216 protein-coding genes, 6 tRNA genes, 3 rRNA genes, 1 pseudogene and 1 other annotated feature (2 of these 227 cut by a window edge) are annotated in these 230,686 nt (G+C 55.6%); of the genes and pseudogenes, 72 read left to right on the forward strand and 154 right to left on the reverse strand.

Going from position 1 to position 230,686, the window contains the following annotated elements; genetic code table 11:
* The 10 genes from BEQ56_11920 to BEQ56_11965 form a co-directional block, all read right to left on the reverse strand.
* On the reverse strand, positions 1-337 hold the 5' end (the start) of the coding sequence (locus tag BEQ56_11920) for a hypothetical protein (protein AOH44110.1). The gene continues 1,622 nt to the left of window position 1, outside the view; 337 of the gene's 1,959 nt are visible here — the first part of the coding sequence; the start codon lies at positions 335-337; the stop codon falls past the left edge of the window.
* A gap of 85 nt (positions 338-422) precedes the next feature.
* On the reverse strand, positions 423-2,408 hold the full coding sequence (locus BEQ56_11925) for a hypothetical protein (protein AOH44111.1): 1,986 nt from the start codon (positions 2,406-2,408) through the stop codon (positions 423-425).
* 70 nt (positions 2,409-2,478) lie between these two features.
* On the reverse strand, positions 2,479-4,437 hold the full coding sequence (locus BEQ56_11930) for a hypothetical protein (protein ID AOH44112.1): 1,959 nt from the start codon (positions 4,435-4,437) through the stop codon (positions 2,479-2,481).
* A 179-nt stretch (positions 4,438-4,616) separates the two neighbouring features.
* Entirely contained in the window at positions 4,617-5,666 is a 1,050-nt protein-coding gene (locus tag BEQ56_11935) for a hypothetical protein (GenBank protein ID AOH44113.1), read from the reverse strand.
* Positions 5,667-5,678: 12 nt separating this feature from the next.
* Positions 5,679-6,866, reverse strand: coding sequence for a hypothetical protein (locus BEQ56_11940; GenBank protein ID AOH44114.1), 1,188 nt, complete (start codon positions 6,864-6,866; stop codon positions 5,679-5,681).
* Positions 6,856-7,371, reverse strand: a complete 516-nt coding sequence (locus BEQ56_11945; GenBank protein AOH44115.1) for a hypothetical protein — start codon at positions 7,369-7,371, stop codon at positions 6,856-6,858. Before BEQ56_11945 ends, BEQ56_11940 begins: the two co-directional genes overlap by 11 nt.
* Positions 7,372-7,645: 274 nt before the next feature.
* Positions 7,646-7,718, reverse strand: a tRNA-Glu gene (locus tag BEQ56_11950).
* A gap of 67 nt (positions 7,719-7,785) precedes the next feature.
* A complete protein-coding gene (locus tag BEQ56_11955; GenBank protein ID AOH44116.1) occupies positions 7,786-8,571 on the reverse strand; it encodes a hypothetical protein in 786 nt (261 codons plus the stop codon).
* 1 nt (position 8,572) lies between these two features.
* Positions 8,573-9,547, reverse strand: a complete 975-nt coding sequence (locus BEQ56_11960) for a hypothetical protein (protein ID AOH44117.1) — start codon at positions 9,545-9,547, stop codon at positions 8,573-8,575.
* Positions 9,548-9,617: 70 nt separating this feature from the next.
* A complete protein-coding gene (locus tag BEQ56_11965; GenBank protein AOH44118.1) occupies positions 9,618-10,412 on the reverse strand; it encodes a hypothetical protein in 795 nt (264 codons plus the stop codon).
* A 63-nt stretch (positions 10,413-10,475) separates the two neighbouring features.
* Positions 10,476-10,605, reverse strand: a binding site (FMN riboswitch).
* A gap of 183 nt (positions 10,606-10,788) precedes the next feature.
* Between BEQ56_11965 and BEQ56_11970 the strand changes: the two genes are divergently transcribed.
* Genes BEQ56_11970 through BEQ56_11980 form a run of 3 tightly spaced genes read left to right on the forward strand, consistent with a single transcriptional unit; the run spans position 10,789 to position 12,481 of the window.
* The gene (locus BEQ56_11970; GenBank protein AOH44119.1) at positions 10,789-11,013 is read left to right on the forward strand and encodes an AbrB family transcriptional regulator; all 225 of its coding nucleotides are present in this window, start codon (positions 10,789-10,791) and stop codon (positions 11,011-11,013) included.
* A complete protein-coding gene (locus BEQ56_11975; GenBank protein AOH44120.1) occupies positions 11,010-11,735 on the forward strand; it encodes an ABC transporter ATP-binding protein in 726 nt (241 codons plus the stop codon). The genes BEQ56_11970 and BEQ56_11975 overlap by 4 nt, the downstream gene beginning before the upstream one ends.
* A complete protein-coding gene (locus BEQ56_11980) occupies positions 11,732-12,481 on the forward strand; it encodes an ABC transporter permease (GenBank protein ID AOH44121.1) in 750 nt (249 codons plus the stop codon). The genes BEQ56_11975 and BEQ56_11980 overlap by 4 nt, the downstream gene beginning before the upstream one ends.
* A 262-nt stretch (positions 12,482-12,743) precedes the next feature.
* Here the strand turns inward: BEQ56_11980 and BEQ56_11985 are convergent, their stop codons facing one another.
* From BEQ56_11985 to BEQ56_11995, 3 genes are all read right to left on the reverse strand, one after another.
* The gene (locus tag BEQ56_11985; GenBank protein ID AOH44122.1) at positions 12,744-13,559 is read right to left on the reverse strand and encodes a hypothetical protein; all 816 of its coding nucleotides are present in this window, start codon (positions 13,557-13,559) and stop codon (positions 12,744-12,746) included.
* Between the two features lie 138 nt (positions 13,560-13,697).
* Positions 13,698-15,134: a proline--tRNA ligase gene (locus BEQ56_11990; GenBank protein ID AOH44123.1), complete on the reverse strand. Its 1,437-nt coding sequence runs from the start codon at positions 15,132-15,134 to the stop codon at positions 13,698-13,700.
* 1 nt (position 15,135) lies between these two features.
* The gene (locus BEQ56_11995) at positions 15,136-15,405 is read right to left on the reverse strand and encodes a hypothetical protein (protein ID AOH44124.1); all 270 of its coding nucleotides are present in this window, start codon (positions 15,403-15,405) and stop codon (positions 15,136-15,138) included.
* 97 nt (positions 15,406-15,502) lie between these two features.
* Between BEQ56_11995 and BEQ56_12000 the strand changes: the two genes are divergently transcribed.
* From BEQ56_12000 to BEQ56_12015, 4 genes are read left to right on the forward strand one after another with little or no spacing between them, the layout of a single operon-like run.
* Entirely contained in the window at positions 15,503-16,291 is a 789-nt protein-coding gene (locus BEQ56_12000; GenBank protein ID AOH44125.1) for a hypothetical protein, read from the forward strand.
* Positions 16,288-18,780: a hypothetical protein gene (locus BEQ56_12005; protein ID AOH44126.1), complete on the forward strand. Its 2,493-nt coding sequence runs from the start codon at positions 16,288-16,290 to the stop codon at positions 18,778-18,780. The genes BEQ56_12000 and BEQ56_12005 overlap by 4 nt, the downstream gene beginning before the upstream one ends.
* A gap of 6 nt (positions 18,781-18,786) precedes the next feature.
* Positions 18,787-19,785: a hypothetical protein gene (locus BEQ56_12010; GenBank protein ID AOH44127.1), complete on the forward strand. Its 999-nt coding sequence runs from the start codon at positions 18,787-18,789 to the stop codon at positions 19,783-19,785.
* 12 nt (positions 19,786-19,797) lie between these two features.
* The gene (locus BEQ56_12015; protein AOH44128.1) at positions 19,798-21,147 is read left to right on the forward strand and encodes a hypothetical protein; all 1,350 of its coding nucleotides are present in this window, start codon (positions 19,798-19,800) and stop codon (positions 21,145-21,147) included.
* A gap of 86 nt (positions 21,148-21,233) precedes the next feature.
* Here the strand turns inward: BEQ56_12015 and BEQ56_12020 are convergent, their stop codons facing one another.
* Positions 21,234-22,478 carry a hypothetical protein gene (locus BEQ56_12020; GenBank protein ID AOH44129.1) on the reverse strand — a complete coding sequence of 415 codons (1,245 nt, stop codon included), beginning with the start codon at positions 22,476-22,478 and terminating at the stop codon, positions 21,234-21,236.
* Between the two features lie 73 nt (positions 22,479-22,551).
* Here BEQ56_12020 and BEQ56_12025 point away from each other — a divergent pair, with 73 nt between their 5' ends.
* Positions 22,552-23,304 carry a hypothetical protein gene (locus tag BEQ56_12025; protein AOH44130.1) on the forward strand — a complete coding sequence of 251 codons (753 nt, stop codon included), beginning with the start codon at positions 22,552-22,554 and terminating at the stop codon, positions 23,302-23,304.
* On the opposite strand, the gene BEQ56_12030 is transcribed toward BEQ56_12025, so the two are convergent.
* Positions 23,301-24,134 carry a DNA-formamidopyrimidine glycosylase gene (locus BEQ56_12030; GenBank protein AOH44131.1) on the reverse strand — a complete coding sequence of 278 codons (834 nt, stop codon included), beginning with the start codon at positions 24,132-24,134 and terminating at the stop codon, positions 23,301-23,303. The two genes, BEQ56_12025 and BEQ56_12030, sit on opposite strands and share 4 nt — an antisense overlap.
* 23 nt (positions 24,135-24,157) lie before the next feature.
* A complete protein-coding gene (locus tag BEQ56_12035) occupies positions 24,158-25,135 on the reverse strand; it encodes a ribose-phosphate pyrophosphokinase (GenBank protein AOH44540.1) in 978 nt (325 codons plus the stop codon).
* A 359-nt stretch (positions 25,136-25,494) separates the two neighbouring features.
* Between BEQ56_12035 and BEQ56_12040 the strand changes: the two genes are divergently transcribed.
* Both BEQ56_12040 and BEQ56_12045 read left to right on the forward strand, forming a co-directional pair.
* Complete coding sequence (locus BEQ56_12040; protein AOH44132.1) at positions 25,495-25,794, forward strand: hypothetical protein; 300 nt, start codon at positions 25,495-25,497, stop codon at positions 25,792-25,794.
* A 27-nt stretch (positions 25,795-25,821) separates the two neighbouring features.
* Entirely contained in the window at positions 25,822-26,214 is a 393-nt protein-coding gene (locus tag BEQ56_12045; protein ID AOH44133.1) for a hypothetical protein, read from the forward strand.
* Between the two features lie 5 nt (positions 26,215-26,219).
* On the opposite strand, the gene BEQ56_12050 is transcribed toward BEQ56_12045, so the two are convergent.
* The gene (locus BEQ56_12050) at positions 26,220-28,235 is read right to left on the reverse strand and encodes a hypothetical protein (GenBank protein ID AOH44134.1); all 2,016 of its coding nucleotides are present in this window, start codon (positions 28,233-28,235) and stop codon (positions 26,220-26,222) included.
* Between the two features lie 61 nt (positions 28,236-28,296).
* Here BEQ56_12050 and BEQ56_12055 point away from each other — a divergent pair, with 61 nt between their 5' ends.
* Genes BEQ56_12055 through BEQ56_12065 form a run of 3 tightly spaced genes read left to right on the forward strand, consistent with a single transcriptional unit; the run spans position 28,297 to position 31,724 of the window.
* Entirely contained in the window at positions 28,297-29,646 is a 1,350-nt protein-coding gene (locus tag BEQ56_12055; GenBank protein ID AOH44135.1) for a hypothetical protein, read from the forward strand.
* A complete protein-coding gene (locus BEQ56_12060) occupies positions 29,621-30,406 on the forward strand; it encodes a hypothetical protein (protein ID AOH44136.1) in 786 nt (261 codons plus the stop codon). Before BEQ56_12055 ends, BEQ56_12060 begins: the two co-directional genes overlap by 26 nt.
* Complete coding sequence (locus BEQ56_12065) at positions 30,399-31,724, forward strand: hypothetical protein (protein AOH44137.1); 1,326 nt, start codon at positions 30,399-30,401, stop codon at positions 31,722-31,724. Before BEQ56_12060 ends, BEQ56_12065 begins: the two co-directional genes overlap by 8 nt.
* Positions 31,725-31,786: 62 nt before the next feature.
* On the opposite strand, the gene BEQ56_12070 is transcribed toward BEQ56_12065, so the two are convergent.
* A complete protein-coding gene (locus BEQ56_12070) occupies positions 31,787-33,169 on the reverse strand; it encodes a hypothetical protein (protein ID AOH44138.1) in 1,383 nt (460 codons plus the stop codon).
* Positions 33,170-33,445: 276 nt separating this feature from the next.
* Here BEQ56_12070 and BEQ56_12075 point away from each other — a divergent pair, with 276 nt between their 5' ends.
* The 5 genes from BEQ56_12075 (at position 33,446) to BEQ56_12095 (ending at position 38,643) form a co-directional block, all read left to right on the forward strand.
* A complete protein-coding gene (locus tag BEQ56_12075) occupies positions 33,446-33,715 on the forward strand; it encodes a hypothetical protein (GenBank protein ID AOH44139.1) in 270 nt (89 codons plus the stop codon).
* 499 nt (positions 33,716-34,214) lie between these two features.
* Complete coding sequence (locus tag BEQ56_12080) at positions 34,215-34,397, forward strand: hypothetical protein (GenBank protein ID AOH44140.1); 183 nt, start codon at positions 34,215-34,217, stop codon at positions 34,395-34,397.
* Positions 34,394-35,878: a phosphoglucomutase gene (locus BEQ56_12085; protein AOH44141.1), complete on the forward strand. Its 1,485-nt coding sequence runs from the start codon at positions 34,394-34,396 to the stop codon at positions 35,876-35,878. Before BEQ56_12080 ends, BEQ56_12085 begins: the two co-directional genes overlap by 4 nt.
* 19 nt (positions 35,879-35,897) lie before the next feature.
* Positions 35,898-37,586: a hypothetical protein gene (locus BEQ56_12090; protein ID AOH44142.1), complete on the forward strand. Its 1,689-nt coding sequence runs from the start codon at positions 35,898-35,900 to the stop codon at positions 37,584-37,586.
* 97 nt (positions 37,587-37,683) lie between these two features.
* Positions 37,684-38,643: a hypothetical protein gene (locus tag BEQ56_12095; protein AOH44541.1), complete on the forward strand. Its 960-nt coding sequence runs from the start codon at positions 37,684-37,686 to the stop codon at positions 38,641-38,643.
* 63 nt (positions 38,644-38,706) lie between these two features.
* Here the strand turns inward: BEQ56_12095 and BEQ56_12100 are convergent, their stop codons facing one another.
* From BEQ56_12100 to BEQ56_12140, 9 genes are all read right to left on the reverse strand, one after another.
* Positions 38,707-39,225 (reverse strand): hypothetical protein, encoded by a 519-nt coding sequence (locus BEQ56_12100; protein ID AOH44143.1) that lies wholly within the window; start codon positions 39,223-39,225, stop codon positions 38,707-38,709.
* The gene (locus BEQ56_12105; protein ID AOH44144.1) at positions 39,191-40,552 is read right to left on the reverse strand and encodes a hypothetical protein; all 1,362 of its coding nucleotides are present in this window, start codon (positions 40,550-40,552) and stop codon (positions 39,191-39,193) included. Before BEQ56_12105 ends, BEQ56_12100 begins: the two co-directional genes overlap by 35 nt.
* 147 nt (positions 40,553-40,699) lie before the next feature.
* Positions 40,700-43,003: a hypothetical protein gene (locus BEQ56_12110; GenBank protein ID AOH44145.1), complete on the reverse strand. Its 2,304-nt coding sequence runs from the start codon at positions 43,001-43,003 to the stop codon at positions 40,700-40,702.
* 34 nt (positions 43,004-43,037) lie between these two features.
* A complete protein-coding gene (locus BEQ56_12115) occupies positions 43,038-44,171 on the reverse strand; it encodes a DNA polymerase III subunit beta (GenBank protein AOH44146.1) in 1,134 nt (377 codons plus the stop codon).
* Between the two features lie 323 nt (positions 44,172-44,494).
* On the reverse strand, positions 44,495-44,674 hold the full coding sequence (locus BEQ56_12120) for a hypothetical protein (protein AOH44147.1): 180 nt from the start codon (positions 44,672-44,674) through the stop codon (positions 44,495-44,497).
* Positions 44,675-44,695: 21 nt separating this feature from the next.
* A complete protein-coding gene (locus tag BEQ56_12125; GenBank protein AOH44148.1) occupies positions 44,696-46,357 on the reverse strand; it encodes a dihydroxy-acid dehydratase in 1,662 nt (553 codons plus the stop codon).
* Positions 46,358-46,368: 11 nt separating this feature from the next.
* On the reverse strand, positions 46,369-47,358 hold the full coding sequence (locus tag BEQ56_12130; protein ID AOH44149.1) for a ketol-acid reductoisomerase: 990 nt from the start codon (positions 47,356-47,358) through the stop codon (positions 46,369-46,371).
* A 19-nt stretch (positions 47,359-47,377) separates the two neighbouring features.
* The gene (locus BEQ56_12135; GenBank protein AOH44150.1) at positions 47,378-47,890 is read right to left on the reverse strand and encodes an acetolactate synthase small subunit; all 513 of its coding nucleotides are present in this window, start codon (positions 47,888-47,890) and stop codon (positions 47,378-47,380) included.
* A 26-nt stretch (positions 47,891-47,916) separates the two neighbouring features.
* Positions 47,917-49,629 (reverse strand): acetolactate synthase, large subunit, biosynthetic type, encoded by a 1,713-nt coding sequence (locus tag BEQ56_12140; GenBank protein ID AOH44151.1) that lies wholly within the window; start codon positions 49,627-49,629, stop codon positions 47,917-47,919.
* Between the two features lie 454 nt (positions 49,630-50,083).
* Here BEQ56_12140 and BEQ56_12145 point away from each other — a divergent pair, with 454 nt between their 5' ends.
* The 3 genes from BEQ56_12145 to BEQ56_12155 all read left to right on the forward strand — a co-directional run bounded on the left by BEQ56_12145 (position 50,084) and on the right by BEQ56_12155 (position 54,394).
* Positions 50,084-50,758 carry a hypothetical protein gene (locus BEQ56_12145; GenBank protein AOH44152.1) on the forward strand — a complete coding sequence of 225 codons (675 nt, stop codon included), beginning with the start codon at positions 50,084-50,086 and terminating at the stop codon, positions 50,756-50,758.
* A gap of 150 nt (positions 50,759-50,908) precedes the next feature.
* A complete protein-coding gene (locus BEQ56_12150) occupies positions 50,909-52,633 on the forward strand; it encodes an ABC transporter ATP-binding protein (GenBank protein ID AOH44153.1) in 1,725 nt (574 codons plus the stop codon).
* Complete coding sequence (locus BEQ56_12155) at positions 52,634-54,394, forward strand: ABC transporter ATP-binding protein (protein ID AOH44154.1); 1,761 nt, start codon at positions 52,634-52,636, stop codon at positions 54,392-54,394. It begins immediately after the preceding gene.
* A gap of 117 nt (positions 54,395-54,511) precedes the next feature.
* On the opposite strand, the gene BEQ56_12160 is transcribed toward BEQ56_12155, so the two are convergent.
* The 3 genes from BEQ56_12160 to BEQ56_12170 form a co-directional block, all read right to left on the reverse strand.
* Positions 54,512-58,096, reverse strand: coding sequence for a pyruvate:ferredoxin (flavodoxin) oxidoreductase (locus BEQ56_12160; protein AOH44155.1), 3,585 nt, complete (start codon positions 58,094-58,096; stop codon positions 54,512-54,514).
* Positions 58,097-58,334: 238 nt separating this feature from the next.
* Positions 58,335-59,231 (reverse strand): hypothetical protein, encoded by an 897-nt coding sequence (locus BEQ56_12165; protein AOH44156.1) that lies wholly within the window; start codon positions 59,229-59,231, stop codon positions 58,335-58,337.
* Positions 59,228-59,809, reverse strand: a complete 582-nt coding sequence (locus BEQ56_12170) for a hypothetical protein (GenBank protein ID AOH44157.1) — start codon at positions 59,807-59,809, stop codon at positions 59,228-59,230. Before BEQ56_12170 ends, BEQ56_12165 begins: the two co-directional genes overlap by 4 nt.
* A 219-nt stretch (positions 59,810-60,028) precedes the next feature.
* On the opposite strand from BEQ56_12170, the gene BEQ56_12175 reads away from it, so the two are divergent.
* The 5 genes from BEQ56_12175 to BEQ56_12195 are packed head-to-tail and all read left to right on the forward strand — an operon-like array spanning position 60,029 to position 63,585.
* Positions 60,029-60,652: a hypothetical protein gene (locus tag BEQ56_12175; GenBank protein AOH44158.1), complete on the forward strand. Its 624-nt coding sequence runs from the start codon at positions 60,029-60,031 to the stop codon at positions 60,650-60,652.
* Between the two features lie 21 nt (positions 60,653-60,673).
* Positions 60,674-61,204 (forward strand): hypothetical protein, encoded by a 531-nt coding sequence (locus BEQ56_12180; protein AOH44159.1) that lies wholly within the window; start codon positions 60,674-60,676, stop codon positions 61,202-61,204.
* Positions 61,201-61,986 carry a hypothetical protein gene (locus BEQ56_12185; protein AOH44160.1) on the forward strand — a complete coding sequence of 262 codons (786 nt, stop codon included), beginning with the start codon at positions 61,201-61,203 and terminating at the stop codon, positions 61,984-61,986. The genes BEQ56_12180 and BEQ56_12185 overlap by 4 nt, the downstream gene beginning before the upstream one ends.
* Positions 61,987-62,003: 17 nt before the next feature.
* A complete protein-coding gene (locus tag BEQ56_12190; GenBank protein AOH44161.1) occupies positions 62,004-62,765 on the forward strand; it encodes a hypothetical protein in 762 nt (253 codons plus the stop codon).
* Between the two features lie 16 nt (positions 62,766-62,781).
* Positions 62,782-63,585 (forward strand): conjugal transfer protein, encoded by an 804-nt coding sequence (locus tag BEQ56_12195; GenBank protein ID AOH44162.1) that lies wholly within the window; start codon positions 62,782-62,784, stop codon positions 63,583-63,585.
* Positions 63,586-63,716: 131 nt separating this feature from the next.
* Here the strand turns inward: BEQ56_12195 and BEQ56_12200 are convergent, their stop codons facing one another.
* From BEQ56_12200 to BEQ56_12215, 4 genes are all read right to left on the reverse strand, one after another.
* A complete protein-coding gene (locus BEQ56_12200) occupies positions 63,717-64,490 on the reverse strand; it encodes an ABC transporter ATP-binding protein (protein AOH44542.1) in 774 nt (257 codons plus the stop codon).
* A gap of 19 nt (positions 64,491-64,509) precedes the next feature.
* Positions 64,510-65,433, reverse strand: coding sequence for an ABC transporter (locus BEQ56_12205; protein AOH44163.1), 924 nt, complete (start codon positions 65,431-65,433; stop codon positions 64,510-64,512).
* A gap of 124 nt (positions 65,434-65,557) precedes the next feature.
* Positions 65,558-66,586 (reverse strand): hypothetical protein, encoded by a 1,029-nt coding sequence (locus BEQ56_12210; GenBank protein ID AOH44543.1) that lies wholly within the window; start codon positions 66,584-66,586, stop codon positions 65,558-65,560.
* Positions 66,587-67,016: 430 nt separating this feature from the next.
* Positions 67,017-67,910, reverse strand: coding sequence for a hypothetical protein (locus BEQ56_12215; protein ID AOH44164.1), 894 nt, complete (start codon positions 67,908-67,910; stop codon positions 67,017-67,019).
* A 153-nt stretch (positions 67,911-68,063) separates the two neighbouring features.
* On the opposite strand from BEQ56_12215, the gene BEQ56_12220 reads away from it, so the two are divergent.
* From BEQ56_12220 to BEQ56_12230, 3 genes are all read left to right on the forward strand, one after another.
* Complete coding sequence (locus BEQ56_12220; GenBank protein AOH44165.1) at positions 68,064-69,569, forward strand: glycerol kinase; 1,506 nt, start codon at positions 68,064-68,066, stop codon at positions 69,567-69,569.
* A 141-nt stretch (positions 69,570-69,710) separates the two neighbouring features.
* Positions 69,711-70,223 (forward strand): hypothetical protein, encoded by a 513-nt coding sequence (locus tag BEQ56_12225; protein AOH44166.1) that lies wholly within the window; start codon positions 69,711-69,713, stop codon positions 70,221-70,223.
* 16 nt (positions 70,224-70,239) lie between these two features.
* A complete protein-coding gene (locus BEQ56_12230) occupies positions 70,240-70,935 on the forward strand; it encodes a hypothetical protein (GenBank protein ID AOH44167.1) in 696 nt (231 codons plus the stop codon).
* A gap of 63 nt (positions 70,936-70,998) precedes the next feature.
* On the opposite strand, the gene BEQ56_12235 is transcribed toward BEQ56_12230, so the two are convergent.
* Together BEQ56_12235 and BEQ56_12240 are read right to left on the reverse strand one after the other, a co-directional pair.
* A complete protein-coding gene (locus BEQ56_12235) occupies positions 70,999-73,110 on the reverse strand; it encodes a cadmium-translocating P-type ATPase (GenBank protein AOH44168.1) in 2,112 nt (703 codons plus the stop codon).
* A 21-nt stretch (positions 73,111-73,131) separates the two neighbouring features.
* Positions 73,132-73,512 carry a transcriptional regulator gene (locus tag BEQ56_12240; protein ID AOH44169.1) on the reverse strand — a complete coding sequence of 127 codons (381 nt, stop codon included), beginning with the start codon at positions 73,510-73,512 and terminating at the stop codon, positions 73,132-73,134.
* 427 nt (positions 73,513-73,939) lie between these two features.
* Between BEQ56_12240 and BEQ56_12245 the strand changes: the two genes are divergently transcribed.
* The 9 genes from BEQ56_12245 to BEQ56_12285 all read left to right on the forward strand — a co-directional run bounded on the left by BEQ56_12245 (position 73,940) and on the right by BEQ56_12285 (position 84,261).
* Positions 73,940-74,305, forward strand: coding sequence for a hypothetical protein (locus BEQ56_12245; GenBank protein AOH44170.1), 366 nt, complete (start codon positions 73,940-73,942; stop codon positions 74,303-74,305).
* 50 nt (positions 74,306-74,355) lie between these two features.
* Entirely contained in the window at positions 74,356-76,002 is a 1,647-nt protein-coding gene (locus BEQ56_12250; GenBank protein AOH44171.1) for a hypothetical protein, read from the forward strand.
* A gap of 196 nt (positions 76,003-76,198) precedes the next feature.
* On the forward strand, positions 76,199-76,573 hold the full coding sequence (locus BEQ56_12255) for a hypothetical protein (protein AOH44172.1): 375 nt from the start codon (positions 76,199-76,201) through the stop codon (positions 76,571-76,573).
* Positions 76,574-76,605: 32 nt separating this feature from the next.
* Positions 76,606-77,490 (forward strand): bifunctional methylenetetrahydrofolate dehydrogenase/methenyltetrahydrofolate cyclohydrolase, encoded by an 885-nt coding sequence (locus tag BEQ56_12260; protein ID AOH44173.1) that lies wholly within the window; start codon positions 76,606-76,608, stop codon positions 77,488-77,490.
* 136 nt (positions 77,491-77,626) lie between these two features.
* Positions 77,627-78,370: a hypothetical protein gene (locus BEQ56_12265; GenBank protein ID AOH44174.1), complete on the forward strand. Its 744-nt coding sequence runs from the start codon at positions 77,627-77,629 to the stop codon at positions 78,368-78,370.
* A 4-nt stretch (positions 78,371-78,374) separates the two neighbouring features.
* On the forward strand, positions 78,375-80,459 hold the full coding sequence (locus BEQ56_12270) for a hypothetical protein (GenBank protein ID AOH44175.1): 2,085 nt from the start codon (positions 78,375-78,377) through the stop codon (positions 80,457-80,459).
* A gap of 25 nt (positions 80,460-80,484) precedes the next feature.
* Positions 80,485-81,744 carry a threonine synthase gene (locus tag BEQ56_12275; protein ID AOH44176.1) on the forward strand — a complete coding sequence of 420 codons (1,260 nt, stop codon included), beginning with the start codon at positions 80,485-80,487 and terminating at the stop codon, positions 81,742-81,744.
* Positions 81,745-81,785: 41 nt separating this feature from the next.
* Positions 81,786-82,766, forward strand: a complete 981-nt coding sequence (locus BEQ56_12280) for a glycosyltransferase (protein AOH44177.1) — start codon at positions 81,786-81,788, stop codon at positions 82,764-82,766.
* Between the two features lie 28 nt (positions 82,767-82,794).
* Positions 82,795-84,261, forward strand: a complete 1,467-nt coding sequence (locus tag BEQ56_12285) for a pyridoxal-5-phosphate-dependent protein subunit beta (GenBank protein AOH44178.1) — start codon at positions 82,795-82,797, stop codon at positions 84,259-84,261.
* A 447-nt stretch (positions 84,262-84,708) separates the two neighbouring features.
* Here the strand turns inward: BEQ56_12285 and BEQ56_12290 are convergent, their stop codons facing one another.
* From BEQ56_12290 to BEQ56_12315, 6 genes are all read right to left on the reverse strand, one after another.
* Positions 84,709-85,815 (reverse strand): hypothetical protein, encoded by a 1,107-nt coding sequence (locus BEQ56_12290; protein AOH44179.1) that lies wholly within the window; start codon positions 85,813-85,815, stop codon positions 84,709-84,711.
* 2 nt (positions 85,816-85,817) lie between these two features.
* On the reverse strand, positions 85,818-86,933 hold the full coding sequence (locus BEQ56_12295; protein ID AOH44180.1) for a hypothetical protein: 1,116 nt from the start codon (positions 86,931-86,933) through the stop codon (positions 85,818-85,820).
* Positions 86,934-86,944: 11 nt separating this feature from the next.
* The gene (locus tag BEQ56_12300) at positions 86,945-87,805 is read right to left on the reverse strand and encodes a hypothetical protein (protein AOH44181.1); all 861 of its coding nucleotides are present in this window, start codon (positions 87,803-87,805) and stop codon (positions 86,945-86,947) included.
* Positions 87,802-88,737, reverse strand: coding sequence for a hypothetical protein (locus BEQ56_12305; GenBank protein AOH44182.1), 936 nt, complete (start codon positions 88,735-88,737; stop codon positions 87,802-87,804). Before BEQ56_12305 ends, BEQ56_12300 begins: the two co-directional genes overlap by 4 nt.
* A 115-nt stretch (positions 88,738-88,852) precedes the next feature.
* Complete coding sequence (locus BEQ56_12310; protein ID AOH44183.1) at positions 88,853-90,334, reverse strand: hypothetical protein; 1,482 nt, start codon at positions 90,332-90,334, stop codon at positions 88,853-88,855.
* Between the two features lie 33 nt (positions 90,335-90,367).
* The gene (locus BEQ56_12315) at positions 90,368-91,345 is read right to left on the reverse strand and encodes a hypothetical protein (GenBank protein AOH44184.1); all 978 of its coding nucleotides are present in this window, start codon (positions 91,343-91,345) and stop codon (positions 90,368-90,370) included.
* Between the two features lie 335 nt (positions 91,346-91,680).
* On the opposite strand from BEQ56_12315, the gene BEQ56_12320 reads away from it, so the two are divergent.
* On the forward strand, positions 91,681-94,104 hold the full coding sequence (locus BEQ56_12320) for a hypothetical protein (GenBank protein AOH44185.1): 2,424 nt from the start codon (positions 91,681-91,683) through the stop codon (positions 94,102-94,104).
* A 222-nt stretch (positions 94,105-94,326) separates the two neighbouring features.
* Positions 94,327-95,013, forward strand: coding sequence for a hypothetical protein (locus BEQ56_12325; GenBank protein ID AOH44186.1), 687 nt, complete (start codon positions 94,327-94,329; stop codon positions 95,011-95,013).
* A gap of 127 nt (positions 95,014-95,140) precedes the next feature.
* Here the strand turns inward: BEQ56_12325 and BEQ56_12330 are convergent, their stop codons facing one another.
* The 3 genes from BEQ56_12330 to BEQ56_12340 all read right to left on the reverse strand — a co-directional run bounded on the left by BEQ56_12330 (position 95,141) and on the right by BEQ56_12340 (position 97,808).
* The gene (locus tag BEQ56_12330) at positions 95,141-95,815 is read right to left on the reverse strand and encodes a TIGR00266 family protein (protein AOH44187.1); all 675 of its coding nucleotides are present in this window, start codon (positions 95,813-95,815) and stop codon (positions 95,141-95,143) included.
* Between the two features lie 137 nt (positions 95,816-95,952).
* The gene (locus tag BEQ56_12335; protein ID AOH44188.1) at positions 95,953-97,047 is read right to left on the reverse strand and encodes a hypothetical protein; all 1,095 of its coding nucleotides are present in this window, start codon (positions 97,045-97,047) and stop codon (positions 95,953-95,955) included.
* Positions 97,048-97,373: 326 nt separating this feature from the next.
* Positions 97,374-97,808 (reverse strand): hypothetical protein, encoded by a 435-nt coding sequence (locus tag BEQ56_12340; protein ID AOH44189.1) that lies wholly within the window; start codon positions 97,806-97,808, stop codon positions 97,374-97,376.
* Between the two features lie 633 nt (positions 97,809-98,441).
* On the opposite strand from BEQ56_12340, the gene BEQ56_12345 reads away from it, so the two are divergent.
* The 3 genes from BEQ56_12345 to BEQ56_12355 all read left to right on the forward strand — a co-directional run bounded on the left by BEQ56_12345 (position 98,442) and on the right by BEQ56_12355 (position 100,609).
* Positions 98,442-99,173 (forward strand): branched-chain amino acid ABC transporter permease, encoded by a 732-nt coding sequence (locus BEQ56_12345; GenBank protein ID AOH44190.1) that lies wholly within the window; start codon positions 98,442-98,444, stop codon positions 99,171-99,173.
* A complete protein-coding gene (locus tag BEQ56_12350; GenBank protein ID AOH44191.1) occupies positions 99,170-99,502 on the forward strand; it encodes a hypothetical protein in 333 nt (110 codons plus the stop codon). Before BEQ56_12345 ends, BEQ56_12350 begins: the two co-directional genes overlap by 4 nt.
* A gap of 135 nt (positions 99,503-99,637) precedes the next feature.
* On the forward strand, positions 99,638-100,609 hold the full coding sequence (locus BEQ56_12355; protein AOH44192.1) for a hypothetical protein: 972 nt from the start codon (positions 99,638-99,640) through the stop codon (positions 100,607-100,609).
* A 515-nt stretch (positions 100,610-101,124) separates the two neighbouring features.
* Here the strand turns inward: BEQ56_12355 and BEQ56_12360 are convergent.
* From BEQ56_12360 to BEQ56_12540, 37 genes are all read right to left on the reverse strand, one after another.
* Positions 101,125-102,648: a tRNA lysidine(34) synthetase TilS gene (locus BEQ56_12360; GenBank protein ID AOH44193.1), complete on the reverse strand. Its 1,524-nt coding sequence runs from the start codon at positions 102,646-102,648 to the stop codon at positions 101,125-101,127.
* The gene (locus tag BEQ56_12365; protein AOH44194.1) at positions 102,645-103,514 is read right to left on the reverse strand and encodes a hypothetical protein; all 870 of its coding nucleotides are present in this window, start codon (positions 103,512-103,514) and stop codon (positions 102,645-102,647) included. The genes BEQ56_12360 and BEQ56_12365 overlap by 4 nt, the downstream gene beginning before the upstream one ends.
* 30 nt (positions 103,515-103,544) lie before the next feature.
* Complete coding sequence (locus BEQ56_12370) at positions 103,545-105,356, reverse strand: hypothetical protein (protein AOH44195.1); 1,812 nt, start codon at positions 105,354-105,356, stop codon at positions 103,545-103,547.
* Between the two features lie 184 nt (positions 105,357-105,540).
* A complete protein-coding gene (locus BEQ56_12375; GenBank protein ID AOH44196.1) occupies positions 105,541-106,161 on the reverse strand; it encodes a hypothetical protein in 621 nt (206 codons plus the stop codon).
* A 397-nt stretch (positions 106,162-106,558) separates the two neighbouring features.
* The gene (locus BEQ56_12380; GenBank protein ID AOH44197.1) at positions 106,559-106,954 is read right to left on the reverse strand and encodes a 30S ribosomal protein S9; all 396 of its coding nucleotides are present in this window, start codon (positions 106,952-106,954) and stop codon (positions 106,559-106,561) included.
* Between the two features lie 15 nt (positions 106,955-106,969).
* Complete coding sequence (locus tag BEQ56_12385) at positions 106,970-107,413, reverse strand: 50S ribosomal protein L13 (protein ID AOH44198.1); 444 nt, start codon at positions 107,411-107,413, stop codon at positions 106,970-106,972.
* An 8-nt stretch (positions 107,414-107,421) separates the two neighbouring features.
* A complete protein-coding gene (locus tag BEQ56_12390; GenBank protein AOH44199.1) occupies positions 107,422-108,273 on the reverse strand; it encodes a tRNA pseudouridine(38-40) synthase TruA in 852 nt (283 codons plus the stop codon).
* Positions 108,260-108,640, reverse strand: coding sequence for a 50S ribosomal protein L17 (locus BEQ56_12395; protein AOH44200.1), 381 nt, complete (start codon positions 108,638-108,640; stop codon positions 108,260-108,262). The genes BEQ56_12390 and BEQ56_12395 overlap by 14 nt, the downstream gene beginning before the upstream one ends.
* A gap of 2 nt (positions 108,641-108,642) precedes the next feature.
* A complete protein-coding gene (locus tag BEQ56_12400) occupies positions 108,643-109,587 on the reverse strand; it encodes a DNA-directed RNA polymerase subunit alpha (protein AOH44201.1) in 945 nt (314 codons plus the stop codon).
* Between the two features lie 70 nt (positions 109,588-109,657).
* Positions 109,658-110,299 (reverse strand): 30S ribosomal protein S4, encoded by a 642-nt coding sequence (locus BEQ56_12405; protein ID AOH44202.1) that lies wholly within the window; start codon positions 110,297-110,299, stop codon positions 109,658-109,660.
* Between the two features lie 21 nt (positions 110,300-110,320).
* Positions 110,321-110,725, reverse strand: a complete 405-nt coding sequence (locus tag BEQ56_12410; protein AOH44203.1) for a 30S ribosomal protein S11 — start codon at positions 110,723-110,725, stop codon at positions 110,321-110,323.
* Positions 110,726-110,854: 129 nt separating this feature from the next.
* Positions 110,855-111,244 carry a 30S ribosomal protein S13 gene (locus BEQ56_12415; GenBank protein ID AOH44204.1) on the reverse strand — a complete coding sequence of 130 codons (390 nt, stop codon included), beginning with the start codon at positions 111,242-111,244 and terminating at the stop codon, positions 110,855-110,857.
* Between the two features lie 204 nt (positions 111,245-111,448).
* Complete coding sequence (locus BEQ56_12420) at positions 111,449-112,297, reverse strand: type I methionyl aminopeptidase (protein AOH44205.1); 849 nt, start codon at positions 112,295-112,297, stop codon at positions 111,449-111,451.
* Positions 112,298-112,341: 44 nt separating this feature from the next.
* Complete coding sequence (locus BEQ56_12425; GenBank protein ID AOH44206.1) at positions 112,342-112,995, reverse strand: adenylate kinase; 654 nt, start codon at positions 112,993-112,995, stop codon at positions 112,342-112,344.
* Between the two features lie 45 nt (positions 112,996-113,040).
* Positions 113,041-114,378 (reverse strand): preprotein translocase subunit SecY, encoded by a 1,338-nt coding sequence (locus BEQ56_12430; GenBank protein AOH44207.1) that lies wholly within the window; start codon positions 114,376-114,378, stop codon positions 113,041-113,043.
* A 36-nt stretch (positions 114,379-114,414) separates the two neighbouring features.
* Positions 114,415-114,867 carry a 50S ribosomal protein L15 gene (locus tag BEQ56_12435; GenBank protein AOH44208.1) on the reverse strand — a complete coding sequence of 151 codons (453 nt, stop codon included), beginning with the start codon at positions 114,865-114,867 and terminating at the stop codon, positions 114,415-114,417.
* Between the two features lie 2 nt (positions 114,868-114,869).
* Positions 114,870-115,067, reverse strand: a complete 198-nt coding sequence (locus BEQ56_12440; GenBank protein ID AOH44209.1) for a 50S ribosomal protein L30 — start codon at positions 115,065-115,067, stop codon at positions 114,870-114,872.
* 2 nt (positions 115,068-115,069) lie between these two features.
* Positions 115,070-115,591, reverse strand: a complete 522-nt coding sequence (locus tag BEQ56_12445) for a 30S ribosomal protein S5 (protein ID AOH44210.1) — start codon at positions 115,589-115,591, stop codon at positions 115,070-115,072.
* A gap of 23 nt (positions 115,592-115,614) precedes the next feature.
* On the reverse strand, positions 115,615-115,980 hold the full coding sequence (locus BEQ56_12450; protein ID AOH44211.1) for a 50S ribosomal protein L18: 366 nt from the start codon (positions 115,978-115,980) through the stop codon (positions 115,615-115,617).
* A gap of 9 nt (positions 115,981-115,989) precedes the next feature.
* Positions 115,990-116,538 carry a 50S ribosomal protein L6 gene (locus BEQ56_12455; GenBank protein AOH44212.1) on the reverse strand — a complete coding sequence of 183 codons (549 nt, stop codon included), beginning with the start codon at positions 116,536-116,538 and terminating at the stop codon, positions 115,990-115,992.
* An 18-nt stretch (positions 116,539-116,556) separates the two neighbouring features.
* The gene (locus BEQ56_12460) at positions 116,557-116,967 is read right to left on the reverse strand and encodes a 30S ribosomal protein S8 (protein ID AOH44213.1); all 411 of its coding nucleotides are present in this window, start codon (positions 116,965-116,967) and stop codon (positions 116,557-116,559) included.
* A gap of 24 nt (positions 116,968-116,991) precedes the next feature.
* On the reverse strand, positions 116,992-117,174 hold the full coding sequence (locus tag BEQ56_12465) for a 30S ribosomal protein S14 type Z (GenBank protein ID AOH44214.1): 183 nt from the start codon (positions 117,172-117,174) through the stop codon (positions 116,992-116,994).
* A 1-nt stretch (position 117,175) separates the two neighbouring features.
* On the reverse strand, positions 117,176-117,718 hold the full coding sequence (locus tag BEQ56_12470) for a 50S ribosomal protein L5 (GenBank protein AOH44215.1): 543 nt from the start codon (positions 117,716-117,718) through the stop codon (positions 117,176-117,178).
* A 14-nt stretch (positions 117,719-117,732) separates the two neighbouring features.
* Positions 117,733-118,068, reverse strand: a complete 336-nt coding sequence (locus tag BEQ56_12475; GenBank protein ID AOH44216.1) for a 50S ribosomal protein L24 — start codon at positions 118,066-118,068, stop codon at positions 117,733-117,735.
* 21 nt (positions 118,069-118,089) lie between these two features.
* The gene (locus BEQ56_12480; GenBank protein ID AOH44217.1) at positions 118,090-118,461 is read right to left on the reverse strand and encodes a 50S ribosomal protein L14; all 372 of its coding nucleotides are present in this window, start codon (positions 118,459-118,461) and stop codon (positions 118,090-118,092) included.
* Between the two features lie 3 nt (positions 118,462-118,464).
* Positions 118,465-118,737: a 30S ribosomal protein S17 gene (locus BEQ56_12485; GenBank protein ID AOH44218.1), complete on the reverse strand. Its 273-nt coding sequence runs from the start codon at positions 118,735-118,737 to the stop codon at positions 118,465-118,467.
* On the reverse strand, positions 118,734-118,940 hold the full coding sequence (locus tag BEQ56_12490; GenBank protein AOH44219.1) for a 50S ribosomal protein L29: 207 nt from the start codon (positions 118,938-118,940) through the stop codon (positions 118,734-118,736). Before BEQ56_12490 ends, BEQ56_12485 begins: the two co-directional genes overlap by 4 nt.
* Positions 118,937-119,371 (reverse strand): 50S ribosomal protein L16, encoded by a 435-nt coding sequence (locus BEQ56_12495; protein ID AOH44220.1) that lies wholly within the window; start codon positions 119,369-119,371, stop codon positions 118,937-118,939. Before BEQ56_12495 ends, BEQ56_12490 begins: the two co-directional genes overlap by 4 nt.
* Before the next feature lie 65 nt (positions 119,372-119,436).
* Positions 119,437-120,126, reverse strand: a complete 690-nt coding sequence (locus BEQ56_12500; protein ID AOH44221.1) for a 30S ribosomal protein S3 — start codon at positions 120,124-120,126, stop codon at positions 119,437-119,439.
* A gap of 23 nt (positions 120,127-120,149) precedes the next feature.
* Entirely contained in the window at positions 120,150-120,491 is a 342-nt protein-coding gene (locus tag BEQ56_12505) for a 50S ribosomal protein L22 (protein AOH44222.1), read from the reverse strand.
* A gap of 6 nt (positions 120,492-120,497) precedes the next feature.
* The gene (locus BEQ56_12510) at positions 120,498-120,773 is read right to left on the reverse strand and encodes a 30S ribosomal protein S19 (protein ID AOH44223.1); all 276 of its coding nucleotides are present in this window, start codon (positions 120,771-120,773) and stop codon (positions 120,498-120,500) included.
* A gap of 18 nt (positions 120,774-120,791) precedes the next feature.
* On the reverse strand, positions 120,792-121,631 hold the full coding sequence (locus BEQ56_12515; GenBank protein ID AOH44224.1) for a 50S ribosomal protein L2: 840 nt from the start codon (positions 121,629-121,631) through the stop codon (positions 120,792-120,794).
* Entirely contained in the window at positions 121,631-121,930 is a 300-nt protein-coding gene (locus BEQ56_12520) for a 50S ribosomal protein L23 (protein ID AOH44225.1), read from the reverse strand. The genes BEQ56_12515 and BEQ56_12520 overlap by 1 nt, the downstream gene beginning before the upstream one ends.
* Before the next feature lie 11 nt (positions 121,931-121,941).
* Positions 121,942-122,568, reverse strand: a complete 627-nt coding sequence (locus BEQ56_12525; protein ID AOH44226.1) for a 50S ribosomal protein L4 — start codon at positions 122,566-122,568, stop codon at positions 121,942-121,944.
* A 25-nt stretch (positions 122,569-122,593) separates the two neighbouring features.
* Entirely contained in the window at positions 122,594-123,223 is a 630-nt protein-coding gene (locus BEQ56_12530; GenBank protein ID AOH44227.1) for a 50S ribosomal protein L3, read from the reverse strand.
* Positions 123,224-123,526: 303 nt separating this feature from the next.
* On the reverse strand, positions 123,527-123,820 hold the full coding sequence (locus BEQ56_12535; protein ID AOH44228.1) for a hypothetical protein: 294 nt from the start codon (positions 123,818-123,820) through the stop codon (positions 123,527-123,529).
* Between the two features lies 1 nt (position 123,821).
* Positions 123,822-124,478 carry a hypothetical protein gene (locus tag BEQ56_12540; protein ID AOH44229.1) on the reverse strand — a complete coding sequence of 219 codons (657 nt, stop codon included), beginning with the start codon at positions 124,476-124,478 and terminating at the stop codon, positions 123,822-123,824.
* A 100-nt stretch (positions 124,479-124,578) separates the two neighbouring features.
* On the opposite strand from BEQ56_12540, the gene BEQ56_12545 reads away from it, so the two are divergent.
* Positions 124,579-125,769, forward strand: coding sequence for a hypothetical protein (locus BEQ56_12545; GenBank protein AOH44230.1), 1,191 nt, complete (start codon positions 124,579-124,581; stop codon positions 125,767-125,769).
* A gap of 32 nt (positions 125,770-125,801) precedes the next feature.
* Entirely contained in the window at positions 125,802-128,405 is a 2,604-nt protein-coding gene (locus tag BEQ56_12550) for a hypothetical protein (protein ID AOH44231.1), read from the forward strand.
* Here the strand turns inward: BEQ56_12550 and BEQ56_12555 are convergent.
* From BEQ56_12555 to BEQ56_12575, 5 genes are all read right to left on the reverse strand, one after another.
* Complete coding sequence (locus BEQ56_12555) at positions 128,399-129,061, reverse strand: hypothetical protein (GenBank protein AOH44544.1); 663 nt, start codon at positions 129,059-129,061, stop codon at positions 128,399-128,401. The genes BEQ56_12550 and BEQ56_12555 overlap by 7 nt on opposite strands.
* 168 nt (positions 129,062-129,229) lie before the next feature.
* Complete coding sequence (locus BEQ56_12560) at positions 129,230-129,772, reverse strand: hypothetical protein (GenBank protein ID AOH44232.1); 543 nt, start codon at positions 129,770-129,772, stop codon at positions 129,230-129,232.
* A 4-nt stretch (positions 129,773-129,776) separates the two neighbouring features.
* The gene (locus tag BEQ56_12565) at positions 129,777-130,019 is read right to left on the reverse strand and encodes a hypothetical protein (GenBank protein AOH44233.1); all 243 of its coding nucleotides are present in this window, start codon (positions 130,017-130,019) and stop codon (positions 129,777-129,779) included.
* Between the two features lie 13 nt (positions 130,020-130,032).
* Complete coding sequence (locus tag BEQ56_12570; protein ID AOH44234.1) at positions 130,033-131,223, reverse strand: hypothetical protein; 1,191 nt, start codon at positions 131,221-131,223, stop codon at positions 130,033-130,035.
* 115 nt (positions 131,224-131,338) lie between these two features.
* On the reverse strand, positions 131,339-131,881 hold the full coding sequence (locus tag BEQ56_12575; GenBank protein ID AOH44235.1) for a hypothetical protein: 543 nt from the start codon (positions 131,879-131,881) through the stop codon (positions 131,339-131,341).
* A gap of 123 nt (positions 131,882-132,004) precedes the next feature.
* On the opposite strand from BEQ56_12575, the gene BEQ56_12580 reads away from it, so the two are divergent.
* Positions 132,005-132,075: transfer RNA gene (locus BEQ56_12580), tRNA-Gln, on the forward strand.
* An 80-nt stretch (positions 132,076-132,155) separates the two neighbouring features.
* On the opposite strand, the gene BEQ56_12585 is transcribed toward BEQ56_12580, so the two are convergent.
* A complete protein-coding gene (locus BEQ56_12585; GenBank protein ID AOH44236.1) occupies positions 132,156-135,335 on the reverse strand; it encodes an isoleucine--tRNA ligase in 3,180 nt (1,059 codons plus the stop codon).
* A gap of 371 nt (positions 135,336-135,706) precedes the next feature.
* On the opposite strand from BEQ56_12585, the gene BEQ56_12590 reads away from it, so the two are divergent.
* Genes BEQ56_12590 through BEQ56_12605 form a run of 4 tightly spaced genes read left to right on the forward strand, consistent with a single transcriptional unit; the run spans position 135,707 to position 138,693 of the window.
* A complete protein-coding gene (locus BEQ56_12590) occupies positions 135,707-136,921 on the forward strand; it encodes an exodeoxyribonuclease VII large subunit (protein AOH44237.1) in 1,215 nt (404 codons plus the stop codon).
* Positions 136,922-136,976: 55 nt separating this feature from the next.
* Positions 136,977-137,228 carry an exodeoxyribonuclease VII small subunit gene (locus BEQ56_12595; GenBank protein ID AOH44545.1) on the forward strand — a complete coding sequence of 84 codons (252 nt, stop codon included), beginning with the start codon at positions 136,977-136,979 and terminating at the stop codon, positions 137,226-137,228.
* Positions 137,225-137,683 carry a hypothetical protein gene (locus BEQ56_12600; GenBank protein ID AOH44238.1) on the forward strand — a complete coding sequence of 153 codons (459 nt, stop codon included), beginning with the start codon at positions 137,225-137,227 and terminating at the stop codon, positions 137,681-137,683. Before BEQ56_12595 ends, BEQ56_12600 begins: the two co-directional genes overlap by 4 nt.
* Positions 137,684-137,685: 2 nt before the next feature.
* A complete protein-coding gene (locus BEQ56_12605) occupies positions 137,686-138,693 on the forward strand; it encodes a hypothetical protein (GenBank protein ID AOH44239.1) in 1,008 nt (335 codons plus the stop codon).
* Between the two features lie 37 nt (positions 138,694-138,730).
* Here BEQ56_12605 and BEQ56_12610 read toward each other — a convergent pair whose 3' ends face one another.
* The 9 genes from BEQ56_12610 to BEQ56_12650 all read right to left on the reverse strand — a co-directional run bounded on the left by BEQ56_12610 (position 138,731) and on the right by BEQ56_12650 (position 148,453).
* Positions 138,731-139,543, reverse strand: a complete 813-nt coding sequence (locus tag BEQ56_12610; GenBank protein ID AOH44240.1) for a hypothetical protein — start codon at positions 139,541-139,543, stop codon at positions 138,731-138,733.
* Positions 139,544-139,676: 133 nt separating this feature from the next.
* Positions 139,677-140,837 carry a hypothetical protein gene (locus tag BEQ56_12615; protein ID AOH44241.1) on the reverse strand — a complete coding sequence of 387 codons (1,161 nt, stop codon included), beginning with the start codon at positions 140,835-140,837 and terminating at the stop codon, positions 139,677-139,679.
* On the reverse strand, positions 140,821-142,962 hold the full coding sequence (locus tag BEQ56_12620) for a hypothetical protein (protein ID AOH44242.1): 2,142 nt from the start codon (positions 142,960-142,962) through the stop codon (positions 140,821-140,823). The genes BEQ56_12615 and BEQ56_12620 overlap by 17 nt, the downstream gene beginning before the upstream one ends.
* Entirely contained in the window at positions 142,959-144,533 is a 1,575-nt protein-coding gene (locus BEQ56_12625; GenBank protein ID AOH44243.1) for a hypothetical protein, read from the reverse strand. Before BEQ56_12625 ends, BEQ56_12620 begins: the two co-directional genes overlap by 4 nt.
* A 19-nt stretch (positions 144,534-144,552) precedes the next feature.
* Entirely contained in the window at positions 144,553-145,485 is a 933-nt protein-coding gene (locus BEQ56_12630) for a hypothetical protein (protein ID AOH44244.1), read from the reverse strand.
* Between the two features lie 7 nt (positions 145,486-145,492).
* Positions 145,493-146,677, reverse strand: coding sequence for a polysaccharide biosynthesis protein (locus BEQ56_12635; GenBank protein ID AOH44546.1), 1,185 nt, complete (start codon positions 146,675-146,677; stop codon positions 145,493-145,495).
* Positions 146,678-146,769: 92 nt separating this feature from the next.
* Complete coding sequence (locus tag BEQ56_12640; protein AOH44245.1) at positions 146,770-147,210, reverse strand: hypothetical protein; 441 nt, start codon at positions 147,208-147,210, stop codon at positions 146,770-146,772.
* Between the two features lie 95 nt (positions 147,211-147,305).
* The gene (locus BEQ56_12645; GenBank protein AOH44246.1) at positions 147,306-147,986 is read right to left on the reverse strand and encodes a hypothetical protein; all 681 of its coding nucleotides are present in this window, start codon (positions 147,984-147,986) and stop codon (positions 147,306-147,308) included.
* A 23-nt stretch (positions 147,987-148,009) separates the two neighbouring features.
* Entirely contained in the window at positions 148,010-148,453 is a 444-nt protein-coding gene (locus BEQ56_12650; GenBank protein ID AOH44547.1) for a ribonuclease HI, read from the reverse strand.
* 226 nt (positions 148,454-148,679) lie between these two features.
* Between BEQ56_12650 and BEQ56_12655 the strand changes: the two genes are divergently transcribed.
* Both BEQ56_12655 and BEQ56_12660 read left to right on the forward strand, forming a co-directional pair.
* Positions 148,680-150,743, forward strand: coding sequence for a hypothetical protein (locus BEQ56_12655; GenBank protein ID AOH44247.1), 2,064 nt, complete (start codon positions 148,680-148,682; stop codon positions 150,741-150,743).
* A 115-nt stretch (positions 150,744-150,858) separates the two neighbouring features.
* A complete protein-coding gene (locus BEQ56_12660; GenBank protein AOH44248.1) occupies positions 150,859-151,944 on the forward strand; it encodes a hypothetical protein in 1,086 nt (361 codons plus the stop codon).
* Positions 151,945-152,015: 71 nt separating this feature from the next.
* On the opposite strand, the gene BEQ56_12665 is transcribed toward BEQ56_12660, so the two are convergent.
* Positions 152,016-153,152 (reverse strand): galactokinase, encoded by a 1,137-nt coding sequence (locus BEQ56_12665; GenBank protein ID AOH44249.1) that lies wholly within the window; start codon positions 153,150-153,152, stop codon positions 152,016-152,018.
* A gap of 160 nt (positions 153,153-153,312) precedes the next feature.
* Here BEQ56_12665 and BEQ56_12670 point away from each other — a divergent pair, with 160 nt between their 5' ends.
* The 4 genes from BEQ56_12670 (at position 153,313) to BEQ56_12685 (ending at position 157,173) form a co-directional block, all read left to right on the forward strand.
* Positions 153,313-154,866, forward strand: coding sequence for a hypothetical protein (locus tag BEQ56_12670; GenBank protein AOH44250.1), 1,554 nt, complete (start codon positions 153,313-153,315; stop codon positions 154,864-154,866).
* A 79-nt stretch (positions 154,867-154,945) separates the two neighbouring features.
* A complete protein-coding gene (locus BEQ56_12675; protein AOH44251.1) occupies positions 154,946-155,161 on the forward strand; it encodes a hypothetical protein in 216 nt (71 codons plus the stop codon).
* Positions 155,158-155,718, forward strand: a complete 561-nt coding sequence (locus BEQ56_12680; protein AOH44252.1) for a hypothetical protein — start codon at positions 155,158-155,160, stop codon at positions 155,716-155,718. Before BEQ56_12675 ends, BEQ56_12680 begins: the two co-directional genes overlap by 4 nt.
* Positions 155,719-155,835: 117 nt before the next feature.
* Complete coding sequence (locus tag BEQ56_12685; protein ID AOH44253.1) at positions 155,836-157,173, forward strand: hypothetical protein; 1,338 nt, start codon at positions 155,836-155,838, stop codon at positions 157,171-157,173.
* Between the two features lie 242 nt (positions 157,174-157,415).
* Here the strand turns inward: BEQ56_12685 and BEQ56_12690 are convergent.
* From BEQ56_12690 to BEQ56_12755, 14 genes are all read right to left on the reverse strand, one after another.
* Positions 157,416-157,486, reverse strand: a tRNA-Cys gene (locus BEQ56_12690).
* 18 nt (positions 157,487-157,504) lie between these two features.
* Positions 157,505-157,577 (reverse strand) — tRNA-Gly (locus BEQ56_12695).
* 65 nt (positions 157,578-157,642) lie between these two features.
* The gene (locus BEQ56_12700; protein ID AOH44254.1) at positions 157,643-157,981 is read right to left on the reverse strand and encodes a hypothetical protein; all 339 of its coding nucleotides are present in this window, start codon (positions 157,979-157,981) and stop codon (positions 157,643-157,645) included.
* 23 nt (positions 157,982-158,004) lie between these two features.
* Entirely contained in the window at positions 158,005-159,207 is a 1,203-nt protein-coding gene (locus BEQ56_12705) for an MBL fold metallo-hydrolase (protein ID AOH44255.1), read from the reverse strand.
* Between the two features lie 68 nt (positions 159,208-159,275).
* Positions 159,276-159,644 (reverse strand): hypothetical protein, encoded by a 369-nt coding sequence (locus tag BEQ56_12710; protein ID AOH44256.1) that lies wholly within the window; start codon positions 159,642-159,644, stop codon positions 159,276-159,278.
* Entirely contained in the window at positions 159,635-160,312 is a 678-nt protein-coding gene (locus BEQ56_12715; GenBank protein ID AOH44548.1) for a hypothetical protein, read from the reverse strand. Before BEQ56_12715 ends, BEQ56_12710 begins: the two co-directional genes overlap by 10 nt.
* Before the next feature lie 207 nt (positions 160,313-160,519).
* Positions 160,520-161,332, reverse strand: coding sequence for an MBL fold metallo-hydrolase (locus BEQ56_12720; GenBank protein AOH44257.1), 813 nt, complete (start codon positions 161,330-161,332; stop codon positions 160,520-160,522).
* A gap of 323 nt (positions 161,333-161,655) precedes the next feature.
* Positions 161,656-161,772: ribosomal RNA gene (gene rrf, locus BEQ56_12725) — 5S ribosomal RNA — on the reverse strand.
* Between the two features lie 73 nt (positions 161,773-161,845).
* Positions 161,846-164,757 (reverse strand): 23S ribosomal RNA (locus BEQ56_12730).
* Between the two features lie 227 nt (positions 164,758-164,984).
* Positions 164,985-165,057 (reverse strand) — tRNA-Ala (locus BEQ56_12735).
* 10 nt (positions 165,058-165,067) lie between these two features.
* Positions 165,068-165,144: transfer RNA gene (locus tag BEQ56_12740), tRNA-Ile, on the reverse strand.
* 126 nt (positions 165,145-165,270) lie between these two features.
* A 16S ribosomal RNA gene (locus tag BEQ56_12745) occupies positions 165,271-166,765 on the reverse strand.
* Together the 16S, 23S and 5S rRNA genes with 2 tRNA genes alongside form the textbook arrangement of a ribosomal RNA operon.
* Positions 166,766-166,909: 144 nt before the next feature.
* Positions 166,910-167,125 (reverse strand): hypothetical protein, encoded by a 216-nt coding sequence (locus BEQ56_12750; protein AOH44258.1) that lies wholly within the window; start codon positions 167,123-167,125, stop codon positions 166,910-166,912.
* A complete protein-coding gene (locus BEQ56_12755) occupies positions 167,115-168,371 on the reverse strand; it encodes an AAA family ATPase (GenBank protein ID AOH44259.1) in 1,257 nt (418 codons plus the stop codon). Before BEQ56_12755 ends, BEQ56_12750 begins: the two co-directional genes overlap by 11 nt.
* 154 nt (positions 168,372-168,525) lie before the next feature.
* Here BEQ56_12755 and BEQ56_12760 point away from each other — a divergent pair, with 154 nt between their 5' ends.
* Complete coding sequence (locus BEQ56_12760; GenBank protein AOH44260.1) at positions 168,526-170,127, forward strand: hypothetical protein; 1,602 nt, start codon at positions 168,526-168,528, stop codon at positions 170,125-170,127.
* A 48-nt stretch (positions 170,128-170,175) separates the two neighbouring features.
* On the opposite strand, the gene BEQ56_12765 is transcribed toward BEQ56_12760, so the two are convergent.
* From BEQ56_12765 to BEQ56_12900, 28 genes are all read right to left on the reverse strand, one after another.
* Positions 170,176-171,372 carry a hypothetical protein gene (locus BEQ56_12765; protein AOH44261.1) on the reverse strand — a complete coding sequence of 399 codons (1,197 nt, stop codon included), beginning with the start codon at positions 171,370-171,372 and terminating at the stop codon, positions 170,176-170,178.
* A 183-nt stretch (positions 171,373-171,555) separates the two neighbouring features.
* The gene (locus tag BEQ56_12770; GenBank protein AOH44262.1) at positions 171,556-172,797 is read right to left on the reverse strand and encodes a hypothetical protein; all 1,242 of its coding nucleotides are present in this window, start codon (positions 172,795-172,797) and stop codon (positions 171,556-171,558) included.
* Positions 172,798-172,883: 86 nt separating this feature from the next.
* The gene (locus BEQ56_12775; GenBank protein ID AOH44263.1) at positions 172,884-173,675 is read right to left on the reverse strand and encodes a hypothetical protein; all 792 of its coding nucleotides are present in this window, start codon (positions 173,673-173,675) and stop codon (positions 172,884-172,886) included.
* Positions 173,662-175,218 carry a hypothetical protein gene (locus BEQ56_12780; protein AOH44264.1) on the reverse strand — a complete coding sequence of 519 codons (1,557 nt, stop codon included), beginning with the start codon at positions 175,216-175,218 and terminating at the stop codon, positions 173,662-173,664. Before BEQ56_12780 ends, BEQ56_12775 begins: the two co-directional genes overlap by 14 nt.
* On the reverse strand, positions 175,215-176,756 hold the full coding sequence (locus BEQ56_12785) for a hypothetical protein (protein ID AOH44265.1): 1,542 nt from the start codon (positions 176,754-176,756) through the stop codon (positions 175,215-175,217). Before BEQ56_12785 ends, BEQ56_12780 begins: the two co-directional genes overlap by 4 nt.
* Position 176,757: 1 nt before the next feature.
* Positions 176,758-177,732: a hypothetical protein gene (locus BEQ56_12790; GenBank protein ID AOH44266.1), complete on the reverse strand. Its 975-nt coding sequence runs from the start codon at positions 177,730-177,732 to the stop codon at positions 176,758-176,760.
* 4 nt (positions 177,733-177,736) lie between these two features.
* Positions 177,737-178,414 (reverse strand): hypothetical protein, encoded by a 678-nt coding sequence (locus BEQ56_12795; protein AOH44549.1) that lies wholly within the window; start codon positions 178,412-178,414, stop codon positions 177,737-177,739.
* A 137-nt stretch (positions 178,415-178,551) separates the two neighbouring features.
* Positions 178,552-179,529 (reverse strand): hypothetical protein, encoded by a 978-nt coding sequence (locus tag BEQ56_12800; protein ID AOH44267.1) that lies wholly within the window; start codon positions 179,527-179,529, stop codon positions 178,552-178,554.
* Positions 179,530-179,740: 211 nt separating this feature from the next.
* The gene (locus tag BEQ56_12805) at positions 179,741-180,418 is read right to left on the reverse strand and encodes a hypothetical protein (protein AOH44550.1); all 678 of its coding nucleotides are present in this window, start codon (positions 180,416-180,418) and stop codon (positions 179,741-179,743) included.
* A gap of 5 nt (positions 180,419-180,423) precedes the next feature.
* Positions 180,424-181,317 carry a hypothetical protein gene (locus BEQ56_12810; protein AOH44268.1) on the reverse strand — a complete coding sequence of 298 codons (894 nt, stop codon included), beginning with the start codon at positions 181,315-181,317 and terminating at the stop codon, positions 180,424-180,426.
* Positions 181,318-181,326: 9 nt separating this feature from the next.
* Positions 181,327-182,145: a hypothetical protein gene (locus BEQ56_12815; protein AOH44269.1), complete on the reverse strand. Its 819-nt coding sequence runs from the start codon at positions 182,143-182,145 to the stop codon at positions 181,327-181,329.
* 5 nt (positions 182,146-182,150) lie between these two features.
* Entirely contained in the window at positions 182,151-182,549 is a 399-nt protein-coding gene (locus tag BEQ56_12820; GenBank protein AOH44270.1) for a hypothetical protein, read from the reverse strand.
* 189 nt (positions 182,550-182,738) lie between these two features.
* Positions 182,739-183,428, reverse strand: coding sequence for an acylneuraminate cytidylyltransferase (locus BEQ56_12825; GenBank protein ID AOH44271.1), 690 nt, complete (start codon positions 183,426-183,428; stop codon positions 182,739-182,741).
* An 8-nt stretch (positions 183,429-183,436) separates the two neighbouring features.
* On the reverse strand, positions 183,437-185,110 hold the full coding sequence (locus tag BEQ56_12830) for a hypothetical protein (GenBank protein AOH44272.1): 1,674 nt from the start codon (positions 185,108-185,110) through the stop codon (positions 183,437-183,439).
* Between the two features lie 19 nt (positions 185,111-185,129).
* Positions 185,130-186,017 carry an N-acetylneuraminate synthase gene (locus BEQ56_12835; GenBank protein ID AOH44551.1) on the reverse strand — a complete coding sequence of 296 codons (888 nt, stop codon included), beginning with the start codon at positions 186,015-186,017 and terminating at the stop codon, positions 185,130-185,132.
* 4 nt (positions 186,018-186,021) lie between these two features.
* A complete protein-coding gene (locus BEQ56_12840; GenBank protein ID AOH44273.1) occupies positions 186,022-187,272 on the reverse strand; it encodes a hypothetical protein in 1,251 nt (416 codons plus the stop codon).
* Positions 187,266-188,093: a hypothetical protein gene (locus BEQ56_12845; GenBank protein ID AOH44274.1), complete on the reverse strand. Its 828-nt coding sequence runs from the start codon at positions 188,091-188,093 to the stop codon at positions 187,266-187,268. Before BEQ56_12845 ends, BEQ56_12840 begins: the two co-directional genes overlap by 7 nt.
* 318 nt (positions 188,094-188,411) lie before the next feature.
* On the reverse strand, positions 188,412-189,506 hold the full coding sequence (locus tag BEQ56_12850) for a hypothetical protein (protein ID AOH44275.1): 1,095 nt from the start codon (positions 189,504-189,506) through the stop codon (positions 188,412-188,414).
* Positions 189,507-189,527: 21 nt separating this feature from the next.
* A complete protein-coding gene (locus BEQ56_12855) occupies positions 189,528-190,499 on the reverse strand; it encodes a hydrolase (GenBank protein AOH44276.1) in 972 nt (323 codons plus the stop codon).
* Entirely contained in the window at positions 190,496-191,428 is a 933-nt protein-coding gene (locus BEQ56_12860) for a uridine phosphorylase (GenBank protein ID AOH44277.1), read from the reverse strand. Before BEQ56_12860 ends, BEQ56_12855 begins: the two co-directional genes overlap by 4 nt.
* Complete coding sequence (locus tag BEQ56_12865; GenBank protein AOH44278.1) at positions 191,415-192,341, reverse strand: hypothetical protein; 927 nt, start codon at positions 192,339-192,341, stop codon at positions 191,415-191,417. The genes BEQ56_12860 and BEQ56_12865 overlap by 14 nt, the downstream gene beginning before the upstream one ends.
* A complete protein-coding gene (locus BEQ56_12870) occupies positions 192,338-194,434 on the reverse strand; it encodes an ADP-ribosylglycohydrolase (protein AOH44279.1) in 2,097 nt (698 codons plus the stop codon). Before BEQ56_12870 ends, BEQ56_12865 begins: the two co-directional genes overlap by 4 nt.
* Positions 194,435-194,445: 11 nt before the next feature.
* A complete protein-coding gene (locus BEQ56_12875) occupies positions 194,446-196,554 on the reverse strand; it encodes an ADP-ribosylglycohydrolase (GenBank protein ID AOH44280.1) in 2,109 nt (702 codons plus the stop codon).
* 2 nt (positions 196,555-196,556) lie between these two features.
* Positions 196,557-197,399 carry a sugar ABC transporter permease gene (locus tag BEQ56_12880; protein ID AOH44281.1) on the reverse strand — a complete coding sequence of 281 codons (843 nt, stop codon included), beginning with the start codon at positions 197,397-197,399 and terminating at the stop codon, positions 196,557-196,559.
* Between the two features lie 10 nt (positions 197,400-197,409).
* Positions 197,410-198,276, reverse strand: coding sequence for a sugar-binding protein (locus BEQ56_12885; protein ID AOH44282.1), 867 nt, complete (start codon positions 198,274-198,276; stop codon positions 197,410-197,412).
* Positions 198,277-198,426: 150 nt separating this feature from the next.
* On the reverse strand, positions 198,427-199,764 hold the full coding sequence (locus BEQ56_12890; GenBank protein AOH44283.1) for an ABC transporter substrate-binding protein: 1,338 nt from the start codon (positions 199,762-199,764) through the stop codon (positions 198,427-198,429).
* Positions 199,765-199,846: 82 nt separating this feature from the next.
* Positions 199,847-200,212 (reverse strand): secondary thiamine-phosphate synthase enzyme, encoded by a 366-nt coding sequence (locus BEQ56_12895; GenBank protein AOH44552.1) that lies wholly within the window; start codon positions 200,210-200,212, stop codon positions 199,847-199,849.
* A 53-nt stretch (positions 200,213-200,265) separates the two neighbouring features.
* The gene (locus BEQ56_12900; protein ID AOH44284.1) at positions 200,266-201,396 is read right to left on the reverse strand and encodes a sugar isomerase; all 1,131 of its coding nucleotides are present in this window, start codon (positions 201,394-201,396) and stop codon (positions 200,266-200,268) included.
* Positions 201,397-201,592: 196 nt separating this feature from the next.
* Here BEQ56_12900 and BEQ56_12905 point away from each other — a divergent pair, with 196 nt between their 5' ends.
* Positions 201,593-202,360 (forward strand): hypothetical protein, encoded by a 768-nt coding sequence (locus tag BEQ56_12905; GenBank protein ID AOH44285.1) that lies wholly within the window; start codon positions 201,593-201,595, stop codon positions 202,358-202,360.
* Positions 202,361-202,379: 19 nt separating this feature from the next.
* Here BEQ56_12905 and BEQ56_12910 read toward each other — a convergent pair whose 3' ends face one another.
* Genes BEQ56_12910 through BEQ56_12925 form a run of 4 tightly spaced genes read right to left on the reverse strand, consistent with a single transcriptional unit; the run spans position 202,380 to position 205,444 of the window.
* A complete protein-coding gene (locus tag BEQ56_12910) occupies positions 202,380-202,979 on the reverse strand; it encodes a nicotinate (nicotinamide) nucleotide adenylyltransferase (GenBank protein ID AOH44286.1) in 600 nt (199 codons plus the stop codon).
* 5 nt (positions 202,980-202,984) lie between these two features.
* Positions 202,985-204,250, reverse strand: a complete 1,266-nt coding sequence (locus tag BEQ56_12915; protein AOH44287.1) for a GTPase ObgE — start codon at positions 204,248-204,250, stop codon at positions 202,985-202,987.
* A 9-nt stretch (positions 204,251-204,259) separates the two neighbouring features.
* Positions 204,260-204,877, reverse strand: coding sequence for a 16S rRNA (guanine(966)-N(2))-methyltransferase RsmD (locus BEQ56_12920; protein AOH44288.1), 618 nt, complete (start codon positions 204,875-204,877; stop codon positions 204,260-204,262).
* A 9-nt stretch (positions 204,878-204,886) separates the two neighbouring features.
* A complete protein-coding gene (locus tag BEQ56_12925) occupies positions 204,887-205,444 on the reverse strand; it encodes a hypothetical protein (protein ID AOH44289.1) in 558 nt (185 codons plus the stop codon).
* 117 nt (positions 205,445-205,561) lie between these two features.
* Between BEQ56_12925 and BEQ56_12930 the strand changes: the two are divergent.
* Positions 205,562-206,991 (forward strand): annotated as a pseudogene (locus tag BEQ56_12930) (ATP-dependent DNA helicase RecG).
* Positions 206,992-207,124: 133 nt separating this feature from the next.
* Here the strand turns inward: BEQ56_12930 and BEQ56_12935 are convergent.
* From BEQ56_12935 to BEQ56_12945, 3 genes are read right to left on the reverse strand one after another with little or no spacing between them, the layout of a single operon-like run.
* The gene (locus BEQ56_12935) at positions 207,125-208,096 is read right to left on the reverse strand and encodes an NAD-dependent dehydratase (GenBank protein ID AOH44290.1); all 972 of its coding nucleotides are present in this window, start codon (positions 208,094-208,096) and stop codon (positions 207,125-207,127) included.
* 29 nt (positions 208,097-208,125) lie between these two features.
* Positions 208,126-209,769, reverse strand: coding sequence for a hypothetical protein (locus tag BEQ56_12940; protein AOH44291.1), 1,644 nt, complete (start codon positions 209,767-209,769; stop codon positions 208,126-208,128).
* 14 nt (positions 209,770-209,783) lie between these two features.
* Entirely contained in the window at positions 209,784-210,371 is a 588-nt protein-coding gene (locus tag BEQ56_12945; protein AOH44292.1) for a hypothetical protein, read from the reverse strand.
* Positions 210,372-210,446: 75 nt separating this feature from the next.
* Between BEQ56_12945 and BEQ56_12950 the strand changes: the two genes are divergently transcribed.
* Both BEQ56_12950 and BEQ56_12955 read left to right on the forward strand, forming a co-directional pair.
* On the forward strand, positions 210,447-211,007 hold the full coding sequence (locus tag BEQ56_12950) for an SMC-Scp complex subunit ScpB (protein ID AOH44293.1): 561 nt from the start codon (positions 210,447-210,449) through the stop codon (positions 211,005-211,007).
* 106 nt (positions 211,008-211,113) lie between these two features.
* Positions 211,114-212,652, forward strand: a complete 1,539-nt coding sequence (locus tag BEQ56_12955; GenBank protein AOH44294.1) for a hypothetical protein — start codon at positions 211,114-211,116, stop codon at positions 212,650-212,652.
* Between the two features lie 65 nt (positions 212,653-212,717).
* Here the strand turns inward: BEQ56_12955 and BEQ56_12960 are convergent, their stop codons facing one another.
* From BEQ56_12960 to BEQ56_12970, 3 genes are read right to left on the reverse strand one after another with little or no spacing between them, the layout of a single operon-like run.
* The gene (locus BEQ56_12960; protein ID AOH44295.1) at positions 212,718-214,445 is read right to left on the reverse strand and encodes a hypothetical protein; all 1,728 of its coding nucleotides are present in this window, start codon (positions 214,443-214,445) and stop codon (positions 212,718-212,720) included.
* Complete coding sequence (locus tag BEQ56_12965) at positions 214,442-215,158, reverse strand: 3-dehydroquinate dehydratase (GenBank protein AOH44296.1); 717 nt, start codon at positions 215,156-215,158, stop codon at positions 214,442-214,444. Before BEQ56_12965 ends, BEQ56_12960 begins: the two co-directional genes overlap by 4 nt.
* Before the next feature lie 58 nt (positions 215,159-215,216).
* Positions 215,217-216,122, reverse strand: coding sequence for a ketopantoate reductase (locus BEQ56_12970; protein AOH44297.1), 906 nt, complete (start codon positions 216,120-216,122; stop codon positions 215,217-215,219).
* Positions 216,123-216,371: 249 nt separating this feature from the next.
* On the opposite strand from BEQ56_12970, the gene BEQ56_12975 reads away from it, so the two are divergent.
* The 7 genes from BEQ56_12975 (at position 216,372) to BEQ56_13005 (ending at position 223,851) form a co-directional block, all read left to right on the forward strand.
* Positions 216,372-216,755, forward strand: a complete 384-nt coding sequence (locus BEQ56_12975) for a glycine cleavage system protein H (protein AOH44298.1) — start codon at positions 216,372-216,374, stop codon at positions 216,753-216,755.
* A 4-nt stretch (positions 216,756-216,759) separates the two neighbouring features.
* Positions 216,760-218,121 (forward strand): glycine dehydrogenase (aminomethyl-transferring), encoded by a 1,362-nt coding sequence (locus tag BEQ56_12980; GenBank protein AOH44299.1) that lies wholly within the window; start codon positions 216,760-216,762, stop codon positions 218,119-218,121.
* On the forward strand, positions 218,114-219,562 hold the full coding sequence (locus BEQ56_12985) for a glycine dehydrogenase (aminomethyl-transferring) (protein AOH44300.1): 1,449 nt from the start codon (positions 218,114-218,116) through the stop codon (positions 219,560-219,562). Before BEQ56_12980 ends, BEQ56_12985 begins: the two co-directional genes overlap by 8 nt.
* A 40-nt stretch (positions 219,563-219,602) precedes the next feature.
* Entirely contained in the window at positions 219,603-220,973 is a 1,371-nt protein-coding gene (locus BEQ56_12990; GenBank protein AOH44301.1) for a hypothetical protein, read from the forward strand.
* A gap of 117 nt (positions 220,974-221,090) precedes the next feature.
* Positions 221,091-221,513 (forward strand): hypothetical protein, encoded by a 423-nt coding sequence (locus tag BEQ56_12995; protein ID AOH44302.1) that lies wholly within the window; start codon positions 221,091-221,093, stop codon positions 221,511-221,513.
* Positions 221,504-221,974: a hypothetical protein gene (locus BEQ56_13000; protein AOH44303.1), complete on the forward strand. Its 471-nt coding sequence runs from the start codon at positions 221,504-221,506 to the stop codon at positions 221,972-221,974. The genes BEQ56_12995 and BEQ56_13000 overlap by 10 nt, the downstream gene beginning before the upstream one ends.
* Complete coding sequence (locus BEQ56_13005; protein AOH44304.1) at positions 221,971-223,851, forward strand: hypothetical protein; 1,881 nt, start codon at positions 221,971-221,973, stop codon at positions 223,849-223,851. Before BEQ56_13000 ends, BEQ56_13005 begins: the two co-directional genes overlap by 4 nt.
* 12 nt (positions 223,852-223,863) lie before the next feature.
* On the opposite strand, the gene BEQ56_13010 is transcribed toward BEQ56_13005, so the two are convergent.
* Entirely contained in the window at positions 223,864-224,658 is a 795-nt protein-coding gene (locus BEQ56_13010; GenBank protein AOH44305.1) for a hypothetical protein, read from the reverse strand.
* A 57-nt stretch (positions 224,659-224,715) separates the two neighbouring features.
* On the reverse strand, positions 224,716-225,156 hold the full coding sequence (locus BEQ56_13015) for a GNAT family N-acetyltransferase (GenBank protein ID AOH44553.1): 441 nt from the start codon (positions 225,154-225,156) through the stop codon (positions 224,716-224,718).
* Positions 225,157-225,377: 221 nt separating this feature from the next.
* Here BEQ56_13015 and BEQ56_13020 point away from each other — a divergent pair, with 221 nt between their 5' ends.
* Genes BEQ56_13020 through BEQ56_13030 form a run of 3 tightly spaced genes read left to right on the forward strand, consistent with a single transcriptional unit; the run spans position 225,378 to position 228,484 of the window.
* Positions 225,378-226,730 carry an ATP-dependent DNA helicase gene (locus BEQ56_13020; protein AOH44306.1) on the forward strand — a complete coding sequence of 451 codons (1,353 nt, stop codon included), beginning with the start codon at positions 225,378-225,380 and terminating at the stop codon, positions 226,728-226,730.
* A 30-nt stretch (positions 226,731-226,760) separates the two neighbouring features.
* The gene (locus tag BEQ56_13025) at positions 226,761-227,150 is read left to right on the forward strand and encodes a hypothetical protein (GenBank protein AOH44307.1); all 390 of its coding nucleotides are present in this window, start codon (positions 226,761-226,763) and stop codon (positions 227,148-227,150) included.
* A 53-nt stretch (positions 227,151-227,203) separates the two neighbouring features.
* On the forward strand, positions 227,204-228,484 hold the full coding sequence (locus BEQ56_13030) for a hypothetical protein (protein ID AOH44308.1): 1,281 nt from the start codon (positions 227,204-227,206) through the stop codon (positions 228,482-228,484).
* Between the two features lie 21 nt (positions 228,485-228,505).
* On the opposite strand, the gene BEQ56_13035 is transcribed toward BEQ56_13030, so the two are convergent.
* Together BEQ56_13035 and BEQ56_13040 are read right to left on the reverse strand one after the other, a co-directional pair.
* On the reverse strand, positions 228,506-229,267 hold the full coding sequence (locus BEQ56_13035; protein AOH44554.1) for a hypothetical protein: 762 nt from the start codon (positions 229,265-229,267) through the stop codon (positions 228,506-228,508).
* Between the two features lie 23 nt (positions 229,268-229,290).
* Positions 229,291-229,881 (reverse strand): hypothetical protein, encoded by a 591-nt coding sequence (locus tag BEQ56_13040; GenBank protein AOH44309.1) that lies wholly within the window; start codon positions 229,879-229,881, stop codon positions 229,291-229,293.
* A 122-nt stretch (positions 229,882-230,003) separates the two neighbouring features.
* Between BEQ56_13040 and BEQ56_13045 the strand changes: the two genes are divergently transcribed.
* On the forward strand, positions 230,004-230,686 hold the 5' portion of the coding sequence (locus BEQ56_13045; GenBank protein ID AOH44310.1) for a glycosyl transferase. 1 nt of this gene lie beyond the right edge of the window; 683 of the gene's 684 nt are visible here — the first part of the coding sequence; its start codon is at positions 230,004-230,006; its stop codon straddles the right edge of the window (only 2 of its three bases are visible, at positions 230,685-230,686).

The following is a 230,686-nucleotide window of genomic DNA, read 5'->3' on the forward strand; positions in this document are numbered from 1 at the left end:
CCCGCCAGATATCATACGACTCTTCGCCTATCCGCAGTCCATTTTTTTCATACCCGAATCCGAGCGAATTAGCGTTCAGAATCTTTTCCGACGTCAGCGTTACGGAAAGATGAACGGTATCTCTTTCCAATATCAGCTCATTTAATCTGACGATAACGCCTTCAACCTCTTCGGACGCAGCGTCCAGCTTCTGAATCAACCCCTGATCATCCTTAATTCCGAACCAGTCGGCCAGCGTCGGCAACGCTCCATCTTCAGCGCGGCTCACCGTCGGGACAGCGATCATCGCCGCCAGAACCAGCAGCAATACCGGATAAACCATCGTCTTTATTTTCATTGAATTCCTCCTTATCGATGATTAGAGCGGGCCCGGCCTCGCCGGCAATCGGCGTCAGGAAACGGGCCCGCTTTTCCGTGGAACGTTACGGAAGCGCGATCACGACGTCCTGCGCGCCCTCGCAGTCGTAAAACTTCGGATCCTCCGGATCAAAATCCTCTGGGAACTCCGTGTAGTCCGAGAACTCCGGATAGCCGCAGCCGAACAGCGTCAGCGTCTCCGTCTTCTCCAGCGACGCGATCAGCTCGGGATCGACGATTTTCCTGGATAACCGCCTGAATGGCGCATCATCATATTCCAGGCGCATCGTCTTCCCGTCATCCGTCCTCGCGAAAATCGCATCCATTCCATCGTCTGCCCAGTTCGAATTTTCAATCTCGACAAAGAAAATCAGCTGCATCGGATTAAAGCGCAGCCGGTACAGCGACAATTCACCCTGCCCGACCGTCAGCGTCTCGTCCAAATCAAACTCTTCCGTCTTCGCCGCCAGCTCCGCCCCGTCGGTCTCGAACTCAAACGTCCATTCGCCGTTTTCCCGGAAACAATGCGAATCAAAGTACAGGTCCTCTTCCGCCTCGGACTTGCCCCAGCAAACCTGATAATTTTGAATCGTCAGCCTGACCTGAATCGGATCGCTGGCCGAAACGTAATCGTCTAAGAACATCAGGTCGCTCCGGACGCTGTCCACCGCCACAAACGGGTCGTCGTTGAGCTTATGCAGGTATGGACCGCCGCCCCCGCCGCCTCCATAGCGCGGCTTGAAATAATTTTCGGGATACGGGATCCGCGGCCCAACTTCGATCGTGTACGAACCGATCTGAAAATCGGACGGCTCCTGATCCAGGGCCTCCGGAAGCCCCATTAAAACCGTGACGAATAAATCGTTCTCCGTCACCAGAACCTTATCCAGCATCAGCGCCGTTCCAGCTTTCGTCTCATGCAGATGACGAACCGGCTTCACGTATGGGCTCGACGTATCGAGCGAACCAAGCAGCGGATCTTCAACGATATACTCCGGCTCGAACGAGAACATGAACCGATCCAGTTCGGTCGGGAAATCTCCGGCCGCCAACCGGATCGGCTCCAGCGCCATATACCGTTCGATCCCTTCGCCGCCCTGGCTCGGCCCCGCGGACGTCGCGACATACGGCGTCAGCGTTACATATTCCGCGTCCTTCAGCCAGCTCCAGCCGTTAGCCTCCGCGTCGGTCCTGAAGCCCCGATGAAGCGGCGTATCCTCGTCCGGCGGCCCCCCCCAATACGTATAAACCTCCGTGTCCAAATGCGTCCGGTTCCCCTCGTCGTCCGACAGGACGAATCCCAGCATCGAGCTGTTATACAGGTCCTGGCGCCGGTCCGCATCCGTCCCAGCCTTTCCCTGCCGCACGATCGGCAGCGTCAACGCTGCCCGGGCGCCGAACGGCGTCAGCGTCAGCGTATCGATCACGATCAATCGATCGTCGACCAGGATCGGACGATCGACCGCGATTTTCCGTACCGACTTCCATCTCGCGTCGAGATCCAGCAAAAAATTAAAATACCAGCTTCCGCCGAATTCAATCCATCCTTCTTCCGTCCTGGCGCTTATTTTTGAAATACTGAGCGACAGATCCAGTTCGTCGCCATGAATGAATTCGTCCGGAATCTCCGCCGTCAGGACCAGCTGCATCGCGCCGGGGCGCAGGATCTCCGATTCGTCGGACAGCGCCGAATCGTATCGGTCAAACCCTTCCAGCGGAAAAGATTCCATCCCCAGCCAAAGCAGGTTTACATCAGATCCGAATTGTAAATCGTACAGGTCTTCAATCCGGTCCGAGACGACGTACGTCGATAAATAAAGCTGATTTCCGTCGAGCAGGGCTTCTCGAAGCTGAATTTCAATTCCGTAGTGAACCTGCGCCGGGAGATCGAGTTGCTGAATCATGCCCGCGTCGTCCCCGTCCTCAACCCCAAACCACTTTGCCAACGGCTGATACGGTTCCCCGTCTTCGGCGTAGCCCGCCGTCGGAACGGCGATCAGCGCCGCCAGAACCAATAGCAATACCAGATAAACGTTCAATTTTATTTTCATTCGCTTTCTCCTTATCCCTGACTTAAAAGAACATGCGGGCGGCCCGAATGAACCGCCCGCTGATCCTGATTCAGTTGAGGTCGATGACCGCGCTCCACGCCGGATCGCAGATATAGTAATCCAGATCGGAGTAATAATAACCGGCAGGAACCTTTTCCGGGTCGGGGACGCAGAAGCCGATTTTCAGCTTCTCCGTTTTTTCCAATGCCGCGATTTCGTCCGGATCAACCGTTTTTAAGGAAAAACCTGAAAACGGATAGGAACGCGGATTCAATCGCAGCCGCGTCCCGTTATCCGTCTCAACATACGCGTTCGAATAGGATCCGTCCCACTTTAAATCACCGGTAAAAAGGATCAGCTCCATCGGATTAAAGCGCAGCCGGTTCAGCTTTATTTCGGTTCCTTCGACGTCGACCGTTTCGTCTAATTCGATCTCTTTCGTCAGCCTCGCCAGCTCCGCGCCGTCGGTGTCAAACTCAAACGTCAGAGGTTCCGTTTCAGTATAACAGGCCGACGTATACCGTTGAGGGGCTATTTCTTCATCCCAGCAGACTTCCACCCGCAGTATCCGGACTTTGACATGCATCGGATCTTTCACAGACACATATCCGTCACTGTACATCAGGTTCCTGCCAATTCCGTCGTAAACGACCAGCGGATCTTCATGGACAACGTTGATATACGGGCCTCCGCCGCCTCCGCCGCCGAGTTTGATTTCAAAATAATCCGGCGGGTATGGGACGACCGGCGAAACGTCGATATCATATCCGTTGATTTGGAAATCGGACGGAACAACGAGATTCTTCCCGTTCTTCTCCGCGATTCCCATCAGGACAGATATATAAATATTGTCCTCCGTGACAAGAACTTTATCGAGCATGACCGTCAGCCCGTTTTTCGTCGTCTGCATCAGACGCACCGGTTTAACATACGCGTTCCGCGTGTCGAGCCCCCCGTATAACGTGTAATCCGGCTCAAAATCCTCCATAAACGTTTCGATTTCGGTCGGTTCCGACGCGGTTTTTACCTGAATCGGTTCCAGCGGCAGGTAGCGGTCTATGCCGTCCGCTTCCATATTCTGCGGCCCGGCAAGGGACGTCATGACCGGCGTCACCGTAATTTCTTTCGCCTCTTTAAGCCATGCCCAACCGTTATTCTCGGCCGTCGAAAAATAATCGATCTCGACGACCGGTTTCGGTTGTTCCGAAAGATAGTCATATTCGGGATACGCCGCTTCGATCCGATTCCCGTTTTCATCCGTAACGATAAAACCGTGTAAATTCCCCGGCGTCGAATAAAGCCAGGAGCCTTTCTCGAAGTCGTCTCGTTCGAGAACTTCTTTCGGAAGCATTCGTTCGACGCTGATCCGCGCGCGCATCGGCGAACAAGTCAGCGTAAGCGCCGTAAATAATTCCCCGTCTCCAACGAACGGGTAATCGAGTTCAAATCCGCGCGTCAGCTCTCTCGGTTTCGTCATGTCCGCCGTAAAATCGAACGACCAAAACCCGTGTAAATCGACGCCCAGCAAGCCTCCCTCATCCGGGATATAGATCTTATCAATCGCCAGATGCATCGGGACTTTATCGCCGCTCAATAACGATTCCGGGACGACAGCCGTCAGCACGACCTGAACCGCGCCGTCCCGTTTTCCGTCCGGGAAAAGCGCGTACGCGGCTGAACTTGACGAACTCCCATACAAATCAAAAAAATCAAGCAGCCCGATCCTCAGCCCATTCTCAATATGACCAAGCTGCAGCGAATTCACATCCTCAATTCGATCAGATTTGACCATGATCGAGAGGTGGACCCGATGATTTTCAATCAGGATCTCACGCAATTCGATCCCGATCCCATGATGCGTTACCGGCGGAAGATCGATCGCCTGAACCAGTCCCTCCGGATCCTCAAAGTCAAACCACTCCCGAAGCGGGACGTAGTCCGCGTCTTCCGCGAAAACCCCGCCCGCCAGCACACAGCAACCGAATATGACCCATAAAAGCGGCAGCAACAGATAAGTTTTTCGATTCATGACAACTCCTTTACTTGCGAACGATCAACCTGCGCGCGACCCGTTCACGCCCGATCGCGCATCGTCATGTCCTTAGGGGACGAGCCCTGCCTGCGTACAACATCCCCATTGTAATAGACGTTTCATTCGTAAAAAAAGTTCCAACGTTTTCTTAAAATTCTGGCGATGCGTTCTGAGCGTTATTCGAGATCGATGACCGTGCTCCACGCCGGATCGCAGGTATAAAACCTGATACTCTCCCAATCGTAATCTTTCGGCGGTTCGCCGTTGATCCGATTCAGGCAGAACATAACTTTCAAGGCTTTCGTTTTTTCTAACGATTCATTAAGCGCTTCGGCAACAATCTTTCTATCAAATCCATTATAGGGATTACTACGCTCAAAAAGACGGAGTTGCGTCCCGTCGTCCGCTTCAATGAAAGCCGTAAGACCATAAATAGAATCTTCCTGATATCCACGATTTGCGCCGCGTCCGCTTGTGAAAAGAATGATGTGGAACGGATTAAAACGCAGTCGATCCAACGAGAACTTCTTCCCGTCGATTTCAAACGTTTCATGCATCTCAAATTCTTTCGTTTTCGCGGCTAATTCCGCGCCATCCGTATCGAACTCAAAATTCCAAGGACCGTTTTCTTTAAAACAGCGAGGCTCGGAATAATCATCAATAACAACAACGTCCCAACATATCTCATACTTTAGAATCGTAACCTTAATATGCATCGGATCTTTCGGCGAGACGTACCCGTCATCGAACATCAATTCACTCCGAATAAAATCGTAAACAACAAACGGATCGTCATGGATTTTATTCAGAATCGGCCCGCCTCCGCCGACTCCGCCATGAATTATTTCAAAATAATCCGGCGGATACGGTATGTGCGGCGTAACTTCCATCATTGAGAGTCCAAGTTGAAAACTGCTTGGAGCCGCCCAATTCTCACCTCGCGGTTCCACCCCCAGCAACACGGAAACAGTGACATCGTCCTCGGTAACGAGGACTTTATCGAGCATAATGACAACGCCGTCATCCGTCGTTACCGCCTGACGCACCGGCTTTGCATACGGACTTGTTGTATCCATTCCTGATAAAAATGTTTTGTCTGATGTCGGATAATCCGGCTCAAAATCCTCCATGAATTTTTCGAGATCGCTCTGCGCTGTCACGGCTGTCAAAGCAAACAACAACATCAGCATGGCACACAAAAAGACGAACAGTCGATAGTTCTTCATATCTTCTCTCTCCTATTTCAGACTGACATTGATTGGTTCCAACGCATGGAAACGCTCAATCCCGGGCGCATTACCCTGAGGTCCGGCAAGCGTTACAATATACGGCGTCAGCGTCACAGACTCGGCGTCTTTAAGCCATTCCCAACCGTTATTTTCACTATCCGAATAAAAAACGCATTCCTGCAGCTCTTCGATTTCAGAGGTGTAGTCAATGTCACGGCGAGATATTTCAGCCCGGTTTCCGTGACCGTCCTGGAGGACAAACCCCAATAAATTTCCCTGCGAGTCGGAGGACCAGAATTTGTGTCCATAAATTTCGCCGACAAATTGTTCCACCTTCAAAAAACGTTGAACGCGAATCCGTGAACGAATCGGGGAAAAAAGCATTTCAACCGCCGTATACGTTCGTCGGTCGCCGGTAAATGTACGGTCAATGGCAACCGTGCGCGTCAGGTCTTTGGCTTTCTTTCCGTTGACCGTAAATTCAAAGACCCAAGGACCATTAAGATGTGTTCCGGGACTGTCTGAATAATCCGAAATCGAATCGATTTGCAATTTCATGGGAATCTCGCCGTCGGTAAGGAATTCCTTCGCAACATCCGCGCGCAAAATAATCATGATCCTCGATTTCGGATCACTTTCGTCGGAATACCCCAAATGCTGTGATTGGTACCACCATTCTTGATTCAAAGCGAAGGATTGATTCCCAATCGTCAGTCCGTCCTGAACAATACCGATCTGATGTGTAAAGTTAGTAATCTCCTTGCCGGCGCTTACGAATACCGAAAAATACACCCGGTTATCCTCGATCAGCACCTCTTCCAACTTCATCTCAACGCCATGATGGCTTACTGCCGGAACGTCGAGCGTCTCGACCAGTTCGGGATGCGATTGAATCGCGAACCACTCGCGCAGCGACTGCGTCAATTCCGCCCAGACGATTTTTCCGGTCGGCGTAGACAAAAAAATCAGTAAAACGACGCAGACCGCCGCGATCGCGCCGAAAACGGGACGGCGTCCGCGCGTAAAAGGCCGTAAAAATCGGAACCGCGCCGGTTTTGCTCCCTCTCCCGCGGCCAACGCGGCATACGTTTCAAGGCATACGTCGCATTCTTTCAGATGGGCTTCCATCTCGGACATCCGCCGTTCCGACAGCTGCCCGCTCAGGTACAGCGCCCATTCGTACGCTTCAATGTGCATTAGTATTCCTCCATTTCTCGCGAATCATCTGACGCGCGCGGTAAATTCGCGTTTCGACCGTGCGCGGGCTCAGTTCCAACGCCGCGGCAATTTCCTTGACCGAGCGGTTGGTTCGGTAATACATCTCCAAAGGAACACGGTAAAGTTCATCCAGTTCGCCGATCAGCCGCCGCACCTCTGAAAGCGTCTCATCGGCGATAATTTCCGCTTCAGGAAGGCGCGAATTCGGCGACGGGACCCGGTCTTCGTCAAGCTCGTCCAAGCTGAGCCAATCTTGTTCTCCGCGCCACTTTTTCTTCGTGTCGATCGCGTGATTCACGGCGATCCGCGCGATCCAGGCTTTGAAATTGGCACCGGACCAGCTGTCCATCGCAAAATAAATCTTTTGCAGAACTTCACAATAGAGGTCGTCCGTGCCGTCGGGCGTCCGGATAATCCCGTAAATAATCTTTTTAAGATACGCTTCGTACGGACTGACCTTCGCCTCAAACAGGCCATACGGCATGCGGCGTGGTATCGTTGCTGTTTCCTGTTTCAAGAATGCTCTCCTTTCCGCCTTAATTTAAAAGACGAAAAAATCGAATGGACTACGTCAAAGGTGAAGCCCTGCAATCAATATGATCGCGCAAACCGAAATCCATTCGATCCAAATCGAAGGATATAAGGCCGAAAAGCGACGATCGGATATCGCCTACCTAAACACTCGATTATTAACGAAAAAACGTCCGACAACGCGGACGTACCATCAAAAACAGGAGAAAAACAGGATTTTACGCAAGCGCCCCCAAGGGAATTCGAATCCCTGTTTTGGCCTTGAGAGGGCCACGTCCTTGGCCGCTAGACGATGGGGGCAAAGCGAATAAGATTTTACCACAGCTTTCCCGAAAAACGTTTAAATCATTCCTGTTTCGCTTCTGCCTCACCCCGCAGCGCCGATCAACGCGCGCAGCCGCCGCGTCAGGTCAAGGAACTCCCGATCGTAACGCAGCTCGGACGATCGCGGCCGCGGCAAATCAATTCTGACGTCAGCCGTGATCCGGCCCGGCGGCGGCGAAAAAATCAGGATCCGATCCGCTGAAAGCGCCGCCTCAAAAACCGAATGCGTTACCATGACGACGCTCGGACGCGCCTCCTCCCAGATTCGCATCAGCTCCAACGTCAGCGTATCGCGCGTCAGCGAATCGAGCGCGCCGAACGGCTCGTCCAGCAGCAGCAACTCCGGCTCCTGGATCAGCGCCCGCGCAATCGCGACCCGCTGCGCCATACCGCCGGATAACGTCTCCGGCCATTCATTTTCGACACCCCGGAGACCGACGCGCCCGAACCAGTCCAGCGCGCGCGCTTCCGCTTCCGCCTTCGAAACGCCGCGAATCCGAAGCGGGAGCGTCACGTTTTCCAGCGCGCTCATCCAGGGCAGCAGGTTTGAATTCTGAAATACGAGCGCCCGCGTCGGCGACGGATCGTCCGGGCTCCAGCGCCGCTCCGGGCCGTCGTCCCGCTGAACCGTGATCGTCCCTTCCGTCGGAGCGAGAACGCCGGCCATGACGCGGAGCAGCGTGCTCTTCCCCGCGCCGGACGGGCCCAGAATACAGACGAACTCCGAAGGATGAACAGCCAGATCGACGTTTGAAACCGCCTGAAATTCGCCGTCGGCCCCCTCGAATTGAACCGAAAGCTGACGGATTCGGATCGTCGTCCGGCTCATTTTATTCTCCCGCCAACGCTGCGGGAATGAAATCGTTCGTGAACGCCGCGTGAATATCGATATCCGCCGTCAGGTACCCCATCCGGCGCATGACCTCCGCCATCGTCTCCCAGGCCGCCGGATTTGACGCGCCCAACGGCCGACCGTCCGCAGCGTACAGTTTCATTGTCTCCTCAAGGACCCGCTTCTGAAGCTCCTGATCCGCGACATCCTTCAGGTTCTCGATCCGCTGCAAACAGATTTGATACGCTTCCTCCGGATGATCGAGCGTATACTGGATCCCGCGTAAAAATGCCCGCGTCATGCGCTCGACCAGCGCCGGATTTTCGCGAATGACCGCTTCATTCGTAATCAGTCCGTTCGAGACCATCTCCGCCGAATCGGCGACCCGGATTAAATGGACCTGCTCCCCCAGCGCTTCCAGCTGAACCGGTTCGTTCGTCGTGTACACGACGCCGGCATCCAAAGCGTCCGTCGTCAGCAGCTCCACCTGAGCGTAACCGACCGCTTCCAGCGCCAGATCCTGATCGCGCATGCCCGCCTCCTGAAGCAGCGCCTCCAACCCGATATAACTCGCGCCGGACAACGCGGGGATCCCTACCTTTTTTCCCTTGAGCGCTTCAACCGTCGTCAGCCCTTTTTCCGCGAGCGAAACGATCCCGACCGGATACCGCCGGTACCATTCGGCAATGTAAACCAGCGGGAGTCCCTGGTTCCGGCCCAATAAAACCTGTTCCCCGGAGCAGATCCCGAACGGAATCGACCCCGCCCCGACCAGCGCGACTGTGTCGATTTCCATATTATGATCGAGCGTCACGCTCAGGTCTTCATCAGCGAAGAACCCTTTTTCGACTGCGACGTAAAGCGGAGCGAACTGAACGTTGGGAACGAACCCGACCGGGAGCGTAATTTCCTCCGCGGCATACCCGACCCGCAGCGCGCAAACCAGCGCGGCCGCCAGCACAACATAGATCATCGTTAACTTCTTTTTCACCTGATAACCTCTTTGATTCATTTATAAAAGTACTTCAGCATCGTCAACGCAGCTATTTGACCGCCTGCCAGCGCAGCACGCGTTTTTCCAGTCGGGCGATCGCCTGGTACAGCGTTATCGCCATCACCATCAGCGTCAGTACCGCGACAAAAACCATCGCCGTATCATACTGCCCCCGCGCCGTATTAATCAGGTAGCCCAACCCCGACTTCGCCCCGGACAGCTCGCCGACAACCGCGCCCAAAACGCTCAGCGTCGCGCTGATCCGCAGTCCGTTGAAAAACGACGGCATAACCGCCGGAATCTCCAGATACCGCAGCACTGCAATCGGTCCAACGTTCATCGACGTCAGGACGTCGCGGTAATTCCGCGGAATTTCCCGAATACCAGCGACGACGCTGACCTGAATCGGGAAAAACACGACCAGAGAACAAATCAATATTTTCGGAGCTAATCCTGAACCCAGCCAGATGATAAATAATGGCGCGACCGCCGCTAACGGGATCGCCTGCGTCGCGACGATATACGGATAAAGGACCTGCTCCAGCGCCGGATGATGCGCCAGGAAGAAGCCGCTGATCGCGCCCGCGCCGATCCCGATCGCCAGACCGAAGGCGATCTCCATCAAGGTAACGCCCATATTCGAGACCAGCACGCCGGATTTCAGCGATACGCCGAAGCGCGCGAGGATCAGCGACGGCGGCGGGAGGATAAACGCCGGGAACGCGCTGAAGCGGACAGCGGATTCCCAGATCGCCAACCCCAAAAGAACGGAAAGCGGCGGAATAAACCGCGCAAAGCGATTTTCTTTTATCGGCCGGGGCTTCGGCCCGATTCGTCCATTCATCAATAAAAAAACTCCAATCCCTGGAGCTTCTGATTCGAAAACAGGACTTCGTCCGCAAATTCGCGCTGCCTTTTTTCATCCGGACTCTACCGTCGATTCCGGAATTGCGCCGGATCAGCGCCGCGTACGGCGCGCGTGGATTATACCACCGGTCGGGAATCGGCTCATGCCTCACCCTGCCCCAAAGGTTTTCTTTTCTATTGAATTTTACCGCAAAACGTGGTAACGCCGCAAAAAAATCCTGACGTCGGGGCCGATCCCACAGGAATGTGGGTTGTCAAGTCCTTTTTTGATTTATTGCCGCAGCTTCTTGACCGCAAAAGTTTTTCCGTTATACTAATCATACAAATCATACTTAAAACCAGGAGGCAGGAAAATGAAATACCCAGAGGGAAAATATGCTTGGACTGTTAAGGTAGGAGAAAAGGGACAGTTTGTTATACCTAAAGAAGCCCGTGATATTTTCAACATTAAACCCGGCGATACTTTAATCGTTCTTGCGGATATAAACAAAGGTATCGCCATTCCACCTAAAGATATGTTCGCACATTTGATGGATACGATTTTCAATCAAGATGCGCCAAAGGAGGACAAAGAATGAATGCTATTATCATTAAAGAGCTTACAAAAAAATACGGAAAAATAGTCGCCGTAAATAATCTTAATTTGACAATTGAGCAAGGCGAGTTATTCGCCCTGCTTGGCGTAAATGGAGCGGGGAAAACGACAACGATTAAAATGTTATCCTGCTTGATAAAACCCACAAGCGGCGATGCTTTTCTTCTTGGCGACAGCATTATCGCGAATCCTCATGCAATAAATGAAAAAACCAATATCTCGCCACAGGAAACGGCAGTAGCCGCAAATTTATCTGTTTTAGAAAATTTAGAACTTATTGCAGGAATATATGGACAGGATCGTAAAACGGCAAATAAAAAAGCCCATGAAACAGCGCAAAAATTTGGTTTGGAAAATGAATTGAATAAAAAAGCCAAAGATTTATCGGGTGGAATGCAACGTCGTCTTTCTATTGCTATGGCTCTGATTTCAGAACCTCAAATTTTGTTTTTAGATGAACCAACTTTAGGACTCGATGTCCTGGCTCGTCGTGAACTATGGGCTTCCATCAAATCATTAAAAGGAAAAGTTACGATAATTCTTACAACCCATTATATGGATGAGGTCGAAAATTTATCTGACCGTGTGGGAATAATGGCAAAGGGACAATTAACGGCTGTGGGAACCGTAACAGAATTAACTACGCAAACGGGTACTTCTAAATTAGAGGATGCCTTTGTTGAGCTTATAGGAGGTGTGCTATGAGAATGTTTCTATTTGCAAAACGTAATATCAAAGAGATTTTGCGCGACCCTATTAATCTCTTTTTTAGTCTTGGCTTTCCGCTTATTCTGTTAGTCCTGCTGTCTATTCTCAATTCTGCTATACCATCCGAAGCGAAAAACACGATGTTTCAAATAAAAAATCTCGCGCCGGGCTTGGCAATGTTCGGCAGCGTATTTATGGCATTATTTGCAGGTATGTTGTTATCAAAAGACCGTACATCTTCTTTCTTAATGCGTTTGTTTACATCTCCTATGACTGCGACGGATTTTATTTTAGGCTATACTTTACCTATGATAGTTATGACGGTCGTACAAGCTGCAATAACCTTATGGGCGGCGGGAGCTTTTGGACTTGATATAAATACCAATATCCTTTTTGCGATTATGATGACAGCCTTAACTTCATTGTTTTTTGTTGGTACGGGTTTATTTTTTGGCAGCATTTTGAATGATAAAGCGGTCGGTGGTGTTTGCGGAGCATTATTAACCAATATTGCAGGTTGGCTGTCTGGAGTTTTTATTCCAATTGATTTAATAGGCGGCGTTTTCAAAACAATAACAAATATTTTGCCGTTCTATCATAGTACTGAAGCAATAAAGATAAGTTTAAGCGGTGATTTCAGGCAGATTTTTCCTCATTTGGTCGTCGTAACAGGATATACTATCGTTATTTTCACTCTCGCTATTATCGCTTTTAATCGTAAAATGAATGGAGAAAAATCATAAAATATAAGCATTAAATTTACAGCAAGATCATCTTAAAATGTGTGCGGGCGCAGCGACACAGTAAATCTATGCCGCTGCATTTTTATTATAATTGACAAATATTTTTTAACACGTTTTCATTGATCTAACTCTTGCTTCTTTACCTGTAGGAAGTTAGAAAACTTAATGCAACGGTAAAGTAGAAAACAGGGCTGCGTTTACTCTGACAACTCACCGTCCCACACGGCTGCGTTTCCCTGCCCTGAACATCCCGAAAGCACCGTTACGCCCTTCCGCTCTGAAGCCGGAGCAGCTTTTGAATCGCGGCGCGCGACGGTTCGGTAAACTCGGTCAGCAGCTTCCGCGCGATCCGGGGCGTCATGACGCCCGGCGTCTCGCTCTCTAAAATTAATCGGATCGTATACGACGTCTCGATCGGCGAACGATCCAGCAGCTTCGTCGTCAGCTCCAATAATTCGGGCTGCATCGTCGTCGGCCCGGTCCGGAGCAGCTTTTCCAGCAGCGAAAAGACAACTGGAAGATTCTGGAACCCGTCGAACTCAATCAGGAAAATCAGCGTCTCAACGCCAAGCTCCTGATCCTTTTTTTCGTTCGATAAAACCCAGCTGCGCGCCTGATCCAGAAGCCGTTCAGAATCTGCCTGCCGAACAAGGCTGCCCGCGCTGCGAATAAAAACGCGGAGCTCGCCCGTGTCGAAACCCATCCGCGACCAGGCCTCGATGCGCTGGAAAACGTCGTTGCTGTACCCGATCGGAGCCAGCCCCAGAATACGCGCGCCGATCGTGCGAATTTCCGGCGCGCCGGTCGTCATCATCCGATCGCTCAGCTGAAGCGCGGCGTCCGGATGATCCGCGACCGTCTGGAACAACGCGATCTCGAGCTCGCGAAGCACGATCAGCGGAACGTTCAGTTCCGCCGAATGCGCCGTGAGCAGGATAGCGGTCCCTGCCGGGTTCCGCGCCGTTCGATACTTTTCAAACAGTTCGAGAAGCGTTTTTTCAAACGCGTCCGGGTCGGTGAAATTCCACATCAGCGCGTTAATTTCTTTACGGAGCTGAAGGAGGTTGACGGCGGTCATATCCACGCGCTCCTTTCTTCGGTTGGACGAACGTTCTGAAGCTGACAGGAATCCATGGAAAGGATGGGGAACTTCGAGACTTCAGGAGAAAGCGGAGCGTCCGTCCGCTTTCTCCTGGAAAGCTTGCTGGAAAGATTGTTAATATGCTTTTGAAAAGAACGTCCGGGAATCCGCGTCCTTTCCACAGACGACGCACGCCCCTTTTTGCCCACGCTCCTGATCGAACGGCTTACAGCGGCTTGTCGCCTTCGTATCCTCCTTGATTTTCGCTTCGCATTCAGCGCAGCCGCACCAATACGCGCTCGCCCAGCCGATTTCAACGGTTTCCTTCAGCTCGTCATAGGTCGAAACCTCATGAATATTCGCGTCGCGGAACTCCGTCGCGCGCCGGAGCATCGCCGCCTGAATCGTATCCAGAAGCTCCTGAACCTGAGGTGCTAAATTCTCCTGCGACAGGATCAATTTTCCGTCACGGCCCGGGATATCGCGGCGCGCCGCCATGACCGAATTCTTCTGGACGTCCTTCGGTCCGATTTCGAGCCGAAGCGGAACCCCGCGCAGCTCCCATTCATGATATTTATAACCCGGCGTGACCTCGGGCCGATCGTCGACCTTGACGCGGAAACCGTTAAGTCCCTTCCGAACGCGTTCGACCGTTTCCAAAACGGCGGCTCGTTCCGCGTCGTTTTTATAAATCGGAACGATGACGACCTGATAAGGGGCGAGCCGCGGCGGAAGGATCAACCCGTTATCATCGCCATGCGCCATGATAATCGCGCCGACGAACCGCGTTGAAATCCCCCAGGACGTCGTCCAGCAATACTGCTGCGTATTATTCTGATCCAGATATTTAATATCGAACGCCTTCGCGAAATTCTGCCCAAGATTATGGCTCGTTCCCGCCTGAAGCGCTTTCGTATCGCCCATCATGGCTTCGATCGAATAAGTATTCACCGCGCCGGCGAATTTCTCCGATTCGGACTTGACGCCTTTGAAAACCGGGACCGCCGCTTCGTTCGTCGCGAAATCTGCGTACAGGTCCAGCATGCGCAGCGTTTCTTCCTGCGCCTCCTCCGGCGTCGCGTGGGCGGTATGCCCCTCCTGCCAATAAAATTCAAGCGTCCGCAGGAACAACCGCGTCCGCATTTCCCAGCGGACGACGTTCGCCCATTGATTAATCAGCAGCGGTAAATCGCGATAACTCCTGATCCATTTCGCGTACATATGCCCGATAATCGTTTCGGACGTCGGCCGGATCACGAGCGGCTCTTCCAGCGTCTGGCCGCCGCCGACGGTAACGACCGCTAATTCCGGCGAAAACCCTTCGACATGCTCCTTCTCTTTTTCGAAGAAGCTCTTCGGAATCAGCATCGGGAACGCGGCGTTGACATGCCCCGTTTCTTTAAAGCGGCGATCGAGATTCGCCTGAATATTCTCCCAAAGCGCCCACCCATACGGTTTCACAACCATGCAGCCGCGAACGGGCGAATAATCCGCCAGATCCGCGCGTAAGACGACCTGGTTATACCATTCGGAAAAGTTTTCCGCCTGCGGCGTTAATTTTTCATCAGCCATTTCAATTTCCCGTCTTGTCGTTTGACGCGGTCAGGACTTCGAGCGCGACCCGCGCAGATTCGCGCTGACCCGAAAGATATTCGGCGTCGGCGATCATCGACCGCAAATGCGTCAGGCAGTCATCCCGTTCCGCTTCCGAAACCGCGTTGAACGCCGATTGGATCTGCGCTGCGTCGCGGGAGAGAATCCCATCCCAAAATATCGCTAAAAAATCGCTTTCTTCCATGATTTCCCGTAATTTCCCCGTCAAACCCTTTTCAAGAATGATCATTCCCAATCATTCTACCATTACCCGCCGCTTTCCCGTCCGACCGAACGCGTCATGCCTGACGGACGATAAAAAATCCAAACCACGGTAAAATAAATTCATGATCCAACCTCGCTTTGCCCTGTCCCGATCGGCGCTGAAACGCGTCGGAGTTTCTTTCCTCGCCGCGCTCGGAGCAGCGCTTCTCTTCCTGATCGTGGTCGCGCTGCGCGACGAACGAATCGGCGGGAGGGAAATCCTCTTCGCCGCCGCCGGATTCGTCGGAGTCTTCGCAGTCTCGATGTTCCTGCTGCGAAACGTCGATATCGCCGCGAAAGAAAACGTCATTGCCGCAAGCGGCGCCGTGGCGGTCGCGCTCGGCGTCATGATTTTCCGGCTGATCCCGCTTCCGGCTCAGCTCTTCCTGCTGACCGGCGTCCAGGCGGAAATTCTCGATCTCGAACCGGGGACGGAAATCGAGCTGTATTGGGCGTACTGGAGCGACGGGATTTCGAAAGACGGCGAAGATACGCCGCGCTCCCTCCGGGATATCAGCTATAACGATTTCAGCGCAACCGGAAGCTGGACGGTCAGCGAAGCGGGAATCCTGCGTACGAACGAGAAGGGGGCCGCGCTCCGATTCCTGAACCTCGGGCCGCACGACGGCTTTCCGGTTCTCAGCTTTCGCACGATCGGGGGCGACGCGCTCATCGCGCTGCGGCAGAACGGGAAAAGATCTTTCTACTCGATCAACGGAAATTTCACGGACCCGACGCCGGTTTTCGGTCGGCATGCGCTGCGGCTGCATCGCGTGGCCGCGTTTTCAGCGGAAACGATCGCGATTGGATCCGTCCTGTTTCCGATCCTCGCGGCGTTGACCGTCCGTCTTTTCCAAAAAAATTCGACATGAAACAGCTTCGCGACCGTTCACCCGCTATTCTCATCAGCGCTTTTTTTGCGCCGGTCATCCTGCTGATCCTTGTATTGATGAACCTCGGCGTATATCCGTTTGGCGAAGGGACCTTCCTGCGCGCCGATATGAACAGCCAGTACAGCGCCTTTTTAACTTACCTGCGTTCAATCCTTCTGGGCGAAAACGACCTGTTTTATTCGTTCTCGATGAACGGCGGCGGGAATTTTTATTTTCTTTATACTTACTACCTTGCCAACCCGTTCAACTGGCTCATGGCGCTCATTCCAGCAGAAGACATTCCCCAGGCACTGACGTTTTTTATCCTTATCCGCTTGGGGCTGGCGGGGCTGACGATGAACCTGTACCTGCGGCGGATCAGGCCGTCCTCGTTCGGCTGGGGAACGCTGCTCTTTTCGACGTCGTACGCGCTGATGACGTATACGCTCGTCTGCGCTGAGAATTACTTTTTTATCGACGGCGTCGTCATGCTCCCGCTCGTCCTGATCGGGATCGAGGATATCTTCGAACGGAAATCCTTCCTCGGCTACGCGCTCGCGCTGGGGTTCATGCTGTTGATCCAGTTTTATATCGGCTGGATGATCTGTATTTTCGCGGTACTGTACTTCCTGTTCAGGATTTTGAATCGCTCAGGAAACGGGAAGCGGTCGAACCGGGGCGCGCTGCGCCGTTTTATCGCCGGTTCGCTTCTTGCCGCGCTCTGTGCCTCGATCATCCTCGTTCCGGTCGCGGCGGGGTTGTCCGCGCTTCCGAAGGATACGAATATCCCCTGGACGCAAAAGATTTCCAATTTCAGTTTTTTCAGCCTGCTCGGGAAAAACCTGCCGGGCGCGTATGACACGATGGAATTTCGATACGGACTGCCCGGAATTTACAGCGGCGCGCTGATAACCGTTTATTTTCTGCTCTATCTTACCGCGGACGCCGTGACCCGAAAAGAACGGCTGCTGACGGCGGGCATGCTGCTTTTCCTCTGGATCAGCTTTTGGAGCTATGGGCTGAACCGCGTCTGGCATGGATTCGCCGAGCCGGTCTGGTGGCCTTACCGCTACTCGTTTCTTTTCAGCTTCTGGCTCATTCGCGCGGCGGCGCTGAGATTCCCCACGGACGAACGGGCGCCGTCCGGAAAACGGCTCCTTCTCAGCGGGATCCTTGCCGTCGCCTGCTGGCTGCCGCTCCTGACCGGGTTTCATCTCGCGAGCCTGCGCCTGACCTTGATTGAATCGGCGTTTCTCCTTTTTTTCATGCTTGCCGAAACGCTGCGCGGGAAGCTCGGGCGGGCGTTCCTGCCCGCCGTCTCCGTCGTCGTCCTGATGAATCTATATCTGCATGCGTCGACGATCCTCGGTCCAAACCTGACCGACCCCAACCCCGCGGAACCGTATCGCGAACGGATCCGGGCTTTTTCCGCGCTGCTGGATCCCGTCGCGAAAGGTCGGACCGATTTATTCAGGATCGAAAATCTGGATATCCGCGACAGCAACGACCCGATGCGGCTCGGATATCAGGGACTCACGCATTATTCTTCAACGGTAAGCTACGCTGATTATTTATTTCCGCTCCGGATTTTCGGCGTTCCGCAGCGGCACTACTGGACGACCGTCACGGAGGGCGTTCCCGCCGCGACGCTCTCGCTTTTCGGGATCGAAGCGACGTTGAAAAGCGCGACGGAAATATCCATGAATCCCAACGCGCTTCCGATCGCTTTTTCCGCTCCCAGCTCGATTATTCGCAGCGTTATTCTTACCCATCTCCCATACGAGAACCTGAACGCTGCGTTCAAGGCCATATCCGGCGAAGATTTCGGGCCGATTTACGAAGCGGTCGAAAGCGAAAAAACGCCGGAATCCGACGGTGAAACGATCTGGAATTTTCGTCCGCGTCAAATCGCCCCGGTTTACATGTACGTTGAAAATCAGGAAATCGAACCGAACCTGATCGAATCCGCCGCGGGGCCGCAAACGATTCAGGTATTTCCCGACGAATCTTACCTTCTCGGGACGATCCAACAGGGGGAAAACGTTCGCGTGACCTCCCATCCGGATCCCAATTCCGCGGATCCCGCCGGCAATCGCGTTTTCTACAGCGAATCCCTTGACGTCCTCGGCCGCTACGCGGGCGTCATTCAGCCGCGCGGCGTCCCGGTCGAAAAAATCCGCCCGTCGCAGCTGCGCGCGCGATTCACCGGCGACGCCGAAACGCCGTACCTGTTTTTCTCGATCCTTTACGACGAGGGCTGGAAAGCGTACGTCGACGGCGAGGAACGGCTCCTGATCCCCGCGCTGAATTATTTCATGATGATCCAGGCCGACCCCGGAACGCATGTCGTCGAGCTGCGCTACACGCCGCCGGGATTCCGGACCGGCGCCGCGCTGTCGTTCGCGGGGATCGCGCTGCTGCTGATCGCCGCGTTCATGGAGCGAAAGAAATCCGAGCCCATGGACCCCAAAGCTGACGGCTTCGTGTAAACTTAAATCATGGTTCCAGAAGACGCAATGCCGCTGATTCTCTCCGCGCTCCGGCTCAGGAGCGCCGCGCCGGACGGAGCCGTCCGCCTTTTCAACGGGTTTTACGAAGGTTATCCGCCGCTTTCGATCGACCGTTACGGCGATACGATCGTTTTCCAGTCCTTCGCGAAAAGCGGGCTCGATCCGGCGATCCGAAACGCGCTGATAGAGACGTTCCATTCCGATCCGACCGTCGGCGCGATCCTGCTGAAAGAGCGCTTTTCAAAGGCTCAGCGCGAGCGGAACGGCGTTTTCCTGTTCGGAGAAAAAGGCTGCGAACGGGTCCGCGAATTCGGCGTCAGCTATCCGATCCGGTTGACGCTGAATCAGGACTGTTCGTTTTATCTCGACACGACGTTACTGCGAAAGTACATGATCGAGAATTCAGGCGGAAAAACCGTATTAAATACCTTCGCCTATACCGGATCGCTCGGGCTGGCGGCGCTCGCCGGCGGCGCTCGGAAAGTCGTCCAGACCGACCTGAATCCCGCATTTCTGAAAATCTGCGAAGACGAAGCCGAACGCGCGGGGATCAGCCCAAGCCGACATGAAAACGTCGCCGCCGACTTCTTCGCGCTGACGACCGCGTATCGAAGGGCCGGAAAACGCTTCGATATCGTCATCCTCGATCCGCCGTTTTTTTCGTTGACCGGGCGGGGACGCGTCGATCAGGAGCGTTCTTTTATCGCGTTGATCAATAAAGCGCGCCCGCTCGTCGCCGACGGCGGGACGCTGATCGTCGTGAATAACGCGCTTTACCTTTCGGGAGCGGCGTTCTTATCCGAAATCCGGTCGCGCCTCCCAGGCCAGTATATAACCGCGCTCCCTCCGATCCCGGTCCCTGAATCCTTTATCGGACGCTGCGCGTCCGCAAAGCTTCCCGCCGATCCCGCCCCGTTCAATCACCCGACAAAAATCCTTCCGCTCCGCGTTCGAAGAAAAGACGGACGCGGAACGAGCGAATAAAGGAGGCCGCGCTTGACCGCGAGAAGAAAAGCTCTTTCGTTGATCCTGATTTTCCTGGCCGTGATCGCTCTCTGCGGCTGTACAGTTGAAATATATGATCTTCAGCCGGTTCTTCCGACTGTCCTGACGCCGACGCCCTTCCGGACCGCGACCCCGGTCTCGCGGCAGGCGCTTCCGCTCCTTGACGCGCTGGCGACGAGTACCCCGCCGATTCATCTTGCGCCAACGCCGGTAACGGCCCAGACCGCGGTCGATATTCTTGACGTCCGCATGATCGACGGCGGGATTGGCTGGGCAATCGCCCATCTCCCGAACGGAATCGGCAAGCTAATTGTCCGGACCGTCGACGGCGGGGAGACCTGGGAAAACGTAACGCCGCCGGAGCTGATTTACGATAACCTCGGACGGAACCTCGAACCCGCCGCTTACTTCATCGACGCGAATCAGGCGTTTATCCTTTACTGGGAGACCGATCGCTGGACGCCCGAACGCGGCGTACAGGTCTACCGGACGCGCGACGCGGGGGCGAGCTGGACCCCGTTTGACCTTCCGATCGAAGGGTACACGCTCCAACAATTCAGCGACGTCAAAATCCGTTTTCTGACGCCGCAGTTCGGCTGGATTTTCGCGACGCTGAGCCGGACCTCCGATCTTCAATTCGTCGGGCTGTACACGACCGTCAACGGCGGCGACAGCTGGAACATGATGATTTCCTCCGATTCAACCAACATGCCGCCGAAAGGAATTAAAAATGGCGCGGTTTTCCGAAACGCCGCCGAAGGCTGGATCAGCGGAACGAATCCGAGCGACTCGCCGGGAACGATGCTGTATCAGACGAAAGACGGGGGGAACAGGTGGGCGGCGGTACCGCTTCCCGACCCGGTCGGGGACGGCGTTCCGTCCGACCTGTTCACCAGCGGGATGTATTCCTGCGAGATGTCCGTTCCGGTTTTTGTCGATATTCTTTATCAGTACGCCTGGTCGCGGGTCGCCTGCCGCGGGGGATCGATCGACGGCCAGATCGCTTTTGTGTACTGGACATACGACAGCGGCGCGACCTGGCTTTCCTATAAACTCCCGGCCGCAGTCGGTCACCTGACCTTTTACGGGATTTATCAGGGCTGGTACTCCGTTCCGAACGACGGCGAAGATCCGTCGTTCCCGTTCAAAATCCTGACGACGCAGGACGGCGGCTCAACCTGGATGACGATCGCCAATACCGCGTGGGACAGCAGGCTTCAATTTATCACGCCGGCGATCGGGTTCGGGATCGTCGATTTTCAGGGGCGCGCTGCGTTCGTCAAGTCGACAGACGGCGGTTATAACTGGGTCCAGTCGTTCCCGATGCTGAATCCGGATTAAATAGGGAAGATCCGCACAGCCTCCGGCTCTCCGTTGGCGCTTCGCTGCTTCTCCACTGATGTACCTTAAGAATTCCGAAAGGCCGGTCAGCAGATCCAGTAATAATTCGTCCATCCGATCCAGAGCAGCGTCTGGATCACGGCCAGCGCGGCGCAGAGCCAGCGGAACGCTTCTTCATTACGGATCCGCAGCGACGCGAAAATCGCCGCTGGGAAAACGACGAGCGTATACCGCGTCATCGAATACATCAGCCCTGACGCGCCATACGCCAGCATCAAGCCGGTCGCGTAAACGGCGTATGCGCGGAGCGTCTTCTCCCGCCAGATCGCCCATGCGCTGATCGTCAGGTACGCGAGGAACGCCGCCCGATCGAGGATCGCGAGCTGCGGCGACGGATCGCGCAGCGCGTCGATCGACTCGCGAAGAATCCCGATCGGGCTGACCGTCCCGCGCGCCCAGGCTTTCTGAGCCATGAAGAAGGCGAAAAAATTCCCGGTCTTCAGGTAAAGCGTGAAAAAATGCGCCGCGATCGCCAGCGGGACGAGAAGGAACCACGTCCAGCGCCAGCCCAGTCTCCGAAAATCCCACTCGCGCCGCGACATGTAAATCCAGGCCGGAACAAGAACGATCACGAATCCGTTCGCCCGCGTCAGCGCCGCCAGCGCCGCGAAAACCGCCGACAGCGCCCATCGGTCCCGTTCCGCCGCGACGCAGACGCACAGGCTCAGGAAGAAAAATAAACTTTCCGTGTAGAACGCGGAAAAAATATACGCCGCCGGAAGACAGACCGTCAGCAGCGCCGTCCGTCCGGCGACGGCTTCCTCGCCGGTCAGGCGCAGCGTCAATGCATACAGCAGCACAATCGACGCAAAGAAGCAGAGATTCGAAATCGCCAACCCCGCCGTCAGCAGCAGAGCGGGCGATTGAACCGAAGACGGGAGCCAGACCGTCAGCAGCCTGACCAGATCTGGATAGAGCGGAAAAAACGCCATGTTCGAGTAGGCGTTCCCCAGCGATTCTCCCGCGCTGTAGCCGCCGCCGGCGATCGATAAATACCAGGACGAATCCCAGCGGCACCACATGTCGATCAGCCAGCGCGGGGTGAACTGAAATCCCTGATCGATATAGCGCTGGTACGTCGGGTTTTTCGGATAATAATTCGCGATCCAGCCCGCCAGGATCAGGAGCAGCCGCGATCCCAGCGCCAGCGTCAGCAGCCGCCGGACCGTCCGTCCATGATCCTTTGCCCATGCGATATAACGGCCCCGCCCTCCATAAGGCGTCGTCGAATCGCAACGTTCCTCCGTCATTTCTTCCTCCGTCATGCTCATCAGTTTTTCCATTGTACCAAAGCGCGCGAACGCATGCGGTTGGCTATAATAAAGGAAATTCAACGGAATCCGATTGGAGATCATTTTTTTGAAACCGATGACCCTTTTTTTTGACCTGGGGAACACGCTTTTGTACAGTCTGGACCCCGGCGATGAGAATATCAAAATTGCCTGCGTCCATGCCGCCGCCGCGTTCGCCGAGCTCGGATACCTGATCCGGCCGAACGATCTCGCCGCCGCCCATTATCACAACCTGACCCGATATTACGCGATCCGGGACGGGGACCATATCGAGCATAGCGCCGAGCAGATTTTCATACAGACGCTTGAAGAGTTCGGGTTCACGGATTTACCAGCGAAGGATATTCATGCCGCGATCCAGGCTTTCTACGCGTATACGCAATCCAACTGGTATCTTATCGACGGCGTACCCGAGCTTCTCGGGAAGCTTCGCCAGAAGGGGCATACGCTCGGGCTGATTTCGAACGCCAGCTCGATTCAGGATGTCCTGACGCAGCTCCAGTCGCATCGGCTCAGCGATTTTTTTACGTCGGTCAATATCTCGGCCGCGATCGGATTCAGAAAACCGCGCCGGGAGATTTTCGAGGCCGCGCTGAAAAACGCCGGGGTCGAAGCCGGGGACACCGTCATGATCGGAGATACGTTTATCGCCGATATTCTCGGCGCGAAACGGATGGGGATGCGGGCTGTTTGGGCGACGCGGTACGCGAAAACCGATCAGGTTATCCTTCCCGACGTTCACGCGGATTTCCTGCTGGACGATATTACGTTATTAGAAGAAGTTCTTGACCTGATGATCCGCTAAATCAGGGGCGGCTGGCAGCGGGGGCAGAAATGCGTTCCGCGCTGACCGACGACGATCCGCTCGATTTCAGCCCCGCAGCGCGGACAGGATTCGCCTTTTTTACCATAGACGCTGAAATAATTCTGAAAATCGCCGCCGCGATAGACCCAATCGAAACTGGCGCCGTTCCGGCGGATCCCTTCGGAAAGCGTGTCCTGAATCGCGCGCCGGAGCGCCTCAATCCGTTCGATCCCCAGCCCGGCAACGCGGTTCGCCGGCGTTTGTGGATGAATCCCCGCGCGAAAAAGCGCTTCGTCCGTATAAATATTGCCCAATCCCGCGATAAACCCCTGATCGAGGAGAAGCGATTTAACCGGCCGCGCGCTTTTCGTGAACCCGACGCGCAGGTAGTCCGCCGTCAGCGCCCCTGAAAGCGGTTCGACGCCCAGCTTCGCGAGAATCGTTTCCGGACCCTGCGTCAGCCAGATCCGCCCGAATTTCCGCGGGTCACGGAAAACGAGGCGCTCGCCGTCGACGAAGGTCAGCGAAAAACGGTCATGCCTCCCGATCGCGCCGGTCGCCGGAACGGTCCGCAAATCGCCGCTCATGCGCAAATGAATCAGCAGGAAACGGTCGTCGATCCGCAGCATCAGGTATTTTCCGCGGCGGGTCACTTCCGCGACCGATTTCCCCACGAACCATGCGGTAAAATCGCCGGCGTCCTGCGCCGCGAGCGTCTTTTCCCAATACAGCGAAGCAAATAAAATCGGACGGTTCAGGATCGGCGACCCTGTCATCCCGCCCGAGGTTAAGGACTTTACGAAGGTTTCAACTTCCGGTAATTCCGGCATCGGCCGTTTTTTCTGACTGCGCTTTATTCGTTGAACATGCTCCCGACGGAGACGCCACGGTTGGCCCGCGAAATAACTTCGCCCAGCAGGTAGGACATGGTCAGAACCTGGAGCCGGTTACCGAAAAACGCTCTCTTCTCGTCCGGAATCGCGACGGTATCGGTCGTGATAAAGCGCTTGACGTCGAGCGCGCCTAACCGTTCGGCCGCGTTCCCCGACAGGATCGGATGAACAAAGTTGACGTAAACGTCGCGCGCGCCTAATTTTCTGACCAGCTCGATCGCGTTGCACATCGAACCGCCGGTATCGATTTCGTCGTCCGCGAGGATAACGTCATGACCATTGACCTCGCCGATAATCGAAAGCGCTTCCGTGCCGTCGTTATTGCCGATCCGGCGTTTTTCGATAAAGGCCAGCGGCGTATGCAGCCGTTCAGCAAAGTTCCTCGCCCGCTTCGCGAAGCCCAGATCGGTCGAGACGACGACCGGATCCTTCATCGTCTTCATCATCGATTTCAGGTTCTCGACCATCTTATGATAAGCGGTCAGCGCGTCTCCGGGGATTCCGAAGAAGCCCTGAATCTGTCCGGCGTGAAGATCGACGCACATGTACCGGTCGGCGCCCGCGACTTCGATCATGTCGGTCACCAGCCGAGCCGTAATCGGGATCCGCGGCTGATCCTTTTTATCCGACCGCGCGTAGCAGAGATACGGGATCACGGCGGTAATCCGCGCCGCCGAATCGAGGCGCAGCGCCTGAATCAGCATCAACAGCTCCATCAGGTTGCGATGGACCGGGGCAGAGGTCGTCTGAATCGCGTAGCAGTCCTGCCCTCGGACGCTGCAGCCCAGCTGAACGAAAAGGTTCTCGTTTTTAAATTCTTTTATCGTCACCGGACAAAGCTTTGTATTCAAATAAGAGGCGATCCCCTGCGATAAACCCTGGTTGGACGTTCCACTGAATAACTTAATATCCCCGTACATCAGGTCATGTCGTGTCATAAGCATGCGTTTCTCCCCAAACTCCGCAGGATTCTTGATTTCCCCACTCAATCATCCGTTTTGTGCTTAGAAGAACATTATAGCACCCGGAAACTGGATGATCGTTTCGGACCGGACAAATCGTTATTTCTATAAGGAGATTGTCAGCATATGTAGATTGCAGGACCGCTTACGAATATGGTAGTTTTGACAATTTACAAACTTACATTGACAGCGTTTTGCCTGATTTTTCAGATCACATCTATTGCAATTCTCTGGTAAAATAGATATATACGTTTCCGACTTTTTCGAACCTGCAGGAAAGGTCGGAGAAAATTCAATTTTTTTACAACTATATTTATATAATAATGGAGGCATTTATGGCGTATTGCAAGAATTGTGGTCAGGCAATTGATGATAAGGCAGTTATATGTCCAAAATGTGGCGTGCAACAGCAAACAATTGTCGCCTCAGATGATACAGGCAGCTTCGGATGGGGTCTTCTTGGTTTTTGTTTGCCAGTCGTAGGGCTGATTCTTTTCCTCGTTTGGAAAGACTCGCGGCCAAAAAATTCGAAAATTGCAGGAAAAGGAGCTTTGATTTCTGTAATTGTTCTGATAGTTGTATATATTGCTATGATCGCGCTCGGCATTGGTTTTGCTGGTCTTTCCAACCTGTAGTTTTATTCGAATCAACGTTAAACGTTGATGCTTTTGAAGCGGCTGTTCTATATTTTTGTAAATTTTTCGTATCGATGGCTGCCAGTTTTTTTCAGCTGCCATCAGCGGAAAGATCGTTCTTTTTATTATAGAGGTTTTCAATTTCCAATCTGCGCGCGCTGCACGGGTATTCTATTTGGCTTCCTTTTGAGTCCAATTTTAGCTATGTCCTTTGCGCCGCCAGTATGGATGTATGTTCTGTTGTTATTGCCGCTATTGATTGATGGGATGATCCAAAAATTTTCTGTTTACGAAAGCAACAATCCAACACGGCTGATTACCGGAATCTTTTTTGGGATTGCTTGTGCTGGATTGTTGCTTTTATTTTTAGTTCATGGATTTACGCAGGGATATCAAATCGGGAAGAAGCTGCAAGGCTGACAGAACTACAGTATAAACGCATCACTTACCTTCTCTTCCTCTCCCGGCACGATCCGCAGCCTGAAGCGGAATCGGCAGTCGTCCTCGAACCACATCGGGAAATTCGTACCCCAGACATTATTATGCAGGTTGAACGACACGCCTTCTCCCAGATCCGGCTCATCATTCGTAAAATCCAGCAGCGACGGCGCGCCGGGCGCGACAAGCGGCGCGTCCAACGTCTCAATCTCAATCCGCTTCCGCCCATCCGAACAGGCGACGCCGGCGCCCACCGCATGCAAATGACGGTTCCCGTTTTCGACAACATCCAGCGGCGAAATCCAGCTTCCCAATTTCTCGAAAGCCCAGTCAGCCTCCCCCGACCCCGCCGGGTTCACCTGGAACCAGGTTGCCTCGGGTAAGCGGCAGGCCTGCTTCCCGAACCACTGAACTTCAGCGTCGATCGTGCCGCCCGGTTCGGGGAACGTCCAGCGGAGCGAAAACTCGCGCGGGCAGCCGTACGCTTCAACAGCCTTCGGATCGCCTTCCAGAAGAAAGAGAACTTCGCGCCCGCGGCGCCAGGCCGACTTCACGACCGGCCGCCAGAAGCGCGATTCCGCGCCCGCCCGTTCGATCCCCGGCTTCCCGAAATCGTCGCCTGACCAGCTTTTAACCCGCTCGGACGGCAGGATGTATTGATCGAGGAACCGCTCATAATCGCCGGCAGAGAACGTCTGGTACCGGAGCGCTCCGATAAGATGATCCCCATCGGCAACAACCGCGCCGCTTTCTTTCATCGCATATCCCAAAATCGCGCCGGATTCCGGATCAAAGCGGACCGCCGCTCCGCCCAGGCTGAGTTCATGCCCCGGATCGAACGATTCCCAGTCCGTCAGGTCAGCCTTTCGCGGACGAATCGCCGCTAATTCCCGCTTCGCTTCGTCATAGTATGGCGTCCCGGCTAACGCGCTGACCGCCGCCGGGATATAAGCGCGCTGCTCCGCCCAGGAAGCCTCAAATTTACGGAACTTCTCGCCAGATCGCGCCGCCTGAAACGACGCTGCGGCGTAATGGTCATAGTCGGCTAAGAACGTTTTCTCGTCCAATCCCCATGTATGCTCCGGGATCATCATCAGCCCACGTTCGAAACGATCGATCGAGTCGAGCTCATCCGCCTTCGCGTTTGCCCGCCAGGTCTTCCGAAGCCGAAGCAGGGCGCGGTACTCTGCGACTTTCAACGGATCGGTCCCAACGCCATGAATCCAGCTGTCGCCGATTTCCTGCGTAACGACCGGGAGCGATTCCCGAAACGGGATGAGCGCCCCGGCGAACCGGTCCAGCGTCGAGGCCGAAGCGTCCGCGTTCGGGAACGCTTTTCGCACGTTCGCATAAATCTCCGCAACGCCGCGCTCGTCCGGCGGCCCAAAGTTATCGGAAGAATGCCCAAAGCAGAGCGCTTCCTTTCCGTCCGGCGTCGGGAACGCGTTCCCATATCCGCTTTCGTAAAGCAGGATTACCTCGGCCCCTTCGGGCGAACGCCAGCGGAAAAGCGGAGGCACGGACGGAACCGTCGATCCCGGATTCACGCCGATCTGGAGGAACTGGATCCCGAATTCCGCGAGAAGCGGAAGAATCCCGCGCGTATGCCCCGGGACGTCGGTAAATTTCGCCGCGATCGTTCGCTGTCCGAACCGCTCGTCCAATCGGCGGGAGAGCGATAAACCGGTCCGGAATAAATCCGCGTCCATCAATTCGGAATGCGTCGTGAACGGGAGCCCGTGCCACGCAATATCGCCGGCAAGGATCCCGTTTTCCATCTCCTTCCGGGCTTTCGCGTCCGCATTTTCAAGATATTCGAATATCAACCAGGATCCCGTCGTCCAGATAAAACGGTTCGGCGAATCCGTTTCCCGGCTCCGCCGCGCTAAAGCCAGCGCGTTCGGAATGAATCGATCAAAATACTGTTTCCGGATCGACGCGGCCATATCCGTAAAGCCGACGTCGAGATGCGTTTTGAAAATAATATGAATTCTCTGCGCCATATTTTTCCTTTTTTTGCCGTCTGATTCATGTATAATGAAATTATATTCCCGGAGGACTGGAATGAGTAAAAACCGCCTGGCGTCATTCAATTATGCTGTCGGAATGTTCGGGACATCGATCCCGATCAACATGCTGAAAACGTACGCGACGATTTATTATGTCGGACGAATGGGCCTGAGCTTCCGCGACTGGTCCTCGATTCTCCTGATTTACACGTTTATCGACGCAATCGATAATCCGATTTACGGGATCCTTTCCGATCGAACGCGAACGCGCTGGGGGCGGCGTCGTCCCTGGCTGGTGATCGCCGCGCCGCTGCTCGCGCTCTGCCTGATCGCCTTTTTTTCGCTCCCGCCGGGAACGCAGGGTCAGGAGATGTTCCTGTACGCGCTTCTTTTTTACGTCCTGACCGGGACGATCGATTCCGTGATCAACGCAAATTACGGGGCGCTGTTTCCCGAACTGTTCCAGTCGGACGCTTCAAGAGCGGCGACGAACGCCATGCGTCAGGCGTTCCAGCTCGTCGCGATGATTATTTCGATCGCGCTGACCCCGATGATCACCGCGCGGATCGGATTCCAGAATACGGCGCTGATCTACGGGATCGTCGGCGCGGCCGTCATCCTCTATATGGCGCTGACGGCGCGCGAAAACACCGCCGGAACGACGGAAGAAGAAAAACCAAACGTCCTGAAAAGCTTCGCCGACCTCTTCAAAAACCGGAAATTCTGGCTGACCGGATTGGCGAACGCCTTCTACAGCGCGGCGATGGCGCTCGTTTTGGCTTCGCTGCCCTTCTTCGTAACGTATACGCTAAACCTCGACGATTCACAGTCAACCATTCTTTTCGCCTCCGTCCTGATCGTCGCGATCGTCAGCGTCGCGCTCTGGGCGCGGCTCGTCAGGCGCTTCGGCCTCGTTCCGACCTGGCGCGCGGCGCTCGGCTTTTTAACCGTCGCCTATATTCCGCTTTACTTCGCGAATTCAATTCGGACCGCGGCGATCGCGAGCGCGCTCGTCGGCTTCGGGTTCGCGGGCGTCATTACGACGATGGACCTGATCGGTGCGAAGGTCATGGACGAGGATCAGGCGCGTCATCGCGTTCGCCGCGAAGGAATTATCTCAAACGCATTAGGCTTCATGAACCGGCTGAACGGACTTTTTACCAGCGCCGCATTCCTGATCGTTTTTTACCTGTTTGGGTTTGAAAGCGGACTGAACCCGGGAGAACGTCCGGACGTCGCGTCGCGGGTTCTTCTGACCGTTTTCCCGGCGTTCTTAATGGCGATCAGTTTTGCGTTTTCGTTCACGGTCGATTTCCCATCCGGCGCTCCGTCCGAACCGGTCGTCGACATAATTTCAGATTCTGAGGAGGAACCGTCCCATGGCAATCATTCGCATCGATCATAAACCCGAATCCCTCGGCGTCATTACGCCGCTGCAGCTGATCATACCCGAGCCCGGCGACATGCGCGGCGTTCCGGTTCGCGACCGGAAAGTCCTCTTCCTGCTGCATGGGCTCAGCGAAGACGCGGGCGCCTGGCAGCGGTACACGATGATCGAGGTTTTCGCCCAGGAGCGCGGCCTGATCGTCGTCATGCCCTCCGGCGCGCGCAGCTTCTATATCGACCGCCGCGACGGCCAGAAATATTTTACCTACCTGACCGAAGAGCTCCCGACCTATCTTTCCGCCGTTTTCGGGATCGAGGCGAAGCGCGAACGAACGCTGATCGCCGGAAGCTCGATGGGCGGGTATGGCGCGTTCAAAGCCGCGCTGACCTGTCCGGAACGGTACGCCGCTGCCTGCAGCTTATCCGGCGTCCTCTCGGCGGGCATTCTTCAAGGGCTGTCGGCTGACCCGCGCCGCGCCGAGTTCGAGCTCTTATTCGGCGGACTGGAGAGGCTCGCCGGCGGGGAGCATGATCCGCTCGTCTGGCTCAGGAACGCGGCCGAAAAACGGAACGCCGGCGAAACGACGCTGCCGGAGCTTACCGTCTGCTGCGGGAAACAGGATGAGCTGTATCCGCTGAGCCTGGCTTTTCGGGAAGCCTGCGCCAGGCTGGACGTTCCGCTGACGTATCATGAAAGCGACGGCGCGCATGACTGGCGTTACTGGAACCGCGAAATCGAATGGTTCCTGAAGACCGCGCTGGACGGATCGCATGACTGAGCCGGAAAACAGGATGGAAATTCCGCTCCGGATCGATCCGGAGCGGGCTGGAACGTATTTTACTCTCCCGTTCCAGGTTCCTGACGAAGTTGAACGGATGACGATCGAGTACCGTTATCCGCGGCACGTTTTCGAAACACAGCCGCTCCCGAACGGCGCTTTCGTCTCGCGGGCGGAACGGAATATTATCGACATCGGCCTGATCGGTCCGGACGGACGGCAGCGCGGCGCGTCAGGCTCCGATAAAGCGTCCTTCTCGATCAGCGAGACCGAGGCGACGCCCGGGTACCGCGCCTGCGCGCTCGTTCCCGGAGAATGGCGCGTGCTGGTCGGGGCGTACCGCGTCCAGCCGGAAGGCGTCGACGTCACCTACACGATCCGCTTCGAGTTAAAAAAACGGCGGCTATTCCTCGGCGATCTGCACGCGCATACGCTGGCTTCCGACGGGGTTCATACCGCCGCCGAATTAGCGATCAAGGCGAAGCGGGCCGGGCTCGATTTCGTCGCGATCACGGATCATAACCAGACCGTCGGCCGCGACGAATTGGCAGCGGTCGGGGCGAGCGGCGTGACGCTGATTCCCGGGGTGGAATGGACCCATTATGCCGGCCACGCGAATTTCCTCGGCACGGAACGGGACTTCGAAATCGGGTTTGCGGTCAACGACAAAGACGAAATTCAAGCTCGTTTCCGCGCTGCGAAAGACGCCGGACTGACGGTCGGGATCAACCATCCGTTCGACGAAGGCGTCCCGTTCCAGCTCGACCAGAACGCGCTCCCTTATGACTATCTCGAAGTCTGGAACGGGCCGATGCGGACGTCAAACCTGCGCGCGATTGCGGCATGGAACCGGCTTCTTCTCGCCGGGAAACGGATCCCGGGCTGGGGCGGAAGCGATTATCATCGCGATACCCCGTTCAGCTTTCTCGGCGGACCGACGGCCGGCGTCTACGCCGGGTCGCGCGGCGTTGAAGACCTCCTGTCAGCGATCCGGGCCGGATCGGGTTTTATCACGTTCGAACCCTCCGGACCGACGATCGATCTCAGCGCCGGCGACGTAAAAATCGGCGGCTGCGTTTCGTCTCGGGAAACGCGCTCGGTTCACCTTTCGGTCGATCGCCTGAAAACGGGCGACACGCTGAGGATCCTGACGCCGGCGGGAGAAATGGAAGCGCTGACCGCCGGGAGCGCCGGATCGGCGGAAATCGATTTTCCGATCGACGCGCCCGGTTTCGTGCGCGCCGAAATCTATCGGGCGCTGATCCCCGGGCTGCCGCCGCTTCCGGTCCTGGTCTCGAATCCGATCTGGGTTACCTGAGGCGATGAGAAGCCGGTTGGGAATCGCGGCCTGCCTCTTTTTTGGTTTGCGCTGGATGTCAACTACGGCGTGATTTTAAGCCGGAGAGCGGGACGGACGGCGTCGCTGTCGAAGCTGACGCTGCCGCCAATGAGGCGGAGCGAGCCATCGGCGAAGACTCCCGCTGCGTTCATACGATAGTCCCCCGGCGAACGAAGCCACCACCACACGGTGCCCAGGCCGCTGTTTACGCACGCATGCTTCGCGATCGCGTACTCCGTCGGAAAGGCCCGCCGGTCCTCGTCATTCGTAAAAAGATGCTCTGCCTCTCCGATACTTAGCAGGAACACATGATCCTCCGTATCCTCCCCGCCTTTCGTCCCGTACGTCGGATGATCCGCGTTCTCCACCTTCGTCAGCGCAACCAGCCCCTTTTCCGCCTCGTTAAACGCCGTATTGTAAAATTCTCCGTTCAGCCATTCCCGCAGCGTGCATTCCGCCCACGTTACGCTCACCCATTCCTTGTTGTATGCTCTCACGTCCAGCGCGTCCTCGCTGACGATCAGCGCGCTCCCGCCGCTCACCTCCAGCACCCGCCACTCGATCGGCTCCGGTCCGTTCGCTTCGTAATTATCCTGCTCGTACGATCCGAACGTGAAATGGTCCCCAGCCCGCAAAGCTGACAGGTCTCCTGAACTTGAGCCAAGCCGGATGACCGGGCGGATCATCTTATCCGTATCCGTCCCCACCGTCCCGTATTCGTCAGCCTCCCCCGTCTCATTCATATACGCCGCACGGGCCGCGTCGAATCCGGCCGTTCGGAGCCACCAGCTCCCGTTTCCCGTCCCATGGGTCGCCGCCCCATGCGCTTTCGCGTAAGCGCTCGGCTCCGTCCGCCGATCGTTATCATCCAATAAATAGGTCTCCGCCTCTTCCAGGCTCAGCAGGAAAACCTTGTCCTTAGCCACACCCCCGCCCGACGTCCCGTAGGCCGGGTTATCGGCGGTGGTCAAAGGTTCCTTTTTTATTAAAACCTGCTCTTCCCGTGTAAACGCCGTTCGGAAGAATTCGCCGTTGAGCCACTGCCGAATCGTGCTTTCCTTCCATGTGACCCACCGATACGAATCGTTGTACGGCTTCGTATCCAGCCCGTATACGCTTATCAGCAGTGGGTTCCCGTCACTCACGTCCAGCACCCGCCATTCGATCAGCTCCGTTCCGTTCGCTTCGTTATTGTCCTGTTCATATGACCCGAACTCGATCATATCGCCCACCTGTAAGCCCGCGTATGGGTTCTGCGCTTTAGCCTGCGCTGTTTCAGCAGCTGCGATCTGCGGGACGGCCTGTCCCGTTTCCACGGCGGCATCCGCCTGCGTCGCCAGCCTCGGCCGGATTCCGATCGCCCCCATGATCATCGCCAGTACCGCCAGCGCCCTGATCAGCCATTCCCTCTTACGTTTCGCCATCTTTCCGCTCCGTTCGCTGTAAACCTGTTGAATAGGAATGCACCCGGAACCTCCGGGATGATCTCCTTAATCATATCAAAGTACCGCAAAATAAAATCTGTTAATTCGATGTAAATTTGAATGCCCGAACCGCCTGAGAAACGGGTGAATGAGCCGTGGGGCCCGCGAAAACCGCGAAGTGGGCCCATTCTTTAAAAATTAAGGGGAAATGACAAAAAAAGGAGAACATCAGCGGGAAAAAAGGCCATCGGCAAATTAAGAAATCCTGAAGTGGCGATGGGCTTGATCCTGGGCCAAGATAAAAGAAGAATAGCGCCAGGGATGGTTATTTTCGCTCTTTTTTATCGTGGCATCATTAATAGAATTAAACGCATATCGGGGAAGCGAGTCGTCGTATTGATGATACAGTCCGCTTGTAACACGCCGACTGCATTTAATAAAGTCCGATATCTTCGAATTGGTTCGGGAAAGTTAAATTTGATAGAATATCCCGAGCGCGAGTCTCGGCTTTTCACGTTCTGCGCCACAGTTTTCCGACAATTGTGAATACGGAATCGGAATATCAAATTTTATTTTTAATAAGTTGCTTGTTTATTATGAGGCAAAAGGAATTGCGCTGAAATAAGAAGATTTTCAGGAAAAATCTCGGTTTTTATACTGAAGATGGAGATTATAATCTTCTTGCGCAATTGTTGGCGAATAATAGTCATATCCCAATCCTGTTCGGACACTTTACCGGTATCAACAAAGCGTCTACGATATATTCAGCGCGAGAATTTGACAATACTTGCTTATTATATTCATTGGATGATGTGCTACAGTATGCCGACGTCTTAAATATTCCGCAAGCTGATGAAAGGAATCGAATTGTAGAACGGAAAGAAGTCATGTTGTTTGATCAGTTTTTGGTTTTCGAGAGAAGAAATCGGTGCGGAAGTATTTGATTCCTTTGAGCGATCAGGGCCGGATCGCCATGACGATTCCGGATAAGCCGACCAACCGGTTCCAGAAATACGTCGCGATTAAATAGCCGATTTCCGGCTGAATGCTGCTGACGCATATGCTACATTTTCAGTCAATATTTTCGCGTAACGGGCAAACCTACCGGCTTTCGGCGGCATGGGTTAAAATAGGGTATCGATTGACGGACCGGACAGCGCGGGTTTCAGCGCGTTATTTCCCGTCAGAATCGAAAAAAGGAAACAGCGGATCGAGAAAAAACTTATGAAAGATTATAAGAACCTTCAGAACGGGTCCGATATTCGCGGCGTTGCGTTGGCCGGCGTTTCGGGCGAACCCGTCAATTTAACGCCTCAGGCGGTAACCGATCTCGCCGCCGCTTTCGTTCTCTGGATTCAGCGGAAAACCGGGAATGCGGCGAAAGAGCTCGAAATTTCCGTCGGGAGCGACTCCCGGTTCAGCGGACCGAAGCTCCGGGAAGCGGCGATGACCGGGATCCTGTCTACCGGGGCGAGCTGCGCTGATTGCGGAATGGCGTCGACGCCAGCGATGTTCATGTCGACGATTTTCCCCGACGCGAAATTCAGCGGCGCGATCATGATTACCGCGTCGCACCTGCCCTGGAACCGGAACGGGATGAAATTCTTCCTGAACAGCGGCGGATTGGAAAAAGACGATATCAGCGAGATCATCGCGATTGCCGAAGAGGACCGTGAGGTCGAGCCGCGCGGAAAGCGGCGCTCCTACGATATTATCACGCCGTATTCTACGCACCTTGCGTCGATTATCCGCGACGGGATCGGCGACGGCGAGACCCCGCTTCGCGGGTATAAAATCGCGGTCGACGCCGGGAACGGGGCCGCGGGCTTTTTCGCGACGGACGTTTTAGCGCCGCTGGGGGCAGACATCTCCGCGTCGCAGTTCCTCGAACCGGACGGCGAATTCCCGAACCATGCGCCGAATCCGGAAGCGAACGAAGTCATGGAAATCGCGAAACGGATGGTCCTCGACTCGGGCGCGAATTTAGGGCTGGTTTTCGATACCGACGTGGACCGCGCGGCGGCGGTCGACGGCGACGGCGCGATTTTCAGCCGGAACCGCCTGATCGGCTTATTAGCGACGATCGTCGCGAAGAAAAATCCGGGGTGCACGATTGTGACCGATTCCGTGACATCGGACCACCTGACGTCGTTTATCGAGAAGCTGGGCCTGGTTCATCATCGCTTCCGTCGCGGGTACCGGAACGTGATCCGCGAGGGGATCCGCCTGAACGAGGAAGGCCGTGCCTGCCCGTTGGCGATCGAAACGTCGGGTCACTGCGCTTTCGCGGAAAATTATTTCCTGGACGACGGGGCGTATTTATCGGCGATGATCGTGATCGAGATGGTCCGCGCCGCGAAGGAGGGCAAGAAGCTCAGCGGGCTGATCGCCGAGCTCCGGGATCCGGCTGAAGCGGTCGAGGTCCGGATCAGGATCCTTGCGTCCGATTTTAAACAGGCGGGGACCGAGGTCCTGGAAAAATTTGCGGCGTTCGCGGACGCGAAAGAGGGCTGGAACGTTGCGCCGGTGAATTACGAGGGGATCCGCGTCTCGGTTCCGGCGGCTGTCGGATGGACGCTGCTGCGATTATCGCTGCACGACCCGTTGCTGGCGCTGAATATCGAGAGCGATCGCGTCGGCGGCGTGAAAGAGATCATGGACGACCTGCGCCTGTTCCTGAACGGTTTTGATACGCTGGAGAAAATCTGAGCGGAGGGCTCGGCGGCTTGTGACGACGCGGAAGGAAGGGCGGCGATGGGGCCCATCTGAAAAAAAAATTACGCTCGCGCTGATTGTGCTGCTCGGCGCGGCGGCGTTTCTGGCGCTGATTCCGGCGAATCGGACTGGCGCGGCGAATCCGGAGATGCTGGCGATCTTTGAGGTCGACGAGTATGCGCAGTATCCGCACGCGCTGCGCATGGCGACGGTGGGCGGAACGACGGTCGAAACGCTGCGTAATTTTTTCGTCTATTTGCATTATTTTTACGGCTTCCCGTTTTACGCGCTGTCGGGGGCAACGCTGATCGCGGCCAAACCATTGATTCCAGGTTTCCCGAACGCGACGCAGACGATCGTCTGCCTGCTGCGCATGGTTGTCAGCGTACTGCCGATGATCCTGTGCGCGGCGCTGCTGACCGGGCTGACGACCGGGTTCAGGTCTCGATGGCGATCGGTCGCGCTGTTTATTTTCCTGCTGACGGTTCCGGCGGTGGTGATCAATGATTTCTGGTGGCATCCCGACAGTCTGTCGCTGCTGCTGGTCTGTCTGGTTATCGTCTTTCTGGACCGCGACGCGGACCGGTTCGGCCGCGATTTTTACGTCGCGGCGGCGCTGACAGGGGCGGCGATCGGAACGAAGTATCAGGGGCTGTATTTCGCGCCGACGATTCCGGCGCTTCTCCTGAAGGCGGTCCGCTGCGGCCGGCTGAGCTGGCGGCGCGCGCTTGCGCATGCCGCGGGGTTCGTCGCCGTAACGCTCGCTTTCGTCGTGGTTTCGAATCCGCTTCTCCTCCTTCCGCAGGAGCGGGCGGAGATCTTCCGCGTTCAATCGCAGCAGTTCGCCGAAACCGGCGTCGGGACGCTGACCCGGAACGCCGCGGCGATTTTTGACGGGTTCGGCTTGAACGACGCGCTGCGGGCAGACTACGGCGACGCATGGTTCTGGATTCTTGCGGTCGGCGGCTGGAGTTGCGCCGGTTTTTTCGGGAACGAGCGGGAACGGCGTCTGGCGTGGATTGTTTTGAGCTATGCCGCGACCGCGTTCGCCGTTCTGGCGCTCTCGCCGACGCAGCGGTCGCACTACTTCCTCGCGCTGGCGATCCCACTTTTCAGCGGGATCGTCTTCCTGACGCCGGGGGCGTTGACGGCGGAAGGCGGCTCCCCGCCGGAACGGGTCCCGCGATTGGCCGGCGGTATCCTGACGGCGCTCTGGCTGGTCCAGTTCTGCGTTAATCTGGTCGCGGATACCGGCCTGATGAAAACGCAGCTGCGCCGGGAAGCTGAGTCGCCGAAGATCGCGTTTTACGAAGCGATTGAGGACGAACTCGACCGCGCAATCTCGGTTTCGGCAGCGCGGGGACGCGTTTTACGGGTCCTTCGCGACACGAAGGCGTATTTCCCGGAACGGAATGGTGTCGACGTCCGGCAGGATTGGGACATGCTGACGGGCGAGGACGTGGCGGACTACCGACCGGATTGGATCCTGATCGAAACGGAGAATTTAACTCGGTTCGGGGACAGTACGATTTTAGCGGAGGCGATCGACGAAAAGGAGCTGATCCCGATTTATGCGTTTTACGCCGCGGCGGCGCGGGACGAGCTCGACGGTTATTTTCTCGCGGCGGAGAACGGCGCTCAGGCGCTTTTCGTCCGGGACGGCTTCCAGCCGCGTCCGGAATCGTCCGGGCGCGGAACATGATATACTTTGACGGTTGAAAAACTGTGGGATTGCTGGAGGAATTTCGTTGAAGAACGCGCTTCCGGTCGGGAAACTTCCGCCGGAGATCTTAAGAAAAATGATCGCAAGGACGCCGAAGTTTGACGACCGGCTCGTTCTGGGGCCCGGCGTGGGGCTTGACTGCGGCGTCGTCGACATGGGCGACCGCTATTGGGTCATGAAGGTGGACCCGATTACGTTCGTGACAGAGGATATCGCCTGGTACGCGGTGAATATCGCGGCGAACGACGTTGCGACAACCGGGGCAAAACCGGTGTGGATGATGCTGTCGGCGCTGTTTCCCGAAGGAGCGACGGACGAGGCGCTGGTCAGCCGCGTCACGGATCAGCTGGCTGCGTCCTGCGCGGAGCTGGGGATCACCCTCGCCAACGCGCATACGGAGATAACGCATGGGTTGGATCGCCCGATCCTGACCTGTTCGCTGGTCGGCGAAGTCGCGAAGGATCGGCTGATCGTTCCGACGGGCGCGCGCGCCGGCGACGTCATTCTGCTGACGAAGGGGATCCCGATCGAAGGCACAGCGATTCTGGCAAACGAGTTCGCCGAACGGTTGGCGGGGCGGCTGAGCGGGACTGAAATCGCGGCGGCTCAGGCCTATGCGCGCAATCCCGGAATCGGCGTGACGCGCGACGCGCGGATCGCGATCGGCGCAGGGCGGGTCACCGCGATGCATGATCCGACGGAAGGCGGGCTGGCTTCGGCGCTCTGGGAGCTGGCGGAGGCGGCGGGGCGCGCGATCGAGGTGGATCTGGACGCGATCCCGATTTCGGAGCTGTCGCGGAGGATTCTGGCGGTTTTCGGGCTGAATCCGTTGAACACGATTGCGTCCGGCGCGTTGTTGATAACGGCGGATCGGGCGGACGCCGCGGCGATACTGGGCGCGCTGCGTTCGGCGGGGATCCCGGCGGCGGAGATCGGACGCGTTCTGGATGGCGGCGGACCGGTTTCGGTCCGTGTCGCCGGGCGCGGGACGGAGCTGGAGCGACCGGAGGCGGACGAGATCGCGCGCATATTCTGACGTCCTCGACGGATAACGGGGATCGGACGTATCTGACCGGGTGAATACCGCGGGCTTCAGCTTCTAATCATCGAAAAATCTGCAGAGATGCAATACGATTTTTCGGATACGGCACATCTCATCTTCCGATGGCAGCTGATGATGGCTCACGAAATAAGCGACCAGCCCGTCGACCTGCGACCACCAAAGTCTTGAAAACGCCGAGACGGTTTCCGGGGCGGCGTCAGGTTTGGATTGAATAATTATTTCCGCTATCAGGTTTAAACTTTTTTCCGACTTTTCTTTCATCCGCGCGCGGAGGATTTCGTTTTTCGATGATTCCAGCCAGAATTCAAATTTAATTCGCGCGAATTCCAGATTCTCCGCTGTCCACTGACGAACCGTTTCGTCCCAAACGCAAATCAGTTTTTCGGAAAGCGGCATGGATCGGGAAATGCTTTCCCCGATCCGGTTATCTGGCGAGACTGCGTTGATGAATTCGCCCCGGTTTTCGGCCAGGGCAAAGAATATTTCTTCTTTGCTTTTAAAATATGTATAGATTAGCCCTTTACTGACGCCCGCTTCTTTCGTTATATCGTCCATCGACGTCGGATAGTATCCTTTTTTCGAAAACAGTTTGAACGCCGCCGTCAGAATCATCTCCTGACGTTGATTTTTTTTCTCTTGCGATATCTTCGGCATGAATGCCCTCCGTATAAAATTCATGCGGTTTTTTTTCGTTATACAACAGCATAACCGCCGCGGTCATGACGATACTTCCGCCGGAAATCAGGTACACGCCGGTTAACGATAATCGATTCAGTGATAATCCCGTTGCGAGATATGAAACCGGCTGAAGCCCGACGGAGCATAGAAACTGGATACTCATTACCCTGCCGATCAGGGAATCAGGCGTTATTTGCTGGATCGCCGTAAGAAATAATACATTGATGATTCCAAAAAGCAAGCCTGCGCAGAAAACGGCTCCCAGAATGGACACATGGGAACGAATAAGACCGAGCAGCCCCCAGATAGCCCCAGACAGGAGGGAGATCCACGCGATGCGCCTGATCACGCGGGGATTTTCCATCTTTTTTACGGTTCCAATGAGAACCGCCCCGATCAGGCTGCCTGCCCCATTCACGGACAGCAGCGTCGGATATCCGTCAATCCCATTTGGTAAATAAGTTTCGGCGATGATCGGGAACCCGATCTGCTGCGGCCCGATGATACAAAGGTTCAGGATTGCCGTAAAAAGCAGGAGCAGGATCAGAATCGGCAGCTTGAACAGGTCCGCGAACGATTCTCTCCGCGGTTCGCGAACAGCTTCCGGAACGATGCCTTGCGCCTTGTTTTCAGAGTTTTTTATTCCTGCGATCAGCGACAGCGCAATAAGCGACGCGCCGGCCATGAGCAGCCAGGTATGATCAGCGGCGCGATTGACGGTGATCCCGGCCAACATCGGCCCGGAAAGCATTGCGGCTTGATTGATGAATTGCAGGATCGAGTTCGCTTGCTGCAAACGGTTCGCCGTAGTTACCGCCGGAATCGCGGCGTAAAGCGCCGGCGTGATCAGCGCGCTGGATCCGCCGAAAAGAACCGCGAATATGAAAACCGTTTTTACCTGAATCATGTTTTGCAGATTAAAGACGAAATAAAACGACAGCAAAGCGCACAGGGCTGCGGTCCCCGACCTGAGGATTTTGAAGGCGCCGAGTTTATCGATTAAAAATCCACTGATTGGCAGGACGATAACTCTTGGAATAGTCATCGCCATCAGGACAGAACTCAACAACAGCACGGAGCCGGCGCTTTTCATCAGCGATGAAACCTGGAGCACGAGGTAAAACTGGCTTACGAGAAATAGAAGGAAACATGCCGCAAAAAAACGCAGGCCGATGATTGGAAAGATTTGCGTATGATTTTTCATGATGTTCTCCTGTCGCAATAAAAAAACTGACCGGTCAGGTTATTATACCGCCTGCGGTCGTTTCTGCAAAGATTCAGGATCGCGAACATAAAAAAAAGGCGGCGCCGAAATTGGAAACCGCCTTCCGTTGAGCGATGGACTCGGATTTTACCGGGTCAGATAGAGCGTCGTTTTCCCGTCCTGAAGCGAGGAACGGAGCGTCAGGCTGCCGTATCCCTGATAGCCTTTGGCAGGAAGGACCCGGATCATTCCTCGATATTCGTTGGGCAGGTCGATAAACTGACGGACGACGTTCGGCTGCGTCTCGAAAAAAGACCAGTCGATCAGCGTATTTCTCGATCCGAGGAAGACGGGAATATATGCGATGCCGATTTCGATCATGTTGCTGTAGAACTGCGTTCCGCCGGGAAAGTCGTTGACCTCCCCGGTTTTCGGGTCGCTGAGTTCGATCAGCGCGGCGGCGTTCTGGACGTCGGCGAATTTGACGCGAATCCCAGGACCGTTATCAGCGACGCCGAATCGCCGGCGGCTGAAAAAAACGAACGAAGCGTCCGCGAGTTCGCGATTCAGCGTCCGGATCCAGTATTGCAGGCCGTCACGGTTGTAATTTCCCCTGGGTTCGACGACGACGACGTAGTGGATCTGTTTTTCGAGTTTGTCGATGACGTTGAATTCGGTTTCGATAAACTTCCGGATCTCTCCGGTCGGTTGGCAGGGCGCGTTCGATAGCGCCGCCGGTTTTACGATTGGGCGGCATTTATCAATTTGAATCCGGAAGGTTGGAATCGAAGATTTATCAAAGTCGCAAATGACCGAGTATTCGATCGCGACCGGCCGTTCGAAACCTTCGTCCAGACTGGTCATCATCGATCTCAGGATCTTAACAAAGTTGGTTTTATAGATCAGGTCGTGAAACGTCAGGACGGCCCGATCCAGTTCGGAAGAGCGCTGAACGGATTGAAGCTTCCCCCCAACTTGATTCTGCGCCGCGAAGAGCGAGAACGGATATTTTTCGGTTGGGATATCGGCAATATCGATGAGCTCGACGCGATTGGATTTGAGGTTGATTACGGCGACGAGCTTCTGCGAGAAGTGATTGAAGATCCGGCCTTTCCGGGTCTCCGGAATGATGGGCTCTGCGAGTCGGACGAACATCGGAAAATCGCTGCTGTGGCGATAGAGCGCGTGCGAACCCAGCCCGAGAACGAAGCGCGTGTAGCCGGACTCCAGCTCGTGCGGTTTCCCGAACGGCGACCAGCGCGTCGAGCTTTGTGACACGGAGAAACCGGAAAGATCGGGGAAAAAATAATTTCCGACGCAGTGACCGCGGATAATCTGGATAATAATCCCCATTCTCTCGGGGGTATTGACCAGCTTTTTTTTCTCGCGATACTGGATCGCCTGCGGATTGAAAACCTGCGCATACATTTCGCGGATCGCGGCCTGAAGCTGGACGAGGCCTTCCTCCTGGGTCCCCTGATTCGGGACAACGACCGATTCGTAGATGCTGTTGACGGTAGAGCGGTAGCTGTCTTCGAGAAGGCTCGACGAGCGGACGATAAACGGGCGGCCGTCGATTTCGCCGATAATCCGGCGGAGCGGGTTGGTCAGGTTCCCGGGCAGCGCCCCTTCCTGGAAGCGCTGATGAAGGAACGGGTAGCGGTCCCATCGTTCCTGATCGGGAAGAAAGCACGTATCGTAGATGTCGAGGAGGTTATTCGTTGCCAGGAACGTCTGGAATTCGTCCGCACCGATAAAATAAGAGTCTCTGGTCGTTGCCGTGGAGCGGATTTCTTCGTCGGCGCTGTTTTGAAGAATCGTCCGCGCGAGGACGAAGCCGGCGGCTTTCCCGCCAATCGGGCCCTGGCCAATTTTTTTCTGATTGACCTCGTAGATGTCCTGAACCTTGAGATGTTTTTTCGCGACTTCGATGAAGTCAGGGTCCTCGCTCAGGCAGCGACGGATCAGGACGGTTTTCGCGCCGCTGAGCGCCGCTAAGGTATCGGCGTTCCCGGCAGCCGAATCGCGTTCGAGCTGAAGCGCCTGCTCAAAGATGGATTCGGTAGAGGCGAATTCGACGTTATGCCAAAAGAAATCCGGTTCTTTTTCGACCGGGCGATTCTCAACGATATTATTTACAGTTTCTATGAATTTGTTGAACGTGTACTGATTGGCGTATTGATCGATAATCAGGTGCGCGCGGATGCGTGAAAGACGATGTTCCCAGCCGGCGGGGCCCTCCTGGATAAACGGGTTATTGAGGCCTTCGCGCGTCTGCGACCGGATCGCTTTTTCGGTTACAAGAACCTGAATTTCGGAGAGGCTGAAAACCTGATCGCGGACCAGCTGGTTCAGCATGGCTTCGATAATACGGTCCCGGAGGATCGGATACTCCGCCAGCGTTGATTGCATGCGGAAATAGTTTTGCTGATTGTATGCGATTTCTTGCATGATCCGTTTCGTTATTTTTCAGCGATGAACCGAATCAACGTTTCGGGTTCATCGGCATCAAAACGTATTCGTAGTCATTTCCGTCGTCGAGCGGGGTGATCAGGCTTGGCGAAACGTTCGTATTCGTGCGAATCATGACCTGCGGCGAGCTCACAACGTCGAGAACGTCACGCAGGAAACGAACGTTGAAGGCGATATTCAGCGTTTCGCCGTTGACGGTCGCGGGAATCTGGTTGTCATAGGTCCCGGTTTCTTCGGACACGGCGTTAATTTGGATCAGTCCGTCGTCGCCGGCGTCGGGGCGAATCGTAAAATGGGTCAGAAATTTGCTGTCGCGCGCGATGATCATCGCCTGCGCGCAGGCTTTCTGGAGCGCGGCGGTCGAGACGACGGTATCCGTCTTGAAATTACGCGGAATAATCGCTTTATAGTCGATATAGGTTCCGGAGATGAGCTGCGACGCGACGTCGACATGCTCCTGATGAAAGATGACCTGATTTTTCCCGGAGGCGAGGTTGACGTAAATCTGGTCGCTGCTGTCGCCCGGAATGCGGTTGACCTCGATCAGCGCGCGGGCGGGGATAATCGCTGAGATCGGCGCGTCGGGGGCGTTTTCGAGCGACTGCGTCCGTTTCGCGATCCGATATCCGTCGGTCGCGACGAGGGTCAGTTCGTTCCCATTAACGGTCAGGTAAATCCCCTGCAGCATGGGACGGGTTTCGTCGGTCGCTGCCGCAAAAGCGACCTGCTGGATCATCTTTTTTAATTCCGGAAGGTTGAAGACGACGGCGTCCTGCGGATCGAAAACGGGCATGGGCGGGAAATCCTCGGCGTCGAGCCCTTTGATATCGGTGACGACCTGAACGCAGCGGACGATCAGCGTCGAGGCGTCCGGGCTGAGTTCGAGATGAACGACGTCGTTCGGAAGCGTATTGACCAGGTCGATCAGCGTTTTCGCCGGGACGGTAATCGATCCTTCGCTGGCGATTTCCGCCGGGATCCGATAATTGATCCCCAATTCGAGGTTGGTCGCGGAAAGGCGTAGATTTCCATCTTCGGTCGTCAGTAGGATATTGGTTAAGATAGGAAGCAATCGTTTTGTGTCAACGGATCGGGAAACGATTCCAAGCGCCTGTGATAAAAGTGATTGAGATACCGATAGTTTCATGGCCGCACCATCCAATTGAAGATTCTTTCAGTTTGATTCGTTTTATTCTGCTTTGGGGGATGCCCCGAAGCGGCGCATGCGCGTTTTCGCCGGCGCAATTCCCCTTAAAAGTTAAATAAGTATACCGCGAAGATGATGGAATTGTTTTACATGGCCGGAAAAGGTATTATGTAGAAGAGGATAAAGAATCTTCTGATCAGCGGCATGCAAGCGGCTTCTTCCGGACTATCTGTCAATAACCACAGGAATCCTGATTGCATCGATCCCAGGGCCTGACACAAGATCAACCATGGATCCGGATACAACGTCCAAAGATTTGTCGCTTACAAAAAAGAAATTCTAAGACAATAAATAAAATCCTTGATATCGAAGTCATCAACAACATATGCTTTCGGATGATTTCGATCGGAGAGATTCGAAATGATGATCCTGCGCCCGTTCGCCCTTAATGGACTTCGCTCATTCCTGTTCAACATAAAAGACGGGACGAACGAATCGCTCATCCCGTCTTTTCTATCTTGCCCTTACGCCCTGAGGACAGCTCCCTCGGCCGCGGACGCGACCAGCTTCGCGTACCGCGCCAGGTAGCCCCTGGTCACGCGCGGCGCCGGCGCTTTCCAGCGCTTCCGCCGCTCCGCCAGAACATCCGCCGGAACGTCGAGCGTCACCGAATAATTCGGAATATCGATCGTGATCCGATCGCCCTCTTCGATCAGCGCGATGACGCCGCCGACCGCCGCCTCGGGGCAGACATGCCCGATCGACGCGCCGCGCGTAGCGCCCGAGAAGCGCCCGTCGGTAATCAGCGCCACCGACTTATCCAGCCCCATCCCCGCGATCGCTGACGTCGGCGACAGCATCTCGCGCATCCCCGGGCCGCCCTTCGGCCCTTCGTAACGGATAACGACAACGTCGCCGCTGTTGATCTCCCCGCCGTAAATCGCCGCGATTGCCTCGTCCTCGCTGTCAAAAACGCGCGCAGGCCCCGAATGCGTCAGCATTTCGGGCGCGACGGCGGAGCGCTTGACGACGCTCCCGCGCTCCGCGACGTTCCCGAACAGCACCGCCAGACCGCCCGTTTTCGCGTACGGATCGTCGAACGAACGGATGACCGGATTCGGGATAAATTTCCGTCCGGCGAGGTTTTCCGCTAACGTCCGTCCGGTACAGGTCAGGACCGAGCCGTCCAGCGCGCCATGCGCCGCCAGCTCCGTCAGCAGCGCCTGAATCCCGCCAGCCGCTTCCAGGTCCTGAACATGATGAACGCCCGCCGGAGCCAGACGACAGAGGTTCGGCGTCCGCTCTGAAATTTCGTTCACCCGTCGCAGGTCGAGCCCAAGCCCGCGCTCGTTCGCGATCGCGGTCAGGTGCAGCAGCGAATTACTGGAACAGCCGAGCGCCATGTCGGCGGTGAACGCGTTCATCAGCGACGCTTCGGTCACGATATCCGACGGCTTAATGTCCCGTTCGACCAGCTCCATGACCTTCATCCCCGTCAGCTTCGCGAGCCGGATCCGCGCCGCGTCCGTCGAAGCGACCGTCCCGTTTCCGGGAAGCGCCAATCCCAGAACCTCGGTCAGGCAATTCATCGAATTCGCAGTGAACATCCCGGAACACGAGCCGCAGCCGGGGCAGGCGTTATCTTCGACGAATTTCAATTCTTCCTCGTCGATTTTCCCCGCCTTAATCGCGCCGACCGCCTCGAAAACCGAGTTCAGGTCCAGCCCGCGCCCGTTCACTGTCCGCGACGCCATCGGTCCCCCGGAAACGAAAATCGCCGGAATATCGACACGGCAGGCCGCCATCAGCATTCCCGGAACGACCTTGTCGCAGTTCGGAATATAGACAACCCCGTCCAACCGATGCGCCTGGGCCATCGTTTCGCAGGAATCGGCGATCAGCTCGCGGGACGGGAGCGAATATTTCATGCCCTCATGGCCCATCGAAATCCCGTCGCAGACGCCGATCGCGCCGTATTCGACCGGCGTTCCGCCCGCCATGCGGATCCCCGCCTTGACCGCCTCCGCGATCTGGTTCAAATGAATATGCCCGGGGATAATTTCGTTAAACGAATTGCAGACGCCGATCAGCGGCCGCGCCAGCTCCTCGTCCGTGTACCCGATCGCTTTCAGTAAACTGCGATGCGGCGCGCGCTCGGCCCCCAGTTTAATCGCTTCGGAACGCATCCGCGCCCTCCTTAACCGTTCCGGATCATCTTCTCGCGCAGCTCCGCGCCGACGGTTTCCATCGGATGTTCCGCCAGCATACGGCGGCGTGCGTTAAAGAACGTCCGTCCGGTCTTATTTTCCAAAATCCATTTTCCCGCGAACGAACCGTCCTGAATATCGCTGAGGATCGCTTTCATCGCTTTCTTCGTTTCCCCGGTAATCACGCGCGGGCCGGCGACATACTCGCCATATTCAGCCGTGTCCGAAATCGAGAAATTCATCATCCCGATCCCGCCCTTATTGACCAGATCGATAATCAGCTTCATTTCATGCAGGCATTCAAAATACGCCGATTCCGGCTGGTACCCCGCTTCAACCAGCGTCTCAAACCCGGCTCGCATAAGCTCAACCACCCCGCCGCAAAGAACCGCCTGCTCCCCGAAGAGGTCGGTCTCGGTCTCTTCCTTAAACGTCGTTTCAAGGATCCCGGCGCGCGCGCCGCCGATCCCCGCCGCCCAGGCCAGCGCCAGCTCCTTCGCCTTGCCGGTTGCGTCCTGATATACGGCGATCAGGTCCGGAACGCCGAAACCCTCGACGAACTGCGAACGGACCGTATGCCCCGGTCCCTTCGGCGCGACCATGAAAACGTCGACGTCCGCCGGCGGGACAATCTGGCCATAATGAATATTAAATCCATGGGCAAAGACGAGCGCTTTCCCGGCGCTCAGGTTCGGCGCGACGTCCGCGGCGTACATTTCCGCCTGCTTTTCGTCCGGGATCAGGATCATGATCACGTCCCCGGCCTTCGCCGCTTCGGCCGCCGTCAGGACCTTCAGCCCTTCCTTCTCCGCCGCCGCGCGGCTTTTCGAACCCTCTGGAAGCCCGACGACGACGTTCATCCCGCTGTCGCGCAGGTTCAACGCATGCGCGTGTCCCTGGCTCCCATACCCGATAACCGCTAAAGTCTTCCCCTTGAGCAGCTCCAGATTACAATCGCTCGTGTAATATAACTTCGCCATTTTTATATCTCCTTCTATATCAATAACCACTGTTGATCGTTAACTTGCCGCGTTCGAGCGTCACGATACCGGAACGGACCAGCTCCAGAATACCGAACGGGGCCATCAGCCGAATAAACGCCTCGGTCTTATCCGGATCGCCGGTCACGGAAACCGTCAGGCAGTCCAGACTGATATCGATAATATTAGCGCGGAAAATATTCGAAATCTGAATAACTTCATCGCGCTTCTCCTTCGTATCGGCGTCAACCTTCACGATCACCATCGCGCGCAGGATCGCCTCCTCAGGATCCAATAGCTTCGCCGAAAGAACCGAAATCTGCTTCCGGAGCTGGAGCAGGATCTGGAGCGCGGCGGTCTGATCGCCATCGGCGATAATCGTGATCCGCGTCTCGTCTGGATTCTGCGTCTTGTCGGCGGTAATACTCTGAATGTTGTACCCGCGGCGGGAGAAAAGGCGCGTAATCTGCGACAGGACGCCCGCGTAATTATCGACCAGAATTGAAATCATGAAAGTATTATCCAACGACATCGTAGTCATCTCTCTTCTCCGTCAGGTTAATCGATCAGGAAGTCGTTCAGGTGTTTCCCCCCGGGGACCATCGGGACAACCTTCTCGTCAATATCGATCATGCACTCAATCAGCGCCGCCTTTCCGCTCGCCAGCGCTTCGGCGAACGCGCTCCGGAATTCGGGAAGCTTCGCGACCCGCTTTCCGGCGATCCCGAACGCATCGGCAACCTTGACAAAATCCGGACCGCGGTCAAGCGTCGTTTCAGAATAGCGGCGATGATACAGGAGCGTCTGCCATTGCCGGACCATGCCCAGCGTCTGATTGTTGAAAATAACCGTGATCACCGGGATATCGTAATACTCAATCGTCGACAGCTCGGTCAGGTTCATCCGGAAGCTCCCGTCGCCGGTAATCGCGACGACCACCGAATCCGGACGTCCGACCTTCGCCCCCATCGCCGCGCCCAGCCCGAAGCCCATCGTACCGAACCCGGCGGAGGTAATCAGCTGCCGCGGGCGGGAAATCTTAAAATGCTGAGCGGTCCATATCTGATGCTGACCCACGTCGGTCGCGATAATAACGTTATCCCCCGTCGCCGAATAAATCGCGTCGAGAATTTCGGCCGGATTGAGAAGCTCCGTTTTGGTCCGGGCCTTTTCGCCCGGCGCGGCCGGGACGATCGGCGCGGCCCAATTCGGTTTCTTTTCGAACGAATCGCCCAGCTCCGCCAGCAGCGCTTCGATCGCTTTTTTCGCATCGCTGACGATCCCCAAATCGACACGGACGTTTTTATTAATCTCCGACGCGTCGATATCGATCTGCACGATTCGTTTTCCGTCGCGGAACTTTTCCGGATTCAGCGCGACCCGATCGGTAAAACGCGCCCCGATCGCGATGATCAGGTCCGCTTCAACGAACGCCAGATTCGACAGCTTCGTTCCGTGCATCCCAATCAGGCCGGTCGAAAGCGGATCGTCAAAAGATAAAACCCCCTTCGCCAGCAGCGTACTCGCGACCGGCGCGTTCACCAACGCCGCCAGCCGGCGCATGCACGCCGACGCATCAGCGGAAACGACCCCACCGCCAATCACGAACATCGGACGCTCCGCCGCGCGGATCCAGTCCGCCGCCATCGCGATTTTTTCAGCGTCCGGCTCAGGCGAATTGATAATAATAGCTTTGCGCCTGAGGAGCCGGGCGATATGCGCGTCGCTGCCATGCGCCGACCGCGGAAGGAACGTAAATTCCGCCGTTTGGGTCGTAACGTCTTTCATGATATCGATCAGGACCGGAGCGGGCCGCCCGGACGCCGCGACCGCGAACGCTTCGCGGATCACGTCGGCGAGCTTCCGAATATCGCGTACCTGATAGTTGCATTTCGTAATCGGCATCGTTACGCCGGTGATATCGATTTCCTGAAACGAATCCCGCCCGATCAGGTTCGACGCCACGTTGCAGGTAATCAATACGACCGGGGACGAATCCATATACGCCGTCGCGATCCCGGTAACCAGGTTCGTCGCGCCCGGGCCGGACGTCGAAAAGCAAACCCCGACCTTCCCCGTCGCGCGCGCGTACCCGTCGGCCGCGTGCGACGCCCCTTGCTCGTGCGAAGTCAGGATATGACGGATCCGATCGCGATAATCGTACAGCGCGTCGTACAGGTTCAAAATCGTCCCGCCAGGATAGCCGAAAACGACTTCGACCTCCTGTTCCAGTAAACATTCCATCACGATCTGCGCGCCGGTCAATTTCATCTCAAGCCTCCAAATAAGCCGTGATCCATGCCTTGCCGCCCCTTTTCGTCTTTTTTTATTTAATAAAAAAACTTCGCCCGATCAGGGCGAAGATCTCTTCGCGGTACCACCCGAACTTCGCACGGGCCGAAAACATTGCCCCTGCCTCTTCTCGAACCCGTCCGGTCCGAAAACCCGTTAACGAGGGTCAATCGTCACCGCCTACCCCAATCCATTCCGATTGATTCGACGGTCAGGCTCCTGGTTGATTTTCGTTCCGCCGCGGTAAGAATTTTCACCCATCTATTCTCTCTCTGAGACCGGAGGACGTCCCTACTCTTCCCGTCATTGCCGTATCCACTTGATCATCAGGAATCATACCAAAGAAAAACAGCCTGAACCCAATTCGATGACAAACCCAACGTTCAGGACGCGGACGCGGCCCAATTGTTTGACAACCGACTGACAGACTGGTATGATTTTGCAAGTAAACGCTGTTATCTTATCGGAAAGGAGAGAACGGATGCCGCGGGACAAAAGCGATACGCGCGTAAAAATCCTCGAAAGCGCGAAGACCGAATTCCTGAAACATGGATTCGAGAAAGCGTCGATACGAACGATCGCGAAAAACGCAGGCGTTACCGCCGGCGCGATCTATAAGCATTTTCCAGCCAAAGCGGATCTCTTTTACGCGCTGACGGAACCGACTTTCGAAAAGATGATGAACATGGACGAAGGTCTGACCGACGATACGTTTCGAAAAATCCGCCGGGACGGATTAGATGAGTTCAGACGCACGGTTGCCGAATGCAACCGGACGTTCCTGAACTTTTTCTACGATCACCTCGAAGAACTTCACCTGATCTTTAATTGCTCCGTCGGGACGAAATTCGAAAACGTCCGGCATGATTTAGTCATGCGCGAGGTCGAAGGCGGGAAACAGTTCATCGCCGAGCTGAAACGGAAAGGGATTGAAGTCAACGACCTGACCGACGACCAGCTGCACCTGCTTTTCAGTACGACGTACGCCCCTTTTTTCGAAATTATCACGCATGGCTATTCATACGAAGAAGCGCAGAGCTTCACGGAGATCATGACCGCCGTGATGAACTTCAGCTGGCGTCAGATTATAAAATATCCGGACGGCTGAGCGGACGTCGGACGGAGAATCGGGGCCTGTCCCGATTTTTTTCAACACCGCAGTTAGCTCATGCTAACGAAGAAGCGTTTACCAGGCCTACCGTCAAAATCAACAATCAAAACTGAATGAAGCTATCCAACGCATTGAGAAAGGAAAAAGATGAACGTAATAAAAAGACATTTTGGACAAATCCTGACGGCGGTACTGCTCGCCATGATCGGAGTCGGATGCGGCGTGCTCCCCTACTTCGCGATGGCGCGGATCGTGACCCACCTCGCGGCCGCCGATACGGCGCTGGCCGCCTATCGAGGCCCGATCGTAATGGTCCTGCTGGGGCTTCTGGGAAGCGTCGTATTTCATGAGTTCTCGACGATCACGTCGCATAACCTCGCTTTCCACGTGATCGAAGACATGCGGAAAACGCTGGCGGCGAAGCTGAGCCGGTTATCGATGGGCGAAATTGAGAAAAAGAGCAGCGGCGAATGGACGCAGTTCATGGTCGAAACGCTCGATAAGCTGGAACGGCCCATTGCGCACGTGATCCCGGAGGTCATCGCCAACGTCCTGATTCCGATTGTACTGGTCGTGGTCATCTTCGTTCAGGACTGGCGAATCGGGCTGGCGAACCTGGTAACGCTCCCGTTGGGAATGCTCTTCTCCGTTTTAATGATGGGTGGATACGAGGAACGTTCGCGAAACTATCAGCGCGCCGCGAAAGAAATGAATACGACCGTCGTCGAATATATCCGCGGAATCCAGGTCATCAAAGCGTTTAATAAATCCGCGTCATCCTACGGAAAATTCGTCGCGGCGGTTAATAAGAACCGCGACAGCATGTTGGACTGGTACCTGAGCGTCTGTTTCTATATGACGGCGGCGATGGAAGTCCTGCCGTCGACGCTGCTCTTCGTACTGCCGACGTCGTTATTCCTGTACATGAAGGGAAGCGTCGACGTCGGGACGCTGATCAGCTGCGTCCTTCTCGCCTACGCGTCGTATAAGCCGCTGATCAAGGCGATGAATCATATGGATACGATGGCGAATATCCGCGTCGTCCTCGAAGAGATCCGAAACGTCATGCGGCTTCCGGAGCTCGAACGCGGCGAAAAAGCTCAGGATATCGGCTCCACCGACGTCGCTTTCGAAAATGTCAGCTTCAGCTACCGCCGCGGCGAAGACGCAAAAAACGTTCTTGATAACCTTTCGTTCCGTGCGAAGGAAGGCGAGCTGACCGCGATCGTCGGCTACAGCGGCGGCGGGAAATCGACGATCGCGAAACTGATCGCCGGATATTGGAACCCGACCGCGGGGAAAATCATGATCGGGAACGCGAATATCCTGGATATCCCGCTGGATCAGAACATGGAGCTCGTTACCTACGTATCGCAGGAGAACTACCTCTTCCGGAAGAGCATCCTCGAGAACATGAGACTCGCCAAAACGGACGCGACCCTCGAAGAAATCGAACGCGCCTGCCGCGAGGCGAGCTGCCATGATTTTATTATGTCGCTCCCGCAGGGATACGACACGGTCGTCGGCGAATCGGGAAGCTCCCTCTCCGGCGGCGAAAGGCAGCGGATCACGATCGCACGCGCCCTGCTCAAGGGCAGCCCGATCGTCCTCCTCGACGAGGCGACCGCATATTCCGACCCGGACAACGAAGCCGAGATTCAAAAATCGATCAGCGCCCTGGTCCGTTCCAGGACAGTGATCATGATTGCGCACCGGCTTTCCACAATTATGCACGCGGATAAAATTATCGTTCTGGACCGCGGGAAAATCGAAGCCGAAGGGACGCATCAGGACCTTCTTCAGCGCAGCGGGACTTACACAAAGCTCTGGAAATCGCACACGGGCGTCTATAGCGCCGCGGAGGCAAAATAAATGAGAGAGTTATTAAAAAATCTATACCGGATCGCCGGGAAAGAATCGTCAAAGATTACGAAGATGCTGCTTTTCGAGGTTTTGAAAAGCTTTTTCGAAGGCGTCGCGTTAGGCGCGACGATGCTCCTGCTGCTGAAACTGTTTGAAAATCTTTTCGAACGCCGCCCGATCGGAACAGGGGACGTCATCGAGGTTTTCCTCGCCGCGCTTCTCAGCGTCGTCGGGAAAATCGTTTGCGGGTACCTCGCGGACCGGAATAAATATATTGCGTCCTACACGATGGGCGCCGAGAACCGGCTCCAGATCGGCGACCAGCTGAAACAGGCCAGCATGGGCTTTTTCAACGCCAACCGGCTCGGAGAGATCTCCGGCGGACTGACGACGATTATCGGCGACCTCGAGACCGTCGGCGTGGTCATCATCGAGCTGATGTTCGTCGGCGTGATCCAGACGGTCATGATGGCGCTGTTCATGATCCCGTTCGATTGGATAACCGGCGGGATCATCCTGATCACGCTGGCGCTCGCCCTGATCAGCAACGCGCTTTTCCAGAATAAAGCGGACCAATCCACGAAGCGGCTTCAATCGCTCAAGATCAATCTAAACGCGGACACGCTCGAATACGTCAAAGGGATCGGCGTCGTCAAGTCCTTCGGCAAGGGGAAGGAAATGCTTTCGGAATTGAACCGGAGTATTTCCGAAAGCCGGAAGGGCTTCCTCGACGTAGAGAAAACCGTTCTGCCCGCCGCTTTCAGCCAGCTGACGATTTTCAAGCTGGGAAGCTGCGCGATAATTCTCACGACGATCCTGCGCTATTGCGCCGGAGAAATGGCCCCGGCGAAAGCGGTCATGCTTCTTGTTTCCAGCTTTATCGTCTTCGCCGGATTCGAAATGGCCGGGAGCATGCAGAACATGAAAGGCGTCGCCGTCCAGAACCTCGAAGCGATTACCCGGCTTCGGAACCTTCCCGTTATTTCCGAGGGCGCGGCGGACGTGATGCGCGACGCGGAAATCGAGATAAAAGACGTTGATTTTTCGTATGAAGAAAAATCGCTTTTCAGGAATATGAACCTGTCGATTCCGGCGAACCGGACGACGGCGATCGTCGGCAGCTCCGGAAGCGGAAAAACGACGCTTTGCAGCCTGATCGCGCGATTCTGGGACGTCGACCGCGGCGAAATCCGGATCGGCGGCGTCGACGTCAGGGATTATCGATATGACGAACTGCTTTCGAATTTCACCTTCGTCTTCCAGGACGTCTACCTTTTCGACGACACGGTCAGAAACAATATCAAGTTCGGGAAACCGGACGCGACCGATGAAGAAGTTGTCGCGGTCGCGAAGGAAGCGAGGTGCCACGAGTTCATCATGGAACTGCCGAACGGCTATGACACGGTCCTCCAGGAGGGAGGGTCCAATCTGTCCGGCGGCGAACGGCAGCGCATCTCCATCGCCCGCGCCATGCTGAAGCCGAGTCAGATCGTCATCCTCGACGAAGCAACGTCGAGCGTCGACCCTGAAAACGAGGAGCAGCTGATCCTGGCGCTGAGGAAGCTGCTGGCCGACAAAACCGTCCTGATCATCGCGCATAAGCTGGAAACGATCCGCGGCGCGGATCAGATTCTCGTCATGGATAACGGGAATATCGAGAGCGTCGGAACGCACGAGGAATTACTCGAAAAATCAAACGTTTACCGGAGATTCATCATGCAGCGGGAAGCCGCGGTCCGCTGGAAGCTCGGGAGTGCCGGGACGCGCTGATCCGCGGGACGTTTCCGCGCCGGCGCTGAAGGAAATCGGCCGGCGGGCAACTGAAAATGAAGGACGGCGCAGTCGCGCCGCCCTTCATTTTTAGCTATATCCTTCGCGGAATCAGCCTCAGGCCAGGTCTTTCGATCCGACTTTATAGTTGATCTCCGCCAGCTGCGAATACAGCAGCCAGCGACGTTCCGCTTCCGTTTCGGCGGCCTTCATCAGGCGCTCGGCGCGTTCTTCGTCCGCCTTGAGCAGCATCTTATACCTGTTCTCGTTATAAGCGTAATCCGCGATCGAGATCGTCGGTTTCTTCGAATCCATCGTCAGTGGATTGAGGCCCGCTTCGATTTTCTTCGGGTCGTAGCGGAAAAGCGGCCAGTGCCCCGACTCGACGGCTTTCTTCTGCTGTTCGAGACCGTTGCGCATGTTGATCCCATGATTGATACAATGCGAATATGCGATAACGAGCGACGGGCCGTCGTACGCCTCCGCTTCCAACATCGCTTTAACCACCTGCGCATCGTTCGCGCCCATCGCGACCTTCGCGACGTAGATATACCCGTAGGTCATCGCGATATAAGCGAGATCCTTCTTCGGGACGTCTTTCCCCTTGGCGGCGAATTTCGCGACCGCCCCGGTCGGGGTCGATTTTGACGCCTGACCGCCGGTATTCGAATAAACTTCGGTATCCAGGACGAGGACGTTAACGTTTTTCCCGGACGCCAGAACGTGATCCAGACCGCCGTACCCGATATCGTACGCCCATCCGTCGCCGCCGAGGATCCAGACGCTCTTCCTGACGAGCGAGTCGGCTACGGAAACGAGGTTCGCGGCCCTCATGTCGGACGAATTCGCGAGCTTCTTCTTCAGCTCGGCGACGCGAGCGCGCTGCTGATGAATTCCGCTCTCGGTCGACTGATCGGCGTTGAGGAGACCGTCGACGAGCTCGTCGCCAAGCGAATCCCTCAAAACAGCCAGCAATTCCTTCGCCATCTGGTTCTGCTTATCGATCGTCAGCCGCATCCCCAATCCGAATTCAGCGTTGTCTTCGAAGAGCGAGTTCGCCCAGACCGGACCCTGTCCGCCGGCGTTGACTGCGTAAGGCGTCGTCGGCAAATTGCCGCCGTAAATCGAGGAACAGCCGGTCGCGTTGGCTACGACCATGCGATCGCCGAACAGCTGCGTCAGGAGTTTAACGTACGGCGTCTCGCCGCAGCCGGCGCAAGCGCCCGAGAATTCGAATAACGGGCGGAGCTGCTGGGAAAGCTTGACGGTCTTCGGATCGATCTTCGTTCGATCCGGATCCGGGATCGTCATGAAGAATTTCCAGTTTTCGGATTCAGGTTCGCGCAGCGGCATCTGAGGAGCCATGTTAATGGCCTTCTTCGTCGGGTCCGCCTTATTTTTCGCCGGACAGGCCTGAACGCAGAGGCCGCAGCCCGTGCAGTCTTCAACCGCAACCTGGAGGGTAAATTTCGTTCCCGGGAATTCCTTAAACGCCTTGGCGTCGACCGACTTGAACGTCGACGGCGCGCCGACGAGGAGCTTCGGATCGTAAACCTTCTGCCGAATGACCGCATGCGGACAGACAATCGAACACTTGCCGCACTGGATACAAACCGCCGGATCCCAGACCGGGACTTCCAGCGCAATATTGCGTTTTTCCCACTGCGTCGTCGCGGTCGGGAAAGTCCCGTCGACCGGGAGCGCCGAAACCGGGAGCGAATCGCCCTTGGCGGCGATCATCGGGGCAAGCGTCTTCTGGACGAATTCGGGCGCTTCGGCCGGGACCGCAGGGAGACGATGGAACGTTGAAGTGATTTCCTTCGGATAATCGACCTGATGCAGATGCTCAAGCGATTGGTCGACGGCGGCGAAGTTCTGGTTGACGACCGCGTCGCCCTTCTTCCCATACGTCTTCTTAATCGCCTTCTTAATTTCGGCGATCGCTTCGTCGCGCGGAAGAACGCCGGAGATCGCGAAGAAACAGGTCTGCATGATCGTGTTAATCCGCCCGCCCATGCCGGTCTTCTGCGCGACCGCGGTCGCGTCGATGACGTAGAAGCGCAAATTCTTTTCAATAATATCCTTCTGGACCTCGATCGGAAGATGGTCCCAGACCTCGTCCGGGCCGAAGACCGAGTTCAGCAGGAAAACGCCGTCCTTCATGCAGAAGCGGGTCATATCCAGCTTCTCCAGGAAAGTGAAGTTATGGACCGCGACGAAATTCGCGTCGTTCGAAACGATCAGGTACGGCGCCCGGATCGGATCGGGGCCGAAGCGGAGGTGACTCGTCGTCGTCGAGCCGGATTTCTTCGAGTCATATTCGAAATAACCCTGCGCAAAGTTATCGGTCTCTTCACCGATGATCTTAATTGAGTTCTTGTTCGCGCCGACCGTACCGTCCGAACCCAGTCCGAAGAACATGCAGCGGACCGTTCGCGCTTCCGGAAGCAGGAAATGCGGATCATAGTCGACGCTCTTACCGGTCACGTCGTCGACAATCCCGACGGCGAAATGATTCATCGGGACCGGCTTTTCGAGGTTATCAAAAATCCCCTTGACCATCGCCGGCGTGAAATCCTTCGACCCCATCCCGTAGCGGCCGCCGACAATCTTCGGCATCGCCGTAAACGGCGCGGTTCCATCGGCTAACGCTTCGCTGATCGCGGTCACGACGTCGAGATACAGCGGTTCGCCGGCCGAGCCCGGTTCCTTCGTCCGGTCCATGACGGAAATTTTCTTCGTCGTCGCCGGAAGGACGGAAACGAAATGCCTGACGCTGAACGGTCGGTAGAGGCGGACGGCGACGACGCCGACCTTTTTACCCTGCGAAACGAGATATTTCGCGGTCTCTTCGGCGGTCTCAACGCCGGAGCACATAATCACAATAATTTCTTCCGCGTCTTTCGCGCCGTAATAATCAAACAGGTGATATACGCGCCCGGTCAGCTTCGCGAAATGATCCATTGCGGTCTGAACGATTTCCGGAACCGCGTCGTAATACTTGTTGCAGGCTTCGCGACCCTGGAAGAAAACGTCCGGGTTCTGCGCCGTGCCGCGGATCGACGGCTTTTCAGGGTTCAGTCCGCGTTCGCGGTGCGCGATGACGTCCTGATCATCGATCATGGCGCGCATGTCGTCTTCGGTCAGCTGCTCGATCTTGCTGACTTCATGCGACGTGCGGAAGCCGTCGAAGAAATGCAAAAAAGGGACGCGCGATTTCAGCGACGCCGCCGTCGCGATCATCGCCATATCCTGCGCTTCCTGAACCGAGGCCGAAGCCAGCATGGCGAATCCGGTCTGGCGGGCCGCCATCACGTCGCTATGATCGCCGAAAATCGACAGCGCGTGCGGCGCGAGGGCGCGCGCGGAAACGTGGAAGACCGCGGCCGTCAATTCGCCGGCGATTTTGTACATGTTCGGGATCATCAGGAGCAAGCCCTGAGACGCCGTAAAGGTCGTCGATAACGCGCCGGTCGTCAGCGCGCCATGAACCGCGCCCGCCGCGCCGCCTTCAGCCTGCATCTCCATAATGCTTGGAACCGTTCCCCAAAGATTCCTAATCCCTTTTGCCGCCCATTCGTCCGCATGTTCCCCCATCGGCGACGACGGCGTAATCGGATAGATCGCGATTACCTCGTTCAGCCGATACGCAACGTAGGATACGGCTTCGTTGGCGTCGATCGTTACTTTTTTTCCAGCCATGAATGTTCTCCTCTTCTTCGTTTTTCCGGAATCGATTCCCCCGATCCCTTTTCTTCTGTACAACACAAAACAGCCGAATTTGTCTATTTCCGGCGTTTGTGGACAAATGACCCGCTTATATTTTACCGCAAGACGAGGAAAAACGATAGTTTTACGGCTGCGGAAGCCGGACGATCGTTCTCTGTTGTGAGCTGTAAAAGCAAATACAACGGGGAAAGAGCAAAGCGGCGGCATCCTTTCAGCGCCACTGTTTTTCAGTATGTATCCACTGATTTTTGAAAGGAAGATTCTGCCTGATAGCGTCTATGACGGGAAGAAGGAACAGCTTCGTACCTGTTACTATCTCCAAAAAAGAACGGTTATCCGATACCTTTTTACTGCGAAGAAATCCTTTCCAACGCTGCTGCCTTTCATAATTCTCCGTAAAGCCATCTGCAAAGGCTGCAATTTCTTCGAAATGTGTATGACGGTTTTCAAATGTTTTGACGATCGCCTCCCTGAGCAATTCTCCATCAAAATCTTCGCGTTCTGAAAGAGTGCAAAGATCATAAAAGTCTTTATAGCGACTGTTGGCCAGACCAAGCGAAACGATCGCCTCAATTTTTTCTGCTACGATTGAATAGATAGAATACACGAAGAGACGGGGAACTTCATTTTCAAGAATGGTAGGATAGTCCATCAGAATCCGACCGGGATAAACGATATCACCGAAGCCGATATCTATGACGACGGGGATCCTTGTTCTGTCGAGATAAGCCATTGTTGTCACCTTTACGCCATGATATTTCTTAAATTCCGTAATATTGACAACTTCCAGTGTATGGATATCAAAGCGGATAGGGTCATCCGTCTCAATGGAAAGGATCTGCCTGAATACGCTTCTCAGCTTCTCCTTATCATTAGAAATATTTCCGCCGAGAAGATCGATATCGGTCGTAGCGCGGGTAAAGTTATCCGAATATAAACCATAAAGAAGAATACCACCTTTCAACGTAAAACTGTTCGCATACGCGGATTTTGAAATCCGAAAGAGGACACGCTCCAGAATATAAACGGTCAGCACATCCTGAAATATCCGTTTGCTATTCTTTGCATAATTTTTCAATCTGTCTTTTACTGAAGCAGCGCTGCTCATATCAAGATGTCCACAAATTGTTTCATCGTCGTTTTAAGACGGAGCGTCTCAGCATACCGGATCAGGCGGTTCAGATCCCGATTCGGCTGATTCATGTAATTTTTCATGACCTCGACAGCGGGTTCAAATCCCAGCTTATTGCGGTAAAAAACAACATCGCAGACTGTTTTTTCCATATCATAAATATAAAAGGAATTACCGTCAGCATTGACTTTCTCTATCCCAACTTTATATCGCTGATCGGAAAAAAGATAGAATTGTATCCGCGGCCAGGCAGGCGACTCTGGAATCCGCGATCTCCGCGGAATCGCAACGTCAATCTGATGCAGCCTCTCTGTCGTAAGCTCATAATATACCGCCGCGCTCATAAGGCAGATAATACCTTTTTCATCGGAATAAGCAGAAACAGCATAGAAATCATTGATTTCGCCGTTATATTCCATGTTCTCATAGTAACGGCGGTTAACCCTGCCGAGTTTTCCTGTTGAAACAAGCTGATTTATCTTATAAAGAGAATACCCATCCTCTTTCAGGCTCTTAAGTGATATAAATTGCCGCCTCTGGATTTCTGTATTCACGAAAACATCTCCCTATATAAATATTTTATCCTATGTCTGCAGTTCTGGCAATATGCAAACATTCAAAAAAAACACGGGCATGCTGACAATTCTTCCTCACAGTCCAGGACAACCGCGGCCCCGTATGCCGAAGGATCAGATGGAGACTGCCCGCGCTATTGACATTTATAGAATGATATTCTATAATCACTCCAGAACGATATTCTACAGGAGACTGTTATGGGAAAAGACAATCCACGCAAGGACGAATACATCGAAACTGCCGCGAGATTGTTTTTGGAGAAAGGATACAACGAAACATCTGTCCGGGATATTCTGGACGCGGCCGGAGACAGCTCCCCGAGCGTCCTTTATTATTATTTCAAATCGAAAGAAGACCTGTATCGGCAGGTCATGGATACGAAAGCAAAGAAATATCTCCAGGCGATCGATACCGTGATAAACAAAGATCAGGAGCCGATGGCCATGATGGAAGACTTTCTGAAGGTTTTCCTGACCGCGTTCGTTCAAGGCGGTGCCACGGACGTCTCCGACCCGGAAAGCCATATGTTCTACCTGCATTTGCAGGAGCAGGTAACGAATCGGTACATACAGGTCTGGAAAAAATGCGTCGTTTATCTCGTACCGGAAATAACAGGGGATGATCAGGCGGAAGCGTTAGCCGGCTTTCTGGCGGGCGGCACCGGGCAGATGATCAAATCTTGTAGAGCCGTGAGCAGAGCGGATGTCCTTATCTTTTGCAAACGGTTTGTGGAATATTGCGGCCGCATACTGTGTATGGATCATCATAAGAAAAGCGAATTTGAAAATCTTATGATCAATATTTTGAACAGTCTTCAATGATAAGAAAGAGAGGATACTGATATGGTGACGTTACATGAAACAATCGACATTCCTGCGCCATTTGAAAAACTGGAGAAATGGGCGGAGAACTTCGAAGAGGAATTCGTTAAATGGAGTCCGTATCATCTGGAATGCAACCTTTACGACAAGAGCCTGGCTGTCGGCAGTAAAGTCCGCTTCTACGAGATCGTTATGGGGCTTGATTACGACGTGACCGGGACCATCATCGAAAGCGAGGCGGATAAGGATCATTTCCGCTACGTGTTCATGTCGGACTCAAAGGGCGCGGTCATCATTTTTGAAGGAGAACGCACCCCAGACGGCTGTCGTTTCAGTCACACCGAGGAATTCGGAATGCGTACGCCCGTGATCGGACCGATCCTGAATTTTGTGATCTTTAAGATCATTGCGCGGAAGAAAGCTGACTGGAACCTGGTCCGCGGCGACATGATCCTGGACAACAAACTGCTGTCCAGAATTCTGGTCGAGGGGAAATATCCGGAACGGCTCTCTCCGGAGGAGCTGAAAAAAGGCGCTCCGGTGAACGTATGAAAATCGCCGTTGTTACCGGAGCGGGCTCCGGAATCGGCAGCGCGTTCGCAGCCGCTCTTTCCGAACCGAAATATGGTCTCGATGAAATATGGCTTATTGACCTGAACGACGCGGGGCTCCGGGATACCGCGGAATCCATCACGATCCATGCGAGGCTATTTTGCATGGATATCGCGATCAACGAGGAAATTGAATCGCTCGAAACGGAATTACGGAAAATCAGGCCAAACATAAAAATGCTTGTTAATTCTGCGGGATTCGGGCTGATCGGATGGTTCGACAAGCTGGATATGCAGCGGCAGCTCGCTATGATCGATGTCAATTGCAAAGGACTGACCGCTATGACCTATATCTGCATTCCGTATATGGAGCGGGGCGGCAAAATCCTGCATATGTCATCCGGAGCGGCGCTGATGCCTCAGCCCCGGTTCGCTGTTTACGCGGCCTCGAAATCCTATGTATGGAGTTTTTCCCGGGCGGTCGCGCGGATACTGAAACGCAAGGGGATCACCATGTGCGCGATCTGCGCGGGACCCGTCAGCACCAATTTTTACCGCACAGCGCTTGACAAATCGCAATATGAAAAAGAAACAAGGGGCCTGAAGATGCAGACGCCCCGCGAGGTCGTTGACAGAGCGCTCGCCTGCGCTGAAAAAGGAAAAGATACATGCTATCCGTCCGGTTTTATGCGGTTCGCCGCAGTGCTGACGAAAATTGCGCCTCTCTCATGGCTGTTATCGCTCGTAATGGACGCAAGCATGAAGAAATATGGAACAGACTGAAATAATGACAGGGGACAATGATGAAAACAGCAATTATAACAGGGGCTGCCGGAGGCATGGGAAAAGCCTATGTCCGAAGCCTTCTGAAAAAAGATATGGACGAAGTCTGGTGTCTTGACAGAACGGCGGAAGCATTAAGCGGTTTTGGGCGTGAGTTCGGAGAACGCGCCGTTTCCATGGCGGTCGATCTGTCGTCTTATGACGAGCTTCAAAGCTTCAGGAAAATCGTTGAAGAAAAAAAGCCGGAAGTACGGTATCTCGTCAACTGCGCCGGCACGGCGGATTTTATGCCGTCCGTCGACTTCAGCGATGACAAGTTGAACAGATCTGTTATGGTCAACTGCACAGCCCCGATCGTACTTTCAAATATTTGCATACCGTACATGCCGCGCGGGAGCCACATCATCAACATGTCGTCCATTGGCGCGTTCACGCCCCTTCCCTATATTAATTTATATTGCGCGGAGAAGGCTTTTCTGCGCTGCTATTCACGCGCGCTTAACGCCGAGCTGAAAGCCAAGGGAATCACCGTGACGGCCGTATGTCCGGGATGGGTCGATACCGGCATGCTCCCGAAAGAGATCAATGGAAAGCCGATGAAGTACGAGGGACTCTCGCAGCCGGAAGACGTCGTCGAAAAAGCCATCCTGGATGCGGACGCTGGAAAGGACATGTCGATACATACGGCGCTGGTCAGGTGGAGACATATCCTGTGCAAGCTGCTGCCGCAGAAGCTATGCATCACCCTTTGGGCAAGAAGAGCTGAAAAGTATTTTTAAGGAGGAAACAGCAACGGTGGATAAATTTAAAGGAGTTGCGGACACGTTGTACATTCCGCTGACCGCGAGGATCTATGTATCGGAGCGCTTTCCGGAGTATTTCTATGATGAAAAAGCCGTTTCGCTGAAAAATGAAATCCCGTATGAAGCGATCGCGTCGAAATCCAGCGAGTATTTCCAGATGGCCAGCGCATGCAGGTTCTACAATACAGATCGAATGATCAGGGAGTTTATCGGACAGCACCCGACATGCAATATCGTCAATATCGGCTGCGGTCTGGAAACGTCGTATTTCAGGCTCGCGCCTCCGGAGGAAGTCAAGTTTTATGAAATGGACCTGCCGGAAGTCATCGCAGCCAGAAGGCGCGTCCTCGGGGAAAGCAAAAATGAGATTCTGATCGCGGGCGATATGTTTGATTTTGCATGGGCGGAAAAAATCGACAAAACGCTGCCCACGATGATAACCGCCATCGGCGTGTTCCAGTACTTTGATGAATCAAGCGTGATCGGGTTCCTCAGGAAGGCGAAAGAAATCTTCGAACGCACAGAGGTTATCTTTGACGCCATGACACAGAGAGCGATCAAATACGCGAACGATCACATCCGAAAGACCGGGAACAAGGATGCCGAACTGAAATTCTCAGCCGACAGCGGAGAAAGTATCGCCGGGAAGGCCAATATGACGCTGGTTGAAGAACGGCCGTTTTTCGGAGACGCGCGCAGCCAGCTCAGGAAAAAGCTGACGTTATATACCCGTATTGCGATGAAGGTCGTTGACGAAAGCGGCAGGCGGGGATTCCTCGCGCATCTTAAAGCGTAGCGGGGCATGTATACAAAAACGTCTTTTTACGAGCGCGAGTCAGTCATGGCAAACATAAAGGAACGTTTATCCGTTTTTGATAGGCTGCTGAAAAACTCAACCAACGAATAACGAAAAAAACGGATATATTCCTAATTCCCGCATTCGATCGAAATCGACGTAAAAACCTTCAGCAGGTCGTCGATCGAATACGCCGCCTTTTCCTCGTCCGCCGCGTCGATAATCGCCTTTCCCTCGTGCATCATCACCAACCGGTTCCCGTAATCGACCGCGTAACGCAGGTTATGCGTCACCATAATCGCGGTCAGCCCTTTTTCGCGGACAACCTGATCCGTCAGCTCCATGACCGTATCCGACGACTTCGGATCGAGCGCCGCCGTATGCTCGTCAAGAACCAACAGGTCGATCGGCGTCATCGTCGCGATCAGCATCGCCAGCGCCTGCCGCTGGCCGCCGGATAACGACCCGACCGGGATCTCCAGCTTATCCTCCAGCCCCAGTCCCAGCCGCTCCAGCATCGCGCGATAATCGTCGATCCGTCGCCGGTTCACCCCAGGCATCAGGTTAAACGCGCTCCCCTTCCGATCGGCGAGCGACAGGTTCTCCAGAATACTCAGCGCCGCGCAGGTCCCCTTCGCCGGATCCTGAAAAACGCGGCCGATCCGCGCCGCGCGCCTGTATTCAGCCTGACCGTTGATATTCCGGCCCTCGATCAGGATATTCCCGCTGTCCTCAGGAATCGATCCGCAGATCAGATTCAACAGCGTCGTTTTCCCGCTTCCGTTCGACCCGACGACCGAAACGAACTGGCCCGGGAAAATCCTGAAATTAAAGTCCTCGAAGAGAACCGTCTCGTTAACCGAACGCGGGTTGAAGCGCTTATAAATATGCTCCAGCGTAATCAACGCCTCAGCGCCCCCGATTTCAGCCAGCGTTTTCATTCGTCACCTCTTTCCCGGTCACGTACCGTTCCTTCGCGCCGAACTCCTTCGAAATCAGCGCCAACGTCAGCAGCGCCGCCATCAGCAGCTTCAGATAATTCGGCGGCAGCCCCAGCGACAGCGCCGCCTGAAGCGCGGCTTTATACAGAATCGCGCCGAAAATCGCCATCGTCGTTCCCTTAAATCGTCCGAACCGCTCAAAAAGGCTCGTCCCGATTATGACCGCCGCCAGCGCCATGACGACCATCCCTTTACCGGCGTTAATATCCGCGTTTTCGCTGATCTGAGCCAGGACACAGCCCGCCAGCGCGGCGCAGCCGTTCCCAATCATCAAGCCCAGAATCTTGACCGTTCCCGGATCCTTCCCTAAATTCACGACGAATTGCGGATTATTTCCGCAGGCGCGCAGCAGCAGCCCCATCCGCGTCGTTAAAAAACGGTCGATAATCAGTTTCAGCGCGACCGCCAGAATCAGCGCGACAATCAGCTTCCGCCGGCTATAGAGCGGCCCGGTCAGCAGCGCGCCCAGCCCGGTCGTGAAAATCGTCGGACGGTTGAAAAACTGGACGACCGCCTTCCCGCCCGTCAGGATCAGGTTCACTGACCAAAGCGCCGTCATGACGAGAATTCCGGACAACAGGTTGGTAATTTTCAGCTTGACATGCAGCAGCCCGGTAGCCGATCCGGCGAGCGCGCCCGCCGCAAACGCCGCCAGAAGCGTCAGCCAGGGATCAACCCCAGCGTTGATCAGGACCGCCGCAAGGCATCCCCCCAGCGGGAACGTCCCGTCAACCGACAAATCCGGGAAATCGAGAATTTTATACGTGATATAAACGCCAATCGCCATCAACGCGTAAACCAGCCCCTCGCGCAGGACATTTTCCGCCAAACTGAACGCTATCCCCATCTGACTCCGTTTCCTTATTCCGTTTCAACGCCGGCGCAGCAGCCCGCCGCCGTTACCGGAGAGCGAACCCGATTGGGTCCGCTCTCGATTCCCGCCATCCTGAAAATCTCTCTCCGCAATCGGCTCAGCGCGCCCCGGCAACGTCGGTCGCAGAAGCGTAATCGGCGGGAAGCTGAAGCTCAAACTTCGACATGATCTCAGAGTTGTAAACCGGGAATGAATCCTTGACAACCCGCACCGGCATCGTCATGACATCTTCCCCCTTGAGAATCTCCCCCGCCATCTCGCCGGTCAGGATCCCCAGCGCGACATAGTCGAGCGATTCCGACGCAACGCAGCCATAGCGCGCGACCTGCTCGATTTCGGAACCGAAAATCGGAATCCCGGCGGGATCCGTCGCGTTCGTCACGACGGAGAAATTGTTGACAACGTTATTATCGGTAACGTTATTCATGACGTCGATTTTCTCGGCGATTAACTGCGCCGCGCCCATCGCGACTTCGCTCGCGTCGGTAATCCCGACCGTTTTAATCTCGAAATCATAATCCTTCGCCGCCTCGGTCAGCGATTCGATCTGCGAAATGGAATTCGCTTCGCTCGTCGTGTATAAAACGCCGATCGTCTTCGCTTCCGGGAGGAACGCACGGATCATCTTCAGCTGCCCGTCGAAATTGAGCGTGTCCGTCGTCCCCGTCGCGCCGGTATCCGGGAAATCGAGAGAGCGGACCAGCCCGGCGCTGACCGGATCGGAAACCGCGGAAAAAACGACCGGAATCTGCGCGTCACGGGCGGCGGCGTAGGCGGCGACGGCGGAGGGCGTCGCGATCGCGATAATCATGTCATAATTCTTCGAAACGAAGCTCGCGGCGGCAAGATTATTCGTCTCGATCTCGCCCATCCCATTGACGAATTCAATCGTCGCGGAAATACCGTCGATAAAGCCGGTGTTTTTCAAGCCCTCGATAATCCCCTCATAGCAGTTATCCAGGCTCGCGTGCGGCGCGAACTGAAGAATCCCGATTTTAACGAGATTCGCTTCCGCGGCCGCCGTCGCGGCGACGGCGTCGTCGTCCTGCGCGCTGACCGGCGATCCGGCGAAAAAGAACGACGCTAAAACGACCAAACCAACAACAATCCCAACAAAACGTTTCATCATTATCCTCCATAAAAGGTCTGTCAGGCGGCATACCGCCGCGGCGATTCAGCGGGGATCAGCGTCTCTCGGTCGGCTCGCTCGCTTAATCAAAAAGCCCCTGTCCCCTATGGGACAAGAGCCGACTCCTGCGATACCACCCAAATTGACGTTTTCACGCCCACTCGCTTCACGCACCATCATGCGTGCCCGGCTTGGTAACGGATCGGGTTCCCGTCAAGACCTACTGCGCGTCTAAGCGGTTCAGCCTGCCCTCGGAAGACCATTCATTGACTTTCGCCTGCCCCGTTTCCACCATCCGGAGCTCTCTGTGAGACGCTTTTACGTCAGGTACTCTTCTTCCTCATCGGTTTACGTATATCAAATTGATACTATTGTATGCCGCTTTTCGGTTTTGTCAAGAGGAACCGTAAAAAAAACCGTGACAACATCACGGCGCGAATTCCTGAATATGCGCGATCTGGTCCTCGGTCAGCGTAAACCCGAACGACAATCGGTTATGCTCCTCCTGCGCGGAAGTTTTCGCTCCCGCGACCGGAATCGCCCCCTTCGCGGAGATCCAGTTCAACGCCACCTGCCCGCAGTCCATCCCCTGATACTCCGAGCCGATCGCGTTCAGCAGGTGAATCAACAGGTCAAGCCGTTCAAAACGGAACCGCTCCGCCAGGCTCCGCCTGACCCCGTTCGCCGGCGCGTCGTAGATATATTTCCCGGTCAGCAGACCCATCGCCAGCGGACTCTCCGCCAGGAACGGAATATTCTGCTCCCTGCAATACGCCAGCGCGCCGCTCCGTTCCGCCTCCCGGTTCAGCAGGTTATACTCCCCCGCGACCGCCGTCAGCGCGACGCCGTACTGCGCCAGGCGCTCCCGGAACGGTTCAAGCTCCTCCGCGCGGAAATTCGCGACGCCTACGTTCCGGATCCTTCCCGCCTCGACCCCCTCCGCGGCGCATTCCGCCATCAGGTCCAGCCCCATCCAGCCTGTCGGACGCTCCAGCAGGTAAAGATCGATCGAATCCCGCCCCAGCCGCGCTAACGACCGGCGCAGCGCCGCGTCAAATTCCTTCCGCCCGAAACGCCAGACGCGCGGGACGTACTTCGTCGCCAGGAACGCGTTCCCGTACGGCGCGGTCAGCCTCCCCAACAGCGCCTCCCCGAATCCGTCTGAAAAGCTCTCGCTCGTAAAGAAATAGCGGCTCCCGTCGGAAATCGCCGTCCTGACCAGCGATTCCAGATCCTTTTCTTCAAAATCGATCCCATAATCCCAAATCAGGCGATTTCCCCAGGCCCAGGTCCCAATGGCGATTTTAAAAAAAGGCAGCATGCTTCATCATCTCATTTCGTTGGCTCGTCCGATTCTTCTTTTCCAAATTATACAGGGAATACACCGTAAAAGTCCGCCGAACGCCCTATAATAAAAGAAGTCAGAAGAACCCGTCCGAAAAAACGTCGGGCCGCTAAAGGAGGAGAGACAACGATGAATCAACTTATCGCCGCGATCGATCAGGGAACAACCAGCACCCGCGCCATGATTTTCAACCGGGACGCGGAAATCCTCGCCAATCGCCAGCTGCCGCATGAACAGATTTTTCCGCGGCCGGGCTGGGTCGAGCATGATCCGCTCGAAATTTCAGCGAAAGTCCGCGAAACGCTCGCCGCGGCGATCGCCGACAGCGGACGGACCGTGAACGACGTCGCCGCAATCGGAATCACGAACCAGCGCGAAACGACGGTCGTCTGGAACCGGGAAACCGGGATGCCATACCTGAACGCGATCGTCTGGCAGGACACGCGCACCGGAAAGCTCTGCGACCAGCTGTCGCGGCGGATCGGCGGAATCGATCGTTTCCGCGCCCGGACCGGGCTCCCGATCTCGGTCTATTTTTCCGCGATCAAGCTGCGCTGGCTTTTCGACGAGGTTGAAGGGCTGATCGATGAAGCGCGGGCCGGGCGCCTCCTCTTCGGAACGATCGACAGCTGGCTGATCTGGAACCTGACCGGCGGGGTCAACGGCGGGAACCACCTGACCGACGTTACCAACGCATCGCGGACGATGATGATGAATCTTGAGACGCTCGACTGGGACGACGAGATCCTCGCTGAATTAGATATTCCGCGCGCGGTCCTCCCGGAGATTCGGCCTTCGGCCTCCTTTTTCGGAACGGCAAAGCTCGACGGGCATGAAATCCCGATCCGCGCCGTCTTCGGGGATCAACATGCCGCGCTCTTCGGCCAGAACTGTTTCCGTCCCGGCGAGGGAAAAAACACGTACGGAACCGGCTGTTTCCTGCTGATGAATACCGGTTCAACCGCGATCCGTTCCGAAAACGGCCTGATTACAACCGTTGGATATCAGCTCGACGGGCAGCCGCCAGTTTACGCGCTCGAAGGCTCGGTCGCGATGACCGGCGCGCTCGTCCAATGGCTCAGGGATAACCTCGGCCTGATCCAGCGGTCTGAAGAAATCGAATCCCTGGCACGCTCGGTCGAAGATAACGGCGACGTCTATATCGTTCCCGCGTTTTCCGGCCTCTTCGCGCCGTACTGGCGTTCAGACGCACGCGGCGTCTTCGCCGGGCTGACCCGATTCACGAACCGCGGCCATATCGCGCGAGCTATCCTGGAATCGACCGCGTTTCAGGTCATGGAAGTCGTCGAAGCCATGCGCAAGGATTCGGGCGTCAACCTGACCTCGTTAAAAGTCGACGGCGGAATGACCGTCAACGAACTCCTGATGCAGTTTCAGGCGGACATCCTGGACGTTCCGATCGTTCGTCCGAAAAACCGTGAGTCGACCGCGCTCGGCGCGGCCTTCGGAGCCGGCCTCTCCGCCGGAATCTGGCGCACGACCGAAGAGCTGGCCCGATTCAATGAAATCGACCGCGTCTGGGAACCGGATATCGCCGCATCAAAGCGCCTTGACCTTTGCATGAAATGGCGCAAAGCCGTGACCAAATCGTTCGGCTGGATCGATGAAACCTAAGCTGCGCGCGACGCCTCCGCGGCAGATTTCCGAAAAATCAACCTGAGCGACGCCGCCGCGGAGGAAATCAGAAAACTGAACCTTCGGGAGATTGAGAGCCTGAGAAAAAGAGAGCCCGCGGCAGCCTTCCGAAAAATCGACTTGAGCGACGCCGCCGCGGAAGAAATCGGGAAATTGAATCTTCGGGAGATTGAGAGCCTGAGAAAAAGAGGGACCGCGGCAGCCTTCCGAAAAATCAACCTGTGCGACGCCGCCGCGGAAGAAACCAGAAAATTGAACCTTCAGGAGATTGAGAGCCTGAGAAAAAGAGAGCCCGCGGCAGCCTTCCGGAAAATCAGCCTGTGCGACGCCGCCGCGGAAGAAATCGGGAAATTGAACCTTCGGGAGATTGAGAGTCTGAGAGAAAGAGGGCCCGCGGCAGTCTTCCGAAAAATCGACCTGAGCGACGCCCCGGCGGAAGAAATCGGGAAATTGAACCTTCGGGAGATTGAGAGCCTGAGAAAAAGAGAGCCCGCGGCAGCCTTCCGAAAAATCGACCTGAACGACGCCGCCGCGGAAGAAATCGGGAAATTGAATCTTCGGGAGATTGAGAGCCTGAGAAAAAGAGAGCCCGCGGTCCTCTTTCTCTCAGAAAGAAAAAAATCTCTCCTTTAGAGAGAAGAAGAAATAAATGAAGAAAGGCCGAAACATGATCAACACAGCCGTCATCCTTCCGGCGTACAACGAAGAAAAGAAACTTCCGGGAATCTTACAGCACCTCAAAAAAACCTTTAAAACCATCGTCGTCGTGGACGACGGATCAACAGATCGAACCAAAGCCGTCGCGGAAGCCGAAAGCGTCGTCGTCCTTTCCCGCGGATACAACCTCGGCGTCGGCGCGTCGACGCGGGACGGGCTGCGGTGGGCGCTGGAAAACGGATTTGACGCCGCGCTGCTGATCGATGCCGACGGGCAGCATGACCCATCCGAAGCGCAGCGATTTATCGAACGCTATGAAGCGAAGCGGGAGCCGCTGATTATCGGCGCGCGCGACTATAAAAAAATCCCGCTTCGCCGCCGGATCCCGAACACCTTCAGCCGCGTCGTCCTGTCCGCGATCGCCGGCGAATACCTTGAAGACAACCAATGCGGCTATCGGCTTCTCGACCGGCGCATGATCGAAGCCTTCCTCGAAACCAACGAAGCCGGATACAACTTCGCGATCGAAATGATCATCGTTTGCCGCGAGCGCGGCTGGGAAATCGGCTGGGTACCCATCTCGACGATCTATCATGACGAGAAGAGCAAGCAAACCGCCTGGTATCAGATTACCGGGTTCACGAAAATGTCGATCCTGGCGTTCAGACGCCTCCGCCTTTCGAAATAAGAACCGGCCCCGACATGAAGGGAGCCGGAGACATCCCCGGCTCCCCTGATTGATAACCCCGGCTCAGCGCAGAATCCGCATCGCGTTCAGGACCGCGATCAGCATAATCCCGACATCGGCAAAAACCGCCTGCCACATGCCGGTCAGCCCCAGCATCCCAAGTATCAGGAAAACCGCCTTGCCAGCCAGACTGAAAATAACGTTCTGACGCACGATCCCGTCCGTCCGCCGCGCGATCCGGATCGCCTCGGCGATCTTCGTGGGCTCATCCTTCAGGATCACGATATCCGCCGCCTCAATCGCGGCCTCCGATCCCGCGCCCCCCATCGCGACACCGATATCCGCGCGCGCTAAAACCGGAGCGTCGTTAATCCCGTCGCCGACGAAAACGACCGCTCCGGGGCCCGCCTTTTCCTGGATCAGCGTCTCGACGACCTCGACCTTCCGATCCGGGAGCAGCTCGCAATACACCTCGGAAATCCCCAGTTCGGAAGCGAACGCTTCCGCCGTCGCCCGATTATCTCCGGTCACCAACGCCGTCCGCCGGACGCCGCAGCCTTTCAGCGCCGCGATCGCCGCCGCGCTGTCGGATTTCAGCCGGTCGCCGACGACGATCGTCCCGCCGAAACGCCCGTCTAACGCAACGTAAACGACCGTACCCGGACGCGCCGACGGTTCGAACGCGATCCCCTCCGCGATCAGCAGCCGATCGTTCCCGACCGCCAGCCGCTTTCCGTCGAAAACGGCGAGAATCCCCTGGCCCGCGACCTCATGGATCCCGGATATCCGCCCGCGTTCGATCGGATTCCCGAACGCATTGACAATCGACCTTGCGATCGGATGCGTCGACTCGGATTCAGCGTATGCCGCGGCTTCAAGAAGCACATCTTCCGAAAGCGCCGCCGGAAGAATCCCGGTTACCGTAAAGAACCCGCGCGTCAGCGTCCCGGTTTTATCGAACGCGACCGTTTCAATATTCCTCAGCAATTCCAGATACGTCGTTCCTTTAAATAGAATCCCGTTCGCGGAAGCTTTCCCGATCCCGGCGAAATAACTCAACGGAATCGAAATCACGAGCGCGCAGGGGCAGGACGTCACCAGAAAAACGAAACTCCGGCGGACCCAGACCGTCCAATCCGCCCCGGTCACGAGCGGCGGAACAATCGCCAGGAGCGCCGCCGCCGCGATCACCGCCGGCGTATAAATCTTCGCGAATCGGGTAATAAACCGTTCCGTCTTCGTCTTCTTTGCTGTCGCGTTTTCGACCAGGTTCAAAATCCGCATGACGGCGGACTCAGCGAACCGCCGGACGACGCGGACCCGGATAACCCCGCTCAGGTTAATCGATCCGGCGCTGATCTCGTCGCCAACGGCGACGTCACGCGGGATCGATTCCCCGGTCAGCGCCGTCGTATCCAGCGACGACGATCCGCTGAGAATAACCCCATCGATCGGGACCCGTTCGCCCGGACGGATCAGGATCTCGTCCCCAATCTCCAACGCTTCCGGAACGACCGGAACCGTCTCTCCGTCAATAAACCGGTTCGCCGATTCCGGACGGATATCCATTAAATCAGAGATCGAGCGCCGCGAACGGGAAACCGCCAGCCCCTGCAGGTATTCGCCAAACTGAAAAAAGATCATCACCGCCGCCGCCTCGGAAACGTCCCCGAGAACCATCGCGCCGACCGACGCCAGCGTCATCAAAAAAGCCTCGTTGAACCAGTCGCCGCGACGAAGCTGTTCCAGGGTTTCCAGGAAAACGTCGATCCCCGCGGTTACGTACGCGACGATCAGCAGCATCCGTGCGGCAGCGGGCGAGGCGCCTTCCACCAGCAACCCAATCAGGAACAGCGCCAACGCCGCGCAGAGCCGAAAAAGCTTCTTCGCTTCCAGAAAAGCGGAGAAGCCGCCTTCCGCTTCTTTTGCCTCCGCCTCAGGCGCAGCGGCGCTTTCCGGCGCTCGCACCGTTACCCCGTCCTCGATCTCGTCGACCAGCCGCTGAACCTCGATCAGCGTCAGCCCGCCGTCGCTTTCAGCGAACTCGATCATCAGCGACTCCTTCATCAAATCGATCGAAGCGGACGCCACCCCGTCCAGCGACCGGATCCGCTCCTCGATTTTCCCGGCGCAAACCGGGCAAGTCAATCCCCCTAAAACGTAACGTCTGGTCATTTCACGCACTCCCCCGGCCTGTTACCGGTCTTCATTAAGATGTTCGAGCGCCAATTCGAAAATAGATTGGATATGATCGTCAGCTAACGAATAGAACATGTTCTTCCCATCGCGCCGCGCCGAAACCAGATTATTCGTACGCAGAATCCGCAACTGGTGCGAAACCGCCGATTTCGTCATGCTCAGCACGTTCGCCAGGTCGCAGACGCACATCTCATGCACATCCAACGCGGATAAAATCCGGACGCGCGTGCTGTCACCGAAAACCTTAAAGATATCGGCGAGATCATAGTAGTTCTCCTCGGAAAGCAGCCTGCCGCGGACCAGCTCGACAATATCCTGATGAACCACGGCGCAGTCGCAAACCTCGTTCACAATTTCCGTTCCCTTTCGAATCTCCATGACGCCCCTTTCGCTTCGTTCCTTTCAATTGAACGATTGAACAATTGAACAGTTGATTTACCGTTCAACTGTTAACGCTATTCTACCGCTATTCAACCTGGTGTCAAGAGGGAAACTGAAACCAGAACGCGAAAAAGTTTTAACGTAAACAGCGCTGTCATTTTATCCGGGGCCCAAAGCGGTCCCCGTTTTATTTTCAGGTATTGATTTCCGTTTTTCCTCTTTCAATATACCGCGTTGCCATTCAGCTCGCTGTCACGATTCGAGCCGGTCCAGCTCGCCGCGCCCGCTATTCTTTAGGATAATTAAGCGCCTGAGTTCGATTACAATCTATAATAGATAGAAAAACGCAGATAGAAAAACGCGGATTCGAAGAAACAGGATCCGATCAGAAAAGCGAAAGACTCGGAATAAAAAAGGAACGATCATGCAAAAAGAACAAATGGAAAAAAAAGCAAGCGGAAATATCTTCGTTTCCCATCGCGCCATATCGGCAATCGCGTATCAAGCCGCGCTTGAATCGTACGGGCTGGTCGGATTAGCGCCGAAGAATAAAATGACCGGGTTAAGGAACGTCATCATCAAAGACCCAACCCAGGGCGTTTCAGTTCAATACGACGGAGCGACCGTCATGATCGACTTATATATCGTCGTTGAATACGGGACCCGGATCACCTCCGTCGCGGCCAGCGTTGCCGATAACGTCCGCTATGCGATCGAGAAACAGACGGGGTTGAACGTCCAATATGTCAACGTCCACGTCAGGGGACTTCGCGTCAGCCGGGAAAATTAATCGCGTCACGCAGCGCGATACAGGAAAGGGTAATTTTTACAAAGTTGACTATGGACGAAAAAAAAGAATTAACATCGCTCGACGGGCAGCAGGTCAAATCGCTCGTTGAAGCGGCGACGCTCTGGCTAAAAACGAACGCACAGCTGGTAAACTCGCTCAACGTATTTCCGATTCCGGACGGCGATACCGGCTCGAACATGATGATGACGCTTCAATCCGGATGGAACGAGATCGCGGTCACGAACGACGATAACGTCGGCGCGGTTTTCGGCGCCGTCGCCAAAGGCGCGCTCATGGGCGCGCGCGGCAACAGCGGCGTTATCCTCTCGCAATTCTGGCGCGGGATCGCGCGCGCCGTCGAAGGCGAACCAGTCCTGACGAAAGAACTCTACGTCAAAGCGCTGAACGAAGCGCGCAATACGGCGTACAAGGGCGTTGTCCGCCCGGTCGAAGGAACGATCCTGACCGTCCTGAAAGATACCGCCGCCGAAGTTGAAGCCGGGATCGACGGCTGCAGGACGTTTGAAGACGTTTTCGCGCTGACCGTCGCCGCCGCCGACCGCTCCGTCAACCGCACCCCGGAACTGCTCCCCGTCCTGAAACAGGCGGGCGTCGTCGACTCCGGGGGAAAAGGCCTTTTCTTTATCCTCGAAGGCTTTCTTCGCTATATCCGGAACGAGTCCGTGATTGAAAACCCGAACCAGATCGAAATCAAAGCGCTTACGGACATGATCGAAGAAGAATCCGTTGAACCTGGACAGGATTACGAAGTTATCGTCGACTTCATTCCGACTGAAGAGCTCATATTAGAAGTTTTTTATCGCCGGCTCGAAGATATCGGCGTCTCGATCCAGGTCGGCGAGGGCGATGGTTTGTACCGAATGCATATCCACGTTCCGACCGAAAACCTCTACGCCCCGATTAATTACATCCTGTCGATCGGGACCGTCACCAAAGTCGCGATTGAAAACCTGATGATTCAGCTCGACGGCAACGGCCAGCCGACCGCCGCGCCGGTTGCCTGCGCTCCGATCGAACCGGGCCAGATCGGCGTCGTCGCCGTCTCGCCGGGCGAAGGAATTTCCCGCGTCTTAGCCAGCCTCGGCGCCGCCTGTATTATCCGCGGCGGCCAGACCATGAACCCCAGTACGGAAGAAATCCTGAACGCGGTTAACTCGCTCGACACGGATAAAGTCATCATCCTCCCGAATAACAAGAATATCATCCTGGCCGCCAACAACGCAATTACCCAGTGCGACAAGCGCGTCGCCGTTATCCGCTCGAAAAACATCCCGCAAGGCATCAGCGCGCTTCTCCAGCTCGACCCTGAAGGCGATTTCGACGAAATCGTCGGAGCGATGAACGATAGTTTAACCGACGTTCAATCCGGCGAAATTACCAACTCCGTCCGCTCGGTCGACCTCAACGGCATTCAGGTCGAAGAAGGCCAGGTGATCGTCATGCATAACGGGGAACTCGTTATCGCCAGAGATTCGGTCATGGACGCGCTGAAAGGATTCTGCGAACGCGTCGGGCTGGAAAACTATAACAGCATGTCGCTCTTTTACGGCCAGATGATCAGCGAGGAGGAAGCCAAAGCCGCCGTCGCCGAGCTCGCCGCGCTTTATCCAAACGTCGAAATCGAAGCTCATTTCGGCGGCCAGCCGCATTATCAGTACCTGATTTCCGTCGAATAAAGGACGAATTTTCGTTCCTTCGGAAACGAACCCATCCGAAAATCAGCCAAACCGGCTCGGAGGACGCCCCCCGAGCCGGTTTTCCGCCAGGGCGATACCCGCAGGGAGAAAATCGCCGCTCTGCCACGGTCAGCTCCAGCCCTGTAAAAACGCGGCCGCGCGGCAAACTTTCATTCGGGAATGATAAAATAACCCCATGAACATCTGGCAGCGAATCAAAGGGCGCGTCTGGCTCTTCCTCCTGATACTCGTCCTGGTCGCAATGACGATCGACCTCAGTACGCGTATCTCGACCCTCGCCTTCATGAACCGCCAGTACGAAACGCTCGCGGCGGACGTCGCGATTCTCCAGACGACGCTTGACGTCGCGTCGGACGAAATCGGCTACGCCGCCTCCGACACCTCCGTCGAAGAATGGGCGCGCGTCCAGGGATTAATGATGAAACCGGGCGACGTCGTCGTCCTTCCGCTTCCGGGAACGCCGCTCGCCCCGACCGCAACGCCGGTCCCGTCGGTCGAACCGGTTGAATATGAAAACTGGCAGGTCTGGTACAGCCTGATCTTCGAATAAAACGAACGCGCCACGCTCGCAGGAGAAGCCTCATGACAGCAACCATCATCAACGGAACGAAAATCGCCGACGGAATTAAAGCCGGGATTGCGCTCCGGATCGGCGAACGGGACCAGGCCGGTCTTCCCAAGCCCGGATTAGCAACGATCCTGATCGGCGACGACCCCGCCTCTAAAATCTACGTCCGCAATAAAATTCGCACCTGCGAAAAGCTGGGGATCCGTTCCGTTTCACATTCACTTCCGGAAAGCACGACGCAGCGCACCCTCGAAGAGCTGATCGATTACCTGAACGCTGATCCGAAAATTCATGGTATCCTCGTTCAGCTTCCCCTCCCGGCTCAGATCGACGAATACCGCATCCTTTCGCTTCTCAATCCGCAGAAAGACGTCGACGGCTTTCATCCGATCAACGCCGGCATGCTCTCGCGGAAAGAAAGCTCGCCCTGGTTTATCCCCTGTACCCCCGCCGGGATCCTGCGCCTGATCCAGACGGTCCGCTCCGACGTCAGCGGGCTGAACGCCGTCGTCATCGGCCGCTCGTCGATCGTCGGCATGCCCACCGCGCAGCTTCTCTCCCGCCACAATGCCACGGTCACTATCTGCCACCGGTTTACAGCCGCGCTTCCGGAAATCACCCGGCGCGCCGATATCCTCGTCGCCGCCGCCGGTTCGCCGCGCCTCGTCAAAGCCGACTGGGTCAAACCCGGCGCAATCGTTATCGACGTCGGAATTACCCGCGTCGACGCTCCCGACGACCCGAAAGGCTATAAAATCGTCGGCGATACCGATTTTGACGCGATTGTCCCGATCGCCGGCGCGATTACCCCAATGCCCGGCGGCGTCGGTCCAATGACGATCGCGATGCTGATGCGGAATACGTTAATCGCGGCGGACCGGTCCGCTTGTAATATCTGATGAACTCATAAACCTGATTTTTGCATCCCTGGGATCAGGATAAAGATCATATTGTCAGACAACTGGTTTTATGGTATAGTCAATTAGATCAAGAAAATCGACTCTATCGTCGACAATTATTCGGAAGGAGAATATCATGTTCTTACGTGACACAACCAATTTATCTTTATTTCAGAAGCTTCAGGACGACCTCGCAGCCGAAATTCAGGAAACGCCGCCAGGCGAACGCCTGCTCTCCGAGCCTGAGTTAGCGGTCAAATTAGGCGTCTCGCGAACGACGCTGCGCGAAGCGATGCGCATGTTCGAAGGACAGGGGCTCATCCGCCGCCGGCAGGGCGTCGGAACGTTCGTCGTCGACCCGAAATTAGCGATCGAAAGCTCGTTCGACGTCCTCGAAAGTATCGAAACGCAGGCGCACCGGCTGGGCATGAACGTCGTCATGGGCTACCATGAAAACCGGATCGACCTCGCCGGCGAGGAATTAGCCGCGAAATTCGGTTTTTCCCCGACCACGCTCGTCCAGACCGTTTCCCGATCGATCAGTATCGGCGAAAGACCGGTCGCTTACCTCGTCGATACCGTCCCAGCGTCCATCCTCGCGCAGACGAGCTATTCCAAAGGCGTCGATTTTAACGGTTCGATCCTCGACCTTCTCATTAAGGAGCAGTCCGTCCCGGTTTCTCATTCCGAAGCGATTTTTACCGCCGTTCCCGCCGCCCAGATCATCGCCAAACGGCTCCAGCTCCAGCGCGGCGATCCAATCCTCAAGCTCGACGGCCTGCTTTTCGACCTGAACGGACAGATTATCGACATTTCGCAGTCGTTCTACGTCCCCGGGTTCTATAAATTCCGCGCCATCCGCCAGATTCATAAAGGCTGAACCTGTGGCGTTGAAAGCGTTAAAAGAAAAGCGCGTTGGGCTGACGTTCCCGGCGGCGCTCGTGATCGTCACGGCGCTGACGTACGGGATTCCGGTCCTGCTCGGTTGGTTCGGGTTCTATGGAGACGACTGGATTTACGTTTATAATAACCGGCTCGCGGGACCGGGAAGCTTTGCCGATTTCGTTCGCTGGGACCGGCCGTATTCAGCCTGGATTTACTCGCTGACCGGGGCGGTCTTCGGCGATGCCGTCCTCCCGTATCATCTCCTGATCCTTCTCCAACGCATCATCGCCGCGCTTTTCTTCTATTGGACGCTCCGAATCGTATTCCCGACCGCCGTTCGCGCGATTCAGGGCGCCGCGCTGATCTTCGCGCTGTATCCTGGCTTCAAGCAGCAGCCCGTTGCCGTTCAGTTCATCCTGCATTTCGCATCGATGGATTTCAGCCTGATCTCGATGTGGCTGATGATGACGGTCCTCAACGACGCGTCCAGCGGCGAAAACCGCGTCTCGCGCAGCCGGACGATCGCGCTCACGGCGTTTTCCGCCGCGCTGGCGGCGTTCGGACTGTTTTCCTGCGAATACTTTACCGGCTGGGAATTCGTCCGCCCGCTCCTGATCTGGGTCTGCCTGTCGTCAGGTCCCGATTTTCAGTCCTTCCCGAAGCGCGGGCGTACGCTCCTTCGCCTCTGGGGGCCGTACCTGCTGGCAACGGCGGCGTTCCTGTATTGGCGCGTTTTTATCTTCTCGTTCCAAACGTACCGGCCGAAGCTGCTGATCGAGTTCAGCGAAAGCCCGCTTTCCGGCGTAAAAACGTTAGCTGCGCGGATCTTCGCCGATCTGGCCGTCGTGACGGTCGAGAGCTACCGGACCGCGTTTAAACGACCGGCGGCGCCGTCCCGGCGCTGGGTCTTTTACTTGGTCCTCCTCCTCGCCGCGGGCCTCCTGACGCTTCTTTTCGCGTCGACGGTGGAAAGCGACCCGGAGAACGGCAGGACGCGAAAAACCGACGGCGGGCTGGCGATGATCCTGATCGGGATTGCGGCGCTGATCGCCGCCGGGATCCCGTTTTGGACGACGCTCCTCCCGATCGAGACCGGATTTCCCTGGGATCGGTCGACGCTCCCGTTTTCGTTCGGCGCGGCGCTGCTGATCGCCGGATCGATCCGGGCGGCGTTCCGTCCGGCCGCCGCGCCGCTGGCCCTTGCCGCGGTCTGCGCGCTGTCGATCGGAGCGCATACCGTGAACGCGTTTATTTATCACGACGAATCCGTCAAGCTCAACGACTACTTCTGGCAGCTCGCCTGGCGCGCGCCCGCGCTCCAGCCGGGAACGACGATCGTTTCGGCGAATATTCCGCTGGATCGGACCAGCGACAACGACCTGACCCCAATCGTCAACTGGCAGTACGCGCCCGAGCTCCGCGGGACCGCTTACGCCTATAAATACTTTGATCTTCACCTGCGATATGACGATTTTTTCGCGTCGTCTTCGCCGGGCAGCCCCATCGAGCATACCTACCGTTCGCATACGTTCCTCGGCGCGACCGATCAGGTTTTAGCGCTGACGTATAAAACCGGCAGCTGCCTTTGGACGCTGACCGAGCGGGAACGCGAATTTCCGGGACTGGATCCCGATTTAGCCGCCCTCGTTCCGCTCTCGTCAAACGAGCGGATCATGCTGAACGCGTCCGCGCCCGCCCTTCCGCCGGCGGCGATCGGACCGGAGCCCGCGCGGAGCTATTGCTACGCGTTTCAGCGCCTCCGCCGCGCAGAGCAGGCGGACGACCTCGAAGACGCGCGCCGCCTCGCCGCCCAGCTCGAAAACGATCCGGAGCTGCGTCCCGGCGATCCGTTCGACTATATCCCGGCCGTCCTGGCCTTCGCCGCGCTCGGGAACGAGACGCAGGCGCGCCGGGCGGCCGAATTCGTCCTGACGCATGACGGGAACCGTGCTTTCCTTTGCGGCCAGCTGGCGCGATCGGTCTACAGCGGCGAAGCTCCTGGAACGCGGGAATCCGTCGCCGCCGCGATCGGCTGCGCCGTGGAGAGCGGCGGAAGCGAAGTTCAATCAACACACGATTTTTAGAAAAAAAAGGAAATAAAACCGGACTATGAGTAAATTTCTCGGATACCGATGTTCCCTTTGCAGAAAAGAATACCCGGCCAGTTTCACGGGATATACCTGCCCGGAAGATCAGGGCAACCTGACCGTCCGTCTCGATATTGAAAAGATTCGCGCGACGGTCAAACCTGAAACGATCTTCGCCTCGGCGGAACGGTCGCTCTGGCGATACGAGCCCCTCCTCCCGGTTCAGGATCCCGGCTTTCAGGATACCCCGCTGCATAGCGCCGGCTGGACGCCGGTTTACCGCTTCGCGGAGCTCGAAAAAAAGCTCCGACTGGGCGCGCTCTTCGTCAAGGACGAGGGCCGGAACCCGACCGCCTCGTTCAAGGACCGCGCCAGCGCGATCCTGATCGCGCGGGCGAAAGAAATCGGCGCGAAAACGATCGTAACCGCTTCGACCGGGAACGCCGGCGCGGCGCTCGCGGGAATGGCGGCGGCGGCCGGCTGGAAAGCGGTCATTTTCGCTCCGAAATCCGCGCCGCCGGCGAAAATAGCCCAGCTCCTCGTTTTCAACTCGGACGTCATCCTCGTCAACGGCAACTATGACGCCGCGTTCGATCTCTCGGTCCTGGCCGCAGAGAAATACGGATGGTACTGCAGGAACACGGGGTATAACGCCTTCACGGCCGAAGGCAAGAAAACCGCCGCTTACGAAATCTGGGAACAGCTCATCGTCGGGAAGAACGTCTCCCCGGACCGCTTAGCCGTTTTCGTCTCTGTCGGCGACGGAAATATCATCTCCGGGATCCATAAAGGCTTCAAGGACCTTGTCGAACTGGGCTGGATCGACCGCTGCCCGCGGATTTTCGGCGTCCAGTCGGAAAAATCGGCCGCGGTTTATAACGCCTGGGCGGCCGGGAACGAAACGATCGTTCCGGTCCGCGCGACGACCTTCGCGGATTCGATCTCCGTCGACCTGCCGCGGGACGGCGTCCGCGCCCTGCGCGCGGCGACCGAAAGCGGCGGCGCGTATATCGCCGTTCCGGACGAGACAATCTACGAGGGGATCAGCGAGGCAGGGAAATACGGCGTTTTCGCCGAGCCCGCCGGCGCGACCGCGTATGTCGGGCTGCGCGAGGCGGCGCGGCGCGGATGGATCGGCCCGAACGATCAGGCCGTCGTCGTCAATACCGGTTCGGGAATGAAGGATATCCGCTCGGCGGTCGCCGCGACCGGCGAAGCGATCTCGATCGCCCCAACTCTCGACGCCCTCGAAAAGCTCCTCAGGGAACGGAAAAACGCGTAAACGAAAATAAAACCGGGATATGACCGAAAGGAGGAAAGCTCATGAAACCCACGTTCAGCGTCGTCGTACCGATCTATAATGAAATCGAAGTGCTCCCGGTCCTGATCGAGCGCATCACCGACGTCATGGACCAGACCGGCGAGCCCTGGGAAGCGATCCTGATCGACGACGGATCGGAAGACGGATCGAGCGCGAAAATGCGTGAGATCAGCGCCCGCGACCCGCGCTTCCGTTCGATCTTCTTCGCGCGCAACTTCGGCCATCAAATAGCCGTCACAGCCGGGATGGACTACGCGCTCGGCGACGCCGTCGTCGTTATCGACGCCGATCTTCAGGATCCGCCGGAAACGATTCTGGAGCTGATCGCGAAATGGCGGGAAGGGTACGAAGTCGTCTACGCCGTTCGCGGCGAACGGGACGGCGAAACCTGGTTCAAGAAGGCTTCCGCTTCGCTTTTTTACCGGATGATCTACCGGATTACCGACGTCAATATCCCGCTCGACACCGGCGACTTCCGCCTCCTGGATCGAAAGGTCGTCGACGTCATGTGCAGCATGCGCGAAAAGCACCGCTTCCTGCGGGGGATGTCCTCCTGGATCGGCTATAAGCAGGTTGGCGTCCGTTACCACCGCGCCCGACGCTACGCCGGCGCGTCCAAATACCCGTTCAAAAAGATGATCAGGCTCGCCTGGAACGCGATCACCGGATTTTCCTACGTTCCGCTCCAGGCCGCGACCTTCTTCGGATTCGTCGTCGCGGCGCTTTCGATTATCCTGATCCCGATCGTCGTTATCCTCCGCTGGCGCGGCTCGGAGCTCATCGGTCAGGCGACGACGCTGATCTCGACGCTCTTCCTCGGCGGGGTCCAGCTGATCTGTCTGGGAATTATCGGGGAGTACCTCGGCCGGATTTACGATGAGGTCAAGTCTCGGCCGCTCTACGTTACCCGGGAAATTACCGCTTCAACTTATGACGAAAATGGCGTCCCGCCGGCTCCGAAAGAGCCGGGACGCCGTCCGTAAATTCTTTAAAAGGATGGTTTAATAAAAAATGGCTCGTATCGATTTATCTATTCACCCCGAACGTCGTAAGCACGCGATTGACCGCGCCCGCGAACGAAAAATTATTATCCCGACCTATGATCAGCAGATGCATCCGGAACGCGTTCCGGAAAAAATCAGGCAGAACCTGAAATCGATCGGTCTCTGGGATATCGACCCGAATAACCTTTTCCGGATTACCTGGAAAAACGAACCGACCGAAAAAGGCGGCGGTTTCGGCGGCGTCAACTATATTGAACTTCCGTCGTCGCTGACCGGCGTCGACGCGCGGATCGTCGCGCTCGTCGGGAAATGGTTCCCCACCGGGGCGCATAAAGTCGGGGCCGCCTTCTCCTGCCTCGTTCCCCGCCTCGTCACCGGCCAATTCGACCCAACGACCGAAAAGGCCGTCTGGCCTTCGACCGGGAACTACTGCCGCGGCGGCGCTTATGACTCCGCGCTGCTCGCCTGCAAGTCGGTCGCAATTCTCCCCGAAGGCATGAGCCGCGAACGCTTCGCCTGGCTCGAAAAAGTCGCCGACGAAATTATCGCTACGCCCGGAACCGAATCCAACGTCAAAGAAATCTTCGACAAGTGCTGGGAGCTGCGCCGATCGGGTCAGGAGCTGATGATCTTCAATCAGTTCGACGAACTCGGGAATTACCTCTGGCACTACAACGTCACCGGCAGCGCCATGGAAGAAGTCTTCCGCAAGCTCGCCGGACCGAATACCCGCTTTGCCGGGATGGCGTCGAATACGGGTTCGGGCGGAACGATCGCCTGCGGCGACTTTCTGAAAACGCTGTACCCTGACGTCAAGGTCATCGCTTCCGAAGCGCTCCAATGCCCCACGCTCCTGATTAACGGCTTCGGCGCGCATCGAATCGAAGGCATCGGCGATAAGCACGTTCCCTGGGTCCATAACGTCCGCAACACCGATTTCGTCACGTCGATTGACGACAACGCAACGGTTCATCTTCTCCGCCTCTTCAACGAGCCGGAAGGCAGGAAATATCTCGCCGACAAGGGCGTCCCGGCGGAAATCGTCAGCCAGCTGAGCCTGATGGGCCTGTCCGGAATCGCCAATCTTCTCTCGGCGATCAAGTTCGCGAAATACAACGAGCTGACCGGCGACGACGTCGTCATGACCCTCTTCACCGACTCGCTCGACCTCTACGGGACGCGCCTGGCCGAATACACGGAAGAATTCGGGCCGTTTACGCGCGACGACGCTGCCTTTGACTTCGGGCGCTACCTGATGGGCGAGACGACGAATAACATGATCGAGCTTACCTACGCCGACCGCAAGCGCATCCACAACCTGAAGTATTACACGTGGGTCGAACAGCAAGGCCGCACCTCTGAGGAGCTCAACGCCCAGTGGTACGACCGTTCGTACTGGTCCGAAGTCGCCGCTCAGCGCGAAGAGATCGACCGCCTGATCCGCGAGTTCAACGCCGAAGTCGGCCTGATCTGATTGGGTCGAACGGGCTGACGATCGAATAGGAGGGGGTGATTAGCCCCCCTCCTCTCACACCACCGTGCGTACCGTTCGGTACATGGCGGTTTCAATAGTTGACGTACACTGACTGATACGCTTTGGTTAGGTCATAGCCCCCCGGCGTATCAGTCTTTCTTTCGTGAGTGCGCGGTGAAGTATACCCCACTTGCCATTCTCCAATAGCCTTTCCGGCTGTATGCTCCTTCACAGGCTACCCATTCGGGCAAGCCAAGCTTCCACTTGCGCGTCCTCGGCAGTTTCCACTGCTTCCAGATACACATCCGGAATCGCTGCTGCAGTCATCCGTTGAGGTCATCGATCACGCTCTTCATACCTGAGTTTCCCATTCTTACAGAAAATGGGAAACTCAGATTCTAAATTCTGAGATCCTTTTACGAGGGAAAAGATTGCTGGGCTCCTCAATCATGTATCGCTCTGACCTTTTATCGGCTTGATTCTCATCCCGGACCCGGCGTCAAACAGATGCATTTTCCCGGTATCGATCGAATAATGAATCGGAGCATCGTAAGTCCAATCGCTGACCAGACCATCCACATCAGCTTTTAATAACAGGTCCCCTGAGCGTATACTGATAATGGTTGTTTCTCCCAATCCCTCCACCACGTAAACAGTTCCGGAGATACTGCCAGGAAATGGTTGATGAGAGATATTCAGATTATTGGGACGGATTCCCAGAACTACCTTCTGTCCGGCAACGATCTGCCCGCGATATTGCTCCGCTGTGACAGCAAAAACCTGGCCATGCTTCACTGTGCAGCCATCGCTGTCAATTTCGCAATCGAAGAGGTTCATTTGTGGAGTGCCAATGAACCCTGCGACGAATACATTTGCCGGTTCGCTGTACACCTCGTCCGGGGTCCCAATTTGCTGTTCGCGGCCGTAATTCATGATCAGGATCTTATCCGCCATGGTCATCGCTTCAATCTGATCATGTGTCACGTAGACAGTCGTCAGCCCAAGGGAATTATGGAGTCGCTTGATAACGCTCCGCATATGGCTCCGCATTTTCGCATCCAGGTGTGAAAGCGGTTCGTCCATAATGGTTACATCCGGGTTTCGCACCAGAGCCCGTGCAATCGAGACACGCTGTTTCTGTCCGCTGGATAAGGCCGCAGGTTTGAAATTCAGAACATCTATCAGGCGTAGCTTTCTGGCAATATCCATCACTTTTTTATTGATCGTATCCTGATCAAGTTTCAGAATTCTCAGTGGATAAGCAATGTTGTCATAGATGTTAAAGGTTGGGTACAAACCATAATTCTCAAATGACATGGCGACATTTCGTTCACGGGAAGACAGGTTATTCACTCTTTGTCCGTTGATCAGAATATCCCCCCTGGAGATATCTTCCAACCCTGCCAACATACGCAATGATGAAGTTTTCCCGCAACCTGATGGGCCAAGAATTGCAAAGAACTCTCGATCCTTGCATCCAAATGTCAGATCCTGCACCGCATTGACCTTCTTGTCATAGATTTTCCAAACATTACGAAATTCCATATCTGCCATGGCTATTTTCCCCCATCAATCCAGTTCAGACGTTTTTTACTGTCCGAGTCAAATAAACATGTTTTCTCGATTGCAGGCGTCAGAAAAACGAAGTTTCCCTTTGCATATGAGAGATCGCGGTCCACCTTCACGAGGATCATTTTCCCCTGAATATTAATTTCCATAATTTGCTTTGCGCCAGTTGGAAGGATCTCCTGAATCTCGCCTTTGAGACAGGATTCAGCCAGCTTCTCGTGCGTGACCGTGATTTCTGACGGCCGTATGCCAAGGTCGACCTGTACTGTCTCGCTTTCGATCCTGGGTAGCTTGAGTTTCTCTTCCCTGAAGCAGAAGATCGATCCATCAGCGCTGTGTTCAAGTCTGCCGGGAATGAAATTCATTGGAGGTTCGCCAACTGTCGAGGCCACAAATTCATCGACAGGGTTGTTATATATCTCCCTCGGGACACCCTCCTGCTGCAAACAGCCGTTATTGATCACATAGATGCGGTCTGCCATTGCCATGGCTTCTGTGTAATCATGCGTCACATAAATAATTGTTGCTCCAAGGTCTTTCTGCAGGCGTTTCAGCTCTGCACGCATACTGTTTCTGAGTTTTGCATCCAGATGCGCGATAGGTTCATCCATCAGAATCACATTCGGCGCTGGAGAGCGGACCAGTGCCCTTGCCAGGGAAACACGCTGACGCTGGCCGCCTGAAAGCTGGCTTGGTTTTCGATCCAGCAGATCGAGCATGCCAATGGTCTTTGCCCATTCCTCGACCTTGTTGTTGACCTGTTCCTTTGTGAGCTTTTCAGCGCGCACGGGCGCTTTCAACGGGAAAGCAAGGTTCTCGCGTACAGTCAGATGCGGATACAGGGCATAACCTTCAAACACCATCGAAACATTTCTGGACTGAGGAGGAAGATCGGTAACATCCTTCCCACCAATGCAAATTTGTCCATTTTCAAGCCGCTCAATACCGGCGATCAGGTTCAACGTGGTCGTTTTCCCTGCTCCCGACGGACCAAGAATCGCGATGAACTCGTGATCGTGGCATTCCAGGGAGAAATGATTGACAGCCGTTAGCTTGCCGTTATTGAATGTTTTTACAGCATCTTTCAATAGAATCTCTGCCATATTGTTCTCCTCTATTTACTCGCACTGCCAAAGGACAAACCCTGAACCAGATATTTATCCATAACAATTGCGATAATGGTAGGGGGAATGATCGCGATGATCCCCAGTGCTGAGATCATTGCCCATTCCGGTTTTTCCTGTGCATTGAGGCTGGAGATCAGGACCGGAATTGTCTGTGCTTTCTGAAACGTCATAATCAATGAGAAGAGGAACTCATTCCACGCAAAGTTGAATGCCAATGTGAAACAGGCCGCCAGTCCAGGCGCAGCCAACGGGATGACGATTTTTCGCAATTGATCAAACTTTGAATAGCCATCCACCGCCGCCGCATGCTCAAGTTCAATCGGGATGCCGGCAAAGAAGTCTTTCAGCAGGTAAACAGTGATTGGCAGATTCATCCAGGTGTATACGATGATCATTCCTACATGGGAATCCAGCAGGCTCAGCTTGCTAAACATGATATACAGCGCAATTACTGCAACAATCGGCGGCATCATTCTCTGGGAAAGAATCGTGAACGCCAGACCGTCACTGTTCTGCCCGAGGTAGTTATACTGATAGCGTGTCAGGGCATACGCCGCCATTGCGCCAATCACCAGTGCCAGAAAAGAACTGGCCAGGCTGATGATGATGCTGTTCTGCAGGTTCATTGTGAAAATGCTGTTGCCGTTCAGCAGGTAATCCCAGGCAGAGATTGTCGGTGTGAAATCTATTCCGGGGAAGAAAAAGGGCCCGCCATAAATATCCACCTGTCGTTTGAATGAGGTTACCAGCGTCCAGTAGATAGGGAACGTCACGCAAACGATCCATATCAGGATCAGTGCCGCACGCAATACCTGTGTAAATCCGCCTTTTTTCGTATTGTTGTTCATGCCAGATCCTCCTCTTCATACTGAGAAAAATCTACGTCAACCGGAATGATGATTTCCATTTGTTTTTTCTTCCTGTTCGCCTGAACCTTCTGCACGATCTGCGAAACGAGCATCAAAAAGATCAGCATGATCACGCAGAGAGCGGCAGATTTCCCAAGCGAGAAGTTCCGCAGCCCGACCTGATAAGCATACATTGAAGACGACATACTGGAGACGCCAGGTCCACCGGCAGTTGTAATATAAATCGTGTCAAAAATCTTGAAAGTCTCAATGGATCGCAGTGTGATCGCAACGATCGATGACGGCATCAGCATCTTGAAGATGATGTCTTTGAAGATCTGCCATTCACTGGCGCCGTCCACGCGCGCTGACTCAATCGGCTCTTTGGGTATCGATTGCAAACCGGCAAGTAGGATCAGAATAATAAAAGGCGTCCATTCCCAGACGTCTACCAGGATGATAGATGTCATGGAGTATCCACGCTTTGAAATCCACGGAACTCCTTCAACCCCCAACAATCGGAGAAAATAGTTCAATGGGCCATACAACTCGTTAAATAATTGTTTCCACATAAAGCCGATCACAACAGGAGCCATCAGCATGGGCAGCAACATCAGAACGCGGATTATCTTCTTGCCGAATATCAGCTTATTGATGTTATAGGCAAGGAGTAAAGCCAGAAGATATTCAACGGTGACAGAAATGAGAGTCACAAGAACAGTATTCCCCATTGTCTTCCAGAAAACGTTGTTCTTGAATGCCCAAATGTAATTGCTCAATCCCAGAAAGCGAATAGAGCCACCTAATTTCCAGTTGCATAAGCTCATGATCACGTTAAAAATCAGGGGAAATATCGTAATGGCCACAAACATAAACAGCGCTGGCGCGACCAGTATATGTTTAATAGAATCTGGTTGTTTTTTCTTAATCATGTCAGGTCTTCCAAATTTCCAGTTATAAATGAGGGGTAATCAGAACGGCTGCCCAGAATTTCTCTCGTGGCAGCCGTTCTTTCATAAATCAAGATTATAGATCGAAGCTGCAAAATTACTTGCTGACACCGGTACCGGTTGTCACGTTCTTGTAAGTGTTCTGATAGAATTCTCTCTGCGTGTCGCGGCCTTCTTCATCGGTAATTTCTTCCCAGGATTCTGCGACATAATTCAGCGCGCTTTCGACGTCCAGATCACCCGAAAGAGCTTGAGAAACTCCGAGGTCCAACGCATCCAGATAGGAACCCGCCTTTGGCAGACGCATATCAAGCTGTACGTTCGGGTGCGTGTAGGATTTCAGAACAGTATCGATGAATTCCTGCGCGTTGTAATAATGGATCGGAGAATTCTCCCAAACTGAAGCATCGGTCAGGTGCTGCAGTCGATATGGGTTGCGGGCTGTACCATCGGTAGTAACAGCTGCCAATGAGTTCTCGTCGTTGTCCATCACGCTGAGGAAGTCAACTGCGACCTGCGGGTTCTTGCAGGTGGAGGTCACTGATGATGTCCAGCCGCTGAAAGCCAGATAAGGAGCGTACTGAACTTCGTCAAAGGTATCCCACTGTTCAGTTTCCGGGTTCCAGCATTCATAGCTTCCGGGAGCCAGAGCATAGCCAACCAGTTCCTTCACCTTGGAGCTATCAGGGTTCTGAGTAGCAAGCGCGGTATCATGCCAGTCAATTGCAAGCGCGGATTCGCCAGCCGGGAAAGCCGCACGTTCATCACCACCGCCATAGTTGATCATGTTCGGAGGACCTAATTTCAGAATGCGTTTGTATTCTTCCAGCGCGCGCTGGTAGGCGGGATCATTGACCATCGGCTGCATGGTTTCAGGATTAAAGAAGGTATAGCCAGGGTAATTCGGATGTGCGGCATAGGTTACAGCGTGAGTCAGGAAAATATAGGGGTTGACGTCCTTCGGGGCCATGGCTTCGATTGTGCCATAGTCAACTTCGCCATCACCATCCCAGTCCCATCCATTGAAGAATTCAGCAGCGTCCATGTATTCAGTCCAGGTCTTCGGGACTTCGAGCTCATAACCGTACTGTTCCTTGAACCTGGCTTTATACTCTTCGTTTTCGAAAGCGTCTTTACGATAATAAAGAAGAATGGAGTCGCCATCCAGCGGGATCGCATAGGTTTTACCATCAAATTTCTGCATATCATAGTAGGCTTTGATCAATGTATCCCAGTTATCTTTCAGGCCAAGATAATCATCGATCGCCAGGACTGACCCACCCTGAATGAACTCAGAGAGCCAGTTGGAGGGGTAAATCACGATATCATATGCATCGGTGTTCGTCGCAAAAGAAGTGCAGAGCTTCTCGTAAAGAGAGCCAAACGGGATCTCGATCACGTTGATTTCAACGTTCGGGTTCGAAGCTTCGAACTGCTCTTTTGCGGAATAAACAGTTGTGGCGGCGAAACTGCCAACGCCGACATTGATAACAACTTTCTCATCAGCTGCAAAAACGCTGGCAACCACCACGCCATACAGCATCACAGCAACGAGAAGCAACGATAAAGACTTTTTCATCTTTTCTTTCCTTCCAAGAATGGATTGGCCTGTCTATTTACAAATAGCGTTCGTGAAATCTTCAGTAAAACGCTTGTTATCCACACCAATAGCCACGCTCATGTTCGGAGCCGCCTTCTTCGGGATCGTTCGTAGAATGTCGTTGCGTATGATCATGTCACGAAGAATGACAGTCGGTGCAAACTCGACATCCACATGCAGGCGTGCTTCCTTAATGAAAGAGCGATCTCTGGCAACGCCGATCGTCAGGGGATCATGCAGCCATAAACCTGTGAATTCAGTCGGGATTCCAACGCTCGTGTAGATAATGTATTCCTGTTCCGGCCATACGGCGATGATATCGCGAACCTGGCGGGCAATCGGAGTGTCGGTGTTCTTAATTCGTTCGATCTGTTCCGGCGCAAGCGGCACCTTAAGGGTAACGTCGATCGGAACCATAGTCATATTTATACCGGATTTCCAAACGACCTGGGCTGCGAACGTATCATTATTCAGGTTGTATTCTTCGACCGGGGATCGGGAAACGCCCTTTTCATCTACGATCGGGACGACCACACCGGCCATCATGATTAGCTCTTTTGCAAGCTCAGCGACTTTCGGCTCCTTGATCAAAGCCGCAGCGATATTGGTGACGGTGCCGGTTGTAATAATGGTAACTTCATGCGGGTACTTTTTAACCAGCTCAATGATCGCATCATCAGCATTGTAGCTGTCCGGCGCCAGTGTGGGGTCTTTCCAGTCTTCTTCTGTAAGAATGTTCTGACCTTCAAAACCGAACATATAAGCGCCGCCGCTCATGGAACCTGGAATGCCTGCGTTTACTTTGATCTCTTCACGTCCGGCAACGCGCAGGAGCTTCTTGGCGATCCTTGCACGAATTGCCGTATCGCCGTATGAAGAGTTCACTGCAAGAATGTCAAGGTCGTCATTCTGTACAGCATACAGCAAAGCGAAGGCATCATCGTAATAAGTGCCATAGTCCGAATCGATAATAACTTTCTTCTTACACATCTTGTTTTCTCCTTTGTTTATTTTTCCCGGTCTTTTTTTTGAAAAGCTGGCTTTTCTCAGCCCGGTTTTTTACCATCTCCCTATTTTTACAATGCAAAAGAATTCCTGTAAATTATCAGTTTTTCATCCGATATTCCAGCTTTCTACAGTTCACCTCAGGTTAATTTTTTAACATTTCATCAGAAATTCGCTTCTTTCGGAATTCTTATCCTCCGGCTGAAAACTCAGGGCCGCTTCCCTTATAATTTGTTGAGAAATTAACATGCTTATCAGGAATTCCTGCGTTTGTGAAGGCGCGTGATCAATAGAAATCATAGGAAATGAAGGCAGCACATATGATGAAACATGATGAAAGATTCAATGGATCTTTTGGACTGAAGAATAATATAAAAAAGGGAAATAAAAAGAGAATAAATCGCTTCGGTATCAGCAAGGAACGGAAAGGCGTCTGGTATTCAGTGATCACCGTTGCCCTGCTTGTGTTTGTTCTGGTGATCCTCAGTGCGATTGCCTTCTATTCTGTCTATCAGAATACGCTTGTTCCTCAGCTCATCTCAGCAAACGAAGAAATTCTTGAAAAAACAGACATACTGGTATCAGAAACCTATTCTCAGATCGAAAACATGGCGGTCCAAATCTCATTGGATACCATGCGTATGATCAACCGCTCAAATGACAGCATTGTCACGGACTATCATCGGCTGCAAATGCTCTCTGATTCGCTGGTCAACTTCAAAAACTCACATCGTTACGTCCATTCAGCATATATTTACTTCAACCAGGGAGATGTGATCGTAACCTCATCAGGTATGGGCGTCACCTCATTCAATTTATTCTATGACACCGCCTGGTATGACTATTACCGGACACATACGACGGCTATTACCTGGTTGAACTGCCGCAAACCATACAGCTCCACTTTTACAAATGTCGAGCGGGCGCTGCAGCGTTATGGTGTTGACGATGGCGATGTGATTACGCTGCTCGTCCCGTTGTCAGAATCGCTGCGCTCGCGCGGAGGGGTGGTCGTTGTTAACATATATGAAGAGGAAGTAGCCAAACTGCTCCCAGGCGATGATGATTATGTTTACCAGGCTTTCGGCATCAGTAAAAATGGCATGATCACGATTTCCTCTGACAGAAGCTTTCTCTATCGGAAGGCTGATCCGGATCTGGTTAAACGAATTCAGGAATATAAAGGAAATGGACATCTGATCATCAAAAACGCTGATGCGCAGACATTGATCCTTTTTACAGATTCAGATCAGACAGAAACAACGCTCGTCGTCGAGATGCCGCTCAATCGTATTCTTTCTCCAACCCAAACGCTTTTACGGCGTATCATTCTGATTTCAGCTGCACTGCTGCTTGTTTCCTGCCTCTTCGTTTTCTTTCTTTATCGCCAGTCGCTTCAGCCGATCTCAAAACTATATAAGACCATTGAAGAAAGCCTTTCTTCTGATGGAAATAGCCAAAGCGTTGAAAACAGTGTCGAGCAGAAACTCAGAAACATCATTCAGGACAACAAACAATTGCACTCCATGTGGGAAAACAACCGGACACTAATCCGTCACCGAACGCTTTCCCTCTTACTCGAAGGGCAATTCACAGGAACTGAGGATACCTTTCAGCGCCTCAGGTATATGGATATTGAGTTCCCTTACCGTCTAATCAATGTAATATATATTAACATGGATATTCTGCAACAGGCGCGCACACTGACGAACGACGAATACGAACTGGTCAAAATTCAGTTATTCCCTATGATTAAGGAGTGCCTCGATCCCTCAATGGGAGGGTACACAGTGGATATTGATGATTTTCATCTCGGTGTCATTCTGAACTATGAAGTAGAGGAACCTGATAAATTACTTAGATTCTGCCAGAATGTTCAGAGCGCTGTCGATAACTCAGCAATCATTCCTTACACGCTCTCGCTTGGTATCGGATCGAGCGTTGATTCAATCGATGAAATCTATATTTCCGCGCAGAACGCACGTTCCGCTGCGGATTACGCCTCATCCCTCGGAGGAAACGAAATCATCAGTTATTCTACGATTTCGCTTTTCCAGGATAACAAGTCCTTCACACTCTCCAGCACGTATAAAACTATCATTGAGCGAGAACTGCTTCCAGCCATTCGCATCGGCGACTTCGACCTGAGCAGCAAGGCTTTCCAGAAAGCCCTTGCCTGTCTGGAGAACTCCAGTATCGCATTTGCTGATTGCCAGCAATACTGTCTTCTGCTCCTGCATCGTATTTCCTCCCTGATGCAGGAAATGGGCTTCCCTCTCTCGGAAGCAAGTCAGATCACCGATAGTGCGAATCTATTCTCCTCTGAAGATAAAGAACAGTTACAGGATGTCTTTCTCGAAACGCTCAGTAATGCCTGCAGCCAAGTAGAAGAAAAAAGAAAGAACAAGAATGCCGACTTGATGGAACAGGTCGTCAGCTATATCGACCAGCATTTTCAGGAAGATATTTCTCTCAACCAACTTTCAAAAGCGGTTTACATGAGCGTCCCATATTTCTGCAAAATTTTTAAAGAATACACAGGAAAAACTTTTATGGATTACCTTACGGGCCTCCGCATTGATACATCCAAAGAGCTTCTGCTTACCACCAACCAGAAGATCATGGATATCTCAATCTCCTGTGGTTTCGCAAACGTGCAGACCTATATCAGATCATTTAAGAAATATTGTGATGTTACGCCAACAGCATTCAGGAAGCAAAATGTTTCAACGAAACTAAATTGATTTGTGAGGGCGTGTTGCGCTGACAGTCGAATTATTCATTTTTTATATTTAAATTTTTCAATTACCGACATATCAAAATAAGCATAGCGGTTCAGAATCAACCATTTTTATTGATAATAGCATTCATGTCCATCCTTCGCCCCCTATCGCGGCTGTGGTATAATTTTGTTGGAAATCCAACTCCGACTCGGGAGAATCCGGCGAACGAAAAGGAGGCAGCCCATGAATCGCAGCGATCTCGCCTTTCAGCATAACCCGCTCTTCACGGGCATCGCCCGCCATGAGCTGGCCACCCTGTTCATCTGCCTGAACGCGCGGACACGGGGATACGCGAAGAATCAATTCGTCCTCCTCGAAGGCGACCCCGCCGACCGGGTCGGGATCGTCCTGAGCGGAAATTTACAGATCCTGAAAGAGGATTATTTCGGGACGCGGAATATTATCGCCAACGTCGGCCCGAACGAACTTTTCGGCGAGGCGTTCGCCGCCGCCGAGCTCGACGAGCTCCCGCTCAGCGTCATCGCGACCGAGGAGAGCCGGCTCATGCTGATCGACTATCGCGCGATCCTGACGACCTGCGGGCAGAACTGCGCTTATCATTACGCGCTCATCCGCAACCTGATCCGGATCATCGCAAAGAAAAACCTGGGGCTCATCCAGAAAATCGAGCATGTCTCAAAGCGCTCGACGCGTCAAAAAGTCCTGAGCTATTTATCCGCGGTCGCCAAAGCGAATCATTCCAATAGCTTCGTCATCCCGTTCAGCCGTCAGGAACTCGCCGATTATCTCTGCGTCGATCGGACCGCGCTCTCCGCGGTGATCAGTAAACTTCAGAGCGAAGGCGTCCTTGAATTCAACCGCAGCAGCTTCACGCTTCACCATCGCCCCGACACGGACGCATACGAATAATTCAACGGAAAACGCGGTCGCCGATCCTTAAAAAAAAGAACGGTATTAAAGTTCCCCTCCGGTTTCCGAAGGGGAACTTAATTTTTAATGATAATTGCTCAAAATAGAAACACAAAATCGAAAAGGCTTAACTCTTTACGACGTACGTCCCGATACGGCGCGCCAGCTCGATAATCGGCATCGTCTGAATATACACCCGTCCCGGGCCCGTCACGTACGTATTGAACATCCCTTCGCCGCCGAAGAACATGTTTTTCAGCCCGGAAACCATCTTAACGTCCATCGTACAGGTCGCGTCCATCGCCGCGACGAAGCCCGTTGAAACGACGAGCGTCTCGCCCGGCTTCAGGTCGTAAACCTTACAGTGACCGTCGATTTCAACGAACGCCGTTCCCTGACCCGATAATTTCTGCATGATAAAGCCTTCGCCGCCGAAGAAACCGGAACCCAACTTCTTCTGAAGCGCGATCGATAATTCGACGCCCGCGGTCGCCGCCAGAAAGCCCGACTTCTGAACGATAATCTCATGCCCCGGCGCAACCTCAAACGGAACGATCATCCCGGGCATCGACGAAGCGAACGCGATCATGCCGTCGCCCTGCGCCGTAAAGACGTTCAGGAACAGCGATTCTCCGGAAAAAGCGCGTGAAAAGACTTTTCCGATCCCCCCGCGCGAAGACGTTTCCATGTTGATATTCGGCGTCATCCAGGACATCGCTCCCGATTCCGATACAACCTGTTCGCCATTTCGCAAATTGCAGATTACAGCAGGTAAGGGCGTTCCCTCAATTTTATATTCCATCGTAAAATCCTCTTCTTTCGTGTCGCTATATGCGCAACGGACAACGATCCGTCTCTTTTAATATATCATTATTTCCGCCAATCGACCCAAATTCGGAACGAAGCAAATACCGGCGCCAGCCTTTTCCCGGTCATTCCTCAACCGCCGATCTCGGGGTCCTCCGCGAACCCGCCTTTCGACGAGACGCTCCCAGGTCGGTATCGCTCCGCACGCTCCGAACCAGCGATCTTCGCAGAGGCGATCTCCGCGACGCTTCCTTCGTCGGTCGCGAACGATCCGGCGTACAGCTCCGCAACCGACGCGCCGGGCAGGATCGTAACCGACGCCGTTCCGCTCAATTTCGCCGCGCCCCGTCCGAACGCGTAATCGCCTCCAAAAACCCAGGCTGCCGTCCCAGCCACAGAAACCACGCTGTCCTCCGTTCGATACGCCGATGCGTCGCCTTCTGCCAACCCGCCGCCGAACAGCGCGACCGAGGACGCGCCTTCCGCTTCGAGCGCGATCCGCGAAACGCCGACGACCTCGGACCGTCCACCGCCCCGCGCCGCGCCCCCGGCGAAAGCGTACGCCGCACGTCCGGAAACGCTGACGTCCGTGTCGCCGATCGTCGCGTACGCGTTCGTTCCTTCCGCCGCGCCTCCGCCGCAGAGCTGCCAGATGACCTCGCCGCCAGCCGCCAGCTTCACCGACGAAGCGCCGCGGACGATCGAAACTCCGCCAGCGAGCGCGAGCCCGCCGCCATAAACGTTCGAAACCATCCCCGCGATCGTCAGCTCCGTCGTCAGGACCGTCGCCAGGCTGCGATCCGCGGCCAGCGACCCGCCGAAAACCGACGCGTTCGGAAATTCGAGTCCCGGTCCGATCGTCAGCGCAACCCCGTTCGCGAAAATCCGCCAGACGGATAAAACGCGGACCCGCCGCGCCGCGCCTACTTCGAGGTCTGCCTCGAACGTCACGCGCTCCAACGACGGCGCGTCCGGAACCGACAGCTCCGCGTCGCGTTCCGCCGGCAATAGCGACGGCGCAATCCGGATCCGGACCGAAGAAGCGTCGTCCGGAATCGCTTCCAACGCCGCGCTGATCGCCGCGTAATCGCCATCCGGACCGACCCTGAACGTAACCTCGCGTCCGGCGCCGACGGATCGGACGCTGAAGAGAAACGCCAGTCCGAAAATCAGCGCGATTCCAGGATAACTCAAAAGCCGGTAACCCTTTTTATGCAGCCGCCGCATGTTTTCCCATTTCCACCGCTCGTCCCCGCCCTCGCCATACGACGCTCAAACAGGGGATAGATAACGTAGAAGCCGGGGAAAATCACCGGCTTCCGAATAAAACAACCCAAAGTCAGCGCATTAAGCTCCCGCCTGTCCCAGCGCGCAGCGCATAGAAACAGACCTTCTGGCAAGTGAGGGACGCTCGACACGCTGACCAGAATATTATGATCACAGAACTGTTCTGAGACGCTCGCGTCGTCAGATTCCGCCTCATGCAACGGCACGCCGATCCAAGGCTTTTCCCGGACGGACAAGCGGCAGGACCGGCGGCGATAACGGCGGAACTATTGAAGCCCGTAGCGGATGAGAATTCTTCTCAGCTTATTCGCCTCGCGATCGGCGATCCCTGTCGCGAATTTCCCCTCGCCGCAGCTTGCGTAAAAATTCACCGCGCCCTGAATACTCTGTAAATCGAGCGTGTTTTTGATATCCATCTGAACCAACAGCCATTTCAAATTCTCGATTTCCGTCGCTAACCGCTGCCGCTCAACAATGTACCCATCCGGATCATTCTCGCAAAGCAGGTTATCCATAATCCCGGGAAGCTCCTGGATTCGCTTCATCGTCGCCCGAACGTCGCCTAAATATTTCGTGCGCGGTCTTTCGAAGCGCGACGAAGTCGACTGGGCGAACGAAGGGACCGCTATCATCAACAGCAATACGGTCATCAACGACGCTAAAACAATACTTTTTCGAAATGCTCTGTTCATATTTTTCATCCTTCCTTAATTCAGGATCTCCCTGCCGTCCGCGGAAAATCCTTTTCCAATAGGGACCTGCTTCCCGAACGCTTTTCCGGATCGGATCCGATCTCCCAAAAAACATCCGGGCAGCAAATTCCTTTTTTTCCCTATCCACTATTATGCAAATGCTATGCCAATGTTTCCGATTTCACGGGTCATCCTGTGAATTATGTTCCCTGAAACCGACAAAACAAAGCTGACTCTAACGATTTTAACGTCCCTTGCCTGATTTATCTACCCGGATCCCAGCGTCTTCGCCGGGAAAAGACCGTTCAACTCATCGGACAATCAGCTTACTCCTACGCGCAATCTATATTATACAACAAATTTCAAAAAAAATGAATACGCGAATAAATTTGCGCGATCTGTCCTCATGCAGACATTCTCCTCGTATTTCCGAGAAAATCCACAGCGCCGGCGAATCTTAAATTTACGTTAAGTCGAGAAGATTCAGGCCGTTTCCAGGATTGTCATGAATGCGCCTCGGGTCCAAAGCAGCCCCACCGTTTCGTCATACAATCGAACGCGTCTGCGTCCCCCGCCCCAACGTTTCCGCCGGGACCGCGCGGGATTCGCCGGACAAATCAGGACTGCGAGCTTTTTTGAATCATGACCGCCGCTTTTAAACATGCGTTTCCCCGGACGATCCCCGTTTTTTTCGGGTATCTCTTTCTTGGGATCAGCTTCGGTATCCTGCTGATCGGCGCGGGACTGGACTGGTACTGGGCGCCGATCATGTGCCTGACGATTTTCGCCGGATCCGTTCAATTCGTCGCCGTCGGATCGCTGATGACCGTATTCAGTCCGCTGACAGCCGTGATCCTGACGCTGGCTGTCAGCGCGCGCCAGCTTTTCTACGGCCTGTCGATGCTGCGGCGCTACGCGGACGTTGGGAAAATCAAGCCTTACCTGATTTTCGCGCTGACCGACGAAACGTATTCGCTTCTCGTCGCCGCCGACATTCCCGAAAACGTCGATCGCGGCTGGTTCTATTTCTGGGTTTCCGCGCTGGACCAATCGTACTGGGTCCTCGGGTCGACGCTCGGCGCGCTTTTCGGCGCGTTTCTCCGTTTCAACTCGAAGGGCGTCGAATTCGCGATGACCGCGCTCTTCCTTTATATCTTCCTGACGCAGTGGGAATCGCAGCGCGACCACGCGCCGCACCTGATCGGCATTGCTTCGGCGCTGGTCTGCATCTGGATTTTCGGGCCCGCGAACTTTATCATCCCCGCGATGATCCTGATCCTGGCCGGGCTGCTGGCGATCCGCGGGAGAAAAGCGGACGAAGGGCGCGCCGAAAACGCGGCGGATGCGGATTCCGGGCCCGGAGGCGCGAAATGACAACGCAGCAGATCATCCTGACCGTGATTATTATCGCGCTGACAACGTTCGCAACACGTTTCCTGCCATTCCTGATTTTTCCCGAAGGCAAAAAAATTCCGAAGACCGTCGACTACCTTGAACGCGTCCTGCCTTTCGCCATGATCGGAATGCTGATCGTCTACTGCTTCAAGGACGTCCGCCCGTTCGCGCCGCCCTACGGGCTTCCCGAATGGATCGCGAGCGCGGTTCTCGTCCTGATCTATAAACTGACGCGGAAGATGATCCTGACGATCGGCGGCGGCCTGATCGCGTACATGATTCTCGTCCAGTTCGTGTTTACCAGCTGATTTTTTTCATCGCCTGTGACTCAGCCTTAAATTATGCTATAATCATCACATTCGCATAACCTTTTGTTCGCGAGACAGATTCCTGGGATCCGTGAGATTGCGAATTAAGGGAAACAGGGTTATTATTGAAAATCTATGGAACACGAATCAGCCATCAGTGAATTTATCAGCAGCGAAACGACCTTTCCCGCCGCGATCCATGCCTGGGAAATTTATCTGGCGAATGAAGGCCGGACTGTCAATACAATCAAGGCCTTCATCAGCGACGTGCAGCTGCTTTCGTCGAAGCTACGGCCGGATCGGACTGTCGGCTCGATTACGACCGCCGATCTGAACGACTTCCTGTATTGGATGGAACATAAGCGTGATGTCCCCTGTTCGCCGAAGACATATTCGCGCCGCGTGACGTCGTTTAAGTCTTTTTTCCGCTGGCTGAAAACGTTCGGAATTATCGATATCGACCCGGCCGAATCGGTCCTTCAGGTAACCGTCTACGCGCCGCTTCCCGAAATCCTGACGGTCGACGAATTCCCGCTCGTTCTCGAAGCCGCGAACGGTTTCCGTCTCCAGGAAAAAAGCGACGCGCGCCCGATGGCGCTGGTCCAGCTTCTCCTCGCGACCGCGATCAAGAAAAACGAAACGCTCGCGATCGCCCCGAATCATATCGACGCTGACGATCCGGACCACCCGGTTCTCTACGTCCGCTACAACCGCGGGGAACAGCGCTTCAAGGAACGAAAGATCGACCTGCCGATCGACTGGATTCCGGTTTATAACGAACTCCTCGATCAGGAAAAGCCGACCGACCGGATCTTCCCATATTCCGCGCGCAGGCTCGAATACCTGCTGCGCGATATCGGGGAAGCGGCCGGCCTGAAGAAAAGTCTGTCGTTTAATATGTGCCGCTGGACAAGCGCCGTTCACGACCTGTATATCAATATCGACGAAGAATCGATCCGCGGCAAGCTGGGCGTCTCCAAGGTCCAATGGCGCGAAATCTCCCAGAAGCTTCATAAGCTGAAACCGATCTACGCCGGGATAGCTCCGGCTTCCGAAGAAACGAATGAAGAAAGCAATATCGAAGACCCGGTGGAAAACCTCCAATAACGGAGGTTTTTCGGCCGGCGGCCGGCCTGAGAAGCGCTGAATGGCCCCAAAGCCAGAAAACAGCCCAAGAATCCGCCAAATTCGTCCGTCCGAGTTCACCCGCATGGACGAATTCCTTTATCTGGCGATCTTTCTCCCGCCCGGCGCCGTACCGCCGCCGCGAACGGTCACAAGCCTTCCCGAACTTGCGATCTATATCCGCGATTTCGGAACGCGCCCCGGCGATCATGGCTTCGTCGCGGAATCCAACGGCGAAATCGTCGGCATGGCCTGGGCGCGGCTCATCCGGGATTTCGGTTATATCGACGACGCGACGCCGTCCGTTGCAATCTCTCTGAAAGAATCATGGCGCGGGAAAGGGGTTGGAACGCGGCTGCTGCGCGCGCTGACGGACGAAATGAAATCCGCCGGCTTCCGCCATGCGTCATTATCCGTTCAGAAAGAAAACCGTCCGGCGCTGCGGCTGTACCGGAAAGCTGGCTTTGAACCGTTCCGCGAGACCGACGAAGAATGGATCATGCGGATCCACCTGTATCAGGACGAAGCCGTCGGATCCGAAGAATCCGGCGCGAACCCGCTGCGAGCGACGCCCGCTCCGCCGCGCGCAGCCCGACGACCCAGAGAACCCCTTCGTCGTCGCTGACAAGCGGATAGCCGTCCCGAAAGATTGCCGGAACCTTCCGGTTCAGCAGGAACTTTTCCAAAAGAACCTCTGTCCCGTTCATCCCAAACGGAACGAAACGCTCCGCCCGGCTCGTCCGCGGACGAACGCGAAGCGTCCCCTGGATCCGGCCGACGTCAAGATAGACGGTTCCCGGATCGCGTTTCATTTCCTCAATCAGCGCCGCGATCTCCGCAGCATTCTCGACTTCCCGCCATTCGAAGCGCAGCCGGATATTCCCGACCGGATAGTCCCCGTCAACCACTACCGCTGCCGTATCTGCCGCTGCCATCGCCGCCCAGTCCCAGATCGGCAGCGCGCCCGTCGGAACCGAGGCATCAGCGATTCCGAACGCATTTCCACGGAGGAAAAGCGTCTTTCCCCCGGTCCAGTCTTCCCGGCGAAATCCGCCCGGAGGCTCGTCGATATCCGCGAACCGCGCCGCGCGAAGGATCAGCGGCTGCGTCAGGCCGTCCTCAAACCCGCCCAACAGCTTCGCCATCCGCCGGATCAGGCGCGCCTGAATCGCGCCCATCTCCGCCCGGAACTTCTCCCGATCCAAAACGACAGTATTCGCCGTTTCAAAACGGACGATCCGCGCGAACGCCCGCTCCGCGGCCTGATTCAGGTAATCCCGATCCGGCCCCAGCGCCGACGCACAGCGATTCAGCGTTTCGACGATATTCGGATTAAACGAAGCCTGGAGCGACGGCAGGAGCTCCCAGCGGATACGGCTGCGCGTGTACGCAAGGTCAGAATTGGTCCGATCGACGACCGCGGAAATTTTCCGCGCCGCGAGCCAGGCTTCGATTTCCGCCCTGCGCAGCGTCAACAGCGGACGGATCAGCGGGATCGACGCAGACCATTCCGTCGGACAGCTCCATTCCGCCATAGCGCACAATCCGTCCAGGCCGGACCCGCGGATGAGCTGCGCCAGGACGGTTTCCGCCCGATCGTCGGCATGATGGCCGACGGCAACCGCGGCCGCGCGCTCCCGTCCGGCGACGTCGAAAAGAAAACGGTAGCGGAGCCGCCGCCCGATATCCTCGATCGAACGGCCTGTCCGCCGCGCCTCGACTGGGACGTTTTCCGCCCCGAGCGTAAACGCAATTCCCTGCCGCGAGCAGAACGCATGAACGAAATCAGCGTCCGCGGCCGATTCCGCGCGAATCTGATGATCCAGATGCGCGGCGATCACGTCGAACCCCAACGTTCGCAGCGTCAATAGCAGCGTCAGGCTATCGGCGCCGCCGCTCGTCCCAACGACGATCCGATCCGGCGGAACGACGCCCATCCGTGTTCTCAGCGCGTCCAGCCCGATCAGCGTTTCCCCGGCGGACGGCGCGAACGTCGGTAAAGCCCGATCCCGCGGACTCACGCCGGAATCAGCTCCTTAAACAGCGAAAGCGGACCGATGATCAGTCCGACAAGCGACGGGCCGGTATGCGCCCCGAGAACGGGCGAAACCGGAAGCGTCTCTTCGCAAACGACATTCAGCTTTTTCTTCAGCGCTTCGATCAGGTATGCGACACCCTCCGGGCATTGGCCATGGACGACCTGTGCCCGAAGCGGAACGGATCCGAATTTCTTTTCCTTTAATCTGACAATCTGATCAAGGGCGCGCTGAAACGAAATCGCCTTGCCCCCATCTTCGTAATGCCCGTCTTCATGGTTGACCAGGATGATCGGTTTGATATTGAGGACCTGCGCCAGGATTCCTTTGATATGACTGATCCTCCCGCCGGCGATCAGGTAGCGAAGCTCCTTGAGCGTGAATTGGCCGTCGACCTGATCGCGGATCAGCTCCAGCCGCGAAAGGATCTGATCTATCCCCCAGTTCCTGAGAATCGCCTGTCCCGCGGCCTGAACCTGCCAACCTAACCCGGAGGTCAGCGTCCTCGAATCAAAAAACGTCACCTTCGCCTCAGGAACGAGCGCCGCGGCGGCGCGCGCCGCCCGGATCGTCCCGCTCAGCGCCCCGGCGATATGAATCGATAAAATCTCCGATCCGCGCGCCGCAATCGTGCGATACGTCTCGACAAAATCGCCAATCGCAGCCTGCGACGTCTTCGGGAACTGGAGCGTTTCGCTGAGCCTTCGGTAAAATTCCACCGGCGAAATCGGGTTATCCCGATCGAACGATTCATCTCCGATCGAGACATTCAGCGGAACGAAGGTCACCGGTAAGCCCGCAAACTGGCTTTCATGCAGATCACATCCTGAATCCGTAACAATTTCGATCATCTTTACACCCTCTGTTCTTTCTCAAGCCTGTTACAGCTTGCCCTTTCTGCCAAATTGTTGCTCCAGGTTCTGGAAGCGCAAATGAATCATGGTCGGCCTACCATGCGGGCAGGTCCGCGGCGATTCGCAGTCTTCCAATTCGCGGATGAGCTGCTTCTGTTCCGCTTCTGATAACGGCTGCCCCGCCTTAACCGCCATTCGCTTACAGACGCGAGCAGCAATCCGCTCGGCGACAACGTTCATCAGCGGCGTCTCATCCTCCTCGAAATCCTCGACCAGCGACCGAACCGCCGCCGCGGGATTTCCCTTTGAAAAAATCTCCGGAATTGCGTAAACGCGGAAATCTACCGGACCGAACGCTTCGATTTCGAATCCCAGCGACGTCAGGATCCCGCGATGTTCTTCCAACAGGGCGACTTCATGCGGCTGGAGGCGGACGATCGCCGGTTCCAGAAGCGGAATTGATATCAGCTCCGCTTCCGGCCGGCGCATGCATTTTTCGAACAGAATCCGTTCGTGCGCCGCATGCTGATCGATTAAGTATAAACCGTCCGGCCCCTCGGCTAAGACATACGTATTGCCGATTTGCCCAATCCAGCGCAGCAGCGGAAAAACCGCGCCTGATCGATCCGTATGCGGCGGGATAAACGACGGCGTCTCGTACGAAACGGGCGGAACGCCGCCTTCCGGCATGGAGGGCGGCTGAACCGCGATCGCCGGCTCCGCGTCGGACGCAGGCTCAGAATACCCCTCCCGCCAGGCTGGACGTTCCGGCGCGTCCCAGGCGGAAGCGTCGAACGGCGCCAGCTGCTGCGCCGCCGCCCACCCTAACGTCGGGCGGGCTTCCGGGATCGGGGCCTGAAGCTGGAGACCCTTGCGAACCGCGTGATGAACCGCGCTGAAAACCGTCTCCGCGGATCGGAAGCGAACCTCCGCTTTGGACGGATGAACGTTGACGTCGACCTCCTCCGGACTGAGCTTTAGAAAAAGAATCGTGATCGGATAGCGCCCGACCATAATCAGCGATTGGTAAGCGCGATTAACCGCCGCGACCAGCTGCTGATCCTGAATCCAGCGTCCATTAACGAAAAAATTGATTTCCCTGCGATTCGACCGCGTCAGCGCAATCGGGCTGATATAGCCTGAAACGGCGATACCGTCCCGTTCCTCTTCGATCTCAATCAGCCGTTTCGCGATATCCAGATCATAAACCGCGCTCAGGATCTCGCGCGTTTCGCCGTTTCCCGCCGATTGCAGCTGCGTCCTGCCTTCGACGATCAGCTCCCAACGAATCTGGGGATACGCGAGCGCGTAGCGGGTAATCAGCGTTGAAATCTGACTGAGTTCCGTTCGATCGCTCTTAAGGAATTTAAGCCGCGCGGGAACGTTATAAAATAAATCCTCAACGCGAACTGTTGTTCCCCGCGGCGCCGCGGCCGGCTGCTGCGAAACGAGCCTGGCGCCGTCGACTTGGATCCGGCTCCCGACCGGCTCGGACGCGGTCCGGGAAACGATCGTCAGCCTGGATACCGACGCCGCCGAAGCGAGCGCCTCGCCGCGGAATCCGAGCGTCCCAAGACGAAATAAATCGTCCGCGACACGGAGCTTGCTCGTCGCGTGCCGCGTGACCGCGAAGCGCAGCTCTTCGTTCGCAATTCCGCAGCCGTCGTCGCTGATCTCGATCAACCGCTTTCCCGCGCCGTCAATCCGGATCCGGATCTCCGACGCGGCCGCGTCGATCGCGTTTTCAATCAATTCTTTAACAACCGACGACGGACGTTCAATAACCTCGCCCGCGGCGATTTTAGAGATGACGTCGTCGGCTAAAACGTGAATCGTCATACGAAAATTCCCTTCGTTCCTCGATAATTATACCGTCCAGGCAGAACGAACGACAAAGATTTTTTTCCGGGAACGACTGGGAACGCATTCAAAAATGATCGGCCGCATTACATGGATCAACAACCGGAAACGGCGAGCGGAAAAACCGCCTTCCGACCAGACCGGCTGCCGGATGGAAACGGCGCTACTCAGTTAAAATGATCACTCCGGCGCAGTACGAAATCCTGCGAAACGTCATCGCCAACGCCGACTTCCTTTCAAACTCCTCGAAAACGAGGTAATTCTCTCCCGGGACCCACTTTTTCCCATTCTCCGCGCGACAGGCGTCGCGCTCGTCCGCCGTCCGAAACATGACGCCGCCCAGGTAAACGTTCCCGCCCGGTTCCAGATAATTTTTAAGCGACCTGATCAGCCGGATCAGCTCGTCGTCGCGAAATTCCGCAATCATGTACGTCGAGACGATCGCGTCGAACCGCTCTCCCGCCAGCTCCGGCGGCATCCCGAGTTTCAGATCATAGCAGATCTGCCTTCCGCGCCGCATCCGTTCGCTTTCAATTTCGACCATGCGCGGCGACCGGTCCACCGTCGTAACCGGATGACCCGAGCTGTAAAAACGCTCCGCGAGAATCCCCGTACCCGCGCCCAGGTCCAAAACCCTCGCGCCGCGGGCCTGTTCGACGCCGCGTTGAATAAACTTTAATAAATCCAGATAACCCGCGTACGGGAAACGGTCCCGAAGGACGTCCCTTCGAATCGAGTTTTCATAGCTGTCAGCGTAATCCATGTCCCATTCCGGTTCCCGCATCGATCCTCCGTCGGCCTCTTTTATCGTCTGTCGCCTCATGAATTAAGTCTATCAAGCTTTTTCCCTCCCGCATGGCGGCGCGCGATTAATCATGCGCCGTCAGCCCGCGCATAATCGTCCGGCGCCGCGAAACAGTTGCATCCCGTCCCATTTCAACGGAATTCCGAAAAAAACCAAAAGTCCAGAATGAAGCATTTCCCATCCTCGCGTGAAAATTGTTAAATGAATCCTTGAAATGAGCGGTCGCCGCCTTTATCTGAAAAAAAAAGCGAGCGCCGTCCCCAGCGGGAGAGCGCTCGTAGCTTTTTATCCGTTAAACGTCAGCCACAATCCGTAAAAACGAATTCCGGACGCCATTCTACCGACCCCCAAAATCAGACCGGAAGCCGGGAAACGATTAACGTTTGGTGTAGGTCGGCGCCTTTCGGGCCCGCTTCAGGCCCGGCTTCTTCCGTTCCTTGATTCTCGGATCGCGCGTCAGCAAGCCGGCATGGCTCAGCGACGGTTTCAACGTCTCGTCCATCTCGATCAGCGCCCGCGCAAGGCCAAGGCGGACCGCCTCGGTCTGCCCGGTGACGCCGCCGCCGTTAACATGAACCGTCACGTCAAACAGCGCCTGATCCTTATCGACCGCCGCGAACGGGCGAAGAATCGACTCCACGTCGCCCAGGCGGTTGAAATAGGCCGCGATCTGCTTTTCGTTGACGACGAAAACGCCGCTGCCCGTGCTGACGCGGACGCGGGCGATACTCTCTTTTCGGCGACCAACGCCTTCAAAATACTGTCCTGCCATCGTGATTCGCTCCTCTTAGTTGACTTTCGTCGGATTCTGCGCGGCGTGCGGATGATCGTTTTCAGCGTAAATCTTCAGTCGGCGCAGCAAGGCGCGTCCATGCCGGTTATGCGGGAGCATCCCCCAAACCGCGCTCTGGATCACGCGTTCCGGCCGCGTTCGCAGCAAGAATTTCAACGACGCTTCTTTCAAGCCGCCCGGATAACCCGAGTGCCGATAGTACATTTTTGTAACCATCTTCTTGGGAGAAGCCGCGATATGCGCCGCGTTAATGACGACGACGAAATCGCCCATCATGACGCCGGGCGTAAACGTCGGCTTATGCTTCCCTAAAAGGTAATTCGCAATCTGTGTCGCGAGTCTGCCAATGCCTTGACCGTTCGCGTCAACGAGCAGCCAATCATTTTGCGGTTCACCTTTAATGACGTAGGTCTTTTCCACAGTCATTCTCCATTCCATCCATCTGACTAAAATATCTCTGCCTGTTTTCCAGTCTCGTCGCTATCGTAAATCCACGCCGGATAACTCACGTTCGTCAGCGTCAATCCCGCCGCCGGCGCTAATCCCGCCCGGAGCGGACGCCCGCTTTCGAGCGCTTCCCGGAGCGAATCCCCCGGAAGGAACCCAAGCGCGGCCATCGCCTGCAAATACACCAGCCGTCGGACCATTCGATACAGGAACCCGTTCGCCTCAACCTCATAAAAAAACAGCTTCTCCGGCGTTTCCGCCGAACGCAGCCAGCGACTGCGGTAGATCCTGCGAACCGTGCTCCCGCCTTTTTCAGGCGCAGATCCGAACGACGCGAAATCGTGCGTCCCGAGAAATACAGCTCCAGTCTCCCGAAGCTTTTCAAAATCCGGAACCGCGCTCAGGCGCCATCCGTTTCTTTCCGACAACGGCTGACGAATCGGATGAATCAGGATCCGGTAACGGTACGTTCGCGAAACCGCGTCGCGCCGGGGATCGAAATCGGACCGGACCCGTTCGGCGTCCTGGATCGCGATCTCGGGCGGAAGGCTGACGTTCAGCGCCCCAACCAACGCCGCCGGCGGATGATTCCAACAAAGGCGCGCAGAAATAACCTGCCCACTGGCGTGAACGCCGCTGTCGGTCCGTCCCGCGCCCCGGATCGCCGTCCCCGTCCAACCGACCGAGCGGAACGCTTTCTCAAGCTCCCCCTGGACCGTTCGGACTCCGTCTGTCTGGCGCTGGAAGCCCTTGAAAGACGTTCCATCGTACGAGACTGTAAATTTGTAATGTGCTTCGGACGAGCCGCCCGACGCTTCCGCGTCGTTCAGCGGCGGATTACTCGCCGACAAGTTCGAGGACGACCATCTCGGCGCTGTCGCCCTTACGCGGCCCTAATTTGATTATCCGCGTATACCCCCCGCTCCGTTTTTCGAAGCGCGGCGCGAGATCGTCAAACAACTTCCTGGTCAGATCGCGGTCGTTGCCGAGACGGGAAGCCGCTAAGCGGGACGCGTTCATTTTATCAATCGTATCCCCGCCGTTCCCTTTCTTCGCGATCGTAATCAATTTTTCTGCAAGGTTGCGGACCGAATGCGCCTTGGCGAAGGTCGTCGTAATCCGCTCGTGTTCAAAGAGCTGACGGACCATCGTCGTCCGAAGCGCGGTACGCTGATTCTTATTTCGGCTTAATTTATAGCCTGCAACTGAGTGCCGCATGTTTACTCCGTAGTTTTATCTTTCTTCAGGTAACCTTTTTCCTGCAATTTCTCACGCAGCTCCTCCAGGCTCTTCTCCCCGAAGTTGCGGATCGATTTTACAGCGTCATCACCTTTATCTAACATGTCCAGAACATCGCCTACCGTCTGAACGCCAGTCCGCTTCAGCGAGTTGAAAACGCGGACCGAAAGATCGAGCCCTTCGATCGTCGTCTCGTTGATCTCGCTGGCGCGGTGAATCGGTTTTTCGTAAGCCATCGGAAGCTCGATCGTCTCTTCGCTGATCCCGGAAATGAAACGCAGATGCTCGATCATGATCTTCGACGAAAGCTTCAACGCCTTCTCCGGCAGGATCGTTCCATCCGTCCAAATTTCCAATTCGAGCTTATCATAGTTCGTGCTTCGATCGTACAATACCGAACCAACGTTCCAGTTAACGCGCTTGATCGGACTGAAAATCGCGTCCACCGGGATTTCCCCGATCGATAGGTAATTCGGGCGATCGTTCGCGGCGGAATACCCCCGTCCGCGTTCAACGGTCATATCTATTCGTAAATTGGCGTTCGGGTTGTCAACCGTAAAAAGATACAATTCGGGGTTGAGGATCTCCACCTCCGATGGACATTGGATATCCGACGCGGTTACTTCGCCTTCATTCGTAACCTCCAGCGTAACGCGGGACGAGTTGACCCCATGCAGCTTGAGGCGAACCTGTTTCACCTGCAGCATGACCTGTAAAACGTCCTCTCGCACACCCGGTATCGCGCTGAATTCATGCTGAACGTCAGAAATACTGATCGACGTGATCGCCGCTCCTTCCAACGAAGACAGTAAAATCCGGCGCAGAGCGTTCCCGATCGTCACGCCATAGCCGCGTTCGAGCGGATAAATCCGGAACTTTCCGTATTTATCGCCTTCCCGTTCAATCTCCACCTTGGGTGTTACCATGTTGCTGAGTGTAGCCAATTTATTCCCCTTTCGGCATCATAAAAACCGGTAGCCGTCGCCGTTTCGTTCCTTACCGAGAATAGTACTCGACAACCAGCTGTTCAGAAAGGTTCTCACCGATTTCAGTTCGCTCCGGCAATCGCAGCATCCGCCCGGAAATCGCTTTCGTATCCCGACCCAGCCAAAGAGGACAAACCCGCTTTTCAGCCACTTCCGCAATATCCCGGAACATCGCCTTATTTTTCGACAATTCCCGAACGGTAACCTCATCCCCCGGCTTCAAAATCGCCGAAGGGATATCGCAGCGCACCCCGTTGACCATGAAATGACCGTGATTGACGAATTGCCGCGCCTGCGTCCGATTCTCGGCGAACCCAAGGCGGAAAACGACGTTATCCAGACGGGATTCCAAAATCTGGAGCAAGTTCAGACCAGTCATACCCGACTTTTTATCAGCGATACCGAAATAGCGGCGGAACTGCCGCTCCAGAACGCCGTACACGCGGCGGATCTTCTGCTTCGCGCGAAGCTGCCGGGCGTAGTCGGAAGCCCGATCGCCGCCGCGTCCCATCCCGGATTTACCATGATCCCCGGGCGCAAACGCGCGTTTTTCAAAAGCGCATTTCGCAGAGTAGCACCGTTCGCCTTTTAAATATAATTTTTCATTCTCCCGTCGGCAAAGCCTACAAACGGATCCGATATATCGAGCCATTTTTAAATATTTCCTTCCAGATCAGACGCGGCGTTTCTTCGGAGGGCGGCAGCCGTTATGCGCAATCGGCGTAATATCCGAAATCGTCCGGACTTTCATCCCCACACCCTGAACCGCGCGAATCGCAGATTCGCGGCCCGGTCCGGGCCCTTTAACGATCAAATCAACTTCCTGAACTCCCATCGTCTGAGCAGTTTTGATAACCTGCTCAGCCGCGACGCGCGCGGCAAACGGCGTGGACTTCCGGGAGCCTTTGTAGCCGGCGGTTCCGCCGCTCGCCCAGCAAACCGGATTCCCCATGGCGTCCGTGACCGTAATAATGGTGTTATTAAAGGAAGCAAAAATGTGCACCTGGGCCGCGCCCAGCGTGCGCTTTACTTTTCGCGCCGAACCGGCGCGACGCGCAGAGCGTACATTTTGAGCCATATTTCCTCTTACTACTTTACGTTTCTTTGAAATAGCTGTCCTTCAAGGCAGGGAAGCCTTGCTCGCAGGCAGCCGCAGGTTGAAAGGAAACCCAAACCTGCAAGCAAAGCTCCCGCCTAACTGACAACTCTATTTCTTCGTTGCGCCGCGGCGACGACCGCGACCGGCGACCGTCTTTTTCGGCCCCTTCGCCGTACGCGCGTTCGTACGCGTCCGTTGCCCGCGGCAAGGCAGATTACGTCGATGACGCTGGCCGCGGTAGCAGCCGATTTCCACCAGCCGCTTGATACTCATCTGAACCTCGCGGCGAAGATCGCCTTCGACCGTAAAGTTCTTCGCGATATACTCGCGGAGGAGGTTCTCATCCGTATCAGAGAGATCGCGAACGCGAACGTCCGGACTGACGCCCGTTTCCGCGATGATTCGCTGGGCGCGGGGCAAGCCGATCCCGTAAATATAGGTTAACGCAACTTCGATCCGTTTATTCCGCGGAAGATCAACACCTTCAATACGAGCCATATGTCCGTTTTACCCCTGTCGCTGTTTATGCTTCGGATTTTCACAAATGACGTACAAACGCCCAGATCGCTTTACGATTTTGCATTTTGCACATCGTTTCCCAATGGATGACGTAACTTTCATCTTTACAAAACTCCCCCTCGGATAGATCACCCGAGTAATTAACTAAAATCCTGCCAATTATAATAGGCTTCGCCGAATCGGTCAAAGCCCCTGGGCCAGTTCCCGTGACAACCGCTCGGCGGTCATGCCGATCGAGGTAACCGGCGGATTCCCGTCCGCCAGAAGCGTCGTCACCATCGGGCCCTCGTCTGTCACGGCGATCGTATGCTCATAATGCGCCGTCAGGCTATGATCCGCGGAGGAGACCGACCAGCCATCGCCGAGGACTTTCGTCGCTTCCGTCCCGATCAGGACCATCGGCTCGATCGCGATCACGATTCCGGCTTTCAGCCGGACGCCCTGCCCCGCGATCCCGTAGTTCGGAACCTGAGGCGCCTCCCACATCTTCCGCCCGACGCCGTGGCCGGTGTACTGTTTCGTCAGGAAATATCCGCGACTTTCCGCGTACTCCTGAATCGCGGCCGAAACGTCGCCGGTATGATACCCGACGCGCATGCGCTGGATCCCGGCGTAAAGCGCTGACTCGGTCGTCTCGATCAGCTTCCGCGCCTCGTCGGTAAGCTTTCCAACGCCGGTCGTAAACGCCGAATCCGCGACATAGCCCTTAAAAAGCGTTCCACAGTCGACCGAGATAATATCCCCTTCTTTTAAAATATGCTTCCGGGAAGGGATCCCATGTACGAGAACATGGTTCACGCTCGTACAGGTATTCGCCGGAAAGGGGATCGGACCGGGAACGCCGCGGAACGGCGAGGTCACGCCGTATCGGTGATGCACCTTTTCCGCCGCCGCGTTTACGTCATACGTCGACGCGCCGGGAACGCAGGCCTCCGCCGCCGCTCGCAGCGCTTCAGCGTTAATCACGCCTGCCTCGCGCATCAGCTTCAGTTCCTCTTTCGATTTAATCGATATCTGCCTGTCCCAACTCATCGTTTTTTGACCCTCGTCTTTCGTTCGTTCGACGGACCGCCGAATTACGCGACGTCAAGCGCCTGAAAAATCTGCGCGGTGACGCCTTCAATACGCTGCTTTCCGTCAATCTTCACCAGGATTCCCGCTTTTTCGTAATAAGCGATCAGCGGCGCCGTCTGGTTTTCGTAGACCTCGATCCGCCTGGTAACCGTCTCGACCTTGTCGTCGTCGCGCTGATAAAGCGCAGCGCCGCATTCATCGCAGACGCCTTCCGCCGCCGGCGGGTTGAAAACCTGATGGAAGACATGCCCGTTGGGGCACATCATCCGCCCGCTCAGCCGCTCGATCAGCAGGACCGCGGGAACGTCGATACAGGGAACGCAGCTGATCTTCGCGCCGAACGATTCGCCCAGCATTCGATCAAACGCTTCCGCCTGCGCGACCGTTCGCGGGAACCCGTCCATCAGAGCACCCTGGGCGCAGTCCGGCTCGCCGATCCGCTCCCGGACCATCGAGATAATCAGGTCGTCGGGAACGAGGCGTCCGGAATTCATGAACCCCTCCGCCTCGCGGCCCAGCGCCGTATGGTTTTTGACGTTTTCACGGAGAAGATCGCCGGTGCTGATATGCGCAACGCCAATTTTCTCGGAAATGAGCTTCGCCTGCGTCCCCTTACCGGCGCCGGGAGGCCCTAACAATACATAATACTTCGCCATAGCTTTCTCCTCCGTTCTAAATAAAAATCGCTGTTCAGAGAATCCTTATCGGATCAGTTTCTCGTCGTATCCATGCTGACTGAGTTCGCTCTGAACATAGTCCAGAATATCGCGGACAACCCCGACAACGATCAGCATTCCGGACGACGACATGATCATCGTCGACGTCGAGCTTCTTCCCAGGATCAGGCCAAGAATATTCGGCAAAATCGCGATCGCGCCCAGGAAAACCGCGCCCGGAAGCGTAATCCGATTCTGGATTTTCGCCAGATACGCCTGCGTTTCCGCGCCCGGCGCGCGCCCGGGGACGATCGCGCCCTGTTTTTTCAGGCTGGAGCCATAGTCGTTGTTCATGAAGGTCACGCTCGTATAAAAGTAGGTAAACCCTACGACGAGAATGAAATACAGAACCATATACAGGAAGCTCGACCCGCCGAAGTTGCTCTGAATCCACGAAGCGGCGCTCTTGACCCAGACCGTCTGCGAATTGACGAAGAAGCTGGCGATCAACGCCGGAAAGGTCACGAGCGACTGCGCAAAGATCAGCGGGATCATGCCGACGCTGTTCACGCGAAGCGGGAGGCTCGTCGATCCGCCTGATTTGATATTGCGGTAACCGATCCGCTGCCCGGGGATCATCAGTTTAACATTGCGCGTTCCCTGCTGAATATAAACGATCGCGAAGACCGCGACCAGCAGCACGACGATCGAGATGATCAGGATGTACCAGCCGGTCGAAAGATCGGCTAAAATCCGAACCAGGTTCGAAGGAACCTGCGACACGATACCCGAAAAGATAATCAACGACAGACCCTGCTGCTGGATACCGTATTCAGAGATAATATTCCCCAGCCAGATCGCGATCATCGTTCCCGCCATCATCGTCAACACGTTCGCGAGCGTCGGGATCAGGTTCGAACCGCTCCAGCCAAAATCCTTCAGCACGGTCATTCCCGGGACGATCTGATTGAACAGGCCGATCTGACCCAACGCGGAAACAAACGCCATCGGGATCGTCAGGTACATCGTCCATTTTTCCATCCACTGGCGGCCCTCGCGCGGGTTATTCTTCATTTTCTCTTCAATCGCCGGAATAATCGGGCCTAAGAGCTGAAGAATAATCGACGCCGTAATATACGGGTAAACGCCCATCGCCAGAATCGAGAAGTTCGACAGCGTACCGCCGGAAAGAACGTTCAAAATCGACAGCAGATCGCCTGCTGCCGATTGATTGTTCCTGAACGCCTGGAGGACTTCAGCGTTAAATCCGGGAACCGGAATATTCGCGATCAAGCGATAGATGACCAGGATCCCCAACGTCATCAGCAATTTCTCGCGGATCCCCCGGGAGGTCCAGACGTAACGCCATGGAGATCGTTTCATGATTTAGTTCTCCTTTCGTTTCACGCGCCGAACGATCTAATCGATCAGTTCGACGCTGCCGCCGGCGGCTTCGATCTTCGACCGAGCGCCCTTGGTAATTCGATGCACCTTGAGTTTCAACGCGCGGGTGACTTCCCCGTTCCCAAGGATCACGACCGGATTGTTTTTCTTGCTGAGGAGATTAGCCCCATGCAGGACTTCCGGCGTAATTTCGACGGAGCCGTCGAATCGGTCCAGCGCGCTCAGGTTGACTTCGTTGTATTCGACCTGATTCGGCGGGGTAAAGCCTTCGCCGCGAATAAACGGAAGACGGCGATAAAACGGGAGGTTCCCGCCCTGGCGGTAGAGAGCCCCGCCGGCGCCCTGCCGGACGGCCTGACCCTTCGTACCTTTACCGGCGGTTTTCCCCTGACCGGCGGCATGACCGCGGCCGACGCGGCTTTTCCGCGTCCTCGCGCCTTCGTTAGGTTTTAATTCATCTAATCTCATAATCAGTCCCCTGACTCCACTACTTTGACTAAATGGCTGACCTTATGGATCATGCCGCGCGTTACCGCGTTATCCTCTTTTTCAACGGTCTGATTCAGCTTCCGCAACCCTAAGGCGCGGATCGTGTCCTTCTGCCGCTGCGAATAGCCGATCGCGCTCTTGAACCAGGTAATCTGCAATTTTTTGGTTTCGCCTGCCATGATTATCGACCTCGATCCCAGAACGGGAGCAGCTCGTCGCGCGATTTACCGCGGAGCGCCGCTTCCGTTTCAATATCTTTCAAAGAATCAAGCGCGTCAAACGTTGCCTTGACAATGTTGAGCAAGTTGGCGCTTCCCAGCGATTTCGTCAGAATATCGTTGACGCCGGCGACTTCGAGAACGGCGCGGACGCCGCTCCCGGCGATCACGCCGGTACCTTCGGAGGCCGGGCGAAGTAAAACTTTCGCGCCGGAAACCGTCGAAATAACCTCGTGCGGAATCGTCGTCTTATAGAGATTCACCTTGCGCATGTTCTTCCGCGCGCGGTCCGACGCTTTTTTCATCGCGTCCGGGACCGCTAACGCTTTCCCGATGCCTAAGCCGATTTTGCCGTTGTTGTCGCCGACGACAACGGTGACGCGGTACTGCATGCGCCGGCCGCCTTTAACCGTCTTGGCAACGCGCGCGATTTCAATCGTTCGTTCGTCGAGCTGATTTTCCTGTGAATATTCGTTTTGTTCCATGGTTTTTGAGTCTGCCCTTCCCATTAAAACTTCAGCCCGGCTTCGCGCGCCGCGTCGGCGAGCGCTTTAACCCGTCCGACATACTGGAAACCGCCGCGGTCAAAAACGACCGTCGTAATTCCGGCCGCGAGCGCGCGTTCAGCGATCGCCTTACCGACTAATTTTGATTGTTCCGACTTATTCTTTCCGTCCATTTCGCCGCGGAGTTTCCTGTCGATATTCGACGCCGCAACCAACGTCACGCCAAGATCATCGTCGATAACCTGAGCATAGATGTTCTCAAGGCTGCGATAAACGTCAAGGCGCGGGCATTCCGCCGTGCCGGCAAGTTTCTTGCGAATGCGCAAATGACGGCGAATGCGAGCTTCTCTTCGAGAAAATTTTGCCATCTTTTACCCCTATTTCTTAGCTTTCCCGGTTTTACCGGCCTTGCGGCGGATCTTCTCGCCCAGATAATGGATCCCTTTTCCCTTATACGGTTCCGGAGGCCGGATCGCGCGGATATCCGACGCAACCTGCCCGATGACCTCGCGGTCATGACCCATGACTTTTACCTGCCGCGTTTTCGTATCTACGTCGAAAGAAACGCCTTCAACCGGCTCAACCGTCACCGGGGCGGAATAACCGACGTACAAAACCAGGTTCTTCCCGTTCATTTCAGCGCGGTACCCGACGCCGTCGATTTCGAGAACGACCGTGAACCCCGTCGACACGCCGACAACCATGTTGTTCAGCAGCGCCCGGCTGGTTCCATGCAGCGCGCGGATCGAAGCTTCGTCCGACGACCGGGTCACCGTAATCGTATCGGCGTTCTTTTCAATTTTAACGACGGGCGAGAAAAGGCGCTTCAATTCGCCTTTCGGGCCCTTAACTTTTACTTCACTCCCCTGAATGTCCACGTTAACACCGGCGGGAATGGTAATCGGTAAACGTCCAATTCGAGACATCGCCTTCCAGTTCCTTTCCTACCAAACCTTGCAGAGGATTTCGCCGCCGACGCCCATCGTTCGGGCGCGCTGACCCGTCATGATCCCCTTCGGCGTGGACAGAATCGTGATGCCCAACCCGGATAAGACCCAGGGGATATCGTTGCGGCGCGAGTAAACCCGCCGCCCGGGGCGGCTGACGCGGACAATCCCGCTCATAACCGGCCGGCGCTCACGGCGTTCGCCCGCATATTTAATTTTAACTTTCAGCGTCAGATGCGTCGGTTTTTCGCCCTCGACGACCTCGTACGATTCGATATAACCTTCTTCCAAAAGAATCCGCGCAATTTCCGCTTTGATTTTCGAACTGGGCATCGCAACCGCGGTCTGACCAACCATCATGGCGTTGCGAATCCGAGTCAACATATCGGCAATAGGATCATTAACCATCTTCTGTTCTCCTTTGCTTCCTGCTTACCAGGATGACTTGGTAACGCCGGGAATCTGGCCATTCAGCGCTAATTCACGGAAACAAATCCGGCACAAGCCGAACCGTCGCATATAACCGCGCGACCGACCGCAGATTTTACAGCGATTGCGCACCTGATTCGGGTATTCTCGCCGTAATTCACGATAAGCCATACATTTTTTCGCCATATTAACCCTTCCTGAAAGGCATCCCGAGCAGCGCCAACATCGTCCGCGCCTGATCATCGGTCTCAGCCGTCGTTACAATCGTGATTTCCATTCCGCGGACTTTATCGACCTTTTCATAATCGATTTCCGGGAATAAGGTCTGTTCCTTGAGACCGAGCGTGTAATTTCCGCGCCCGTCGAACGCGTCCGGGGAAATCCCGCGAAAGTCGCGAACGCGCGGCAGCACGATATTCATCACGCGGTCCAGAAACGACCACATTTTATCGCCGCGCAGCGTAACCTTCGCGCCGATCTCGCGGCCCTCGCGAAGCTTGAAGTTCGCGATCGAAACCCGCGCCTTCGTAACGAGCGGCTTCTGGCCGGTAATCGAACGAAGATCGCCGATCGCGGCTTCTAACGCCTTCGGGTTATCCATGGCTTCCCCTAAACCGATATTCACGACAATCTTCTCGACCCGGGGATACTGCATGACGTTTTCCAGATTTAACGCGGTTTTCATCGCGGGAACGACTTCGTTCAGATATTTCTCTCGTAAATGGTTCATGATTTACTCCCCGCTTATTCCGCGTCGATTTCCGCGCTGCATTTTTTACAGACGCGAACCGCTTTTCCGTCGATCCGTTTCAGTCCGACGCGCGTCGCCTTCCCGCATTTCGGGCAGACAAGCATCACGTTCGAATTATGAATCGGAGCTTCAAACTTGACGATACCGGCGTCGATCTGCCGCCGTCCGGCCTGCGTCTGACCTTGATGACGCGCGCGAATGTTGACGCCTTGAACGACGACGCGTCCGGCCTCTAAATCCACGCGCAGTATCTCGCCGCGTTTCTTTTTATCTTCGGCGCGGCCGCTGATCACTTCAACGGTATCGCCTTTGCGAATCTTTAATTTCATTCCTGCTCCATCTCTCCGGTCTTAAATCGTTTCCGGCGCCAATGAGACGATTTTCGTAAACCCTTTTTCGCGAAGTTCGCGAGCGACAGGCCCGAAAATACGCGTTCCCTTGGGATCGGTTCCGTTCGCGTCAAGAACGACCGCAGCGTTATCGTCGAACCGAATCGACGACCCGTCTTCCCGGCGCCATTCCTTCGCGCAGCGCACAATGACGCATTTCACGATTTCGCTTTTCTTAACCGAACCGTTCGGGTTCGCGGATTTAACCGTACCGATGACGACGTCGCCGACGGCCCCGTACCGGCGGACCGATCCGCCGACAATATGGATCACAAGGATTTCTTTCGCGCCGGTATTATCGGCGATCTTGAGACGTGACTCTTTTTGAATCATGGCTTACGCTCCCTGTTCCGTTTCAACCTTTTCGTTGACTTTCACGATCGCTTCGACCGCCCAGCGCTTATCGCGGGAAATCGGGCGCGTCTCGACCAGCATGACTTTATCGCCGATCTTACAGGCGTTATTCTCGTCATGCGCCTTGACCCGCTTCAGGTCGTGAACTACTTTGCCAAGGAGCGGATGACGGTAGGATCGCTTGATTTCCACGACGACCGTTTTATCCATCTTATCGCTCGTTACGGTACCCATGATACGTCGCCGTGAATTCATCGAACACCTTCCTGTTTCATTTCCATTTCCCGCAAAATCGTTTCCAATCGGGCGATATCGCGGCGAACTTCCTTCGGACGGCTGCTATCGGTCAGCTGACCGGTAACCGCCTGGAACCGAAGATTCATTTTTTCCTGACGCAGCTCGGCAAGCTTCGCGCGAATTTCTGCGCCTGATAATTTTCGAATTTCTTCCGCTTTCATGATTCACTCTCTCCGGAACCCAACGCGTATTTCGCGACGACTTTCGTCTTAATCGAAAACTTGTAGGTAGCCTGGCGCAGCGCCTCCAGCGCGGCTTCTTCGGGAAGCCCGCCGACCTCGAACATAATCCGGCCCGGTTTCACAACCGCGACCCAGTATTCCACGTTCCCTTTTCCCTTACCCATACGGGTTTCGGCGGGACGATGCGTATACGGCTTGTCCGGGAAAATCCGAATCCAGATCTTTCCGCGCCGTTTCATTTCACGCGCCATCGTGCGGCGGGCGGCTTCGATCTGCCGGGCTGTGATCCAACCCGGTTCCAGCGCCATTAAGCCGTATTCACCGAACGAAATCTCGGCCCCGCGGAGCGCTTTCCCTTTCATCCGCCCGCGTTGCTGCTTTCGATACTTTACTCGTTTTGGCATTAACATTTCAAAACTCTCTTTCGACCCGCGTCAGCCGCCGCAAAAGCGGCGCCAGACGGCGAAGCAATCTGTTATTCGCTGACGTAGACGCCGTCCGTCGCGGCGGCGGCCGCGGTTGCGGCCTCTTCGCTCATGGAAAGCACGATACCGCGGTAAATCCAAACCTTGATTCCGATTTTCCCATACGTCGTATGCGCTTCCGCGTGCGCGAAGTCAATATCCGCGCGCAGCGTCTGCTGCGGAACGCGGCCTTCGCGAAGCGTAACCGAACGCGCCATGTCCGCGCCGCCCAACCGGCCGCCGACCTGAACCTTGACGCCCTGCGCGCCCTGGCGGAGGCCCTGCTGGATCGCGCGTTTCATGGCGCGGCGATAACCGACGCGCCGTTCGATCTGCCCGGCGATATTCATCGCAACCAGATAAGCGTCCGTATCCGGCGATTTGATTTCCTTGATCTCAAGATCGACCTTCCGCCCGGTCAGCGCTTCAAGGCTCTGACGGAGCGCCGCGACCTTCTGCCCCTTGCGCCCGATCAGGATCCCCGGCTTCGCCGTGTTCACGACGACTTTGACTTTACCCGGGTAACGCTCGATTTCGACGCGCGAAACCCCGGCTTTATCGGTTTCAGCGTGGATCAGCCCGCGGATCCTGAGATCCTGATGAAGCTGATCAACGTAATCATTACCCCTTGCATACCAACGCCCGTCCCAGGGTTTGTTGATATTCAATCGAAATCCAATAGGATGTACTTTACGACCCATGATTTTCTCCGATCAACCCTTTCTTACGCGCGCTCGCTGAGAACGACGGTAATATGAGACGAACGGCGCAGCACTGGCTTAAAGCGTCCGCGCGCTCCGAAATAACGCCATTTCCGCGTCGCTCCTTCGTCGGCGTAAATCGCCCGAACGATCAGGTCGTTCCGATCCAGGCCAAAGTTCTCTTCGGCGTTGGCGGCGGCGGAAGCGATCAGCTTATAAACCGGTTCGGCGCTGACTTTATTCGTGAACCTGAGGATATTCAACGCGTCCGTTACCTTCTTCCCGCGGACCATGTTGATGACCAGACGGACCTTCTGGGCGGAAACGCCGAGATTGCTCAATTTTGCTTTAACTTCCTGGCTCATCTCGTCTTACCTCTTCGTCGATTTTTCGGAAACGTGGCCGCGGAATAAACGCGTCGGCGCGAATTCGCCCAGGCGGTGACCGACCATGTTATCGGTGATATAAACCGGGATATGGCGGCGTCCGTCGTGGACGGCGATCGTATGACCTACCATCTGCGGGAAGATGACGCTGGCGCGGCTCCAGGTTCGGATAACTTTCTTATCGCCGGCGCTGTTCATCTTCTCGACCTTCGCTAAAAGCTTCGGCTCAATAAATGGGCCTTTCTTCAATGATCGTGACATTTTCTAAACCTCTTCTGATTAGCGCCCGCCCTTCGCGTTGCGGCGACGAACGATAAAGCGATCTGTCTTCTTATTGCGGCGCGTCTTATACCCTAACGCAGGTTTCCCCCATGGGGTCTTCGGACCGGCCATACCGACCGGCTGCCGGCCTTCGCCGCCGCCATGCGGATGGTCGCGCGGGGACATCGCGGTCCCACGAACCGTCGGACGGATCCCCAGATGGCGCTTGCGTCCGGCTTTTCCAAGCTTGATATTGCTGTGATCGACGTTGCCGATCTGGCCGATCGTCGCGTAGCAGACCTGCAATACCATCCGGACTTCGCCGGAGGGGAGCCGAACCTGAGCGTAATCGCCTTCTTTCGCGACGAGCTGCGCCGAGGCGCCGGCGGCGCGAACAACCTGTCCGCCCCTTCCGGGCTTGAGTTCAATATTATGAATCGTCGAACCGACCGGGATATTCGCAATCGGCATCGCGTTCCCGACGCGGATTTCAGCGTTCGGACCGGACACGACCATATCGCCGACCTTCAACCCGATCGGAGCGAGGATATAGCGCTTCTCGCCGTCAACGTAGTTCAGGAGCGCGATCCGCGCGGTCCGGTTCGGATCGTACTCGATCGCGGCGACCTTCGCCGGAACGTTCGTTTTATTGCGTTTGACGTCGATAATCCGGATGAAACGGCGGACGCCGCCGCCGCGATGGCGGACGGTCACGCGGCCGAGGTTGTTGCGGCCGCCCGTGCTCTTTCGGAAAACGATCAGCGACCGTTCCGGCTTCGACTTCGTGATTTCTTCAAAGGTGTACCCGGTCCTGTTCCGGAGCCCGGGGGTAACCGGCTTGTAAATTTTAACTGCCATTATTCAACTCCCTCGAAGAACTTGATGCTGTCGCCTTCGGCGAGCGTAACGATCGCCTTCTTCATGACCGGCTTCTTGACCGTCGTGCGGCGGCTCTTCATGTTGCGCTTCGTTTTACCGGGGGTCAGGATCATATTGACCGAAACGACGGAAACGTTGAAAAGCTTCTCAACGGCATCCTTCACGAGCGTACGGTTCGCGTTTTTCTCAACTTCAAAAACGTATTGATTCTTTCGCAGCAGGTCATTCGTTTTTTCGGTTACGAGCGGTCGTCGTAAAACTTCGTAAATCGTCGACACGATTTCCTCCCTTAGCCTAAGTACGAACTGATCGTTTCGATCGCCGCCAACGGCAGCACGACTTTATCGAAACGCAGCAGATCGCGAATATTCAAATAGTTCGCGTTCAAGGTTTTCGCGTCCGGGATATTGCGCGTCGCGCGGATAACGTCCGCCGAAGCTTCCCTGTCCGGAACGAGAACCAGCGCCGTACTTTCGCCGACGAGTTTATTCAGCGCTTCGACCATGACGCGCGTTTTCGGCTGCGCGATGACGAGTTCGTCGACGACGACGATCTGCGAATCGCCGGCTTTAACGCTGAGCGCGGAGCGGAGCGCGGCGCGGCGCATTTTCTTCGGCATATCCTGCGTATAATCGCGCATGTGCGGGGTATGGACGCGCCCGCCGCCTTTCCACTGCGCGGCGCGGGTCGAACCCTGCCGCGCGCGGCCGGTTCCCTTTTGCTTGAACGGTTTGCGTCCGCCGCCGGCGACTTCATGACGGACTTTCGTCTCATGCGTGCCGAGCCGGGCGTTCGCCATCTGGCGAATGTACGCCTGATGCATCAGGTCGACATAAATCGGGGCGGCAAAAATCGCCTCGGGAAGTTCAACTTCGCTGACGATCTCGCCCTTCATGTTTCTGACATCGATTTTCATAAGTGCTTTTGCTCCCTGTCGTGCCTCAGCTCTTGCGAGCGCCCTTGATCATAACCAAACCGCCGCGAGCGCCCGGGATCGCGCCTTTGACGCCGATCAGGTTCCGTTCCGGATCCAGGTACGCGACCGTCAGGTTGTTCACCGTAACACGCTCGTTGCCCATATGACCGGGGCCTCGGGAACCTTTAAAAACGCGGCCCGGCGTCGTACCGGCGCCGCGGGAACCCGGAGCGCGGTGACGGTCGGACTGACCGTGGGTCTTCGGACCGCCGCCGAAGTTGTACCGCTTAACGCCGCCCTGAAAACCGCGGCCTTTGCTCGTCCCGACGACGTCGACCAGCTCGCCAACGGCAAACTGATCCACCGTTACCTTGTCGCCTTCGGCGACCTGCGGATCCTTCGCACGAAATTCGCGCAAAAAGCGAAGCGGAGGCAAGTTGTTCCGCTTAAGATGACCCATCTCGCCATTCGTAATCCGAGAAGGTTTAACTTCGTCGAACCCGATCTGGACCGCGCTGTAACCGTCGGCTTCCGCCGTGCGCAGCTGGGTAACATAGCAAGGCCCAGCTTCAATGACGGTGATCGGAATTGCAACGCCGTTGTCATCGAAAATCTGGGTCATGCCGATTTTCTTGCCAAGTAGCCCTTTGAACATTCAGTATCTCTCCTATTGATTTCAACATATCGCCGGCCGCTCTGCGCGGCCCTGTACAAGATTGTCAGCATGGGCTTCGCTGCATCATCTTGCTCACAGATCAGTCAACCGCGCCCGTCTCGCCAGTGGAATTTTTGTCGCGCCCGGAGTTCGCCGGTTCTTGACCCGTGATTAATCTGATCCGGCATCTATCGGATCAAACTGCTTCATTATAGCACAGCTTGTCCTGATTTCGTAAGGAAATACGAATAAAAATGTGAGATCCGCCTGAAAAAAATCAGTCAGCTGATTCAGGGAAACGAATTACCCTGTCAGGGCTCTGATTTTTCCGACCCATGCGCGGAAATGCGAACATTCCTGAAGAATTCGGTCGATTCCGATTCGTTCGGCTAAAACGATTCCATCCGCAACTTTTTTATACGCAGGGATCAGGGATTTTATTCGTTTCGAGGGCGCTGTATCGGGCGAATCGTCGATGAACTCCGGAGACGGATACGCGGTACGAATCGCCTGAATTCTTGAGACGGACGGAGAAAGAACCTGCTTTACAAACTGCTCTTCTGTTTGACCCTCGCAAAGGATATAAACGTTAACCATATCAAACGGGCTCAGCCGCAGGCCGGCCTCCGAGCAGGTTCATATTCCAAAGATCGCCCAGACTGTAATCGTCCTCCAGCCAGACTTTCAGAGATTCAGCAGGCAGACGCATCAACTCCGTCCCCCGTGAACCCCGGTTCGCGACAATAACGTCTTCAGCGTCGAACTCATTTAACAGGTCGACCGATTGCGTCGATACGATAAGCTGAGAATCGACAGCCGCAGATTGGATCAGATCTGAATTATTTCCAACGCCAATATTCCACCTGGATTCAAAATTTCCCCTTGCGATTTCGCTTTGCCAGTCTGCATTATAATAATATCCGAAAAACTCCTTATTGAAGACAAGACGGTTATCATCCGTAGGAACTAATTCGAAACCGTATGAATTCAGTCCGAAAAAGGCTTCAAAAAAAATTTGATCCGTAACCTTTCTTCCTTCGTAAAATAAGGAATTAACACCGCTTTGCGCTGCAAACAACTGAAGGCCCTTTGTCAAAACGCTTTGAAGAAACGAAAAAGCCGAAATAAAGTTGGATTTTCCCGATCCGTTCGCCCCAATCAAAACGTTAATATTCTTTAATTCAAGGTCACATTCCCGAATGGACTTATATCCGGAAATTTTAATGCGGCTGAGTTGATCTCTCTGCAATACCATAAAGCTTCTTCTTTCAAAGCAGGAAAACCCTGCTTCAACACTGTTTTTACTTGTTGACCTTTTTCATCATAACACAATAAACCCAACTATAATATCCTTCATGAAACCCGTCCGAAAACATCCAGATTCTCGCTTAACGATCCTGATCGCCGCGGTCGCCATATCCGCGCTCATCCTGATCACCCTTCCGTTTATGATCACGACCCCCAACGCCATCCCCGACCCGGTTCCGGCAGCGACAGCCGCACCCGAATCGCAGGCAGCAGCTTCCCCAACCGCCGCCCCGGAAGCCGTCCCCCCCACGGCAGAACCCAGCCCGACGCCGAAAACGGTCCCCGCGACCGAATATTTCCGCGCCAACGCGGATAAGGAAAGCTATCTCCGCTATATCCGCGAGCTTTCGGGCGACGTCGAAGTCACGATCGGCGGCGCGCCCGCCCGAATCATGACCCGCTACAGCTACGCCATGTTCACCGGGAAGGAGAACGCCAAAGGGTTCGAATACCTGATGCAGACAATCCGCCAATGGATCCCCGAGGAAAATATCCAGGTCGAACCGTTCCAGTACGTCGACGGTATGGGCGCGAACACGTGGCAGAATATCGTGCTGACGTTCCCGGGAAAATCGCTCCCGGAAGAGCAGGTCATCCTCTCGGCGCATTACGATTCCGTCGTCGTCTTCATGGGCGACGCGTTCGAAGCCGCTCCCGGCGCGAACGATAACGGGACCGGCGTCGCGTCGATCCTCGAGCTGCTGCCGCTTTTACCGAAAATGCAGTTTGAGCGGACGTTGAAGGTCATCTTTTTCAGCGGCGAGGAAAATTTTCAGGAGGGTTCCGCCGGTTATATCCAGCAGCACCTGGACGACAGGATCATCGGCGTGATCAATCTCGACATGTACGGAACCGACAAGGACGGAGACCGCTGTTTCGAAATGTACGTCGGGACGCTCGAAGGCTCGCTCGGCCTCGCCAACCTGATTATCGACGTCATCGGCCGCTACGGACTGAACCTGACCTATGACGTCCTGACGACGAACGCGTACGACAAAGCCGACCATCGCCCCTTTTGGGAACATAACGTTCCCGCCGTAACGCTGATGGAAAACTTTTTGACCGATGCGACGCTTTCCGGCGGCGGCTGCGTCGGGATCGATCGGACCGACTGCTGGCATTTACCCTGCGACACCTACGAAAAAATCAACGTCGATTACGCGTTTGACGTCGGGCTGGCGGGAATTTTCGCGGCGCTCGAGCTTTCCGGCGCGAACCCCGTCGCCGTTCCGGACTGACCCGAAGCCGCCAGAAAGCAGAAGGAAAGAAATTGAACGCAACCCTACGAAGACGTACCCTGCCCCTCCTTTCCGCGCTCCTCAGCGCGGCCGTCGCCGCCGCGCTTTTCGCGAAAACCGGCGTCTTTCCGTTCGGGAAGCTGACGCTGCTGATGAGCGATATGGATTCGATCTACGCTGAATTTCTCGCCGAGCTCCAGCGGGTCCTTCAGGGACGCGCCGATCCTTTTTACTCGTTCCATGCCGGGATCGGGCTGAACACGCTGGCAATTTTCGTTTTCTACCTTTCTTCGCCGTTCAACCTTCTCCTCGCGCTGGTCCCCGAAGCGTATCTCCTCGACGGAATCACGCTGATGACCCTGCTGAAAATCGCCGCCGCCGCGTTCCTGATGACCCGGTTCCTCGCGCGGACGGTCCCTGACGGCGAACGCGATGACTGGTCGCTGCTCCTCGGTATCTGTTACGCGCTTTGCGGCTACGCGATAAGCTATTCGTTCTCGCTGATCTGGCTCGACGGCTGGCTCCTTCTTCCGCTCGCCGCCGGATCGGTCGACGGGCTCGTCGAAAAGAATCGCTTCCTTCCGTTGACGCTGTCGCTGACGATCCTCTTTTTCTCCGGATTCTACGTCAGCTACATGGCGGGGCTGTTCCTCGGCGTCCGCTTCCTGGCGCGCCTGATCGAGCGAGAGCCCGCCCGTGCCAACGCCGGTCCGCCGACCGCCGGGTTGATCTTCAGGTTTATCGCCGCCGTTCTCCTGGCCGCCGCGATCAACATGGCGTTCATCCTGCCAACCGCGTACGTCCTCGCCAATAATATGGGCCTTTTCGGTCAGGCGCGGCCCGAATTCCGCGTCCTGTTCGACCTGATCGATTTACCCTGGAAGCTCTTTTCCGGCACGTTCGACGGCTATAAAGACGCGCTCCCGTTCCTGTACAGCGGGCTCCTCCCGCTCGTCTCCGCCGCGTTATTTTTCAGCTCCCCGCGCGTTCCCGAACGAAAGAAAGCCGTCGGGGCGTCGGTTCTCCTCCTCCTCGGGCTCAGCTTCCATTTAGCCCCGCTGAATTTCGCCTGGCACGCGTTCGACCATCCCTCATGGTTCCCGTTCCGTTACGCCTTTGTCTTTCCCTTCGCGCTGATCTGGCTCGCCGCTTCCGCGCTGAACGGACCGCGTCCGGACGAGTCCGACCGGGAATCAGGCCCGCTGGTCCGATGGGCGGCGCTCCTGATCGGTTACCTTGCGCTGATCTGGAAACTCGAACCCAACCGCGTCAGCCCGGCGTTTTTCTACCTGAACGCGGCGCTGATCGCGGTTTTCGCCGTCCTGATCCCGCTGAGCCGGAGATTCCCCGGCCGCCGCTGGCTCAGGGTCTGGCTGACGGTCCTCGTCATCGTCGATCTGAGCCTGAACGGATGGACCACGTTTTCCCGATACCAGCGCGAATACACGACGCGCGCCGATTATAAAAGCTTTCATGACCGTTTCGCCGCCGATATCGCGGAATATGGTCCGAAAAACGGCGCTTTCTACAGAATCGAAAAAACCGATGTCCGAACTTATAACGACGCCGCCGCGCTCGGTTATCCCGGAATCGGCCAGTTCAGCTCCGTTTCCTCGGTCGCGCAGACCGCGTTTCTCAAGAAACTCGGATACGATTGCTACGCGACCTGGTGTTCCTATCGTGCGGCGAACCCGTTCGCGGACAGCCTTCTGGGGATCCGTTACCTGCTGACCGGCGGGGCGGCCAACGCGCCCTATCGGGAGGTTTCCCCGACTGTCCATGAGAACCCCGACGCGTTCCCGCCCGCCTTCTTCGTCGACGCCGGCGCGTTCGCCGGCCCCTTCGCCGACGATCCGATCCAATTCCATCAGCAGCTCGCGCAGGCAATCGCGCCGGGATCGGCGCCCATCTACCGGCGGATCGAGCTCCCCGCCGGCGTCCCGGACAACCTGAGCCCTGACGAAGGCGACGGGACGGGACGCCGCTGGCTCCGTTCCGATCCGAATACGGAAGCGGAAATGCGCTATGAATTCCAGCTTCGGAAAGCCGGCGTCTACGTAGTTTACCTGCCGAACGTCAGCCTGAATTACACGGTCGCAATCGACGGCGAAATCACGCACACCGACCACGGGTCCTACGCGCCTTTCCTGACCACAATCGTCTCGGAGGCGAACGAGCCGCATTCAATCGCGTTCTCAATCGCCCGAACGGAAGATTATTACGACGACGTCCGCGTCTACCGGCTGAATCAGCGCGCGTTAGCGGGGATCGCCGGATCCGTCCGCGCAAACGCCCCTGGCTACCGCTACGACGGACGGCGAACGTTTACCTTTGAGATCAAGCCGGACGATTCGGGCGCGCGCGTGCTGATGACGACGATCCCGTATGACGCCGGCTGGCGCGCGACGCTCAGTGGAGAAGACGTGGCGACCGGGCCGATTCTTGGCGGACTGATGAGCGTGCGAATTGAAAATAAAAACGGCGGAACGCTGCGCCTGAGCTACGAACCGCCGCTGCTTTGGCTTGGAACGGTGATCAGCGTTTCCGGCCTGATCGTCCTGTTCGTCATCCTGATCATAAAATGGCTCCTGTCGCGGATCGCCGCGCGGAAAAAGCGCGCCGCCGCCGGCTATTGACGAACGGTGAGGACCTGTTCGCATTCCGCCAGATCGCGGTACAGCGTATCGAAATTCAGCTTCCCGTTAAACGCGACGTAGAGGATAACGTCCAGCTGGATCCCGCGCTTGATCCGCTGAATCTCGTAGCGGACGACCCGAACGCCATGATAGGAAAGGATCTTCTCAACCTCCTGGATCGCGCCGCTCTCGTCCTTGACGCGCAGCCCGATTGTTTCATGTCCCTTCACGCCGATCAGCGCGCCAAAACGCGATCCGAAAATCTGAATCGTCAGGATCAGGACCGTCGATAAAACGCCGATCCTGATCTGCCCTGAACCGAACGCCATCCCGAGACCGGCCGTCGCCCAGATTCCAGCCGCCGTCGTCAGCCCGCTGACCGACTGGTTGCGGACGAAAATCAAGCCTGCGCCCAGAAAACCGATCCCGCTGATAATCTGCGCGGCGACCCGGCTCGGATCGATCCCATAGCCCGGGAGATCCACCAAATCCGCAAAACCATATTTCGACGTAATCATCATCAAAGCGCTCGCCAGGCAAACCAGCATGTGCGTTCGGACGCCCGCTTCCTTATAGCGCCGGTCGCGCTCAAACCCGATCAGCCCGCCGCAGGCCGCCGCTAAGCAGATTCGGAAAAACCAATCGACATACAGCAAGGATGGCAACGTCCTGATATATTCCCAAATATTTTCCATGCGTTCGCTCCATTCCTAAAACAGGTTAGATTCCCCATTTTACACGGATTCAGCGAATTTTGGCGATTTTCAAAAAACTGATTTTCCGATCGCGCGTTGTCGCCGGCCGCGATCAAAGGCCGGCGGGACTTACGCCGCTCGGATCCGTCCCCGGGCTAACGTCAGCGCCGCGATCGTTTTCACGTCGTTCAGCTCGCCGTCCTCGGCGCGCCGGTACGCTTCCGCGATCGGGAGGGATACGAGATTCAAGAACTCGTCCTCGTCCTGCGGGAGCGGACTCTTCTTCAGACCCTGCGCCAGATAGACATGAATATACTCCGAACAGTACCCCGGCGTCATATAAAAGCCGCCGATCCGTTCGATCCGCTCCGCGTCATATCCGGTCTCCTCGCGGCATTCGCGCCGCGCCCCTTCGAGCGCGTCTTCGCTTCCGTCCGCGCCGTTCAGGATGCCCGCCGGCAATTCAAGAAGCGTGTCCTCCGCGCCCATGCGGAACTGCTCGACGAAAAGAATGCTGCCGTCCGCGGTAACCGGGACGATAACGACCGCCGGAACATGCGTAACCAGGTCGTAGCTCCGGACCTTCCCGTTCGGAAGCTCGACTTTAACCGAATACACGTCAAAAACATGCGCGGCGTATTTTTTTTCACGACCAATAATTTTCGTACCCATTCTCTTATTCTCCATCCTGAATAGATTTTTCTTCGACGTCCGCCGGCCCAGAATCCGAAGCCGAGGCGTTCATCCACGCGCGCAGCCTGAGCGCCGCGGCGTTGAACGGCGCTCGATTTCCGTTCGCTTCCCCGGCGATCTCGTCCGCCGGCTCCACACGCCAGAATTCGTTTTCCTCCGCTTCAATTATCATGCGGCGAAGCTCGTCTTCGTCCTGCCAGATATTTTTCGCGTCCTGCCCAGCCACAGCTTTCCTCCTCTTATTTCCAGCGGAATAAACTCGAACAGATATTTTTTACCACCGTTACGAATTTTTGCCAGGCATCGCTCTGCCTCAGCCTGACAAGCCGGTCGATCCAGCGTTTCTCGAATTCACGTCCGCCGAACCGACGGTCGCGGACCCATCCGCGAAGACTCGCCGCGGCGCGCTGCGCCCGGGTTTCCTTCTTCACCGCCGACCTGGATTTCACCCCGTTCCGCCCGGAGAGGGGCGAACTGGAACGAAGCAAGCCGGATTTCGCCGCGCCGCGCTTCCGCCGGTAATGCGTAATCGCCGCGCAGAGATGCGCCCCGCAGAGAACGATATACGCCATGACGTAAATATACAGCAGCAAAATAATAATCACGGTTACCGAGCCATAAACCGCGTCGTACTTATTAAACGGGCTGATCAGGAACGCCGAAAAAAACTTCGTAAAGAGCGTCAGAATCCCGATCGCGCTGAAAGAGCTGATCCGCGCCGCGGACCGGTCCACCTCCACCGCCGGAATATATCGGTACAGCATGTACAACACCAGATACAGCAGCAGGAACGGCAGAAAATAACGCGTCAGAAACGCAAAAATCCAGCGCACAACCGCGTAACGCAGGATCGGGATCATCCGCGCCCAGTCAAACAGGTCATTAATAAACGAAAAAATCAGGAGCGTCCCCAAAATCAGGATAGTGAACAGGATTCCCGTAATCGCCAGCGCGCGGTTCACGAGAAAGCCGCGCCCCTTCGACTCCGGCCAGGCGTTATGGACGTTTTGAATCATCGACGAAAACGCCCCCGATCCGGACCAGAGCAGCGTCAGCGCGGCGGTAATCGACGTCGTCGCCCGCTTCTCAAAAATTCCCTGAATATTTTCAACAATAATCGTATCGACACCCGGACCAATCGTCCCCAGCAGGTCAAGAATCAGTTCCTTTACCGCGGCGACATCGACAAAATACGAAAAGATCACAACCAGAAAAAGAACCAGCGGGAAAAGCGAAAATAAAGAATAATATGAGATCGCCGCCGCGGCCTGCGTCACGCCCGCGCGGCCGATCGACGTCGCCATGTCGACAACAACGGTTAAAAACGCGTCCTTCCGAACGGTCCCAAGATTGGATCGTTCGCTCCGCTCCGCTTTCTCGCCAGACGGTCGATTCGATTCAGGATCAACCGGCTTTTTATCCCCTGCCATTCTCGCCTTCTTCCATAAAATAAATTATATCGAAGAAATCAGCGTAAATCCGATTTTATCGCCCTCCGAAAACCCCCGGCGGCCTCCTCAGGACCGAAACGCCCCCGCGCCGCCGTCAGGAGTACTTTCCGGTTCGGATTTCCAGCCCGCGCTTTTCGTACCTCTTCAGGCCCGCCGTATTGAGCTTCGTCGTCCCCTGAACCAGGAGCGTTTTCAGCTTCGGCAGCTGCTGAACGTATTTTCCCCCTGCGCCCGAAACCCGGTTGCAGAAGCTTAAATCCAGCGTTTCCAGATTAACCAGCGCCGGCAGGAACTCCAGACCTTCGCTGTTCAGGTCGCAGGCGGAAAGATTCAGGTAGCGAAGCTGCGGCAGCGCGGCGATCGCGGCGGCGCCGCGGTTCGTAACGTTCCGGTTTTCCGCCAGGTAAAGATAGCGAAGCGCCGCAACCGGCGCCAGCTCGCGGGCCAGCAGGATCAGGTCCGCGTCTGTAAACCCCTGAGCCCGGACGCCGAGCGCCTCCCCGGCGTTGAGGCGAAAAATCCCCGGCCCCTGATCGAACGGCCGCCAATCGAGCCAGAAATCCGTCAGCGAATCCAGCGGACAGGTGAAAAGAGAAACCGGAAAACTCGTTTCGACGCGATACGTATGCTCTGCCATGCGTCGGATTATACATCGGATCGGACGAAAAAACGAACCGCGCCTGGCAAGGCGTCCCCTTCGCCCCTTTGCGGTTTCGCGAAAACCTGTGATATAATGCAGTGTCTTTCGAAAAGGCGTATTTGGGATATGGTGCAACGGCAGCACACCGGACTTTGAATCCGTGGATCCTGGTTCGAATCCAGGTATCCCAACTTCATCCAGACCATCCGGCAGCGTAACCGAAACGGGGTCCCCGCTCATAGGGACCCCGTTTTTTTGAATCGCCCCGCGTTCAGCCGTTTATGGCCCGGATCGCGATCGCCAGCGTCTCGCCGTCGAACGTATCCTCCGCCGTCGCCCAGCCTTCGGGAAGCTCGCCGCTCCCAATCGCGGCCGCCAGCGTCTCGTTCGCGATATAGCTTTCGTTCTCGCCGACCGCAGCGGTCAGCTCGGCCGACGCCCGGTAGCGAATTTCGATCCGATCGGCAACCTCAAAATTCGCCCCCTTCCGAAGATCCTGAACGCGGCGGATAAACTCGCGCGCCAGTCCCTCGCGGATCAGCTCCGGCGTCAGCGACGTGACCAGCGCAGCGATATTCGAGCCTTCCGAAGCGACGACGAACCCCTCGTGCGCGTTGGCGCGGACGTCGACCTCGTCCGGCTGGATTTCGAGCGCCGAACCGTCGACCGTGACCTGGACCCTGCCGCCTTCGAGGAGCGTCCTCCCAGCCGTCATCGGGTCTAATTTCAGGATCTCAGCCTTAATCGCCGGGAAACGCTTCCCGTATTTCTGTCCGAGCTGTTTCGGGAGCGGCGACAGCGTAAACGTCATCGCTTCCGCGGCTGCGTCAAGAAGGCGGACCTTTTTAACGTTCAGCTCCTCGGCCAGCACGTCGGCATACTTCGCGACGCACGGCCGCAGGTCGGCTTTTCCCACCGAAAAAGCGCATTCCGCCAACGGCTGACGCACCTTGATATTCGCCTTGTTGCGCGCGGCGTGTCCCAGCGACGCCAGATCGATCGCCAGCTTCATTTCCGCGTTCAACGTCTCGTCGATCAGGCTTTCTTCCGCCCTGGGCCAATCCGCCATATGCACCGACGGGACCGCGTCCGGATCCACCGAACAGACCAGATTCCGATACATTTCATCCGCAATAAACGGCATCGCCGGCGCGATCAGCTTCGCGATCGTCGCCAGCGCCCGGTACAGCGTCATATACGCCGCGTTTTTATCCGCGTCGGTTTCGCCCTTCCAGAAACGTCGGCGAGACCGACGAAGGTACCAGTTGGACAGCGTTTCAACGAACGCCGAAATCGGCCGCGTCGCCGCGTTAACGTCGTAGCGCTCATACGCATCCGTGATATCGCGGACAAGCGCGTTCAGCGACGACAGGATCCAACGATCGAGCTCGCTCGGAACGAACGGGACCGTCGCGTCCGGCTTCCAGCCGTCTAAATTCGCATACAACACAAAAAACGAATACGTATTCCAAAGCTGCAGCGTAAACATCCGCAAAACTTCGTTAACGAGATTCGCGGAAAATCGCCGTTCCTGACCCATCGGGCTCGAAGTAAACAAATACCAGCGGATCGCGTCGACGCCGTTCATCGCGATCACGTCCCACGGATTGACGATATTCCCTAATCGCTTCGACATCTTCTGACCCTTCTCGTCAAGAATCAGGCCGAGGCAGATCACATTCCTGAACGCGATCGAATTCTTATACAGCGTGCTGATCGCGTGGAGCGAATAGAACCAGCCGCGCGTCTGATCGATCGCTTCGCTGATATAGTCCGCCGGGAACTGAGCTTCGAATTCAGAGACGTTCGACCGCGGGTAGCCCCACTGCGCATACGGCATCGCGCCCGAATCGAACCATACGTCGATCAGCTCGGAAACCCGGCGCATCGCCCCGCCACATTTTTCGCAACGGTACGTCACGTTGTCGACGTAGGGACGATGCAGCTCGATCGCGGAGCAGTCTTTCCCCGCCTTCGCGCTCAGCTCCTCGCGCGACCCGATACAGTCCTGATGACCGCAGGAATCGCAGACCCAGATCGGCAGCGGCGTTCCCCAGTAACGGTTCCGCCCCAGCGCCCAATCGATATTATTTTCGAGCCAGTTGCCGAAACGACCGTGCTGAATATGACCGGGGTACCAGTTGATTCCCTCGTTCAGCTCAACCAGCCGGTCCTTGAATTCGCTCGTCCGGATATACCAGGTCGGCCGCGCATAGTACAGGAGCGGCGTGTCGCAACGCCAGCAGAACGGGTACGAATGGCGGATTTTACCCTGACGGAAGAGAATCCCGCGCGCTTCGAGATCCCTGAGGATCAGCGGATCGGCCTTTTTAACGAAAACCCCCGCCCAGGGCGTGACTTCCGGGATGAACGTCCCGTCCGCCGCGACCGTCTGGATCAACGGGATACCGTTCGCCTTCGCGACCTCCATGTCCTCCGCGCCGAACGCCGGCGCCGTATGGACGAGGCCGGTCCCGTCTTCGGTCGTGACGTACTCGCCCAAAATAACCCGATGCGCCGGCTTTTCCGGTTTGACGAAGTCGAAAATCGGAACGTAGCGGAGCCCGGCGAGGTCCCGCCCTTTACAGCGTTCAAGAACCGTCACTTCCTCGTCGCCGAATACCTTCGCGACCAGCGGCTCGGCTAAAATCAGCTTTTCCTTCCCCACTTCGCAGCCGCCGTCCGCGCCATGCCGATGCACCTTGCGTTCGACCTTAACGTAATCGACGTCCGGATGCGCGGCGATCGCGACGTTGGCGGTCAGCGTCCAGGGCGTCGTCGTCCAGACCAGAAACGACGTATCGTCCGAATCGACGAGCCGGAAGCGGATAAAAATCGACGGATCGTCGGTATCCTTATATCCCTGCGCGACCTCATGATCCGCCAGAGGCGTTCCGCAGCGCGGGCAGTACGGGACGACCTTGAACCCCTGATAGAGAAGGCCTCGGTCGAAGAAATTCTTCAGGATCGCCCATTCCGATTCAATAAACTCGTCTTTATACGTCACGTACGCCGTATCCAGATCGACCCAGTAGCCGATCCGCTCGGTCAGCCGCGCCCAATCCTGGATATAGGTAAACGCAGACTCCTTGCAAAGCGCGTTGAATTTATCGATCCCGTAATCCTCGATCTGCTGTTTATTCGTGAAACCGAGCTTCTTTTCAACCTCGATCTCGACCGGGAGCCCATGCGTATCCCAGCCCCCGCGCCGAATAATATGGCAGCCCTGCATCGTCCGGTAACGCAGGACGACATCCTTCACCGAACGGGAAATAACGTGATGCACGCCCGGCTTCCCGTTCGCCGTCGGCGGGCCTTCGTAAAAGACGTACTCCCGTCCGCCCTTTCGATTTTCGGTCGATCGCCTGAAGATATCTTCGTCCTTCCAGAACTTTAAGATCCCTTCTTCCATTTCATTGACGTTAAGTTTCGGTGAAACGGGTTTAAACATCCTTTATCCTCCGGTTTCAAAAAATAAAAATCCGCCCCCAAAGGGACGGGAAATTTCCGCGCGGTACCACCCTTTGTCCCATGCCGTTTCCGGCACGGACGCTCAAGACCCATTAACGGGGGTCAACCGGTTCCCCTACTGGCTATTCGCGTTCGGTTCGTCGCTGGGAAACGATTTTCACCGTGAGCCCCGCCCGGCTTTCACCATCCCCGGGTCGCTGATACGGGCGCTGCATGGGTACTCTTTTCCGTTGTCGCGTATGAGCTTCAAAAAATCAGTTTATTTAACCATGTTTTTCGCGATCGGTCAAAAAAAGAGGTTTTAAGTGATGACCGAAGCGATAAAAATGTCCCTCGTGATATACTACTCCCATGTTCAAGACGTTCTCCGCAATAAGCGCGCCGGTTGCGCTTTCCGTCTCCGCCGTCAATCGGCAGGTAAAGCAGCTCCTGGAAAGCGACCCGATTCTGGAAGACCTGAGCGTTGAAGGCGAAATCTCCAACCTTTCGCGGCCCGCTTCGGGACATATCTATTTCACCCTCAAGGACGCGGCCAGCGCGCTGAAATGCGTGATGTGGAAGACGGCGGCGGCCCGCTATCAAAACGTTTTTAAAGAAGGCGCGTCGATTATTGCGACCGGGAGGATCGGCGTCTACGAACCGTCCGGCGTTTATCAGCTCTACGCGGAGAAGGCCGAAAAAGTCGGCGCGGGGAAACGCTACGAAGAATTTCTGGCGCTGAAAGAGAAACTCGACCGCGAGGGGCTTTTCGCGCCGGAGAGGAAACGGCCGCTCCCGCGATTTCCGCGGACGATCGGGATCGTGACGTCTTCCGGCGGCGCCGCGCTTCAGGATATCCTGAAGACGCTCGAAAAACGCCGCTGCACCGCAAGAGTTCTTCTCTCCCCTTCCTCAGTCCAGGGGATCGAAGCGCCCGCCGAACTCGTCGCCGCCTTCCGCCGTCTCGTGACCTGTCGCCCCGATGTCATCCTGATCGGGCGCGGCGGGGGCTCCGCCGAGGATCTTTGGGCGTTTAACGACGAAACGCTCGTCCGCGTAATCGCTTCGTCCCCGATCCCGGTCATCTCCGGCATCGGGCATGAAATCGATTTCACGCTCGTCGATTTCGCCGCCGATTTCCGCGCCCCGACCCCGACCGCGGCGGCGGTCAGCGCGACGGCTGACGGGAACGAACTCCTCTTAACGCTGGACCGTTCGGTCGAACGCATGCGCCGGCGCTGCGAAGGGACGCTGAGAGAGGATCTGGACGCTCTGACCGCGCTTCGCTCGCGCTTATCGCGGACCTCGCCGGAGGCGGTCCTCGCGCGGCGGACGGAAACGCTGGACGCGCTCCGAAACCGGCTCGACCTTCAGGCGCGTCAACGGACCGCGGACGCGGGAAACCGCCTGACCGCGCTCCGGCTCCAGCTGGACGCGCTGAGCCCGACCGCGGTCCTGAAACGTGGGTACGCGATCGTAACCGACAGCGAAGAACGTCCGATCGCGCGCCAGCGCCAACTGACCGCCGACCAGTCCGTCCGCCTGATTTTCCAGGATGGGGTTCGAGAAGCGCGGATTACCGATTAGAATAAAGGAAAATTTAACGTTAGAACAGGCGGATAACGGAAAAAGAACGGAAAGAATGATGAAGAAGACCGAAGATCAGCCCGTCCCTTTCGACGAAGCGATCGCCCAGCTGGAGAAGATCGTCCAGAAATTAGAATCGGAACAGCTCCCGTTAGAGGACCTGCTCACGCTGTACCAGCAGGGCGCCGCGCTCGCGGATCAATGCGCGCTGCGGCTGAACGAAGCCAGAGTACGGATGGAAACGATTCATTCCGCCGCGGCCGACGCCGGTTCCGAACCTGAAACGCAGCCGGAAAATCGATCTTGAAACAGGCGGCGGATTTTTTTACCAACCCGGCGATTATCGCGGCTTTTTTCAGCTGGTTCGTCGCGCAGGCGCTAAAACCGGTAGTGAATTTTTGTATCGAACGGCGCTGGAACTGGTTCCTCGTTTTTCAAAGCGGCGGCATGCCCAGTTCGCATTCCGCGCTCGTGACCTCCGTCGCCGCGACCATCGGCATCTGGCAGGGGTTCAACTCCCCAACGTTCGGCGTCGCTGTCGCCCTCGTCCTGATCGTCACCTATGACGCGTCGCATGTCCGCTGGCAGGCGGGGCTCCAGGCTCAGAAAATCAACCAGCTCATCCGCGACTTTTTCACGGGGCAGCAGATCGACGACGAGCTGCTGAAAGAGGTCCTCGGCCATACCCCGCGTCAGGTCTACGCCGGCGCGCTGCTGGGAATCGTCATCGCGATTCTCGTTTGCAGAAGCTTCGGCCTGTAACGATGCGCCGCTGGGTCCGTATCCTGACCGCCGCCATGGCCCTCCTCCTTTCCGGACTGACCGGCGGCTGCCTCATGCGCCATTCGCCGGAAGCGCTCCCAACCGCGGAGCCCGAAGCAAGCGCGGTCAGCGCGGAAGATTTCGTTCCGATGATCCTGACCGGGACCGCCGCGGCGATTCCTGAAGCGACCGAGATCGAACCGACCCCAATTCCCAGCGAAACGCCGGTTCCCACGGCGGTTCCGACCCTGAGCGCCGCGCAATGGCGCGACTGGGACGTTATCCCGGGCTCGGTCAGCCCGAAAATGAAAGAACTTTACGCCGCCGGAATCGAGGCCGGAAATGACCCCGACCGATTCAGTAAGGTCGGCGACAGCAACACGGTTTCGCCGGCGTTTTTCGCCTGTTTCGATTTCAGCGAAACGTACGATCTCGGTCCGTATACCTCGCTCGCCGCGACGGTCGAGCGGTTCCGCTGGTCCTGGTCCCGGCTTTCGCGCGCGGCCGAAAACGGAAAAACCGCGCTCGACCTCGACATGTACCACTGGTACGACGACGATATCTGCTGGCCTTACGAATCGGCGACGACCTGCGAATACCGCCTGTGGCAGCCGTCCATCGCGATCATCGCGCTCGGGACGAACGACGTTTTCATGAAAGTCAGCGACTTCGATCAGCACCTGCGCTCGCTCGTCGAGAAATCGATCGACCGCTTCATGATCGTTCCGATCCTCGTGACCAAGGCCGACGAGCTCGACGCTGACGGCGCGTTTAATCAGGCGATCGCACAGGTCGCGCTCGATTACGAGCTGCCGCTCTGGAACCTGTGGCGCGCGATGAACCCGCTCCCGAACCACGGACTGCGCGAAGACGGGGTCCATCCGACCGTGAACGCGACGTCCGCCTGCGACTTCAGCGGCGGCGACCTCGATACCTATGGTTGGACAGTTCGGAACCTGACCGGGCTTCAGGCGCTTGACAGCGTCTCCGATTCTTTATCGCAGCCATAGACAATTTTATACTGACAAGATCGGGGAGAGCGTCGATTCACGGCTTGAAAGAGACGCAGGCCGTTTTTCCACGCATCGGAATCTTCACCCTGCCGCGCTCGTCCGCGTACCCTTCCGAAAGAATCAACGCGCGGATCGTCGCGGCGTCAGCGGCAGCGTCAAAACGGGCCCGAATCACGGAAACCGCCGCGTCGATCGAATCAAACCTGCGGACATGACCCGTCTCGCGGCTCTCAAAACAGACGTCGGCGAGAATCCCCATCTCAAACAGCGCAGCGTACAGCAGCGGAAAATCCATCCCTGAATACGGCGCCTCCGGCCGGATCCGGGCCGCCAGCCGCGCGTAAAAGTCGTCCGCGTAAGGCGCGCTGATCGCAAGCACGACCCGCCGCCGCGTCCGCTCGCGCAGCACCGCAATCGCCCCGGCAAGATCGTCCCACTCGTACATCGCGTGCGAACAGAAGGAAAGATCATACCGTTCCGCGCCTCGCTCCGGCCAGCGTCCATCGACAATCCGGATCCGCTTCGCGGCCGCCGGATCAGCCTCGATATTTTTCCGCATGACCGCGCGCATACCGGCGGACGGTTCGAGCGCGGTCACGTCCGCGCCCATCCGGGCGAAAAATAAAGACCACTGCCCGGTTCCCGCGCCAATATCCAGGACCGACCCAATCGATCGCCCGGCGAAAAGCCGGACAAGATAATCACGCGTTTCGTCGTCCCCCTCCGCCCAGCGCTGATCGAATCGCCGGGAATAAGCTTCCGCTTTCTCAAGCCAATAATCGCCCTCGGCCGCCGCCGCGTGCCGCCGCGCGCGCGCGAACCGGTTCCATAGATCGACAGGATGCATTTTCATCCGGAATGACGGTCAATTCTCATAATGTCCCTTACAGGATTTCATAACAATCTCCCCAGCCACGATCTCGTAGACAAGACAGTTTGCATCATCAACCCTCCTGTTGTCCTTTTCAGCGCTCCCGAACTCAGCTATACGCATGCCGATCCGCCAGGATTTCTTCATAAAAAGCCAGATGCGCCCGGGCGATCGCTCCCCAGTTCAGTTCCTTCCGCGCGAATTCCGCGCCCGCTTTCCCCAGCCGCGCGCGCAGCTCCGCGTCGGTCATCAGCCGCTCCAGCGCGTCTCGGAAAGCGCCGGCGTTATTCGGTTCAACAAGCAGCCCGGTTTCCCCATCGCGGATCAGATCGGGAATTCCCCCGACCGCCGTCGCTGCGATCGCTTTTTCGAACGGGAACGCCGTCGGAATCACGCCGCTCTGCGTCGCCGATAAATACGGAAGCGCCACGATCGCCGCACGGCGCATCAGTCCCCCCACCTCCTCGTCGCTGACAAAGCGGTTGATCAGCTCGATCCGCGGCGCGTTGAGCCGCTCGCCCAGCCCGGAGACGTCCCCACCCCCGGCAATGACCAGTTTCCAATCCGGGTACCGCGGCGCCAGCTCCGCCCAGGCGTCCAGCAGGATCGGCAGCCCCTTATACGGCTCGATCCGCCCGAAGAATAAAATCTCTTTCCGCTCGCCCTCGCGCGCCGCGTCAGCGTCAGCGTCAGCGTCAGCGTCAGCGTCAGCGTCAGCGTCAGCGTCACGGAAAAAATCGTAAACGCCATGCGGAATGACGCGGACCTTCGCCGCCGGCTTTCCCGCCGCGATAAGCTCCCGTTTCGCTTCCGCGGTCAGAACGACGAACCCGTCCGGCATCCGCCGGAAAATCGCCTCGGTCAGCCGGAAATATCCGGGCGTTCCCGCGTGATGGATCACGTCATGAACCGTATAAACGATCGGGATCCCGCGTTTCTGAAGCGCCGAACCCAGCGCCGGATTCCATTCCTGCGCGCCGGTTACATGCGCCAGGTCGGGACAGAAGTTCTCGATTGCCGACTGGATCGCCCGGCGCGTCGACGGCGCGAAGAGTCTCCCGACCGTTCCCAGGCTCCCGACACCCGTATCGACAAAATAATGACGTACGCCGCGCTGCACGGCGATCCGGGCGCGATGATCCGCGCTCTCCGCCGTCAGCGATCCGACCGTACAGACGCCAGCCAGCCCCTCGATCAGGCTGTCATGAAAATGCAGCATGCCACCGCGCCGCGCCAGCGAAATGCAGAGCACCTTAATTCCCGATTTCATCCTCACCCATTCCTTCCAAAAATCCGCAGTCCAGCCCGGCACGGGCCGCCGCGATTGCCGCACCCGCCGCGTCTGAAGCTTCAGCGTTTCGCTCGATCCGCGCCCACAGCGCGCATAGCGGATCGTTCATGACCGGCGTCACCGCCAACGCCGCCGCCGACTGCGCCGCCGCGTCGTCCCATCTCCCCTGCATCGCGTACCCTTCGATAAATGGGAAGCGCTCGATCGGATCGTTCGGGTAATCCGAGCCAGAAAAAGCCGCGTCGCCAAGTTCTGCGACCGCCGCCCAGTCGCGGCGCTGACGCGCTAAATCGGCCCGCTCGTAATACCAGCACCAGCCCTTCACCGCCGGTTCTGCCCCGAAAATCGTCGGATCCAGCGTCTTCGCCTCGGCCTCGGTAAGAATCCGCGCTTCATTCGTGAGAAGCGCCGCCGTGCGGTCGATCTCTCCGACCGTCTGATTAAAGATATCGACTTCCGGGTCGAGAACGCGGACGCAGCCGGGCGCGCGATAGTAAACGCTGACCGTGTCCGACGTATTGCCGGCGAAGCGCGCGGTCAGGTATTCCTGCTCGATTCGTTTTCCCGGAGCGAAATCCGAAAGCGTCCGCGTCCGCTTCGTATTCGTGTACATCATATACCCCATCCGCCCCGGTTCGGAAAGCGCCGGATCAGCGTAAATCCAGTTCAACGGCGCAGTCAGCGAATTATCCGTGCTGAACCGGATCGGAAGCGTATTCGTGACGATCGTCGTATTCGGCGCGAGCGCCGGGATCCGCCAGCTCAGCTGACGAAAGAAATCCTTCGTCAGCGTCCAATCGCGCCGGTATTCGACGGCGTTGAGAAAATGGAATCCCGTCGCGAGACCGAAAACGACCGCCGCGAAAAGAAGTCCCAGAGCACCGCCGATCCGCGTCCGCCAAAGCCCCAGCGCGTCCGTCAGGAGCGCGGCGCCGCCCAAAGCCAGCGCCATTCCCGGCAGGAACGGAAGCGTAAAGCGGGAATTCGGGAAAATCAACGAAAGATGCGACCCCGTCAGCCAGAACGGCTGCCCCCCCAGAAGAAGGAGCGCCAGCCCGACGGCGATTGCCGCCAGCGCCATGGAAACGGACCGCTTCTCCGACCTGCGTTCCCCGCGCAGCGCCAGCGCGAAGAACACGCCCGTCGCAAGCGTCGACCCGACGACGGTCAGCCAGTAGATCAGCGCGGTCCGTTCTCCCACCACCGCCGGATCCGGAAATTGAAAGACCTCCGTCCAGGCCGCGCCTGCGACCTTGGCAAGGTCGGCGAAAACCGACCCGAAGTAGGAGAGAACCGCCGCGACCGGATCAACCCTGAATTGCGCGACGAGATCGAATTCGTAGTGAAGCGTCTGCGTCCGGTTAAAAAAAAGCCGGTAGATCAGGGCCATCCCAAACACAGCCGCATACGGGAGCCAGGCGCGTAAAACACGGGCAAAACGTTCGCGCCGCTCGGATGCCCGGCTGCGATCGGCGCGATCCTCCGAAAGCGCGATCCAGAACAGAACCGGCCGGATCAGCTCCAGCAGGAAAAAATACTCCGACGCGAATAAATTCACCGCCGACAGCAGCAGCGCCGCCGCCGTCCCGATCCAGCCCCGGCCTTCGCCGCGCAGCGCCCGAATCGACAGCAGCAGCGAAACGAACAGCATCGCCATCAGCAGGTAAGAGAAACCGAAATTGATTCCAATCGGGAGCATCGTGAATCCCGGATATGAAAAAAAAAGCAGCGCCGCGAACGGAACGATCCAGCTTCCCGTCCAAAGCGTCCGGAGGAGCGCGGCGAAAACGAGCGTGCAGCATATGCGCATAAGCTGAGCGTAGAGCTGAATCCGGATCGGATCGCCGCCGGTCAGCAGGATCGCAAGATTATGGAGCTGGCCCGCGAGCGGACGGCTGAAGCTGAAATGACGGAGGAGTCCCGCGTATCCGACCGCGAGCCGAGTCCAGATAAACGCCCAGTCGTCCCAGTAAATCCCTGATTTCAGAATCGACGTCCCGTAAGACAGCGCCGATAACAGCGCCAGCAGCAGCGCAAACCCAACGCTCCCGGAACGGGGCCGGCTGGTTATTTTCTCCCGTAAGGATAAGATGAACCGTTTCATCGCGGGAACCGCCGATTCAGACCCTTCGGGTATTCGAGGATCAGGTAGTCGTCGAATCGCTTTTCACGAATCGGAGGACCAAAGAAATTCCGGACCGTCTCCGCGCTCATGAACATGCTGGGCTGATTAAGGTTGACGACGATGAAATTGGCGTTCGGATCGTCGTACCAGTCGGTCCGATTGAACCAGAGATATGGCCGGATCGTTTTCCCCGCACCCTCTTCGGCGCTCAGCGCGCGCAGCGCAACGCGGTTCCGCGAGCTGACAACCGTCTGCGACGCGGTCCAGAAATCGCCGTAGCCGCTCGTGTACCCGGATTCATATAAAAAAGTTGCGAGCCGGTCCTGCGGCGCGATAACGCGCCGTGTCGAAGGAAGCCGGAACGTCAGCGCAACGATCAGCGCGCAGCCAGCGATCGCCAGCGTCCGGAAGCTGACGGCGCCGCGAAGCTTCCGCGAGAAAAAATCGGAGCGAAACGCCGCGCGAAGGATCAGGACCGCGAACGCGTACGGGAAAAAAGCGTAATACCGCAGCGTATTCTCCATATTCAGCGAAAAGCCGCCCGCCGCGACCCACGCCCCATGACAGACGATCGCCAACGATAAAATCGCTGAAAAGAAACCCAGCGTCCACTCGCGCCGGAAAAACCGCACAAGGTTCCATCCAAGAATCCCGGCGCCAATCAGAAAGACACAGAGCTTCAGGATAACCGCCGCCGACCCGGGAGAAAAAATCGCCGTCTCGCCCGCCGACGCGCCGAAAAGCTTCATGCAGCCAAAGACAAAATTCCGGGCATACTCGAGAATCACCGTTTCCCCTGCCCATTTCGCCAGTCCGACGCGGCTGTTCAGCGGCGTATTCCCCGCCGCGAGATAAAGCCTTTCGATCAGCTTCCCCGCCGCGGCCGCCGCAGCCGTCAACCCCATCAGCCAACCGTCGCGGCGCGCCGGAGCGTCCTCCCCGAGAGCCGTCCAGCCCAGAAAAACCAGAACCGGAACCGCGAATAACGTCACGATAAACAGGTCGCTCGCCGCCGCCAGCGCCAGTAGCGCGAAATACAGCGCCGCCGCGCGCTTCGAAATCCGTTCCTCCCGTCGAAGCCGTTCCGCGAGCGCGATCAGCGGGAAAAACAGGATAAACACGCCGACATGCGCCCGCAGCGTTTTCAACAGCGGCAGCGTCGGGATCCCGGTCAGCGCCGTGTAGAAAAAAAACGAGATCCAGAACGAATCGCCCGATAATCCGCGGCGGAGGAGAAAAAAACCGGCGAAAAAAATCAGCGTCCCGCCCAGCGCAATCGCCAGAAGGACGGACGCCGTCGAAACGCCGAAAAGCGCCGCCCCGGGAAGATACAGCGGGAGCTCGGTAAACAGGAACGTCGCGCCGGTAAAATTCCAGCCGCGCAGCAGCACGTTCCCGGACAGAATGTCCGCCGCTTCGAGGTTCAGCGACGCCCAATCGGAATCGATCGGGATCGCGGAAAACGCGAAATAAAGGTAAAGAAAATAGACGGCCGCGAAAACCGCGAGAAACCCGCCGCGAACAATCTTCCTCTCAGATAAACGCTTCAAGCCTACCCTCGCTCCGTCCTCAGACGATAAAAAACCCCGACAGCAGGAAAACAGCGCAGACGAGAACCGACGCGCCCCAGATCATCTCCGCCGTCCGCTTCAGCTTATCAAACCGGTACAGCCGCACCCCTGCGACAAAATTCACCGCCCAGCAGACCCCCGACAGGATCGGCAGGATCATCGCGTTCCCCGCCGGGACCGGATCGTGCAGCGTTCCCTCCGCCGTCCAGCCAAACCGAACGAATTGCGCATGGTTCAGGCGGAACCCGAGCCATAACGCCAGCAGCGCGATCATCAGCAGCGACGCGGGAGCCGAAAACCGGGCGATCCGATTCTTGAACGACGCGACGAACCAATCCGCCGGGCGAACCGTCTGCCGCTCTGCTTCGGTCAGGATCCCCAGCTGGAGCATGCGCTCGTAAGCGGTCATGAACAGCGACGGGAGCCGCGGCGAAATCCCGTAAATCGTCGACGGCGTCCCAACAAACAGCATCGTTTTCAGGCTGGACGCCATGAACTCGACCTCGTCCCCATTGCCCAGCGTCACCTTCCCGGCGTAAGCGCCGGGCGTCGGTAAAAAAGGCCAGGGGATGTCCTGGTTCAGATCCGCCGGCGTCTTGATCCAGCTGATATCTGTCAACGGAATCGTCTCGCTGCGCAGCCCCCAGCGCAGCCGCAGGCTGTTCCGGGTCAGAACGTAGGAAGCGGTCGTCAGCGCGTACAGCCGGTACGCGAAAAACCCGATCGGTAAAAACAGCGATATCGCGACTAAAAACGACAGGAAAAACAACGGACCTGGCTGCTGCGCTGAAAAAAAGCTGAAACAGAACGCCATCGCCGCCAGGCAGACGCCTGAAAAAACAAGATTCAGCGCCCATCCTTCGAATAGCGCCGGACGAAAAAGCAGCCTGTCGCTTCGTTTTTTCGGTTTCGCCGCCGCGCCGCCAATCATCGCCGCCTCACCCGCCCTTTCGAAGGACCTGCCGCAGCGCAGCGCCGACCATCGCGACCTGTTCCCGCGTCATGACGCCGGAGAAAGGAATCGCCAGACCGCGCCGGCCTGAATCGACGGCGACCGGAAATCGTTCGGACGCATACCCGAACAGGCCGCGGATATAGGGCTGGTCCGTAATCGGGGCGAAATAAGGCCGAACCGGAATCCCCAGCGCGTTGAGCTGATGGATCGCGCGGTCGCGGTCGATCCCGCGAGCCAACCGGACGACGAAAACGAACCAGCTGTCCCGCGTCGTCGTCGCCGCTTTCGCCGGCAGCGTTATTTCATCCAGGTCCGCCAGCTCCTCGAAATACCAGCCGGCGACGCGTTCCCGATTCGCCAGCAGCGTTTCAATCCGGCTCATCTGCGCGGCGCCCAGCGCGGCGTTCAGCTCGCTCATCCGATAATTAAACCCCAGATACGTATGCTCCAGCCAGGTATCGCCCGGCGCGCGTCCCTGATTGCGCATGGCGCTCATTTTCATCGCCAGCTCGCCGTCGTTAGTAACGATCATGCCGCCTTCGCCGGTCGTCATCTGCTTATTCGGGTAAAACGCGAAAACGCCCGCCGCCCCTTCCAGCCCGGCTGGACGTCCCTTATATCCCGCGCCCAGCGCCTCGCAGGAGTCCTCGATCACCGATAATCCGGATTCTGCCGCAATCGTATTCAGCGCGTCATAGTCAGCGGGCTGCCCAAAAACATCGACCGCAAGGATCCCTTTCAGTTTCCCGTCCGCGCGATAACCGCGTTCCGGGAGCCATCGCGCCCGACGGCGTCCGCCCGCGTTAAAATCCGCCGCCGCTTCGGCGACCAGCGCCGGATCGATATTCCCGACCTGAGGATCGACGTCGACGAAAATCGGCGTGATCCGCTCGTAAAGAAGAACGTTCGTCGAGGCCACGAACGAAAACGGCGTCGTAATCACGAAATCCCCGTCGCTCCATCCGCAGGCGCGCACGGCCAGATGCAGCCCCGAGGTCCCCGAATTCACCGCAATCGCATGTTTCGCGCCGCAGAATTCCCGGATCGCCGCTTCAAAACGCAGCTGAAACGGCCCCATACTGAGCGCATTGCCGCGCATCACCTCGTTCACCGCCGCGCGTTCCGCCTCGCTGATATCCGGCGATGACATCGGCACTTCAAAATTCATGCGAAAATCCATCTGCGCAACTCCTGATTCCTCTCGATTTACGGACGCTTCCGCCGCTTTTCCGCTCGATTTTCTACTTCCTGATTTTCCACTCAATACATACTCACGGAATTCGGATTATACGGCGCCGGCGGCGGCTGGCTCGGATCGAGAACGAACTTCTCCTCCATCCGAACCGACCCGCGCAAAAAAGCGCCTTCTTCCGTCGAGAATCCGACGACGTAAACGTCGCCCCAAACCCGGCCCGTCGATCGGATTTCGAGCTTTTCCGCCGAGATATTCCCGCGGACGGTCCCCGCGACGACGACCGTATTGGCGCGAATATTGTTGCAAAATACCCTCCCGGTCTCGCCGACAACGATAATCCCCTGAACCTGAATCTCGCCTTCGAACGTTCCCTCGATCCGGATCCCGCCGCTTCCGCGCAGGTTTCCGCGCCAATTAATCCCCGCGCCTAAAATCGAAGTGACCCGGTCGCTCGACGCGGCCTGCTGCTGGTTGGTATTCTGCGCCTGCGGATTGCGCCGGAACATTCGCTCATTCCCCTCACTTCATTGATTTCAGCCCAAAAGCCGACCGCCGGACCTGACGCAAAAAAACGCTGTCCAAACGGAAAGCCCGCCCATATTCAGGCGATTTTTCGATATGTCTTCCATCCGGCGTCCCGACCCGCTCGATCGGGCCAGACCGCCCCGGCGAAAATTCGCGTTCCGTCCGGAACGTCGTCTTTCACAGTCGCGCCGTTGCCGATCCGGACGCTGCGACCAACCGTCACGCCCAAATTGATCGTCGCGCGCATTCCGACCTGCGTAAAATCGCCGATTCGGACCGCTCCGCCCAGCGCAGCGCCCGGCGACAAGTTCACACAGCGGCCCAGCCGATCGTCATGCGACAGGATCACACCCGCGTTCAGGAGCGTTCCGAAGCCGACGCGCGAATCCGAGCTGATATACGTTCCGGCAAGAACCTGAACCGCGTCGTCGATCACCGCCGAAGGCTCGATCACCGCCGAAGGATGAACCAGCGCAGGCTGGTCAAAGTCCGCCTCGATCAGGCGCTCAAAAACGGCCCAGCGCACGGAAGGGTTCCCGATTCCGCCGACCGCGTTCACGGCGCAGCGCACGCCTTGGCCGCGGAGCCGGACAAGATCGGATGACGCGCCGATAACCGGGACCCCCATGACCTCCGTCCCCAAAGCCATCTCATCGTCGATAATCCCGACGATTTCGTACCGTCCGATCGCGCGGATCAGGTCGATCACGGTCTTCGCGTGACCGCCGCCGCCGTACACGATCATTTTTTCAATCATACGACTATTTTACACGATTCCCGCTATTTCTTCGCCGCCGACCGGGACGCCGCGACCGCCAACTCGTCGCAGCGGTTATTCATCGGGTTGGACGCGTGGCCTTTGACCCAGACGAATCTGACTTCATGCCGCTGGAGAAGCGCCCAGAGCCGTTCGAGAAGGTCTGCGTTTTTCGCCGCTTCCGTTTTCGACCGTCTCCATCCGTTGGCCCGCCAGCGTTTCATCCAGCCCTGCTCGACCATGTCGACGACATACTTCGAATCCGAATACAGCGTTACAACGCAGCGCCGTTTCAACGCCTCCAGGCCAACGATAACCGCCGTCAGCTCCATCCGGTTATTCGTCGTCTCCGCCTCGCCGCCCGAAAGCTCCTTTCGGTTCGTTCCTGAAATTAAAAGTACGCCGTACCCGCCCGGGCCCGGATTCCCGGAGCAGGCGCCGTCCGTATAAATCGTAACCTCTGTCAATCCGTCCGCCACTGTTTTCCTTCCCCGCTCGTTTCAACGCAGACCTTCCGCCGCCGGGCGGGAAATCCGTCCGCGATTCGGTTAGAATTGATGGAATGAAACAAAGATATTTTCATTTAGTCCCTGACCGTCAATCCGCCGGAACGTCCCGCGCGAACCCCGCCACAAATTCTATCATTTTTCCTGAGCCGCGCGCTTCCGCCGCGGGAAAAGGACGGACGGCGCAATGAACAAACCGGACGGACAGCAACCCATTCCGCTCCTAACAGGGCTCAGCGCGATCTGGCTGACGCTCGCCGGACTGGCGTCGCGCGCGGTTCTTCTCCGCTACGCCGAATTTCTCGCGAAAGGACGGATCGTCCCCTCGTTCCTCGCGATCGGCGCCGCGCTTCTCCTCGGGACGCTCTTCGTATTTTTCCTGATCTGGGCCCCCGGACGGATCGCGCCGCTGAAAGAGAAAGCGCCGATATTGAGCCGCGGTTTTGCCGCGCTGATAACGGCTGCTCCGCTCGTCCTTTACGGCTTTCTCCCATGGAGCGAGCCGTTCGGCGCGTTCTGGATCCGCGCGTACCTTTTCGCGCTGGCGATCCTCGCCGCGACCTGGCTTTCGGATCGCGAAAAACGATTCACCGCCGCCGCGCTCGTCCGGATTTCGCTGATTTTCTCGGTTTCCGCGCTCGTCGCGGAACGGCTCCAAACGATTAATAACTATCCGTTCAGCGTCGGCTGGTCCGAAGGGAACCGCTTCTGGGATTATTCCGTCCTGTTCGGACGCCGCCTGTACGACTGGCGAAGCGACGGTCCGATTCCGGCGTATATCGACTTGGGACGGCAGGGGTTATGGGGCGCGATTTTCCTGCTTCCGAAGGTCACAATTACGATGATGCGCGCGTGGAACGCGGTCCTGTTTACCGTGCCGTACCTGCTCCTTGGCTGGGCGCTCCTCCGAAAACAGGGAAATCCGGAATCGTGGGAACGAAACGCCGCGCTCCCGCCGATCGTTTTCACGATGCTCTTCCTGAATCAGGGCCCTATCTATACGCCGCTCGTTCTCGCGATTGCGCTCACCGCCGCCGCACGAAAAACCCCGCGCTGGGTTCAGCTTCCGCTTCTCATGGCCGCCGGCGCGTTCGCCGTCCTGTCGCGCTCGACCTGGATTATCGCGCCGCCCGTCCTGGCGGCGGCGATCGATTTCGTCGAGTCCAGGAAGCCAGTCCGAACGCGCTGGCTGACGGCGTTCCTGCTCGCCGCCGCCGCGCTCCTCGGCGCGGCGCTGTACCTGAGCCATGATAACTTCCTTCCCCGTAGCGAACCGTCCGCCGCGCCCGGAGCCGCCGTTTCATCGGCGCCGCCCGGATCCGCTCCGGCGGAGACGCAGACGGAACCGAACGGCGAAGAAGCGCCGCCGATGTTCACGCGGGAATGGGTCGTATATTCGCTGACCCGCCAGCCTCTGATCCTGAGCCGGCTTTTCCCGAACGAAACGTTCGCGCCGGGAATCCTGCTCGCGTTGTTGATCGCCGTTCTCCCGCTGATCGCGCTGCTAACCGTCTGGGACCGGGAACGGCGCTGGCGGATCGATCGGTTAACGCGCGGTTTAATCGCGTTAATGCTGACTGGATTCTGCGCCGTCGGGCTGCTGATTTCGGTAAAGATCGGCGGCGGATCCAATCTGCATAACCTCGACATGTTCCTGATCGCGCTGCTCGTCGTCGCTGCGTTAGCCTGGAACGACGGCTTCGGCGGCTGGGCGCGCGGCTGCGTCCGGGGGAACCGCCCCGTTTCGCTCCTGATCGCGGCGACAATCCTGATCCCAACCGTGTCGATCGTGTTTTCGCTGACGCCGAAGCGCTATCCAGACGCCGAAACGACGCGGGACGCGCTCGAAAAAATTCAGGCAGCGATCGAAGCTGCGGACGGCGAAGACGTCCTGTTTATCGACCAGCGACAGCTGCTGACGTTCGGTTCTGTCCCCAGAACCGAGCTGATCGCGGACTATGAGAAGAAATGGATGATGGACGAGGCGATGGCGAATAACGCCGAATGGTTCGCGCCATACTATATGGACCTGAAAGCCCGGCGCTTCCGCGCGATTATCAGCGAACCGCTTCAGGTTAAATTCCAGGGCGCCGACCTGAACTTCAGTGAAGAAAACGACCTGTTCGTCCGCTACGTTTCCGTCCCGACGCTCTGCTACTATGAGCCGGCCGAAACCTTCCCGGAACAGGGCGTGCAGATCCTGATTCCCCGTGCTGAACCGATTGAAATCGACGGCTTCGCCTGCCCATAAATTTCTCGAATCGACGAAAATCCCGTATCCAATGAATTGACAGATTCGCTATTCAGAGTATACTTACTTCAAACTTCGCTTATTCAATAAGTATTCATTCTAAGAAAGGCCTCCTATGAAACACATTTATCGCAGTCTGATTTTCACGTTAATCCTTGCGCTCTGCTTCGGCGTTTTCGCCGTCGCCGCGCAGGAAATCGCCGCCGACGCCGTTACGGTCGTCGAGCAGGAAGAAGCTACGCTGACCGACGTCCTTGGCCGCGAAGTTACCTTCAATGCCCCGGCCGCTTCGGCCGTCATCGCCGGAAAGAAAACCGGGACGATCGTCGAATTACCGTTCATGTTCGAAAGCGGGCGAACGTCCGTTATTACCGGGCGCGGCGGGCAGGATAAAGGGAAATTCATGTCGCTCCTGGATATCCAGACGCCGGAGTTAGAGGACGGAAGCGTCGAAACCGTTGCCGCGATGAAGCCTGACGTCATCTTCCTGAAGAGCTATACCCGCGAAGACGCAGGCATCGCTTTCGAAGAAACCGGGATCCCGGTCATCTACCTGAGCCTTGAATCCCCGGCCGACTACGTCGTCGACGTCGCCGCCGTTGGAAAGGTTTTCGGCGAAGAGGAACGCGCCGCTGAAATTCTTGCCTATTACGCCGAGATCGAAGAACGCGTCGCGAAAATCGCCGCCGGAGTTGAGACGAAGAAAAAGGTCCTCCTGCTTCAGTTCGCGGAAGCCGACGGCGCGTACGCGCTGAAAATCGCCCCGGCGAACTGGTTCCAGACTTCCATGGTCGAGGACGCGGGCGGCGATCCGGTCTGGAAAGCCGACGCCGAGAATACGAATAAATGGATGGACGTCAACTTTGAGCAGATCGCCGCGTATGATCCCGACGTCCTGCTGATCGTCAATTACTTCGACGACCCGAAAGCCAACGTCGCCATGCTGAAGGAAGACGAGGCCTGGAAAGAGCTCCGCGCGGTTAAGGACGGCGAAATTTACCCGTTCGGAAAGGATACCCTCTCCTGGGACAGCGCCGGTCCGCGCCGCGGGCTGGGCTTGCTTTGGACCGTCAAAACGCTCTATCCGGAGCTCAGCGAGGATATCGACCTCGAAGCCGAAATGCAGAAGTTTTACAGCTGGTTCGGACTCGAGCCGGACGTGATCGAAGCCGAACTGATTTCCGCTTATCTGGCTGAGTAAAACCGATCGATTGTATAAAGAAACCCCGGGTAATTCATTTATCCCGGGGTCTTTTTATTCAGAAGCGCGCGTTAATTCAGCTCAAACGAGGTTCCTTTACAGGGCCGCGTCGCGAAAACGGTCGGCTGGATGCCCGTCCGCGCCTGATATCCGGCCGCTGCCCCCGCCATCATCTCCCCGGCAGCGTCCGCGCGGACAAGCGCAACGACGCTCCCGCCAAAGCCTCCGCCGGTCATGCGCGCCCCGTAACAGCCAAGCTGCCGCCGCGCTTCCTCGCTCATGATATCCAGCTCAGCGCAGGAAACTTCAAAATCAACGCGCAGGCTTTCATGACTTTCGTTCATCAGCAGCCCAAGACGCTCCGGCTGATTCGCCGCCATGGCTTTCGCCGCCTCCAGCGTCCGAAGATTTTCGCTTAAAACATGCCGGACGCGGCGGCGCACGACCGGATCGAGCGCCGGGGCTTCCGCCTCAAAGCGCTCCAGCGACAGATCGCGCAGCGACGCCAGCCCGAACGCCTCCGCCCCGCGGAGGCATTCCGCATGCCGATCGTTATATTCCGATCCGACAAGCGAATGCCTGACGTTTGTATTCAGGATAACGATAACGGTTTCGCCCGGGAGCGAAAACGTCTCGGTACTCAGGTCGCGGCAATCGATCAGCGTCGCTTTTCCTTCCTCCGCGATCGCGGAGATCAGCTGATCCATGATCCCGTTGTTTAATCCGATCCAGCGATTGTCGCAGGCTTTACTGACCTTCGCCATCGCGACCGGGTCCCAGTCAAACCCCGCCGCCCGCGAAAACGCGGCGCAGCTGACCAAATCAAGCGCCGCCGACGACGAAAGCCCGGAACCGATCGGAATCGTCCCCATCGAATAACCGTCAAATCCGGCTAACGGATAACCCTGTTCGCGGAGCGCCCAGGCGACGCCCTGCGGGAATTGGATCCAGGACCGTTTCTTCTTCGAAAAGTCGCGAATCGAAAACGCGTCCTTCGAATCCACGTCGCGCGAATACCAGCGGACTTCGTCGCGACCGTTTTTCCGGAGCGCCAGCCACTGATCATAAACGATCCCCATCGGGAAAACGAAACCTTCGTTATAATCCGTATGCTCGCCGATCAGGTTGACACGTCCCGGCGAACGAACGACATAATCCGGCGCAGTGCCGTAGGCTTCCCTGAAAGCTTCAATAATACGATTCAGCATGTCCGATTTCCTTTCATTCCGGCGAACCTCCTGATCATTCTTAAATTCATTTTATCATCACGCGAGGGTTCAGGCGTAAATCTACTCCTCTCCGCGATCGATTGGTACAATTGCAGGAAAATCTTGAACGAGCGAAAGCGAAAGGAGAATTAAACCGGGCATGCGCATCGCTATCGACTTTGGCAGCACGCATACGGTCGCCGCCGTAGAAGCCGCGGACGGGACGATCGCGCCGCTCCCGATTCCGCGGCTGTCGCTTCCGGGAACGTTCCTGATCCCGTCGGTTATTTCGTTCGCGAATTCAGGCACGCCGCTCGCCGGTTATCCGGTCGAGCGGGCCGGCCTGCTGACCGCGCCGGGGACGTTCCGCTGGATGAAACGGTATATCGCGCTGAACAGCCCGGTCCGCGTCCGCGCCGGCGGCGAACGCGTCACGGCGCAAGAGGCGGCGGTCCGCTTTCTTCGACAAACGCTCATCGAAATCGAGGCTGCGCTCGCGCCCGGGACCGTCTCCGAACTCATCTTCACCGCCCCAACCGACAGTTTCGACTTTTACCGCGACTGGCTGAAGCGTTCGTTCGAGGCTCCCAATCTCGCCGTCCGCGTTCTTGACGAAGCCGGCGCGGCGGCGGCGGACGCGGGGATCCGCCTTGAATCCGGGGAACCGTTTTTCGTCCTCGACGTCGGCGGAACGACGCAGCAGGCTCTCGTCGCCGCGCACGATTCAAGCGGAACGATACGCGTCAGGGGCAAAGACGGCCGGTCGACCGGCGGCGCAGATATCGATCGCTGGATCCTCGAAGAACTCTGCGGCCGGATCGGGATCCCGCTTCAGGACGCCCGCCTCCGCCCGCAGGGAGCCGCGCTGCTGCGCGGCTGCGAACGGCTGAAAATCGCGCTGAGCGAGCGGGAGACGGCGCGGTTCGAGCCGGAAGACGATCCCGGCGGGCTAACCTTCGGCGGAATGGAGCTGACGCGCGAGGAGCTGGAAACAATCCTCAGGCGCCACGATTTCCTTCTGAATCTTGAACGCATGATCCGCGACGTTCGGAACGCGGCCGCCGCGAACGGCGTCGACTCGTCCGCGCTCCGAAAACTTTTCGCGATCGGCGGCTCGGTCCGGATCCCTGCGATCCGCGCGGCGATCCGGTCTGTCTTTCCGGAATCATCGTTCGTCGAAACCGACCCGACGACGTCCGTCGCGATCGGGGCGCTTCGGGCGGCCACATCCGGGGTGACGCCGCTCCGCGATATCCTGACGCATTCCTACGCGATCCGCTACCGCGACGGACAGAGCGGCGAAGCCAAATTTGAGACAATCGTCCCGTCCGGCGCCGTTTTCCCAAGCGCGGGCGTCGTGAAAACGCTGCGGCTGAAAGCGACGCGCCCGGGCCAGCGGCTTTTCGGTCTGTCGATCTATGAACGGAGCCTGACGCCGGGCGCGACTGCGACCGACCCATATGAACTGCTGTTTGATGAGAACGGAGAAGTCCGGATCCTGAACCGGGTTCAGCCGTCCGAAGCGTTCGAATCCGTCTTCCTCAACGCGCGCGCCGCGCAATTCCTTGAAGCCGACCCGCCGGCAAGCCGCGGCGAAGCGCGGTTTTCCGTCGATTTCGCGATCGACGCAGACCGCTTCCTGATCGTCAGCGCGATCGACCTGCGTAGCGGACGCCGCGTCCTGAATCGGGAGCCGGTCGTCCGCTTATCCTGAAAATCAAATAGCGCCGAACGATCTGGTCCAACGATTCTGAGGACGAAGTCCCGAAATAATGAACAGGAGGAAAACCCGCATGACAAATCTCGAAGAAATCGAAATCACGATCGACCCTGACGGAAGAACCCGCGTTCAGGTCCGCGGCGTCCCGGGAGCGGACTGCGTCGCGCTGACCGCCGCGCTCGAAGAGAAAATCGGCGCGCTTTCCGGCGAGCGCGTCAAAACCTCCGAATTTTACGACGCGCCGCGGACGCCGCGAACGGTCCGGATCCGATCCGAACGCGGGGAATGACGTTCCGAGTCGCCGCCGTCCTCGCCGACAGCCGCGCCAACGGACCGGGGACGCGCTATACGCTCTGGCTCCAGGGCTGCGAGCGGCGCTGCGACGGCTGCGCCAACGCTGAATTTCAGTCGCGCCTTGGCGGGAAGCTCCGCGCCGTCGCCGCCGTCGCCGAAGAAATCCTCGCCGCGCCCAGGATCGACGGCGTAACGATCAGCGGAGGCGAACCCTTCGATCAGGCGGACGCGGTTTTCGAACTCATCCGCCGCGTCCGACGTCGGAACGACCGGTTAACCTTTTTTGTTTTCAGCGGTTATACCTTCGCCGAACTGGATTCGCGCTATGCAATCGGACGACGCCCCGACCAGCCCGACGCGCTCCTCTGCGGCCCGTTCCGGCGGGAAAATGCGCCGGACTACGAACGGTTCCTGCCATCAGCGAATCAGGAACTGATCTCGTTGACCGATCGCCTGAACGCGGACGATTTTCGGGACCTTCCACTTCACGAAGAGATCATCCGCGCTGACGGGACCGTGCTGCGCAGCGGGATCCTTCGCCAGGCGCGATAATCGTTCGAACGCTCGGATAATTAAATCCGATTTAGATTTGGTACAATTCAAGCGTGCGCGGAACTTTTCCGCGACGTTCGGTTGATCCGAAAAACCTACGGAACAGGATAAAAACTAATGAAACCGGGTATTCGAATTATTCTACTGATTTTCCTGCTGCTGGTCTGCGTTTCGGGGCCGCAATCCGGCGTAAACGCGGAGGAACTGAACCTCGTTAATCTTTATTTCTTTAATGGAGACGGCTGCCCGCATTGCGCCGATGAGAACGTTTTTCTTCAGGAGATGAGCGAAGCGTACGGCGACCAGCTCGTTATCCATAGTTTCGAAGTCTGGTACAACGCGGACAACGCCAAAAAATTTGAGGAGTTCGCCGCCGCTTTTGAGTTTGAACCGACCGGCGTTCCGGTCACGTTTATCGGTAATCAGCACTGGACCGGTTTCAGCTCGGCAACGCGCGAATCGATTCAGGCCGCAATCGAAGACGGGATCCAGAACGGCGTCGTCGACGCGCTTCAGATCGTCAACGGCGAAGAACCGGCGATCCCGACGATCCCGGGCGATTCCGCGACGTTGATCGACGTCCCGCTTCTCGGGAAAGTCGACCTCGCCGGAAAATCGATCTGGCTCAGCACGCTCCTGATCGGAATCGTCGACGGAGTCAATCCCTGCTCTCTGTGGGTATTGACAATCCTGTTGGCGATGATCGTCCGGACCGAATCGCGAAAAAAAACGCTGATCATCGGGTTCGTTTTTCTGACAGTTACGTCGCTGATTTACGCGCTGTTCATTACGGGCGTTTTTACGATCCTGTCCTATATCAGCTTCATGAAATGGATCCAAATCGGCGTCGCCGTCGTCACGCTCGTCATGGGGCTCATCAATTTTAAAGATTACTTCTTCTTCAAGCAGGGCGTTTCCCTGACGATCGACGAAAAACATAAACCGGGTATCTACGAGCGCATCCGCGACGTCATGAACAAGAGCGATAATTTATGGGCGATGATCGGGGCGACGGTTATCCTCGGCGTCGGTGTTTCGCTCGTCGAATTTTCCTGCACCGCCGCGTTCCCGGTCGTCTGGTCGAACCTGGTCGTCAGCGCCGGCGTATCGACGCCGACGTTTATCGCGCTGCTGGTTTTCTACATGGTTTTGTACCAGATTGACGAACTGGTAATCTTCCTGATCGCCGTTTTCACGATGCGCTCGAACCGAATGAAAGAGGAGCAGGGCCAGATCCTGAAGCTTTTCAGTGGAACGCTGATGGTCGTGCTGTCGATCGTGATGATCGTCAATCCCGCCTGGATGAACCGGCTGGGGAATACGCTCCTGACGTTCGCGATCGCGATCGCGGTAACGGGCTGTATCTACCTGACGGTGGAATGGCTGCTGCCCAAATTCGGCGTATATATCGGGCATAAAAAAGCGCCGAAGAAAAAAGGAAAGAAGAACCGTTAAAAACGGCGCGATGCATAGCTGAAACGTAACTCAACGGGACGGCATATGGATAGCCCGCGTCGCCGGAAAGCGCCAGGACCCCCGACGTCCCGCGTTCAAAGATTTGGATCGTTTCCGCTTCGGATAAAAGCTGTCTTTTCCTTCGCATCTCTCGAAACATGTTCAATCTCCAACTGGTGATCATGGGATAAATACAAAAAAAGCCGTGTCAACGGCTGAAGAATAAAAAAAAACCAGTTCAGAGGCGACGACCGGATTTGAACCGGTGATAAGGGTTTTGCAGACCCGCGCCTTACCACTTGGCCACGTCGCCGGGATGCTTATTAACCTGAGCGGGCAACGAGACTCGAACTCGTAACCTTCTCCTTGGCAAGGAGGTGTTCTGCCAATTGAACTATGCCCGCTTATTCTCTCGTCGGCACGTGTTTCCGAACCGACTTTTATAATTATATGCAGTTCCGCGGAATCGTCAAGCGCGCCGGTTCCGGACGCGGTTTTCCGTGAGCTTCTCCGCCGACGCGCTGCGCATGATTTCCAGGATCCGGTCGAAATCATCTTCCGGGGCCGCCTTATTCGCCTTCTCATGTCCGCAGCGTACGCAGCGATGCGTCAGGATCACCTCTCCCCGTTTCAGCGCCACCGCCACCGGCTCCATCAGCCCGCCGCAATCGGCGGCCCGATCCCCCGGCGACCGGTCGACATGCTTCGAGTAAAGGCAGACCGGACAATGATTCGTGTACCCGTTCCCAACGACGACCGCTCCGCAGTTTTCGCAGATAAAATCCTCCGTCTTCCGAATAAAAGTCATCGCCCGACCCGCCCTATCCGTCGTTACGCCGCCGCGCGAATTTCCGCCGCAAACTTTTCAGCGAACGCCGGGAGACGATCGAAGTCAGTCGTTTTCGGCTTGCCATAGAACTGATAATTATCGACGACGCTCCATTTTAACTCCCCGGCATACGCTTCGAATTGCTTCTTCGCCATTGAGCCCCAGCCGAACGAGCCAAAATATGCCGACGTCCGACAGAAAACCTTCTTGATTTTCATCATGTTCAAAAAGTTAACCATTTCCGGAAAGAGCGACCCCTCGTACGTCGGCGCGCAGACGACAATCCCCTGATTCTTCCAGACCGACGCTAAAATTTCGCCGATATCCGTCGTCTGCACATTAAACATCTCAACCGGCAGGCCCTTCGCCGCGATCGCCTGCTGCGTCATCTCGGCGAAGGAGGCCGTATTCCCGTACATTGTCGCATAAACGAGCGTAACCGCCTTCTCGCGCCCGCTTTCCGCGTACTGGACCCATTTTTTATACAGCTCGACGATCCGTTCCGGACGCTTCCGCCAAACGAGACCATGCGACGGAGCGACCACCTCGATCGGATACCCCGATAATTTTTCGATCGCTTTTTTCGTATTGGCGCTGAAGCCCGCGACGATATTTGAATAATATCGGAGCGTATCCTGCTCGAACTTTTCAACCTGAGAGCATTCGTCGTCAAAAACGGTCCCGGGAAGCGCGCCGTACCCGCCGAACGCGTCGCAGGGGAACAGGATCTTTTCTTCAACCAGGTACGTCGCCATCGTTTCCGGCCAATGCACAAACGGGATCGCCGCAAATTTCAGCGTGAATTCTCCCAGCCTGAGCTCCTCGCCATCCCCGACGATCTGGAAATGATCCCTGATTTCATAGAAATTCGCGATAATCTCCGCGGCCTTCTTCGTTCCGATATACGTAATATCCGGGTTCGCCTGACGCAAATACATCAGCGCGCCGGTATGATCCGGTTCAAGATGGTTCAGGACGACATAGTCGATCTCCTTCAACGGGACGAGCGACTCAATCATCTGGACATATGGCTCCGTACAGATCTCGCAGGAACAATCGATCAAAACTTTCTTTTCGTCCAGAATCACGTAACTGTTGATCGAAACCCCGCTGTCGCGGATCGACCAGAGGCCCTCGAATAACTCGGAGGTCCGATCGTTAACGCCTGCCCAATAGACGTTTGGGCGTATCATGACTGCCTTCATATGAATTTCTCCTATGCTGTCTTCCCGTGTCCGGGAAGGGTAAAGTTTTATAACGCGAATCGCTCAGCTCAGATCAATCGTCCGATTATCCAAAGGAAGAGCGAAACCAGACCCAAAATCAAACAGACCAGCGATACCGACGCCGGACGGCGATCCTTCAACAGGAGTTCGCCAGCGGCGCCAATTCCAATCAACAGCGCCGTAACGATCAGCCAGATCGCCTCGCCGAACGCGGCCGGAAAATATTGAATCAGTCCGACGCCTAAAAAAAGAAACAGGAAAAGCGTCAAGGTCAGCAGCGCTGTTATCACGATATAAGTCAGCGCCCGTTCGGCCGCGCTTCCGAGCGGGATCCGCCGCAGCGCCGCCGGACGCGCCTGATCCACCGCGATAACCAGGACCCCGCCGATCAGGATCAGCAGAATGATCAGCCCCATTGCCGCGCCGGTTCCACCCTGCCGTCGCGGAACGCGTCGCAGAGGTCCTTCAAGATACACAAGCCGCAGGCCGGCTTTCGCGCGCCGCAGGTCTCCCGGCCATGATAAATCAGGTTGACATGCGCCGCGCGATAGACGCCCGGATCAAATAAACTCGCTAAATGATCATGGGCCGCCTCAACGCTCATCTTTTCCGGACGCAGCCCCAGCCTGCCGCTGACACGGTAGATATGCGTGTCGACCGGAAACGCCGGCATTCCGAAACTGAAAGCCATCACGATCGACGCCGTCTTAAGCCCGACGCCGTTAAACCGCGTCAGCCAGCTCCGAGCCTCGATCGGCTTCATCTCGCGAAGAAACGACAGGTCCAACGTCCCACGCTCCGCGGTAATCGCCTTCAGGATCGCCTGGATCCGGGGACCTTTCTGATTCGCGAGACCCGCCGGCCGGATGCACTCTATGACGGCTCCCGCGTCCGCGTCGCGAACCGCTTCAAACGAGGGGAACCGAGCGGTCAGGTTCGCGAACGCGATATCGCGGTTCCGGTCGTTGGTATTCTGCGACAGCACGGTATTCACAAGCTCGTCCAAAGGAGGATGAATCGGGACGTCCGGATCGCCATACCTCGCGTAAAGCCGGTCGTAAATCTCCCCGGCTTTCGCGACCAGTCCCTGATCAGCGTTCGGCTCGACAATACGATCCGCTTCCAATTCCGTCTTAATCTGACATGGGCTCACGTTAGTCATCGCTCTCTGAATTATACCTGTTCCCATGCGAAAAAAGCGGCGCGCGCCGAAGATCGCTGAAAATCTTTCTTCTCGGAGAATTAATAAAGTAAATGCACCCTGAGGCGGCAGAGCTGAGAGCCTTCGGATTTATTCCTGCTCCTCAAAGCAATCGTACGGCGCTGTCTTATCGAAGGGATTCGCTTTTGAAATGACGGGGATAGTATTCACATGGGCAAAAGCTCCCTTCACGTCTTCTGTCCATCCGTTATGAGAGGTGAAAACGGCCTTCAGGTCATAACCAGCCATACGCTCCCCCAGATGCGCCAGAGACTTTTTGTTCAGATCACTGTCCTGATTAAAAATATCGAAGAAGCAGTAACCGCCGGTTTCGTTAATAGCAAGCGAATCCCCAGTAAACAGAAGCCTGTCATTTATAAGATAAGCGGTATGCCCGAGAGTATGCCCCGGAACCAGCAGCGACGTGATCTTCAGATCACCAAGCGTCACCGTTTCTCCGTCCTCAAGGAGCCGATATTCTTTTGAAATCCGCACAGGGTTTTTCAGTCCGATCGGCCCAATTTTCTTGCGATGCCATGTGTTTGTCAGATAATTTTCCTCCAGCTTTCCCAGATATATTCTGGCGTTTTTGAACGGATCCACGCACCGCGCATCAAGACCGCCGGCATGGTCGGGATCCGAATGCGTCAGAAACAGATCCGTCACATCCGCAGGATCGACGCCGATCCTGCGGCATTTCTCCCCCAGCCGCGGGTAGTTTTTATATCCCGCGTCGATGGCGACAAGATGCCGATCTCCCTGAATAAAGAAGATGTTGACGTCATATTCGCGGACACAACGGACCCCAAAGCCAAGCTCCCCTGTGGCCGCAGGGTGCAGCGCGCCTTTTCCGCGGTACATTTTCGGCACGACATTCATCGCGAAATAATCTATAATACTCATATTTGCCTCCTTCTACCTTACTGAAAGTAAAAAACCTGCCGCATATTTTAACAACGTATATGGAAGTAATATCGGACATCTTTTCATAATATTAATTTTCTGATTTTATCGCCGACCTTCCATTTCTCGCAAGATCTTTTGTCGACCTTTTCACAGAGAATCCAACGCTTAGTTAGTGAATCCTAACAATCTTATATACCATAGCTTCTGCATATTTGCAAGAATAATCATTATCTGAATTGTGGTTAGTTTGGTTATGCGGACAAGCAAATTGGCAAATTAACTGCTTCGCACCTGGGACGCCGTTAAAACAAAAAAGAAGACGTTGGCGATTTCCTACTCTCCCAGGAGGTCGCCCTCCAAGTACCATCGGCGTTGACGCGCTTGACTTCCGGGTTCGGGATGTGTCCGGGTATTCCCACGTCGCTTTCGTCACCAACATCTTCTCAATCGTTTACAGTATGTAGCTCTTCCTTACAGAAGCCCCGAAAAGACCCCTGTTCCTTCCATCACGTCTAAGCCTTCGATCATTAGTATTGGTTTGCTCAAGCCATCGCTGACCTTTCACATCCAACCTATCCAGCACGTCGTCTCCGTGCGATCTTATACATTTCTGTCCAGAGAACTCATCTTGAAGCGAGTTTCCCACTTAGATGCTTTCAGCGGTTATCTCTGCCAGACGTGGCTACTCAGCGCTGCAATTGGCATTACAACTGACACACCAGAGGTCTGTCCACCCCGGTCCTCTCGTACTAGGGGCAGCTCTTCTCAATTCTCTTTCGCCCACAGCGGATAGAGACCGACCTGTCTCACGACGGTCTGAACCCAGCTCGCGTACCGCTTTAACCGGCGAACAGCCGGACCCTTGGGACCTTGTTCAGCCCCAGGATGCGATGAGCCGACATCGAGGTGCCGAGCGAAGTCGTCGATATGAACTCTTGGACTTCACCAGCCTGTTATCCCCGGGGTAGCTTTTATCCGGTAAGCCACGGCCATTCCACTCTGTACCGTGGGATCACTAAGCCCTACTTTCGTATCTGGTCGACGCGTTGGTCTCTCAGTTAAGCTCCCTTTTGCCTTTACACTCTCTGACAGGTTTCCATTCTGTCTGAGGGAACCTTTGGGCGCCTCCGTTACCCTTTTGGAGGCGACCGCCCCAGTCAAACTGCCCGCCTGACACGGTCCCATACCCGGTTTCACGGTCTATGGTTAGAACCCAAATATGATCAGGGTGGTATTTCACCGCCGACTCCAGGAACGCTGGCGCGCTCCCTTCTCTGTCTCCCACCTATCCTACACAAACCATACCTAAATCCAATGCCAGGTTACAGTAAAGCTCCACGGGGTCTTTTTGTCCTGCTGCGGGTAGGCCGCATCTTCACAGCCATTTCAATTTCACCGGGTCTATCGTTGAGACAGTGCTCCAGTTGTTACGCCGTTCGTGCGGGTCGGAACTTACCCGACAAGGAATTTCGCTACCTTAGGACCGTTATAGTTACGGCCGCCGTTCACCGGGGCTTCAGTTCTAAGCTTCGAATTTCTTCTTACCTTTCCCCTTAACCTTCCGGCACTGGGCAGGCGTCAGCCCCTATACTTCGTCTTTCGACTTCGCAGAGACCTGTGGTTTTGTTAACCAGTCACTAGAGCCCTTTCACTGCGACTCGTCAGCCTCTCAGCCTCCGAGCACCCCTTCTCCCTAAGTTACGGGGCTTTTTTGCCTAGTTCCTTAACGATAGTTCTCCCGTTCGTCTTAGTATTCTCTACTCATCCACCAGTGTCGGTTTCCGGTACGGGCGGCTTAGCTTCTTCGCTTAGATGCTTTTCTTGACGACAGGGTCCGCCTCAGTTACGGCTTTCGCCTCCTGACTTCCCTCACCTCAACCCGTGCTTTTTACTCCGGATCTCTTCGGCTGACGTTCATCCACCGGAATCCACTAACCGGCTGGACTCCCCCATCGTTTTCACCTTCGCTCCACTCTGCCGGTGCTGAATTATTAATCAGCTGTCCATCGACTACGCCTTCCGGCCTCGCCTTAGGTCCCGACTAACCCGACGCAGATTGACTTGACGTCGGAAACCTTGGATTTTCAACGAACATGGTTCTCACATGTTTCTCGCTACTCATGCCTGCATTCTCACTTCCGATCGCTCCACGGCTCCTTCCGGTACCGCTTCCCCGCTCTCGGAACGCTCCCCTACTGATCTGTCTTTCAACAAATCCCATGGCTTCGGTTATATGCTTAGCCCCGTTACATTTTCCGCGCACAACCACTTGACCAGTGAGCTTTTACGCACTCTTTAAAGGATTGCTGCTTCTGAGCGAACCTCCTGGTTGTCTCTGTAGCTCCACATCGTTTCCCACTTAGCATATAATTCGGGACCTTAGCCGATGATCTGGGCTGTTTCCCTCTCGACTACGAATCTCATCACCCGCAGTCCGACTGCATGGTTCCCCTTATGGCATTCGCAGTTTGTTTGAGTTCGGTAAGACCTTGTCCCCCTTACTCAGCCAGTGCTCTACCTCCATAAGTTTTCCCCCACACGCTAGTCCTAAAACTATTTCGGGGAGAACAAGCTATCTCTGAATTCGTTTGGCATATCGCCCCTAACCACACGTCATCCCTCAATTTTGCAGCATTGAAAGGTTCGGACCTCCACGAGGGCTTAATCTCGCTTCATCCTGCACATGGTTAGCTCATCCAGTTTCGTGTCTATTCAACGCGACTCCTTCGCCCTCTTCAGACTCGCTTTCGCTTCGGCTCCAGGTTCCTCTCCCTTAACCTCGCCACGTCAAATAACTCGCAGGCTCATTCTCCAAGAGGCACGCCGTCACCCTCGCTTTCGCATCGGGCTCCGACTGCTTGTAAGCTCACGGTTTCAGGTTCTCTTTCACTCCCCTGTTCGGGGTACTTTTCACCTTTCCCTCACGGTACTTGTCCTCTATCGGTCGCTGAATGTATTTAGCCTTGGAAAGTGGTCTTCCCAGCTTCATGCCGTATTAGCGTGCACGGCACTACTCAGGTGTCAGCTCGTGTCTCCGCAGTTTCGCTTACGGGGGTCTCACCCTCTCTGCCGGACTTTCCCACGCCCTTCTGCTTCTGCTTCGCTTTTTTCACTTCTCGCTGATCCTACTACCCCGCTATGCATCCCTGCATATCGGTTTGGGCTCTTCCCCTTTCGCTCGCCACTACTCAGGGAATCCTCTCTTTTCCTCCGGTTACTTAGATGTTTCAGTTCACCGGGTTCCCCTCGACATACTATATATTCATATGTCGATGACTGAGGTTCGCTCAGCCGGATTTCTCCATTCGGACATCCGGGGATCGGCGCTCGTTCACAGCTCCCCCCGGCTTTTCGCAGTGTCCCACGTCCTTCTTCGGCATTCAACGCCAAGGCATCCCCCGTGAGCTCTTAGTAGCTTTTACGTGATGCAAGGAGCAGGGCTCTTTTCCCTTCCCCTTACTTTCTTCGTTCTCGGTTTTTTTACCTTGACTTTTTTTCTTGGTTACTTTTGTTAAATCTTTCAGATTTCTCTTCTGTTTGATTTAGCCTACATACTGTATTCGATTGTCAATGTGCCCGTCTTCCTCTTTGAAAGACTTTTACTAATCGAATCCACAGATTCGCTCAGTAAAACTCCCTCAAATCCCTGTGGAGATGGGGGGACTCGAACCCCCCGCTTCTGCCTTGCAAAGGCAGCGCTCTCCCGGCTGAGCTACATCCCCCTCCTCGTCCTTGTGGGCCATTCAGGACTCGAACCTGAGACCTCGCCCTTATCAGAGGCGCGCTCTAACCAGCTGAGCTAATAGCCCTCCTTTGACAATTCAGAACCAGCAGAAATACCCCACCAGTCCCCCGTTCGAGACCTGATTCTGCTCCCGCTTCCTCAGGGTTTCTTTCGATCGTCTTCAGCCCTTGGACCTCCGACTCTCTCCATTTAGAAAGGAGGTGATCCAGGGCCACTTTCCAGTAGCCCTACCTTGTTACGACTTCGTCCCAGTTATCAACCCCACCTTTGACGGCTCCCTCCTCTCGGTCAGGATACCGGCTTCAGGTGTTGCCAACTCCCATGACGTGACGGGCGGTGTGTACAAGGCCCGGGAACGTATTCACCGTAGTATCGCTGACCTACGGTTACTAGCAACTCCATCTTCATGCAGGCGAGTTGCAGCCTGCAATCTGAACTACGACCGGCTTTTCAGGATTGGCTCCGCCTCGCGGCTTCGCTACCCTCTGTACCGGCCATTGTAGCGTGTGTGTAGCCCGGGATATAAAGGCCATGCTGACTTGACGTCATCCCCACCTTCCTCCGGCTTTCTACCGGCGGTCTCGCGTGACACTTGTAACACGCGACAAGGGTTGCGCTCGTTAGCGGACTTAACCGAACATCTCACGACACGAGCTGACGACAGCCATGCAGCACCTGTTCAGGCTCCCCCGTAAGGGTCATCCGGCTTTCGCCTTCTTACTACCTGTATGTCAAACCCCGGTAAGGTTCTTCGTGTATCATCGAATTAAACCACACGCTCCGCTGCTTGTGCGGGCCCCCGTCAATTCCTTTGAGTTTTAATCTTGCGACCGTACTCCCCAGGCGGTAGACTTATCGCGTTCGCTTCGACACTCTCAGCTTTTACCCCGAAAACGTCCAGTCTACATCGTTTACAGCCAGGACTACCGGGGTCTCTAATCCCGTTTGCTACCCTGGCTTTCGCGTCTCAGTGTCAGTTAAGTCCCAGTAAGCCGCTTTCGCCTCTGATGTTCTTCCGGATATCTACGCATTTCACCACTACTCCCGGAGTTCCGCTTACCTCTAACTCACTCTAGCTCTACAGTCACGTACGACCTCCCCCGGTTAAGCCGGGGGCTTTCACATCCGTCTTGTTTTGCCTCCTACACGCTCTTTACGCCCAGTAAATCCGGATAACGCTCGTCTCCTACGTTTTACCGCGGCTGCTGGCACGTAGTTAGCCGAGACTTATTCCCGTGGTACTGTCCTTCCTCTTCCCACGTAAAAGAACTTTACGACCCGAAGGCCTTCTTCGTTCACGCGGCGTTGCTGCTTCAGGCTTTCGCCCATTTAGCAATATTCCCTACTGCTGCCACCCGTAGGTGTATGGACCGTGTTTCAGTTCCATTGTGGGGGATCACCCTCTCAGGTCCCCTACCCGTCTTCGCCTTGGTGAGCCGTTACCTCTCCAACTAGCTGATGGGCCGCAGGCCCCTCCCAAAGCAGATTCCTCTTTTACTATCGGCTCTCTGACTCCCGATAGCTTATGCGGTTTTGTCGCTCGTTTCCAAGCGGTATTCCCCTCTTTGGGGCAGGTCACCAACGTGTTACTCACCCGTTCGCCACTGGTACATCGCTGCACCCGTTCGACTTGCATGTATTAGGCACGCCGCCAGCGTTCATCCTGAGCCAGGATCAAACTCTCCGCTGATCTTCTTACGGCCTCTCGGCCGCCTTTTCCTTCTCTGCTCTCTCGGAATTTATCTGGTTTCTTCTGTATTTCTGCTGCTTCTCAATTGTCAAAGTGCTTCCTTACTTCGCCCTTCCTTCCGTCCGAGCGCAAGTAAGTATTATACGGGCTTTTCTTTTCCTGTCAAGCCCCATCGCTTTTTTCGTGACTTCACCAGCTCCGCCGCCTGACTGCCCGTATTCCTTTTTTCAATGTCCGCGCTCTTTCCCTCTGCGCAACAGTCCCCTATTATACGCTCTACCTTCTCCCTGTCAACCTGCTCCCTCTTTTTCCGTGACGCTTGTGCCTGCTGATTTCCTCGTTCCTCATAGTTCAAGACTGTTCTCATTCAGCAGAAAATCATACACACTCATCGTCACGATTCCCCGCTCGTCGCGCTGCGGACGGATAACGTCTTTCACGATGACGATTTTCTTAAAATCGTCATTCGCGCTGATCAGCGGCATTTTCTCCTGCAAAACCTTTTCTCTGTCTGGAAGGCTGTACGCGGATTGCAGGTAATAACGTTTACTCCCAAGGTTCGCAAGAAAGTCGATTTCAAGCTGCCTCCGATCAGTTTTTCCGTCGTCGCCGCGGAAGCTCCTCTGCACGACCCCAACGTCGACCTGATAACCGCGGATTCGCAGCTCATTATAAATAACGTTCTCCATCAGATGCGTCTCTTCAGTCTGACGAAATCCAAGACGCGCGTTCCGAAGCCCGATATCCTCAAAATAATATTTCAGCGGCGTGCCAATATAGCGGCGTCCCTTAACGTCGTAACGATGCGCCTCCTCCACAATATACGCGTCTCTCAGATAAGAGAGGTATTTATGAATCGTATTAATACTGATATCTGAATGAAGGACGCTCTTGAACGTCGCCTGAATCTTCGACGGATTCGTCAGCGACCCCACCCCGGACGCCAGAACGTTGATCAGGTCGTTCATTTCATGAATCTTTTCGATATGATACCTGTCAAGAATATCTCTTAAATAGGTCTCTTCGAATAAACTTGTCAGGTAACCGATCTTCTGCGCCTCGGTTCGCATGCCCGATACCATCGGCAGCCCGCCATATAAGACGTAATCAGCCCAGCCATGATAGACGTCGCCCGTATAAACGCTCATGAACTCGCGAAAACTGAGCGGAAAAAGATGGACCTCGTCTCCGCGACCGCGGAATTCCGTTATAACGTCCTTTGATAAAAATCTGGAATTACTTCCCGTTACGTACACGTCGACAGTCGGAATATGCAGCAATGAATTCAACACATCCTCAAATTCGGGCAGCAGCTGAACTTCATCCAGAAAAATATAAGTCCATTGGCCATCGTTGAGAAGAAGCGAACGAATATGAGCCAGAATCGCGTCAGGGTCCCGAAGAGGGGCGTTCTCCCGAAGATCCAGCGCAACCTGAAGAATATGCGACGGATCAACGCCAATCCCGAAAAGATAATCTCTGAAAATTTTTAATATCAGATAAGACTTTCCGCAGCGGCGAATTCCGGTAACCACCTTGATCATGCCATTATGCATCCGGTCAATCAGTCTTTGCAAATACAGGTCGCGTTTAATCTCCATCCTTCTCATCCTCTCAATGAAAAATCGCTGTAAAACTACGCCCATTTTTCATTATACAGCAAGCCGGGAAAAAGTAAGGAACGAACGCCCGTCCCGCCGCATACTTTCAGGCTATACTTATCCAGAAATTACGTCTACTATCAACGGAGCGCCCATGAACCGACAACAAATTCGCCCGCAGCTCGAAACCCTGACCCGTTCCCTGCCGGTCCTGATCCTCGCCGCCGCCTGTATTCTGACGATCCATGAAATTCAACCGCTCCTGGCCCGGATTTCCGCCGGCTTCGGCCTGCCGCCGCGGGCCGCGGAAATCCTGTACGCCGCCGTCTTCCTGATTTCCGTGATTTTTCCGGCTGCGCTGAAACGGGAGTTCCCGGCGTTAAACCGGGCGGCCGTTCTCGCGGCGGCCGGCGTCATCCTCCTGATCCTTTTCGATATTTCCGCGAAAACGGTCCTGCGCCGCGACGATTACTGGGAAATCTATGAAGCGCGTCACCGCGGCTTTTTCGACTACCTGCTGTTCATCTTCCTGACGAATTCAGGGCGGTATTCGGCCTTCCTGATCAAGTCGCTGTACGCTGTCCTTCCGCCGCTCCTCTGGATCCGGATCACGATTTTCCTTTGCGGACTGCTGCTGTTGGGCTGCTGTTTCCGAATCGCGAAACGCCTCGCGGCGGGGCGGACGAACGCTTTTTTCCTTTCGATCGTCCTTCTTTCAGGTATATACCTGATCCAGACGAAAATCTGGGAATCGTTTTTCTGGGGCGGCGGCGGGCAGATTTACGCCTGGGGGATTGCCTGCGCCTTGGCGGCATGGATTTTTCTCGGCGACGCGCTGGAAAAACCGACCCGGACAAACCTGACGGCAGCGCTCCTCCTCGCTTTTCTCTCCTCAGGATTCGCCCAGCTCATCAACCTGGCGATGCTGATGCTTTCCGGAGCTTTGGCGCTGCGCATCCGGATCGATAAAAAGGCTTACACGCCCCGGCAGGGAAAAACAGCGCTCGCTTTTTTCTGCGTCCTGATCCTTTCTACGGCGATCGCCTTCGCCATGCCTGGAAATTACGTTAACGCCTCCCAATTCTTCGACGACGGCCAGACCAGCGCCGTCTTCGAATCCGCCGCAGAGACGATCGGGAATGCGATTCTTGCTTCGTTTACCGGACTCATCCCGCATCTCCGGTCGCAGCGCCGGATCCTGCTCCTGCTCGCCGCGATCTGCTTCCTGACGGGAATTCGAATCTCCGAGGAGGCGGACGCTCCAAAACCGAACCTTGGGAAATCCGCTGCGATCGCTTTGGCGTTATGGATTTCCGCTTTTTTCTGCCTGATCATCAACGGAGTTCTCGGTTATTATTCATCGCGCGTTTTCTCCGTTCCGCTGACAATGATCTGGATCGGGACGGCATATTTTTCGTTGACCGCCGGCGCGATGTTCGCGGTGCGCCTGGTCTCCCATACGAACGCCCGCGGGACAATCCTGACCGGGCTCCTGATCGTCGGCTGCCTCTGGCTCAGCTTTTACGTTTCGATCCGGCCGGAGATGAATCGAATTTACCGGACCTGGACCGAACGCGACCGAAGGCTGACCGAAATCGCCGCGACTGGGGAATTCGACGAAAAAGAAGATTTTATGACCTGCGCGGTTGAGATCAACGGAGCCGGCGTTCCGGATATTCCGTACGGATCGTACGGCTGGATTATCGGCCGCTACTACGGTCTCCCGCCGCTGACCGCCGAGACGAATTGCCCGTAACCGATCCGACCGACGCAGGGCCAATCCAAACGAATACCGCGCGTTTCATCAAAATCTCGATGTCTCAAAATCAAATGTTTTGACGTCCCCGTTATGGCTGAAATCAAACCGCGCCGCTCCCCCCGCGCCCCGATTCTGCCAGGAACAACTCGAATCGTGCCAACTTGCCCAGCCAAATTGCCTTGACGAATTCATCCCATAATTTACCCATCCGCCAAAAGAACTGTTCCAAACAATAGTTTCGCGACAATACTCGCGAAGTCCTAAGAAATTTCCGCCGATCCGATCGACGTTTTGATTTGTATAACTCCGGGCGGCAGCGTTCAACATATATTGATAAATGCTTACATCGATAAACGTACTATAGCCTACACCGCCAACTGAACCTGTCGGACCTGTCGCAATAAACGTTTGCCTTGAAGAAGTCGGCGTTGAATCTGAACGATTCCCGGTTTCTAAATTAAGAATCCCGCCGCCGTTTTTCTCGAATTCACGATTCTTCGTTCGCTCTAAATCCTTCTCGACCGATTCCGGAAGACGATCCACTCTCCGTTCGATAACTTCTGAAACGCTGCTTGAAAAATCAACCGTTCGATCTTCCATCATCCAATAATGCTCAGAGCCCAGAAAATCGCCTGTCTCTGAGTCGTACCATCGTCGATCGTAGGGGCCAAGAACGTCCCATCCATTTTGATCGTCAACCATAACCTTAAACTGAGACCCAAGATGGCATACGTTCTCAATCAGAATTGATTTCTTTCCAATATGCTCGACGTTTTCAACCCTTATTTCAACCTCCTGGCAAAATGGCTCACCCAATTCAGATAATAATCCAATGAAATAAAAATCCGCGACATGTTCCCACGGCTTCATAGGAGAACCTTCCCGCTGGTCCTTATACGAATACTCAAAGTCGCTGTTGCCAACAGAAATTAATTTTCTGCCTTCTTTTTCAGTCCGATAATACCAGATTTCGGTATCCGCAAGTCCTTCCGCATTGATATGCACCCATCTTTCTGAATAATGATCATACGGCAGTTGGTAACCCTCATTCTTCTCCGCGACGCGCGATCGAACCTGAAAAAAAATCCATCCTTCTTCGCCAATCGGAATCTTTCTCGCCTTTTCGTTCAACTCTTTGACGAGCTTCACTGCATCCTCGATCGTGACGCTTTCCGCCAGCGCCGATCCGACCGAAGCCATAACGGCCATCAGAACCAATACGAATATTATTGCGCGTTTCATCTTTTCCTCCGTTTCCAGGCAAATCAAACGCAGCCAAACGTCATATCCATACGAGAATTATAACTTATCCTGATAAAAATGAACATGAAAAATCCCAGCCTGCGCGGGGACCAATCGGCTTATTTTCCGGCCAGCCTACGCGATCAATTACATAGACATAACCGAAACCCGTTCATACAATCATTATCGCCAGAATACCGGCGATTCCCCAATAATGTCCTCTTCATGATTATAAAAATTAAATACAAATTTACCGCCGATGCCGGATCCAATCGGAAGATTATCCGAGCAGTTAGGCGACCAATCGATAATAGCGGTTGACGCTGAGGCAGAACTTCCCGGTGAACTGGTCCATCCCGGATAAGGGGTATTACCATGCATGATACCGTTGCAATATTCCCTCAGACCAAAATAATATCCGCCTATGGAATTGATTGACTGCGAAGCGACGCTTTTCGCCACGCCGCTGTAACTCTTGGTCCGATTATTCAGCCTGGCCTCCGCCCAAAAGCGAACGCCATTATACGTTCCCGCCGGACTGAGAAATGTCTGAAACGCCCCTTCCTTTGCGCCGGACGGCTCGATAGATTCGGACGAATCGATAGAGATAGATTCCGCTCCCCGATACGTCGTCCAGCCTTCAAAATCTTCGCTTCTGACCATTTCGAAATCCTTCAGAACCTTTTCCGGAACCTCTTTGACGCGCATAAAATAACCATGCGCAGTAGAACCGCCGGGAATCAACGTCCGGTCCGTCTTCATTCTCGCCGAGTCGCATTTGACCATCGCTCCCGTTTCCGGATCAAACCAGGTCCGAAAATAATCGCCTAAAATCTCTAAACCATTTCGTTCTTTATAGCTTTCCCGATCCTCCGGCGACCAGTAAAACAGCATCTCGATAAAAATGACTTTCTTTCCCTCAAGCTCCGCGTTCTCGATCCGAATTTCATGTCCGTATCGATTCTCGATTTCATAATCAAGCCTGTCTTTATAAACCGAATCGAACTTTAACGGAAACCAATCCGATTCCCTGACAACCAGCTTTTCCGCGATCGAAAAGAAAATCTTCCCGACCGCGACCTCAGATAGAACTTCTCCGTCTTCAAACGTATCCCGGTAGTTAACCCGCTGATCGACGAACCCCTCGGAATTGATATGGTACCATTGCTTGCTTACATAGTACGTCGGCGTAAGCGCCTTCGCATCTTCCGGACGCGAAAACTCCTGCGACACGAAGACCCACCCATCAGGCACAAAAAATTCCGACGCCTTCGCCCATAACGCCTCAAAAACCTGATACGCATCCTCGATCGTGACGCTTTCCGCCAGCGCCGATCCGACCGAAGCCATAACGACCACCAGAACCAATACGAATATTATTGCGCGTTTCATCTTTTCCTCCGTTTCCAGGCAAATCAAACGCAATTAAACGTCATATCCATACGAGAATTATAACTTATCCTGATAAAAATGAATATGAAAAATCCCAGCCTGCGCGGGGACCAATCGGTTTATTTTCCAGCCAACCTTCGCCGACGCAGCGTCACCAGCGGCGCCAGCGCCTTCCGGATCCAGTACTTCGCCGTCAGAAGACTGACCGCTTTTCCGCCATCACGATAATGGATCGTCAGCATGTCCCGCCAGCAGCGCTCGTCCGCAACGATCGTCTTCGCGTCGGCATGAAGCCGGAAATTCGCCCATACCGCGCCGGGAAAATAACGGTACGGCGCGATCGCCGCCAGCCGCAGCCACAGGTCGTAATCCATCGCGAACCAGATATCCTGATCGAGCGGCCCGACCCGCTCCCAGAGCTCGGCGCGGAAGAAAAAGGCCTGCTGCGGGATATGGACCGAGCCGCGCCGAAGCGCGTTCAGGTCAGTCTGCTTCGCGTTGAAGCGTCCGATAACGCGATCGTCAGCGTCGATAAAGCTGCAATCGCCATACACGAACGAGCAGTCCGGCGCGGCGCGCAGCGCTTCAACCGCGCGGCGAATCGCCCCCGGCTCATACGTATCATCCGAATTCAGCCAGGCGAAAACTTCGCCCGTCCCGCGGTTGAACCCCTTGTTGATCGCGTGCGTCTGGCCCGCGTCGGGAACCGATACCCAATACGCGAGCCGATCGGCGTACCGCTCGATCACCTCGCGGCTCCCGTCGGTCGACCCGCCGTCGATAACGATATATTCCAGGTTCGGATAATCCTGATCCAGAACCGACCGGATTGTCCGCTCCAGATACGCCGCCTGCTGATACGACGGAGTCACGACCGTCACTTTCGGGAATTCCTGACTAAAAGGCTTCATTCGTCCGCTCCTCCGGCGCATCGTCGCCATTATCGATCCTGAACACGAGAGCGCCCTCCTCGCGTTCCAATAATTCGCCGTGCGCCTGGAGCCACTGCTGGAGACGCGGCTGCTGATAAAACCGCTCCATGTCGGTCGCGATAAAATACTGACGGTTATTCATCGTTTCCCGGAGAACGCGGTCAGCCTCCGCCGCCGGAAGCGCCTCGACCGACCCGTCCCAGATCATCGCCGTCCGCAGCCCCCAGTACATCAGCCCCGCGCCGTAATCGTCCATCAGGCCGACAATGTTAATCTGATTCGGATAAGGATCGTACCGTTCCGCGATCCGCCGGTACCGCTCAGGAGCGTCGCGGAAATCCGTCCGCCCCAGCCGCGTCGCCGTGTCGACGATCATCCAGCCGCAGCCAAGCGCGATCGCTCCTGCGATCATCGTCCGCCCCAGCCAGTCCCGCCCGCGCGCCCGCTCGATTCTGGCGGCAACGGTCCCGACGCTATCCACGAAAGCCCCGAGCCCAACTGACGCCAGCGGAAAGAGCGGCGTCTGATAATAATCGTGCGTCCCGATATGATGCGGCAGCGCGAAACCATACGCTGCGTACCCGACCAGGTACCCGACCCAGATCCATCGCAGACCCGTCCGCCGGATCAGCGCCAGCCCGATCAGCGCGGCCGCGATCAACCCGATGCCAAAAACCGCGTCGATCTCCCGAAGCCAGCGGATATAAAAACCAATCGAAAACCATTCGCTGAAAACGAATCGCCCCTGGTACTGCTGCCGAAGGAAGCCGTCGATCCAGACTCCCCAGACATTATACGCCGCGGTCGGACCGACCATCATCAGCGCCATCAGCCAGACCTGCGCCGAAGCGAACGCTTTCCGGATCGACCCACACGTCGAAAGGATGGCAAATCCGAGCGCGAACCCGATCGGAAAGATCATGACCTGTTTCACGTAAACCGCCGCGCCGGCGAAGACCGCGGTCAGGATCGCCGCCCCCCAGCTCCGCCGCTCCGTCCAGCCGCCCAGCGTCGCCAACGCGAAAATCGTCAGCGCCGTCATCAGCGCCTCCGGCTGGAACGAGCGGCTGACGAGAACGCCGTACGGAAGGAGGAGATACAGCGCAAACGCGGCCGCCCGCCCCACGTCCGATAACCAGCCGCGGCAAATCCGATTCAGCCCCGCCGCGCCGATCAGCCAGAACAGGATCGCCAGCGCCCGCGGCAGGCGCAAATCCGCGTCGCCGGCCAGCGCATACAGCTTGGCCGAAATATACTCCATGACCGGCGGCTCGATCCAGAGCTCCTGTTCCCCGCGGATCCGCGCCTCTTCGCGCTCCGCCGCCCCCCAGCCCGGAAGCGTTCCGCCGTCGGCGAGATAAAAACCACGCGCGATCAGCGCCGAATGCAGCTGGCGCGCCGGATGAAAATCCAACGGCGGGTTCGAAAAATCCAGAAAGCGCAGCGCAGCGCCGATCAGGAAAATCAGGATCAGCGCAGCCCGCCCGGACCGACCGATCGAAAGATGTCGCGTTTCGTTCATGGCTCTTTTACCCGGCGCAAGTCGTAAAGAATATAGCCGTTCCCTTCCGCAGCAATTTCATATCCCTCAAGCCGTTCGAGCAGCTCCGGCTGCGCCGCCAGCTCGTTCAGCGCCGAAACAAAAAAATAATCCTGTCCCGCGGTCAGCGCGGTAAACAGCGCCTCAAAATCGCTTTCGCCGCGCCCCGCCGCGCTGAACAGCCGTTCATCGCCCGCCGTCCGCCAGCTCAACGCCAACCGCCGCCAGCCGTAATAATTCAGCCGCATCCCGTAATCGCCGGTCAGCCCGATCAGGCTGGCGTCAGCCGGGACCGCTTCGCCCACCCGTCGCCAGCTCGCCGGCTCGAGGCGATAATCCGCCGCGCGGAGCCGCCCCACCGCGACATACCCGCCATAAAACGCCCCGGCGCAGCAGATCGCCGCGGCCGCGCACCGCCGCAGCCGCGATCCCTCGCCGTATTTCTTCCAGAGAAGCTCGAAAAGCGGCGCGAGCGAAATCGCGCAAAGCGGGTAAATCATCATGCTGTAATACTCGTGCGTCGTTATCTGATACGGAACGGTCAGCCCGTACGCGAGATATCCGGCCCATGCCCCGCCGATCACCAGCGCCTTCCCGCGTTCCGCGCTCAGCAGGCTCAGCCCCGACAGGAAAATCGCCGGCAGCGTGATCAGCCCTTTCAGCATCGCCAGCCAATCGGCGTAAAAACCCGGATCCAGGATCATCCCGCTCAGCGACACGACCCAGAAAGACAGGAAATCCCCCGACCGCCCCGGCGTCAGCGCCGCAGCGTAAATCAGGCTCGGCGCGACCGCGGCCAGCCCGACCCCAACCGTCTCGATCGCGCGCGCGCGAAATCCGTCCTCGCGGAGCCGGGCGGCGAAGACCCCCAGAAGAATCCCTGCGATAAAAAATCCGGCGAACGCTTTGATCAGCGTTGCGGTCCCGCCGAGGAGCGCGGTTAAAATCGCGTCGCGCCGGCGCCCGCTTTCGCGCCAACGCAGCCCGGCCCAGATCGACGCCGTGATCCAGGCGCACATCCACGGATCGGGCTGAATCGACCGGCTCATCACCACGCTCATCGGGAAAAAAAACATGACCGCGAGCGCGGCCCACGCCCCCGCCCGGGCGCCAAGCCGCCTCGCGCAGAGCCAGACGAAAAATCCTGCGACCGTCCAGAACAGCGCTGAGAAAACGCGCCCTAACCGCCAGTCCTCGCGGCCAATCATCCGGTACCCTGACGCCAGAACACGTTCGAGGATCGGCGGTTCGTACGTTTCCAACGCGCTAAGGTCCCTCGAAAGCGCGCTCAGCGCCGGATCGGCGTCCGGAAGCGAACGAACATAAAAATCGCGCGCGAGGATCAACGACCTTAACTGCCGCGTGCCATGAAAATCGAGCGGCGGATCGTCGAAATCCGCAAGCCGAAGCGCAAATCCGACCGACAGGATCAGGATCAGGCCGACAATCGTCCTGATCCTTTCCGATACCCTGATCTTATTTTCTTCCCGGCCCATCGCGACCGTTTCGCTCGCGGACAACTCAGTTCCTCTCCGGCCCCTGGATCCATGCCTGATACGCGCGCAGTCCCTCCAGTCGTTTCGCGGACTGCCGCTCGAAAATCCGCGCCGCCGCGGACGGCGAAACCAAACCCAACCCCGTCAGCAGAACTCTCCGCCAATCGTCAATGACCCGCTTCGGCGCGAGCGTAAACGCCTTCGCGTACGCCCGCAGCGCAGCCCCGTTCATTCCCCCGACCGACAGGTAATTCGCGTCGAGCCAGGCCGCGCCGCCGCGAATCTTTTTCACGATCGGTTCGCTCATCGTCCGAAAGCGTTCGTCAGATAAAAGCCAACCGACAATCCGGCGCGCTTCTTTCCCGAAATCAGCCGTATTCGCGCGGTTCTTCGCCTCGGAATAAAACCGCGCCGCGGCTAACGGTTCCGGAAGATAAACGATCCCCGCGTCCGGCGTCATGCGCAGCCACAGATGATGATCCAATAAATAATGATACGTGAGGTCCAGCCCGCCGCTCTTCTCCCAAAGCGAACGGCGGAAAAAGACCGCCGGCTGGCTGATAATCCGGAATGACGCTAAATCCGCCCATTCGTACGGCGCGAAACGCATAACGTTCACCAGCGCCCCGTCCCGATCGACCGACAACGCGTCGCCATAGACGAAATCGATGTCCGGACGCTCGCTGAAAACCCGCGCGACGCGCTCGAACGCCCCGGAAAGATAAAAATCGTCCGAATTGATCCAGCCGTAGATATCGCCGCCCGCCCGCGCGAAACCTTTATTGATCGCGTCCGCCTGACCGCGGTCCTTTTCAGAAACCCAGCCGCTCAACTCGCGCGAATGCGCTTCGAGAATTTTCCGGCTCCCGTCGTCCGACCCGCCGTCGATAACGAAATACTCCGCGGCGGGGTAAGACTGCGTCAGGACGGATTGGATCGTCCGCTCCAGAAAAGCGGCCTGCCGGTACGACGGCGTCACGATCGAAAAACGCAGAGCCATATCGCTAAAACAGGCTTTCGTAATCGGTTTTCGGAAAAATCGTCAGCTTCCCGCCGACGGTCGCGTCGATGACCCGCCGGCCCGCCGCGCGGTACGTTTCGTTCGCGAGCGCGTACGCTTTCTCCGACGTCTCTAAATCCGGGAGCTGCCAGCGGAAACCTTTCCCGAAATAACCGGGGTTGAAATGGTTGGGATCGTCTCCCTGCGAAACGACCGTTTCGTTCGGCTTTCCCTGCGTTGCGAACGAATGGTCCACGCCGATCAGGATGACTTCGGAAAACCCCAGGTAATACGCCGTCTGAAGCGCCATGTACGTTACCGTCGCCCCCTCCCACATCCGGAAGCGGATATCCTTCTGGAACTTCGCGCCGGTATACGTCGCGTACAGGAAATAAAGATCCTCCTCCGGCGAGAGGTACTTCAGCGCCCGCGTCGTCACGAACCGCGGCATCGTCAGCCGCTGGATATCCGCCGACGTCTGTTCCACGACCAGATCGTTAACGCAAAGATAATACGACGTTTCGAACCCCATCTCCGGGAACGCCAGATAGATCCGGTTCAGCCCGAACGTCGTTTCGTTCCGCAGCTTCGATAAATCGGTCCGTTTCAGGCTCGGTCCGTTCCCCAGAATAAAACAGCGCTCGCCGCGATGTCGGTCGCGGAGCGCGGTCAGCCGCGCGATCGAGTCGCGCCGGGCCGGGTTCAGGTACGCCGCCGGCAGGTTTGGAACGCGTTTTAAGCCGTCGTAAACCTCCTTTCCGGCGGAAAGGATCGGCGCGGGAACCGTCCGGCTGAGAAAATCCTTAATTTTCGGATTCATTAATATTTCTTTTTGAGTTCTTCAATATTGCTCGTGTCAAAACCGAGCGCGGCGACGCAGTTCCGGATCGTCGACCAATGCACCCGTTCGCAGGCGATCGGGCTGAAATTCGAGTTGTGCGGCGCGAGCATGACGTTATCCATCGTCAGCAGCTCCGACGACGCCGGAAGCGGTTCCGTTTCAAAAACGTCGAGCGCCGCGGCGGCGATTGTTCCCGCTTTCAGCGCTTCGATAAGCGCCGGTTCGTCGACGACCGGCCCGCGCGACAGGTTCAGCAGGATCGCCGTCGGCTTCATCCTTTTCAGCGTTTCCGCGTTGATCAGGTGATAGCTGGTCGGGTTTAAGTCGACATGGCAGGTCACAATATCCGATTCAGCCAGCAGTTTTTCCAGAGAAACGTTTTCCGCCCGCGTTTCGAGCATGAAGTCCGGCCGGATTTCGATAATATCGTTGCAGAGGATCCGCGCGCCGAAGCCGCGGAGCCGGCGCGCGACCGCCTGACCGCAATTCCCAACGCCGATAATCCCCACCGTCGCTTCCGACAGCGTCGAGATCGGCGGCTTATTCCACACCCCCTCGCGCATCGAGGCATCCATCGCCTTCAATCCGCGCACAAACGACAGCATGTAGCCGATCGCTGACTCGGCTACCGGGACCGTGAACGCGTTGACCGTGTTGCCGATAACGACGCCGAATTTGGCGCAGGCCGCTTTATCGATCGCGTCGATCCCGGTTCCCCATTTCGAAACGACCTTAAGCCGTGGGGCGCAGGCCTCGATCACGCGCGCGCTGAACTCGTCGTCGCCGCAGAGAATCCCGTCAAACTGCCCGGCATATTTCAGGATATCGTCCTCGCGAAGCTTCTGTTTCACTTCCGGGATAATCACTTCCAAACCGTAAACTTCTTCAAGAACGCGCTTGAACCGTTCCCGCTGAGCCATCATGTACGGCGCCGATAATATAACCGTTTTCTTCATTTACGTTTCTCCCTTATTATTCCGCTATCCTCTATTTTAGTCAGCTTTCAGCAGAATGCAAATCCGAGGAACGATATCCATGGCGGGATGACCTCCGCAGCGGATTACCAAAGGAAACACGGCGCTCAGCGAATTCCGCGCTTCCCCTTTACCTTGCGTCAAATATAGAATTGGACAGGATACCGGACGCGGATGATCCCCACCGGTCGGCTTACGCGACTGCGAAAGCAGCGCGCTCCGCGATTTCGTAAGGCGCAAGCCTCCCGGCATCCAATTTAAACACCTGATCACAGAGGATCTTCAACTCATCCGGATAGTTGCTCGTCAGGAGAATCGTCTTCCCTGCCCGATTTAATTCAACGATCAGGTCATAAATTTGCCGCTGCCCATCCACGTCCAGCATATTCGTCGGCTCGTCCAGCAGCAGCAAATCCGGATCTTCCATCAACGCCTGCGCCAGATATAACCGCTGCATCATGCCGCTCGAATAGCAGCTGACCGGACGGCCGTCCCCGCCGTTCAGGCCGACGACGCTCAGGACTTCAAGGATCCTTCCCGTCGGGACCGAACCGCTCACGGCGGCGAGGATCGTCAAATTTTCGAGTGCGCTCGCGCTGCGCAAAAATCCGGGCGAATCAATCAGGACGCCCGTATTCGGCGCGAACTCGGCTTCCATGCCGATTTTCTTCCCGAAGACACGGACTTCACCGCGCGTCGGTCGGATGAATCCGCTCAGGCAGCGCAGCAAAACCGACTTCCCTGCGCCGTTCGCGCCCGTAACGCCGTAGATCCTTCCGCGCGGAAGTTCGAGATTCACGCCGTCCAGAACGGTCTTCTTCCCAAACGACAGCGCCACGTCTGAGGCGGTCAAAACGTATTTTTCATCCATATTGTTCATGCGCGGCCTTCTTCCTTCGAATCATGTTTTGAGACGAGCGGAACACATTCGCAGAGCTTCCGCCCAATCAAATTTAGAACTGCAATCCAGATCAGCCAATAGGCAAACGACCACCAGATTGGCCCCTGCCGAAACGGGAACGCCCAATAAACCATCGTCAGATTCCGCAGCGGCGATAAAATCGAAATCAGGGACGGAACGTTGATTAACGCGTATTCGAGCGGGAACGTCACGGCGCAGAGAACCATGACCGCGAGGTACCCCCAGAGCGGTTTCCCAAGCCGCAGCGTCAGAATCATCATCACCATACCGAGCGTCCAGAAACCCAACGTCTGCATCATGAAGACAATAAAAGCCAGCCTCATCGGCGCGGTATAACCGAATTTCATCATCGCCGGCGTCAGAATACTCGTTCCGCTCGCTCCAAACGCGCTCCAATTCAGATCAAACCCGTTGCGGATAACGCCGGCGGCGAAAACGATCGCCATGCACAGCGCAAGATACAGCGCCGCCGCGATCAGCGTCACGGCGCTTTTCACGCCCCACCACCTCCGCCGCGAGCCAAGCCGGAACAGCGCCAGGTTTCCAAACTCGCTTTCAGGGAGAATATCCGAAACGCAGAGCAGGAAGAGACTCAGCGTCCCCAAGACAAGATATTCCAGATTTCCAAACGCAATAAAAAAAGCATCCCAGCCGTTGACCTGATTCGTGACCATGCCGAATGCATCCGGCAGCATCGTCAGATCCATCGGCGGATATTCGTTGCCGACGAGCGCGATGGCGTTCGATGATAAATAGGCGATGAATCCGACGACCGGAAAAATCATCAGCCAGCGCGGACGCAGCAGCATCCGTTTCAATTGATATTGAAAATATGCGGACGGTTTCATCATTCCTCCCTACGATAATACGCGTTCACGCCTGGCGAAAAGAATCAGGATCGCCGAAATCAGCGCCGTCAATGCCAGCGGATGCAGAAAAAAGATACGCGCCGATGAGTACTCGTGCCAGAAGTTACAGTAGAGCGGCGCAGTCGGCGACCAGTCCGCGCCGAAAAAGTTCGTCTTCACCGCGACGAAATGCGAAAACAGGTAAAACGCGCAAGGAAATCCCAAAATCCAATAACGATTCGTCATGACGAACGACAGGCTCATCGCGAACGTCGCATACAGCGCGCTCATCAGCCCGACCATGCCCGAAATAAAAAGGATAAACAGATCCGGAGTGCGCTGAAAAAACGGCATCAGCAAACCATACGGACGCCCTGCCACCGGCATATCCCAAACGTTAATCGGATACTGCGCCCGTGGGACATACAGGTTCGTAAAGAGATACAGCCCGGCGAGCGGAAGCATGGCAGCGACGGCAGCCGCGATCGCGTTCACGAAAAACCGCTCCCGAACGTAAGAGCGGAAGCCGCTGCGAAAAACGAGCGGGCGAAGAAACCCCTCGGATCGCTCGATCGCCAGCGCGTCCGAAAACGGCATGACCGCGAGAATTGGCAGCGCCAGCGTGTAATGGGCGTAGGTATAAACATAAAACCAGAGGTCAGCGAACGAGTATTCCTTCGGAAGCGCCTGATTCGAGAAGAGTCGGGTATAGACGCTGACGATCAGGAAGATCAGCCCGAAACCGACCGCGATACCGAAACGCCGCGATCGAAAAACGCGGAATAGCGTTTCTTTTGTTGCTCCTTTAGTTAATGTAACTGCTTTCATTGGGTTTATCCTTTCTCCCTTTCCGACGGAGCGTCCGCCTGATCAGACGCCTCCTTCAGGAAAGCGATCATCTCATCGACGGAAATCCCGAGTGCCTGCGACGATTGCAGGAAATCCGTCATCAGCGCCCGTTTCATCTCGCGCGCCATCCGCTCCAACATTGCCTCGTCCCGGGTAACGAACGTCCCCTCGCCCCGCTGCGTCGCCGCGATCCCCGATCGAATCAATTCCGAATACGCTCGCGCGACCGTATTGTGGTTCACTTTGTAAATCATGGCAGCTTCGATCACGGAAGGCAGCTTCCCGCCCGGCGGGTATTCCCCACGCAGGATCTTCGCGTTGATCCGCTGCACGATCTGCTGATAGATGGGTTGACTTTCGTCGAAAATATGATCCAGACTCATCGGTTTTCTTTTTCTCCTGATGCGGGCATAAAATCCCGCTGTCATCATGAATTCGAATTCTGTCCGGCCAATCTTCTTGACACTATTATAGTATACTATAACACTGGTACGCTAAGACTCAATGTTACAAAACTCTTAACTCTTTAAGAATTTCGTCCTTTTTAATGATTAGCTAGCAGTGATAGAAGCTTAAATCTCCCCCGCCTGACGCAGCTTCATCAGCATCTCGGTCACGTTCCATTCCGTCTCATCGTCGATATCCTGCGCTTCGATCGCCGGAATTTCGTACAGCAACGGACGTGAACCGATGCGGTTGCGATACGTCAGCAGGATTTCGCGGGTAAACAGGTAGAAGCAGGAATTTTCCTCATAAATCGGCGGCAGATCCTGCGTCCGAAGCAGGATCGCGGCATTGTGATTGATCGGACGGGCCAACTCGTCCCAATAACGCTTCTGAACCTTCGTGACGGAGAACATCGAATCGTACAAATAAGATTTCGCCTGGAACGCCTGAATCCCCTCCGAAATCGTCTCCGCTTTCAGGAGCGGATTCGTGCTATGCGTCTGAAGATAAAAATCGGCTTCAATCTGCGACGTATCGTAAACGAGAATTTCGTTCATCGGAACGTCTCCGGCGCGCAGCGCCTCCGGTCGCAGGATCGGCCTGACCATCGGGAAATCCTTGGCCAGGCCCTCGATAACGACAGGGCTATCGGTATCGACGACGATCTCGGAAATCTCCGGAACGTTCAGCAACGCGTCCAGGATGTAATGATACAGCGGTTTCCCGGCCAGCATCCGGTAATTTTTCCCCTCGACACGAACCGAATGATGACGCATGGGGACAAATGCCACGATTTTCGCTTTCGCAGAGTCCATTTCGTTTTCTATTCTCCTTCCGTTTCGCCCGCCGCCTGATCGGTCAGCGGCAGCGTGAAATCGCCGCCGCGCAGGATTCCATCCTGAATCACGCGCATCGTTTCGTCCTTTTCGGGCGTCAGCGCGCTCGGGTCAAAATTCCGGATCCGAACGTACCCGCGCCAGGCCGGGTCCGGCTCGATAAAGCGGCGAAGCGGGAGCGCGACATGAAAGAACTGATAATACATGAATTTTCGCGCCGTTTCCTGATACAGCGCGGGGACCTGGATCTCGGTCGCGTCGAGATAACGGCCGACCGTTTCCGCGTACGCCTCGCGCGATTTCGGAAATTCGCTGATCGGGTAGGGCGTAAAGCGCGACGCGCCCCCGGAAATAACGAGCGCGCCCATCGCCGCCGCTTCCAGCCCGATCGTCGAATTATAAACCATGACAAATTTCGCGATCCGAATCAGGTCATACGACGAAATAAACTGACCCGGCCCGATAAATAAAACGTTATGCAGCAGCGTCAGGCGGTTTCGCTGAGCCCAGTCCGTGACCGTTTCCTCGGATTCCTTCCCTTTCCGGATTTCGTCCGGATGCGCGCGGATAACGAAAAGCGTGTTAACATGTTTCTCGATAATCTCCTTAACCGCGTCGAGCCACTGGAACATGTCGTCAAAAACGACGTTCGCATGTTTCTGGCTGGTATCAAAAACGACATTGGTAAAAATCGGGACAACCTGCCGGAATGAACGCGCGAGGTTCCAGAACGCCGGCGTCAGCCCTTCCATCTCCGGCCAGAACTGAACCCCGGCCGTTTTAAATACGCCCTTCATCCGTGCTTCGAGGTACTCGTCCAACCGCGCGTTCCGCTCGGGGGTCATCTCCAGATCCGCCGGGAGCGCGATCGGACAGGCGGTCGCTTCCCCCGCCGTAAAAATCGCCGTCTCCGGCATCAGGCCGACCTCATGCGTAAACGTGGGAATCCCAGCCCGGTCGCCGATCCATTTCACGATCGCTTCCGGATACTGCTGCCCATTAAACACGACGATCGCGCGCGGTTGGTTCTCCCGGACCCATTCGTCAACCTGGAGATAAACGCTCCAGGCGGACCGGATATACATGCGGTACAGCCGCGCCGCATGCTCAACCGTTTCGATATGATGCCGTCGGAGAATCCAGCGCAGCGACGGGAGCGTCAGCTTTCCGAGCGGAACGCCGTCGCGCTCGTACGCCTCCAACCCGCCGAAATCGAGTCCCTCGACGTCGTTAAAAACCGCCGGGTCGCTCCGATAGTCGAGCGGGACGGCGTCCGCGCCGCGGTAAATCTCCGCCGACAGCCGCATACAGCGGTCGCAGGGCAGCGCCGCTTTCGGATCGTCGCGGTTCGTTCCCAGAACGCAGGGGTACAGCCCCTTCGCGCAGACCAGGAACGTCACCGGGATGCCGCTCTGCTGAAGCGAGCTCCCCGCCAGCCAGGCGAACGCAGCGTTCAGGCTCGTCCGATCGATCCGCGTCGACGCATTAAAGAATAAAACCGGGCGCGCGCGGTCCCGTCCGCCGAACGCGCTTTGAACCGCGCGATTAACCGATTCAAACCGACGCCGGTTATGAGCGTCGGTTTGAATCGTCCGGTTCTTATTCATGAGCCGGTTGATCAACGCGCGAATCGATCCGTACCCGGATAAAGAATCGGCCATATTCTGAGATACTTATGAATTACTGAACGCGGCGCAGCTTCGCTAAACTCGGGAGCTCGTCGTCATAAACGCGCTTCTTCCCATCGCCTAACGCCTGTTCCGTGACGCGGGTATACTTGACCAGCTTCGCCAGCCCCTGCGGCTCGACCGACGCCGCCTGATCGGTTCCCCACATGGCGCGGTCCAACGTGAAATGCCGCTCGATCATGCAGCTTCCCAGCGCGATCGAAACGACCGACGGGATCAACCCGACTTCATGCCCCGAGTAGCCAATCGGGCAGTCAAACTCGGCGATCAGCCGCGGGATAACGCGCAGGTTCAGCTCTGTCGGATCGCAGGGATATGCGCTGGTCGCGTGCGTAATAATCAGCTTATCCAGATTCTTAAAAACCCTGACCCCGGCCCGAATCTGATCCATTGTCGACATCCCGGTCGACAGGATCACCGGACGTCCCGTCGCTTCGCATTTCCGCAGCAACGGTAAATCCGTCAGGCCCGCCGACGGGATCTTATAGGCGATCGGATCGAACGCTTCGAGGAAATCGACCGAAACCTCGTCCCAGACGGACGCGAACCATTCGATCCCCAGCTCGCGGCAAAGCCGATCGATCTCGCGATAATCCGCCTCGCCGAATTCGACATGCCGGCGGTAATCCAGATACGTCATGTACCCCCACGGCGTCTCGCGCATTTTCCCCTGTTCCGCCGCCGGAACGCAAATCTCCGGCGTGCGCTTCTGAAACTTGACCGCGTCGACGCCGGCGGCGGCCGCCCGCCGGATCATTTCTTTCGCGATATTCAAATCGCCGTTATGATTGATCCCAATCTCAGCGATAATATACGTCGGCTGGCCTTCGCCGACGAGCTTCCGCCCCAGCCTTACCGTTTTTGACATGATACATTCCATCCTTTCACGACTGCCCCCGGTCCAGGATCCGGTCGCAGGCTTCCCGAACCGCGCCATGCCCGCCGGTCCTGGTCAGAACGATATCCGCCGCCGCCAGCGCTTTTTCATGCGCGTCGCTGGGAACCAGCGCGCATCCAACGACCGGGAAGCAGGCGATATCGTTTACGTCGTTTCCAACGTAAACCGCGTCCGCTGAATCGATCTTTTTCTCCTGACAATATTCCCGGAGTTTTTCCGTCTTCTGCAACGTTCCCTGAACGAAATCGATCCCCAGCTTCTTACAGCGCGCCGCGACAACCCGGTTCGTTTCGCTCGAAATCACGACGACCGCGATCCCCGCTTCTTTCACGAGCCGGATCCCCAGCCCGTCCGACCTGCTGCAGCGGACCGACTCCGTCCCATTCTCGTCGACGGTAACCAAATCGTCCGTCATCACGCCGTCAAAATCCAGCACAATCAGGCGAACGTTCTTCGGAAGCGCCCGCTTCGCTGCGCCCGGCGTAACGACCCTGATTTTTCCGCTCCGTAAAACCGCCTCATACTTTTCCCAGTCCGACGGATTGTCGATATCGACCTTGATCGCCGGATCCAGAAACAGCGGGAGGATAACCTTCCCGCTCATGCTCTCGCCCGCCATGAACGTTCGTTCCGGCCGAATCGCGTCGATATGGCCCGTTTGCCAGTATGTTTTCGGGAGCGCCTGACGCGGCGAGTTATACGGTTCGGCGAGACCCTCGACCGGAATCAGCCCATACATCCGCCCCGTTTTTTCGTCAACCCGCCACATCTTGAACGGGTTCTCGCCGGACGGCACGACGCCGCGGACCGAATCGGCTTCCGGATGGTCCAGGAGGAGCCGGATCGCTTCGTCGACCAATCCCGGCGTCCGGAACGGCGACGTCGGACGGAGCTGAATAACGATATCCGAGCGGTACCCCTCGTTCTCCGCCAGCCACCGAACCGCATGCTGAAACACGGGAAGATCGAGCGCCATGTCGCCGGAAATCTCCGCCGGACGGAGAAACGGCGCTTCCGCTCCCCAATCGCGCGCAACCGCCGCGATCTCCGGATCGTCCGTCGAAACCAGGATCCGCGAAACGTACTTCGATTCCTTCGCGGCCGCGATCGAATACGCGATCAGCGGGTACCCGGCGAACGGTTTAATATTTTTATGCGGAATGCCTTTCGATCCGCCGCGAGCGGGAATAATCGCGACAATGTTCAGCCCGCCGGCCGCCGGCGCCGCGCTTACCATGCCGTCCAGCCGCCGTCAACGACAAGGTTCGCGCCAGTCATGTACGTCGACGCGTCCGACGCCAGGAACAGCAGCGCCCCGCTCATCTCGTCCTTCTTCGCCATCCGTCCGAGAACCGCCCGCGCTGAATACTGTGAATTGAAAACGTCGTCATGCCCGTTATAGACGCCTCCCGGCGTCAGGCAGTTCGCCCGGATCCCCGTCCCGGCGTAATACGTCGCCAGATATTTCGTCAACCCGACGACGCCCGCTTTCGTTACCGAGTAAAAAACCGGCTTATACTGACGCTCCGACGGATCCTGATCCGGGCGTTCATATAAACGCTGGTCCGGACCGACGAGCCCATACGTCGAGCAGATATTGATAATCACGCCGTGATTCTGCGCCTTCATCGGCCGCGCAGCCGACTGCGCGCAGAGGAACAGCCCGGTCAGATTAACGTCAAGCGCGTCCCGCCACATTTTCAGCGGATAACTCTCGAAATCGTTCAGGTGCTTCCCCTGCGTCCGATCAAACTTGGGATCGAGCGCCGCGGAACAGACGAGAACGTCCAGCCGTCCCGTCTTTTCGAGGGCAAACCCGGTCATGCGATCGACCGACGCCTTGTCCGTCACGTCCACGCCGCAGCCCTGCGCTTTCCCGCCTTCGCCGCGAAGCTCCGCCGCGGTTTCCTCCGCTCCCGCCGCGTTCAGGTCGGCGACGATGACGTCCGCCCCCGCCTGCGCCAGCGCCCGACTGAATTCTTTTCCCAACAGACCGATCCCGCCGGTTACGACCGCCGTCTTTCCGATCATACGAAATTTATCAAAAATTGTCGTCATTTCTGCGCCTCAATTTCAAAAGTGCTTATCATCCGAATCTATTCTATCAGCGCATTCCGTTCCCGTAAACAGACGCCCGCCCATTTCGTACGATAACGCAAGGAACAGGTTCCAGGCGTTCCGTTTCTGAATATGAAATTTCGATCCCTGTCAGGTGATCAAGGATGAAAAGCATCCTTACCGGTATAAACGCCATGCCTCTATCCGCGCCGCGACGCAGTCCCGGACGTAATACCGGTAATGCCGTCCGGCGCGAACGCGCGCACGGATCTCCGTCGACGATATTTCCAGCAGCGGCGCATCGACAGGACGCCCGAATTATCCGAAATAATCCTCTGCGACTTTAGATATTATTGAATCAAACGTTCCTTCGAATATTTTCATAGATGAAGCGAACATAAGATTGATCGGATAATTAAAATTTTCCACATTGCATCCGCAAACATCACGAAACCCATTCGCAGATCCATAATTTGGGATTCGCTCGCGCATGATTCTTGTATCGTCCATATATGCATACAGCTTCTTTCCAAGTTGATACGCCATTCCGCATTCAAAAGAGGTATCGCTCTCCGTTTCCCACGCATGAAACATATTAAGATTCGCAATAATCAAATCACAATTTCGAACATGCCGTTGGTTATGATCAAAAATATTGTAAGCTCGTACATATGGATCGTCCGAATGAATCCTTTGAATACCAGCCGCGTCGTCAACCGGCGTTATCGCGTCAAAGCCATACCGGTTACAAAGCTTCTTCATACATTCGTATCGAATGATATCATCCGCCTCATACCGCTCCGACCCGCTAAGATACGCAATCGGCTTCCTGCTTTTGGGCAACGACATCTCTTCTTTCGCAACATCAGGGATCGTCCGATCTCTCAATACAGATAGTTTTCGCTCTTCTTCAATGTCTGTCAGCATTGCATCCAGACAAACATTAAAATCGCCTTGAATTATTTTCGTCGATCCGATTACATTCGGAGAAAATGGAAGATCCTGATACGGTAAAATTCGTCCTTTTCGATCATAAATAACACCGTCCCTTAATTCCCATCCATAATATTTCCAAATCATGGGCCTTTTATCACGCGTATATCCATAGCAGCGAATCCCACGGGCATACGCCATGCCGATCTCATAGACGCTTCCCCCATCAACCTCCGGGCCGCGAAAAAATTCCAAATCGCAGATAATTGCCGTTGATCGATTCAGGCTATTTGCGCAATTCATGAATATAGCGTCAGCGTTCTTCGTTAAATTATCTTGATCCCAAACAAATTTATGATCATTCGGGAGTGAGACTTCGCATCCGAATGATTCTGCACGCCGACGCATCGCTTCTAAAATCTGATCGCCGCCACGGTAAAAACATTCCGGGCCGGCTATATATATACATTCTTTATTCATAGGAACAGTCTCCGCGAAACCCTATTGCAGGACAAGTTCGATTAACAATCGCAAAAAGCGCGTATAATCAACTTCCATGCCAATCTCAATTTCAGGTAATTGATTCCAGACATGATGATGGCGCCGATCAACTACCGTCATGCCCAAAGAGAGAACTCCTTTCGTTTCGATCCCAACTCTGGCTTTCATTGTTTTTACGAATGTTGGATCGATCGCATAACCAATAGCCAGACAATCGATAATCGTGCAATAAGCGTCAAATCCGCGACCCGTTACAAACTGGATCGCGTTGTACAGGAAACGCGCTTCCTTTCGATTACTTTCCTTCAACATATTCAGCTGCGCTTCGGTAAAATTCACGTCAAAATGAGTCGCTACGTCTAAACCCAACGCGACCAATTTCACACCGGACCTGTAAACAATATCCGCAGCCTCCGGATCGACATATACATTCCACTCGCTTTGGGGAGTATCACCAGTAGCGTTTTTAAACGCATATTCATTAAGGCCAAACATTCCAGAAATAGCAATGACCGCAGGAATCAATCTGACAATTTCGGGCGCCTTGATCAAGGCTAACGCTAAATTCGTCATTGGACCGGTACAAAGTATATATACCTCTCCGGGATATCGCTTCACAGTTTGGATAATTAAATCGACCGCATGCAGTTTAGACACGCCTGAAGCAGGCTCTGGCAGAAAATTTTCAGCCTGTCCATCGATACCGTGCGTAAATGGATCTTTCGGAACTGGACGAATCATTGGCTTACCCATTCCGCGTGCGACCGGGATATCGCTACGAGCAATCATCTCTAAAGTTTTCAAAGCATTCTTCGAAGTTGTTTCGATTGAATAATTCCCATTCACAGTCGTCACAGCCAGCAATTCGAGCTTCCGTGATTTCGCGGCCATCACGATCGCCATCGAATCATCCATACCAGGATCACAATCCAAAATTACTTTTTTAGCAATATTTTTTGAATCATCATTCATATCAAATTGCCTCTCTCTTTTGTCAATTCCGGATACCAATATCTTTTTGAAGCCTTCTCATAATCCATTTGATGCAAAACCGCACAACCTTCTAAAACAAGGTCGATTGCATTTAAATGACCACAGCCAGCCTCGAATTTTTTTCCGGTAATCATATTGTCCGCAACAGAACAAACCGATCCGCCTCGAAAACCGAATAAGTTCGCTAACGTGACAATCGCGGCGGATTCACGATCCCCATTCAGCACGCCGGCACGATTATAGATCCCAGGCATTTGAACGTTCCAAGGCTGTAAATAACCGCCGACGCCGGGACGGCCGCAGCCGACAAAGTCGCTCGATACGCTAAGCGTTATACCCACATGATACGAACATTTAAGTTCTTCTGCCGCTCGTACCATCGCTAAAACAACTTCATAATTGCAAACCGCCGGAAAAGATTGCGGAATATATGAACTTGTCATACCGTCTTCCCGAACGACACCACTGCTGATTACGATATCGCCGGGATTAACATCGTCGCCCATGCCCCCGGAACCTCCGACTCGAATATATGTTGTCGCAGCCGAATACTCCATATAGTCATAAAGCAGCAGCTCCGCTTCAGCAGCCCCGCTTCCCCCGCTGACGACAGTTATCCTTGCCCCCTTATAAGTTCCGCTATAACTTGTAAACATTCCCGATAATCCAATCCGTTCGCTTTTTTCAAGCTTCTCAGCAATCAGTTTCGCAGGATCGCATCCATAACTGCAGAGCGGATCGCGGACAGTTACCAAAACATATTCACCTACCTTCTGCGGATCGATCTGCGTCATGGCAGGACGGTTATCAATAAGTAAGCCGCGCTGCGGGATATTACGGTTATATCGATAATCTCTAACGATATCGCGGATTGACTCTTTCCGACGAATTTGCTCACTTTTTAACATACTTCCACTCCTGATCGCTCAGAATCTCATTCATCAGTTCCTTTGCGCGCATTCTGCATGCCGAATCAATTCGCGGAGGAACGCCGAATTGTTCAATGCAAATAGCTGCAGAAACATTAGCCATTGCACCGATTCTCTCCAACGAAAGATTTTTGCAGAATCCGATAAAAGCTCCGCCGGTAGAGCTATTTCCTCCTCCGGTAGGGTCAACGACATTGATATTCCTACAGCTTGGGATGAAACAACATTGCCCATTCGAAATAACGTAACTTCCCATTTTCCCATCTCTCAGAAAACCGGAACAGCAAAAAGTCTCCAAGAAAAAACTGATCGTCTCTTGAACGGAATCCGCCCCAGAAAGCCTCGCCATCTCAGTGCGATTAATAGAAAAAATGTCTTCCGGAGAAAGGGCCATACGTATTCGATCAAGGTTCTCTTCTTTCGCAGCATCCGAACTGATTTCCCACATGATCCGAAATCCATATCGTTTTTTAAGATCTCGGATCTGATCCCAAAACGAAGGTCTTGCATTTTGAAAAATATAAACGCCCTCCACACCTGAAAGAAACGGGATTAAATCTCTCGGCTGAGGCTCCAGTTTTCGAAAATGTTCGCGCCCATAAAGCGAAATCTCCAATCGATCATCATCAGTTTTATATCGGATCATATTCCGAGGCGAATGCGGATCGAGAACGGATAATCCTTCGGTTGAAATTTGATTCCGTTTGTACCAGGAACCGAAAGCCGACAGATAATCCGCTCCGACGCCAGACACGATCCCGACCGCATCGGTCCAAATCTTCATGCCTGAAAGAGCGTATACGCCGGCTCCGCCTGAAACGTCATTTACGATCTTCCCACCGGGTTCAAAGATTGAATCCCATTGGACTATTGACATAACTATATATTTCATTCGCTGACGCCTTCGGATTCTACGGAAAAGCCGTCAGCCGTCATCGTGCCGCGCTCAACAAGGAATCCGGCGCCGCCTTTTGAATATTGATCGTCCTGAACCGACAGGATCATCGTTCCGTCAATTTCAGCCTGAATCAGATTCCCCGCAACGCGGAGACAAACGCTGTATAATCTATCTTCCACATAATCAAAATTTGCGGCAGCAATACAGCGGATCTCGTCGTTCCGGCGGCAGATAATCTTGATTTTTGAATATTCACTGAAGACAAGCGCGTAATACATTCGGTGCCCTGTGCTTCGTGCAACGAGACCGCCATTTTGATGCAGACTAAAACAGAGCCGGCTTGATACTACATAATCGCACCAATCCTCGGTCCCGATCGTCACGACACCGTTTCCTTCAGGATGCGAAACGCAATAGGTATATTTAAAATCAGCGGCAAAATATTTAGCGCTTGACGCCCATGATTGGAGCCAAGACGGATTTGTATTCCAAATTGAACTCATCAGCATTCCACTCTGCCGAAAAAACTGCGGCGAGCCATTCCAATCTAACCGCAGCAGAGAGATCTCACCATTAAACCGTTCGAACGATGAGACCCTGAAACCAAGTCGAAAAATCGGCATTCCTTCTGTCGAAGGGACCTTCCATGAGAAAAGATTGAGCCCGTTTTTGATATGTTTCGCCTCGCCGATAATTCTGCTGACAACATTTTCTCTGTTGTAATAAAGAACGTATGGCGCAATCTTCAGCTCCTGGGAATCAAGATATAACATCTCCCATAGGATCGTTTGCGTTTCGTAAAGCGTCGGGGACGCGACCGTAGAAAAATTCAGAGCAATTTCCGAAAGATCAAGCCATGTCGGCGTTGAAAAATCCGCATTAACCGAACCTCCCACCGAATAACAACAAATATCCAGCTTTCCGCCATCAGAATTAATCAACCGAAGCGGTACGTTAGGAGCGTCGTTATAAGGACAAACGGAAAAGCCTTGAAGAGCGCCGGGATAGTCAAAAGAGAATCGTTCTGTCCGTGGATTAAATGGCTTGTCGAAAAGCTTTGCCATCGCGATGCATATTTTTTTTGTTTGAATAACCGCGTCAGAAATAACCGACCCGCCATCCGAGCTGATAACCAACATCCGATCTGCAACTGGAGTTCTGAAATCAGATTTTTTATCGATTCCTTCCAAGCCGAGGCGAATCCCGTTCAGGCATCCTACGTTCCCTGCGTTACAGTCAGTATCCCATGCCGCCGACGCCGCGATTTGAATTGACCGTTCAAAATTATCGCCAGCTAAAAGTAAAGAGGCTAAAACCATCGCATGATTCGGAACGATATGACAACACCCGGGATAAACGTCATAACCATATTTTTCGTCGATCTTAGCGCGCGCCTGACGCCAGTCCGTTACGGCGCCGCAAATCGTTCGGATATCGTCAATGAGATACAAAAGGGTTTTATCCGAAACATATCGCATCCCAAGGTCAAACAGCTTTTCAAGACATTTCTCTTCAAACGCCATCGACTCCATTGCACCTAAGTAGCAAGCTGCATCCAACGCGATACCGTCATGACTCACTGACGCAGCTTTTCGAACCAAATCAACCGCTTTTTCAGGATCGCTCGGGCAGGCCATCGCAATTGCGTCCATAAAAATCTGCGCGCCGATCTGTTCCGCCAGAGTTCGCCCATTTACGTCAATCGAACCGCTTTCAGGCGCCTGAACACCTCGTTTCAGATTGAGATATGCCGTATGTTCGGTCGATCGGCCTGGTCCTCCCCACCAGAGGATCGTTTTATCTTCAATAATATAATTCAGCCATGCATTTCCAAAATCCGCCGCAGTCAGATAATTCTCTGAATTCGTATCCGCAATCGCACGAAAGAAACTGAACGTCCCGGATATATCGTCGTCCGCGACGATTAACGGAACGTTACATTCCTGATGCTTATAATATGAAATCTCGCCGAATTCATCGATTATTCTTTGATAGGGCCAACCCTCGACCGGTCTGCCAAGATAAACGCCGATAATTTTCCCTAAAACGCCGGCATAGACTGTTTCTTCATATTTTCGAATATCCATCGTTTTCCTTTCTATAATTTTTCGATTAGAAAACCCTCCGCCAGAATTGCGCCAGACGCAACAATAAAACCGGCCCCGCCACGGGCATAACTTCCGTCTTCACATGTAAGGAGATCGACGCTGTCAATCATGAACCTAAGACAGCTTTCCCGGACCTCAAAACGAAGAAGGTGAGTCGAGTCAGTCGCGCAATTGAATGGAATTGAAACGATCGGGTTTAAAATTTCATCTTTGCGAATCGCAATCATCGCCACACCATTTTTAATTATGGCAGCATAATATCGTCGATGCCCTTTCGCACGGGCAACAATACCGGCGCCCTCATTTTGCGAAAAGGTAATCCTTGATTCAACCGCATAATCTTTCCAATCCATCGTTCCGGTTGTAACAACGCCGTTTTCTTTAGGATGAGAAATAGAAAAAGTCGTCGCGAAATCAGGGAAGAATTGCTCCGCTGAGCTCATAAACGTTTTTAACCACATCGTTTCAGTTGTCCAGGGCGTCAAGTCGGGGCTCAGTTCGATCGAACGGCCCAAGCGATACGCAATCGGCGCATCACCCCAATCCACAGAAATCAGATGCAGCTCGCCATCCAAACGATTTGAACTTGTAAGCTCAACACCAAATCGAAAAATAGCCTGGCTATTAAGTTTCGGAACGACCCAATCAAACTCATTCCTGCCATGAAGAATTGGGTATTGGGGGCTGAAATTATTCTCAACGGCTCCGTCACAGCTCAGATATTCAACAAAAAAACGCAGTTGAGGATTCGCACACTGATCAGAACGAATCACAACATGTATCTTTTGTGTCGGATAGAGCGTTGGAGAGGACAAAACTTCAAAATAACTCGTCCCATCCCGGCCTGACGATTTTTGACCAGGAAACGTTTCAACAGAGTACGCCGCGCTAACGCCCCTCGCTAAATTTGAGTAATGCAGAACCAAGCCCTGCTTCCCGTCTTCATTCGCCAAGCGCCCATGAGCCGGATTCATCAAACAGCTCGGATGAACACCCCAGCCCTGAAATGATCCGGGAAATTCGAAAACAAACCTTTCTTCCGGTTGGGCTACCACTTCATCCCGGAGCCTCGCCGCGGCCTTGAAAATCTTACGCGATTCAAGAACTGCGTCCGAAACGCAGCTACCGCCATCAGACGTAACCACATAAAGACGATCCGCCACAATCGAACGCAAATCTGCGCCGGCATTGATTCCGTGTAAGCCCAACCGAATACCATTCAAACATCCAACATTCCCGGCGTTGCAATCCGTATCCCAGCCAGCGCTGCACGCAATAGATATCGACTTTTGAAAATCATCCCGCCCATATCGCAGCGCCATCAACATGACCAGATGATTTGTAACAATTGGGCAGCTTCCCGAATATTTATCATACCCATGAACATCAGCGATCCAGTCCCGAACCTTTCGCCAATCATCCTGTTTCTCACACAGTTCACAGACATCTTGAATTAAATTTAACAACGTTGAATTTTTCACATATCGCAGCGAATCGTTCATTAAACGATCGATATTGGATTCTGAAAAAGCTGACGATTCCATCGCAGCCCAGTAACAAGCCGCATCGATCGCTACCCCATCATGGCTGACGCTCGCAGCTTCCCGCGCCATCCTTACAGCGCTTTCAGCATCATCTGGATTTACCAACGCCCAGGAGTCGATAAAAATCTGAGCGCCGATTTGTTCGGCAATACTCCGCCCATTCCGCGCAATCGAACCGCTTTCAGGAGGCCTGATTCCGTTCAATAATCGTAAATAGGCCGTATGCTCCGTGGAACGTCCTAATCCGCCCCACCAAAGAATCGTTTTATTTTTGATAATATAATTCAACCAACCGTTGCCAATTTGTGCTGCTGAAATATCGCGCGAATATCCGTTGTCCTCTAAAGCTCGATAAAAAGCGAATGTCCCGGAGATATCGTCGTCAGGAACAATCAATGGCACGCCGATTTCAAAATTTTTATAATAATCAACATCTCCAAAAGTCCGGCAAATCTTTTCGTAAGACCAACCCTCGATCGGTCGCCCTAAATAGACGCCGATAATTTTTCCGAGAACGCCGGCATATATTTTCTCTTTATATCGTTCAATCGCCATACTTATCCTTTGACCGAACCCGAGACTAAACCGTCAATAAAATATTTCTGAACACTTATGAAAAAAAGAATGACCGGAACAATCATAATAACCGCCCCCGCCATCATGATTCCCTGATCCGACGTATATGTTCCGTTCATCGAAAGAAAGCCCAAAGTCGCTGTGAAATTTTTCTGACCTTGGAGAAAAGTAGACGTAATCATAAACTCGTTCCACGCTTGAAGTCCAACGATTACGGACACAGTAATCAATCCCGGAGAAACGATCGGGCGCATAATATTCCAAAGGACCTGCTTCGTTGAGGCACCATCAATTCTCGCCGCTTCTTCCAATTCTTTTGGCACATTTAAAAAATACGTCCGCATCAAAAACACAGCTAACGGCATATTAATCGCTGCAAGAATAAAACTGACGGCAAAAATATTCCCCAACAGCTTCAGCTTAGCGTAGATAAAATAAAGCGGAAACAGAAAAAGCTGAAGCGGGATCGTCATCGCAACCATGAAATAAAGCGTGATCAGGTTTGATCGCTTCACACGTTTACCAGCCAGCACATAGCCAGCCAAAGTTGCAGCGATAAGAACGATCAGAATCGTCGATCCGGAAAGCAGGATGCTATTGATGAAACCGCGCCCAAACTTACCCGTCTTCCATGCAGTAGTAAAGTTTGTCCAATTTAAAAACGACGGAAGCGCCAACGGATTACGCGTAATCTCAGCATGGCTTTTGAAACTATTCGTCAATACCAGAAACAAAGGGGCAACTGCTGTTAAAGCAAAACAAACCAAGACAATATAAATAAATATTTTAGAAAGCGACTGTGATACCCGATAATCAGGTGTCATAAAAACCTCTTTAACTAAGCGTTTCAGTCCGACTCGCCCGAACATAGAAAACAGCGGCAACAAAGCCAAAGAAACTCATAAATAAACCAACGGCAGACGCCTTCCCAACTTGCAGCGCGCTGAATGCAAAAGAATAAGCGTACGTACTGAGCATTTCTGTCATATGTGCAGGCCCGCCATTCGTCAGCAGATAGATATAGTCAAAGGTCAGAAATGAATTAATCGTTATCATAATAAACATGAGAAGAAAAGTAGGAAAAATATTAGGAAAATACACATATTGAAACATGTGCCAACCGCCGCAGCCTTCCACCTTTGCAGCTTCAATTTGTTCCTCCGGCGTCTGCCTGAGCGCGGCGAAATATACGACGGTCAGAAATCCCCAAAAATGCCAGATATCGACAGCGGCAACACCAATCAACGCTGTTTTTAAATTTGAAAGAGGAGAAGCTATTGACCAACCGATTGATTTTAAATAACCAAATATACCAGAGCGTGGATTATAAATAATATTCAGCCAAAGCATCGCGTTGGTAACTGGCGCGAGTACATATGGGAACAAATACATCAGTTGAAAAGCGGTTCGCCCTTTTTTTATTTGAAACAGGAAAACGGAAGTAATCAACCCGATCAACACCGGAATCGTCAAAAATAATAACGTCCATTTTATATTATTCGTCATTGAACGCCAAAAATATTTATCGGCAAACAACTCTTGAAAATTTCTAAATCCGATGAAATTCAACTCCGGTTTAATACCGTTCCAATCCGTCAGCGAAACAACGACCGTCAAAATTCCGGGGATTAGCACAACAAATAAACTAATCAATAATGCAGGGGCTATCAGCAACTTATCAATCCATGTATTTGTCTTCATATCGAATTCTCTCCTTCAGAAGATAAAAAGCGAGAAAAAGATTCTGCTCCCTGATTGGAACGAATAACGAAATCAGGTAAGATTCCTGTTATTCGTTCCAATTTCTAAAAGTTAATCGGCTTCGTTAAATAATTTACAGATCAACAGAACTTATTGCTGCGCCGGCTCTGGGATCGGAGGAACCAGACCCTTTTCAAACTCAACCTGAAACTCTTTATCAACTCTATCAAGAAATTCGCTCACTGTCGCTTCGCCGTACCATACAGTTTCGATATCTATGAACTGAGTTTGGGTTGCGGCCGGGAAGAAAACATTTGTATAATACCCGAAATTACCGTTATTAATCGCGTCCGAAACGGACCGAACCGCTTCAGTAAAGGATTTGGAAAGCGGCCCCATATTGCTCGTATCAACAGCAGAAAGGTCTTTCAACGGAACGCCCCAATATCCCGGCCAGGCCTCTGTCATTTTCTGCATAAATTCTGGAGTCATCATCATATCCAAAATCGCAGCAGCAGCGTCTTTATGTTCTGAATTCGCGTTAATTGAAAGGGTGCAGGCTACTCCCAACGTATACAATGGATACGGAACGTCTTTTTCGCCGGCAGGGAACGGCGCGAACCCTAAATCTTCAGCCTTATCATCAACAAAGAAAGAAGCCGCCCACTGGAAACCAATGCTTGGGCCAAAGAAAAACGGAGATTTCCCATCCGCCAATAGCTGAATTGATTCGCTGAAATTCAGGTTTATATAATCCTCGCCCCCAAGATATCCTTTATTGAACCACTCCGCAGATTTTTCAATCGCGCTGGCAATACGAGGATTGTTCCATTTTTCTTTCCCGGTCAAGGAATTGTAAACCGCGCGGGGACCGGCAAAATGCGTCAGGAACAAAGATGAATAATTTTCGTTGACCGGTTTCCACCCCTTATTTCCGGTAACAGACGCGTACATTCCTTTATCAATAGCTTCATCCATGACCGTTATTAATTCGTCGATCGTAGTCGGGACCTCCCAACCGTTTTCTGCCAGGACCTTTTTGTTATAGAAGATACCCATTGTACTGACAGAATTCCCCAGACTATATAATACGCCGTTGACCGTCCCGGAATCATATAACGGAGAAAGAATTCGATCTTTCCATCCGTATTTTTCCGAATACGTGTCCAACGGAGCTAAAGCGCCGGCGTCCGCTAACGGCATGACAAATGCAGGCCCTGAACCATAAACAATGTCCGGCCCTTCCCCGGCGGCAAGCGCGACATTAATATCGTTATCAACTGTATTGCGATATTCAATAATCAATTCGTATTCATCCTGCGACGCGTTATATGTGTCAGCAAGAATCGTATTCAGTGCTTCCTGCGAATAAGGCTCCGCGCCCCAAAACCATAAACTGATTTGTTGTTTTTCCGCATGAACGGGGAATGCGGCGAATAAGACCACGAACGACAATATTAATACAGATAACATATGGCTTTTCTTCATTTTTCTGCTCCTTTTTATCTTTTTGCATCAGGCTTGGTTGATCTGCTGAGACAAAATTCAGCGAAATCCGAACAACTTTCGATTAATCAGAAAAAACTTTTACATAAACCTCCCGCTTCCTTGGCCCGTCAAACTCCAGAAAATAAATCCCCTGGGAATGCCCGAGCAGCAACTTTCCTCCCTCAACCATAAGAGATAAAGAAACGCCTATTAAAGACGATTTAACATGCCCGGCAGCATCCTGCGGCGTATCATGCTGATGTTTAAAATCAATTCGAGTTGGAATCAAACGACAAATTTCATCTTGAATATCCTCCAAACCGTTAGGGTCCCAAAAAGATGTAATCGTTATGCCGCCTGTCGTATGCGGCGTATAGACAAGACAAACGCCTGACTCAACCTGACTCTCTGCAACAATCTTGTTTACATCTTCAGTCAGTGAGATCATGGCTCGATTTCCGGTCTTAAATTCGATTTTTTTTCTGATTGCCATGGTTATCCTTATAAAAATATTTCGCTATTCTTTACGGCTCCGCCGCCTTCACAAAAAGACCACTTTCCTTCGCAGCCTCGTCCATCTTTTTCGCCAATCATCACGGCAATATATCCCATCAGCAAAGCAATCGGACAAAACTGGGTAAGCGGAGACATAAAAGAAAAAGAAGCCGATGGGATACAAATCTTTTCTATCTGCGAGCCTAACCCATCAAGGTCCCCATCCGTAATCAGAATACTCGGCCGACCAAGTTCAGCAATATGAGTCATCGTTTCTTTTGTTCTGCTCATCGCCGCGTTTTCTGAACCGGCGATAATTATCGTTCCGATTTGATTGACATCACGCATAAAAACATTCAAGTGCAGCCAATCTTCTGAATTCGCGCACATCGCAAATTTACCAGTTGCTTCAAAAACTTTAGCATGACCATACCATGCCGTTCCATAATCCGATCCGGAACCGATAAAATCGAAAGCCGGATAGCCCTTCCATTTTGCAGCGACCTGAAGACAATCCTGATCCATCTTCGGCAGCAGGCTGCGAAGTAAATTCGCCTGCGATCCAAAGTCGTTTCGATATACGTCTGCCATGTCCATCGTTATTTTTCCCCGTACCTCAGAAAAGCGAACCGCTAATAACAACAACGCCATCAGAGATACCAGATACGTTCGAACCCCTGACGCGCTTTCGAACGTCGGAATCGAAATTTTCATAATATAGTCAGAATTCTTTCCTAACAACGACTGTTCGTTTGCAGTAACCCCTAAAACCTTTGCTCCGAATTTATGAGCGCGTTGGACGGCCTCGCCAATCCGCGCAATCTGGCCGGAATTGCTAACCGCAATGACTAAAGAATTATTTGGATAAAAACCCAAGTGAATCTCCGAATAAAACCGACTTAGATCGATAGAAGGCACACACTCGGTGGGGATCCCCGCCACAGATTCAAACGCATATTTCGCAGCCATGCCGGCTGCCAATGAGTCGCCGCATCCGGTTAGAATAATCTTTTGAATCCTGAAAATTTCCGGCGTCGGCAATACTTTCCTGGCTCTGGCCTCTAAATCAAGATATTGACTCTCCATCAGGTCAGGCAGGCTAAGAACCTGTCGTCTCATCGCATTATCACATTCCATATCACATTCTCAATTCATCTTATTATATGGTTATCAGTATAACAAGATAAGTTAAAACGCTCAACATGCCAAAAGTCATATTCACAGGAGTTACATTCATCCCAAAGCCCGATGAAAAAAGAATTACTAATTTGACAAAAACTAAAAAAATCGTAAGATTTTGGTAGCAGGGACCTATTAGAAGCGGATTTTCATCATGCCATATATCAGACAGGACACCACATTAATCGATCGGGATTCGCCAATACCCGCCTACCAACAAATCGTAAGAAGCTTAACCAACCGCATCATCGACGGAGAATGGCAGCCGAACGATAAACTTCCGTCCGAAAACGATTTAGCAAGTGAATATGCCGTTAGTCGCATCACGCTACGTCAAGCCCTGAGCATCCTTGAATCCGATAAAATCATCAGAAAAGAACAGGGAAGAGGCGTCTTCGTTCAAAGAAATCCGGACTATGTCGTTCATAAGCTATTCTTTCCGACCGTGAATAACAATGGTAAAGCACTGCGCGAATCGGAAGTTCATTCAAAAGCGATCGATATATCGCTGACAGATGATGCCGACAATAAAATATTCAAAAAGCTAAAAATTCCAGCTGGCAGCGAACTTATTTTTTTACAGCGTCTTTTTACAAAGGGCGATAAAATAATCGGATTGAATCGCGCATGGTTCCCCGCCGAGAAAGTTCCGAACATGCAGAATTTACGTCTGATCAACAATAGCGTGTCTACGACGTTATTACAACGCTATCAAATCGAAGCAGTCAGAATTGAAAATTCGATCGAAGCGATAAAAATGGATGCGGTATTAGCGGCGACCGTTGAAGTTCCTTACGACTCTGCTGGATTAAAAATCAATTCAATTCATTTCGATAAAGAAAATTCTCCATTTGAATTCGCGTCAACGGTTTGGGTAGGGGAGCTGACAAAATTTCAATTAACAATGACGAAAGACAGCTGATCTCCACGTTGGCACATCCTTACCGGTATAAACGCCATTCCTCTATCCGCGCCGCGACGCAGTCCCGGACGTAATACCGGTAATGCCGTCCGGCGCGAACGCGCGCACGGATCTCCGTCGACGATATTTCCAGCAGCGGCGCGTCGACAGGAAGGAGCTTTTCAGCCAGCGCCGGAAAACGGGCGAAAAGCGCATCTGTCTCCGACCGCTCCCCAGGCCGCGCCATGACCCCCAGCCCGTCGATCGCCGCAACGATCCGATCCGGCTCATACCACCCGAATAAATCGTTCAGCGAATCCTGCCCGATCAGGCAGAACAGCTCGTCGCCGGAATATTTCGCCCGCAGGATCTCCAACGTATCGGCGGTATAATGCGGCCCCGGGCGTTCGTTCTCGATCGTCGAGACCTCGAAACGCGGCTCACCGGAAATCGCCGCGCGGACCAGCTCCGTCCGCTGCTGAAACGGCGTCGTCGCCCGATCGGCTTTATGCGGCGGGAGCGGCGCAGCCATCCAGAGAACCGTATCCAGCGCCAGCTGATCCGCGGCCTCCGCCGCCAGGATCATATGCCCCAGATGCGGCGGGTCAAACGTCCCGCCGAAAACCCCGACTCGCGCCATCCGCCCTAATCAACCCATTCCAATTCAAACGCGTCGCCGATCATGACCGTATCGCCGTTCTCAACCCCCGCCCTGCGGAGCGCATCCTCGATTCCCAGCGCCGCCAGCAGGTTCTGGAAACGACGGACCGATCCGCTATGTTCCCAGTAGGTCATCTTCGCCGCGCGTTCGATCGAAACCCCGCGGACGACCCAGTCGCCGTCCTGATCGCGCGAAATTTCAAACCTGCGCGGATCCTCCTTCGGAACGTACAGCGGCAGCGCCTCCGGCTCGATTTCTTCCGGAACCGACAGCGCCAGCTCATGCAGCCGCCAGAGAACGGCGCGGACGTTTTCGCCCGCCGCCGCCGAAATCGCGGCCGGCTCGTACCCGCGCGCCTCCAGCTCCGCTTTCAGCTCGTCCCATCGCTCGCGCACCTCCGGAAGATCCATCTTATTCACCGCAACCAGCATCGGCTTTTCCGCCAGCCTGTCGTCAAACAGCGCCATTTCCTGATTAATCTGGTCCAAATCCGCGATCGGGTCCTCCGCCGTCCCGTCGAGCAGGTGCAGCAGGACTTTCGTCCGCTGAATATGGCGCAAAAACGAATCGCCTAATCCAACGCCTGAATGCGCCCCCTCGATCAGCCCGGGAATATCCGATAAAACGAGCGACGTATCTGAATCCAGCTCTGCGACGCCCAGATTCGGTTCAATCGTCGTAAACGGATAATCGGCGATCTTCGGCTTCGCGTTCGTAACCGCCGCCAGGAACGACGATTTCCCGGCGTTCGGAACGCCGACAATCCCGACGTCCGCGATCAGCTTAAGCTCCAGCTTCAAACGCCGCTCTTCGCAGGGCGCGCCGCGTTCCGCCGTGCGCGGGACCTGATGCGCCGCGGAAACGAAATGCGTATTGCCGCGGCCGCCGCGGCCGCCTTTGGCGACGACGAGCTCCTGCCCGTCCTGAACCAGATCGCCAAGCAGCTCGTCCGTATCGGCGTCCCGCACGATCGTCCCAGCCGGGACCAGCAGGATCTTCGGCTGCGCCGTTCGACCGGTCATGTTATTCTTGCCGCCGTTTTCTCCGTCCGCGGCGAAAAACCTCCGAACGTGCCGATACGGCGTCAGCGTGTTCAGCTTCCGGTCGGCTTTCAGCACGACGTCGCCCCCATGCCCGCCGTCGCCGCCGTCAGGCCCCCCGCGCGCGACGAATTTTTCGCGATGAAAATGCATCATCCCGTCGCCGCCCTTTCCCGAACGGACAAAAATCTCAGTCTCGTCTACAAACATGATCCACCGTTACCCTTCCGACGCGGACGGACCGGCGTCCGTTCCCTCGCCCTCCGCTTCCGACAGGACGCCCTTCCGGCAAAAAAACATCAGCAGCGTCGAACCGTATTTCCGCTCGTCAAACCGTTCAAAGCAGTTCAACGCCAGCTCTTCCCGCTCGACCGGGTGAATTTGAACGATAATCCAACCGTCGTCGCTCAGCCAGGCGTCGTTATCGTCAAGGATCCGCATCGCCCGCTGCCACATCTGCTGATACTGCGGCGGGGCGATATAAATATACTCGAACGAACGGTCCGGAATCGAGCGGAGATAGCTGAACGCGTCCCCCTGGATAACCTTCGCCTTTTCCTCCGCCCGCGTCAGCCGGACGTTCTCCTGAAGCGTCGCCTGAGCGGCGCGGTTCGCCTCGCAGAAGCGCACGACCGACGCGCCGCGGCTCGCGGCCTCCAGACCGATCGACCCCGTCCCGCCGAAGACATCGAAAAACGCCGTATCGACGATATCGCCGCCGATGATATTAAAAACCGCCTCCTTGACGCGGTCGGTCACCGGGCGGGTGCTGTCCCCCGGGACCGGTTTCAAAATCATGCCTTTCGCGCCGCCGCTGATAATCCTCGGATTGCTCATGCGCACCGTCTACTTAACGTCGTTATACGTCCAGAATCGATTCGCCAGAAAATTCCAGATCAGAACGATCACAATCGCGATCACCAGCGTCAGGTTATGCCCCACGGTTTCCGCGCGGATCGGGAACCCGGACGGAACGACCGCCGCGCTGAGCCGCAGGATCGGCGTCTCGATCGTCAGGAAAAGCAGGTAACGGATCCCCAGCCCAACCAGGCTGACCAGGACGAATTGAACGAGCTTCTGCGCCAGCGGCTTTTCCCGGGAATCCGGGTACGCCCAGAAATGGTTCCAGAGGAAATTCGATAAAACCGCAACGATAAAGGAAACCGTACTCGCCGCGCGTGAATTCATCGCCAGAAAGCGCATGCAGAGGTTCATGACGCCAAAGTCGACAACCGCGCCGATCACCCCCACCGTACAGAACTTCAGGAACCGGTTTCGCTCAACCGGATTTCTCACAAAATCAATCATGCTCCACTGCGACCTGTCTTTTCTTTTTATTCCGGTGTAAATTGTAACAGACCGAATCAACGTTGGCGGAAGATTCCCGATAATTTTCAAACGCATCCGGTCCGCGCGCCTGAAAAACAATCAGGGAATCTGACGCAAGTTGTTTGCCGACAAATCCAGGCTTTGATAAACTTAAAACACAAAAGAAATCGTTTAAAACAGGAAGGAGGCAATTTGAGGTATTCAATCGAAGAGCTTCAACATAAAAAAGAAGAGCAGATTTTCGAAAGGAATGACGAATCACATCGTTGCATTCGCTAATGCAGATGGCGGTACTTTAGGAATCGGAATTGAAGATGACGGAACAATAACCGGGATTGATAATTTCACAGAAAGGATTAATGAAATTTATCGCATCCCCTTTTTGTATACCATCCATTCCGGTAACGACAGAAAAAGTTGGATGTATCGACAAGGACGGAAAGAAAAATCATATCTTGATACTCACCATCCCTGCGAGTCCGGATCTCCACACAAACCATCAGGACGATGCCTACTACCGTATGGGAGATAAATCTCATAAACTATCTTTCTCAGAACGAATGCAGATGCTTTATGCAAAAGGAAGCAGGTATTACGAAGATGAGCCGGCCACTGACGCGAGCATTATCGACATAGATATGGATTTCGTATCAGAACACACGAAAAGAATCGGATATACCAAGTCTCCCGAAGATTACATACGCAACAACCACAATTTCATCATCACAAAATATGGACGCAAAGACGTAAGCAATGCAGCCATTCTCTTGTTCGGAAAAAACCCTCAGCTCTTTTTCCCAAGAGCGCGCGTTCGCTTTATCCGGTATCAAGGAAAAGAAGCCAAAGTCGGATCAGAGATGAACGTAATTAAAGATATTCATTTTAATGGCCGCATATTAAACATGCTGCAGGATTCGATTAATTTTGTTCAGACTCAAATCAAGGAACATACATATCTTGGAGAGCAAGGATTATTCGTCACAGAGCAGGAATATCCCGATTTTTGTTGGAAGGAATTAATCATCAACGCAATTGCGCATCGAGATTACAGTATAAAAGGAACGGATATCCAAATCAAGATGTTCGATAACCATTTTCTGGTTGAGAGCCCTGGAAGTCTGCCCGGGATGGTCCGATTGGATAATATTCGTGAGAAACATTTCTCACGAAATCCAAAGATCGCACAATTTCTTCATGAATGCGAATATGTCAGAGAATTTGGAGAAGGAATAGATCGGATTTATCTGGAAATGAACAGATCATGTTTACCCGAACCTGAATTCAGAGCCGACCGATTTACGGTATTCGCAACGCTTAGAAATAATGAATTCGCCAATCATCCGGCATCCGAACAAACGAAGCTTTTCAAAAGAGGCGAAATAAACGGCGAAATAAACGGCGAAATAAATCAGGCGCCAGAGCTTGAGAAGCTGACCGAAAATGAAATAAAAATCTATAATACGCTCAAGCGCTCTCCTCGCTCGTCCAGATCAGAGCTCATTAGCATAACAAAAATAGCGCCAAGAACCTTAGACCGAACCATAAAAAAAATGATTGAAAAAGGAATTATAGCCCGTATCGGATCAAAAAAGACCGGGTACTGGGACATCGTCATTAATTAAAGACGCCGATTCATCCAACTGTTTTCTTCTGCGACCTGTCTCATTTTATTCCGCTGTGAATTGTAACCGACGGAAATTTCGGCTCCGCGTTCCTTTCGGGAAAGAAACCAGCGTCTTCAGGAGCGCACCGCATTCACTCCCAACCTGATTGCGATCGCATCGCCGCTTCGAAATACGGAATCGTCCGCAGCAATCCCTCCCGCAGCGCGACCTTCGGCTCCCAGCCCAGAATCTCCCGCGCGCGGGTAATATCCGGACGGCGGTTCTGCGGATCGCCGCTGACGCGAAGGTCAGGCTTCATGACGATCCCCGCCGGATTCCCGGTCAGCTCATTAATCACCTCCGCCAGCTCGATCATCGTATTCTCGACCGGATTCCCGACGTTGACCGGTTCATGCTCCTCCGACATTAACAGGCGGATAAAGCCCTCGACCGTATCCGACACGAAGCAGAAGCTGCGCGTCTGCAAACCGTCGCCGTAAACCGTCAGCGGCTCTCTGCGGAGCGCCTGCTGAATAAAATTCGGAACGACGCGCCCGTCGTCCAGCCGCATCCGCGTCCCATACGTATTAAAAATACGGACGATCCGCGTATCTAACCCATGGTACCGATGATAAGCCATCGTCAACGCCTCGGAAAATCGTTTCGCCTCGTCGTAAACCGAGCGGATCCCGACCGGGTTGACGTTCCCGTTATAATCTTCGGGCTGCGGATGGACCATGGGTTTCCCGTAAATCTCCGACGTCGACGCCATGAAAAACCGCGCGTTATTCGCCTTGGCGACGCCGAGCGCGTTATGCGTCCCGATCGACCCGACTTTCATCGTCTGAATCGGCAGGTTGGTATATCCGTATGGCGAGAGCGGATTCGGGCTGGCCGGCGACGCAAGGTGCATCACCGCGTCCAGCTTCCCCGGAACGAAGATATAATTTGAAACGTCGTGCCGGATGAACGAAAACCTTTCGTTCGACGCCAGATGCGCGAGGTTCGCGGGGTTCCCGGTAATAAAATTATCCATTCCGACAACTTCGTGCCCCTCCTGAAGGAGCCGATCGCATAAATGGCTGCCTAAAAAACCCGCTGCGCCCGTCACTAAAATTCGCATCAATCTTCCTCCGCCGTTCCTTCCGAACGCTATTCCCAGATTATTTTATCAATCGTCCGGTCGATTGTAATCTGATTATAAATCCCGGTAAACGGGTTCACCAGCCAAATATTACCATCATGCAGGAAAGCGAGCCAGGTCTCGCTCCGGTTATCGCTGGGGGCCCAGGCGAGCCGCTGCGGCTCGACGCCGATCGCGCCTTCGGACGGATAAACGACGCGCGCGTTCGTCCCGTCTAAATCCGCGACCGCAATCCGGTACCGGCTTGTTTCCGACTGAAGCGGGTTAACCGCCGTCAGGTAGGCGAGCGAATACGTCTGGTCCGAAAACCGCGGCGATATCGCCGGCCCGCTGAAAAGCCCGGTCCGCGAAATCAGCGGCCCCGCCGCGCCCGTTTCGAAATCGTACCGCCCCAGATTGAAATCGCTCGGATCGAACGTCCGGCGCGCACCGCCGATATCGCCCTGATACGTAAAAACGAGCGTCGCGCCGTCGTCCGAAAGACTGACGCCGGGAAGCCAGGCCCAATCGGAGCGGGAAACGCCGTATGGCTGAACGCGGATCAGCGCGGCCGATTCGCCGCTGAGCCGGTCGATCCGGTCGATCCGATCGCCATGAACCGCGATAACGAGACGCCCATCGGCGGAAACCTCGTACGTCGTCCCCCAGCGGTCCGCCGCCAGTCCCGATCCGGCCGCGTCCGCCTCCTGCGCCGGGACCGCGACGTCGTCCGCGAGGATCATGCCGGTATCGCTGACCGTTCTGAGCTGCAGGTCGTTATTCGCGCGCCAGCCCGGCGCTTCCTCCGTCGGGGTCACCGTCGAATACAGGACGCGCAGATTCTCTCCCGGGAGCCATTCGGCGAAATGTACCACGTTTTCAATCCGCAGCGAAATCGGCTCGTTCGTCCAGTTTTCAACATCCATCATCCAAAGCGAATTGATTTCCTCGCCCCGGCCTTCACGGCTGAAAAGGAGCCGCCGCCCGTTTTCGGATAAATCGAGGATCCGCCCGTCCGCGTCGCCGCCGGTATACAGCGGGATCCGCGTCCCCGTCGTCTCGGTCATCATCCATAAATTCCCGTTCGACAGGTAAATCAGCTTTCCGGGAATCCGAATCGGCGCTAAATCCGATTTCACCCCGACCATCAGGATTTCCGGAGCGGACGCTTCGAGAATAACGCGGCCGACGACCGATTCCGAACGAAAAACGTCGTCGGCGTAAATCTTTCGTTTCGTGACCCGCGCAGCGCCGTTTCGCCCGTACTGGAGAATATACGTCTCGCCCTCCGCGACCGCTTCGCTGCGGATGATCTGACTCTCGAACGGAATCGTCTCGTCCGCCGTCGTTTCCTCGCTGCGAATGATCGTGATATGAACCGTCGTATCCTCGTTAACGAGCCGGTTCAGGCCCGGTTCGAACTCATCCTCCGGCTCGGTGGGAACGCCGATCGCCCGAACCGCCTCGCGAACGGTCAGCCCGCTCGGAACGCGTCCTTCGACGAGCCGCTCCCCGCGTTCGACGCGAAGCCGGATCGTTTCCTCCGGCACCGCGGGGAAACATCCGGCCATCGTCAGCGCAATCAGAGCAGCGCCCAGCCTTAACAACAAAGCTCCGGCCCGTTCGGGCCGAAACTTTGCCGGCAGGCGAAAAAGAACGCCTCCGCCGCGCATCGCGATCGCGCTCCTTACCTGCGCGTCCCTTCGATAATAACGCCGTCTTCCGTCGTCTCGATCTTCGTCAGCGCGACGTTATTCTGGATCAGGTTCACCCCATACATATTGAAATAATTCGCGATCGCCAGGTTGACGTCCGAAATCGGGATGCTGATAATCGGAACGTCGAGATCGAGAAGTTCGAACGAAGGCTGGCCATTTTCCAGCGTCAGCGCGCCCGCGGCCTTAACCGTCAGCTTGAGGAAGCCGTATCCGGCTTTGACCGAAAGATGCACGTTGCTTTCCCCGTCCCGAAACGGCGTGAAATCGATTTTCGGATCGGAAACCGATAAATCGACCTGAACGTACGATCGAATCAGCGCTTTAATCTCCGACTCGTACTTCCTGAGCGCCTCCGCCGCGGCCTGATTCAGCGTTTCTTCCGGGAACGTATATGAAAACGGAGAGCCGCCCGGGAGCGCCTCGAACTGCTGAACCGTCTGAATAAGGATGTCCATCGCGGGGGTCGCCGACTGCGCCGCCGCGCCCGGGACGGCCGCTCCCGCGAAAAGGAACGCCGCCGCTAAAAGAATCGGTAAAATCTGCTTAAACGTTTTCATGCGTCTGGTTTCTCCTATTATAATTAAGTAAGATTTTCATCATCGTATCTACCGAAAATCCTTCATCATTATAGCATGGCTGAAACGAAACGACTTATGACAGAAATAAATCTTACAAATCTTGAAGCAATCCTGTTCGCCGCCGCGCATCCGGTCCAGACCGCGCAGCTGGCGCTCGTTTTCGCGCTTCCGGTCGCCAGGGTCCGTGAGCTTATCGACCGCTACGCCGTATCGCTCGACGAAAACCGCCGCGGGCTTCGCCTTCTTCGCCAGGACGATACCGTCCAGCTCATGACCGCGCCGGAAACCGCTCCTGCGGTCGAAGCCTTCCTGGGGATCGAAGCGGCTCAGAAGCTGACCCGCGCGGCGATCGAAGTCCTGACAATCGTCGCCTATAAGCAGCCGATCACACGCCCCGGTATCGAAGCCATCCGCGGCGTCAACAGCGATTCCGTCGTCCGCTCGCTCCAGTCGCGCGGACTGATCGAAGAAGCCGGACGCGCCGACACGCCCGGCCGTCCGCTCCTCTACGCGACGACCGCCGAATTCCTGCGCTATTTCGGGCTGTCCTCCGTCGCGGACCTCCCGCCGTATGAGGTCATTATTGAAGATGAGATTAACGTGTTGAAAGAATAACCGCCGGTTTCACGTCGCCGGGGCCAATCCACGGATCGAACGCCGAACCTGAGTATAATTAATCGGCGAATCGTTCAAAAACCGTTTTTCACGAGCCTCCAAGAGCGTGCCGACGGCGTGCAAGATCCGCCATGAAATCGAAAGCGAACCGCTCCGCCGGGAACGCGGGCGTCGGAAGACGCGCTTTCCCCGAAAAACCCGAAAGCAGGCGCGATTATCAGAAATCAGAATTGAAAGCACCTATATGGAAGAAAGATTACAGAAAATCTTATCGCGAGCCGGCTTCGGCTCCAGGCGCGAATGCGAGGAATTTATCGCGGCCCAGCGCGTTACCGTCAACGGCGAAACCGCAATCCTCGGGATGAAGGTCGATCCGGATCGGGACCAGATCCGCGTTGACGGAATTACGATTAATTTTCAGGAACCCGAAAAAATCTACGTCGCCGTCAACAAGCCGCGTTTCGTCCTGTCCGACCGCGCCGATAACGACGCGCGCCAGACCGTCTATCAGCTTGTCCCCAATTCCGAGACGCTTTTCGTCGTCGGCCGCCTCGATTTCGAATCCGAAGGACTGGTCCTGATGACCAACGACGGCGATCTCGCGAATAAGCTGACCCATCCGCGCTTCGAAAAAGAAAAGGAATATAAAGTTCTCGTCGCGAAACGCCCCGATACACGCCAGCTCAGCGCCTGGCAGCGGGGCGTCATTCTCGAAGACGGCGAAAAAACCGCGCCCGCGAACGTTTCGATCGCCCGGACGCAGGGAGACGGAGCCTGGCTCCGCGTCATCATGCATGAAGGACGCAAGCGCGAAATCCGGGAAATCTGCCGTGCGATCGGCCTTCCGATCGTCAAGCTCATCCGCGTTCGGATCGGGACGCTCCTCCTCGGGAAACTCGAACCGCGCGAATGGCGCTGGCTCAAGCCGCAGGAAGTCAAAGAGCTCAAAGACCTCGTCGCGAAGAAAACGCCTCCGCTGAAACCGAAGCCGGCGTCAGCCCGGCGTCCGGCGCCGCGGCGGTCTTCATCGGAAAAGACCGCCGCTTCCTCCCGATTCGAAGATCGCCGGAACGAACGTTTCAGTCCGAATCCAGACAGGAACGAAGCCCGTCCCAGCCGCGCGCCATACCGCGCCGGATCGAAGCCTTACCCGCGGCGCGAACCCTTCGACCGCAGCGAACCAAACGAACGCGGCGGGGAGTTCCACGAACGTTCCGGGCGGAACGAAGCCCGTCCCAGCCGCGCGCCGTACCGCGCCGGATCGAAGCCTTACCCGCGGCGCGAACCCTTCGACCGCAGCGAACCAAACGAACGCGGCGGGGAGTTCCGCGAACGTTCCGGGCGGAACGAAGCCCGGTCCAGCCGCGCGCCGTACCGCGCCGGATCGAAGCCTTACCCGCGGCGCGAACCCTTCGACCGCAGCGAACCAAACGAACGCGGCGGGGAGTTCCACGAACGTTCCGGGCGGAACGAAGCCCGGTCCAGCCGCGCGCCGTACCGCGCCGGATCGAAGCCTTACCCGCGGCGCGAACCCTTCGACCGCAGCAAACCAAACGAACGCGGCGGGGAGTTCCACGAACGTTCCGGTAAAGAAAATCGTTCAAGCGAAAAACGATCGTCCGGAAAACGCGGCGGCCGATTCTGAAATGAAAAAAGACGGGAGCGAATAATTCATTGCTCCCGTCTCCAACTTCAGGACCGTCCAGGCCGCTACCCGACCTCATATCGAATCAGCTTCTTCGTCAGCGTCCGGCGGCAGGCAAAATACAACAGGACCGCCAGCAGGGCGTGAACCCCAAGGACTCCGAAAATCAAGTCCGGCAAGTCCGCCAGCTTTAAAACTTCCGCTTCGAACAGCTTAAACACGCCAAACCCTGCCAGCCCGAAATACGCCATCATCGAAATCGTCATTATAAAAACCGATCGGCTGTTTTTGACGGCATGCTGCGGATTCTGCCAGTTGAAGTTCGCCGCGTTCAGGTCGATAAACAACCCGAACGTCGAGATGAACACGATCGAAATCAGAATCGCGATCCCTCCGTACAGCAGATCTGCCGCCTCAGCTCTCACGAAGAACGCGAGCACCGCCATCGTCGGCAGCGTCGACAATAACCCGAACAGCAGCGAACAAAGCAGCCGTCCGTTGACCTGATCCACTGCGGAGAACGGAAGCGTTTTAACCAGCCAGAGCCGTTTCCCCTCGCGCGACATCGACGTTTTCGCCGAATCCCCGCTCATCCCTAAAAACATGCCGATCACGAAACCCGCCGACAGCCAGACCGCCCGGCGGATAACCGGCTGCAGGTACAATCCGCTCAGGAACCCCCGCAGCATCGCGACCCCGACGCCCAGATCGACGTCCTGGCCCGCCATTGAAGCGTAAACCGAAATCGCCAGGATCAGCGGGATCAGGATCCCCGCCCCGGCAATATTGAACAGGTAAACCGGCGTTTTAAATATTTCGCCGATCTCGCGGAACGCGACCGCGGACGCTTTGGATTTCCGGTTCCAGCCGCGAATCCGGACGGATTTCGAAGCGTTCCTGCGCGTCGCGACGACCTCCGCCGAACGCACTCCGGCGGCCAGCGGCTTCGCGCCCAGATAAACCGTAACGAGCGTCATCAGGATCCCGGCCGCGAGAATCGCCGCTCCGAAGAAGAGGCGCTCGTCTAAAGATTCGCTGAATAAAGATTTCATCCAGTACTGGACCGGGATGAACCGCGCCCAGACCATATCCGCCGTCTCGCGGATCATTGCCGGAACCGATTCGAAATCGTATCCCGTAAACGACCTGCGAAGATGCGCTGAAAGGAGATTCGGCCCAACCGAGACCGCCAGAACCAATATCATCCCGATCAGCTGGAAAGCGGCCCGCAGGTTGGGGATACGGTTAATGAAACGCATCAGCAAAACAATCAGCAGCGTCACAAAGCTGGTAATAAAGAGGACGATCGCCGTCGACCCAACCACCGCGTTCACGTAGAACAGCGCGTCCTTCCCGGTCAGGATCCCATGCCAGACCGAGAAAAAAACCGGCAGCAACAGCGACATCAGCATCGAAGAGAACGTCAGCGATAAAACGCGCCCGGCGAGAACGCTTCTTTCTGAAAACGGAAGCCGCTGCATGATTTTAAAATCGTTGCTGAAATAGAGCGCGCTGATGATCTTGACGACGCTGAAGAAAAGCGTCACAACCAGCGCGATCAGCTGCAGCATGCCGAGAACCATATCCGCGTATTCCGACCTGAGCAGCCAGACGACGGGATCCTTCGCAAGGTAAATAAAACCGGCCGCCGGAGCCACAAGGAAGATCAGCAGGCATAGCTGCCCGATAAAAGCGCCGCGGGTCTTCTTATCTTTCGCGATCCCGCGCGGATTCGCGATCCAGGGATATCCGAGCGTCAGGTCCTTCTTGAGAATGGTCAGAATCGCTTTCATTCGGTCAGCTCCAGGAAAATCTGCTCCAGGCTCGCTTCTTCCTGCGCCGCGCTGCGAATTTCTTCGAGCGTCCCCGCCGCGACGATCTTTCCATGGTTGATAATCGCGATCCGGTCGCAGAGCCTCTCGGCGACTTCCATGACGTGCGTCGAGAAAAAGACAATTTTTCCAGCGTCGCAATGCGCCCGCATCAGCTGCTTCAGCTTGAACGCCGCGCGCGGATCCAGCCCGACCATCGGCTCGTCCAGAATAAACAGGTACGGATCGACGATCAACGCCCCGATCAGGCATAGCTTTTGACGCATGCCATGCGAATAACTCGAAATCGCGTCGTTCAATACCCCGGTAATCTCAAAGTCATCCGCGTATCGGAGGATCCGCTCCTTCCGATCCGCGGACTTCAGTTCATAAGCGTCGGCGATGAAGTTCAGGTACTGCTTCCCCGTCATCGTCTCGTACAAATCAGGATTATCCGGAATAAAACAGAGCCGCTTTTTCGCCTCGTCCGGATTCTTACGAACGTCGATCCCGTCGACGATGATCTCGCCCTGATCCTGCGCCAGGATCCCGACGATCATTTTAATTGTCGTCGTTTTTCCTGCGCCGTTCGGGCCGAGGAACCCAAAAATTTCGCCCGGCTTCAATTCGAGCGTAACCTGATCGACCGCGACCTTCGATCCGAACTTCTTCGTAACGTTGCTTAACCTGACCATATTTCAGTAAATCTCCTCCACCCTTATTCTACGTTTTTTTGATTCAAACGTTTCGCGCTCATCCTGAATCAGGACGATGGGAATCCGGGGCCAGCGTTTCCAGGTACCGGTAAAGCTGACCGCGGAGCCGTTTCATCTCATCCGGAGCCTTCATTGCGTGCCGATACATAAAAAGATTCCCGAACCGGCTCCGGAAAATAACGGTAAAGATTCTTTTCAATATCCCGACCGGCAGCAGCCTGAATGAATTCAGCTTCCATGGCGAAAGGCCTATCCCAGCATGGCAAAGCGTTTTGAAATTGTCCTGAATTTCTCTCGCCGCGCCGGCGACAACATCTTTTTCCAGCCAAACCGCTTCAGGATCCTTAGCTTTGTAATACGCGTCAGCAATCGGAACAACCAGCGCCAGATGACAGACCTGCCAGCGATGCATGTCGCGCGCGACCTGATAGGGGACGCCCGATTTTTGAAAAATACCCGCTAACCTTTCCAGGCGCTCCGACCAGCAGCCGTTGATTTCAGCGAAAGTCGTAGGCTGGATAATCCACGGCAGGAATTCAGCCTTAAGAACGCCCTCCTCATACCCGCCTCCCGCGCCCGGAAACGCGGGGATCACCCGTCCTTTTCCGCAGGCGCGCTCCCAGTTTTCATAAGGCTCAAGCGTGTTCACCATCGTGACAATATTCGGGCTGATATTGAAGCTCAGCTCTTCCAACGCCGGATAGACCTGATTTTCTTTTACGGTCAGGAAGATAAAGTCATACCGGTCGCCGTTTCCCAGTTTTTTAATGACGTTAATATTTGCTTTATAAATCCGGCCTTTCTTCTCATACCGCAAACCGTGTTCTTCGAAGGCTTCCAGCCGTTTTCCTCTGGCGAAAACGGTCGTATCATAACCCGCCCCGCTGAATACAGCGGCGTATAAACTGCCGATCACACCCGCCCCGTATATCAATAATCTCATAAAATAATCCTCTATGCTTTCGTTCAGTTACCTCAACCCTTCCGTGGAACAAAAATCACCCCTTTTAATTCTATCCTGCCTTTTCCATGCCTGAAAAAGCGCGAGGCCCACGGTTGCTATCCGTCCTCAATCCGATTTATAATTAGAACCGACGACGGAGGAGTGCGCGCGGACGGAATCCATCCCGAAGGCCTCCCCAGATATCGATCGGGAAAATAAAGCTTTTATTATTGGAGGACCGGGAACATCATGGAAATCAAATCAGACCTTTTTTACACGAAAAACGATGAATGGGTACGAATCGAAGACGGCGTCGCGACGGTCGGGCTGACCGACTATGCGCAGGACGCCTTATCGGATATCGTTTTTGTCGAAATCACGGTCGGCCCAGGCGATACGATCGAAGCGGAAGAAAATATCGCGACGGTCGAATCGATTAAAGCGGCCTCGGACGTCTACGCTCCGGTCGCGGGCGAAGTCGCCGCGATCAACGACGGCGTCTGCGACGCGCCCGAAACGATCAACAACGATCCGTTCGGCGCGGCATGGCTCATCAAAATCAAGGGCGATTTCGACACGTCCGGACTCATGGACGCGGCGGCCTACGAAGCGTACTGCGCGGATCGGCGCTGATCCCATGTTCATTCCGCACACCGACGCCGAACGCGGCGCCATGCTGGCGTCGCTCGGCATGAGCTCGATCGACCAGCTTTTCAGCGAAATTCCCAAAAGCGTCCGCTTCCCGAAGCTGAACCTGACGGACCGGATGACCGAGCCGGAAATCGTATCGCTGCTGACCGAGCTGGATCATGCCAACCTGTCGACTGAAGGAACGCCCTGCTTCCTGGGAGCTGGGGCATACCGGCACTATATCCCGGCGGTTCTCGATAACCTGACGGCGCGCGGCGATTTTTATACCGCGTACACGCCTTACCAGGCGGAAATCTCGCAGGGGACGCTCCAGGCCATTTTCGAATTCCAGTCTCTGATCGCGCGGCTGACCGGGATGGACGCCGCGAACGCGTCGCATTACGACGGCGCGACCGCCTGCGCAGAGGCTGGGATCTTAGCCTATCATCATTTCCGCGGAAAGCGAAAGAAAATCGTCGTTTCCGCCGGTCTCCATCCGCATTACCTGACAACGCTGCGCACGTATTTACAGGACTTCGACGGCGTCCAGGTCGTCTCCCCGGCGCAGGACGTTTTCGAAGGCGCGGCCGGCGATGCGTTCCTCGCCGCGATCGACGAAGACACGTCGCTCGTCCTGGCGGCATATCCCGATTTCTACGGAACGGTCGTCGACCTGACGCCCGTCGCCGACGCGGCGCATGCCAAAGGGGCGCTGTTCGCCGCCTGCGTCAATCCGATCGCGCTGGGACTGCTGAAAACGCCGGGAGAAATGGGCGCGGATATTGCCGTCGGAGAGGGCCAGCCGCTCGGGCTGGGCCTGAACTACGGCGGCCCCTATTTGGGGATCTTCGCAGTAAAAAAACCGTTGTTGAGAAAGATGTCCGGAAGAATCGTCGGCGAAACGATCGACGACCGCGGCCAGCGCGCTTATGTCCTGACGCTGACCGCGCGGGAACAGCATATCCGTCGCGAAAAAGCCACGTCGAATATCTGCTCCAATCAGGGGCTGAACGCGCTGCGCGCCGGGATGTACCTGGCCGAAATCGGCGCGGACGGACTGCGGAGCGTTGCGCGCCTCTGCTACGATAAGGCGCATTACGCCGCGGCGCAGCTCGACCGCTTAGCCGGCTATCGCGTCCTGAATACGGAACCTTTCTTCCATGAATTCGTCCTGCAATGCCCAAGGCCGGTCGAAAGCATCAACCAATGCCTTCTGGATCAGGAGATCATCGGCGGATACGACCTGAGCGGCGTATCGCCGGAGCTCGGGAACGCAATGCTGATCGCGGTGACCGAAACGACGTCGAAGGAAGATATCGACGACTTTTGCCATGCGCTGAAGCTGGAGGCCGATCATGTTCATGAATAACGAAAAAACGATCTTTGAGCTATCGGTCCCCGGCCGGAAAGGCTTCCAATTCCCCGACGCGGACGTTCCCGAAACGGAACTCCCCGCCGGTCTGGTCCGCGAAACGCTGCCGATGCCCGAGCTGTCCGAGCTGGACGTCGTCCGGCATTATACCCGGCTGTCCCGGCTCAACTACTCGGTCGACAGCGGTTTTTACCCGCTCGGTTCGTGCACGATGAAATATAATCCCAAAGTCTGCGAAAAGGTCGCGGCCAGCGCGAGCTTCAGCCAGCTTCACCCGCTCCAGCCGATCGAAACGGTTCAGGGCGCGCTCGTCATCCTCTACGAGATGCAGACGATTCTCAGCGAAATCGGCGGCATGGCGGCCGGATCGCTTACGCCGGCGGCCGGCGCGCAGTCTGAATTCTGCGGAATCAAGATGATCGCCGCCTGCCTCCGGGCCCGCGGCCAGACGCAGCGAAAAGTCATGCTCATCCCGGACAGCGCGCATGGAACCAATCCGGCGTCGTCGGTCATGAGCGGCTTCGAATGCCGCCCGGTCAGGACGAACGAACGCGGGAATATCGACCTTGACGACCTCTCTCAGCATCTCAACGATCAGCTCGCCGGAATCATGATTACCAACCCGAATACGCTCGGACTTTTCGACGAGAATATCCTCGAAGTCACGAAGCGCGTCCATGACGCCGGCGGTCTCGTTTACGGCGATGGCGCGAACATGAACGCGCTCCTCGGAATCGCCAAGCCGGCGAGCCTGGGGATCGACGTCATGCACTACAACCTGCATAAAACCTTCGGAACGCCTCATGGCGGCGGCGGCCCCGGCGCGGGCGCGGTCTGCTGCGTCGCGGAGTTAGCCGATTACCTTCCGGGACCCATCGCGGCGATCATTGAAGAAGGCGAAGACGGCGAACCGCCGCTCTACGGACTGATCCAGCCGAAGAAATCGATCGGGATGGTCCGCGCGTTCTGGGGCCATTTCGCGATCATCCTGCGCGCGTACGCCTATTGCATGATGCTGGGACGGTCGGGACTTCGCGAGGTCGGCGAAACCGCGACGCTGAACGCGAATTACCTGATGCATGCGCTGAAAGGTCTTTACCCGCTCCCGTACGACCGTACCTGCATGCATGAGTTTGTCCTCGACGTCAAATGGAAAGACGCGCCGGAAATCCGCGCGTTCGACGTCGCCAAGCGCATGATGGATTACGGGCTGCATCCGCCGACCTATTACTTCCCGCTGATCGTGCATGAAGCGCTGATGATCGAGCCGACCGAGACCGAAAGCAAAGAAACCCTCGACGCGTTTATCGACGTCATGCGCAGGATCGCCGAAGAAGCGCGGACGAATCCCGCCCTGCTGACCGGCGCGCCAAAAGAGACCCCGTTCGGACGCCTGGACGAGGTCAGGGCGGCGAAGGATTTAAAAATCGTCGCGTAATTATGGAAAATGATCTTTTGAAAGGATAACAAAACTGAAAATGACTGATTATATATCGATTGAGACCGGATTAACGCTGACGGCGAAAACGGCGGACAGCGCCGCGCTCGTCGTAACCCTCGACCTGAGCGACGCGGACCCGTTCCTCAGCGAACGCGGCGCTTATCGCATGAACGAAAAGAAACTGATCTTCGGCTCAGGGAAGAAACGGACCCCGTCCGCGATCCGGAACCTCGGCGGCGACGTCGTCCGTCGGCTCGTCAAGGCGAAAATCGACGACGCCGCGATCGAATTCCCTGAGGGGATGACCGAGGCGGAAATCGGGGCATTCCTCGAAGGCCTTCTCCTCGGCGCGTTCGCGTTCGAACGCTATAAAGACGAGAAAACGGCCGGGGCCGTCCGCGTTTCGGTCGATCCGAAATTCGCGGCGCTCGTCGCCGAGAAGAACGCGCTCTGCGCCGCGGTTAACATGGCGCGGGACTGGGCGCATGAACCCGCGTCGGTCGTTAACCCGCTGACGCTCGCCGAACGCGCTAAAGCTTTAGCCGACCGGTACGGACTTGAATTAAAAGTCATGACCGACGAAGAGCTGCGCGCGATGGGCGCGGGCGCGATCGTCGCCGTCGGGCAGGGCAGCAAGACGCCCTCCCGGCTGATCACGCTGACGTACAGGGGGAACCGCAAAGACGATCCGGTCGTCCTCGTCGGAAAAGCGATCACGTTCGATTCCGGCGGCTACTCGATTAAACCGACCGACTCGATGGTCGGGATGAAATACGATAAATGCGGCGCGATGGCGGTCCTGGGAACGCTCCGCGCGGCGGCGGAGCTCAAGATCGACCAGCCGATCGTCGGCGTCATCTGCTCCGCGGAGAACATGCTCAGCCGCGATTCCTATCGCCCGGACGATATCCTGACGTCGCTGTCGGGAAAAACGATTGAAGTCATTTCGACCGACGCCGAGGGCCGCCTCGTTCTCGCCGACGGCCTCACGTACGCGCAGCGGACCTTCAAGCCGAAAGCCATGGTTGATCTGGCGACGCTGACCGGCGGCGTTTTCGTCGCGCTCGGCCGCGTCCGCGCCGGATTGATGAGCAATCGGGATGAGCTCGCGAACGCGCTCTTCGCCGCCGGCGAACGCACGGACGAACGTCTGTGGCGAATGCCGCTGGACGAGGAATACCGCGAGCTGATCAAGGGAAAAGACGCCGATATCAAGAACTCCGGCGGACGCGGCGCTTCGACGATCGTCGGCGGCATGTTCCTCAAAGAGTTCGTCTCGGACGACGTCCCCTGGGCCCACCTGGATATCGCCGCCGTCGCCGACTCGAGTGACGGAAATCCGATCTGTCAGCCCGGAGGAACCGGCTTCGGCGTCCGGCTGCTCGTCGATTGGATCCAATCGTTATAACCGCGCTTATCCGCGAACGAAATCTGAAGCCGTGCGAAACCGTCCTGGTTTTGCGCGGCTTCATGAAAATCAGCTTTCAAGGCGTGCAGTGCGCCGGAATGAGGGTATGAGGCTAAATTGGCGGGATTATTCGGTTTTCTGACCGGCGTCGTCGTTACGCTGGCGAATCTGGTTAACGCGAACTTATTCGGAATTTTTGGAAATTCGCTGGCGACGGCCCTGATTCATTTTTGCGGACTGCTGATCATGACGTGCGTTTGTCTGGTCCGTTTTGAACGGTTCCGGATCCCGAAGACCCCGCTTTGGATCTGGGGAGCGGGACTGATCGGAATCGTGACGATCTTTTTCTCGAACATTGCCTTTTCAAACCTCAATATGACGCTGGCGACGGCGGCGGTTCTCGCCGGGCAGGTTACGTGCGGACTGATTTTCGACGCGACCGGGTTCATGGGATCGCGGAAGATCCCGATCGGCAACCGCCAGCTGATCAGTCTGGGGCTGATCCTGACAGGAATGACAGCGATGGTCCTATGGCAGTAAGCTTAACGCTCGCGTTCCTTTCCGGCTTTACGATCCTCCTGTCGCGGACGCTTAACGCACGCCTGAGCTCCCATATCGGCATGAAGCATACCATCCTGATCAATTACCTGGCAGGGACGATCGGCGCACTGATCGTTTTCGCTATCGGAGGCGGACGGATCCCAACCTTCGATCGTCCGCTGACGCTGGCGGACGCGCCTTCGTTTCTGGGCGGTCTGGCGGGGATTATCGTCGTCGGAACCAGCGCGTTTCTCGTTCCGCGGCTTCCGGCGTATGTCCTGACGTTAGCTATTTTCCTGGGCCAGCTTTTCAGCGGTATGGCGATCGATCTCCTTCGCGAGGGGAGGACGCCGATCGGAAAAATCGTCGGATTCGCGCTGATTCTTGCCGGGCTCCTCGTCAGCTTCCCCGGCAAACGAGCCGACGCGAAGCTTCCGGACGAAACGGGACCGACCGCATGAGCCGGAGAATCCGCACGCTTCAGTTCGCTTTAGCCGTATCGCTGCTGCCGCTGATCGCGGGCGCGCTGGCTCCGAACCCGGTTTGGCGCCAATGGGGCGACGCGGCCACGGAGGACGGGAAGTTAGAGCTGCTGACCGAACCGCTGATTTCAGCGCTGCGGATCGGCTCTGGAATCCTCGGATTTTTTTTCGCCGTTCTGATCGCGCTGCTGAGCCGGTTCCCGAAACGCGCGTCCGAATTCCTGTCCGGACGAAAAGACGCGCTCGCCGCCTGGCCGGGCGCCTTTGCCGCTGACACACGTGCCTTTACCGAGCGCAGCCGGAGCTTCCTGAGAATCGACGATCGGACGGTCCGAATCGGATTCGTCCTGATCTGGATCACTGGGATCTCGCTGCGCGGCGCGCTGCTGAACCGTCCAATGACGCATGACGAGTCCTATACGGTCGTGACCTGGGCGTCAGGCTCCTTTCGCTACGCCGTCAGCGATTATCACCTGCCCAATAATCATATTTTTCATACCCTTCTCGTCTGGTTCATCTATCATTTCGTCGGGAAATCGCCTGCGCTGCTGCGGCTGCCCGCGTTTCTCGCCGGCGGGCTGCTGATCACGGCGGTCTTCTATCTCGGAAAGAAATTTTACGGGGAGCGGACCGGTTTAATCGCCGAGGGACTCGCCGCGCTGTCCCCATTCCTGATCGATTACGCGTCGAACGCCCGCGGCTACAGCGCGTTCGCGCTGTCAGCGGTCCTGATCTTCATCCTTGCCGACGCGCTGCGCAGGCGGCCGAACCGCCTGATCGAGGCGACAATTCCGATCGTCGCGGCGCTGAGCTTTTTTACGCTGCCGATAACGCTGTATCCGTTCGGCGCAATGTGCGTCTGGCTGACGGCGAACGCGCTGACCCGCGCGGCCGGCGACGCATCCGAATCCGGACCCGAACTCCTTGCCGCCGTTTTCCGAATCGGATTGGCGACGATTGCGCTGACCGTCCTTCTGTATCTGCCGCTGTTCCATGAAGCCGGAACCGCGCCGCTGTTCGATAACGTTTTCGTACGCCCGCTCCCGGCGTCGGACTTCCGTCCGACGATGATCTCGCGCGGGCTGGACTTTCTCGACGCGTTCAGCGACGGGATCGGGCCGGTCCTAAGCGGGATCCTCCTTGTCGGCGCAGCGCTGACGCTCGTCCCGGGCCGCCGGACGCCTGTTTTCCCAACCGCGGCGGCGTTCCTGCTTTGGCTTGCCCCGTTGATCCTTTGGCGGCGGCCGAATCTCTGGCCGCGGACGCAGCTCTACCTCTTCCCGTTCCTCTTCGTCTGGGGCGCGGGCGGGATCGCGAGCGTCGGCGGGACGATCGCCGTTCGACTTCGAAACGGCGGAAAGCTGCCCTCCGGCGCTGCGCTCGCCCGTGCGGGACGCGTCCTCTGGCTCGCAGTCTGGATCGTCCTTCTCGTTCCGGCGCTCCAACGAACCGCCCGGATCGCGGCGATCGGAAGTCCGCATGAAGCGGCGATCCAAACCGTCCTGCAGCGCGAAAACCGGGAGGGGATCGGGACGGAACGGAAGACCGACGAGGTCTATTTCATCGTTGCGCCCGAGGACGACGCGGCGATCTGGTACTACGCCGATCTGCATGCCATCGGGAAACGCTTCTTTGACCGAAACCGTCCGTTCCGGACCGTTTACGTCTACGTCAATCCGGTCAACGAAGGGTACGAAGAGCCGAGGACGGTCGAAGACGTCGTTGAGCGTTACGGGCCGGGCGCCGCTTTTTTAGACTGGGAAACGAAAGAAACGGTTTTCGAACGCCTCCCCGAAGCGAAGCTTTTCCGCTTTGACGCAAACGAACGCGTGATCCGCGAAACGTTCGGGAAATAACGCCGCGACGGCTTACTCCGAAAATTCAGTAACGATTTCACCCTCAAAACCGCCGCCGTCCACACCGCCATCGAGCGCCGCGATCTCAATATCGCTGAAAAGCTCCGGCTGATCGATCCGGATAACCCGCCGCTTAATCAGCTCCAGCATCGCCAGAAACGTCACGACGACCTCAACACGCGTCGGCGAAACGAGCAACGACGAAAACGAGACCGAATCCCCGGCCTTGAGCCGGTCGAGGAGCGCGCGGATCCGATCGCCAATCGTCAGCCGCGGGCCCTTCAGGACCGACGAAACGACCCGCGGTTCGGCCTTTTTTCGGAAAAGCTGCGCCGCGACGGCGGCCAGCCGCTCCAGCGTCAGGTCGGATAAATCCAACGGCGGTTCGTAACCGAGCTGCGGCGGAGCGAGGCGTTCGTACGCGCGCTGACCGCTTTCTTCGATCCGCGCAAGCTCCTCGGCCAGCTGTTTGAAACGGCGATAGGTGATGAGCTGCGCCGCGAGGTCTTCGTCCCCGGACTCGTCCAGCTCCGGAATCTCAACCGTCGTCTTCGGGAGCAGCGCGGACGATTTAATCAGGATCAGCCGCGCCGCGATAACGAGGAACGCCGAAACGTCTTCCGGATGATTCCCCTCCATCCCACGAACCGTTTCCAGAAACTGATCCGTTACCTGCGCCAGCGACAGCAGCGTAATATCCAGCTCCGCCCTCTCGATCAGGTCCAGCAGCAGATCAAGCGGGCCCTGATAAACGTCCGTCTCAACCCGGTATTCGTCCGATCGGAAAGCGGTAAATCGCGATTTCATGCGCTCAATTTTAGCATAGGCACGAAGCGCGATCGCCCGGATCGCGCGCGGAGGATTTCACGTGTCGATCCGCTCCAGCTCATGAATCGACCGGTTGCGGTAAATCAGGTCGTTCCGGACGCCGAAACCGATTTTTTCCCAGAAGGCGTTCCCGCCCTCGTTCCGCGCAAAAACGACGAGAGCGGCTTTTTGGATTCCTTCCCGTTCGAGCGCGTCCAACGCTGATTCGACGAGCCGCCGCGCAAGGCCGCCCCGGCGGAACTCCGAATCGACGCAGAGATGATAGATATAACCGCGCCGTCCGTCATGACCCGCTAAAATTACGCCGGCCAACCCCGTTCCGTCGATCGCAGCGAAACAGCTCGTCGGATTCCGGGCAATGAATTTCGCGAACCCAGCCCGGCTGTCGTCCGTCGTATTCAGCCCCATTCCCGGCGTCCGGACCCATAAATCGTAAACCGCGTCGTAATCCTCCGCCGTCAGATTGCGAATTTCGATTTTCTCCATCCCGTTGTCCTCCGACGTCATCGTTTCATCCGCTCCTATCATAATCGCGTTTCCACGCGCTGCGAACCTTTCTTATAATATAGTGGTTGAGGACAGATAGTGGTTGAGGACAGGATGACTGCGGTCAGGGTTGCCTTTTTCTATATACAGCAGCGTAAAGTTGTCGGCATGTTTTAGTTGAATTTATATATAAAACCCGGAGGTGATGACGCATGGCAGAAAGTCAAAACATCGAATATAAAGAATCCTGGCGGGACGAGTATCTGAAGTGGATCTGCGGCTTTGCCAATGCTCAGGGAGGAACAATCTACATCGGCATCAACGATACAGGGAATGTCATTGGGGTAAAGAATATAAAAAAGCTGATGGAGGATATCCCGAATAAAATTCAAACCGGATTGGGTATCCTGACAGAGGTCAATAAGCATACAAAAGATGGTCTTAATTATATTGAGATCAAGGTTGAACCAAGCAGCTTTCCTGTAAGCTATCACGGAGAATACCACTATCGGAGTGGAAGTACGAAACAGCAGCTGACAGGCATTGCTTTGTCGCAATTTATTATGCGCAAGACGGGCTTTCACTGGGAAGATGTTACAGTTGATAATATTTCAGTGGAAGATCTGGATGCAGAAAGCTTCAAAATATTCCGAAGAGAAGCACTCAGAAGCAAACGGATGACGGCGTCAGAACTGAATATATCGAATGCAGAGTTGCTCAGCAAGCTGCGCCTCATGTCAAATGGCAAGCTCAAAAGAGCAGCAGTGCTGTTGTTCTACAGCGATCCTCAAATTGTTCAGACTGGAAGCTATGTAAAGGTAGGCAAGTTCGATCATAAAGGGACGGTTGTCTACCATCACGATCTTGAGGAATCGCTTATGGTCAACGCGAGCAAAGTCATTGATCTGATCTATCTGATGTATCTGAAAGCAAAAATCAGTTATGAGCATGATGTGCGTGTTGAAGAATACCCCTATGCCAGAGAAGCTATCCGTGAAGCAGTGTATAACGCTATTATTCACAACTGCTACATGTACGGCGCGCCAATTCAGATTCGAATCGAAGATGAGGCAATGATCATCAGCAATTGCTGTATTTTCCCTGAAGGCTGGACGGTTGATACTTTAATGCAGCCGCATAATTCCAGACCGTACAATCCGGATATGGCGAATGTTTTTTATCGGGCCGGTTTTATTGAAAACTGGGGACAGGGTATTCAGAAGATCTGTGATGAATGCAGAACAATAGGAGCAGAGCTTCCAGAATATGAGCTGATAGGAACTACCCTGCGAGTTCATTTCAAAGCCCTCCAAAGGGCTCTTATCGACCAGCCTGAAAAGCCAAAGGGCCAAAGTGCCACCCGCATGGGCCCTTTGGATGATACAATGGCACTAAAGATACTTAACGCAATAAAAGAAGATCCATCAGGCACGATAAACCAGATATCAGAGCGAACCGGAATAGCCAGAAGAACATTAATAAGGCATATGGGCTTTATGAGAAAGAAAGGGCGCATAGAACGTATTGGCGGCAGGCGCTACGGCCATTGGCAGATTAATGAATGATACGGATGTGCTGAGTGATTGGCTTCTTATATGGATAAAAAGGGAACAGCGCAGCATCCGCTTCATAACCGGGCTTTGCATATCAGCCGAGCCTTTAAAACGCAGGAGAAAGTGAACATTGCAGGCCCAAAAGCGAACATTGGAGCCGGGAAAGCGAACATCGAAGAGATATTTAAGCCAAAGACCGCAGCTCATATTCGCAAATTGCAGGAGATATTTGGCTTACAGACAGTCTTTGGCAGGTCGGACGTTCAGAAGGCCCTCGGACTGAAACCGACAAGGAGCTCGGCACTGCTTCGTGACCTGGAGGAACAGGGGGTCACTGAGCCGGTATCCGGACACGGAAAAGGAAAATACAGATTTCGTGCGGTTTCGCTTTGGTATAATTCAACCGGAATCATATCTAAAACGAAAGAATAAGGTTATCAACTATGGCTCAACCCGTTGCGCAATGTCCGCGCTGCCGCCAGACAATGGTCGCGAACGTTCAACAAATTTTTGATCTCGCCCGCGATCCGCAGGCAAAACAAAAGCTTCTCAGCGGCCAATTCAATACCGCTATCTGCTCCTCCTGCGGATACGCGAGCCCGCTGGGAACGCCGCTCGTTTACCATGATCCTGAGAAGCAGCTCTTCCTGACGTATTACCCCGCCGAACTGAACACCCCGCTCCCGGAACAGGAAAGAATCCTGGGGCAGCTGATCCGGTCGGTCGTCGACGCGCTCCCCGCCGAAAAACGCGGCGGCTACCTTTTCCAGCCTCGCTCGATGTACTCCTACGACACGCTGCTGGATACGATTCTCGAAGCCGACGGGATCACGAAAGAGATGATCCAGGCGGAAGAGCGGAAAATCAGCCTGCTGCGTCAGCTTCTCAGCGCGGACGACAACGCCGTTCCGGGCATCATCGATCAGGACCTGACCCCATACGACGACGGCTTTTTCGCGCTCCTCGCGAACGTTCAGGGCAACGCTGAAGCGACCGGAAACGAGGCCCTGATCCAGAAGGCTCAGCTGATCCAGAACGAGCTCCTCGAAAAGACCGAATACGGCCGCGAATTGAAAATCCGCGCGGAGAGCACGCGAAAAGCGATCGCCGACCTGCAGGCGCTCGGCGAAAACCTCAACCGCAACACGCTCCTCGATCTCGTCGCCGGATCGCAGGACGACGCCTACCTCCATACAATCGTCGGACTGGCCCGGAACGGAATGGACTACCGCTTCTTCGAAACGCTGACCGCGAAAATCGACGCTGCCGCCGGCGCGGAAAAAGACAGACTCAGCGAAATCCGCGAGAAAACCCTCGCCGCCGTCCGCGAGATCGACGCTTCGATCCAGGAACAGAAAAAACTCCGCAAGCAGGCGCTTGAAGCCATCCTCAAAGCCGATCATACGGATCAGGCCATCGAGCAGTACGCACGCGCAATCGACGACGCCTTCCTTGAAGTCGCCGGCGAAGAGCTTGAAAACGCCCGAAAAGAGATGAACTACGAACGCAGCGGGAAGATTCAGGCGCTGATCGATAAGGTCGAAGAAATGATGAAAGTCCCGCCGGAGCTGGAGTTTCTCCAGTCCTTAATGAAAATCGAGGATATCAGCGAACTGACCGCGGCGATCGAAAACAATCGGGACGCCGTGACCGACGACTTTAAAGAGATGCTGGAGACCGTTATCGAAAATATCAGCGGCGCGCCGGACACCGATCCGAAACTCCTCGAACGGCTGAAGACAATCCGGACGGTCCTCGCGGCTTAGGATCCCCGGCGCGGAGTTCCGCTAAACACCGCTGTAAACCAAGCCTAAGATCGGGTCGTCCGTTATGATCGCGTCGACGCCCATCCGCTGGAAGCGCATCATATCGTACGAGCTATTGACGACCCACGGGCGGACCTCCCGATTACAGAGATGTTCATTGTGAACGAACTTCGGCGTGACCAGGTCAAGATGCGGATGGATCGCGTCGACGTGGATCGAGTGCTTGAAGAAGGCGCGCGCGCCCCAGCCGGACGGCCCCTTATCCGCAATCAGTCCGGTCTTGATCTCCGGGAAAACGTTGCGCGCCTTGACGAGATCGCCGAAATTAAACGATGAAAAAATAATCGACTCCTGATTCTTATAATACAGGATCGTTTCGATGACCCGATCGACCAGCTTCCCAACCCGTTTTGGATTGCGCGTCTTGATCTCCACGTTCATCAGCAGCTTCGTCCCGAACGCCGCGAAAACCATGTCCAGCGTCGGGATCGTTTCGCGCGGATAAAGCTCCTGTTTCCGGAAACAGGCGTTCAGGCCCTGCAGCTCTGACAGCGTCATCTCTTCCACTTTCCCCTTGACGCCGGTTGTCCGCTCCGTCGTCAGATCGTGAATTACGACTACCTGATCGTCCCGGGTCAGTTGAACGTCGAACTCGATCCCGTCCGCGCCAAACTCCAACGCTTTCCGAAACGCCAGCATTGTATTTTCAGGATAAATCGAGGAATATCCGCGATGAGCCAGAATTTTCATACGCACATCCTTTTTTTCGCTTGAATTAATCATACCAAACTCCGCCGCGATTTTTTTCAATGCGCCGCAGGATTCAGCCCGTCACGGATCAGCCAGGCTGAAACCGCGCCATCCGTCTCCGCCCGGATCTCAACCTGAAACGAATACCCGCGCCACCCGCGGCGGCGTTCAAGAATCGCCCGCGCCTCGGCGAAAGCCGCCGCGAGCGTCGACGAGCGCAGCCGATCGCCGAGGCTCCCGCGCTCGTCCGGGAGCCGAACGACATGCGCGTGAAACTGAGCGACGTCCTGCCGGGTCCCGCCGTTGATAACGAGCCAGAGCCGATCAGACCCGCTCACGCGAAATAAATCCGGAAGCGCCTTTTCCAGATCTGCGGCAAACCGTTCCATTCCCACCGCGTCGAGCGACAGAAAGCCGCCGACGTCCGCCTTCAGGAGCGCCAGCGCGTGGAACGGATAACAGGGGCGCGGATGCGCCAGGACGAGAAGCGTTTCCGTCTCGGCAAGACGCCGCCCTGGAACCAGCCAGGAGGCGCGCGCAATCACCGCGCCAAGAATCCGCCCGCCAGACGGGAACCGCACGATCGAATGAAAAAACCGTAAAACGACGTCCTGAACCGCCAAGCGGCTGAATCCCCCTGTCCGCATCCCCGCCGGGTCCCCTGTTCCAGGGAAAAAGAAGCGCGGGAACGCAGTTTCGAGTATACTTTCGCTTATATTTATACTTCACTCTTCAAAATTCAGGAACGGCGGAAAAGGAGAAAACATCCATGCAATTAACGGTCATCATTCCGGTATATAACGAAGAAGAAACGCTCGAAGAAATTATCCGGCGCGTCAAGGAAACCGGACTGGCGAATGAGATCCTCTGCGTCGACGACGGATCGACCGACCGCTCGCGCGAAATCCTGAAAGGGTACGAAAACGATCCGATCGTTAACGTTATTTTTTCGGAGAAAAACGAAGGAAAAGGCGCCGCGGTTCGAAAAGGGATCCTCGCCGCCCGTTCCGAATACGCGATTATCCAGGACGCTGATCTCGAATATAACCCCGCCTGCTACACGTCGCTGATCAAGCCGATTGAAGACGGGATCGCCGACGTTGTCTACGGCTCGCGCTTCCTGGGAGCGGCCCGGCGGCCGATCCTGTTCTGGAACATGGTCGCGAATAAAATCCTGACGCTGGTAACCAATATCCTCTACAACAACATTCTATCGGACATGGAGACCGGATATAAGCTGTTTAAAGTCTCGTCCGTTCGAGAAATCCCGCTGCATGCGCACAGTTTCGATTTTGAACCGGAATTCACCGCAAAAATCCTGAAGCGCGGCTTCAGGATTTACGAAGTCCCGATCGAATTCACGCCGCGCTACTATACCGAAGGAAAGAAAATCAAGCCCAAAGACGGGCTGGTCGCGCTTTGGACGCTGATTAAATACCGCTTCGTAGATTA

The organism is Anaerolineaceae bacterium oral taxon 439 (genome assembly GCA_001717545.1).
GTDB lineage: Bacteria > Chloroflexota > Anaerolineae > Anaerolineales > Anaerolineaceae > Flexilinea.

Coding starts and splice junctions, on each gene's coding strand:
- BEQ56_13025 (AOH44307.1), top strand. CDS start 226,761: ATGGATAAAAAGGGAACAGCGCAGCATCCGCTTCATAACCGGGCTTTG.
- BEQ56_12215 (AOH44164.1), bottom strand. CDS start 67,910: ATGCTGCCTTTTTTTAAAATCGCCATTGGGACCTGGGCCTGGGGAAAT.
- BEQ56_13000 (AOH44303.1), top strand. CDS start 221,504: ATGGCAGTAAGCTTAACGCTCGCGTTCCTTTCCGGCTTTACGATCCTC.
- BEQ56_12590 (AOH44237.1), top strand. CDS start 135,707: ATGTTCAAGACGTTCTCCGCAATAAGCGCGCCGGTTGCGCTTTCCGTC.
- BEQ56_12035 (AOH44540.1), bottom strand. CDS start 25,135: ATGACACGACATGACCTGATGTACGGGGATATTAAGTTATTCAGTGGA.
- BEQ56_11930 (AOH44112.1), bottom strand. CDS start 4,437: ATGAATCGAAAAACTTATCTGTTGCTGCCGCTTTTATGGGTCATATTC.
- BEQ56_12810 (AOH44268.1), bottom strand. CDS start 181,317: ATGAAACCGTCCGCATATTTTCAATATCAATTGAAACGGATGCTGCTG.
- BEQ56_11925 (AOH44111.1), bottom strand. CDS start 2,408: ATGAAAATAAAATTGAACGTTTATCTGGTATTGCTATTGGTTCTGGCG.
- BEQ56_12765 (AOH44261.1), bottom strand. CDS start 171,372: ATGAAACGCGCAATAATATTCGTATTGGTTCTGATGGCCGTTATGGCT.
- BEQ56_12850 (AOH44275.1), bottom strand. CDS start 189,506: ATGAATAAAGAATGTATATATATAGCCGGCCCGGAATGTTTTTACCGT.
- BEQ56_11935 (AOH44113.1), bottom strand. CDS start 5,666: ATGAAGAACTATCGACTGTTCGTCTTTTTGTGTGCCATGCTGATGTTG.
- BEQ56_12070 (AOH44138.1), bottom strand. CDS start 33,169: ATGGCGAAACGTAAGAGGGAATGGCTGATCAGGGCGCTGGCGGTACTG.
- BEQ56_12105 (AOH44144.1), bottom strand. CDS start 40,552: ATGAAAAATCATACGCAAATCTTTCCAATCATCGGCCTGCGTTTTTTT.
- BEQ56_12470 (AOH44215.1), bottom strand. CDS start 117,718: ATGAACCATTTACGAGAGAAATATCTGAACGAAGTCGTTCCCGCGATG.
- BEQ56_12485 (AOH44218.1), bottom strand. CDS start 118,737: ATGAATTCACGGCGACGTATCATGGGTACCGTAACGAGCGATAAGATG.
- BEQ56_12075 (AOH44139.1), top strand. CDS start 33,446: ATGGGCTTGATCCTGGGCCAAGATAAAAGAAGAATAGCGCCAGGGATG.
- BEQ56_12275 (AOH44176.1), top strand. CDS start 80,485: ATGAGTAAATTTCTCGGATACCGATGTTCCCTTTGCAGAAAAGAATAC.
- BEQ56_12700 (AOH44254.1), bottom strand. CDS start 157,981: ATGACTTTTATTCGGAAGACGGAGGATTTTATCTGCGAAAACTGCGGA.
- BEQ56_12050 (AOH44134.1), bottom strand. CDS start 28,235: ATGGCGCAGAGAATTCATATTATTTTCAAAACGCATCTCGACGTCGGC.
- BEQ56_11940 (AOH44114.1), bottom strand. CDS start 6,866: ATGCACATTGAAGCGTACGAATGGGCGCTGTACCTGAGCGGGCAGCTG.
- BEQ56_12890 (AOH44283.1), bottom strand. CDS start 199,764: ATGAAGAAAAGCCATATGTTATCTGTATTAATATTGTCGTTCGTGGTC.
- BEQ56_12540 (AOH44229.1), bottom strand. CDS start 124,478: ATGGTATTGCAGAGAGATCAACTCAGCCGCATTAAAATTTCCGGATAT.
- BEQ56_12425 (AOH44206.1), bottom strand. CDS start 112,995: ATGGCGAAGTATTATGTATTGTTAGGGCCTCCCGGCGCCGGTAAGGGG.
- BEQ56_12920 (AOH44288.1), bottom strand. CDS start 204,877: ATGAGCAATCCGAGGATTATCAGCGGCGGCGCGAAAGGCATGATTTTG.
- BEQ56_12605 (AOH44239.1), top strand. CDS start 137,686: ATGCGCCGCTGGGTCCGTATCCTGACCGCCGCCATGGCCCTCCTCCTT.
- BEQ56_12630 (AOH44244.1), bottom strand. CDS start 145,485: ATGATTGGCGGCGCGGCGGCGAAACCGAAAAAACGAAGCGACAGGCTG.
- BEQ56_12145 (AOH44152.1), top strand. CDS start 50,084: ATGATTTTGCAAGTAAACGCTGTTATCTTATCGGAAAGGAGAGAACGG.
- BEQ56_12345 (AOH44190.1), top strand. CDS start 98,442: ATGACCGCCGCTTTTAAACATGCGTTTCCCCGGACGATCCCCGTTTTT.
- BEQ56_13035 (AOH44554.1), bottom strand. CDS start 229,267: ATGATTAATTCAAGCGAAAAAAAGGATGTGCGTATGAAAATTCTGGCT.
- BEQ56_12510 (AOH44223.1), bottom strand. CDS start 120,773: ATGTCACGATCATTGAAGAAAGGCCCATTTATTGAGCCGAAGCTTTTA.
- BEQ56_12100 (AOH44143.1), bottom strand. CDS start 39,225: ATGGACGATATAACGAAAGAAGCGGGCGTCAGTAAAGGGCTAATCTAT.
- BEQ56_12265 (AOH44174.1), top strand. CDS start 77,627: ATGTTCTTACGTGACACAACCAATTTATCTTTATTTCAGAAGCTTCAG.
- BEQ56_12135 (AOH44150.1), bottom strand. CDS start 47,890: ATGTCGTTGGATAATACTTTCATGATTTCAATTCTGGTCGATAATTAC.
- BEQ56_12610 (AOH44240.1), bottom strand. CDS start 139,543: ATGCATCCTGTCGATCTATGGAACCGGTTCGCGCGCGCGCGGCGGCAC.
- BEQ56_12790 (AOH44266.1), bottom strand. CDS start 177,732: ATGGCTCTGCGTTTTTCGATCGTGACGCCGTCGTACCGGCAGGCCGCT.
- BEQ56_12415 (AOH44204.1), bottom strand. CDS start 111,244: ATGGCTCGTATTGAAGGTGTTGATCTTCCGCGGAATAAACGGATCGAA.
- BEQ56_12030 (AOH44131.1), bottom strand. CDS start 24,134: ATGCCGGAATTACCGGAAGTTGAAACCTTCGTAAAGTCCTTAACCTCG.
- BEQ56_12835 (AOH44551.1), bottom strand. CDS start 186,017: ATGGAATGTATCATGTCAAAAACGGTAAGGCTGGGGCGGAAGCTCGTC.
- BEQ56_11980 (AOH44121.1), top strand. CDS start 11,732: ATGAGAATGTTTCTATTTGCAAAACGTAATATCAAAGAGATTTTGCGC.
- BEQ56_12340 (AOH44189.1), bottom strand. CDS start 97,808: ATGAAAAATATGAACAGAGCATTTCGAAAAAGTATTGTTTTAGCGTCG.
- BEQ56_12325 (AOH44186.1), top strand. CDS start 94,327: ATGAATCGCAGCGATCTCGCCTTTCAGCATAACCCGCTCTTCACGGGC.
- BEQ56_12300 (AOH44181.1), bottom strand. CDS start 87,805: ATGAACAACAATACGAAAAAAGGCGGATTTACACAGGTATTGCGTGCG.
- BEQ56_12505 (AOH44222.1), bottom strand. CDS start 120,491: ATGAGCCAGGAAGTTAAAGCAAAATTGAGCAATCTCGGCGTTTCCGCC.
- BEQ56_12585 (AOH44236.1), bottom strand. CDS start 135,335: ATGTTTAAACCCGTTTCACCGAAACTTAACGTCAATGAAATGGAAGAA.
- BEQ56_13010 (AOH44305.1), bottom strand. CDS start 224,658: ATGAAATCGCGATTTACCGCTTTCCGATCGGACGAATACCGGGTTGAG.
- BEQ56_12000 (AOH44125.1), top strand. CDS start 15,503: ATGATCCAACCTCGCTTTGCCCTGTCCCGATCGGCGCTGAAACGCGTC.
- BEQ56_12655 (AOH44247.1), top strand. CDS start 148,680: ATGAACAAACCGGACGGACAGCAACCCATTCCGCTCCTAACAGGGCTC.
- BEQ56_12210 (AOH44543.1), bottom strand. CDS start 66,586: ATGAAACGTTTTGTTGGGATTGTTGTTGGTTTGGTCGTTTTAGCGTCG.
- BEQ56_12165 (AOH44156.1), bottom strand. CDS start 59,231: ATGAGCAGCGCTGCTTCAGTAAAAGACAGATTGAAAAATTATGCAAAG.
- BEQ56_12640 (AOH44245.1), bottom strand. CDS start 147,210: ATGTTCCGGCGCAATCCGCAGGCGCAGAATACCAACCAGCAGCAGGCC.
- BEQ56_12115 (AOH44146.1), bottom strand. CDS start 44,171: ATGAAACTATCGGTATCTCAATCACTTTTATCACAGGCGCTTGGAATC.
- BEQ56_12990 (AOH44301.1), top strand. CDS start 219,603: ATGACTGATTATATATCGATTGAGACCGGATTAACGCTGACGGCGAAA.
- BEQ56_12440 (AOH44209.1), bottom strand. CDS start 115,067: ATGGCAGGCGAAACCAAAAAATTGCAGATTACCTGGTTCAAGAGCGCG.
- BEQ56_12900 (AOH44284.1), bottom strand. CDS start 201,396: ATGGAATGTGATAATGCGATGAGACGACAGGTTCTTAGCCTGCCTGAC.
- BEQ56_12375 (AOH44196.1), bottom strand. CDS start 106,161: ATGCGGGAACCGGAATGGGACATGGATTACGCTGACAGCTATGAAAAC.
- BEQ56_12620 (AOH44242.1), bottom strand. CDS start 142,962: ATGAAACGGTTCATCTTATCCTTACGGGAGAAAATAACCAGCCGGCCC.
- BEQ56_12545 (AOH44230.1), top strand. CDS start 124,579: ATGAAACCCGTCCGAAAACATCCAGATTCTCGCTTAACGATCCTGATC.
- BEQ56_12120 (AOH44147.1), bottom strand. CDS start 44,674: ATGAGCGATTCGTTCGTCCCGTCTTTTATGTTGAACAGGAATGAGCGA.
- BEQ56_12150 (AOH44153.1), top strand. CDS start 50,909: ATGAACGTAATAAAAAGACATTTTGGACAAATCCTGACGGCGGTACTG.
- BEQ56_13040 (AOH44309.1), bottom strand. CDS start 229,881: ATGCGGACAGGGGGATTCAGCCGCTTGGCGGTTCAGGACGTCGTTTTA.
- BEQ56_12680 (AOH44252.1), top strand. CDS start 155,158: ATGACGTTCCGAGTCGCCGCCGTCCTCGCCGACAGCCGCGCCAACGGA.
- BEQ56_12080 (AOH44140.1), top strand. CDS start 34,215: ATGCTGCTGACGCATATGCTACATTTTCAGTCAATATTTTCGCGTAAC.
- BEQ56_13020 (AOH44306.1), top strand. CDS start 225,378: ATGGCAGAAAGTCAAAACATCGAATATAAAGAATCCTGGCGGGACGAG.
- BEQ56_12985 (AOH44300.1), top strand. CDS start 218,114: ATGAATAACGAAAAAACGATCTTTGAGCTATCGGTCCCCGGCCGGAAA.
- BEQ56_12910 (AOH44286.1), bottom strand. CDS start 202,979: ATGGCGCGAGTCGGGGTTTTCGGCGGGACGTTTGACCCGCCGCATCTG.
- BEQ56_12880 (AOH44281.1), bottom strand. CDS start 197,399: ATGACACCTGATTATCGGGTATCACAGTCGCTTTCTAAAATATTTATT.
- BEQ56_12865 (AOH44278.1), bottom strand. CDS start 192,341: ATGAAATATATAGTTATGTCAATAGTCCAATGGGATTCAATCTTTGAA.
- BEQ56_12235 (AOH44168.1), bottom strand. CDS start 73,110: ATGACCAGACGTTACGTTTTAGGGGGATTGACTTGCCCGGTTTGCGCC.
- BEQ56_12445 (AOH44210.1), bottom strand. CDS start 115,591: ATGGAACAAAACGAATATTCACAGGAAAATCAGCTCGACGAACGAACG.
- BEQ56_11975 (AOH44120.1), top strand. CDS start 11,010: ATGAATGCTATTATCATTAAAGAGCTTACAAAAAAATACGGAAAAATA.
- BEQ56_12245 (AOH44170.1), top strand. CDS start 73,940: ATGCAAAAAGAACAAATGGAAAAAAAAGCAAGCGGAAATATCTTCGTT.
- BEQ56_12005 (AOH44126.1), top strand. CDS start 16,288: ATGAAACAGCTTCGCGACCGTTCACCCGCTATTCTCATCAGCGCTTTT.
- BEQ56_12455 (AOH44212.1), bottom strand. CDS start 116,538: ATGTCTCGAATTGGACGTTTACCGATTACCATTCCCGCCGGTGTTAAC.
- BEQ56_11960 (AOH44117.1), bottom strand. CDS start 9,547: ATGATCTATGTTGTGCTGGCGGCCGCGCTGGTTTGCGCGCTGCGGGTC.
- BEQ56_12895 (AOH44552.1), bottom strand. CDS start 200,212: ATGATCTCACTGACTGAAGATGTAAACAAGATTGTTGCAGAGAGTCAG.
- BEQ56_12830 (AOH44272.1), bottom strand. CDS start 185,110: ATGGCCGATTCTTTATCCGGGTACGGATCGATTCGCGCGTTGATCAAC.
- BEQ56_12110 (AOH44145.1), bottom strand. CDS start 43,003: ATGCAAGAAATCGCATACAATCAGCAAAACTATTTCCGCATGCAATCA.
- BEQ56_12055 (AOH44135.1), top strand. CDS start 28,297: ATGAGTAAAAACCGCCTGGCGTCATTCAATTATGCTGTCGGAATGTTC.
- BEQ56_12175 (AOH44158.1), top strand. CDS start 60,029: ATGGGAAAAGACAATCCACGCAAGGACGAATACATCGAAACTGCCGCG.
- BEQ56_12400 (AOH44201.1), bottom strand. CDS start 109,587: ATGGTAACACCCAAGGTGGAGATTGAACGGGAAGGCGATAAATACGGA.
- BEQ56_12965 (AOH44296.1), bottom strand. CDS start 215,158: ATGGTCAGGTTAAGCAACGTTACGAAGAAGTTCGGATCGAAGGTCGCG.
- BEQ56_12040 (AOH44132.1), top strand. CDS start 25,495: ATGGCGTATTGCAAGAATTGTGGTCAGGCAATTGATGATAAGGCAGTT.
- BEQ56_12515 (AOH44224.1), bottom strand. CDS start 121,631: ATGGCAGTTAAAATTTACAAGCCGGTTACCCCCGGGCTCCGGAACAGG.
- BEQ56_12280 (AOH44177.1), top strand. CDS start 81,786: ATGAAACCCACGTTCAGCGTCGTCGTACCGATCTATAATGAAATCGAA.
- BEQ56_11970 (AOH44119.1), top strand. CDS start 10,789: ATGAAATACCCAGAGGGAAAATATGCTTGGACTGTTAAGGTAGGAGAA.
- BEQ56_12065 (AOH44137.1), top strand. CDS start 30,399: ATGACTGAGCCGGAAAACAGGATGGAAATTCCGCTCCGGATCGATCCG.
- BEQ56_12160 (AOH44155.1), bottom strand. CDS start 58,096: ATGGCTGGAAAAAAAGTAACGATCGACGCCAACGAAGCCGTATCCTAC.
- BEQ56_12095 (AOH44541.1), top strand. CDS start 37,684: ATGATCGCAAGGACGCCGAAGTTTGACGACCGGCTCGTTCTGGGGCCC.
- BEQ56_12670 (AOH44250.1), top strand. CDS start 153,313: ATGCGCATCGCTATCGACTTTGGCAGCACGCATACGGTCGCCGCCGTA.
- BEQ56_12660 (AOH44248.1), top strand. CDS start 150,859: ATGAAACACATTTATCGCAGTCTGATTTTCACGTTAATCCTTGCGCTC.
- BEQ56_12975 (AOH44298.1), top strand. CDS start 216,372: ATGGAAATCAAATCAGACCTTTTTTACACGAAAAACGATGAATGGGTA.
- BEQ56_12885 (AOH44282.1), bottom strand. CDS start 198,276: ATGAAGACAAATACATGGATTGATAAGTTGCTGATAGCCCCTGCATTA.
- BEQ56_12220 (AOH44165.1), top strand. CDS start 68,064: ATGAATCAACTTATCGCCGCGATCGATCAGGGAACAACCAGCACCCGC.
- BEQ56_12490 (AOH44219.1), bottom strand. CDS start 118,940: ATGAAAGCGGAAGAAATTCGAAAATTATCAGGCGCAGAAATTCGCGCG.
- BEQ56_12315 (AOH44184.1), bottom strand. CDS start 91,345: ATGTGTAAGAAGAAAGTTATTATCGATTCGGACTATGGCACTTATTAC.
- BEQ56_12250 (AOH44171.1), top strand. CDS start 74,356: ATGGACGAAAAAAAAGAATTAACATCGCTCGACGGGCAGCAGGTCAAA.
- BEQ56_11955 (AOH44116.1), bottom strand. CDS start 8,571: ATGAGCCGGACGACGATCCGAATCCGTCAGCTTTCGGTTCAATTCGAG.
- BEQ56_12840 (AOH44273.1), bottom strand. CDS start 187,272: ATGGTAAGCGCGGCGCCGGCGGCCGGCGGGCTGAACATTGTCGCGATT.
- BEQ56_12855 (AOH44276.1), bottom strand. CDS start 190,499: ATGAATGATGATTCAAAAAATATTGCTAAAAAAGTAATTTTGGATTGT.
- BEQ56_12125 (AOH44148.1), bottom strand. CDS start 46,357: ATGCGTTCCGAAGCGATTAAACTGGGGGCCGAGCGCGCGCCGCATCGC.
- BEQ56_12155 (AOH44154.1), top strand. CDS start 52,634: ATGAGAGAGTTATTAAAAAATCTATACCGGATCGCCGGGAAAGAATCG.
- BEQ56_12945 (AOH44292.1), bottom strand. CDS start 210,371: ATGAAAACGTTTAAGCAGATTTTACCGATTCTTTTAGCGGCGGCGTTC.
- BEQ56_12060 (AOH44136.1), top strand. CDS start 29,621: ATGGCAATCATTCGCATCGATCATAAACCCGAATCCCTCGGCGTCATT.
- BEQ56_12140 (AOH44151.1), bottom strand. CDS start 49,629: ATGAAATTGACCGGCGCGCAGATCGTGATGGAATGTTTACTGGAACAG.
- BEQ56_12980 (AOH44299.1), top strand. CDS start 216,760: ATGTTCATTCCGCACACCGACGCCGAACGCGGCGCCATGCTGGCGTCG.
- BEQ56_12435 (AOH44208.1), bottom strand. CDS start 114,867: ATGAGATTAGATGAATTAAAACCTAACGAAGGCGCGAGGACGCGGAAA.
- BEQ56_12190 (AOH44161.1), top strand. CDS start 62,004: ATGATGAAAACAGCAATTATAACAGGGGCTGCCGGAGGCATGGGAAAA.
- BEQ56_12845 (AOH44274.1), bottom strand. CDS start 188,093: ATGACGACAATTTTTGATAAATTTCGTATGATCGGAAAGACGGCGGTC.
- BEQ56_12130 (AOH44149.1), bottom strand. CDS start 47,358: ATGGCGAAGTTATATTACACGAGCGATTGTAATCTGGAGCTGCTCAAG.
- BEQ56_12645 (AOH44246.1), bottom strand. CDS start 147,986: ATGATTGAAAAAATGATCGTGTACGGCGGCGGCGGTCACGCGAAGACC.
- BEQ56_12295 (AOH44180.1), bottom strand. CDS start 86,933: ATGGCAGAGATTCTATTGAAAGATGCTGTAAAAACATTCAATAACGGC.
- BEQ56_12950 (AOH44293.1), top strand. CDS start 210,447: ATGGCTGAAACGAAACGACTTATGACAGAAATAAATCTTACAAATCTT.
- BEQ56_12410 (AOH44203.1), bottom strand. CDS start 110,725: ATGGCTCAAAATGTACGCTCTGCGCGTCGCGCCGGTTCGGCGCGAAAA.
- BEQ56_12720 (AOH44257.1), bottom strand. CDS start 161,332: ATGAGTATTATAGATTATTTCGCGATGAATGTCGTGCCGAAAATGTAC.
- BEQ56_12020 (AOH44129.1), bottom strand. CDS start 22,478: ATGAGCATGACGGAGGAAGAAATGACGGAGGAACGTTGCGATTCGACG.
- BEQ56_12395 (AOH44200.1), bottom strand. CDS start 108,640: ATGCGGCACTCAGTTGCAGGCTATAAATTAAGCCGAAATAAGAATCAG.
- BEQ56_12960 (AOH44295.1), bottom strand. CDS start 214,445: ATGAAAGCGATTCTGACCATTCTCAAGAAGGACCTGACGCTCGGATAT.
- BEQ56_12240 (AOH44169.1), bottom strand. CDS start 73,512: ATGGAGATTCGAAAGGGAACGGAAATTGTGAACGAGGTTTGCGACTGC.
- BEQ56_12710 (AOH44256.1), bottom strand. CDS start 159,644: ATGGGGCTGATCATTCTGCTGATCCTGATCGGCGGGGTCCTGGTTATC.
- BEQ56_12825 (AOH44271.1), bottom strand. CDS start 183,428: ATGGACTCTGCGAAAGCGAAAATCGTGGCATTTGTCCCCATGCGTCAT.
- BEQ56_12705 (AOH44255.1), bottom strand. CDS start 159,207: ATGAAGGCAGTCATGATACGCCCAAACGTCTATTGGGCAGGCGTTAAC.
- BEQ56_12185 (AOH44160.1), top strand. CDS start 61,201: ATGAAAATCGCCGTTGTTACCGGAGCGGGCTCCGGAATCGGCAGCGCG.
- BEQ56_12305 (AOH44182.1), bottom strand. CDS start 88,737: ATGATTAAGAAAAAACAACCAGATTCTATTAAACATATACTGGTCGCG.
- BEQ56_12180 (AOH44159.1), top strand. CDS start 60,674: ATGGTGACGTTACATGAAACAATCGACATTCCTGCGCCATTTGAAAAA.
- BEQ56_13030 (AOH44308.1), top strand. CDS start 227,204: ATGGTCGCGAACGTTCAACAAATTTTTGATCTCGCCCGCGATCCGCAG.
- BEQ56_12365 (AOH44194.1), bottom strand. CDS start 103,514: ATGATCGAAATTGTTACGGATTCAGGATGTGATCTGCATGAAAGCCAG.
- BEQ56_12665 (AOH44249.1), bottom strand. CDS start 153,152: ATGCTGAATCGTATTATTGAAGCTTTCAGGGAAGCCTACGGCACTGCG.
- BEQ56_12355 (AOH44192.1), top strand. CDS start 99,638: ATGGAACACGAATCAGCCATCAGTGAATTTATCAGCAGCGAAACGACC.
- BEQ56_12385 (AOH44198.1), bottom strand. CDS start 107,413: ATGGAATGGAGAATGACTGTGGAAAAGACCTACGTCATTAAAGGTGAA.
- BEQ56_12860 (AOH44277.1), bottom strand. CDS start 191,428: ATGTTAAAAAGTGAGCAAATTCGTCGGAAAGAGTCAATCCGCGATATC.
- BEQ56_12925 (AOH44289.1), bottom strand. CDS start 205,444: ATGCGTTTGAAAATTATCGGGAATCTTCCGCCAACGTTGATTCGGTCT.
- BEQ56_12205 (AOH44163.1), bottom strand. CDS start 65,433: ATGGGGATAGCGTTCAGTTTGGCGGAAAATGTCCTGCGCGAGGGGCTG.
- BEQ56_12260 (AOH44173.1), top strand. CDS start 76,606: ATGACAGCAACCATCATCAACGGAACGAAAATCGCCGACGGAATTAAA.
- BEQ56_12570 (AOH44234.1), bottom strand. CDS start 131,223: ATGGCAGGGGATAAAAAGCCGGTTGATCCTGAATCGAATCGACCGTCT.
- BEQ56_12465 (AOH44214.1), bottom strand. CDS start 117,174: ATGGCGAAAAAATGTATGGCTTATCGTGAATTACGGCGAGAATACCCG.
- BEQ56_12420 (AOH44205.1), bottom strand. CDS start 112,297: ATGAGTTGGGACAGGCAGATATCGATTAAATCGAAAGAGGAACTGAAG.
- BEQ56_13005 (AOH44304.1), top strand. CDS start 221,971: ATGAGCCGGAGAATCCGCACGCTTCAGTTCGCTTTAGCCGTATCGCTG.
- BEQ56_12255 (AOH44172.1), top strand. CDS start 76,199: ATGAACATCTGGCAGCGAATCAAAGGGCGCGTCTGGCTCTTCCTCCTG.
- BEQ56_11985 (AOH44122.1), bottom strand. CDS start 13,559: ATGACCGCCGTCAACCTCCTTCAGCTCCGTAAAGAAATTAACGCGCTG.
- BEQ56_12870 (AOH44279.1), bottom strand. CDS start 194,434: ATGGATATTCGAAAATATGAAGAAACAGTCTATGCCGGCGTTTTAGGG.
- BEQ56_12820 (AOH44270.1), bottom strand. CDS start 182,549: ATGAGTCTGGATCATATTTTCGACGAAAGTCAACCCATCTATCAGCAG.
- BEQ56_12525 (AOH44226.1), bottom strand. CDS start 122,568: ATGAAAATCGATGTCAGAAACATGAAGGGCGAGATCGTCAGCGAAGTT.
- BEQ56_12615 (AOH44241.1), bottom strand. CDS start 140,837: ATGAAATCGGGAATTAAGGTGCTCTGCATTTCGCTGGCGCGGCGCGGT.
- BEQ56_12330 (AOH44187.1), bottom strand. CDS start 95,815: ATGGAATATAAAATTGAGGGAACGCCCTTACCTGCTGTAATCTGCAAT.
- BEQ56_12350 (AOH44191.1), top strand. CDS start 99,170: ATGACAACGCAGCAGATCATCCTGACCGTGATTATTATCGCGCTGACA.
- BEQ56_12285 (AOH44178.1), top strand. CDS start 82,795: ATGGCTCGTATCGATTTATCTATTCACCCCGAACGTCGTAAGCACGCG.
- BEQ56_12535 (AOH44228.1), bottom strand. CDS start 123,820: ATGGTTAACGTTTATATCCTTTGCGAGGGTCAAACAGAAGAGCAGTTT.
- BEQ56_12940 (AOH44291.1), bottom strand. CDS start 209,769: ATGCGCGGCGGAGGCGTTCTTTTTCGCCTGCCGGCAAAGTTTCGGCCC.
- BEQ56_11965 (AOH44118.1), bottom strand. CDS start 10,412: ATGAATGGACGAATCGGGCCGAAGCCCCGGCCGATAAAAGAAAATCGC.
- BEQ56_12800 (AOH44267.1), bottom strand. CDS start 179,529: ATGAAGAAAACGGTTATATTATCGGCGCCGTACATGATGGCTCAGCGG.
- BEQ56_12460 (AOH44213.1), bottom strand. CDS start 116,967: ATGGTTAATGATCCTATTGCCGATATGTTGACTCGGATTCGCAACGCC.
- BEQ56_12970 (AOH44297.1), bottom strand. CDS start 216,122: ATGAGATTATTGATATACGGGGCGGGTGTGATCGGCAGTTTATACGCC.
- BEQ56_12530 (AOH44227.1), bottom strand. CDS start 123,223: ATGTTCAAAGGGCTACTTGGCAAGAAAATCGGCATGACCCAGATTTTC.
- BEQ56_11990 (AOH44123.1), bottom strand. CDS start 15,134: ATGGCTGATGAAAAATTAACGCCGCAGGCGGAAAACTTTTCCGAATGG.
- BEQ56_12045 (AOH44133.1), top strand. CDS start 25,822: ATGCTTTTGAAGCGGCTGTTCTATATTTTTGTAAATTTTTCGTATCGA.
- BEQ56_12635 (AOH44546.1), bottom strand. CDS start 146,677: ATGAATTTTGAAGTGCCGATGTCATCGCCGGATATCAGCGAGGCGGAA.
- BEQ56_12405 (AOH44202.1), bottom strand. CDS start 110,299: ATGGCTCGATATATCGGATCCGTTTGTAGGCTTTGCCGACGGGAGAAT.
- BEQ56_12675 (AOH44251.1), top strand. CDS start 154,946: ATGACAAATCTCGAAGAAATCGAAATCACGATCGACCCTGACGGAAGA.
- BEQ56_12085 (AOH44141.1), top strand. CDS start 34,394: ATGAAAGATTATAAGAACCTTCAGAACGGGTCCGATATTCGCGGCGTT.
- BEQ56_12755 (AOH44259.1), bottom strand. CDS start 168,371: ATGGAGATTAAACGCGACCTGTATTTGCAAAGACTGATTGACCGGATG.
- BEQ56_12475 (AOH44216.1), bottom strand. CDS start 118,068: ATGAAATTAAAGATTCGCAAAGGCGATACCGTTGAAGTGATCAGCGGC.
- BEQ56_11995 (AOH44124.1), bottom strand. CDS start 15,405: ATGATCATTCTTGAAAAGGGTTTGACGGGGAAATTACGGGAAATCATG.
- BEQ56_12495 (AOH44220.1), bottom strand. CDS start 119,371: ATGTTAATGCCAAAACGAGTAAAGTATCGAAAGCAGCAACGCGGGCGG.
- BEQ56_12575 (AOH44235.1), bottom strand. CDS start 131,881: ATGGCAGAGCATACGTATCGCGTCGAAACGAGTTTTCCGGTTTCTCTT.
- BEQ56_12780 (AOH44264.1), bottom strand. CDS start 175,218: ATGAACGAAACGCGACATCTTTCGATCGGTCGGTCCGGGCGGGCTGCG.
- BEQ56_12480 (AOH44217.1), bottom strand. CDS start 118,461: ATGATTCAAAAAGAGTCACGTCTCAAGATCGCCGATAATACCGGCGCG.
- BEQ56_12875 (AOH44280.1), bottom strand. CDS start 196,554: ATGGCGATTGAACGATATAAAGAGAAAATATATGCCGGCGTTCTCGGA.
- BEQ56_12450 (AOH44211.1), bottom strand. CDS start 115,980: ATGGCAAAATTTTCTCGAAGAGAAGCTCGCATTCGCCGTCATTTGCGC.
- BEQ56_12430 (AOH44207.1), bottom strand. CDS start 114,378: ATGAAACGATCTCCATGGCGTTACGTCTGGACCTCCCGGGGGATCCGC.
- BEQ56_12380 (AOH44197.1), bottom strand. CDS start 106,954: ATGGCAGGACAGTATTTTGAAGGCGTTGGTCGCCGAAAAGAGAGTATC.
- BEQ56_12370 (AOH44195.1), bottom strand. CDS start 105,356: ATGACGATTCACGTTTTAGCCGACGACGTCATCTCTAAAATCGCCGCG.
- BEQ56_12500 (AOH44221.1), bottom strand. CDS start 120,126: ATGGGTCGTAAAGTACATCCTATTGGATTTCGATTGAATATCAACAAA.
- BEQ56_12685 (AOH44253.1), top strand. CDS start 155,836: ATGAAACCGGGTATTCGAATTATTCTACTGATTTTCCTGCTGCTGGTC.
- BEQ56_12775 (AOH44263.1), bottom strand. CDS start 173,675: ATGAAGCCTTTTAGTCAGGAATTCCCGAAAGTGACGGTCGTGACTCCG.
- BEQ56_12290 (AOH44179.1), bottom strand. CDS start 85,815: ATGGCAGATATGGAATTTCGTAATGTTTGGAAAATCTATGACAAGAAG.
- BEQ56_12230 (AOH44167.1), top strand. CDS start 70,240: ATGAAGAAAGGCCGAAACATGATCAACACAGCCGTCATCCTTCCGGCG.
- BEQ56_12335 (AOH44188.1), bottom strand. CDS start 97,047: ATGCGGCGGCTGCATAAAAAGGGTTACCGGCTTTTGAGTTATCCTGGA.
- BEQ56_12760 (AOH44260.1), top strand. CDS start 168,526: ATGAACCGACAACAAATTCGCCCGCAGCTCGAAACCCTGACCCGTTCC.
- BEQ56_12560 (AOH44232.1), bottom strand. CDS start 129,772: ATGGGTACGAAAATTATTGGTCGTGAAAAAAAATACGCCGCGCATGTT.
- BEQ56_12905 (AOH44285.1), top strand. CDS start 201,593: ATGCCATATATCAGACAGGACACCACATTAATCGATCGGGATTCGCCA.
- BEQ56_12915 (AOH44287.1), bottom strand. CDS start 204,250: ATGTTTGTAGACGAGACTGAGATTTTTGTCCGTTCGGGAAAGGGCGGC.
- BEQ56_11945 (AOH44115.1), bottom strand. CDS start 7,371: ATGCCGTATGGCCTGTTTGAGGCGAAGGTCAGTCCGTACGAAGCGTAT.
- BEQ56_12595 (AOH44545.1), top strand. CDS start 136,977: ATGATGAAGAAGACCGAAGATCAGCCCGTCCCTTTCGACGAAGCGATC.
- BEQ56_12805 (AOH44550.1), bottom strand. CDS start 180,418: ATGGATGAAAAATACGTTTTGACCGCCTCAGACGTGGCGCTGTCGTTT.
- BEQ56_12320 (AOH44185.1), top strand. CDS start 91,681: ATGATGAAACATGATGAAAGATTCAATGGATCTTTTGGACTGAAGAAT.
- BEQ56_12310 (AOH44183.1), bottom strand. CDS start 90,334: ATGAAAAAGTCTTTATCGTTGCTTCTCGTTGCTGTGATGCTGTATGGC.
- BEQ56_12935 (AOH44290.1), bottom strand. CDS start 208,096: ATGCGAATTTTAGTGACGGGCGCAGCGGGTTTTTTAGGCAGCCATTTA.
- BEQ56_12815 (AOH44269.1), bottom strand. CDS start 182,145: ATGAAAGCAGTTACATTAACTAAAGGAGCAACAAAAGAAACGCTATTC.